Annotated in this window: 157 protein-coding genes, 2 tRNA genes and 1 pseudogene; 57 read left to right on the top strand and 103 right to left on the bottom strand. The window is 46.2% G+C overall.

Features of this window, described 5'->3' with window-relative positions; translation table 11 throughout:
* Positions 1-63: 63 nt before the first annotated feature.
* The gene (locus DWY55_RS09290) at positions 64-261 is read left to right on the top strand and encodes a hypothetical protein (RefSeq protein WP_005828941.1); all 198 of its coding nucleotides are present in this window, start codon (positions 64-66) and stop codon (positions 259-261) included.
* Between the two features lie 117 nt (positions 262-378).
* Here the strand turns inward: DWY55_RS09290 and DWY55_RS09285 are convergent.
* Positions 379-452, bottom strand: a tRNA-Arg gene (locus tag DWY55_RS09285).
* Positions 453-740: 288 nt separating this feature from the next.
* Between DWY55_RS09285 and rpiA the strand changes: the two genes are divergently transcribed.
* The gene (rpiA, locus tag DWY55_RS09280; RefSeq protein ID WP_009038481.1) at positions 741-1,445 is read left to right on the top strand and encodes a ribose 5-phosphate isomerase A; all 705 of its coding nucleotides are present in this window, start codon (positions 741-743) and stop codon (positions 1,443-1,445) included.
* Here rpiA and DWY55_RS09275 read toward each other — a convergent pair.
* Genes DWY55_RS09275 through DWY55_RS09265 form a run of 3 tightly spaced genes read right to left on the bottom strand, consistent with a single transcriptional unit; the run spans position 1,420 to position 7,942 of the window.
* Positions 1,420-2,871: an AbgT family transporter gene (locus DWY55_RS09275; protein WP_119958724.1), complete on the bottom strand. Its 1,452-nt coding sequence runs from the start codon at positions 2,869-2,871 to the stop codon at positions 1,420-1,422. The genes rpiA and DWY55_RS09275 overlap by 26 nt on opposite strands.
* On the bottom strand, positions 2,864-3,592 hold the full coding sequence (locus tag DWY55_RS09270) for a DUF5932 domain-containing protein (RefSeq protein ID WP_005829066.1): 729 nt from the start codon (positions 3,590-3,592) through the stop codon (positions 2,864-2,866). The genes DWY55_RS09275 and DWY55_RS09270 overlap by 8 nt, the downstream gene beginning before the upstream one ends.
* Before the next feature lie 3 nt (positions 3,593-3,595).
* A complete protein-coding gene (locus DWY55_RS09265) occupies positions 3,596-7,942 on the bottom strand; it encodes a DUF5113 domain-containing protein (protein ID WP_117878092.1) in 4,347 nt (1,448 codons plus the stop codon).
* A 124-nt stretch (positions 7,943-8,066) separates the two neighbouring features.
* Between DWY55_RS09265 and DWY55_RS09260 the strand changes: the two genes are divergently transcribed.
* The gene (locus tag DWY55_RS09260; RefSeq protein ID WP_005829068.1) at positions 8,067-9,005 is read left to right on the top strand and encodes a ribose-phosphate pyrophosphokinase; all 939 of its coding nucleotides are present in this window, start codon (positions 8,067-8,069) and stop codon (positions 9,003-9,005) included.
* 92 nt (positions 9,006-9,097) lie between these two features.
* Here DWY55_RS09260 and DWY55_RS09255 read toward each other — a convergent pair whose 3' ends face one another.
* The 5 genes from DWY55_RS09255 to DWY55_RS09235 all read right to left on the bottom strand — a co-directional run bounded on the left by DWY55_RS09255 (position 9,098) and on the right by DWY55_RS09235 (position 15,243).
* Positions 9,098-10,261 carry a phosphatidylinositol-4-phosphate 5-kinase gene (locus DWY55_RS09255; protein WP_005829069.1) on the bottom strand — a complete coding sequence of 388 codons (1,164 nt, stop codon included), beginning with the start codon at positions 10,259-10,261 and terminating at the stop codon, positions 9,098-9,100.
* A gap of 74 nt (positions 10,262-10,335) precedes the next feature.
* Positions 10,336-11,625 carry a M16 family metallopeptidase gene (locus DWY55_RS09250; protein WP_009038484.1) on the bottom strand — a complete coding sequence of 430 codons (1,290 nt, stop codon included), beginning with the start codon at positions 11,623-11,625 and terminating at the stop codon, positions 10,336-10,338.
* 12 nt (positions 11,626-11,637) lie between these two features.
* Positions 11,638-12,393 (bottom strand): 3-deoxy-manno-octulosonate cytidylyltransferase, encoded by a 756-nt coding sequence (gene kdsB / locus DWY55_RS09245; RefSeq protein WP_016273726.1) that lies wholly within the window; start codon positions 12,391-12,393, stop codon positions 11,638-11,640.
* Between the two features lie 82 nt (positions 12,394-12,475).
* Positions 12,476-12,841, bottom strand: a complete 366-nt coding sequence (locus DWY55_RS09240; protein WP_005829072.1) for a 2-amino-4-hydroxy-6-hydroxymethyldihydropteridine diphosphokinase — start codon at positions 12,839-12,841, stop codon at positions 12,476-12,478.
* Between the two features lie 71 nt (positions 12,842-12,912).
* Complete coding sequence (locus tag DWY55_RS09235; RefSeq protein WP_057255865.1) at positions 12,913-15,243, bottom strand: transglycosylase domain-containing protein; 2,331 nt, start codon at positions 15,241-15,243, stop codon at positions 12,913-12,915.
* A 612-nt stretch (positions 15,244-15,855) separates the two neighbouring features.
* On the opposite strand from DWY55_RS09235, the gene pyrB reads away from it, so the two are divergent.
* The 5 genes from pyrB (at position 15,856) to glyA (ending at position 20,034) form a co-directional block, all read left to right on the top strand.
* Positions 15,856-16,803 (top strand): aspartate carbamoyltransferase, encoded by a 948-nt coding sequence (gene pyrB / locus DWY55_RS09230; protein ID WP_005829081.1) that lies wholly within the window; start codon positions 15,856-15,858, stop codon positions 16,801-16,803.
* A 26-nt stretch (positions 16,804-16,829) separates the two neighbouring features.
* Positions 16,830-17,294 (top strand): aspartate carbamoyltransferase regulatory subunit, encoded by a 465-nt coding sequence (pyrI, locus tag DWY55_RS09225; protein WP_005829083.1) that lies wholly within the window; start codon positions 16,830-16,832, stop codon positions 17,292-17,294.
* Positions 17,291-17,857 carry a flavin reductase family protein gene (locus DWY55_RS09220; RefSeq protein WP_005829084.1) on the top strand — a complete coding sequence of 189 codons (567 nt, stop codon included), beginning with the start codon at positions 17,291-17,293 and terminating at the stop codon, positions 17,855-17,857. Before pyrI ends, DWY55_RS09220 begins: the two co-directional genes overlap by 4 nt.
* A 23-nt stretch (positions 17,858-17,880) precedes the next feature.
* Positions 17,881-18,651 carry a porin family protein gene (locus DWY55_RS09215; protein WP_008663573.1) on the top strand — a complete coding sequence of 257 codons (771 nt, stop codon included), beginning with the start codon at positions 17,881-17,883 and terminating at the stop codon, positions 18,649-18,651.
* 102 nt (positions 18,652-18,753) lie between these two features.
* Positions 18,754-20,034: a serine hydroxymethyltransferase gene (glyA, locus tag DWY55_RS09210; protein ID WP_009038485.1), complete on the top strand. Its 1,281-nt coding sequence runs from the start codon at positions 18,754-18,756 to the stop codon at positions 20,032-20,034.
* Positions 20,035-20,153: 119 nt separating this feature from the next.
* Here the strand turns inward: glyA and DWY55_RS09205 are convergent, their stop codons facing one another.
* Positions 20,154-21,824 (bottom strand): formate--tetrahydrofolate ligase, encoded by a 1,671-nt coding sequence (locus tag DWY55_RS09205; RefSeq protein WP_005829089.1) that lies wholly within the window; start codon positions 21,822-21,824, stop codon positions 20,154-20,156.
* Between the two features lie 115 nt (positions 21,825-21,939).
* Positions 21,940-24,093 carry an outer membrane beta-barrel family protein gene (locus tag DWY55_RS09200; protein ID WP_120137742.1) on the bottom strand — a complete coding sequence of 718 codons (2,154 nt, stop codon included), beginning with the start codon at positions 24,091-24,093 and terminating at the stop codon, positions 21,940-21,942.
* Positions 24,094-24,294: 201 nt separating this feature from the next.
* On the opposite strand from DWY55_RS09200, the gene DWY55_RS09195 reads away from it, so the two are divergent.
* From DWY55_RS09195 to DWY55_RS09175, 5 genes are all read left to right on the top strand, one after another.
* The gene (locus tag DWY55_RS09195; protein WP_120027439.1) at positions 24,295-25,866 is read left to right on the top strand and encodes a sensor histidine kinase; all 1,572 of its coding nucleotides are present in this window, start codon (positions 24,295-24,297) and stop codon (positions 25,864-25,866) included.
* 73 nt (positions 25,867-25,939) lie between these two features.
* On the top strand, positions 25,940-26,659 hold the full coding sequence (locus DWY55_RS09190; protein WP_035448477.1) for a response regulator transcription factor: 720 nt from the start codon (positions 25,940-25,942) through the stop codon (positions 26,657-26,659).
* 21 nt (positions 26,660-26,680) lie between these two features.
* Positions 26,681-27,487, top strand: a complete 807-nt coding sequence (locus DWY55_RS09185) for a hypothetical protein (protein ID WP_008663564.1) — start codon at positions 26,681-26,683, stop codon at positions 27,485-27,487.
* A gap of 100 nt (positions 27,488-27,587) precedes the next feature.
* Positions 27,588-28,184 (top strand): hypothetical protein, encoded by a 597-nt coding sequence (locus DWY55_RS09180; protein ID WP_005829107.1) that lies wholly within the window; start codon positions 27,588-27,590, stop codon positions 28,182-28,184.
* A 25-nt stretch (positions 28,185-28,209) separates the two neighbouring features.
* Positions 28,210-29,112, top strand: a complete 903-nt coding sequence (locus tag DWY55_RS09175; protein ID WP_008663562.1) for an SDR family oxidoreductase — start codon at positions 28,210-28,212, stop codon at positions 29,110-29,112.
* A gap of 31 nt (positions 29,113-29,143) precedes the next feature.
* Here the strand turns inward: DWY55_RS09175 and DWY55_RS09170 are convergent, their stop codons facing one another.
* The 19 genes from DWY55_RS09170 to DWY55_RS09080 form a co-directional block, all read right to left on the bottom strand.
* On the bottom strand, positions 29,144-31,360 hold the full coding sequence (locus DWY55_RS09170; RefSeq protein ID WP_057252424.1) for an AAA family ATPase: 2,217 nt from the start codon (positions 31,358-31,360) through the stop codon (positions 29,144-29,146).
* A gap of 167 nt (positions 31,361-31,527) precedes the next feature.
* Positions 31,528-32,418 carry a F0F1 ATP synthase subunit gamma gene (locus DWY55_RS09165; RefSeq protein ID WP_120178064.1) on the bottom strand — a complete coding sequence of 297 codons (891 nt, stop codon included), beginning with the start codon at positions 32,416-32,418 and terminating at the stop codon, positions 31,528-31,530.
* A gap of 116 nt (positions 32,419-32,534) precedes the next feature.
* A complete protein-coding gene (gene atpA / locus DWY55_RS09160; RefSeq protein WP_085929908.1) occupies positions 32,535-34,118 on the bottom strand; it encodes a F0F1 ATP synthase subunit alpha in 1,584 nt (527 codons plus the stop codon).
* A gap of 133 nt (positions 34,119-34,251) precedes the next feature.
* Entirely contained in the window at positions 34,252-34,812 is a 561-nt protein-coding gene (locus DWY55_RS09155; protein ID WP_005829118.1) for a F0F1 ATP synthase subunit delta, read from the bottom strand.
* Between the two features lie 11 nt (positions 34,813-34,823).
* Positions 34,824-35,330: a F0F1 ATP synthase subunit B gene (gene atpF, locus DWY55_RS09150; RefSeq protein ID WP_005836994.1), complete on the bottom strand. Its 507-nt coding sequence runs from the start codon at positions 35,328-35,330 to the stop codon at positions 34,824-34,826.
* A 95-nt stretch (positions 35,331-35,425) separates the two neighbouring features.
* Positions 35,426-35,683, bottom strand: coding sequence for an ATP synthase F0 subunit C (gene atpE, locus DWY55_RS09145; RefSeq protein ID WP_005829122.1), 258 nt, complete (start codon positions 35,681-35,683; stop codon positions 35,426-35,428).
* A 56-nt stretch (positions 35,684-35,739) separates the two neighbouring features.
* Positions 35,740-36,810: a F0F1 ATP synthase subunit A gene (gene atpB, locus DWY55_RS09140; protein WP_009038492.1), complete on the bottom strand. Its 1,071-nt coding sequence runs from the start codon at positions 36,808-36,810 to the stop codon at positions 35,740-35,742.
* Positions 36,794-37,213 carry a hypothetical protein gene (locus DWY55_RS09135; RefSeq protein ID WP_005829126.1) on the bottom strand — a complete coding sequence of 140 codons (420 nt, stop codon included), beginning with the start codon at positions 37,211-37,213 and terminating at the stop codon, positions 36,794-36,796. The genes atpB and DWY55_RS09135 overlap by 17 nt, the downstream gene beginning before the upstream one ends.
* A 41-nt stretch (positions 37,214-37,254) precedes the next feature.
* Complete coding sequence (atpC, locus tag DWY55_RS09130) at positions 37,255-37,503, bottom strand: ATP synthase F1 subunit epsilon (RefSeq protein WP_034523421.1); 249 nt, start codon at positions 37,501-37,503, stop codon at positions 37,255-37,257.
* 19 nt (positions 37,504-37,522) lie between these two features.
* Positions 37,523-39,058 carry a F0F1 ATP synthase subunit beta gene (atpD, locus tag DWY55_RS09125; protein WP_005829130.1) on the bottom strand — a complete coding sequence of 512 codons (1,536 nt, stop codon included), beginning with the start codon at positions 39,056-39,058 and terminating at the stop codon, positions 37,523-37,525.
* Positions 39,059-39,669: 611 nt separating this feature from the next.
* Positions 39,670-40,704: a UDP-glucose 4-epimerase GalE gene (gene galE, locus DWY55_RS09120; protein WP_005836990.1), complete on the bottom strand. Its 1,035-nt coding sequence runs from the start codon at positions 40,702-40,704 to the stop codon at positions 39,670-39,672.
* A 131-nt stretch (positions 40,705-40,835) separates the two neighbouring features.
* Positions 40,836-41,414, bottom strand: coding sequence for an electron transport complex subunit RsxA (gene rsxA, locus DWY55_RS09115; protein WP_008663551.1), 579 nt, complete (start codon positions 41,412-41,414; stop codon positions 40,836-40,838).
* Between the two features lie 93 nt (positions 41,415-41,507).
* Positions 41,508-42,092 (bottom strand): electron transport complex subunit RsxE, encoded by a 585-nt coding sequence (gene rsxE, locus DWY55_RS09110; protein ID WP_005829138.1) that lies wholly within the window; start codon positions 42,090-42,092, stop codon positions 41,508-41,510.
* Positions 42,093-42,108: 16 nt separating this feature from the next.
* Positions 42,109-42,774, bottom strand: coding sequence for an RnfABCDGE type electron transport complex subunit G (locus tag DWY55_RS09105; protein WP_005829140.1), 666 nt, complete (start codon positions 42,772-42,774; stop codon positions 42,109-42,111).
* Positions 42,771-43,763, bottom strand: coding sequence for an RnfABCDGE type electron transport complex subunit D (locus DWY55_RS09100; RefSeq protein ID WP_005829143.1), 993 nt, complete (start codon positions 43,761-43,763; stop codon positions 42,771-42,773). Before DWY55_RS09100 ends, DWY55_RS09105 begins: the two co-directional genes overlap by 4 nt.
* A 6-nt stretch (positions 43,764-43,769) precedes the next feature.
* Complete coding sequence (gene rsxC / locus DWY55_RS09095; protein WP_005829145.1) at positions 43,770-45,107, bottom strand: electron transport complex subunit RsxC; 1,338 nt, start codon at positions 45,105-45,107, stop codon at positions 43,770-43,772.
* Positions 45,108-45,167: 60 nt separating this feature from the next.
* The gene (locus DWY55_RS09090) at positions 45,168-46,070 is read right to left on the bottom strand and encodes a Fe-S cluster domain-containing protein (RefSeq protein ID WP_117878096.1); all 903 of its coding nucleotides are present in this window, start codon (positions 46,068-46,070) and stop codon (positions 45,168-45,170) included.
* 37 nt (positions 46,071-46,107) lie between these two features.
* Positions 46,108-46,527, bottom strand: a complete 420-nt coding sequence (locus DWY55_RS09085) for a SoxR reducing system RseC family protein (protein ID WP_005836985.1) — start codon at positions 46,525-46,527, stop codon at positions 46,108-46,110.
* Between the two features lie 230 nt (positions 46,528-46,757).
* A complete protein-coding gene (locus tag DWY55_RS09080) occupies positions 46,758-48,197 on the bottom strand; it encodes a DUF3078 domain-containing protein (protein WP_009038495.1) in 1,440 nt (479 codons plus the stop codon).
* A 270-nt stretch (positions 48,198-48,467) separates the two neighbouring features.
* Between DWY55_RS09080 and DWY55_RS09070 the strand changes: the two genes are divergently transcribed.
* The 5 genes from DWY55_RS09070 to DWY55_RS09050 all read left to right on the top strand — a co-directional run bounded on the left by DWY55_RS09070 (position 48,468) and on the right by DWY55_RS09050 (position 56,194).
* On the top strand, positions 48,468-50,087 hold the full coding sequence (locus DWY55_RS09070) for a CTP synthase (RefSeq protein ID WP_008663543.1): 1,620 nt from the start codon (positions 48,468-48,470) through the stop codon (positions 50,085-50,087).
* Between the two features lie 31 nt (positions 50,088-50,118).
* Positions 50,119-51,972, top strand: a complete 1,854-nt coding sequence (gene yidC, locus DWY55_RS09065; RefSeq protein WP_005829159.1) for a membrane protein insertase YidC — start codon at positions 50,119-50,121, stop codon at positions 51,970-51,972.
* A 101-nt stretch (positions 51,973-52,073) separates the two neighbouring features.
* On the top strand, positions 52,074-53,405 hold the full coding sequence (locus tag DWY55_RS09060) for an MATE family efflux transporter (RefSeq protein WP_005829161.1): 1,332 nt from the start codon (positions 52,074-52,076) through the stop codon (positions 53,403-53,405).
* Between the two features lie 37 nt (positions 53,406-53,442).
* Positions 53,443-55,566 (top strand): alpha/beta hydrolase family protein, encoded by a 2,124-nt coding sequence (locus DWY55_RS09055; RefSeq protein ID WP_044468042.1) that lies wholly within the window; start codon positions 53,443-53,445, stop codon positions 55,564-55,566.
* A gap of 106 nt (positions 55,567-55,672) precedes the next feature.
* Entirely contained in the window at positions 55,673-56,194 is a 522-nt protein-coding gene (locus tag DWY55_RS09050) for a hypothetical protein (RefSeq protein WP_243633643.1), read from the top strand.
* Between the two features lie 14 nt (positions 56,195-56,208).
* Here the strand turns inward: DWY55_RS09050 and DWY55_RS09045 are convergent, their stop codons facing one another.
* From DWY55_RS09045 to DWY55_RS08935, 23 genes are all read right to left on the bottom strand, one after another.
* Positions 56,209-57,156, bottom strand: coding sequence for an MraY family glycosyltransferase (locus tag DWY55_RS09045; protein ID WP_117681069.1), 948 nt, complete (start codon positions 57,154-57,156; stop codon positions 56,209-56,211).
* 51 nt (positions 57,157-57,207) lie between these two features.
* On the bottom strand, positions 57,208-58,188 hold the full coding sequence (locus DWY55_RS09040) for an NAD-dependent epimerase/dehydratase family protein (RefSeq protein WP_117681070.1): 981 nt from the start codon (positions 58,186-58,188) through the stop codon (positions 57,208-57,210).
* Between the two features lie 9 nt (positions 58,189-58,197).
* The gene (locus DWY55_RS09035) at positions 58,198-58,521 is read right to left on the bottom strand and encodes a hypothetical protein (RefSeq protein WP_117681071.1); all 324 of its coding nucleotides are present in this window, start codon (positions 58,519-58,521) and stop codon (positions 58,198-58,200) included.
* Complete coding sequence (locus DWY55_RS09030; RefSeq protein WP_035457993.1) at positions 58,518-58,709, bottom strand: hypothetical protein; 192 nt, start codon at positions 58,707-58,709, stop codon at positions 58,518-58,520. Before DWY55_RS09030 ends, DWY55_RS09035 begins: the two co-directional genes overlap by 4 nt.
* 73 nt (positions 58,710-58,782) lie before the next feature.
* Entirely contained in the window at positions 58,783-60,015 is a 1,233-nt protein-coding gene (locus DWY55_RS09025) for a glycosyltransferase family 4 protein (protein ID WP_120178063.1), read from the bottom strand.
* Positions 60,016-60,024: 9 nt separating this feature from the next.
* The gene (gene wecB, locus DWY55_RS09020) at positions 60,025-61,206 is read right to left on the bottom strand and encodes a non-hydrolyzing UDP-N-acetylglucosamine 2-epimerase (RefSeq protein WP_120178062.1); all 1,182 of its coding nucleotides are present in this window, start codon (positions 61,204-61,206) and stop codon (positions 60,025-60,027) included.
* 25 nt (positions 61,207-61,231) lie between these two features.
* A complete protein-coding gene (locus tag DWY55_RS09015; protein ID WP_117681073.1) occupies positions 61,232-62,380 on the bottom strand; it encodes a capsular polysaccharide biosynthesis protein CapF in 1,149 nt (382 codons plus the stop codon).
* A gap of 40 nt (positions 62,381-62,420) precedes the next feature.
* Complete coding sequence (locus DWY55_RS09010; RefSeq protein WP_022400851.1) at positions 62,421-62,825, bottom strand: putative toxin-antitoxin system toxin component, PIN family; 405 nt, start codon at positions 62,823-62,825, stop codon at positions 62,421-62,423.
* Positions 62,822-63,043, bottom strand: coding sequence for a hypothetical protein (locus DWY55_RS09005; RefSeq protein WP_005829183.1), 222 nt, complete (start codon positions 63,041-63,043; stop codon positions 62,822-62,824). Before DWY55_RS09005 ends, DWY55_RS09010 begins: the two co-directional genes overlap by 4 nt.
* Positions 63,044-63,143: 100 nt before the next feature.
* The gene (locus tag DWY55_RS09000) at positions 63,144-64,217 is read right to left on the bottom strand and encodes a polysaccharide biosynthesis protein (protein ID WP_120178061.1); all 1,074 of its coding nucleotides are present in this window, start codon (positions 64,215-64,217) and stop codon (positions 63,144-63,146) included.
* An 18-nt stretch (positions 64,218-64,235) separates the two neighbouring features.
* On the bottom strand, positions 64,236-65,378 hold the full coding sequence (locus DWY55_RS08995; RefSeq protein ID WP_008663516.1) for an N-acetyl sugar amidotransferase: 1,143 nt from the start codon (positions 65,376-65,378) through the stop codon (positions 64,236-64,238).
* 8 nt (positions 65,379-65,386) lie between these two features.
* The gene (locus DWY55_RS08990) at positions 65,387-66,610 is read right to left on the bottom strand and encodes a glycosyltransferase (RefSeq protein WP_008663515.1); all 1,224 of its coding nucleotides are present in this window, start codon (positions 66,608-66,610) and stop codon (positions 65,387-65,389) included.
* A gap of 11 nt (positions 66,611-66,621) precedes the next feature.
* A complete protein-coding gene (locus tag DWY55_RS08985; protein WP_117681074.1) occupies positions 66,622-67,314 on the bottom strand; it encodes a LicD family protein in 693 nt (230 codons plus the stop codon).
* Positions 67,311-68,102, bottom strand: coding sequence for a phosphorylcholine transferase LicD (locus tag DWY55_RS08980; RefSeq protein ID WP_117681075.1), 792 nt, complete (start codon positions 68,100-68,102; stop codon positions 67,311-67,313). Before DWY55_RS08980 ends, DWY55_RS08985 begins: the two co-directional genes overlap by 4 nt.
* Before the next feature lie 8 nt (positions 68,103-68,110).
* The gene (locus tag DWY55_RS08975) at positions 68,111-69,184 is read right to left on the bottom strand and encodes a phosphonoacetaldehyde reductase (protein ID WP_117681076.1); all 1,074 of its coding nucleotides are present in this window, start codon (positions 69,182-69,184) and stop codon (positions 68,111-68,113) included.
* A gap of 4 nt (positions 69,185-69,188) precedes the next feature.
* Entirely contained in the window at positions 69,189-70,319 is a 1,131-nt protein-coding gene (gene aepY, locus DWY55_RS08970; protein WP_117681077.1) for a phosphonopyruvate decarboxylase, read from the bottom strand.
* Positions 70,320-70,357: 38 nt separating this feature from the next.
* Positions 70,358-71,659 (bottom strand): phosphoenolpyruvate mutase, encoded by a 1,302-nt coding sequence (gene aepX / locus DWY55_RS08965; protein WP_117681078.1) that lies wholly within the window; start codon positions 71,657-71,659, stop codon positions 70,358-70,360.
* Positions 71,625-72,893, bottom strand: a complete 1,269-nt coding sequence (locus tag DWY55_RS08960) for an O-antigen polymerase (protein WP_165852455.1) — start codon at positions 72,891-72,893, stop codon at positions 71,625-71,627. Before DWY55_RS08960 ends, aepX begins: the two co-directional genes overlap by 35 nt.
* Before the next feature lie 56 nt (positions 72,894-72,949).
* Positions 72,950-73,870, bottom strand: coding sequence for a glycosyltransferase (locus DWY55_RS08955; RefSeq protein ID WP_117681079.1), 921 nt, complete (start codon positions 73,868-73,870; stop codon positions 72,950-72,952).
* Positions 73,871-73,874: 4 nt separating this feature from the next.
* A complete protein-coding gene (locus DWY55_RS08950; protein ID WP_117681080.1) occupies positions 73,875-74,417 on the bottom strand; it encodes an acyltransferase in 543 nt (180 codons plus the stop codon).
* Positions 74,418-74,424: 7 nt separating this feature from the next.
* On the bottom strand, positions 74,425-75,534 hold the full coding sequence (locus DWY55_RS08945; protein ID WP_120138207.1) for a DegT/DnrJ/EryC1/StrS family aminotransferase: 1,110 nt from the start codon (positions 75,532-75,534) through the stop codon (positions 74,425-74,427).
* Positions 75,535-75,560: 26 nt separating this feature from the next.
* Positions 75,561-77,006 (bottom strand): lipopolysaccharide biosynthesis protein, encoded by a 1,446-nt coding sequence (locus DWY55_RS08940; RefSeq protein WP_118940794.1) that lies wholly within the window; start codon positions 77,004-77,006, stop codon positions 75,561-75,563.
* A 15-nt stretch (positions 77,007-77,021) separates the two neighbouring features.
* Positions 77,022-77,540 (bottom strand): UpxY family transcription antiterminator, encoded by a 519-nt coding sequence (locus DWY55_RS08935; protein WP_120178065.1) that lies wholly within the window; start codon positions 77,538-77,540, stop codon positions 77,022-77,024.
* Positions 77,541-78,301: 761 nt separating this feature from the next.
* On the opposite strand from DWY55_RS08935, the gene DWY55_RS08925 reads away from it, so the two are divergent.
* Entirely contained in the window at positions 78,302-78,625 is a 324-nt protein-coding gene (locus DWY55_RS08925; protein ID WP_005836962.1) for a hypothetical protein, read from the top strand.
* A 122-nt stretch (positions 78,626-78,747) separates the two neighbouring features.
* A pseudogene (locus tag DWY55_RS08920) lies at positions 78,748-80,876 on the top strand (VapE domain-containing protein).
* 129 nt (positions 80,877-81,005) lie between these two features.
* Here the strand turns inward: DWY55_RS08920 and DWY55_RS08915 are convergent.
* Positions 81,006-81,266, bottom strand: a complete 261-nt coding sequence (locus DWY55_RS08915) for a DUF4248 domain-containing protein (RefSeq protein ID WP_005829216.1) — start codon at positions 81,264-81,266, stop codon at positions 81,006-81,008.
* Positions 81,267-81,543: 277 nt separating this feature from the next.
* Between DWY55_RS08915 and DWY55_RS08910 the strand changes: the two genes are divergently transcribed.
* Together DWY55_RS08910 and DWY55_RS21985 are read left to right on the top strand one after the other, a co-directional pair.
* Positions 81,544-82,053, top strand: a complete 510-nt coding sequence (locus DWY55_RS08910; protein ID WP_005829218.1) for an HU family DNA-binding protein — start codon at positions 81,544-81,546, stop codon at positions 82,051-82,053.
* A gap of 54 nt (positions 82,054-82,107) precedes the next feature.
* Positions 82,108-82,209: a smalltalk protein gene (locus DWY55_RS21985; protein WP_005836960.1), complete on the top strand. Its 102-nt coding sequence runs from the start codon at positions 82,108-82,110 to the stop codon at positions 82,207-82,209.
* On the opposite strand, the gene DWY55_RS08905 is transcribed toward DWY55_RS21985, so the two are convergent.
* A complete protein-coding gene (locus DWY55_RS08905) occupies positions 82,206-82,421 on the bottom strand; it encodes a hypothetical protein (RefSeq protein WP_230321533.1) in 216 nt (71 codons plus the stop codon). The two genes, DWY55_RS21985 and DWY55_RS08905, sit on opposite strands and share 4 nt — an antisense overlap.
* Positions 82,422-82,481: 60 nt before the next feature.
* On the bottom strand, positions 82,482-82,664 hold the full coding sequence (locus tag DWY55_RS08900) for a hypothetical protein (protein ID WP_005829223.1): 183 nt from the start codon (positions 82,662-82,664) through the stop codon (positions 82,482-82,484).
* Positions 82,665-82,840: 176 nt separating this feature from the next.
* Here DWY55_RS08900 and DWY55_RS08895 point away from each other — a divergent pair, with 176 nt between their 5' ends.
* Positions 82,841-83,074 carry a hypothetical protein gene (locus DWY55_RS08895; protein WP_008663499.1) on the top strand — a complete coding sequence of 78 codons (234 nt, stop codon included), beginning with the start codon at positions 82,841-82,843 and terminating at the stop codon, positions 83,072-83,074.
* Positions 83,065-83,400, top strand: a complete 336-nt coding sequence (locus DWY55_RS08890) for a type II toxin-antitoxin system RelE/ParE family toxin (protein WP_005836958.1) — start codon at positions 83,065-83,067, stop codon at positions 83,398-83,400. Before DWY55_RS08895 ends, DWY55_RS08890 begins: the two co-directional genes overlap by 10 nt.
* 168 nt (positions 83,401-83,568) lie before the next feature.
* On the opposite strand, the gene proS is transcribed toward DWY55_RS08890, so the two are convergent.
* From proS to DWY55_RS08830, 12 genes are all read right to left on the bottom strand, one after another.
* Entirely contained in the window at positions 83,569-85,062 is a 1,494-nt protein-coding gene (gene proS, locus DWY55_RS08885) for a proline--tRNA ligase (protein WP_005829226.1), read from the bottom strand.
* Between the two features lie 115 nt (positions 85,063-85,177).
* On the bottom strand, positions 85,178-85,735 hold the full coding sequence (locus DWY55_RS08880; RefSeq protein WP_005829228.1) for a YhcH/YjgK/YiaL family protein: 558 nt from the start codon (positions 85,733-85,735) through the stop codon (positions 85,178-85,180).
* 47 nt (positions 85,736-85,782) lie between these two features.
* Positions 85,783-86,862, bottom strand: a complete 1,080-nt coding sequence (locus DWY55_RS08875) for a metallophosphoesterase (RefSeq protein WP_005836957.1) — start codon at positions 86,860-86,862, stop codon at positions 85,783-85,785.
* On the bottom strand, positions 86,859-87,944 hold the full coding sequence (locus tag DWY55_RS08870) for an aldose epimerase family protein (RefSeq protein ID WP_117878118.1): 1,086 nt from the start codon (positions 87,942-87,944) through the stop codon (positions 86,859-86,861). Before DWY55_RS08870 ends, DWY55_RS08875 begins: the two co-directional genes overlap by 4 nt.
* 5 nt (positions 87,945-87,949) lie before the next feature.
* The gene (locus DWY55_RS08865) at positions 87,950-88,618 is read right to left on the bottom strand and encodes a D-lyxose/D-mannose family sugar isomerase (protein ID WP_016273672.1); all 669 of its coding nucleotides are present in this window, start codon (positions 88,616-88,618) and stop codon (positions 87,950-87,952) included.
* Between the two features lie 29 nt (positions 88,619-88,647).
* On the bottom strand, positions 88,648-90,279 hold the full coding sequence (locus tag DWY55_RS08860; RefSeq protein WP_057087653.1) for a sialidase family protein: 1,632 nt from the start codon (positions 90,277-90,279) through the stop codon (positions 88,648-88,650).
* A 13-nt stretch (positions 90,280-90,292) separates the two neighbouring features.
* Positions 90,293-91,786, bottom strand: a complete 1,494-nt coding sequence (locus tag DWY55_RS08855) for a RagB/SusD family nutrient uptake outer membrane protein (protein ID WP_016273670.1) — start codon at positions 91,784-91,786, stop codon at positions 90,293-90,295.
* Between the two features lie 31 nt (positions 91,787-91,817).
* Positions 91,818-94,997, bottom strand: coding sequence for a SusC/RagA family TonB-linked outer membrane protein (locus DWY55_RS08850; RefSeq protein ID WP_016273669.1), 3,180 nt, complete (start codon positions 94,995-94,997; stop codon positions 91,818-91,820).
* 166 nt (positions 94,998-95,163) lie between these two features.
* Positions 95,164-96,081, bottom strand: a complete 918-nt coding sequence (locus DWY55_RS08845; RefSeq protein WP_005829247.1) for a dihydrodipicolinate synthase family protein — start codon at positions 96,079-96,081, stop codon at positions 95,164-95,166.
* A 37-nt stretch (positions 96,082-96,118) separates the two neighbouring features.
* Positions 96,119-98,587: a sodium:solute symporter family transporter gene (locus DWY55_RS08840; protein ID WP_117878120.1), complete on the bottom strand. Its 2,469-nt coding sequence runs from the start codon at positions 98,585-98,587 to the stop codon at positions 96,119-96,121.
* An 11-nt stretch (positions 98,588-98,598) separates the two neighbouring features.
* Complete coding sequence (locus DWY55_RS08835; protein WP_005829254.1) at positions 98,599-99,345, bottom strand: FadR/GntR family transcriptional regulator; 747 nt, start codon at positions 99,343-99,345, stop codon at positions 98,599-98,601.
* Positions 99,346-99,680: 335 nt separating this feature from the next.
* A tRNA-Gly gene (locus DWY55_RS08830) sits at positions 99,681-99,753 on the bottom strand.
* Between the two features lie 141 nt (positions 99,754-99,894).
* On the opposite strand from DWY55_RS08830, the gene cobU reads away from it, so the two are divergent.
* From cobU to cobC, 4 genes are read left to right on the top strand one after another with little or no spacing between them, the layout of a single operon-like run.
* Positions 99,895-100,416 carry a bifunctional adenosylcobinamide kinase/adenosylcobinamide-phosphate guanylyltransferase gene (gene cobU, locus DWY55_RS08825; RefSeq protein WP_008663490.1) on the top strand — a complete coding sequence of 174 codons (522 nt, stop codon included), beginning with the start codon at positions 99,895-99,897 and terminating at the stop codon, positions 100,414-100,416.
* 30 nt (positions 100,417-100,446) lie between these two features.
* Positions 100,447-101,484 carry a nicotinate-nucleotide--dimethylbenzimidazole phosphoribosyltransferase gene (cobT, locus tag DWY55_RS08820; RefSeq protein WP_008663488.1) on the top strand — a complete coding sequence of 346 codons (1,038 nt, stop codon included), beginning with the start codon at positions 100,447-100,449 and terminating at the stop codon, positions 101,482-101,484.
* A gap of 1 nt (position 101,485) precedes the next feature.
* Positions 101,486-102,229: an adenosylcobinamide-GDP ribazoletransferase gene (gene cobS, locus DWY55_RS08815; protein WP_117878122.1), complete on the top strand. Its 744-nt coding sequence runs from the start codon at positions 101,486-101,488 to the stop codon at positions 102,227-102,229.
* A 15-nt stretch (positions 102,230-102,244) separates the two neighbouring features.
* Positions 102,245-102,784: an alpha-ribazole phosphatase gene (gene cobC, locus DWY55_RS08810; protein WP_117878124.1), complete on the top strand. Its 540-nt coding sequence runs from the start codon at positions 102,245-102,247 to the stop codon at positions 102,782-102,784.
* On the opposite strand, the gene DWY55_RS08805 is transcribed toward cobC, so the two are convergent.
* The 5 genes from DWY55_RS08805 to DWY55_RS08785 all read right to left on the bottom strand — a co-directional run bounded on the left by DWY55_RS08805 (position 102,765) and on the right by DWY55_RS08785 (position 110,229).
* Positions 102,765-104,726 carry a sensor histidine kinase gene (locus DWY55_RS08805; protein ID WP_117878126.1) on the bottom strand — a complete coding sequence of 654 codons (1,962 nt, stop codon included), beginning with the start codon at positions 104,724-104,726 and terminating at the stop codon, positions 102,765-102,767. The two genes, cobC and DWY55_RS08805, sit on opposite strands and share 20 nt — an antisense overlap.
* Positions 104,723-106,603, bottom strand: coding sequence for a sensor histidine kinase (locus DWY55_RS08800; protein WP_117878128.1), 1,881 nt, complete (start codon positions 106,601-106,603; stop codon positions 104,723-104,725). Before DWY55_RS08800 ends, DWY55_RS08805 begins: the two co-directional genes overlap by 4 nt.
* Before the next feature lie 109 nt (positions 106,604-106,712).
* On the bottom strand, positions 106,713-107,681 hold the full coding sequence (cbiB, locus tag DWY55_RS08795; protein WP_008663475.1) for an adenosylcobinamide-phosphate synthase CbiB: 969 nt from the start codon (positions 107,679-107,681) through the stop codon (positions 106,713-106,715).
* 3 nt (positions 107,682-107,684) lie between these two features.
* Positions 107,685-108,719, bottom strand: coding sequence for a threonine-phosphate decarboxylase (locus tag DWY55_RS08790; protein ID WP_008663473.1), 1,035 nt, complete (start codon positions 108,717-108,719; stop codon positions 107,685-107,687).
* Entirely contained in the window at positions 108,712-110,229 is a 1,518-nt protein-coding gene (locus DWY55_RS08785) for a cobyric acid synthase (protein WP_172679927.1), read from the bottom strand. The genes DWY55_RS08790 and DWY55_RS08785 overlap by 8 nt, the downstream gene beginning before the upstream one ends.
* Before the next feature lie 177 nt (positions 110,230-110,406).
* Between DWY55_RS08785 and DWY55_RS08780 the strand changes: the two genes are divergently transcribed.
* From DWY55_RS08780 to pncB, 4 genes are all read left to right on the top strand, one after another.
* A complete protein-coding gene (locus DWY55_RS08780; protein ID WP_008663462.1) occupies positions 110,407-111,834 on the top strand; it encodes a TolC family protein in 1,428 nt (475 codons plus the stop codon).
* A gap of 12 nt (positions 111,835-111,846) precedes the next feature.
* Positions 111,847-112,842 carry an HlyD family secretion protein gene (locus DWY55_RS08775; RefSeq protein ID WP_008663461.1) on the top strand — a complete coding sequence of 332 codons (996 nt, stop codon included), beginning with the start codon at positions 111,847-111,849 and terminating at the stop codon, positions 112,840-112,842.
* Entirely contained in the window at positions 112,839-115,229 is a 2,391-nt protein-coding gene (locus DWY55_RS08770) for an ABC transporter permease (RefSeq protein WP_044467831.1), read from the top strand. Before DWY55_RS08775 ends, DWY55_RS08770 begins: the two co-directional genes overlap by 4 nt.
* 240 nt (positions 115,230-115,469) lie before the next feature.
* Positions 115,470-116,654, top strand: a complete 1,185-nt coding sequence (gene pncB / locus DWY55_RS08760; protein WP_005829296.1) for a nicotinate phosphoribosyltransferase — start codon at positions 115,470-115,472, stop codon at positions 116,652-116,654.
* A 31-nt stretch (positions 116,655-116,685) separates the two neighbouring features.
* Here pncB and DWY55_RS08755 read toward each other — a convergent pair whose 3' ends face one another.
* The 7 genes from DWY55_RS08755 to DWY55_RS08725 form a co-directional block, all read right to left on the bottom strand.
* Entirely contained in the window at positions 116,686-117,258 is a 573-nt protein-coding gene (locus DWY55_RS08755; RefSeq protein WP_008663456.1) for a cob(I)yrinic acid a,c-diamide adenosyltransferase, read from the bottom strand.
* Between the two features lie 3 nt (positions 117,259-117,261).
* Complete coding sequence (locus DWY55_RS08750; protein ID WP_005829300.1) at positions 117,262-117,855, bottom strand: zeta toxin family protein; 594 nt, start codon at positions 117,853-117,855, stop codon at positions 117,262-117,264.
* Complete coding sequence (locus tag DWY55_RS08745) at positions 117,855-118,052, bottom strand: hypothetical protein (RefSeq protein ID WP_005836934.1); 198 nt, start codon at positions 118,050-118,052, stop codon at positions 117,855-117,857. Before DWY55_RS08745 ends, DWY55_RS08750 begins: the two co-directional genes overlap by 1 nt.
* Before the next feature lie 143 nt (positions 118,053-118,195).
* The gene (locus tag DWY55_RS08740; RefSeq protein WP_008663455.1) at positions 118,196-119,938 is read right to left on the bottom strand and encodes a fimbrillin family protein; all 1,743 of its coding nucleotides are present in this window, start codon (positions 119,936-119,938) and stop codon (positions 118,196-118,198) included.
* A gap of 59 nt (positions 119,939-119,997) precedes the next feature.
* Positions 119,998-121,071, bottom strand: a complete 1,074-nt coding sequence (locus DWY55_RS08735; protein ID WP_008663454.1) for a fimbrillin family protein — start codon at positions 121,069-121,071, stop codon at positions 119,998-120,000.
* Positions 121,072-121,082: 11 nt separating this feature from the next.
* On the bottom strand, positions 121,083-122,222 hold the full coding sequence (locus DWY55_RS08730; RefSeq protein WP_005836931.1) for a fimbrillin family protein: 1,140 nt from the start codon (positions 122,220-122,222) through the stop codon (positions 121,083-121,085).
* A 37-nt stretch (positions 122,223-122,259) separates the two neighbouring features.
* Entirely contained in the window at positions 122,260-123,306 is a 1,047-nt protein-coding gene (locus DWY55_RS08725) for a DUF5119 domain-containing protein (protein ID WP_227224231.1), read from the bottom strand.
* Positions 123,307-124,404: 1,098 nt separating this feature from the next.
* Here DWY55_RS08725 and DWY55_RS08715 point away from each other — a divergent pair.
* The 3 genes from DWY55_RS08715 (at position 124,405) to DWY55_RS08705 (ending at position 125,412) form a co-directional block, all read left to right on the top strand.
* Positions 124,405-124,707: a hypothetical protein gene (locus DWY55_RS08715; RefSeq protein WP_005836695.1), complete on the top strand. Its 303-nt coding sequence runs from the start codon at positions 124,405-124,407 to the stop codon at positions 124,705-124,707.
* Between the two features lie 100 nt (positions 124,708-124,807).
* Complete coding sequence (locus tag DWY55_RS08710) at positions 124,808-125,137, top strand: molybdenum ABC transporter ATP-binding protein (protein ID WP_117795509.1); 330 nt, start codon at positions 124,808-124,810, stop codon at positions 125,135-125,137.
* A gap of 14 nt (positions 125,138-125,151) precedes the next feature.
* Positions 125,152-125,412: a hypothetical protein gene (locus DWY55_RS08705; protein WP_004308737.1), complete on the top strand. Its 261-nt coding sequence runs from the start codon at positions 125,152-125,154 to the stop codon at positions 125,410-125,412.
* Here the strand turns inward: DWY55_RS08705 and DWY55_RS08700 are convergent.
* On the bottom strand, positions 125,390-125,623 hold the full coding sequence (locus DWY55_RS08700; protein ID WP_225982693.1) for a hypothetical protein: 234 nt from the start codon (positions 125,621-125,623) through the stop codon (positions 125,390-125,392). The two genes, DWY55_RS08705 and DWY55_RS08700, sit on opposite strands and share 23 nt — an antisense overlap.
* A 473-nt stretch (positions 125,624-126,096) precedes the next feature.
* On the opposite strand from DWY55_RS08700, the gene DWY55_RS08690 reads away from it, so the two are divergent.
* The 6 genes from DWY55_RS08690 (at position 126,097) to DWY55_RS08650 (ending at position 131,087) form a co-directional block, all read left to right on the top strand.
* Complete coding sequence (locus DWY55_RS08690) at positions 126,097-126,477, top strand: single-stranded DNA-binding protein (protein WP_005836697.1); 381 nt, start codon at positions 126,097-126,099, stop codon at positions 126,475-126,477.
* 488 nt (positions 126,478-126,965) lie between these two features.
* Positions 126,966-127,499, top strand: a complete 534-nt coding sequence (locus DWY55_RS08685) for a hypothetical protein (RefSeq protein ID WP_005836698.1) — start codon at positions 126,966-126,968, stop codon at positions 127,497-127,499.
* Between the two features lie 458 nt (positions 127,500-127,957).
* Positions 127,958-128,272: a hypothetical protein gene (locus tag DWY55_RS08675; RefSeq protein WP_005836700.1), complete on the top strand. Its 315-nt coding sequence runs from the start codon at positions 127,958-127,960 to the stop codon at positions 128,270-128,272.
* Between the two features lie 420 nt (positions 128,273-128,692).
* The gene (locus DWY55_RS08665; RefSeq protein WP_008669094.1) at positions 128,693-129,193 is read left to right on the top strand and encodes a DUF4313 domain-containing protein; all 501 of its coding nucleotides are present in this window, start codon (positions 128,693-128,695) and stop codon (positions 129,191-129,193) included.
* Between the two features lie 488 nt (positions 129,194-129,681).
* Positions 129,682-129,936, top strand: coding sequence for an LPD11 domain-containing protein (locus tag DWY55_RS08660; protein ID WP_007761505.1), 255 nt, complete (start codon positions 129,682-129,684; stop codon positions 129,934-129,936).
* 470 nt (positions 129,937-130,406) lie between these two features.
* Positions 130,407-131,087 carry a hypothetical protein gene (locus tag DWY55_RS08650; protein ID WP_005836710.1) on the top strand — a complete coding sequence of 227 codons (681 nt, stop codon included), beginning with the start codon at positions 130,407-130,409 and terminating at the stop codon, positions 131,085-131,087.
* 367 nt (positions 131,088-131,454) lie between these two features.
* Here the strand turns inward: DWY55_RS08650 and DWY55_RS08640 are convergent, their stop codons facing one another.
* Positions 131,455-132,099, bottom strand: coding sequence for a recombinase family protein (locus tag DWY55_RS08640; RefSeq protein WP_029257182.1), 645 nt, complete (start codon positions 132,097-132,099; stop codon positions 131,455-131,457).
* 235 nt (positions 132,100-132,334) lie between these two features.
* Here DWY55_RS08640 and DWY55_RS08635 point away from each other — a divergent pair, with 235 nt between their 5' ends.
* From DWY55_RS08635 to DWY55_RS08605, 7 genes are all read left to right on the top strand, one after another.
* Positions 132,335-133,384 carry a hypothetical protein gene (locus tag DWY55_RS08635; protein ID WP_117893053.1) on the top strand — a complete coding sequence of 350 codons (1,050 nt, stop codon included), beginning with the start codon at positions 132,335-132,337 and terminating at the stop codon, positions 133,382-133,384.
* A gap of 18 nt (positions 133,385-133,402) precedes the next feature.
* The gene (locus DWY55_RS08630) at positions 133,403-133,849 is read left to right on the top strand and encodes a hypothetical protein (RefSeq protein ID WP_007761496.1); all 447 of its coding nucleotides are present in this window, start codon (positions 133,403-133,405) and stop codon (positions 133,847-133,849) included.
* Positions 133,850-133,859: 10 nt separating this feature from the next.
* Positions 133,860-134,255 carry a hypothetical protein gene (locus tag DWY55_RS08625; protein WP_005836719.1) on the top strand — a complete coding sequence of 132 codons (396 nt, stop codon included), beginning with the start codon at positions 133,860-133,862 and terminating at the stop codon, positions 134,253-134,255.
* Positions 134,252-134,809 carry a hypothetical protein gene (locus tag DWY55_RS08620; RefSeq protein WP_117795501.1) on the top strand — a complete coding sequence of 186 codons (558 nt, stop codon included), beginning with the start codon at positions 134,252-134,254 and terminating at the stop codon, positions 134,807-134,809. The genes DWY55_RS08625 and DWY55_RS08620 overlap by 4 nt, the downstream gene beginning before the upstream one ends.
* Positions 134,810-134,833: 24 nt before the next feature.
* A complete protein-coding gene (locus DWY55_RS08615) occupies positions 134,834-135,694 on the top strand; it encodes a hypothetical protein (RefSeq protein WP_005836721.1) in 861 nt (286 codons plus the stop codon).
* 205 nt (positions 135,695-135,899) lie between these two features.
* Positions 135,900-137,357 (top strand): MobV family relaxase, encoded by a 1,458-nt coding sequence (gene mobV, locus DWY55_RS08610; protein WP_032558384.1) that lies wholly within the window; start codon positions 135,900-135,902, stop codon positions 137,355-137,357.
* A 53-nt stretch (positions 137,358-137,410) separates the two neighbouring features.
* Positions 137,411-138,853, top strand: coding sequence for an OmpA family protein (locus DWY55_RS08605; RefSeq protein WP_009293493.1), 1,443 nt, complete (start codon positions 137,411-137,413; stop codon positions 138,851-138,853).
* Between the two features lie 129 nt (positions 138,854-138,982).
* Here DWY55_RS08605 and DWY55_RS08600 read toward each other — a convergent pair whose 3' ends face one another.
* Positions 138,983-139,156, bottom strand: a complete 174-nt coding sequence (locus tag DWY55_RS08600) for a histone H1 (RefSeq protein WP_004308720.1) — start codon at positions 139,154-139,156, stop codon at positions 138,983-138,985.
* A gap of 469 nt (positions 139,157-139,625) precedes the next feature.
* On the opposite strand from DWY55_RS08600, the gene DWY55_RS08590 reads away from it, so the two are divergent.
* Both DWY55_RS08590 and DWY55_RS08585 read left to right on the top strand, forming a co-directional pair.
* Complete coding sequence (locus tag DWY55_RS08590; RefSeq protein ID WP_005836725.1) at positions 139,626-140,096, top strand: hypothetical protein; 471 nt, start codon at positions 139,626-139,628, stop codon at positions 140,094-140,096.
* A 429-nt stretch (positions 140,097-140,525) separates the two neighbouring features.
* Entirely contained in the window at positions 140,526-141,104 is a 579-nt protein-coding gene (locus tag DWY55_RS08585) for a hypothetical protein (RefSeq protein ID WP_005836727.1), read from the top strand.
* A 201-nt stretch (positions 141,105-141,305) separates the two neighbouring features.
* On the opposite strand, the gene DWY55_RS22580 is transcribed toward DWY55_RS08585, so the two are convergent.
* Positions 141,306-141,545, bottom strand: a complete 240-nt coding sequence (locus DWY55_RS22580; RefSeq protein WP_005836729.1) for a hypothetical protein — start codon at positions 141,543-141,545, stop codon at positions 141,306-141,308.
* A 15-nt stretch (positions 141,546-141,560) separates the two neighbouring features.
* Between DWY55_RS22580 and DWY55_RS08570 the strand changes: the two genes are divergently transcribed.
* The 4 genes from DWY55_RS08570 (at position 141,561) to DWY55_RS08555 (ending at position 143,344) form a co-directional block, all read left to right on the top strand.
* On the top strand, positions 141,561-142,046 hold the full coding sequence (locus tag DWY55_RS08570) for a hypothetical protein (protein WP_005836731.1): 486 nt from the start codon (positions 141,561-141,563) through the stop codon (positions 142,044-142,046).
* A 431-nt stretch (positions 142,047-142,477) separates the two neighbouring features.
* A complete protein-coding gene (locus DWY55_RS08565) occupies positions 142,478-142,672 on the top strand; it encodes a hypothetical protein (protein ID WP_004313635.1) in 195 nt (64 codons plus the stop codon).
* Between the two features lie 4 nt (positions 142,673-142,676).
* Complete coding sequence (locus tag DWY55_RS08560; protein WP_117795497.1) at positions 142,677-142,961, top strand: hypothetical protein; 285 nt, start codon at positions 142,677-142,679, stop codon at positions 142,959-142,961.
* A gap of 11 nt (positions 142,962-142,972) precedes the next feature.
* Complete coding sequence (locus tag DWY55_RS08555) at positions 142,973-143,344, top strand: hypothetical protein (RefSeq protein WP_117795495.1); 372 nt, start codon at positions 142,973-142,975, stop codon at positions 143,342-143,344.
* Positions 143,345-143,404: 60 nt separating this feature from the next.
* Here the strand turns inward: DWY55_RS08555 and DWY55_RS08550 are convergent, their stop codons facing one another.
* From DWY55_RS08550 to DWY55_RS08475, 16 genes are all read right to left on the bottom strand, one after another.
* Positions 143,405-145,087, bottom strand: a complete 1,683-nt coding sequence (locus tag DWY55_RS08550) for a zincin-like metallopeptidase domain-containing protein (RefSeq protein ID WP_007761471.1) — start codon at positions 145,085-145,087, stop codon at positions 143,405-143,407.
* A gap of 5 nt (positions 145,088-145,092) precedes the next feature.
* On the bottom strand, positions 145,093-145,704 hold the full coding sequence (locus DWY55_RS08545; protein ID WP_005836739.1) for a hypothetical protein: 612 nt from the start codon (positions 145,702-145,704) through the stop codon (positions 145,093-145,095).
* An 82-nt stretch (positions 145,705-145,786) separates the two neighbouring features.
* Positions 145,787-145,963 carry a hypothetical protein gene (locus tag DWY55_RS08540; protein ID WP_010183082.1) on the bottom strand — a complete coding sequence of 59 codons (177 nt, stop codon included), beginning with the start codon at positions 145,961-145,963 and terminating at the stop codon, positions 145,787-145,789.
* A gap of 12 nt (positions 145,964-145,975) precedes the next feature.
* The gene (locus tag DWY55_RS08535; RefSeq protein WP_117795493.1) at positions 145,976-147,532 is read right to left on the bottom strand and encodes a glucosaminidase domain-containing protein; all 1,557 of its coding nucleotides are present in this window, start codon (positions 147,530-147,532) and stop codon (positions 145,976-145,978) included.
* Positions 147,533-147,543: 11 nt separating this feature from the next.
* Positions 147,544-149,793, bottom strand: coding sequence for a zincin-like metallopeptidase domain-containing protein (locus tag DWY55_RS08530; RefSeq protein WP_008669292.1), 2,250 nt, complete (start codon positions 149,791-149,793; stop codon positions 147,544-147,546).
* 21 nt (positions 149,794-149,814) lie between these two features.
* Positions 149,815-151,605, bottom strand: coding sequence for a hypothetical protein (locus tag DWY55_RS08525; protein WP_117795491.1), 1,791 nt, complete (start codon positions 151,603-151,605; stop codon positions 149,815-149,817).
* Positions 151,606-151,619: 14 nt separating this feature from the next.
* The gene (locus tag DWY55_RS08520; RefSeq protein WP_117795489.1) at positions 151,620-151,901 is read right to left on the bottom strand and encodes a hypothetical protein; all 282 of its coding nucleotides are present in this window, start codon (positions 151,899-151,901) and stop codon (positions 151,620-151,622) included.
* Between the two features lie 23 nt (positions 151,902-151,924).
* On the bottom strand, positions 151,925-152,755 hold the full coding sequence (locus DWY55_RS08515) for a M23 family metallopeptidase (RefSeq protein WP_117795487.1): 831 nt from the start codon (positions 152,753-152,755) through the stop codon (positions 151,925-151,927).
* Positions 152,756-152,782: 27 nt separating this feature from the next.
* Entirely contained in the window at positions 152,783-153,427 is a 645-nt protein-coding gene (locus DWY55_RS08510; RefSeq protein ID WP_117795485.1) for a hypothetical protein, read from the bottom strand.
* 12 nt (positions 153,428-153,439) lie between these two features.
* Positions 153,440-154,126: a hypothetical protein gene (locus DWY55_RS08505; RefSeq protein ID WP_117795482.1), complete on the bottom strand. Its 687-nt coding sequence runs from the start codon at positions 154,124-154,126 to the stop codon at positions 153,440-153,442.
* A gap of 12 nt (positions 154,127-154,138) precedes the next feature.
* The gene (locus DWY55_RS08500; RefSeq protein WP_117893056.1) at positions 154,139-154,834 is read right to left on the bottom strand and encodes a hypothetical protein; all 696 of its coding nucleotides are present in this window, start codon (positions 154,832-154,834) and stop codon (positions 154,139-154,141) included.
* Positions 154,815-155,300, bottom strand: coding sequence for a PH domain-containing protein (locus tag DWY55_RS08495; protein WP_117795478.1), 486 nt, complete (start codon positions 155,298-155,300; stop codon positions 154,815-154,817). The genes DWY55_RS08500 and DWY55_RS08495 overlap by 20 nt, the downstream gene beginning before the upstream one ends.
* A 12-nt stretch (positions 155,301-155,312) precedes the next feature.
* Positions 155,313-157,004: a toprim domain-containing protein gene (locus DWY55_RS08490; protein WP_117795476.1), complete on the bottom strand. Its 1,692-nt coding sequence runs from the start codon at positions 157,002-157,004 to the stop codon at positions 155,313-155,315.
* A 4-nt stretch (positions 157,005-157,008) separates the two neighbouring features.
* On the bottom strand, positions 157,009-158,577 hold the full coding sequence (locus DWY55_RS08485; protein ID WP_117893059.1) for a hypothetical protein: 1,569 nt from the start codon (positions 158,575-158,577) through the stop codon (positions 157,009-157,011).
* Between the two features lie 25 nt (positions 158,578-158,602).
* Complete coding sequence (locus DWY55_RS08480; protein WP_005836766.1) at positions 158,603-158,827, bottom strand: hypothetical protein; 225 nt, start codon at positions 158,825-158,827, stop codon at positions 158,603-158,605.
* A gap of 20 nt (positions 158,828-158,847) precedes the next feature.
* A complete protein-coding gene (locus tag DWY55_RS08475; protein WP_005836768.1) occupies positions 158,848-159,606 on the bottom strand; it encodes a DUF4099 domain-containing protein in 759 nt (252 codons plus the stop codon).
* 221 nt (positions 159,607-159,827) lie between these two features.
* Between DWY55_RS08475 and DWY55_RS08470 the strand changes: the two genes are divergently transcribed.
* A complete protein-coding gene (locus DWY55_RS08470) occupies positions 159,828-160,487 on the top strand; it encodes a M23 family metallopeptidase (protein ID WP_117795472.1) in 660 nt (219 codons plus the stop codon).
* A 32-nt stretch (positions 160,488-160,519) separates the two neighbouring features.
* Here DWY55_RS08470 and DWY55_RS08465 read toward each other — a convergent pair whose 3' ends face one another.
* Together DWY55_RS08465 and DWY55_RS22190 are read right to left on the bottom strand one after the other, a co-directional pair.
* Positions 160,520-161,356 carry a phosphoribosyltransferase family protein gene (locus DWY55_RS08465; protein WP_005836771.1) on the bottom strand — a complete coding sequence of 279 codons (837 nt, stop codon included), beginning with the start codon at positions 161,354-161,356 and terminating at the stop codon, positions 160,520-160,522.
* A gap of 304 nt (positions 161,357-161,660) precedes the next feature.
* A complete protein-coding gene (locus DWY55_RS22190; RefSeq protein ID WP_171030728.1) occupies positions 161,661-161,858 on the bottom strand; it encodes a hypothetical protein in 198 nt (65 codons plus the stop codon).
* A 497-nt stretch (positions 161,859-162,355) separates the two neighbouring features.
* Between DWY55_RS22190 and DWY55_RS08450 the strand changes: the two genes are divergently transcribed.
* Both DWY55_RS08450 and DWY55_RS08445 read left to right on the top strand, forming a co-directional pair.
* Positions 162,356-162,922, top strand: coding sequence for a ribonucleotide-diphosphate reductase subunit alpha (locus tag DWY55_RS08450; protein ID WP_117795468.1), 567 nt, complete (start codon positions 162,356-162,358; stop codon positions 162,920-162,922).
* 1 nt (position 162,923) lies between these two features.
* The gene (locus DWY55_RS08445) at positions 162,924-163,427 is read left to right on the top strand and encodes an SLOG family protein (RefSeq protein ID WP_117795466.1); all 504 of its coding nucleotides are present in this window, start codon (positions 162,924-162,926) and stop codon (positions 163,425-163,427) included.
* 341 nt (positions 163,428-163,768) lie between these two features.
* On the opposite strand, the gene DWY55_RS08435 is transcribed toward DWY55_RS08445, so the two are convergent.
* Positions 163,769-164,254, bottom strand: a complete 486-nt coding sequence (locus DWY55_RS08435) for a dihydrofolate reductase family protein (protein ID WP_009293411.1) — start codon at positions 164,252-164,254, stop codon at positions 163,769-163,771.
* Positions 164,255-164,399: the final 145 nt, after the last annotated feature.

Genomic DNA, 164,399 nt, shown 5'->3' with positions numbered 1-164,399 from the left:
TGTTTTAAGGGGGCAGAATCGCTTGGTTTTAGGGGGCAGCTTACACTGGATTTTCCAAATGCTATGGTTGACTTTCTAACCATCATACTCCTAATATTCGGAGTACTGCAAATCATCCTCTTCTTCAAGGTATGGGGAATGACGAATGACATCAAAGAGATAAGGAACAAGTACCTTAAAGACGAGGATGAGAAACGAAGACAAAAAGCAGAATACGACCCAACTCCCAAAATCAGCGGTGGGGTTAAAACAACAATATAGCCGGAATTATTTCCCGGCTTTTTCTTTCCCTATTCGCGAGTTGTGCAAATGTTGTGCAACTATCATAAAAAGAAAATGCTAACAAGTTGTCAATGAACCTATTAGCATTTTTTCTTGTGATTCCGTTGCGATTCGAACGCAAGACCCACGCCTTAGAAGGGCGTTGCTCTATCCAGCTGAGCTACGGAACCAGCCTTAATTGCGGTGCAAAGGTACGCTTTTTTACGAATATTGCAAATTTTTGTATCACCTTTTTTCGTTACCTATGTATAAAAGGCTCATTTGCTACATAAAAAGTAATGATTAGTTACCTTTACAAATAAGATACACGGTATTTATATACAGATGTATTAAAACATTTTGCAAATTATCAATGTTACTAATTATAAAAAGTAAAAATATGGAGGAATATTCAAGTAGGAAAAGTAACATTGACCCGAAAAAGAATGAAAGAGTAATAACAACTAAATTTTAAAGAGATGGAATGGGAAAATCAGTTGATACAAGAATTGCAATGGTCAAATAAAATCAGCAATAAGGCGAGTAAGGAATTGGTAGCCCAGGAGATTGCCGGACTGGCCAAAGACGGTGATGTCATAGGAGCAGGCTCCGGCTCTACCGTTTATCTCACTTTGTTTGCATTAGCTCAACGAGTTAAACAAGAATCTTTGCATATAGAAATCATTCCGGCATCTGCCGAAATTTCGATGACATGTATACAGCTTGGCCTGCCGCAAACTACTCTGTGGAATAAGCGTCCGGATTGGACATTCGACGGTGCAGACGAAGTGGATCCGCATAATAACCTCATCAAAGGACGTGGTGGAGCCATGTTTAAGGAGAAGCTCCTAATTAAAAGCAGTGGTAAGACTTACATCATTGTCGATGAGAGCAAGCTTGTCAGCAAACTGGGGAGCAAATACCCCATACCGGTAGAAGTATTTCCACATGCTCTCTCCCATGTGGAAAACGAGATACGCTTATTGGGAGCTTCAAAAATCAGCCTACGTCTTGCAGAAAGAAAAGACGGTCCGGTATTTACCGAAAACGGTAATTTCATTCTTGACATTCATCTCAGCAACATTGTTCCTGATTTGGAACAGAAACTGAAAGCCATTACCGGGGTTATCGAAAACGGGCTGTTCATCGGTTATGATATTACAGTCCTAATGGCAAACCGCTGATGTACCAAAGTACAAATAAGGCAGTCCATGCCAATAGAATGACTAAAGAATATCTCCAAGTATACTTCAGCAGTGAACCATAAGTGGATTGCCTATCATATTGCTGCATATAGGTCAAGACAAGTGGCATGTAGAACATAAAAGGTGTTATGGCATTTGTTGCACTGTCACCTATACGGAACGCACATTGGGTCATATCCGGCGAAATGCCCATACTTGCCAATACCGGAACAAAAATGAAAGACATGAAAGCCCATTTAGCTGTGGCAGATACCATAAAGAGATTGACCAGCGCCGTAAAAAGAATGAAGAGAATCAATATCCATAAACTACTCAAAGAGGCGGAGGACAGCAGATTAGCGCCTAAAATGGCAATGCACTTGTCCAAGTGGGAATATTCAAAACAAGCAAACATCTGTGAGGCAAAGAAAGCTATCACAAAATAAACGCCCAGCAGTTTCATCGGCTGCGTAAGTCCTTCTATCACATCACCGTCCGTACGGTATCGGCCGGAGGCAAAACCATAGACCATCCCCATCAAACCTATTCCAAACGAAAGCAAAAACAGAATACCGACTATAAACGGAGAACGAATCAACCCACCATTGACACTCCGCAATATCCCCCATGAAGAGAATGTAGCCCACAGAATAATGGCAATATACAGCAAGCCTGCAAATACAGCTCCCAACATAGCTCTCCGTTCCTTGCGGGACAATTGTTTGTAGCCATTAAAATGAATATCCCCTGCATACACTCCCAAGTGCGGCAACAAGCTCCTGCGGGTAATATGATAAATGATGAATGCAAGCAGGAACGTGGAAACGAAGAGAAAATAATAATTGCACAACGGTCCAGTCTGCCCCGGAGCAATATTCATCCTATCAGCCGCTTCTTGCGTTACAGAGGCAATCATGGGGTCTAATGTACTCAAAAACACATTAGCGCTATAGCCACAAGAGACTGAAACATAAGCTGTAATTATACCTCCAATGGGGTGCAGACCGACAGACTGGAACAAAGTTGCAGCTATCGGCAACAGAATGATATATCCTGCATCTCCCACTATATTGGACAACAGTCCTAAGACAATGACCAGCAGAATAATGCGCCAAGGATCACGTGGACGTCGTACCCCCCTGCGAATACATGCATCGATGAAACCCGAATGCTGTGCCACCCCTATTCCGAACATAGCCACAATCACCAGCCCTAATGGAGCGAATCCCGTAAAATTGGTTATGACATGGCGCAGCAGCCAGCGTATGCCCTCCGGACTCAGCAGGCTCTGCACCCGTATTTCTTCTCCAGTCTGCGGTTGCAGCACGCTCAGGCCATAGACATCGAATATCCATGAAAGGAGGATGACTGCCAGCGTCAGCAGGAAGAACATCGTAGCGGGATGTGGCATTCGGAGTTTACTCATCGTCGGCTTCCAGATTGTCTATATTCAAGATTCGAAGTTCCAATGCGCGCACCACCAGACGAGTGGCATTCACCCCCACCCGTTCACTAGGCGGGAAAAGACGGCCGACCAAGTCATTCTGCCGTTTCTCCAGCGACTTGACTCCAAAAGGCATTCCCCTAAGATTGGCAATCATTTCTTTGGTATAGCCCAGTGCCAAATGACGGAGGAAACGCTCGTCATACTCATCAATATCATAGCTTATGATTGCTTCCTGACGTTTTGCATCATTCAGGACAGATTTCTTGAAGCGTTCCACTATCTTCTCCAGTATCGGATAGTTAAAGACCAGCTTCTTGCCGTCCATCACTGCCTGCACATCGGTTTTGGTCAGCAACTCTCCGGTTTTCAGGATAATGCCGTCAGCGCCGGCTTCAAGTACGTCCACCCATAACTTCTCATTCAATATTTCTCCCGTGAATATCAGCACATGTACTCCCGGATAACGCTTGAAGATATTCCGGCAGATGTCCACCCCGATTGTGGTCGAACCTCCCAGTCCCAAGTCCAGCAGAACAAGATCCGGCACGCCGGCTTCAATCAATGTCCAGAACTCCTGCTCAGTCATAGCAGTACCTATTACCTCCGCATTGGGAATTTCATGGCGGAAAATCTCTTCCGTCCCTTTCAGCTCCAACTTGACATCTTCAACGATGATTACTTTAAATTTTTTGTCTTCCATATTTCATTTTTTCGGTAGCGTAAAATATATTGTAAAACCTCCTTCCTTTCCCGGTTCGGCATTGATACGGCATCCCCGGCGTCCGGCAAACTCGTCATGGTCGCGGATAATCTGCTTGCACACCAGATATTCCGTACCATACAGTTCTCCTTTCTCACCGGCCGTCATGCGGGACAAGTCGGGATAGAACAATTGGTTCAATTCTTCACGGGTCTTTTCCCTGCGCATATCTATAAACAGAAAACGTATAAATTCCCCATCTTCCCGGGCCGACAGACAGACAGCTCCATCCAGAGTTACGGAGCAAGCCTCGTCTATCAGGTTTTCAAGCAGGAAACGCAACTGGTTCCAGTCACCGGTAATCCGTCCTTCCAACGGTTGTATCTTAAAATCAATATGCGCCTTGTTTCCCTTATACACTTTGCGGAAATATTTCCCGGCAGTAGCCATAAGTTCCGGCACAGATATTGTCGCACGCCTGAAAGTCACCTCTTCCAACTGGCGGGAAGCGCATGAACTGAGTATCGTAAAGATACCTTTGTAATACTCTATCAATTCGCTGATGGCAACCACCGTTTCCCGCTCCTCCGCTTCTGTCTGTTTGCCGGACCGCAGTTTCCCTATCAGCTGCTTTATCTTGTTCGGATAATAAATCGTTTCATGCTTGATGGTCGAGAGACAATTATCCAGCACCATGTTCTGTACATGCAGCAAACTGTCTTCCCAGGAAGCTCGCCGGGCTTCATCTTGAGCCACTTCGATGTCCCGGTATTTCGTAGCCAACTTAACCACTGCATTGAAGATTACAATGGAGACATAACGGGCTATCAGTTCCAAAAGCAAATGGTCGGTCTCCTGCTCCGTACCTTCCCTGCGTTCCAGACACAGCACACCTATGCAACGACACATATTTCCCGCATCCACAACAAGCGGCAATGTTTGTATACCCTTTTCCGATATGTACTCTTGCTGCTCAAAGCAATTCTCCATATATTTCCTCCAGATAGGCAACTCGTCCACGGCGGTATCTTCCACTGGATTGGAAGTGTATTCCAGCTTATGTGTAGTCTCGTTGTATACAGCTATGCTTAACCGGTCGATACTCAAAAGTTCGTTCACTGCATCAAAAGCGGAACCTACAATCTGCCGCGGGATTTCCTTCAATGTATCCTCCTCACGCTGCAACATTTCCTCCGTATCCGAAACCGGCAACAAGGAGGCATTGAACACCTTTCCATTAATTTCCAGTACTTGCTCCAGATTCCAGCGGTTCACCAGACGTTTACGGAAGTAGAGTATGTAATATCCCAACAGCAATACGAACAGCAAAATCACCGCCAGCAAAATGCCCACCATCTTGTTGTTGGTGGAACGCTCCAGCTGCCGGCAATATTCTTCCAAGGATTGGTCTTCTCCCAACAGTTTGTACAAGGTGGTGTAGGCAGCATTATTATAACTATAGTCATCCCATTGCTTCAATGCAAGAAATGAGACTGCCGCTTCATTCCTGATATCCAGAATTACATGGAAATCCGAATTGAACATCTGGTTCCACCAATCCAGTTCCGCAGGCGTCCCGTCTCCGGTCAGCGTCATATAGCGATGTATAGGATGGGCGTATTGCTTGTAATGTTCGTTCAGGCAATACATTGCCGAATCTATGTATTGTAAAGCCAGTTCGTATTCTCCGTCCACATTGCAGTAATAAGCTTCATTGGCATAATCGGAGGCTTCGTCCAGCAAAGCTTCGTATTCATTCTGTGCAAGCAGTGCCAAAGAATCCGGCAACACCTCTCCGGAAGCAGTCTGTTCCACAGCATGCCGGCAGGATGACATGCACAAAAACAACACGACGAGCAACACCGACACAGACTTACGGATACCGGCAGGCAGACGGAAATAAAAACGGCTGCCTTTTCCCAGCCCGCTCTCCACATTGAACAGACAGACCTTGAACAAATCATTCGTCTTGCGATATTTTTCAATGATGCCCTTACAGTTCATCAGTCCAAAGCCACTTCCTTTGTTCTTCCTCAATTCCTCCTTGTCGGGAGCGTCACTCATACCGATGGCTTTTGAGTCATATACTTTTTCTCCCACGATGCGAGCTACATCTTCCGGTGACAATCCACAACCATTATCCTCTACCGAGATTTCCACGTAATCCTCCTCCTGCCGTGCATATACTTTCACCATACCGCCCTGAGGGGTATATTTACGGGCATTCTCTGCCAGTGTATTTATCATAAACAATGTAAGGGCTTTGTCTGCCTTCACCCGGATATCCGTAGGCTGCACCTCCAACGACTGTCTCTTCATCTCGAATGTACGGCTTCCTTTCCTGAGCAGCTCGAAAAGTTCATTCAATTCGAACGTCTCTATGTTCAGGCTAAGGCTTCCTTGCTTCATCTTTATCCAAAGGGCAAGAATATCATTGTATTCGTTGATGGTAGTAACCAACTCGTCGATATACTGGTATTTCTCCTCCTTTATCCGTTCCTCTTTGATGAATCCTTTTTGAGTCAGTTTCTGCACTTCGTTGATGATACGGTCTATGTACGGATGAATCCCGTTGACAATAGCCATACATGCTTTCTTTATCAGATTTTGCCGTTTGTTCCCCGCGATGTGCTGCTCGTAAATGTAGCGTTGCTTTTCCAGTCTGCGGCGCTCATCCCCAAGGGAGATGGACGTCATGCCGTTGTCGATTGCCCATTGGATATAGGGGGTTATCACCCGTACCATCGCCTGCTCATCCTTGCTCATCCGACGCGGGAACACTAATTGCCCGTTGTCTATGCGGATGTCCTTCACTCCAAACAGCTTTTCCAATTCCGGGCAGACAGCCGTCCGGATAGAGTCGATGATTTCCTCCTCAGTCTGTGCATCTGCCGGAATGGATGCCGTTATCTTCTGACAGATATCCAGCATCAGCTGCAGACGGCGGAGATGCACTCTGTTCCGGTCTTTGGAACGCTTGTTGAAAAACCAGAAAAAGAGGGATACAAGCACGAAGCCCACAATGACCAGTGACAACACGACGTTGAGCTGCCCCGCCTCCTTTTCCAATGCTTGATAGCGGCTTTCCAGCTCTTTATCCTGGCGTGTATCTTCAAGGATATCCAGGTAAATATTGCGGTTATAGTCTGATTTTTCTTTCATCCCGAGTCCTGCATACGAAACGCTCAACTGTTCACGAATACGTGAAATCCACTCGGGCACGGTTTTCAGTTTCTGCTCCATCCATGCCTTCTCCGCACAAATCGTATCTCGACGGTCAAATGCTTTCAGCCAGTCCAAACTATCGTGGCAGTCATAGAAAAGGCGGTGATGGTCATTTACACATTCCAGAGCAAGTTTTAGCGTGTCAAGAGCTTCTGTATAGTGACTGTGGGCATTCAGGTATTTGCCGATAGATACATATGCACCTGCTATCTGATACAAATCCTTGTATTGGCTGAATTTTTGCAATGCCAACTGCCCCAGACGCATGGGAAGCAGCGAATCTACCGGTACTCCAAAACGTGTCAAGGCATGGGAGCGGCGGTCTTGAAAAAATGCGTAATTATCCGGTGAAGCCATCAAGTTGGCAAGTCCCTGCACTCCATTGCCCTCAAAGTAAAGATAGCCCTTGCGCGAAGCCAACTGCCATGCGGTATAGAGCTCATCAAATTCTCTCAGTCTTCGCTCATCCGGTGTCTCACCCTCGCATAAGGCAGCAGAACCTTTGATGTAGTGATAATACAACAGCTGATTGGTATCTGCCAGCAACTCTTGTTTTTTAGTAACTTCATTAATAGAGGCTACAGCTTCCGGACGCTGTTGCAAATAATAATAATACACAGCAGATACAATATAAAATTCCGAACGGGCATAATTCAAACGCATTTGCTCGTGTTGGTCCACAAACAGATTGTCATCCTCCGCTATTCTTTTCATACGGTGCAAGGCACTATTGCGATAATCGTAGAACTCCTTGTTCAACGCCGTCCGCTGATAAATCTTCATCAAACCGATGTCGGCAATAAGGAGTTCCAGTTCATTCTTGGTCAGATTATAGACATCCATATGAAACTTTTCGGCCTGCTCAAAATCCATGCGCATAAAAGCACAAAAGCCCAGATTATTGGATGCTTCCGCTTTTCCTTGTTTATAGAGGCTGACTTCACGGTAGGCCCTTGATGCCGCATGGCAGGATGAATCCAGGTTTTTATAACGAAAAGCATAAGCCACCTGGTTTAGAGAGTCGATAAGGCGTACTTCCTTCATGGGTGCCGTTCCCACACACGAAACCATTGTTGTACAAAGGCACAACAACCCCGCAAACCATATAAAAGAAAGTCGTTTCATAAAGCAAAGCTACGAATAAATCCGGGAAAGAAAAATAATTTTTATACAATAACTCTTGTTTTATGTAACGGGAAATTCCTACCTTTGCATGCAAATTAACAAATAGGTAACATCTATTACACAAATGAGCGAAAAAGCACCCTTTATGGTATTCTCCGGAACAAATTCGAGATACCTTGCAGAGAAAATCTGCGCTAGCCTTGATTGCCCTCTGGGAAAGATGAACATCACCCATTTTGCAGATGGTGAGTTTGCAGTCTCTTATGAGGAATCTATCCGTGGCTCGCATGTATTCCTGGTTCAATCAACCTTCCCTAATTCTGACAACTTGATGGAACTTCTGCTGATGGTTGATGCTGCTAAAAGAGCATCGGCAAAAAGCGTTGTAGCCGTTATCCCTTACTTCGGTTGGGCACGTCAGGACAGAAAAGACAAACCCCGTGTTTCCATCGGCGCCAAGCTGGTGGCCGACCTGCTCTCTGTTGCAGGTATCGACCGTCTGATTACGATGGACCTTCATGCAGACCAGATTCAAGGTTTCTTCAATATTCCGGTGGATCATTTGTATGCATCAGCAGTATTCCTCCCCTATATTGAATCCTTGAAACTGGAAGACTTGGTAATCGCCACCCCGGATGTCGGCGGTTCAAAACGCGCCAGCACATTCTCCAAATACCTCGGTGTACCCCTGGTATTGTGCAACAAGACACGCGAAAAAGCAAACGTGGTTGCCACCATGCAAATCATCGGTGATGTAAAAGACAAGAATGTAGTATTGGTAGACGATATTGTAGATACAGCAGGAACCATTACCAAGGCTGCCAACATCATGCTGGAAGCAGGAGCCAAATCTGTCCGTGCCATTGCCAGCCACTGCGTAATGTCCGACCCTGCTTCTTTCCGTGTACAAGAATCCGCACTAACGGAAATGGTATTTACTGATAGTATCCCCTACTCTAAAAAATGTGACAAGGTTAAACAGTTGAGCATTGCCGATATGTTCGCCGAAACCATCAAGCGGGTGATGAACAATGAATCAATCAGTTCACAATACATTATCTAACCGCGGAGCGGTTAGAAATTAAAAATTAAAGGCTGCGCGGTTCTGAAGTGAACATTGCGCAGCCTTTAATTTTTAATTTCTAATTTTTAATTCTAATTCTCCAGCCTTCCCATCTTGTAGGTTCCTTTTCGTATCACCTTTCCGTTCTTGTCTGTTTCTACAAACGGACCGTGTTTCTTGCCTTGTTTGAAGAAGCCTTCATAACGGTTTCCGTTCTTGTCCTCCTGGATACCGCTACCTTCTTCCATACCGTTCACAAAACCGCCTTTATATTTGGTTCCATCGGTCTGAATCAGGGTACCTTGGCCGTTGAACTTATTGTCTTTCCATTCACCTTCGTAAGAGTCACCTACATTCCATTTGTAAGTACCGTATCCGTCACGTTGGTTATCTTTCCAATTACCTTCGTAAACGGCGCCGCTTGCCCACGTAAATGTGCCGTGGCCTTCCTGCTTTCCATCCTTGAAGCTGCCCACATACTTGTTGCCGCTGGCATGGTAATAAATGCCCTCTCCGGTACGTTCACCTTGAACATAAGAACCTTCGTAACGGTCGCCGGTATGGAAAAAGTAAATACCTTTGCCATGCTGCATGTCGTCCTTCCAGTCACCTACGTATTTGTCACCGTTGGCATATTCAAAAGTTCCTTTACCGTCCCGGACATCATTTTTCCACTCTCCGTCATATTTGGAACCGTCATTCCAGGTCAGTGTTCCTTTGCCGTCTTTCTTGTCATTCTTCCACGAGCCTACATACTTGGAACCGTTCTTCCAGGTATACGTTCCTTGGCCTTCGCGTTTATCATTCACCCAGTCGCCCTCATAAATATCACCATTGTAATAGTACATGGTTCCTTTACCGTGCTGGTAATCCTGAAACCACATGCCGTCATAACGGTTGTTATTCATAAAATAGTAGATACCCCTACCATGCTGCTGGTCTTGAAACCATTGCCCCTCATACTTTTCACCGTCGGGAAACATATATGTACCGTAGCCTTCACGCTTGCCCTTCACATACTCACCCTCGTAGACGTCGCCGTTCTTGAAAACGGTCTTCCCCTTTCCATTGGGCTTGCGCCCTTTTATTTCACCGGTATAGACGGCCCCGTTATCTTTGAACGTATAGGTACCTATCTTTATCTCCGAAGAGAATGTACTTTTCACTTTATCGAAAAAGCCGCTTTTTTTTTCCTGGGCAGTGGCTCCACCTTGGCATAAGAAAGCCAGAATGAGTGCAGTATATAGATATTTCATTAATTGATAATTGATAGTTGATAATTGACAAAGGTAGGATTTATCCGGTAAAATGATGCGATAACTCCCGCTTTTTATGACATTTTTTTGCCGCACACTATTTCTTTTAATTTCTCTTTGCATAAATGCCGCCCTGCAAGTTCACGGATTTCTTGTGGAGTAACCTCCTTGACAGCATCCAGTGCTTCGGCAAAGTAGGTATCCTGCAAGCCCGATACCTGCACAAAAATCCAGGCATCTGCCAGCGAGAATGCAGATTCATAACTACGGCACATGTCTCCCAACATATAGTTCTTCACCATGGAAAGCTCTCCATCGGAAGCCAGCTCGTTCTGAAGGCGGTCTATTTCATGATAAACCTCACCGATAAGAGGCTCCACAAATTCGTTGGCGGCTTCGGCACTGACCGCCAACACTCCCTGCCCCGGATAGGGCATGATGGCTGCGGAGATACCGTATGTGTATCCTTTATCTTCCCGGATATTGGACATCAGGCGACTGCCAAAATAACCCCCGAACAGTGTGACCAGTACGCGGGCCTTCAAGTAGTCCGGATGATTACGGTCCAGGGAAAGCATGCCCATACGGACGGCACTTTGCAGGGCGTCCGGACGTTCGATGAAGATACGTTTTCCGGAGGTGGTAACCGGATGGAATTCTGTCTTCTCCGGTTTGCGGAAATCCGTACCGAAAGCCTCGCAGCCAAACAAGGACTCTATCCTGTGGATGCAATCACCGGTTACCTTACCCGAGAGATAGATGCTGCAATTATTGGAATGATAGTAACGGTCATAAAACTCGCGTAGCACCGCAGGAGTGATGCGCCGATAATCCTCTTCCTGCACCAGACGTCCACCGGGATGCTGCCCGCCGTACAGAGCCTTCACCAATCCGCGGTGCGCCAGAAAGTCCACCTTGGAAGAGTTGACAAGAAACTGCTGGATATTGTTGTCTACAATCACTCCCAGCTCTTTCTCGGGAAATACCGGCTCTTTGACGATAGACTCCAATATGTCAAGCGTTTGGGGAAGGTATTTATTCAGAGAATAAAGGGTGACATAGGCATACTCGGATGCACTGGACAATTCCAGCCAGGCTCCGTAATAGTCCAGCTTTTCCGCTATCCGGGCGGCATCGTAGCGTCGGGTGCCCTCGCGAAGCATGCGGTTCGTAAACAACGCCTGCAAGGGCTGTTTCTGTTGCCATCGGCCGCCTGCCATGAGGAGATCGATACGTGTCACTTCATTGTCACCGGCATTGAGCACGCTCAATGGCACGCCATTAGGCAACTTGATACGTTCCGGCCTTTGCACCACCAGTTGTTCCGGTTCAAGAATCCGGGGTTGGTCACTTCGGTTCAGCATGGGCTTTCTAGTTTACAGCCCATGGCTTTTAAGAAATTCTTCTGCCCGTTCCAAATCTTGAGGAGTATCTATGCCGATAGTTTCTACATCCGTGATACCTGCTTTGATAGTGTATCCGTTTTCCAACCAACGAAGCTGTTCCAATGATTCGGCAATCTCGAGGGATGACTGCGGAAGGGCGGTTATCTCTTTCAGTACCTCTACGCGATAGGCATAAAGGCCGATATGCTTATAATACGTATGGTTCTTCAGCCAGTCTTCCTTCGCCGCATTACGCTGGTAGGGAATGATGGAACGGCTAAAATAGAGGGCATTCCTGTTTTTGTTGAGCACAACCTTCGGAGAGTTCACATTTTCCAGTGCCTCAAAACCATTATCTACCGTAAAGGGTTTCACCAGAGTGGCTATCTGGGTGGCCGGATCGTCGAAACATGCTTTGACGGCTTGTAACTGCGAAGGCTGGATGAAAGGCTCATCCCCCTGGATATTCACCACGACATCAAACTGTCCTCCTATTTTTGTACAAGCTTCCTGACAGCGGTCGGTGCCGCTTTTATGTTCGGTGGAAGTCATTACCACCTTTCCTCCGAATGCTTTTACTGCGGCTTCAATACGCTCATCGTCCGTAGCCACGTATGCATCGTCCAAGATTCCTGCCACTTGCTCGTATACTCGCTGTATCACGGTTTTTCCACCTAACACCGCCAATGGTTTGGCTGGAAAACGCGTAGATGCGTAACGGGCAGGTATGATTCCTAAAAATTTCATTTTCAATCTTCGTTTTTTAAAATGAGAGTGTGTCCGAAAGTGTTCATATACTATCGACCCATCTCCTTATATTCTTTATTAATTATAACAGTTGTTTCAATCCTCGCAGGATATAATCACGTTTCAAATCTTTTGGCTTATAGACAGTCCCGTCACAAGACAACAAGTCTATATCCAGCCGTACAATTTCCTGCTCCTTCTCCTCGGGCTTCCTTCCGGCTTCCCGTTCGATGGCTTTCAGGCAGGCGGTGACTTCCTCTACCGGATTATCGGAAGCAAAGCATGCCACCTGATTGGAGAACAGATTCGGACGGTGAAAGAACAAAGGTACCGTCTCCTCCTCTTCCGAGAAACGTATTCCCGAAAAAAGTTCCGTCAAGCGTCTGCGAGCCAGTTCCATGTTCTCCCTCCGCTGCTCGTTGCTCCCAATACTAATCGTATAATCCATTTTTTTAAGGTGAAAGGGGAAAAGGTGAAAATTGAAAGTTTACCTTTCCACTTTCAATTTTCACCTTTCAACTAATTAAACAGTTCGTCGAGTCCCTCTATCGGTTCTTCTATATGGGTGTCTCCTTCCAGATTCACATCATCCTTGCACGGGTCATAGCCTTCGGGCAACTGGAATGTTTCATTTTCATCATATCCCAGAGATTTGTCACCGAGCACTTTCACCATGTATTTGGTCCAGATAGGCAATGCCATGGAAGCACCTTGTCCGTGAAGCATCGTATCGAAGTGGATGTCGCGGTCCTCACCGCCCACCCAGCAACCGGACACAAGCGAAGGCGTGAAGCCCATAAACCAGCCGTCGGCATTGTAGTTCGTCGTTCCGGTCTTGCCGCCCATGTCGGCTTTCACACCCAGACGGCGCACACGGCCTCCGGTACCTTCGTTGACAACGGCACGCAGCATGACCAGCATCTTGTAAGCGCTGGATACGCTGATGACTTCCTGCATTTCGGGAGCAAAGGTTGCCAGCACGTTTCCGTCGTTGTCCTCGATGCGGGTCACGAACAGCGGAGCTACCCGGATACCCTTGTTGGGGAATGCGGTATAGGCACTTACCATCTCGCCGACGGAAATCTCGCACGGGCCCAGACAGAGTGAAACGGAAGGTACTATATCACGGTTGCGGACACCGAAAGTATGTATAAGACGTTTCAGATTATAGGGATTCAGCTTGCTCATGAGATAGGCCGTAATCCAGTTGTCCGAGTTTGCCAGCCCCCACTTCACGGTCACCATGTCACCAATCAGCTTTTTGTTGGCATTACGCGGCGTCCACGGTTTTCCGTTTTCATCAATCAGCGTGTATTCCACGTGGCGCACTTCGTCGCAGGGAGAAAAACCGTTCTCCATAGCCAATGTATAAAGGAAAGGCTTGATGGTAGAACCTACCTGGCGGCGTCCCACCATGGCCATATCGTACTGGAAGTAATGGTAGTTCGGTCCGCCTACGTATGCCTTGACATGTCCGCTGCGCGGGTCCATGGACATGAAACCGGCACGAAGGAAGAACTTGTAGTAACGGATGGAATCCATCGGGGTCATAATGGTGTCTTTCTCCCCTTCCCAACTGAATACGGACATCTCCTCCGGGGTATCGAAGGCTTTCTTTATTTCAGCTTCGGTGGCTCCGGCTTTCTTCATAATGCGGTAGCGGTCGGACAACCTCATGGCACGTCCCAGAATCTCGTCCACCTGCTCCTGGGTCAGACGGAAGGTGTAGGGAGCTTTCTTGGCCCCTTTCTTTTCCTTGAAGAAGTAACCTTGCAGTTCCTTCAGATGCTCTGTCACGGCATCCTCGGCATACTGCTGCATACGCGAGTCGAGCGTGGTATAGATTTTCAGCCCGTCGGTGTAGAGGTTGTATTTGGTACCGTCTTTCTTGGTGTTCTTTTCGCACCATCCAAAGAGCGGGTTGTTCTCCCAGTCGAGTGAATCCTCGTAGTATTTCTGCATCTGCCAACCGCGGTAGTTGGCCTTGTCGGGCTTCTTGGCGGTGAGCACGCCGCGCAGGTATTCGCGGAAATAAGTGGCCAACCCTTCCTTGTGGTCCACACGGTTGTACTTCAGTTTCAGAGGCAATGCCTGGAGGGAGTCGCGCTCGGCTTCCGTAATATATCCCGCTTTCCGCATCTGGTCGAGCACCACATTGCGCCGTCCACGGGAACGTTCATTGTAGCGCACCGGATTATAGAGAGACGGATTCTTGCACATGCCCACCAACGTAGCCGCTTCCTCAATCTTCAAATCTTTCGGTTCGCAACCGAAGTAGGTAAAGGCAGCAGTCTTGATGCCTACCGCATTGTTCAGGAAATCGAACTTGTTGAGATACATGGTGAGGATTTCCTCTTTTGTATAGTAACGCTCCAGCTTTACGGCAATCACCCATTCGATAGGCTTCTGGAACAGACGTTCCATCACATTGTCGGCACTGGGGGAATAAAGCTGCTTGGAAAGCTGCTGGGTGATGGTACTGCCACCGCCGGCATTCTTCTGCATCAGGATACCGCGCTTCACTATGGCACGCGTCAGGGCGTAGGCATCAATGCCCGAATGTTCGGCAAAACGTACATCTTCCGTAGCTATCAAGGCGTTGATGATATTGGGCGACAAATCATTGTATCCCACAAACACGCGATTTTCCTTACTATAGGAATAAGTACCCAATACTTTTCCGTCCTCGGAAAAGACTTCTGTGGCAAATTTGTAATTCGGATTTTCCAGGTCTTCCACCGGAGGCATATAGCCTATCCAGCCCTTGGCTATGGAAAAGAATATAAAGACACACACCAGCGAAATCAGTGCGATGAAAATCCATAGGATTTTGACGACTTTCCTTATCATGTTTCAGTTGCTAAAATCAAAGTTCAATAATAGGGCAAAGGTACGGAAATATATTGGATGTGCCTATGCTTTTTATATCTTTTTCAGGATAAGATTTCCGGCATCCACAAAAAAAACGCCCGTTTATTTTAATGGAAACTCTCAGTGAAATGCAAAACGATTGCAAAACAATTAGAAAACTTGAAGAAAAAATCGGAAAGGAAAAATACATCGTAATGAGCTATAATACAGATTGGAACAATAAAAACTTGCCCTCGCGCGCGTAAGAGGAGATTAAGATAATAAGAGAAGAGAAAAAAACGACGTTGTCGTTAAAAAGAACGACGGCGACGGCGTAAAGAGATACCACACTTCACTGTCCGGAATGCCACACTTCGACAAGGCAAACGCCGCACTTGACTAAGGCAAATGCCACACTTGAACATTCGCGAAATGCGGCATTTACTTTGTCGAAGTGTGGCATTTCGGATGATGAAGTGTGGCATTCCGGACAACAAGCCACACGGTTAAAAAAACAGCCCATATTTCGCAAAAAACTTCCCCGCATATTTCCGTAGCCCGCATATTTTCCGTAACTTTACACTCTCGAAAAGTATAAATGAATTCAACGATATGGAAAACAGAAGTTTAGTCACCATTGCCGAGCATAGCCGGGAAAAAATCCTCTATATGCTCGAGATGGCGAAAGAGTTTGAAGCCCATCCCAATCGGCATATATTGGACGGGAAAGTAGTTGCCACCTTATTTTTCGAGCCTTCCACCCGTACACGCCTCAGTTTCGAGACTGCCGCCAACCGGCTTGGAGCACGTGTCATCGGGTTCAGCGACCCAAAGGCCACCAGCTCATCCAAGGGCGAGACGCTGAAAGACACCATCAAGATGGTGAGCAACTATGCCGACATCATCGTGATGCGCCACCACCTCGAAGGGGCCGCACGCTATGCCAGTGAAGTCACCACCGTGCCTATTGTGAATGCCGGAGACGGTGCCAACCAGCATCCCTCACAAACCATGCTCGACCTCTACTCCATCTACAAGACGCAAGGCACGCTGGAGAATCTGAATATCTTCCTGGTCGGCGACTTGAAGTATGGCCGTACCGTCCACTCCCTGCTGATGGCCATGCGCCACTTCAACCCCACTTTCCACTTCATCGCTCCCGACGAGTTGCGGATGCCCGAAGAATACAAAATTTACTGCCGCGAGCACAACATCAAGTACGTGGAACATACGGACTTTACGGAAGAAATCATTGCTGATGCCGACATCCTCTACATGACCCGTGTGCAGCGCGAGCGCTTCACCGACCTTATGGAGTACGAGCGGGTGAAGAATGTCTACATCCTGCGCAACAAGATGCTGGAACATACCCGTCCCAACCTGCGCATCCTGCATCCGTTGCCCCGTGTCAACGAAATAGCCTATGATGTGGACGACAATCCCAAGGCATACTATTTCCAGCAGGCACAAAACGGACTGTATGCCCGTGAAGCTATTCTGTGCGATGTACTGGGCATCACGCTGGATGAGGTGAAAAAGAGTAAAGGAGTAATTCAGTAGAATCGTCTAATAACTAATATTTCAAGATGTTAAGCGAAAAGAAACAGGAATTGCAGGTTGCTGCTCTGGAAAACGGCACTGTAATAGACCATATACCCTCCGAGAGACTGTTTACCGTAGTCTCCCTGCTCGGACTGGAACACATGAGCAACAATATCACTATCGGCTTCAACCTCAAGAGCAAGAAGCTGGGCACGAAAGGCATCATCAAGATTGCCGACAAGTTCTTCTGCGACGAAGAGATAAACCGTATCGCCGTGGTGGCTCCCAATGTAAAACTGAACATTATCCGCGACTACGAAGTGGTGGAGAAACGCGAAGTCCGCCTGCCCGAAGAGCTGCGCGGAATCGTGAAATGCGCCAACCCGAAGTGCATCACGAACAATGAGCCTATGCCTACGTTGTTTCATGTCGTGGATAAGGACAATTGCGTCATCAAATGTCACTACTGCGAAAAGGAGCAGACCAGAGAAGATATTGAGATTATATGAAAGAAGACTGGAAACCCGGAACCATGATTTATCCGCTGCCCGCCGTACTGGTGAGCTGCGGAAGCACTCCGGAGGAATATAACATTCTGACTATCGCATGGACGGGGACGATTTGTACGAACCCGCCCATGTGCTACATCTCCGTACGCCCCGAACGCCACTCCTACGACATCATCAAGCGGAATATGGAATTCGTCATCAACCTCACCACGAAAGATATGGCACGGGCCACGGACTGGTGTGGCGTACGCTCCGGAAAGGACTACAACAAATTCGAGGAAATGCATCTGACACCGGGGAAAAGCACCGTAGTCAGCGCGCCTCTTATCGAGGAATCACCGCTTTGCATAGAATGCCGGGTAAAGGAGATTATGGCTCTCGGTTCGCACGACATGTTTATAGCGGATGTGGTAAATGTACGTGCCGATACCCGTAATCTGAACCCTGAAACCGGCAAACTGGAACTGGCGGAAACGAATCCCTTGGTCTATGTGCACGGTGGATATTATGAGCTGGGAGAAAAGATAGGCAAATTCGGATGGTCAGTAGAGAAAAAGAAGTAATAATGCGATAAAGGTTTTAAGAGATGGAGTTGCGACGAATCTTGATGGGCTTATATCTGTTGGCCTTCCCCGCCATGATGTGGGGACAGACTCCGGTTGTGCCCGGTACTGCCGACGAAGAGCATTCCGGACACCGCAAGGAAACTCCGGTCAATTTCGGTTTCAAAGGCGGTTTCACCTCTTCCTTGTTCCTTGTATCCCAGTTCAGTGTCAACGGAGTACCCATTGACGAAGTGCAGAACAATTACAAGATAGGATATTTCGGTTCCCTTTTCATGCGGATAAACTTCGACCGCCACTTCCTGCAACCGGAAATATCCTACAACATCAACCGGTGCAACATCACCTTCGAGAAACCTCTGCCCGAAGACGCCGCATCAGGAGCCCGGCTGGAGGAAGCCTCCATTACATCGTCCATCCACAGTATAGACATCCCCGTCATCTACGGATACAACTTCATCAAGGAGGGGCCGTACAGCCTTGCCGTCTTTGGAGGACCCAAAGTGCGCTATATATGGGACAGGAAAAGTGACATCGACTTCGAGAATTTCGACCAGGTGAATATCCGTGAAAGGCTGCGTCCGCTCAATCTCAGTTTCACCGTCGGCGTATCCGTCACCATCTCACGCGTCTTTTTCGACTTCCGTTACGACATGGGGCTGCACAACATCTCCAAGAGCGTGACATACGATATTCCGGCCGACAACAACGCTGCTGACGAAAACACGAAAAACGAAATCCGTTTTCACCGCAGGGACAATGTGCTGAGTTTTTCTTTCGGAGTGTTCTTTTGACAGTAAATTTCTTCCTTTTCTTTCAATTTATTCATTTATTTCCCGTAAATTTGTGCGCTTAATAAGAGAACACAGATTTATCAAACTTATCTAATAAGCAGAATGAAAAGAGATGATTTAATTTTCGAACTTATCGAAAAAGAACACCAACGTCAGCTCAAAGGCATTGAACTGATTGCATCAGAGAACTTTGTAAGTGACCAGGTTATGCAGGCAATGGGCTCCTGCCTCACCAACAAGTATGCTGAAGGATACCCCGGCAAGCGTTACTATGGTGGTTGTGAGGTAGTGGACCAGAGTGAGCAGATTGCCATCGACCGCTTGAAACAGATTTTCGGCGCAGAATGGGCCAACGTACAGCCGCACTCCGGTGCACAAGCCAATGCAGCCGTATTCCTCGCCGTGCTCAATCCGGGCGACAAATTCATGGGACTGAACCTTGCACACGGCGGTCACCTCTCCCATGGCTCACTGGTCAACACTTCCGGTATTATCTATACTCCCTGCGAATACAATCTGAACCAGGAAACCGGACGTGTGGACTATGACCAGATGGAAGAAGTTGCCCTGCGCGAGAAACCCAAAATGATTATCGGCGGCGGTTCTGCTTATTCCCGCGAATGGGACTACAAGCGCATGCGCGAAATCGCGGACAAGATAGGTGCCATCCTAATGATTGACATGGCTCATCCTGCCGGACTGATTGCAGCCGGTGAACTGGATAACCCCGTGAAATATGCCCACATCGTGACCTCCACTACCCACAAGACTCTGCGTGGTCCTCGCGGTGGCGTTATCATGATGGGTAAGGACTTCCCCAATCCCTGGGGCAAGAAAACTCCGAAGGGAGAAATCAAGATGATGTCCCAGTTGCTGGATTCAGCCGTATTCCCCGGTATCCAAGGTGGTCCGCTGGAACATGTCATCGCAGCCAAAGCCGTTGCCTTCGGCGAAATCCTGCAACCGGAATGGAAAGAATATGCCAAGCAGGTGAAGAAAAACGCCGCTGTCTTGGCACAAGCCTTGATAGACCGTGGCTTCACCATCGTTTCCGGCGGTACGGACAACCACTCCATGCTGGTAGACCTGCGCAGCAAATATCCCGATTTGACCGGTAAGGTTGCCGAGAAGGCGTTGGTATCTGCCGACATCACCGTAAACAAGAACATGGTTCCGTTTGACAGCCGCTCGGCTTTCCAGACTTCCGGCATCCGTCTGGGTACTCCTGCCATCACAACCCGTGGTGCCAAGGAAGACCTGATGCTCGAAATTGCCGAGATGATTGAAACCGTTCTGTCCAACGTAGACAACGAACAAGTCATCGCAGAGGTACGTGCACACGTCAATGCGAAGATGAAAGAATACCCGCTGTTTGCTTATTAATAAGCAAACAGAATTAAAAATTAAGAATTAAAAATTAAAGGCTGCGCAGTTCAAAGCGAACATTGCGCAGCCTTTAATTTTTAATTCTTAATTTTTAATTCTAAACGCGCTCCGCGCGTTTAGCTCAGCCCTTCTATATTTCCGTCCACAATATCAATGTGTTCGGCTTGTGGTTTCTTGGGTAATCCCGGCATACGGAGAATTTCACCGGCGATGGCTACAATCATTTCCGCACCGTTATTGACCACAATATCCTTGATGTGGAACTCAAAGTTGTTGACTGCACCGTATATCTTCGGGTCGGCAGAGAAGGAGTACTGCGTCTTGGCAATACAGACGGGGTAATGGCTGATACCCATCTGCTCTATCAGTTTGATAACTTTGCGGGAGTGGAGACTGTAAGTCACTACGCTTGCCCCGTAGAGGTTGCAGGCTACCTTTTCTATTTTACGTTCCACGCAATCGCTCTCTTCGTAGGTGAAGGTCAGCGGTTCGGATGGTTTGTTCTCGATAGTATCTACTACCAGATTGGCAAGGTCAACGGCTCCCTCTCCTCCTTTGGCAAAGGCGTTGTTCACGGCAAAACCTACCTCAAGCTTTTCTTCGCAATGGCGGCGGATAGCTTCCACCTCCTCGTCCGTATCACTGGCAAAACGGTTGAATGCCACGATGACCTGCTGGCCGAATGAACGCAAATTGCGTACATGCTTGTCCAGATTGCCGAAGCCCTCTTTCAGTCCTTCCATATTGGGTTCCTTGATGCGGTCCAGACTGACACCGCCATGCATCTTCAGTCCTTGTGCGGTAGCAACGATTATCGTCAGCTTGGGCTGTAGGCCGCTCTTGCGGCACTTGATGTTGTAGAACTTCTCCGCACCCAGGTCAGCCCCGAAACCGGCTTCCGTCACTACATAATCGCCAAATGTCATGGCCATTTTTGTGGCAAGAATGGAGTTGCAACCATGGGCAATATTTGCGAACGGTCCTCCATGAACAAAAGCAGCAGAGCCTTCGGTAGTCTGTACCAAGTTGGGGTTGATAGCATCTTTCAACAGTACGGTAATGGCACCGGCTACTCCTAACTCCTTCACTGTGAAAGGAGTACCATCGAAACGGAATCCCAGAATAATATTTTCAATACGGCGACGGAGGTCGTCGAGGTCTGTTGCCAGACAGAGAATAGCCATAATTTCGGAAGCCGGGGTAATATCGAAGCCCGACTCCTCGGTAATGCCGTTGGTGCTCGGTCCCAATCCGGTGACAATGCTCCGCAAGGAACGGTCATTCACATCAAGTACGCGCCGCCAGATGATTTCTTTCAGTCCGAAGCCATCCGCCTGATGCTGGTACAAGTAATTGTCGAGCAAAGCGGAAATCATGTTGTGTGCGGAGGTAATGGCGTGAAAGTCGCCCGTAAAGTGCAGGTTTATCTTCTCCATGGGCAGCACCTGGGCATATCCTCCACCGGCAGCACCGCCTTTCATGCCGAAGCAAGGACCTAACGAGGGTTCGCGTAAAGCCACAATCGCTTTCTTGCCAATCTTGTTCAGCCCCAATGCCAGCCCGATGGACACGGTTGTTTTACCGATACCCGCTTTCGTAGCCGTGATAGCCGTCACCAGTATCAGATTGCTCTTCTTCACTTTCTCTTCATCAATCAGATGCGTAGGAATCTTGGCTATGTAACGGCCATAGTTCTCTACTTCGTCACGCGGGATATCCACACTTTCAGCCACCTGCTTTATCTTCTTCAGCTCTATGCTGCGGGCTATTTCAATGTCCGATTTCATACAGAGTCTTTTCTTTAAATAACAACTTTAATGTTTTGAAAGTTGCAAAAGTACGAAAGATGTGGCAAAGTACAAAAGAATACCGTATTTTCACCTGACCACCTGCATCTTCTATCTATTTGAACCGCGACGTATCCACCGCCTCCCGTTGCTTCTCCTTATATCCACCGAATTTATAAGTAAACGATACGCCGAATTCGCGGAAGCATGAGTAATGATTCGTCACATTCTGCGTCTTGAAACGGATGCGGGGAGAAATCTGTCCCGTCTCAAAAATATCGTTGCAATAGAGGTTGAGAATGGCTTTGTTCTTGGCGAAGCCGTAGCGCAGGGCAATATTCACATTGCCCGACGTAGGCAGGTCGTAGATGCCCTGAATGGCTTTACTATGCACAAATCCGGTCACCGTCAGCTTCAAGTCGGGTTTGGTGGAGAGAGTAAAAGTATTGTTCATCTGGGCAATGCCATAGCATTGCTTTCTGTCGAAAGGAATATCCCAGAAATCACCATCCTTTTCGCGATGCCACAAGCCGATGAGGGTAAGGCGAGAATTCAACCAATCCTTCACCTTAAACGGGATAGAGGCTTGTATACCTGCTTGTTGCTGATAATCAAAATTGAGTGTCTTGTAGATTTCAACCAGACGTTCGGAAGATTGGTAGAGCGTCTGTACGGAGTAGTCCTTGGTATGGTTGAACCAAGCGCTGAAGATGTATTTGCTCTTCAAAATATAGGTCATTTTAAGCTCATACTCTTGCGCCGGTTTCAGCAACGGATTACCATGCAGCTCAGAGTATCCGCCACCGATGTAAGAGACGGCATCCTGCACCGCCCAGTAGTCGGGATAGTCCTTGTCGCTGCTCAGAGAGAGCTGAAGGATATGTCCCGGTGACGGCATATAGTTCAAGTTGACGATGGGATACCAGTCCCACTGGTTCCAGACGGGAGTCTTGTAATGCTCCACAGCCAGGGAAGCGTCCAAAGCGAGTTTGTCGCCGAAACTCTTGCTGGAACCTGCATAGATATTCCAGGTCTGCTCGCGGCGGCGGGACTTCATATTGCTCAAGGCATCCGATGAGGTCAGTTGTCCGCCGGTTTCGGGGTCATAATAATATTGGTAGCTGTTGTCGATGCTGGTAGTATAGATGGCTCCGTAATTCAAATCCCAACCTTTTCCCAGACTGTGCTCCTGGGCCAGAAAGAATTTCCATCGGTTGATACGTTGGCAATCTTCGGTGTAGAAGTCGAGTTCCTCGTCCTGCATGCGGCTATGCAGCAACTGGTCGGACGGGGAACGGTAGTAGGTCAGTTCGGCACCGGCTTTGAGGCCGAAAGGGGTACGATAGTCCAGACGGCCGTTGTGCAGCCAGTCGGTGCTATTGCCATGAGTTGTGGACACCTGCGTGCCCGTCACGCCCTTCCAGTTGTGGGAGGTGGAATAGCCACCGTTATAGACGAAACTCAGCTGATGGTCCTTGGCGATGTTATAGTCCGCCCCTACCCTGAAATTATGGGTATGACTGCGGCCACGGCCCACCTCATATGTTGTCATGGGGTGAACCGAGCCGTCTGCCAGGGTGTGCACAGCCTCTTTGTCGGTAGTAGAGTAGCCCCGGCCATGGCTGTGCGAGTAAAGAAAATCTGCTGAGAATTTATTTTTGCTGAAGAGCAGGCTGGCGCGTTCCTCAAAGCCTTCGTTATGCTTCTGGCGATACTTGGCATAGAGTTCGCCTTGCCAGGAGCCGGGGCCGCCTACCGATTGTTTCAAGGTGATATTGATAAGTGCGCCACGCACCTGGTAGCGTGCAGGGGCGTTGTACATCACTTCCGCCTTCTCTATGCGGCTGGCAGGGATGCTGCGCAGCAAGGAATAGAGCTGCTCTGTGCTGAGGGTGGTTACTTTGCCGTCCAGGATAACGGTGACTCCCTGACCTGCCAACTGCAGCCCTCCATTCATCTCGATGACGCCGGGAAGCTCTTTCACGGCATCGTAGGCATTGTCTACGAGGAGGTTCTGGATAAGGCGGGGCAGGTCGTACACCAGCTTGCCTTGCGCTGCCTTAACGATGGGGCGTTCACCGGTAATCATCACTTCCGGCAAGGTCTGATAAAGACTGTCCAGACGGGCATCGGTCGTGATAAGGCTGTCGGCGCTGAGGATGCGGTTGTCGTCCGCACCGGAGGTGGTTGCAGTGCCGTTGTTCTCTTGTGCCGAAAGGCTGATGCTCAAAGCACAGCATACAATAGGGAGTAAATAGAATCGTTTCATGTCCTTCTTTTTATTTATGTTTATATTCTTCTTCTGCAAATCTTCGTCTGCAAAGTACGGCAGAATCAGCAGAAACTTGTGTTATCAGCGGCTTACCAAGTGTTATCCAGTGTTATCGGGAGTGTTATTTAGTCTTATCGGATGATAGGGTTCACAATATTAATCTTACCTTTGTATGTATAAAAGTAACCGGAAACAAACATGAAACTGCCATTCAAATATATTGCCATACTTGTCATCGTCTCCCTGGCCGGCATCTTCGCCTACCAAGCCTACTGGCTGACGGGGCTCTACCATACCATGCACAGTGAAATGGAAAGGGACATCACCGAAGCCATGCGCATGAGCGACTATAACGAAATGATGATACGCGTGGATAAAATGAAGCAGGACGACATAAACCACGGTGAAGTCAGCGTATCAGCCGGATACAGCGATGACGGAAAATCATTTGTCCGTAGCAGTACCACCATCTCCCGTGAAGATTCTTTGGACAACACCACCCTGCACGAAACCTTCATGCCCAAAGGAGACAGTGTTTACGTGACCCACCCGAACGATTCAACCCGCGTGGAAGTCAGTGTCAGGGACTCAGACAGCTCTCCCCAATCCGCATTGAGTGCCAAAGGGGGACTGGATGTGATTTTGCGCGACCAAAACAGTATGCTGGAACTCGCCACCTACTTCCAGCGCGGACTGCATTCGGGACTGGACATCATTTCCGACCCCGACGTACTGCTTTATGACAGCCTGCTGACTTCATTCCTGCATGACCGTAACATCAATCTTCCCCATAGGCTGCTACATCTTCACAAAGGCAGCAAATGGGACTCTACCATTCTCTATATAGATACATTGGTAAACATCGGTACCCCCGGCTATGTGCCTACCTCAAAAGCCGTGGAATATAATTATTCTTTCGACATCAATACAAGTCAAAGCTACCGTCTCATCATGGAACCGGCCGGCACGTTGGTCTTGCGACAGATGTCGGGCATTCTCACCACATCATTCGTTATTCTGATCGTACTCGCTTTCTCCTTCTGGTTCCTGATACGCACCATCCTGAAACAGAAGACACTGGAAGAGATGAAGAGCGATTTCACCAACAACATCACCCACGAACTGAAAACCCCCATCGCCGTAGCATATGCCGCCAACGACGCTCTGCTCAACTTCAACCAAGCGGAGGAAAAGGCCCAACGCGACAAATACCTGCGTATCTGCCAGGAACAGCTTCAGCGCCTCAGTGGACTGGTTGAACAGATACTTTCCATGAGTATGGAACGCCGCAGGACTTTCCGCCTGCACCCGGAGGAGTTTGCAATACGTGATATTCTGGAAACGCTCATCGAACAACACAAGCTGAAAGCGGAAAGCTCCGTCCACATATCGGTGGACATCGAACCGGAAGATTTGAGCGTACTTGCCGACCGTACGCATTTCAGCAACATCATCAGCAACCTGATAGACAACGCCATCAAATATTCGCACGGAGAAGCCGAAGTGGCCATCCATTGCCGCAAGGTAACCGTCGAAGGGCAGAATGAACAGACCGAAATCTCCGTCAGCGACCACGGTATCGGTATTGCTCCCGAGAAGCAGAAGCACATCTTCGACAAATTCTACCGCGTACCCACGGGTAATCTGCACGATGTGAAAGGCTATGGGCTGGGATTGTTCTATGTGAAGACCATGATAGAGAAGCATGGTGGCAGCGTATCGGTAAAGAGTGAGTTGGGAAAAGGAAGTACCTTTACGATAAGGATATGATAACATTATTTGTTAGGGTACTTTACATTACTTGTTAAGGAGCTTTACATTACTTGTAACAAAAGCGACAATTATGGAAAAGATAACCGTACTTCTGGTTGAGGACGAACAGACCCTCGCCATGATTATCAAGGACACATTGGAAGGGCAGAACTTCATCATCCACACCGCAGCAGACGGTGAAGAGGGATTGCGCAAGTTCTTCGACCTCCGCCCCGACGTGCTGGTGGCAGACGTGATGATGCCCCGCATGGACGGCTTTGAAATGGTGCGCCGCATCCGGCAGACCGACAAACAGACCCCGGTACTGTTCCTTACCGCCCGCTCCGCCATCAACGATGTGGTGGAAGGGTTTGAGCTGGGTGCCAACGATTACCTGAAAAAGCCTTTCGGAATGCAGGAACTCATTATCCGCATAAAGGCCCTGGTAGGCAAAGCTTTCTCCTTTACAGAGGAAAAGCCCAAAGAAACTACCGTTTTTGAAATCGGTGACTACCGTTTCAATTCCGTCACTCAACGACTTGCTTTTGCAGGCACCCCGACTTCACCTAACGCGGATACGGAAGTGGAACTCTCCCACCGCGAGTCCGAGATACTGAAACGTCTTTGCGAGAACCGTAACCAGGTGGTCAACACCCAGAATGTATTGCTCGACCTCTGGGGAGACGACAGCTTCTTCAACTCCCGCAGCCTGCATGTGTTCATCACCAAACTGCGGCATAAACTGGCCGGAGACGAGCGCATCCGTATCGTCAATGTGCGGGGAATAGGATATAAACTAATAGTGAACTAAACTAAAACTAAACTACTATTTATGAAAAAGTTATTATTCATTACTTTTATCTGTTCCTCACTCTGCGCCTATGCACAGAGCGAGATTCCGGAAGACACAATAAAGAACCGGCCTCCCGTAAAGAAAGAGCAGATTCCCTTTTCTCCAAAAGAGAACAAGCGTACGGGCCTTGATGAAAGCCAGCCCCAACAAAGTCTGCAAGGCGAACAGCAGGAAGAGATAAATCTCCATCTCCCTCCCTCCGACTATGTGGAGCCCCTGCCCTGGACGGACATGAAGAAGATACACTTTCAGAAAAACATCTTTGAATGGGACTTCCAGCGTTTCGCCGATTTCCTGCTCTCGCCGGAAGTCGTACTGACGATGTACGGCAGCCATAACACCTATCCTGCAATGGGCTCCATCATGCAGGCTGGCGCAGGAGTCACTTATTACAGTCCCGACGGACATTGGGAATTGAGCGGAGGGGTATATGCCGCCCACTATTCCATCTCCCAACCTTCATCCATTACCGGTGCCCAGTATGCCAAAAGGGATGCCCCCCGAGGTACTCAATGGGACATAGGCTACAATGCCTCCGTATCCTACCGCATCAATCCCTACATGCGCCTGCATGCCTTCGGCCAGTATTCGGGCTACGGGAGAAGTAACTCCTTTCATGGATATATGAACCCGATGTATCCGCAAAGCGGTTATGGCATGGTACTGGAACTGAAAGTGACGGACTGGCTCGACCTCAACGGAGGGATGGAACGAAGATACGACCCCACCAAAATGAAATGGGTAAATTCGCCCATTTTCGCCCCTACCATTCGTATAAAGAAATAGAAATAATACAAAGATATTTCCGGAAATAGAGGGAAACGAGTATCTTTGTTCAGTCTGCCCCTATGCGGCAGACAGCAACTGAAATTGTGAACAAAGAACTATGAAACGAATCTTCTTCTGCATCATCATTTTACTTGCAGGCATGTCATCCGTCAGCGCACAGAGCGAGATGCCTGCCGATACGGTACGTACTGCAGTACGTGGCGAAGCGTCTCCCGAAGGCATGTCTCCGTCTGAAAAGGAGCTTCTGCCGGGCGTGAAGAATTACGACGGCTTCCTGCTGGATATGGGGCTGATGAATCTGTCCACCCCCACTCTTCCCAAATTCACTTTGGAGATACCGGATGCCAGCAAAGACTATAGCCGCATCTTCCAGTTGAACCCGAACGTGACTTATTCACAAGGTCTTTCGAACATATTCTCACTCAGCAACTCCCGGTATTTCAGTTCGAATCCCTTCGGACTGACGGGCTTCTGGGGCTCTACCGACAACCTGCAAATGGGAAGTTTCACTTTGAAGAACGGCATGCGCATCCATACGTACGGCGAATATGACAAGGACGGCTGGAAAGTACCCAACCCTTCCGCACTGCCTTGGGAAAAGAACAATTTCAAAGGGGCGTTCGAGCTGAAATCAGCCAACGGAGCCTTTGGCATACGCATCGAGGTACAGCAGGGCAGACACGTGCCCTATTGATGCCCATCACTTAACAACAGAATCAATGACAAGAAAGAAAATACTGGTAATAGGCGCCAACGGTTTTACCGGCAGACGCATCCTGGATGATTTGTCCCACAACGTGTTTTATCAGACAACGGGCTGTTCCCTGCACGACGACATCTGTCCCCATTCGGGCGACTATCGCTTTATCCGTACGGATATATGCAACCGCCAGGCGGTGAAAAAGCTTTTCCAGGAAGTACAGCCGGATGTTGTAATCAATACCTCCGCCCTCTCCGTCCCCGATTATTGCGAAACGCACCATGCAGAAGCGGATGCCGTCAACATTACTGCCGTGGAGCATCTGGCAGAATGCTGTGAGGCGGGAGGCAGCCGTTTTATCCATCTTTCCACCGACTTCGTTTTCGGTGGTGATACGGACCGACCCTATACGGAGGAGGATATTCCCGCTCCCGTTAATTATTACGGCTACACCAAACTGGAAGGTGAGAAACGTATCGCTGCCGTTTGCAGGGATTATGCCATCGTGCGCGTAGTGGTGGTGTACGGTGCCGCCCTGCCCGGACAGCATGGAAATGTGCTCCAACTGGTGGCAAACAGATTAAGGAACAATGAGGAAGTGTTCGTCGTATCCGACCAATGGCGTACGCCCACCTTCGTGGGAGACGTGTCGCAAGGAGTGGAGAAGCTGATAAGTCATCCGCAAAACGGTATCTATCATCTCTGTGGCAGCGAGTGCCTGACCATTGCAGACATCGCTTATCGGGTAGCGGACGTATTGGGGCTGAATCGCTCGCTCATCCGTCCCGTCACCACGAAGGAAATGAACGAAAAGACACCACGTCCCCGTTTCAGCGGGCTGAGTATAGAAAAGGCACACCGGGAACTGGGGTATCAACCGTATACGCTGGAGGAAGGAATAAAGCTGATGTTCGGATGGTAAATAATGCAGGTGCGGATGGCAGGAGATTCGACTACAGCAACTCCGGCTCTGCCAGTCCTTTCTCTTTGCGATACACACGTACCATCTCCAGAATCACATCTCCATATTTCTCCACCCCTTTTTTTCCGAAATACGGAATGCGTACAAGCATGGCCTTATCCGAAGGAAGCAGATTGCTGATGCCTAGAATTGCCTTCTGCTGAATGACGGTGTATACGGGCAGCCCTAATGCGGAAGCTTCTGCATTGCGCCATGCTACCAAGCGGTTGTAAAGTTCCGGATGCAGCACATCCGTGGGTACTTCAACAGCCGCAGCATCGCGTTTCCGCTCACGCGGACGTTTCTCTTTATCAGCCTGCTTACTGCTTCCCTGCCCTTCTTTGGCAGAAGCACTTCTCCCTTTGCCTTTACCCTTCTGCGAAGCCGAATCATCAATGGAAAGCAGTGCTTTCTGCTTCAAGTATCCTGCCATATGGAAACCATTCTCCAGCACATAATCCAGCAAATCAGTCTTCATGTCAAACACTTCCTCCAGTTCCTCCATGGCATCCCGGAGCTTCTTCTTCAACTCTTTATTATCAGAAGTTACCGTACTCGCCATCACCGCATCCAGCGGTTGCAACTGCTCTTGAAAATAAGTGGCGGCAGAGTGTATGCGCCCCTGCAAAGTCGGGTCGGCTGCATAGTCCTGCGCAGTATCAATCAGGCGGGTATACTGGATACTGAACTTCTGGGCTACTTTCGTCACTTTGTCGTGAAAACGTTCCATTTCCTCCTTGCAGGCTGCGAGTTGCTTGGGAAAGAGCTTGTACAAGTGTTCGTCTATCAGCCGCACATACCGCCGCAAAGCCTGCTCCATGGGCTGGAAATCGAACAAGCCCGACAGCAGTTCCAGGAAATAGGTCTGCTGCAAGGAACGGAAGCGTTTCTCGTCCGGCTCGTTTCTCCGTGCCTCCATCGTGAAGGTATCTACTGCATGGTCACTGATAACGGCCTTTGCAGAAAGCGGGGCACTGAGCACCACTCCCTCCAATGTCTTGCAGCGGCTCAGAGCCACATAGGTCTGCCCATGCGCAAAGGAGGCACCGGCATCAATCACGGCACGTTCAAACGTCAGTCCCTGGCTTTTGTGAATGGTAATCGCCCACGCCAGCTTCAGCGGATATTGCCGGAATGTTCCTTCAATATCTTCTGTAATCTCCTTGGTTTCCTCATCAAGCACGTATTTGGCATTCGTCCACTCTTCCTCCTGAAGTAAGAAGGTAGCGTCGCTTCCCTTACTGCGCACTTCAATTCCATCTGCCGACACGGCTGTCACCTCTCCAATCATGCCATTGTAGTAACGGTGCTCACCGGAGGTGTCGTTCTTCACAAACATTACCTGGGCACCGCGTTTCAGTTCCAGTACTTCATCCGTGGGATAGGAATATTCGGGAAACTTTCCGTCAATCTTGGCACGAAAGGCATACGAGCGTCCCGGAAGTTGTTCCAGCTCATGGTCATTAATCCGTTGGGCCTGATAATTGTGGGTCACCAGGCGGATGTATCCTTCTTCTTTATCTGGTACGAAATTGGGAATATACCGGCGGTTCAAGGCTTCCAGCACTTGCCCGTCACAACGGTTTTCGCGAATGCGGTTCAGTAATTCAAGAAAAGTCCCATCGTTCTGCCGATAGACTTTCTTTAGTTCTATGGTGCAATATTCCGTCTGCTTCAAGGCCTGGCTGGAGAAGAAATAAGGCGTGTCATAGTATTTGCGCAGCATCTGCCACTCATCGTCTTTCACTACGGGAGACAGCTGCTGTAAGTCGCCAATCATCAGCAGTTGCACGCCGCCAAAGGGTTTGTTCCGGTCGCGGAACCGCCTCAAGACGGCATCCACCGAATCGAGCAAGTCGGCACGGACCATACTGATTTCATCGATGACCAATAAATCTATGCTGCGTATAATGTTGATTTTCTCTTTCCCGTAACGAAAACGGTAGGTTGCCTTGCCATCTGCGCTGAATGAGCTTTCGGGCACATAAGGAGCAAAAGGTACTTGGAAAAAGGAGTGGATGGTGACACCGCCTGCATTGATAGCGGCAATTCCCGTCGGTGCAAGTACAATCATCCGTTTCGGACTCTCCGCCCTCAGTTTTCGCAGGAAAGTTGTCTTACCGGTACCTGCCTTGCCGGTCAAAAAAAGATGAGTGCCTGTGTTTTCAATGAATTGCCATGCAAGCGCTATTTCGGGATTATTCTCCATTGATATGTTTATTATTCAACCAATCCGCTCTCTCTCAGAATGATACGGATTTCATCAGTAGCCATATATGATAATAGGACAAAGATAACGCTTATTTCGTTATCCTTGTCCTATTATTCCATTTATTTGTACCCAGCCTGAACAAGCCCTTTACGGGGCGATCCGGGCTATTTCAAGCTACCGCCGATAATATCGAGCAGCTCATTCGTAATGGCCTGCTGACGGCTCTTGTTATACTGTTTCGTCAAATCTTGAATCAACTCGTTGGCATTATCTGTCGCCGTCTGCATGGCAAGCATACGGGCAGCATGTTCCGAAGTATTGGAATCGAGAAGCACGGTAAATATCTTCTGACTCAACACTTTTGGCAGAAGTTCCGCTATCAGTTCGCCGACGGAAGGTTCCACAATGTAATCATTATTAAAACTGCGGGCATCCTCCGGTACATCTTCTGCCGCCTCCTGCGCTACTTGCGTCAGGTCAATGGGCAGATAATTCTCGCGGAGCAGCACCTGCGAACCCATCGATTTGAAGTGATGGTAAATCAGCTCCACATGGTCAATCTGCTTTTCCACAAACTCATGCATCAACTTCTCTGCCAGCTCATACGCTTCAACGTACGAAGGCTTGTCTGCCATCACCTGGTAGCTGCCTTGCGGCACATATCCCATTTTCTTGACGGCTTCCTCCACCTTTCTCCCAACGGGATATATCAGAATATTCTCCTTGCCCAGCGACTGGTAATCTTCCAAAGCCCGTTCCAGCATCTTCGCCACATTCGAGTTGAATGCACCGCACAAGGAACTATTGGACGAAAACGCCACGACCGCTACCCTCGTCACGGGTCTTTTCCCGGTATAGGGCGACTCGAAGGAAGCATCCGTACGCAGAAAGTTCGTCAGAATCTCATTCAGCTTCCGTTGATAAGGCAGCATATTCTCAATCCGCCCCTGCGCCTTATGCAGTTTGGCAGATGCCACCATCTTCATAGCCGATGTTATCTGGCGTGTACTCTTGACGGAGCTTATTCTATTTTTTACCTCTTTCAGTGAAGACATGATAATTAAGGATTAAGGATTAAGGATTAGGGATTAGGGATTATATTGCATATACGGTGTAGTTGGATTGCCGGATATATCAACAAAATCACTTATCACTAAACGCTAATCACTATTTACATGAATTGCCTTGCAACCGCCTCTGCCGTCTCCTCAATCTTCTTGCAGACATCGTCATTGATGGCACCCGTCTTTAAAACGTCGAGTACCTCCATGCGATAGTTCATCTCAAGAGACTCAAGGAAGTTGCGTTCAAACTCGCTGACCTTGTCCAAAGGAACATTCCTCAACAAGCCGTGCGTGCCGCAATAAAGAATGGCAATCTGCTTTTCTACCGGCATCGGGCTGTATTGGGGCTGTACCAGCAGGCGTGTATTCTTCTGTCCCTTGTCGATGGTCAATGCCGTCACGGGGTCCATATCGCCACTGAACTTGGTAAACGCTTCCAGCTCCCGGTACTGTGCCTGGTCAATCTTTAATGTACCTGCCACCTTCTTCATAGCCTTGACTTGGGCATTACCACCCACACGGCTCACAGAGATACCCACGTCAATGGCCGGACGGTTACCCTGGTTGAAGAGGTTCGTATCAAGGAATATCTGCCCGTCAGTGATTGAAATCACATTCGTTGGGATATAGGCAGACACGTCTCCTGCCTGAGTTTCGATAATGGGCAATGCAGTCAGCGAACCGCCACCTTTCACCTTGCCTTTCAGACTGTCCGGCAGGTCGTTCATCTCGCGTGCCACTTCCTCCTGGCTGATAATCTTCGCCGCACGTTCCAACAAACGGGAGTGCAGATAGAAGATATCACCCGGATAGGCCTCACGTCCTGACGGACGGCGCAGAATCAGAGACACTTCACGATAGGCCACCGCCTGCTTGGACAAGTCGTCATAGACCACCAGCGCATGACGGCCGGTATCACGGAAATACTCTCCGATGGCAGCCCCTGCAAAGGGAGCGTAATACTGCAATGCAGCCGGGTCTCCCGCCGTAGCAGCCACCACAATGGTATAGTCCATCGCACCGTACTGGTGCAGGGTATTCACGATAGAGGCAACGGTAGAACCTTTCTGGCCAATGGCTACATAAATGCAGTATACCGGATCGCCAGCATCAAAATTGGCACGCTGGTTGATGATGGTATCGATGGCAATGGCCGTCTTACCGGTCTGGCGGTCACCGATAATCAGCTCACGCTGTCCACGGCCGATAGGTATCATGGCATCCACAGCCTTCAGACCGGTCTGTAGCGGCTGATTCACCGGCTGACGGAAGATAACTCCCGGCGCCTTACGTTCCAGCGGCATTTCATAAAGTTCTCCGCCTATCAGTCCTTTGCCATCGAGCGGCGCACCCAGAGGGTCTATTACACGGCCCAGCATACCCTCTCCCACCATGATGGAAGCAATACGCTTGGTACGCTTTACAATGAAGCCTTCCTTGATTTTATCCGTAGGGCCAAGCAACACAGCACCCACATTATCCTCTTCGAGGTTCATCACAATGGCCTTGATGCCGTTGTCGAACTCCAACAACTCGTTGGCTTCGGCATTGCGCAACCCATAGATACGGGCTACACCGTCACTGACTTGCAGTACCGTGCCAATCTCGTCCAACTGTACGCGGGTGTCAATCCCTTCCAGTTGCTTGCGGAGAATATCGGAGACTTCGCTTACTTTTATATTTTCAGACAACATCTTAGTATTTACTATTTTACAATTTACTATTTACTATTTGAAAGAACCCGAATCATATACTGTTTGACCTCTACAACTTACGCATCACAAGACTATTAAATAAGTAAATTGTAAATTGTCAAATCGTAAATCACACGATTCTTCTATTCTTATCAATGAACTGCTGTTTCACTTTCTTAAGCTGCGTAGCAATACTGGCATCCAGACGGAAGTCGTTGATGTCGAAGATAAAACCACCTTCAATGGAGGGATCCACTTCAGTCTGCAGCTCCATGCTGGCATGCAGCAGGGAGGAAGCACTGTCATGGATGCGCTCCCGCACTTCCTGGCTGACGGGAACGGCTGTTATCAGCTTTCCTACACCGATATGCTTGTCTTTCCGGTACAAATCCAGAAAACTCAGGCAGATGTACTGGAGAAAGTTTTCCCGCCGGTTCTTCAACACCAGGGTCATGAAACGCGCAAACTCACGGCCCGCAGGAGCATCCCCCACAGCAGCGGTACAGATAAGTGTTAACTTCTCACGTATCGTCAGGATGGGGTTTTCCAATGCCATGCGCAAATCCGGATGTTTCCTGAAGCTACGGTCGAGCATACAAAACTCCTTGTACAGAGTATCTTCTGCCCCCATGCTCTTGGCATATTCCATCAATGCTTTCGCATAACGCATCGAAACGATTCCTATATCCATTTCTTTGAGAATTAATTGTTTTTACTTGCGGCCAGCACTTCATCCAGCATCCGGTCTATCATCTCCATCTGCTCATGTTTCTCGTCCAGATTCTTGCGGATAATTTTCTCGGCTATATCTACGGACAAGACTGCCACCTGGCGGCGAATATCGCGGATGGCCTCTTCCTTCTCTTGCTGTATCTGCTTTTTAACTTCGTCCAGCTCCTTCTGCGCGGCGGCTTCCGCCTGCTTGCGTGCTTCGACGATAATCTTGTCACGCTCATGCATCGCCTCCCGCAGAATACGTCCTTGTTCTTTGTTGGCAGCAGCAATCAACGCTTCACTCTCCTCTTTCAGTTTGGAGAGCTGGGCATTTGCTTCGCGTGCCACTTCCAAAGACTGGTCGATGTAGGTCTTGCGACCTTCCACCATCTTGGTGATAACGGGAAAACCGTACTTGGCAAGCACCACAAACACCACACCGAATGAAAGGAGCATCCAGAACAGCAGACCACTATCGGGTAATAACAATGACATAATTTTATTTACTATTTGACAATTTACGATTTACAATTTGGCTGCGCGGTGATGCTGCACGGACAAATTGTAAATGGCAAATGGTAGATTGTACATTATAAAAAGAATACCAATAAACACACAACTACTGCCAACAAAGCAACACCTTCAATCAAGGCAGCGGCAATAATCATGTTCATACGGATATCTCCGGATGCTTCCGGCTGGCGGGCAATGGCCTCCATAGCAGAACCGCCGATTTTACCAATACCTACACCAGCACCAATAACAGCCAAACCAGCACCAATGGCTGCACCCAGTTTACTAACTCCCACACCTGCCGCAGCAGCTTGCAATAATACAGATAGTAACATAACTTTCAGTTTTTAAATGGTTATTTTTATTAATATTTATATTCCCAATAATCGTATCACTTCACCGCCTTCTCCTTATGCTCTTCCTGCGCCAGACCGATGAACACGGCTGACAGCATGGTGAACACATATGCCTGGATAAAGGCAACCAACAACTCAAGTGCATTCATAAAGATATTGAACAACACCGATGCCACGGTCAGCGTTCCGTTCAAAGCAGGTCCCATACTGGCCGAGATGAATATCAGGCAGGTAAGCACCAGCATTGCCATGTGCCCTGCCAGCATATTGGCAAAAAGACGTATCATCAAAGCAAACGGTTTGGTGAAAATACCGAAGAACTCGATAAACGGCATCATGGGGACCGGTACCTTCAGCCACCAGGGCACATCCGGCCAAAAGATATCTTTCCAATAAGTCTTGGTTCCAAAGATATTCACGGCCAAGAAAGTACAGATGGCCAATACCATCGTAATGGCTATATTTCCCGTCACGTTGGCCCCTCCGGGAAAGAAAGGAATCAGCCCCATAATGTTGTTGATGAAAATAAAGAAGAAGGCCGTCAGCAAGTAAGGTGCGAATTTACGGTACTTCGGACCGACACAGCTCTTTATAATATCATCGTTCACCATCATGATAAACATCTCCATAAACCCGATGAAACCACCGGGAGCGGCACTTCCCTGCGGGTGCTTGCGATACCAGTGCGCCACACTCAAAATGATGAGAAGCAGCAATGCGCTGTTGATGAGCAAAGCCAGTGTCACCTTCGTGATGGAGATGTCCAACGGGCGTATTTCGTTTCCGGTGGCATCATACTCCACCAGCTTGCCTTCGTACTTGCTTCCTGCGGGAGCGATGGAAAAGCCTTCATAACTTCCACCGTTCTCCTCCAGACGTGAGGATAGAAAGGCATGCCATCCGGTGGTAGAGCTATGCACTATTACCGGCAAAGGAATCGTAACGTGAGTTTCGCCCCACGTCGTGATGTGCCATTCGTAAGAATCGCCGATATGCCCGAAGACAATCTCCTTCACGTCCACCGTATTCTCGGCCCGCACCGTGGCGGGTAGCAACATGCCCAGTGCCAGCAGAATTACAGTCAGTATGTTACGCAATCTTTTCATTGTTACTTTTCTTTTTCAGTTTCCGATTCGCCTCAAAAGTGAAGAAGAACCAGGAATCATAAATCAAATATATCAGATAGTTGGCTATAAACGTCAACAAAAACGCCCTGGCTTCCTCACGTACTGCAACGCAATAAACCAGCATCACAATCATGGAGACCAGCATTCTCATCACACGCATCAGCAGATAAATCTGCAACATTCGTCCTGGCATCCGGTGACGGCAGCTTTCGGTCATATTAATCATGAATACTCCGAAAACAAAGAAGAAAAGCGGAATCAGCGGATAACCGCCGAAATAGTGATGCGGATTTATCGAAAAATACGCCCAACCGCCTACAATTCCTATCAATACCGTCAAGAGCGCTGTATGCAATAAGTAGTTTCTCTTAGTAATAGTCACGCCAACAACCTCTATTTTTTAATTTTTAATTTTTTAATAGCCTATTGCTGTTCTATACAGACGGCAACCCTTCCGTTACTCATCTCCACGAATCCGCTTTGAATATCCAACTCATGTTCCTCACCGTCCGTTGCGTAAATCAATTTCCCCGTTCCCAACGATGATACAATCGGTGCATGCTGCGGCAGGATAGAAAAAGAGCCCATAGTGCCCGGCAATGTAACACTTTCCACTTCCCCGTTGAAGAGTTCCTTCTCCGGTGAAACAATATTCAAATGCAACTTTTTCATCATCAAAGCTCCCAGACTTTTAATTTTTAATCGTTTTTCCCCCTGCCTGCTCCAGTAGTTTCTTACCCTTCTCAATGGCTTCTTCAATGGTTCCCACATTCAAGAAAGCAGGTTCGGGCAGGTAGTCCACCTCCCCGTCAAGAATCATCTTGAAGCCTTTGATAGTGTCCTCAATGGAAACCATTGTACCTGGGACACCCGTAAACTGCTCGGCAACGGCAAACGGCTGTGAAAGGAAACGCTGCACACGACGTGCACGGTTCACCAACGTACGGTCGGCATCAGAGAGTTCCTCCATACCAAGGATGGAGATAATGTCTTGCAATTCCTTGTTGCGCTGCAATATTTGTTTTACACGTTGTGCCACTTCGTAGTGTTCTACCCCCACGATGTGTGGGTCGAGAATGCGTGAAGTAGATTCCAACGGGTCCACAGCAGGATAAATACCAAGTTCAGTAATCTTACGACTCAACACCGTGGTGGCATCGAGGTGGGTAAACGTTGTGGCAGGTGCCGGGTCCGTCAAGTCATCGGCAGGCACATATACAGCCTGCACGGAAGTGATGGAGCCGTTTCTTGTAGAGGTAATACGCTCCTGCATGGCACCCATTTCCGTTGCCAGTGTCGGCTGATAGCCTACGGCAGAAGGCATACGGCCCAGCAAGGCCGAAACCTCGGAACCGGCTTGGGTGAAACGGAAGATATTATCAATGAAGAACAGAATGTCACGCGGACCGTCCGTCTCCGCTCCCATGTCACGGAAGGACTCGGCCACCGTCAACCCAGACAATGCCACGGACTGACGCGCACCGGGAGGTTCGTTCATCTGACCGAATATCAAAGACACTTGTGATTTGGCCACTTCGTCATAATCTACTTTGGACAAATCCCAATGGCCTTCCTCCATACCTTTCTTGAATTCTTCTCCGTAACGGATAACACCGGATTCAATCATTTCTCTCAGCAGGTCGTTGCCTTCACGTGTACGTTCTCCTACACCGGCAAACACAGAGAAGCCGTGCTGCTTCTTCGCAATATTATTAATGAGCTCTTGGATAAGCACCGTCTTGCCTACACCGGCGCCACCAAACAGACCGATTTTACCGCCCTTGCTATATGGTTCCAGCAAGTCGATAACCTTGATGCCTGTATAAAGCACCTCTTGTACGGTAGTCAAATCTTCAAACTTAGGGGGGTCGCGATGGATGGGATAAGCACCTGTACGGTCCAACTCCTTCATGCCGTCGATAGAGTCGCCCACTACGTTCATCAGGCGGCCTTTGATTTGTGTACCTATCGGCATGGTGATGGGGCCTCCCAGCGGATGCACTGTCATTCCTCTCTGCAGGCCGTCCGTACTGTCCATAGCAACAGTACGCACCGTGTTTTCACCAATGTGCTGCTGTACCTCTACAATCAGTCTTTTGCCGTTCGACCTTTTTATTTCCAGTGCGTCGTGAATACTCGGCAACATCATTTCTGCCTCCGTTCCTTCGAAATAGACGTCTACTACAGGCCCGATTACCTGTGAGATATGTCCGACAATCTGTGACATAAGCAATCTTTTTATTCTATATTTCCTTAATTATTTTTCCCAATACTAAGTTGTAAGTCGCGTGTATCCTCATTAACAAGTCAGCCAAGTCGCGTCTTTCATCAGCTATGTACTCGTACCTATTAACGTTTGTCAGCTATGGTTTGTTCATCCCAATAGTTACATAAACAACAACGCAAATGTATAAACAATTTGCATGTAGTTGTTACCGTGTATAGCATTTTTTGAACAAAAAAGACTATTTTGAACGATTAATACTACAATTGGAACAAATTGTTACAGACATGATAACGTCAGTTAACAATTAGCAAGAAAAAGGAATTGCCCACCCATCTTATGAAAAAAACACTGAATTGACAACAGAGGTTCTGTATATAATATACAAAAAATAAGCCTTGTCTCTCGACAAGGCTTATTCACAACACAAACACAAAATAAAACACGACAAAACTACTATGCAATCTTACCTGTCTATGCCGGGGAGGCATACGTACTAGTTACGGATATTCACATATACATAAACAGCTTCAGGCTGATTTGCACATTATAAACAAATGCGGGGAGGCATTTGTTTATTGCCTATTTGTTAAAAAACACAAATTCAAAGTTTGTCATTGAATACCTCTTTCACGAAGCTTCAACTGCCATTTCCATGCAGAAAGTAAAGTATCTTCAATACTTGTTTCTGCCTTCCAACCCAGTTCATTGTTTGCCAATTCCGGGTTTGCCCATACCTTCTCAATATCACCGGCACGCCGCCCTACTATCTGATAGTTCAGTTTTACACCGGTAGCCTTTTCGAAAGCATTAATCAGTTCCAATACGGAAAGTCCACGACCTGTACCGATATTGAATACTTCCACTTTTTCCTTCTGCTTGTTCTCCAAGATACGGCGGATAGCCACTACGTGTGCTTTGGCCAAATCGACTACATTGATGAAGTCGCGGATACAAGAACCGTCGGGAGTATCATAATCGTCACCAAACACGCTCAGTTTCTCACGGATGCCGATAGCGGTCTGGGTAAGATAAGGAATCAAGTTCTGCGGTACACCGTTAGGCAACTCTCCCAGCAATGCTGTGGGGTGTGCACCTATCGGGTTGAAGTAACGCAACAAGATGGCGTTTATCGGAGCACCGGAAGCAACCGTATCACGTACAATCTCTTCATTGATTTGCTTCGTGTTTCCATACGGAGACTCAGCTTTCTTAATAGGTGCCTTTTCCGTTACCGGAAGTTCGTCCGGCTGGCCGTAAACTGTGCAGGAAGAAGAGAATACGATACCTTCCACTCCATGCTTCGGCATCAATTCCAGCAGGTTTATCAGTGAAACCAGGTTATTACGATAGTAAAGCAACGGTTTCTGGACAGATTCACCCACAGCCTTGCTGGCCGCAAAGTGAATGATGGCTTTAATGCCTTTATATTTGGTAAACACAGCGTCAAGACCGGCATAATCCAAGCAATCCAATTCCTCGAATGCAGGGCGGATGCCCGATACCTTCTCTATGTTATCTACAACATCTGCGCTGGAGTTTGACAAATTATCAATAATAACAACTTCATAACCTGCGTTTTGAAGTTCCACCACCGTGTGAGAACCAATATAACCGGTTCCACCCGTAACTAAGATTTTCCCTTTCATATTAAATATAGATAATTTAGCTTTTAGGTTATCAATACGCCACAAATGTAAGGAAATAAATTAATAAAAACAGAAAAAGGGGGATAAATTTTAGTTTATCCCCCTTCCACTTTATTTCCGTTTTTTCTTCTTTAAATCTTCACAACCCCCGAAAAGCCCATGAATGCCATTGCCAGCAGTCCGGCAGTAATCAAAGCTATCGGAGTACCCTGCATACCTTTCGGTACACTAACCAGGCTCATTTGCTCGCGCAGGCCTGCAAACAGTGTCAGTGCCAAGCCGAAACCAAGTGCCGTGGAGAATGCATAAACCACTCCCGTCAGCAAATCATAATCTTTTTGGATAACAAGGATAGCCACACCGAGAATACAGCAGTTGGTAGTAATCAACGGCAGGAACACGCCCAAGGCTTGATACAGAGAAGGAGAAACTTTCTTCAGGATAATCTCTACCATCTGCACCAATGCGGCAATCACCAGGATAAAGGTAATAGTCTGCAAATAGCCCAAATCAAAAGCGTCGAGCACATACTTCTGAATAAGGAATGTCACGATAGTGGCGATGGTGAGCACGAATGCCACCGCTGCCGACATGCCCAATGCAGTCTCCACTTTCTTGGAAACTCCCAAGAACGGGCAAATTCCCAAGAATTGCGACAATACGATGTTGTTTACAAAGATTGCCGAGATAAATATCAATATATATTCCATAATCATTAAATTAAGAATTAAAAACTAAAAATTAAAAGCCCGGCAGCCTACCGCCGATACGTTCTCAATTTTTTCATTTTTAATTTTTCATTATTAATTCTTCTTCATACTGTTGATTAAAGCAATGAGATAGCCCAATGCGATGAATGCACCCGGAGCAAGGACAAATACCAACATGCCGTATTCTTCAGGAAGGATACTCAAGTTGAATATCTTGCCGGTTCCCAGGAACTCACGCACGGCACCCAGTAATGTCAGTGCAATGGTAAAGCCCAAGCCCATGCCCAGACCGTCGAACAAGGAAGCCACCGGATTGTTTTTGGCAGCAAATGCCTCGGCACGTCCCAATACGATACAGTTTACAACAATCAGCGGAATGAACAAGCCCAGCGTGGCGTACAATGCAGGAACGTAGGCTTGCATTATCATCTGCAACAGTGTCACAAATGATGCTATGACTACAATGAATGAAGGGATACGCACCATATCGGGAATCAGATTCTTGATGGCAGAAATCACCACATTGGAACATATCAGCACGAACATTGTAGCCAGTCCCATACCCATACCGTTAATGGCAGAGGAAGTGGTACCCAGTGTAGGACACATACCCAGCAGGAGTACAAACGTAGGATTCTCTTTGATAATCCCGTTCATCATAACTTTAAAATTATTCATATCTTCTACTCCTTTCTCATTTAGCGCTGAGTGTATCCACAGCTTCGGGAGCTGCGGAATCAGCAGGTTGTTCAACATTCTTTTGAGTAGCGCCGGTAGTGCCGTCGGCAGTTTCCTGACCGGCATAGGCAGCATAAGCCGCATTCACTGCATTCAAAAAAGCACGTGAGGTGATGGTAGACGCTGTAATGGCATCTACTTTACCACCGTCCTTGCTCACTGTCAATGCAGCTTCACCCGGATTCATGCCGGTGATGTCACCTTTATTGCCTTTCTTGAACCAGTCGGCAGCCTTGGAACCCAACCCCGGAGTTTCCACATGCGACAACAAGGAGTAGTCGATGATTTTGCCTTCAGCATCGAAACCGACCAACACTTTCAGCTCACCGCCAAAACCCATGGCAACAGCTTCCACAGCAGCTCCGATATATTCTCCGCCTTTGGTGGCAGGATATACAGAATACTGTACTCCGTTTACTTCCTGCATCTTCTTCTCGGCGATGGGGTCATTGTCGAAGCCCGGAACCACCGCACTTACGGCATCGCTCAAGGTCTTTGCATTGGCCTGCGCAATGGGCTCCTTCGTCAATTCGTTTACATAAGCCAGCAACGCTACGGAGATTGCGGTAACGCCCGTAAGTACCAGCAACATATTCTTCAAGGATGATTCTAACTTTTTCATTTCTTCTTCGCTACCTCCCCAAAGCGTTTAGGTTTAACATAGGTGTTGATGAGCGGAGTGAACGCATTCATAATCAGAATGGCAAACGACATACCCTCCGGATATGCACCGAACAGACGGATGATGACAGTCAGTAGGCCGATGCAAACACCATAAATCAGCATACCTTTGTGGCTCATCGGAGAAGTCACGTAGTCCGTAGCCATAAAGACAGCACCCAGCATCAGACCACCGGACAACAACTGTACGACCGGGGATACATAAAGTTCCGGATTGACCAGATACATGATACCGGAGAACACGAATACCGTCACCAGAATAGATACCGGAATGTGCCAGGTGATGATTTTCTTCCACAACATGTAGAACAAACCAAGCAGCAGCGCCAAGGCACTCACCTCACCGAGACATCCTCCATTATTACCTATCAGAAGGTCGAAAGCTCCCGGAAGGTCGCTCAGGGACATGCCCGGAGCACCATTGATGACACCTTTCATAATAGCCAGCGGCGTAGCAGCCGTCGTGGCATCCGTATAGGCTGTCAACTGGCCTACAGCCGGCCATGTCGTCATCTGCACGGGGAATGAAAGCAACAGGAATACACGTCCTGCCAGTGCAGGGTTAAAGGGATTGCAACCCAAACCTCCGAAGGACATCTTGCCTACCCCGATGGCAAACAAGGCACCAAGGATGATAATCCAGATGGGCAGGTTGGAAGGCAGGTTAAAGGCCAGCAACACACCGGTAATGATGGCAGAGCCGTCGGTGATGGTTGTGGTCTCTTTTTTCATGAGGAATTTGCCGATGGCCCATTCAAAGAACAAGCAGGCTGCTACGGAAGTGGCCGTAACAATCAGCGCACCCAGTCCGAAAAAGTAAAGCGAAACAAGGAATGCCGGAATCAATGCGATAAGCACACCGTACATATTCTTCTTCACGCTGTCACCGCCGTGAACGTGGGGCGAAAGGGATACGATTAATTTATTCATACTTCGTTATTTTTTAGCTTGACGTGCACGGATCATCGCTCCTACCTTACCCTTACCCAAGCGGATATAATCCAGCATCGGACGGTTGGAAGGACAAGTGAACTGGCATGAACCGCATTCTATACACGACATAATGTCTTCTTTCTCTACTCTTTCAAAATCTCCGTGGGCCGAAACGGTAGCCAGCAGATACGGCTCCAACCCCATCGGGCAGGCTCCCACGCACTTGGCACAACGGATACAAGGCTGTACTTCGCCGCGCTTGGCTTCCTTCTCGTTCATAATCAGAATACCGGAGCTTCCTTTGGCTGTCGGTACATCCGTATTTACCAGAGCTTTACCCATCATCGGGCCACCGCCGATAATCTTACCCGTATCTTCGGGCAGACCGCCGCAAGCTTCAATCAGCTGCTTCATCGGCGTACCGATACGTGCCAGGAAATTGGACGGCTTTGCCAACGACTTACCAGTCACGGTAATGACACGCTCAAACAGAGGTTTGTTCTTCTGTACGGCCTGGTAAACGGCAAATGCGGTACCCACATTCTGCACCACAGCTCCCGTGGAGATAGGCAGCGCACCGGCTGCAACCTGGCGACTGATGACAGCATCAATCAACTGTTTTTCACCACCCTGCGGATATTGCACCTTCAAGGGTACCACCTCGATACCTGCATAGCTGGAAGCGACTTTCGTCATCAGCTGGATGGCATCGGGCTTGTTGTTCTCAATGCCGATGAACGCCTTGTTCACCTTTACCGCTTTCATCAGAATGGATACACCTACCATAATTTCTTCCGCATGTTCCAGCATCAGCTGATGGTCGGCAGTCAGATACGGTTCGCACTCTACGGCGTTGATGATGACACACTCTGCCTTGAATGCAGGAGGAGGACACAACTTGACCTGCGTAGGGAAGCATGCACCGCCCAGACCTACGATACCGGCATCGGCAATTTTCTTCACGATTTCCTCGGAAGTCAGACTGCATTCCTTCACCAACGTTTCGGAACGGTCAATGGATTCTTCCCATTCATCCCCTTCTACGTCAATGAATATAGCAGGCTTGGCGTAACCGCTGGCATCGACAATCGTGTCAATCTTAGCGACTTTCCCGCTGACAGACGAATGAATGGCTGCTGATACAAAACCGCCGGGCTCGGCAATCTTTGTACCCACTTTCACAACATCACCTTTGGCAACGATAGGCTTGGCAGGAGCACCGATGTGCTGTCCCAGCAAGATAGCGGCCTTGGCCGGAATCTCTGCCTTGATGATAGGCTGATGTGCTGAAAGTTTATTTTCGTGTGGATGGACTCCACCAATTGAAAATGTCTTCAACATACAATTCTGTATTTTTAGTCGTTTATTTACTTTATTAATTCATACCTCAACTTGGGAAGTCTAAACCTCTGCTTTGGGAGTCTCAACCTCAGCATTAGGAGCTGCAACCTTTACTTGGGGAGCTGCATCGTCAGCCTTCGGTTTGCGCGGCGGGAAGTTGAGGGCAATGATTGTGTTTTGCGGACAAGCTTCCTCGCACTTGCGACAGGATTTACACTTATTGGGGTCAATGTAAGCCAGATTGTTTTCCAGCGTGATAGCCTCGAACGGACAAACCTTCACACACTTGCCGCAACCGATACATGCCACGGTACAAGCCTTGCGTGCTACGGCCCCCTTGTCCTTGTTTACACACTGTACGTAAATACGACGTGATTTCTTGCCTTGAGGACGGATTTCAATAATAGATTTCGGACAAGCCTTGGCACAAGCTCCACAAGCCGTACACTTTTCCTCATCCACTTCGGGAAGTCCGGTCTCCGGATTCATGTGGATAGCATCGAACTGGCAGGCAGCCACACAGTCGCCGCATCCCAGACAGCCATAACTACAACCCGTTTCACCACCATAGAGAGAAGCCGCAATGGCACAACTCTTGGCGCCATCGTATTGGTTCACACGAGGACGGTTGGCACAAGTTCCATTACATCTCACCACCGCAACCATAGGTTCGGCAGCAGCGGCATCCAAGCCCAGAATCTCGGCAATCTTTGTCATGACGGGCTGTCCACCCACCGGACAAAGTTTACCATCCAGCGAACCTGCCTTTACGCAAGCATCTGCAAATCCGCTACAACCGGGGTAACCACATCCACCGCAATTTGCCTGGGGAAGCACCTCTGCTACCTGGGCAATCCGCGGATCTTCATACACGGCGAATTTCTTGGAAGCCACGTAAAGAATAGCGGCCGATACCAGCGCTATAACTCCCAATGAAATCACTGCAATCAGAATTACATTCATAAATTAGTTGTTTATTAATTATTTGTTTTATTATTAGTTAGTTCATCGGTCGTACGGAGAATGAGAACTTCTTACCCATCCGCGACTTGTTCAGCCACAATATATAATAATAAGGTATAAGAAGTGCCAGCGAACAAAGTGCAGAACGCAGCTCGTCATTCCAGATAGCCATAAAGACAAACAGTGAAATTATCAGAATAAGGAAAGGAAATATAAAGGCAAACAGAACTGCCATCACTCCCATTGAAAGTTCGCCCGTCACCCATACACGGTCACCGGGCTGGTAGGATGCGGCATTGGCATCGGCCACATCGACAAGTTTCTCTTTCGTATCCGCAGAGGTACAATGCCCCTTGACACTACACGAAGCGCACGCTGAAGTCTGGATGATTCTCACTTGGAGATGAGAACCGTTTATGTTTTCCACAATACCTTGATGTTTTATAGTATTCGCCATTTTGCAAAGTGTGCATTACAAATCACGGCAAATTTACGCATTATTTGTGAACTGCAAACCTTTCCTATGCATTTTCTGTGTTCGTAAACGTGCTTTTTCTATGTTTTTATGTTTTTTCACCTGCCACAGACTACAAAAAGACAAAAAACAGACGGTCTGTCAAGGAAAAACAGACCGTCTGACTAACCAAAACAGATAATCTGTTCACTCCGAACAGACCATTTGTTTATTTACCATTTATAATTGATACCGAAACTGAGCAATTCTTTTACCTGAAAATAGCTGTCCCCTTCCGTCGGCTTGGCACTGTCGTCATAGCGGGCGTGCACATAGAGCTTGGTGGAAAGATAGCGGTTCAGCACAAAGTTCACCGTGTTTTCCCATTCAATACGTGTCCACTCATAACTGGTCTGGAAGTCCAAGCGGGAATCCAGCGTGATGGAAGGAATGATGGTCCATGAAAGTGTAGGCTGTATCTGCGAACCGAAGTTATGCTTCACGCATTTGCCCTCATCAAGACCGAAACTCACTTCATTCACCCCCTTATTTCCTACATAGCGCAGCATGTACGTCAGCGGAGCCATGAAAACGGACAAGCTGAATTTCTGCTTCTTCAACTTGTAGTCCATACCGATACTGCTCGACCAGTCCGCCGGAGCAAAGAAAGCCGAAACCAGCTCTTCACTGTTGGCCTTGTAGCCATTGCAGAACTGGGTCTTAAACTCAGTCGTGATGGTATAATACCACTTGGACGCAGCCTGAATACCCAGTTTACTGTACAGCCGGAGTTGGTCGGTACTTACCAGATAGTTATGAAACTCGTCGGAAGGTGCGGAGCTGAAGCCCAGCTTGGCATCGAGCAGATTTTCCCACTGCACCTTTTCACGGTCATTATAGTTGGCAAACAGTTGCAGGTTGGCAAGCACGGCGTTAGTGCTCTCACCTCCCTTGTACCAGTTGTCGGAGATATAGTTCTGGGTAATCTGCAATGAACCGTTTCCACCCGTCACCCACCAGTTGGGCTTGTGGATAATCACGTCGGCTTCCTCCTTCACTCCCACCATATTCTCTTGTGCAAACAGTTTCACGACGGACGGCTTGGAAGAAGCCTCCTTCTCTATATTATCCTTGAATATCTTCCCTTTCATCACCTCCTTCTCGGTCATTACAACCAGATTGGGACAATTCACATACGTGTTCAGCAACGTACGGTCCACCAGTTTGTTGGCTCGGTCCTTTGAGGTGAAACTCAGTGTGTCGAACGGCAACATCTCGCGCGTCAGGGCAGGCACCGTATCAGGCACCTGGAAATGCCAGTCCACCTTGGAAAGGCGTCTCATGGGGGCATAATAATAGGTAAGGGGAAGGAACAACCTATAGTAGTTCGGATTGGAAGGTATATAACGCTCCGGAGTCGTGGGGTCATTCAAATAATCCAGCACTCCGATATACCTTTCATATAATATGGAAACAGTATCCAGCCTGTACCCCATACCTTCCGGTTTCAATTTCAGAATCATGTATTCTTTCATTATATCCGGCAAGGTGTCGGCTTTGGCAGTTGTTTCCTGTCCACTGTTCTTCGAGGCGGTATCCAGCGTATTCTGTGCCATCACCGACGAAGAAATCATCGTAGCAATTAACCAAAATGCAATGTGTCTATTCTTCATAATGCCCTAAAGTCTATGTTTCGAGCGCAAATTTAGCTTAAAATGTTTAGAAAACATAGAAAAGCCATAAGAAAAAGGCAAGAAGGACTTTCTTCGATGAAATCGTATTTTTTAATAATTGTTTCATCGAAACTTTCTCTACTTCCTCTTTTTTTTATAATTTTGCGCTTTTTAAGTTCTACGTGTACTGACGGGAGCAGTGCGCACCCTGAACGACAAGCCGTATAGGCTCTTGGCATTAGATTAAACAATTAATAAAATAATATAGTTGTGGGAGAAACAAAGTATATTTTCGTCACCGGTGGTGTTGCCTCTTCATTAGGTAAAGGTATCATCTCATCCTCCATCGGTAAATTGCTGCAAGCAAGAGGTTACAAGGTAACCATCCAGAAGTTTGACCCGTATATCAACATCGACCCGGGTACACTGAACCCTTATGAACACGGCGAATGCTACGTTACCGTGGATGGCCACGAAGCCGACCTCGATTTGGGCCATTACGAACGCTTCCTGGGCATCCAGACCACCAAAGCCAACAATATCACGACCGGACGCATCTACAAAAGCGTCATCGACAAAGAGCGCCGGGGTGACTATCTGGGAAAGACCATCCAGGTTATTCCCCATATTACAGACGAAATCAAGCGTAATGTAAAACTGCTGGGAAACAAATACAAATTCGACTTTGTTATTACCGAGATTGGCGGTACAGTGGGTGACATCGAGTCTCTGCCCTATCTGGAAAGCATCCGTCAGCTGAAGTGGGAACTGGGAAAAGACGCCTTGTGCGTACACCTTACTTATGTCCCCTACCTGGCAGCTGCCGGTGAGCTGAAGACCAAGCCCACCCAGCACTCCGTAAAGGAACTGCAAAGTGCCGGTATCCAACCCGATGTCCTCGTACTGCGTACGGAACATGAGTTGAGTACCACCCTGCGCAAGAAAGTGGCTCTGTTCTGCAATGTGGACGAAAATGCCGTGGTGCAGAGCATCGACGCGCCTACCATCTACGAGGTGCCCATCTTGATGCAGCGCCAGGGACTGGACGTTACCATTTTGAAGAAAATGGGACTTCCCGTCGGCGACACTCCGGGACTGGGACCGTGGCGCGCTTTCCTCGAACGCCGTCACAAAGCCGAAGAGACTGCCCCGCTGCACATCGCATTGGTGGGCAAATATGACTTGCAGGATGCCTACAAGTCCATCCGCGAGGCCCTTTCACAAGCAGGAACCTACAATGACCGCAAGGTATCGGTAGACTTCGTGAACAGTGAAAAGCTGACTGACGAGAATGTGGCAGAAGCCCTGAAAGGCATGGCAGGCGTACTTATCGGTCCAGGCTTCGGCGAACGCGGCGTTGCCGGCAAGTTCGTAGCCATCAAATATGCGCGTACGCACGACATCCCCACCTTCGGTATCTGTCTGGGTATGCAGTGTATCGCCATCGAATTTGCCCGTAACGTACTGGGTTATGCCGATGCCAACTCACGCGAGATGGACGAAAAGACACCACACAATGTCATCGACATCATGGAAGAGCAGAAGTCCATCACCAATATGGGTGGAACCATGCGTCTGGGTGCCTACGAATGTGTTCTGCAGAAAGGCAGCAAGGCATACGAGGCATATGGTACCGAGCATATCCAGGAACGTCACCGTCACCGCTACGAGTTCAACAACAGCTTCAAGGATGCCTACGAAGCAGCAGGCATGAAGTGTGTGGGTATAAACCCCGAATCGGACCTGGTGGAAATTGTTGAGATTCCCGCATTGAAGTGGTTTGTCGGTACCCAGTTCCATCCCGAATACAGCAGTACGGTATTGCATCCGCACCCACTGTTCGTAGCATTCGTGAAGGCCGCCATCGAAAATGAAAACGAAAAGAAATAATTTGTAATAAGTAATTTGTAATCAACAAAGAATGGATAAAAATACCATCACAGGTCTTGTTCTGATAGCGATATTGTTAGTAGGTTTCAGCTTTCTGAGCCGTCCCAGCCAGGAGCAGTTGGAAGCACAGCAACGTTACTACGACTCCATAGCCCAGGTGCAACAGCGCGAAGCCGACTTGAAAGCCAAGGCGGAAGCAGCCCTGGCCAACGAAAGCGGAGCGGAAGCAAGCGTTGACTCCACTGCCCTCTTCTTCGACGCCCGTCAAGGAACCAACTCGCAGGTAACCATCCAGAACAACCTGGCAGAAATAACCGTAGATACAAAAGGCGGGCGCATAGCTTCGGCCACGCTGAAGGAATACATGGGACAAGACAAGACGACCCCCGTCACACTGTTCAGCGGCAATGACGCTTCCATGAATTTCCTCTTTTACAACAAGAAAGAGACTATCCAGACGGAAGACTATTATTTCACCGCAGTAAACCGTACGGACAGTACCGTCACCATGCGTTTGTCGGCAGACAGCAACAGCTATATCGACTTTACATATCGCATGCACAATGACACATACCTGATAGACTTTACTATTCAAGCAGTCAATATGGAAGGTAAGCTGGCGGCTACCAACAATTATGTGGACATCGAGTGGTCTCAGCGTGCCCGTCAGATAGAGAAGGGTTACACCTACGAGAACCGTCTGGCTGAACTGACTTACAAAATCACCGGAGAGGGTACCGATTATCTGTCCGCCAACAAGAACGACGAAAAGGAAGTTCCGGAACGCCTGGACTGGATTGCTTTCAAGAACCAGTTCTTCTCTTCAGTATTTTTGGCAGATGCCGACTTTGAAAAGACCAAACTGAGTTCCAAGATGGAGACTCAAGGCAGCGGCTACATTAAGGACTATTCTGCGGAGATGAGCACGAAGTTCGACCCTGCCGGCAAGGAACCTACCCAGCTGTTCTTCTACTTCGGCCCCAATCACTACAAGACCCTGACCGCACTCGACAAGGGGCGTGACGAGAAGTGGGAGCTGAACCGTCTGGTCTATCTGGGCTGGCCGCTCATCCGCTGGATAAACAAATGGTTCACCATCAACATCTTCGACTGGTTGTCCAGTTGGGGGTTGAGCATGGGTATCGTACTGTTGTTCATGACGTTAATCGTAAAAGCTGTGGTATTCCCGGCTACGTGGAAGACCTACATGTCTTCTGCCAAGATGCGCGTACTGAAACCGAAAATCGACGAGATAAACAAGAAGTACCCCAAGCAGGAAGATGCCATGAAGAAGCAGCAGGAAGTGATGGGCCTCTACAGCCAGTACGGAGTCAGTCCGATGGGTGGATGTCTGCCGATGCTGATACAGTTCCCTATCTTGATGGCCTTGTTCATGTTCGTGCCGAGTGCCATTGAACTCCGCCAGCAGAGCTTCTTGTGGGCAGACGATCTTTCCACTTACGATGCGTTCATCAACTTCCCGTTCCATATCCCGTTCCTGGGAAGCCACCTCAGCTTGTTCTGCCTGCTGATGACGGTTACCAACATATTGAACACGAAGTACATGATGCAGCAACAGGATACGGGTGCCAATCCGCAGATGGCTGCCATGAAGTGGATGTCATACCTGATGCCTATCATGTTCCTCTTCATATTGAACGACTATCCTTCGGGATTGAACTATTACTACTTCATCTCTACGTTAGTCAGTGTGGTAACAACGCTCATCATGCGCAAGACAACCAATGAGGAAGCCCTTCTTGCTCAGTTGGAAGCCAACAAGAAAGACCCGAAGAAGATGAAGAAAACCGGTTTCGCCGCTCGTCTGGAAGCCATGCAGAAACAGCAGGAACAGATGATGAAAGAAAAACAGAACAAAAAGTAGTAAGACTACCGTTCAAGATATTCTTTTGCAGAAAGCCGGACAATGACATTTGCCCGGCTTTCTTATCCTTACGCCAATGAAAAAATCACAGACTCTAAATTATGCAGACTAAATACACCTACAAACAAATCTGGCTTATAGCCTACCCCATCCTAATCAGCCTCCTTATGGAGCAACTGATAGGTATGACGGACACCGCCTTCCTCGGACGTGTGGGCGAAGTCGAGCTGGGAGCATCTGCCATCGCCGGTGTCTTCTACATGGTCATCTTCATGGTTGCCTTCGGTTTCAGCATCGGGGCACAGATACTCATTGCCCGGCGCAACGGCGAACAGCAGTATAAGGAAATCGGTGACTTGTTCTATCAGGGCATCTATTTCCAAGTCGGGATGGCGACAGTCATGTTCCTGCTGTCCTATTGCTTCTCGCCGATTATCCTGAAACGCATCGTAGCCTCGGAACATATCTACGAAGCAGCCACCAGCTACCTGCATTGGCGTGTATTCGGTGCCTTCTTCTCGTTCAGCGCAGTCATGTTCCGTGCCTTTTTCTTGGGAACCACCCAGACCAAGACACTGACACTGAACTCCATCGTCATGGTGTTGAGCAATGTCGTATTCAACTATATCCTGATTTTCGGTAAATTCGGTTTTCCTGCACTCGGCATTGCCGGAGCTGCCATCGGCTCCTCATTGGCCGAGCTGGTTTCGCTGTTATTCTTCATCCTCTATACCCGTAGCCGTATCGACTGCTGCAAGTACGGGCTGGACCGTATTCCGAAGTTCCGGCTGGACGTATTGAAACGGATGCTGAACGTCTCTTTCTGGACCATGATACAGAATTTCTTCTCCCTCTCCACCTGGTTCTTGTTCTTCCTTTATGTGGAGCATCTGGGAGAGCGCTCGCTGGCAGTGACCAACATTGTCCGCAACGTGTCCGGCATACTGTTCATGGTACTCATGGCATTTGCCTCTACCTGCGGTTCATTGGTCAGCAACCTCATCGGTGCAGGCCACTCCGATTGCGTGGCAGGCACTATCCGGCAACATGTACGCATAGCCTACGTTTTCGTACTTCCGCTGGCATTGCTTTTCGCGCTGTTCCCCAAGCTGATTCTGGGAATTTATACCGACATACCCGACCTGCAGGATGCTGCCGTGCATTCGCTTTGGGTGATGTGCTCCACCTATCTGTTCCTGGTTCCTGCCAATGTCTATTTCCAGGCAGTTTCCGGAACCGGCAATACGCGTACTGCATTGGGCATGGAGCTGGCAACGCTGGTCATCTACACAGCCTATATCACCTACATTATTCTGATTCTGCAACTCGACGTGGCCATCTGCTGGACCTCGGAAATGGTTTATTCCAGCTTTATTCTCATTTTCTGCTGGCTATATATCAAACGTGGGAATTGGCAAGGAAGGAAAATTTAGTATCTTTGCATTGAAATAACCGAAACAAAAAACATATATGAAACAAGTAAATCTACTACTTATGTCAGCAGCCATGACATTGGCCTCCTGCGGAGGAACAAAAGATGCCGGACAGCAGCAGGACGCAGCAGCGCTCATCCAGCGGTCGGACATCAAGATTGAAGGAAAGCGTATGACACCCGAGGCACTCTGGGCGATGGGACGTATCGGCAGTGTAGCCGTATCTCCCGACGAAAAGCAAATTGCCTACACGGTATCCTATTACAGCGTGCCCCAGAACAAGAGTAACAGCGAAGTCTTCGTCATGAATGCCGACGGTAGTGGCAATACCCAGATAACGCATGACGCCTGGCAAGAAGGACAGCCCACATGGTTCAAGGACGGCAAGAAGCTTGCCTTCCTCTGCAACGAAAGCGGCAGCAGCCAGGTATGGGAAATGAATCCCGACGGCAGCGGACGCAAGCAGCTGACTCAATACGAGGGAGACATCGAAGGGTTCTCTTTCTCGCCCGACGGCAAGAAACTCCTTTTCATTGCCCAGGTAAAGACCGTGAAGAGTACGGCAGACAAACATCCGGACCTTCCTAAAGCCACCGGCATCATCGTTACCGACCTGATGTACAAGCATTGGGATGAATGGGTGACTACTGCTCCCCATCCGTTTGTTGCTGATTTCGACGGCAATGCCATCAGCAATGTCACTGATATTCTTGAGGGAGAGCCATACGAAAGCCCGATGAAGCCCTGGGGCGGTATCGAGCAGCTGGCATGGAGCCCGTCTTCTGATAAGGTGGCCTATACATGCCGTAAGAAAACCGGACTGGCGTATGCCATTTCCACCAACTCCGACATTTATATCTACGACCTTGCCTCCAAGGAAACCAAAAACATCACGGAAGAAAACAAGGGATATGATACGAATCCCCAATACTCTCCCGACGGCAAATACATCGCCTGGCAGAGCATGGAGCGTGACGGCTACGAAGCCGACTTGAACCGCTTGTTTATCATGAACCTCGAGACCGGCGAGAAACGTTTTGTAAGCAAAGCTTTCGAATCGAACGTGGACGCCTTCTTGTGGAACAAAGATTCCCAGAGCATCTACTTCATCGGTGTATGGCATGGCGAGACACAGATTTACAACATCGACCTTGCCGGAAACGACAAGCTTACCCAGCTCACCGACGGCATGTACGACTATGCTTCGCTTGCCCTTTGCGGAGACAAGATTATCGCCAAACGCCACTCCATGAGCATGGGCGACGAAATCTATGCCGTAAACAGTGCACGCAACGGCGACGCTTTTGCAGAAGCAGTGCAACTGACCACAGAAAACAAGCAGATTTACGACCAGCTGGAGATGGGTAAGGTGGAAGCCCGCTGGATGAAGACCACCGACGGCAAGCAGATGCTGACCTGGGTGATTTATCCTCCGCAGTTCGACCCTAACAAGAAGTACCCCACCCTCCTCTTCTGTGAAGGTGGTCCTCAGAGTCCCGTCAGCCAGTTCTGGAGCTACCGTTGGAATTTCCAGATTATGGCGGCAAACGACTATATCATCGTAGCTCCCAACCGTCGTGGTCTTCCGGGCTTCGGTGTAGAGTGGAACGAAGCCATCAGCGGTGATTATGGCGGCCAGTGCATGAAGGACTACTTCACTGCCATTGACGAAATGGCGAAAGAACCTTTCGTCGACAAAGACCGCCTGGGTTGCGTAGGTGCCAGCTTCGGAGGTTTCTCCGTATATTGGCTTGCCGGACACCATGACAAACGCTTCAAGGCATTCATCGCACACGACGGTATCTTCAACATGGAAATGCAATATCTGGAAACGGAAGAGAAATGGTTTGCCAACTGGGATATGGGCGGCGCTTATTGGGAAAAGAACAACGCTACGGCACAACGCACTTTTGCCAACTCCCCGCATCTCTTCGTCGACAAATGGGACACCCCTATCCTCTGCATCCACGGAGAGAAGGACTTCCGCATCCTTGCCAACCAGGCAATGGCCGCCTTCGATGCAGCCGTGATGCGTGGCGTTCCTGCCGAACTGCTTATCTATCCGGACGAAAACCACTGGGTACTGAAACCTCAGAATGGCGTGCTGTGGCAACGTACCTTCTTTGAATGGCTGGACAAATGGTTGAAGCCGGCTAAGTAAAGCCCCTCAAAAACGATAAAAACAAATAGTCCCGGATTCTTGACAAAGAATCCGGGACTATTTGTTTTTATTGTACACCGCCCGATTCATTTTTTATGACTATAATTTGAAAGTATTAGGTGTAATACGTACCTTGATAGAAGTCCAAGAAAAAATCAAATCTCATCCCGATTTAAAGAAACGTTACTTTCTTAAGCCTGATGAAGTTATTTTATTGGCAGACGGAACAAAAATTGTTGTCAACAACCAGTGGGGAACATTATTTCCAAGATTTCTTGAAGCAGCAAAGAAACTATACCAAGTAACCAATGATACGGAAAGCAATACTCCAATATCCCGGTTAAAAATTACTTTTGGTAATGGGAAAGTAATTCAAGAAACACAAGCAGCCGAGACTTTCCGGCAATTTGTGATGACAGTAGGTGTGGAACAAGTGCAATCTTTAAATATCAAGGTATGCAAGATTCCCTTGATATCAAACACACTTCATGAGAAATACCAGCGCGCTCAAAAACCATTAGGCAACGGACGGTTTCTTATGACCTGCAGCAATACAAAAACAAAGAAGCGTGATATCGAGCGTATTGCCAAAGCTTTGGGTATTCAGGTGACCGTGGAAATTGTATAATGGAAGACAGTAATTCAAGAGATATGTCTTGAAAAATACTTTTTCATGAAGAGTACGTATATTGCGCTCAACAGTAAGATACACCCTATCAAGAAGATATAGCCATACCGTTGGTAATAAATATATCCTACTATTATAAAAGTCTGTATTGTCATATAGGCCAGAGAGACTATGACATGAGGAATCTTCAGCTCATTCGCCATAATCTGATACAGATGTTTGCGATGCGGCAGCCCGATATTCTCATGAAGCATCAGGCGGTGAATGATAGTCAGTACACTATCCACACCATAAACGGATAAAAGGACTATCCAACTGAAATCTTCCGTTTCAATGATGAGCCTGCCTATCAGGAAAAGAAGGATAAAGGCAATGCTCACCGACCCCACATCACCGGCAAAGCATTTAGCACGCTTGCGGAAATTGAAGAAACAGAAGACTAGAACGGAACAGATAACGGTATAGATGAAATCCGCTTCCACAAAAGTAACCACCTCCTTATTGATATAGGCCAACGCAGCAAGAATAACCAGAGAATAACCACCGGTTATGCCGTTAATGCCATCCATAAAGTTGTAGGCATTGATGATGCCCGTACAGACTATCAAGGCTATGACTATCCACCACCAGGACAAGGAGAAAAGTCCCCACTGATAAAACATCATAGCCATAGCAGAGAAATGAAAAAGCAGCCTTGTCATCTGTCCGGTGGATTTTATATCGTCCACGAAGCTGATGAACGTCACCAGTGTCAAGGCAAGCAGGAACCAGGGATATTCAAAGCCACTCGTCAGGAAATAGGCCAACGCTCCGAAATAGAAAATAATCCCACCACCGCGTAAAGTCACTTTCGTATGAGAACTCCGCTCATTGGGCTTGTCGATGATATTGCACCTATCAGCCACTCTAAAATAAAAAAGTTCTGCTAAAAACAGCAGAACCAGTATTAGCAGATAATACATAACAGTATTTTCCTCTTTAATTTTTAATTATCAATTTTTAATTCTTAACTTTTAATTTGAGAACGATTTTATCGTTCTCACTATCCCCTCCTCTGCCCTCACCGGCATTCTGTCAATTCCCAGGGCAGCCTTTATCTTCGCATTACTCACCACATAATTCTCTGTCAACTTGCGCAGACGCTCTGTATTCAAAGGCAAATGGAGCAGAGTCCCAAGCCGGGCACAGAATTCCATCAGTCCTCTGTTTATCTTCCAGATATGCGGCTTACGCTCCAAAGCCCGACACATCAAAGCTATCAGCTCATTCGTGGACAAGGCCTCGTCATCTCCCATGTGGTAGATACCACTCGCCACCTCCTTAGTCAACAGCCCTTCCAACACGTAGCAGAGATTGTCTATCGAAGTAAAAGACCTTCTGTTCTCAAAAGCTCCCAAAGGCCAAGGGATGCCTTTCCTCACCACATTATAAAGAAGATTCAGATTGCCTTTATTGCCGGGACCATGAATCATGCAAGGACGCAGGATATAGACCTTTTTGTCATCATACGGATTAACTTTCAATTCTCCATTTTCAACATTCAACTTGCCAAGAATATAATTCTCGGCAGCTATCTTGCTCTCCCCATACGGTCCTATCGGAGCAGGCACCACATCTTCAGTCAGCATATCACCCACCACACTGTCTGCAGCGGCTTTCACAGAACTGAAGAATACAAACTTCTTCGCAGACGATTCCAGAAAGAAATCAAATATCTTTTGGGTCAATCCCATATTGATATCAAAATAGGCTTGGGCAGCGGACCGGTTCTTCGTGTCATGGGCTTTACCAGCCAGATGAATAATGGCATCGAATTCAGGAAGATTCCGCATCGAAAAAGAAGCCGGTTCAATATCCTTCCAGAAAAAAGTCTTTACCACCCCCTCCTTTTCAGGAGCGACAATATCCAGCCCGTAAAGGCTATGACGTTCCTTTAGGGCAACAACGAGATTAGACCCCACAAAGCCGTGGATTCCAGTGATAAGTATGTTCATTGAAATATGCTAAAAAATATACTGACCGGAAATGTGGTTATTAGTTATGTATTTAATAAAATAAGTATCTCCAATGAGAGAGAAAAAAACATACCACGTCGTATTAGAATTACGTTGATAAGTGATGTAATACATATCCTTACCATAACGCTCAAAAAAAGCGGGCGCTTTCTTTTTTAATTTAGAATGAATGTTCTGTTGAATATCAGCTATCAGTTCTTCCACATAAGAAATAGCAAAAGGATAAGTACCCAAATACTCCTTCTCAACAAGTATTTTTATAAGCCCATACAAATCCTCCTCTACTTCGGAAGCGAATAATACGACTCTCATCCAAACAAAGCCTTTATACGAGGGCAAAGCCTATCCAATAATTCTTCACCGGAAATAGCATGCCTAATGTCATCACGTCCTTCCGTAACGATATTCGGATTATTCTCATTACCCGTATATACAACTACCGGTTCACCAACATTCGGTACCATCGGTTCTTGTTCCTTATATGGCTTAATCTTCCTCATACATCCAATCTTTCCACAAAGATACCCGGAAATATCAAGTTATCCTAATCATTGACTGATAAATATCGTATGTTCATAAAGTTTCAACCAAGTCTACATATTTTTGAGTTACCACATCCTTGGAATATAATCGCTTAATCACCTCCACACCATTTCGACCCAGTAAAGCCAGTTCACTTTTTGAGACGGAATTCAGCCAATCCGCCATTTCTCCCACCTTCTTTTCCAAACTCTTCTCTGTAATCAATTTTGCACAGCCATGTTCCTGCAGGAAATTGATGATAGGCGTATCCTTTCCCGAGCAGACCAATAAAGGCCTACCACATGCCATGATTGTATAAACCTTGGAAGGGAATCCCTGCATCTCCATTTCAGGGTTCATGAAAATAAACTGGATGTCTGAATAGGCAAGAATGGACGGCATCAAACTTCTGGGCTGATAGGGCAAAATATGCACATTATCCAGCTCCAACTCACGTACTTTCTCCTCAAGAACGGGTTTCATGACTCCCTCACCGATGATAAAGTATTCAATGGAAACCCCTTTCGTCTTTTCTGCCAGACAAATTAAGGGCTCCCAATCCTGGGCATAACCAATATTCCCGGCATAAAGCAATTTCAAAGAATCTGTGGCAGGGAAAAAATGGGGATTCAGACATTCTACATTTCCACCCTGAGAATTATACAATTCTGTATCTACAAAATTAGGTATTATACAAAGCTTGGACTTATCCTTAAACCTTCCGGCTATTACATTATAAAATACCTGGTCTATTGTCGTTATGGCCGTTGAGTTATTATAAACATACCGTTCCATCCTACGTAGCTGTTCTATAACAAGCCCGTCCTTTCGTTTCAAGATGTCAGGATATATTTCCTGCACATTATATATGGTTTTACATCCCTTGATTTTCGCCAGCCAAATGTTGATTACACCGATAGTCAAAGGAGGGGAAGGTGACAGTATGACATCTATATTTCTCTGGAACAAACCAATCAGGAAAGAGATAATATGCCAATAGACAAATCCCAGGACACGCAGAAATGTATTTCTGAATTTCTTCTGGGGTACATGAAGAACTCTGATTCCATGAAAACAGCTTTCTTTACAAATCCCCCAAACCTTCCATTTCAGAGGTTGTGCTGCCAGTTGTGATTCCACAACATTGTAATGAGGCGTAGTTGTCAATACCAATACTTCATAACCGTTTTCTTGGAATTTCAGAGCAATATCATTATAAAGATAGGCTGTCGAAACTCCATCCGGACTGAAAATCAGGCTATGTATCAAGATTTTCTTAGGCATGTCTCACCATTATTTTCTCCAAACCATCTTGTTCACCACCCCCGTATAGCTCTGGATTATCTTCACAACCTTGGCCGATACATTCTCATCCGTATAATTGGGCACCGGCAGGCCATCGTCCTCGTTCCTGTTCATCTCCACAGCAGTATCTACAGCCTGAAGCAAGGATTTCCCGTCAATGCCGGCCAGGATAAAGGTTCCCTTGTCAAGAGCCTCGGGACGCTCCGTACTCGTACGGATGCATACAGCCGGGAAAGGATGCCCCACAGAAGTGAAGAAACTGCTCTCCTCAGGCAAGGTGCCGCTGTCACTCACAACGGCATAGGCGTTCATCTGCAGGCAGTTGTAGTCGTGGAAACCGAGAGGTTCATGCTGAATCACACGTCTGTCAAGTGCAAAGCCGCTTGATTCCAGACGTTTCCTGCTACGGGGATGACAACTGTAAAGTATGGGCATGTCATATTTCTCGGCCATAGCGTTAACCGCGCTGAAAAGGGACAGGAAGTTCTTCTCCGTGTCAATGTTCTCTTCCCGATGCGCGGAGAGCAGGATGTATTTACCTTTCTGGAGATGCAATCTCTGGTGAATATCGCTGGACTCTATTTCGGACAAATTCTCATGCAGGACTTCCGCCATGGGCGAACCGGTTACGTATGTACGTTCTTTCGCCACGCCCGAAGCGTTCAGGTATCTGCGGGCATGCTCCGAATAGCAGAGGTTCACATCGGAAACGACGTCCACAATACGACGGTTGGTCTCCTCAGGCAGGCACTCGTCAAAGCAGCGGTTGCCTGCCTCCATATGGAAGATGGGGATATGCAGACGTTTCGCGCCTATCACGCTCAGGCAGGAGTTCGTGTCTCCCAACACCAGCACGGCATCAGGTTTCACCTGCACCATCAGCTTGTAGCTGGCGTTGATAATATTCCCCATCGTGGCACCGAGGTCATCGCCGACGGCATCCATATACACATCGGGGTCTTTCAGCTTCAGGTCACGGAAGAAGACACCGTTCAGGTTATAGTCGTAATTCTGGCCGGTGTGGGCCAGAAGACAGTCAAAATAACTGCGGCATTTGTTGATGACAGCCGCCAGGCGGATGATTTCCGGACGGGTGCCCACTATAATCAGAAGTTTCAGTCTGCCGTTCTCCTGAAACCTGACTTGCGAATAATCCAATTTTAGTTCCATCTGTTCCTATATTCTTTAACTCGTTTCAGACTTTTTCAGAATAAGTGTCCGGACGTGCCGGGTCGAAACACTCGTTGCACCACATGAAGGTCACCAGGTCTTCCGTTTCCGAAAGGTTGACAATGTTGTGCGTATAGCCGGGAATCATCTCCACGACCTCCATCCTCCCGCCGCTTACCTCGAAGCTGACAACATCCTCCGTACCTATCTTGCGGAGCTGTATCAGACCGTGTCCGCTCACCACCACAAACTTCTCGTTCTTGGTATGGTGCCAGTGCTGGCCTTTCGTAACGCCCGGCTTGGAGATGTTCACCGAGAACTGCCCGCGGTCGGAAGTACGGATAATCTCCGTAAAACTGCCACGGTCGTCCACATTCATCTTCAAGGGATAGCTGAACCGTTCTTCAGGCAGGTATGAGAGGTATGTGGAATAGAGTTTCTTTGTAAAGGCATCGCTCAAATCCGGAACGGACAAGGTACCGGGCATTTGCCTGAAAGACCTTATCAGTTCCACAATGCCGCCCAAGGTAACGGTATGTACTACGGGCACTTCGCAATAATCCCCGTTGCGGTGTTCCCTGCCGCTCAGGGCAGAGACAAGCTCGTCCACCACATCGTCTATGTAAACCAGATGCATCACCACCGAAGGGTCGTTCACCCGGATGGGCAAGTCATGGGCGATATTGTTGCAGAAAGTGGCCACCGCACTGTTATAGTTGGGGCGGCACCATTTGCCGAAAACATTCGGGAAGCGGTACACCAGTACCCTTGCACCCGTTTCCCTGGAGTACTCGAACAACAGTTGCTCCCCTGCCCGCTTCGATTCACCGTAAGGGTTGTCGAGTGCGGCCTGCGTGGAAGAGGAAATCATTACCGGACAAGTATTTCCGTACTTCCTCAATGTATCAAGCAGCATGGAGGCGAAGCCGAAGTTCCCTTTCATAAACTCAGACGCATCCTGGGGACGGTTCACGCCTGCCAGATTGAAGACAAAGTCAGCTTGTCTGCAATAGACATCCAGTTCGGCAGGGTCACTGTCCATGTCATACTCGTAAATAGTAAGTTCCTCACCTGCAATGCCGTAATTACGGGCTTTCCCGTCACGGATGTTGTGCAGCTGGGATACAAGGTTCCGGCCGACGAACCCTCGGGAGCCGGTTACTAAGATTTTCATAAACTAATGGGTTCTGTTTGTCACAGAAAAGAGAAGATATTCATAGTGAATGACAGAAATCATCCAAACCTATAAAACTTACTTTTGGGAAATTATATTGCTTCAATATATGAAAATGATGATCTTCCGTAACAATAAACTTGGCATTAGCCACAACTGCACAGTCCACAAACTTATTATCATCCGGATCTGATTTTATCAGATTGAAGTTATAATAAGGAGTAAAGAACAAAGTATAAGGATTATTGAGAATGACATCAATCACCAGCTTAGCTATTTCCACACCTGCCAAACGTTCTAATATTTCCTCATATTCATTAAGAATTTCATCAGAAACGCATAACTGATTCGTTCCATCCAAAAAGCAATCCCAAATCTTACGGTACCTGCTTTTGGGAGAAATGCACTGTATCAAGCTATTTGTATCTAATACAATTCTATTCATCTCTTCGGAAGTGTACGGACATCAATTTTTCTCAGTTCATCAAGTTTTTCTTGGTTTAAAACTCCCGAATCCCATAAGTCATTCAAGCGGTCATCTAACTTCTGAGAAAAATATTTGGTCAACACTTCTTTAACTTCATTCAATCGCTCCTCCGAACCATCAAAAGCAAACATCTTCAAAAGATGTTGTTGAACTGAATTTAATACTGTTGCTGCCATATTCTCAATTATTAGTTTCAATATGGCAAAGATAGTTTTTTTTTCTAAAGGAACAATACATTCCCTCTTTCTTTCCTGTTGTATTATTCAAATTAAAGACTTATTCACTCTTGATTTCCGCGCTCTTCGCCTTTTCCTCCATTCCGAGGTCTTCACGGATGAAGCGGAGTTTCAAAAGAAGATTTTTCATGCCCTCCACATCCAGGCGGGCGGTGTTATGGCTGTGATAGTCCTCTATACGGGCAATATCCTCATTGCCTTCCGTGAAGAACTTGTCATAGTTCAGGTCACGGGTGTCGCAGGGGATGCGGTAGTAGTCGCCCATGTCGACAGCCTTTGCCATCTCTTCGCGGGTTACCAGTGTCTCATACAGTTTCTCGCCGTGGCGCGTGCCGATGGTCTTCACCTCCGTCTCACCGTATTTCGGATCAACCTGCGCGTATGTTTCCTTCAAGGCCTGCGCCAGTACATCCAAGGTGGCGGCAGGAGCCTTCTGCACGAACAGGTCACCGTTATGCCCGTGTTCAAACGCATAGATTACCAAATCCACGGCATCGTCCAGCGTCATCATGAAGCGGGTCATGTTGGGGTCCGTTACCGTAATGGGCCTGCCGTTCTTTATCTGCTCCACCCACAACGGTATTACAGAACCGCGGCTTGCCATCACATTGCCGTAACGGGTGCAGCAGATGGTCGTTCCTGCCTCTTCACCCAGCGCACGGCCCTTGGCTATGGCAACCTTCTCCATCATGGCCTTGCTGATGCCCATGGCATTGATGGGATAGGCAGCCTTGTCGGTAGAAAGCACTACTACATTCTTTACACCATGCGCTATGGCGGATTCCAGTACATTGTCGGTACCGATCACATTGGTCTGCACAGCCTGCAACGGGAAAAACTCGCAACTGGGAACCTGCTTCAAGGCGGCGGCGGAAAACACATAATCCACTCCCATCATGGCACCGTCCACAGACTGGCGGTCACGGACATTACCAATGTAGAATTTTACTTTGGGATTTTGCAGGTGATGACGCATGTCATCCTGCTTTTTCTCGTCACGGCTAAAAATACGGATTTCCTTGATGTCACTATCAAGAAAACGACGCAATACAGCGTTACCAAAAGATCCGGTGCCTCCGGTGATTAATAAAACTTTGTCCTTGAATATAGACATAACTCACTAATATTTTTCCTATTTTCTAATTCTTTTATCCAATCCCAATAGTTGATAAAGTCTAATACCAATCTTAAATGCCCAGGCATTATTCTTATAGTGCAAGTATTTTTTCGGCAATTTATGATATGACATTAGTTCTTCCTTACTAATAGCCAGTTTCTCTGCCACTTCATCAAACATCTTTTTACACTCCTCATCAGAAGCAGGAGGATTCTTTAAAATTTCAAGAGCTTCTTCACGGCTCATTTGTCCCGTAATAATCAAACTTGATAATTGCGCCCTACGAATATCATAGCCAAACCGAGTAGGAAGCCACCAAGCCTCTAGAAACTTAGTAAGCAAATCCTCAAAATGTTTTTGCCCATAAGGTTGATAATCATATTCACGTTGAAGGGTTGCCAACATTTCAGCTTTTGTAAAAGGAACATAATTTAGGAGTTGCAACGTCTTTACTCCTTTTATGTATGGAAGAACAAATTTATGTTTAAAACCTGTAGTATAAATATAATTCTTAGTCTTCACATTGCCGTGCTTTTTTAATACATCCTTTACATAGGTTTTATCTGCCGTAGGTCCTGCACCATCAAACCAAGAGTCTGGGTCAGCAACAATTTCAGTACAAATATTATAACCATTCAAAATGTATTTCACACCCAATTCTTCCGAATATTTATCTATTTGAGCAATGAAAGCATGGTCTTGAGGAACATCCAACCCGGCATGTCCGGTCTTGAAAAATGCAATCTGCATCTGCTTCAACTCTTCAAAATCCAACTTCTGAATATGAAGATGGACATTCAGTTTATCACAGAGCTTTTTAATATTCTCTTCTGCTACAGGCAGATTCCATCCGGCATCAATATGAAACACAAAGGGACGAAGCCCCCACTCTTTGACTGCAAGATGCAGCATATAACAACTATCCAATCCACCACTCAGTCCTAAAATACAATCGTATTTTTTACCTTTTCCTGAGATTCTTACTTGCTCCAAAATGGCTTTCAACTCAACTTCGTGGCCTTTGCCATGGTTCCACCAAGGTAATATATGTTGTTCATACTCTCGGCATCTGTCACATACACCATTTTCATCAAAAGTCAGATTAGAATCAGTCGTATCCATTACACAATGGGTACATACTTGGTAATTTTTATCCATACTCTTTTCTACTTTAACAAAGTATCATACAATTTTATATAATCTTCAAAGCGTTCATTTTTATCATAATATTTAACAGCTCGTTTTCGACATATATGATGATAAACTTCTTTTCCTCGCTTTACTATTTCAGCTACAGCCCTCTTTATGCCTTTTATATCCCCTTTTTCTACAATATATCCAGTTTCATCTGATACAGACTCAACACTTCCGCCAGTCCGATATGTAATGACAGGTGTTCCACAAGCTAAAGATTCTAGATTTGTTGTTGGAAATGTATCTTCCCAAGTTGGGTTAATAAAGACAGAAGCTAAAGTGTACAAAGTAGCTAATTGAGTAACATTTTCAGTTCTCTCAATTCCAATTATGCCATCGGGGATTTCTTTCAACTGTGTTTTTGATAATCCCACTAAAACAATAACCCAATCTTCAGAAATCATGTTATACAATTGAACGAAATCCTCAAGCCCCTTGCGTTTATCCCAAATACTAGCTACTCCTAATAAAACACTAGTTTGCTCTGCTAATCCCAATTTATTTCTCATGGCACATACACTCTGCAAGGATTGAGGAGAAAAAAGTTTTAGATCAATTCCATTTTGAATTACATTTATTGGATAATTTTTCAAGAATGATTTCTTTACAATCATTCCTAGCCACTGTGATACCGGCACAATAGTCAAATTTTCCATAGATGTAAACAACTTTTTTTTTAGTTCATAATTTTTAAAAGACCTATCTATTAATACACTTCCAGGATATATTTTCTTTTGTACGCAAGTCTCACAATGCGTCAACCATTTCTCACATCCGACATAGTCAAAATGAGCACAATGCCCAGTCATTGACCAACAGTCATGAAAAACCCATACCACAGGTGTAGAAATAGAAGATAAATACTTAAATAAAACCTCCATATTCAAAAAATACCCATGAATGTGATGAAGTTGAATAATATCAGGATGAATTTCCTCAATCTGTTGTATTAATCTTCTAGTGGCTCGAGTAGAGTGAAGACAATGAGTATCAAACAAACGTGTCATAATTCCATGCCAATACACATCCCATTTTGTACCTATTTTAATAGTCATAGATTGACTAGGCAAATGATTACGAGCATAAGTTATATAACTCTTCCAACCATGTGCAAGAGCTACTTGCCCTATTTGTTCAGCAATACGTCCTACAGAACCAGAATTCACCTCTATACTAATTTGAAGAAGAGTAAGCATAAAGATTAAAACTATTTTAGGGATAAATCATCTGTTATATAATTATAATTTCTATTAGGAATATTCCAATTCTTGCCATATCGTAAAGTCAAATATTCATTCACATCAATTGGAACTTTAAAATACTCATCATAAAAGAGAATATCTTTTGTATTCGACAACAAATAGGCAGGAATTACAATCTTACGAATTTTAGGTTTAGATTTAGCTATAAGTAAATCCTGCAAAAAAGCCCCACCTAAATAGTTCATAAACGAAATTATAAAATAAATAAAATTCACTACTTGACGAGAAAAAGAATGAGAGTTTCTATAAAGAGCAAGTCGTCTTAAACAGTTATAAATTGAATATAATAAATCAGATCCTTCTACTTTTGTCATTGTTGAATTATAAAAAGTACCATTTCGCAAATATGATTTCAAATTTATTTCGCAATTACAACGACGTAGATGAACTGTATTTGCAGTAATAATTACATCAAACCCTACTAAATAGAGCTCTCTTCCTATTGTTTTCGCTAAATGTTTATCAAATAAGAAATCAATTATTGCGATATCAATATCATCATCCCAAGGAATAAATGCTCTGTCTCGGACTGCACCCAATAATGTACCTGTATCTAAAATATATTTTATAGAGAATCTATCCAATATATCCCGTACAAGTAATAAGGATGCTAACCATTCTTTTTCTTTCTGATTCATTTCTGCAATACTTTATAATTATGCGTTGAAATCCGTCTTTCAACAGGGGGCATTTCCATATAATTTCCATAGAGTTGCATAAGCCATGAATTTGTCCCAACAGGTGCACTATAAGACTCATTTTCAAACACAACATTCATTTTACTTTGAAAAATAGAAGCACAAACGACCTCCCTATTCTTATAAGCTCCCTCCAAAAGATATTCTGATGATTTCTCCATAGAATATTTCATTGCATAGTTGTTTATAGCTTTTAAAACTGTATATAATGGAAAGGGAATAAAAATAAATTTCAAGAATGCAAGAATGATATTTTTAATCATTCCTCTTTTTCTCACATATTTCATTAATTTAAGAGTTGCAATATTTTGCAAAAACCAAACAAAATGACAATGTATTCTTTTTCTCATTTCTGAACTTGGCAGACCATCTATCGGGAAAACATCTATATTAACCCCGATATCATAGGAAGAGGAAGAATCGTCTACTAATATTGTATTTTTATCTAAAACTTTTCCAAAATGATAAGGATAAGTAGCATCCTTACTTATTGAAAGAAATTCGAATCTATCATGTTTAAATAACTTTTCAAATTTTAAATAATCAATACGAGGCATTACTATATCAATATCATCATCCCAAGGAATAAAACCTTGATGCCTCACAGCTCCCAATAAAGTTCCATACGCTAAATAATAATTCAACCCATTTTTTTCACAAAATATTTTTATTTCACTCAATATTTGTATCTGAATTTGCTTAAATTCATCACAAGACAACTCCTTCATAATATGTTTCAAAACAATTCACTAAAATCATCTAAGTCCACTGGATTATTTTGCAATCGCTGCCTATTTACACTCTCTAAAATGAAATACTTATTAAAATTTTCCGGCAACTTCAATGGCAATAAAATTCTTTTTTCTATATAGTCACCAATATCAATATTACACAGATTTTTTAAATATTCAATCTTTTGTTTATACAGAGATGGGGATATATTTTTTCTAATTCTATGTATATCCATATTTATTGACCAAAAAAAAGGAAATGTCATTGCTACTGCATGCCCATGTGGATACCCATAATAAGTTGTAAATGAATAAGAGAAAGCATGAGGCGCAGTCGTTTTAGTGATATTTATAGCACGACCAGCCCAATAAGCCCCCTCCGACACTTTATTTCTCATACTATTAGTAGGAGAATTTACAACTAATGGTAAATTAGGCCACAAAAGTTCAATTGCTCTCTTAGCAAATTCATCTGACTCTTTTGTAGCATAAGCATTCCAGTAAGCCTCTATAGCCTGAGCCAAAGCATCAAAACCTGCACAAGCTGTCAAATACCTCGGAGTATTGTATGTGAATGGGGGATATACAATTGCAACATCAGGTAAAATAGCATTATGTTCTACAGAATATTTCACTTTATTTTTATACAATACTGCAAAATGGGTCGCCTCACTTCCCGTACCGGCTGTAGTGGGAAGAACTATCAATGGAAGCAAATCTTTCTCTTTTTCAAATTTACCACTTGTAGGCTCACCAGAATAAGAATAAAAAAAGCGAAGTAGTTTAGCCATATCCAATACACTACCTCCACCAACAGCGACAATGACAGAACAAGAGTACTTACGTAATAGTAATAACCCTCTTTCCAAATCTTCGATTTTAGGATTTTCTTCAAAATCAAAATACTCCGTTACTTCACAATCTAATTCACTAAAAACAGCAGTCATAATAGATTTGGCACCACAAGTCTCATAAGAGTTTCTGCCACGCACCAAAAAAAGGTGAGAAAAAGAAAACTCCTTCAAAACTAAGAGCAAATTTTCGATTGAAGACTCTCCCAAAAAACAACGCTGCTCCATAAAATCATTGATTATTCAAGAAAAGCATAAAGGTATCTTTATTTTGTAAGGGAGTAGTAGTCGGACGTCCCAAATCCTTACGTGCTCCTTTTCTTACCTTAACCTCTAACAAAATAGGACCATGCATATACGTAATTCTTTTAAGGGCTTCACATAAGCTATCACTGTCTGAAACAGATAAAGCTGCCTCATAACCGCAAGCCTGAGCTATTTTACACAAATCAATATTAAAGGCAACTGTGGGTTGTCCACCTACAGAATCATGAGCCCCATTGTTAAAAATAACATGTACATAGTTGTCTGGATGTAAGGAACCTATTATTGCAAGCGATCCCATATGCATTAAAGTTGATCCATCACCATCGAAACAAAAAACTTTGCATTTTTTTTTCTCAAGAGCAATGCCTAATGCTATTTGAGAAGCATGCCCCATAGAACCTACTGTCAAAAAATCCTTCTCATGTTCCATAAAAGCAGAAGTACGGTATTCAAATAACTCACGTGATATCATACCTGTAGTAGAGACAATAATATCCTCTTTTGACAATGAAGAAGCTATAAGTTGAATAGCAGCCTCTCTTTTCAAAGGTAATATCACCTCTCCATCTTGTTGAAGCTTATACTCCTCAAAAGTTCCTTTGGGAATTACAAAAGCGAAAGGTTCATGTGTCTCATTCATATAAAAATTGGCATAATTCAATTGAGATAAGAATTCTGTTTCATTTTGAGACATAATGGCATATTTTATACCCATAGCTTCAAGTAAAGGAAGTGTCACTTTGCCCTGCTTAATATGCTGGGGCTCATCTTTTACTCCTGGCTCGCCACGCCATCCCACAAGTAACAATAAAGGAATATTGTAAACTTCTTTATCCGTTAATGACATTAAAGGATTGACAGCATTGCCAAGACCGGAATTTTGCATATAAACAACTGGTATTTTTTTTGTGGCTAAATAATATCCTGCAGCTAAACCAACTGCAGCTCCCTCATTGGCCGCGATAACATTTCGTTCTGTAACAAAATGATCGGTGATATATGCACACACATTTTTCAATAAAGAATCGGGAACTCCCGTAAAGAAATCCATTTGCATGGAGCAAAGAGAATCAATGAAAAATTTTGAAGATATCATAATAACAAGAATCTCAAATTAATAGAATATAAACGAAGTTATTTAGTACCCGGAATCAATTCTAATATTTCTTTGACAGGCATACATAAATCATTAGCTTCATATGAACGGGCATTAGCCAAAATGGACTTTGCTGTATTTAGCATGGCGGGATATGCACTTCTAAGCATATGATTGGCATAAATTACTACATTCACTCCCCATGATGCTAATTCATCTTCTGTTATATGATTATATGTTGTAGGAACAACCACAATAGGTATGGATTTATGCTTCTTACGCAAAGTCATACAGAACTCCCTAATATCCTTACCCGATTTATCCTTACTATGAATCATAATGCCATCAGCACCAGCCTCAATATATGCTAATGCACGTTCCATTGCATCATCCAGACCTTTACCTGCAATAAAGCTCTCAATACGAGCTATTATCATAAAATCAGCCGTTATCTGAGCACGCTTACCAGCCTTTATCTTATCGCAAAAACCTTCAATTGTATCCTGGGTTTGAACAGCGTCTGTTCCAAAAAGCGAGTTCTTCTTCAGACCAATTTTATCTTCAATAATAACTGCTGATATCCCTAAGCGCTCCAAAGTACGAACTGTAAATACAAAATGCTCTATTTTTCCACCTGTATCTCCATCAAAAATTACGGGTTTAGTTGTACATTCCAAAGCGTCATTCAGATCATGAAGACGGGTAGTCAAATCAACAGCTTCAATATCCGGTTTTCCTTTAGAGGTAGAATCAGTAAGACTACTAGACCACATTCCATCAAACTCACGTTTAATACCGTTAACCTCAACACTCGTATTTTCGATAATTAAACCTGTTAATCCACTATGAGACTCACATATTCGAACAATTTTCTTGGCAGAAATCAGACGTTTTAGACGTTTCAAGCGAATTTCAGGGGTAGTACCAATTTCCTTTAACTGGGTATTTAACTGGGTGGAAGATATACCTTTTGTATAAGGAACATCTATCACTTTACCACCCCATTTAGAAATTGTATCTATGACACGTTGACGAGTTTCTTTTTGAATACCATCCTTCCAATCATCACCATGAACTACAAAATCAGGTTTTATCAACTCTAAATTAGGAACATAATCAAGAGTTGTTTGGGGAATCACTTCTTCAACGCCTTTCAAATTCTTCACAATTAGCGAACGCTGTTCATAAGTCAAATATGGCAAACGTTTATAACTAGCAATAGCAGCATCTGTCAATACTCCAACAGTTACAGAACCATATTTCTGGGCCTCGTGAATAATATTCAAATGCCCTGGATGAATAATATCAGCACTCATGCCGACATAAACTTTTTTGTTCATATTTCTGGTATATAATTAGTAATATAATTAACACTACTGAAGCTGTTTTATAAAAAGTCCATGAAAAAGTCGCAAATATTGCAGTATAAAAAAAGAATAACATTAATATCAATCTTGCGAAAGTTGCTTTTTTCTGAAACTTATAAACAGTAAACCGAGTTGTTATTCCCAAAAAGAATGGCCACAACAATATTCCAAAGTAACCAAAATCTAAATAATAAAATATCAATGCTGTATAAGCAAAATTGAAAGTTATACCATAACCGACAGTTATTAGATGTTCTTGAAGATAGCCACCTATAACTTGATTAGCGGTTGTATAACTTCCTCCTAACGCATGAATAAACATCTTTAAAAGTGTATCAAATCCACCAACAGTTGCTCTTCCATACCACAAGCCTAAAAAGGAATCATACTGATACTCAAAAGCATAATCTAACGCTCTAATAGGTCCCAACATATACCATACAAATTGGGACAACAATTCTTCAAATCCCATAAGGATGGTTTGTCCATCTATATCAGTGACTCCTTTTCTCAATGTAGTTTGAATAGAAACAATCACAAAAATTATTGCACAAAAGAAAAAAAGGAAAAAAGTAAATTTGAAAGAATATTTTCGAATATTGCAATGTAATTTTGAAGCAATCTGGGTTCTTAGTACAAATAACAATATAACATATAAAAAGAGAGCTAGATAGTTAGCCCTTCCTCCTCCTAAATAGCCATAAAGAAAAAAATAGAGAACAAATAACATTAAATATATAGGAGGAAACTTGCTCTTGAAGACTATACAATAAGCTAAAAAGAACTGCACTATTGTTTGAAAAGGAGTAAACAGAAACTGAAATAAATATATCTCATAATTTGTACTAAACAGAAGCCCAGATTCAAAAAGAGACTCTCTTGCTTCATCTGCACCTACCACCTCTAACAACAACAAATACTTACAAATATAATTATATAGAATAATGATACTTGATATTCCTGCTAACACATACCACCAATTAGTTTTTATGGCTAAAATATTAGCTCTATTTTTATAAATTGAATGATTGTATTTTATAGGAAATATACTAAAACCTATTAAAAAAGAAACAACATACCCTAACAATATAATGTATGTTTCATTTGAAACAAGAAATAAGTCGCAAGGATTAAATGTAGAACAAAATAAATATGCACCCCACCAAAACAAAAAAACATATAAGAATTTTTTTGATAAAAAATCCATTCTACTTTTTTTTAAAAGTAAAAATATGAGAGTAAAAAAGCAGAATACTATCAAACTCATTTCATACGAAATTTTCGACCTTTAGTCATCCACCAAACTGTCAAATACCCCCACCTATATATATCCATAATATTTCTAGGAAAGTATGAGAAAGAATAGAACAAAAATGTTACAGAATGGCATATGTAATTCCAGAGAGAGATATCCACTGAAGACAACATAGCCTTATTAACGTAAGCCATATATCTATAATATGGAAAATTAGAATTTATTTCTTTCAACTTTTTCGGGACAAATAAATCCCGTTTGTGAATTTGATAAGTTATATGACTAGTAATACCTATTTCGCTCTTTCGATATACACACATATTATCATAAAAATAATATATATCACCATAAAACGAACAAACTAGAAATAAAAAACGATCATAAGCAAAAGGAATTATGTCTATTGAAAGCAAGGGAATTATGTCACTTCTAAAAACAAAAGATGCAGTATGAAAAATACGATTTCCCATAACATCATCCATTTTTATTATATTCTTTCGTAATAGACAAAACAAATGTTCCCTATTTTCTTTTTCATATATAACAGTAGATTGATGAGCTGTTGCCGAAAAAGATTGATTTGCTTCTAACATTTTAATTTGAATAGATAGTTTCCGAGAATCCGTCCAATAATCATCTCCTTCACAAATAGCAATATATTTACCTTCGACCTTAGGATATATATATTTTGAAAAAATATCAATTCCTTTAGAATATTGATTCTCTTTTTGTAGAATAGTTTTAATCTGAAAAGGGCATTTCTTGATATACTGAGAAATTATTTCAGTTGTACTATCTGTAGAAGCATCATCATGTATTATCAATTCTACTTGAAAATCCACCTGCTGAGAAAAAATACTATCTAAGCATGAAGATAAATATTCAGCTTGATTATAAGTAATGCAAATAATACTTACCAATGGCTTCATAAAACTATAAATTCAATAATCCTCTACGGCGTTCTTTAATTTTTTTTACAGGTATTCCTGCATATACCCCCCATTCATCAAGGCTTTTATTAACCAAAGACATAGCTCCAACTACACACCCCTTAGATATTTTCAACTTTGGAAACAATATACTTCCTGAACCAATTTGCACATATTCTTCTAACAAAACGGAACCACCCTGAACATTTATTTTGCTTTTATCATGTATTGGACCTATTAAAAAATCACCACTAAAATCATCCATTGAGCTAAAAATTGTTGCACGAGGAGAAAGTCCTGTATTATCACACATCGTTATTCCATAGGCTCCATAAAGTGCACAATAAGCAGAAATATGAATATTTGATCCAAGTTTAATATTCCCAGATAATATACAAAAGTCGTCAATACGGACATTATTACCTATTTCAATAGTAGAAGGGGTATAAAAATGAGCAAAACGACTAATTTTCAAATTATCTCCATATTTTTTAAACCCTAACGATTTTATTTCTTCTTCCGTTAAAAAAGACGTACTACCAATCATAAAAAGATTATTTCGATATAACCGATATTACTCTATCGATTTCTATTTGTGATAAAGAATTATATATAGGCAAACATATTACACTATTTGCCACCCGATTTGCTACTAATAGATTCTCAGGCTTAGCCGATTCCAATCCTCGATAAGTAGAAAATTCGCTTATCAACGGATAGAAATACCTACGCCCCAATATATTCCGTTCCTTCATCTTGAAATAAAGTTCATCGCGTGTCATGCCATATTTCTCAGAATCCACGAATATGGGAAAGTAAGAGTAATTATGACGGACTCCGGGCATATCTTCCATAAAAGTGATACCAGGTACATGTTCCAAGCCTTTACGATACATGATAGCCACTTGACGACGAGCTTCAATAGCTACATCCACTTGTTTCAAATTCAACAAACCATAAGCACTACGTACTTCGTCCATCTTGCCATTGATACCCGGAGCTATGACAGTCGTTTCCCCTGCAAAACCGAAATTTTTCAAATAGTCGATACGCTTTTTAGTCTTCTCATCATGGCAAATCAGAGCACCACCTTCAATCGTATTGTAAACTTTGGTCGCATGAAAACTCAAGGTTGACATATCACCGGCATTCAGAATTGACTTTCCAGCAACTTCTACCCCAAAAGCATGGGCAGCATCATAAATGACCTTTAAACCGTATTTGTCCGCTATCGCTTGGATACGTTCTGTATCACAAGGCTTGCCATAAACATGTACCGGCATAATCGCCGTTGTCTTGGGGGTTATTGCCGCTTCTATTTTGTCCGGATCAATGTTACAAGTTTCTGGATCAATATCCACAAATACCGGTTTGATTCCATTCCACCACAAAGCATGAGTGGTAGCTACAAAGCTATACGGAGTTGTTATCACCTCACCAGTAATACGCAATGCTTGCAGAGCACACATCAAAGGCAGTGTGCCATTGGTAAAAAGACTGATATAAGGCACCTTCAAATATTCACACAAGGCTTTCTCCAATTCTTGATGATAATAACCGTTATTGGTCAGCCACTTACGGTTCCAAATATCCTGTAAATAAGGAATGAAATCGTCAAGCGAAGGAAGTAATGGAGAAGTAACTGTAATCACTTTATTTTCCATCTTACTATAAAAATATATACTGATTTCTATTTTTTGTGAAGAGCCGACAACCCAAGCCGTTTTACCTCAAGATACTCTGGTAATCTTAATCTTTCATAAACAGCAAAAGCTAATGTCAAACCAACAATAATCTGAATGGGCAATTGAATATAAACGGATATATCCAATAAGGAAAAAAGCCACATGACAGCAGCAATTGTCAAAGAAACTGCAAAAACCGGAAGCACATCCTTGATTTGTTCTATGGTAGAATAGCGTATCAAGTCGGCAGAATAGTGGCTATTTAAGAAATAGGCTATGAAAGAGGTTAAGACACTCCCCCACAGCATATATTCGATGCCATAAAAAATACCTATCAGAATAGGAAACACCGCAATGGTCTTCTTTATGATTTCTAATTTCAGAAACAAGTCCGAACGTCCTTTCACCTGCAAGATATTCAGATTGATGGCATGAAGCGGATAAAGCATACCACTGAAACAAATAATCTGCAGAAAGGAAACAGCAGTCAACCATTTCTCACCGATCAGAATTATAATCAAAGGTTTAGCCACAGCTGCAAGTCCCAGCATGCAAGCGAATGTCACAAGCATTGTAGTCTTTATTATCTGCCGATAAGCTTCGCGCAAGCGCTCCGGTTCTTCTTGAATGGAACTAAGCACCGGATAACTGACACGCTGGACAATACTGGTCAGATTACTGGAAAATATCGTATTGAACTGCTCTGCACGAGTATATTGCCCCAACTGTGCAGAACTGTAACAACGGCCTATAACCACATAATAAACATTCTTGTAAAGAGTATCCAATAATCCGGACAACAAGAGCTTATAGCCAAAGCCGAACATTTCCTTGAAGCTTTTTACGGAGAATTCCCATTGGGGCATCCATTTACAGAATATCCAAAGAAACAGAGAATTCAGAATCTGCCGGGAAAGCTGTTGCCACACCAAACTCCATACTCCAAAGCCCACTATAGCCATGCCTATGCCAACCAATCCACTTGAAACAGAAGAGATTATGGATACTTTGGTCTGTGTCTTAAAATCAATACCTCTTACTAATATGGTACGGGGAATGATACCCAATGCATTAACAATCAGAATCAGCCCTATTACCCTTAACACATCTATCAAAACCGGTTCTTTAAAAAACAGACTGATAGCGGGAGCAGCTACATATAAAAGGATGTATAAAACAATACTGACTATCAAGTTAAACAAGAAAACCGTATTGTAGTCTACCTTTTCAATACGTACTTTCCGTATCAGTGCATTAGAGAAGCCACTGTCGACAATGGAGTTGGACACCGCTATGAAGATAGCTATCATGGCCATAATGCCATATTCGGCAGGAGTCAAGAGACGGGCCAATATCAGGCCTACCAAAAAGGTAACACCGGAATTGGATATGTTATCGATAAAGCTCCACTTCGCACCATGGACAGCTTTATTTTTCAAAGATTCGGGCAATATTGTTACAAATTATTATTCGATCTCCTCCACCAGCGACGCATGCACAAACGTCGTCGCCACCGCCATCACCCCCTCGATGTTCACCACCACCCTCCTGTCATGGCGCACACGCACAAACACCCCTTCCACTCCTTCGAAGATGCCGCCGGTGATACGTACCCGGGTTCCTTGGGAGAGGTTCAGCTCGGTGGGTTCAAGATAGAGCACAGCCTGGTCGTAGGTGCCAGACACGGCGATGAAGCTGCGCATCTGTGAGTCCGGGATGACGATGGGCTGGCGGGTCTCGCGGTCCATGATATAGCGGATAGGGATGTTCATGCCCGGTTTGTTCTTTATTTCATCCATACGCTCGCGGGTGGAGCGGACGAAGACCAGGTTATGGACCGCAGGAACAAGCTTGCGCAGGCGGCGCTCTTTCCTCACGACATACTCATAGCGCATGGGAATATAGTTTTCAATGCCCTCTGCATCCAGGTAATCCTTGAAAAAAAGCTCTCGGCTATAGGTGACACGCACTGCATACCAGTGCATTTCTGCATTCTCGTTCACGAAAAAATATGATTGGGGGACACCGGAGTAGCGAAGTACCTCCCGGTCAAGTAATGTAATGCGGTTACTTTAAATAGGCTATATGCATTCATTTTATTTCAAAACCCTCCACCATCTCGGAAGGAAGGCGACGAAATAGTTATATTCAAGCTATCTTGCGATAAGCCGTTATCAACGAAACGTTTATGATGAAAGAAATGTTTTATAACACGTTCCGTTTAATGAACGCAAAGGTAACGTCAAGAAATGAAAGTACAAAATATTCTGATTGATAAAATGATAATCTTTTTTAATGCAGACATCATCACACTATATATCAAAGAATTACGCCTATTAGGTAAGATACACGCGCACGCGCGTCATTTCTTATCTTTTTAAAGAAAGGGTGTGTTACATATATAACCATAGGTTCCGGTACCTCACCCTATACATACAGACTACACACACGCTTCACTAGTTCACGGAGAGGGGCACCACAGATTACACAGATTGGCACAGAGGAGCACAGAGAAGAATTCTTCGCTACGTTCTGAGTGACGGATACTCACGGAAACAAAAGGATGATACGCACGGACATACACAAAAGTGATACGCACAGAAACTACAAAAATCCGTGCCAATCCGTGTAATACATAGTGCACAGACTTCTCTTTTTTATTAATTTTGCACCCGATTCGTTAACTTAATATAAAATTAGATTTTCAAATTGTAATTATGAGAACAAAAAAACGCCAATTAGCGTGATGCAAATCAAAGGGAGAGATTACCAAGTGCTGTACACCAAAGAGAGCAAAGAGGTGCAAGTGGCCCTCGACCTGCTTTCTATGGTAGAACACAAGTCGTTAACCGTGGAATACAAGGAGCGGAAGGCTTTCCTGACACCCTTCATCCCACTGCTGATAAATCCCCAAAAGGAACACGGACTGAAGGGTGTAAGCCCCTTCGCCAAGCTGCTGCATCTACTTGTAAACTTTATGGACGCGGACGGAAGCGGCAATACGCTGAACCCCGATTGCATTGAGGATGAGATATATAAGCTCTTCAATGAGCTATATCCCAAGGAGTAAAACGGACCAAGGAATTCAAATTGTAAAAAAACGGCTGTCCCACTGCGGATGGCCGTTTTTGCTTCCTAAGGAAATAAACGGCATCTTTGCGCCGCCAATAAGGCAAACTTAATACAAGTAGAATGGAAAACATTCCAGTGACCACCTACCGTGGTTTCAGCGCCGTCAGCGGGGAGACAACCTTCACGCAGGACATGGCTGACATAAAAAACGGCAAGCATGCCAAGTTAATCATCAAAATCGCCAGCCTCGTGGCGCAGGGAAAGGTGGAGGAAGCCAACCACGTCAAGAAGCAGCTTCCCTTCAGGACCCTCACGGCCAACTACCGGGAAAGAAGGCTCGCACCGAGCATCACCCGCTACAACCCCGTCATCACGCTCGACATCGACGACCTGGAAGAAGGACAGTTGGAGCAGACCCGGACCCTCATCAACGAAGACCCGCACACCCTGGGCAGTTTCCTCTCCCCCAAAAGGCACGGCTACAAGCTGTTCGTCTTCATGCAGACGGAATACACCCGGCGTCTGTATGACCGTCTCCGGCAGGGCGAGGTGACCTACGCCACGCTCGAGGAGATACACCTGAAGCTGTACAGCGCCGCCAAAGAGCACTACGAGGCCCTTCTCGGAGTAGAGGTGGACGGAAGCGGAAAGGACATCTCGCGAGGATACTTCATGTCCTTCGACCCGCATGCCTATATCAATGCCGCACTGCTGGAACAGATTTCCCCGTTGCCGGCACGCATCATCCCGCCTGCGAAGAAGGAGAACAGCCCAAAGAAGACGCCCGTCGAAACGGTACACCCCCTCCCCGCCTCCTCTGCCGCCACGCCGCAGGACGCAAAGCCTTGGGAGAAGCTGATATTCTCCCAAGCCGTGACCGCCGTGAAGCGCACCACCAGGTTCCGGGCAGGCAACCGCGACAACTTCCTCTTCGCCCTGGGCAACAAATGCTACAGCAAGGGCCTGGACGAGCAGACAGCCATCAGACTGGCGAAAAACGAGTTCGGACAAGAGTATCCCGACGTGGAATCTCCCCTGCACAATGCCTACATCTATACCGACAAGACCAGCGAAGCCGCTACAAAGAAGGAAGAGAAAAAGCCCGTCATCAACCAAGTGATGAGCTTTCTGGAAGAGCACTACGGCATCCGCAGGAACCTCATCCTGGACCGCCTCGAATTCATGCCCTATGCCCTGTCGGCAGATGCCGGAAAAGGTTACCGCCCCATGCGCGGAAAGGACTACAACACCATATTCGTAGACCTGCAGATGGCCGGCATCTCCTGCTACCAGAATTTCCTCAGAGCCGTGATAGACTCCAACTACGCCAAGGAGTTCAACCCCTACACCGACTATCTGTACGCGCTTCCCCCCTGGGACGGGACGGACTACATCGCCCAACTTGCCGACACCCTGACGACCGAGAACCGGGAACTGTGGCAGGAGGGCTTCAAACGGTGGATAGTGGGCCTGGTGGACTGCGCGCTGAGCGACGAGGACATGAACCAGCTCGTCATCATCCTCTACAGCGAGCAGGGAAAGGGAAAGAGCAGCTGGATTCGGCGCCTGCTGCCGCCCGAGTGGAAAGAGTACTTCTACAACGGCATAATAGACCCGAGCAACAAGGACGATGCCCGCCTGCTCGCCACGCGAATCATCATCAACATGGAGGAGTTCGAAGGCGTGAAGCCCGGCGAGCTGGCAGCATTGAAGCGAATCATCGCGCAGGACAACGTGACGCAGCGCAAGGCCTACGACATCGAAGCCTTCACCCTGCCCCGCCACTGCTCCTTCATCGCGGCACCAACAACCGGCAGTGCCTGCAGGACATCGGTGGAAACCGGCGTTTCCTCCCCATCACCGTCACCGGCATAGACTACCACACCCCGGTGAACCATCCCGGCATCTACGCCCAGGCGCTCGCCTTGCTGAAAGACGGTTTCAGATACTGGTACGAGGGCGAGGAGATAGAACAGCTGAACAAGCACAACGAACGGCACCGCATGAAAGACCCCGTGGAGGAGAACCTCTTCGTCTTCTTCCGCAAACCGCTGCCCGAGGACCTGCAGGTAAAATGGCTCCCTGCCAGCGTCATACTGACCAAGCTCAGCATATTCGGGAAGGTGCAGGTGAACCCGCACACCCAGCTGGTACTGGTGCAGGCACTGGAAAAGTACGGATTCGGTACACGGACCAACGAGCAGGAGACGACCGAATATGAGGTAGTGGACATCCAGCTATATCAGTAACCGGTATTCGAGGAGAAGAGAGAAGCCCCGTAACATATATTGTTGTGCATGACAACATATATTGTTACGGGGCTTTACATATATTGGCGTTTTCTTTACACGGCTTCCCTATTTCCGGCCGGCATCCTGTCAGGGTTCTCCCAGATACTTCACCAGCACTTTCACTTCCAGCGGAGTGAAGGTGCGCCGGTATTTGTTGTAGCCCACCTTCTCCAGCTCACCCTTCAGCGCCTTGTTGTGGCGTATCCATGCCGCCAGGGTATAGATGGCATTGCTGATGCAGTAAGTCGGGTTGTAGAGCATGGCAAGCTCCTCCTTCGAATAGGCGTGGATGCGGAACGGACGAAGGTCTTCCTCCTCCTCTTCCCTCTTTTCTTTTTCTGTTTTCATTCCTTATGTTATTGGTTGATTATTACACCATAAAGATACTGAATATCAGCGGTATGACCAAGCGTATACAGACATAAACGGGCATCGGACGAAGAACTTTTCCTGAACAGAAAGGAAACGGGAAAGAGACGGCGTAACCCGAAGAAAGCCATGAGCAGAAAAAGCCGGAGAAGTACTTTTGCAGCACCCCTCTTCCCCCCCCTAAAGGAGAAAGAGAAGAGTATTGCAATACGGGACTTTAATTTCTAATTGTTAATTTTTAATTATTTAATTGTTTATGGGAGTACCATTCAAGAAGATTGCGAGGAAAGATCCTCGAAAGGCAGATGCGGTGGCAAAGTTCTACCCGCAGCTGGTGACACTGGGCGACAATGCGACGCTGGACGACATTGCGTATGTGATGAAGGAGAAGAGTTCGCTGACACTGGGAGACATCCAGAGTGTATTGACCAATTTTGTGGAGGCCATGATAACAACCCTCTACAGCGGCCAGTCGGTGAATATCAAGAACTTCGGCGTATTCAGCCTGTCGGCGCGTACGGCAGGCGTACTGGATGTAAAGGAGTGCACCGCCAAGAACATCAAAGCGGTGAAAATCAATTTCCGGCCTTCCAGCACCGTAAGACCGGACATCGCCGCCACGCGTGCCGGGCAGAAGATTGACTTCTACGACCTGGAGGCATTGGTGAACAAGGGAGACGGTGAAGGAGGAAGCTCCGGCGGCGGTTCCGGCTCGGGAGACGGAGGCGGTTCGGACGGAGACCAGGGCGAAAATCCGTTGGGATAAGTATGACTGATTTTACTACCGATTCGTATGTTCAACTTTTAAAACGTATATAGCATGAAAAAAAGTATCTGGGATAAAATTCTGAAAGTCGTAATTGCAGTAGCCTCTGCCATCTTAGGGGCATTGGGAGCCAATGCGATGAACGTGAACATTTAAGTCGCCGGAAAGAAAGGACGGCAGGAAGAGGAAACCCCGAAAAAGGTTTCCTCTTTCTCTTCCCTCTCTATACAGCGCAGGATACGCCAGTCGCAGCTACGCACCCAATAGCGGAAAGCCATGTTCGGGTGGAAATGCTCCGAGAAGTCCAGCAGACGTTCCAAATCGAACTCCTCGGAGATGACACCGGCATCGCGCAGACATGACTTCAAGAGAATTTATGGAATAAATACGTAAAAAGGATAATTCGGTCGGCATATGATGCCGGAATATCAGACAAATTCCTCGACCATATACATATCACTGACAAAATCGTCAACAATCTGTTCCAGGTTTTCGCAGGCTTCGTCAGGCGTTTCACCGTAGGCGCTGCACAACACATTATTCATAAAATAAGCGTAAAAACCACCGCCGGCTGCCGCCTCTACGGTATAGTCATTTCTGTTCAGTTTCATATTCGGGCCTCCTTTCTTTTTTTACGCTGCAAAAATGAGGAAAAGTTGTTACGAGGAGATGTGAAGGAGGTTACAATAGTATGTAGATTGGTTGGCTTTGATGCAGTGGAAAATAAATGGATTGAATATTAGGAGTTTTCATTTATTCAGTTTACCTTTGATTAAAAATAAAAGCAATGGGTAAAATTAAACCATATAAAGAGCAGGACTCTCCCAAACAAACGGCACAAGAACCGATGATGGCAACTTATCATCAATCAGCCATACCGATGGACGACTTTATCAACAGTATTCCCCGAGATGCTTTGGCTGAAGCCCTTCTATTTGCCTTAGAAGAGAATAAAGCAGGACACTGTATATCAAACTCCCAAATAGAGAGTATGATAAATGAACGCATGGGATGGAAATAGTCTGGTCTAAGTTGGCTTATGAGCACTTTTTAGAGATACTTATTTATGTAGAGAATAATTTTGGCATGTTGACGGCACAGAAAACACGTCAAAAGATACAAGACAAAGTAAATCTTTTAGCAAAACATCCGTATATAGGAATTATAGACAGTGATTTTTCTACTCTATTTAACAACATTACTGTCCGTCATTTAAAACTTTCCCCTAACGTGATATATTATTTGATTGATGAGAATAGGATTGTCATTGCAGCAATGCTTCATTCAAAACAATCTCCGGAAACTGTACGCAAAACAATCTCAGAATTTCTGAAGCAATATAAATAGCTGTTCATCAATTCATGATGAGAGATAACTCTATAAATTTAAAACCGAGAGGACGTATCAAGATATACAATCACCCCGGATTACGCGGATTAACGCAGATAAAAGTTTCTGATTATCAGAACTCCTAAAATCATCTGTGTTAATCCGCGTAATCCGGGGTGGGTATTATTAATAGGAACGTGCGAAAATCACGCGGCAGGCAGAAGGTTTGCCGGTAACCATACACTTGCCCGGTTCCTTGTCACCCGGAACAAATGAATCGAAAGGAATACAACGGATGGTTGCTTTGGTCTCTTCCTTGATTTTCTCTTCGGTTTCGGTAGTCCCGTCCCAATGAGCCAGAATGAAGCCGCCTTCTTCAATCTTTTCCTTGAATTCCTCGTAGCTGTCCACGCTGGTGATGCGGCTGTTACGGTAATCGAGCGCTTTCTTGTAGACATTTGCCTGAATGTCCTCGAGCAAATCCTTCACGTACTCTTCGATACCCTCGCAGGAACGCGTCTCCTTCTCCAGTGTATCGCGACGCATGATTTCCATTGTATTGTTCTCCAGGTCGCGGCCACCCATCACCAGACGAACGGGAACACCCTTCACCTCATAGTCGGCAAACTTGAAGCCCGGACGTTTGTTGTCGGCATTGTCGTACTTCACGGAAATGCCCATCGATTTCAGCTTGGCAACAATGCCTGCCACTTTCTCGTCAATCTTAGCCAGCATCTCCGCATTCTTGTAGATAGGTACGATGACTACTTGTATCGGAGCCAGGTGCGGAGGAAGTACCAGACCGTTGTCATCGGAATGCGTCATGATAAGCGCTCCCATCAGACGGGTGGAAACACCCCAGGAGGTAGCCCAAACATACTCCAGCTTGTTCTCCTTATTGACGAACTGTACATCGAACGCCTTGGCGAAGTTCTGTCCCAAGAAGTGGGAAGTACCGCTCTGCAAAGCCTTTCCGTCCTGCATCATCGCTTCGATGGTGTAGGTGTTGAGGGCACCGGCAAAACGCTCGTTGGCAGACTTCACGCCCTTTACCACGGGCACCGCCATGTATTTTTCGGCAAACTCGGCATATACATTCAGCATCTTTACCGCTTCTTCTTCGGCTTCCTCGCGAGTGGCATGTGCCGTGTGTCCTTCCTGCCAGAGGAATTCGGCGGTACGGAGGAACAGACGGGTACGCATTTCCCAACGGAACACGTTTGCCCACTGGTTGCACAAGATAGGCAGGTCGCGGTATGAATTGATCCAGTTCTTGTAGGTGTTCCAGATGATGGTTTCGGAAGTGGGGCGGATAATCAGCTCTTCTTCCAGTTTTGCAGCAGGGTCCACCACCACACCGCCGCCATTCGGATCGTTCTTCAAACGATAGTGCGTCACGACGGCACACTCTTTGGCAAAGCCTTCCACATGTTCCGCTTCACGGCTGAGGAATGATTTCGGAATAAGCAAGGGAAAATAAGCGTTGACGTGTCCCGTTTCCTTGAACATATCGTCCAACTGACGTTGCATCTTCTCCCAGATAGCGTATCCGTAAGGCTTGATCACCATACAGCCGCGTACAGCCGATTGTTCTGCCAAATCGGCTTTTACCACCAACTCGTTGTACCACTGAGAATAGTTCTCACTACGTTTGGTAAGGTCTTTCAATTCTACTGCCATTCTATTTCGTTTTTTAAAGTTTTCGTTGATTTCTCTAAACAGTCGGCAAAAGTACAAATTTTAAAGGAAATTTATTTGAAAAACAAATAGTATTTTTAATAGAACCGAAAACACACTAATCTACATATTCTATTTTAATCACAATCTTCCTGCTTTTAACAAGTTCCCCCTTTCCCCGAACAGAAGGCTGGTGAATGTCCGAAGGGAAAAACAAGAAGAAACTGCCGGCATCGGCAGAGTAGTGTTTTATCCGGGAAGAGGTATAAAAAGCAACATCCTTTTTTGAATTATACGCCTGACGTACTTCGACGTCACTTGCCAGCCCCATCTTTTCATTTCCCCAGAGTACATACTGAAGGTCGACAAAACGGAGGTGACTTTCAATATTCCCTTTCTCCACCTCTTTGGGAATGTATTCACTGACCGTAGCCCAGCATTTCCCCTCCAGAATGACATGGTTGCCAATGGACAGCGCTTCCAAATCATGTTCGGCAAGAAAGCGGAATGCAGCATCCCAGACATCCTTGTTCTTATGATATTGGCAGGCAAATTCAACAGCATTGACTGATTTATGGGGAGAGACAGTCCAGCCATTGGACCAAACGGCACTTTTCATCCATTTCTTCGCATTTCCGGAAGTCCACTCCGGACTTGTCTGTGCTGATAAATACATACAAAAGAGTATTAATGAATAAATAATTGATATACGCTTCATATTTTTTATTTTATCGTGAATTGAAACTGGTCATAAGATTCCGTACGCCATGCCTTGTCCTTGGTTTGAGGAGAAAAGCCGAAAAGCGGAGAATAGGTCCTGACCTGCACCGTATGTCCGTCGGGCAGGAATTCGAGCAGACGCAGCCAGCCGTCTCCCCCGTTTCCACTCATGCCGCCACCCAACGCCTGGCAGTTGAACATCATCTGGTGCACATCGTGTCCGGCTGCATTCTTGTCGGTACGGAATCCCGTGGTATAGTCCAACCGTTCATTCGGAGTGGCATAGTGTCCGCACAGCACAAGACGGATGTTGGCGGAAGGTTGCACCAGCTTCTGCCAGATGCCTTCGCCCGTATTGGACGGAGTTATCTTATAGCCTTCCTTGGTGATGCGCTTACTGTCGAAGCCGGTAAGATAGGAATGGGTGATGAGAATCACCGTATGGTCCTTGAAGCGTGGGGTAGCCACCAGCTCCCTTGCCCATGACAAGACCTCATCACGTGGGGCAAATTCAACGGCAATAATCAAAATCCTCCCCCAATGCTCGTCCGTTATCTCCATTGCGGCATTTTCCAGCGTAGGCAGGCCGTTTCTATTATTGGTTGCAGCCACGATGGTCTTTTTCCATTGGCTGTTGCGCTCTATCGGGAAATATTCCGGGAAACGGGTCATCGAGTTCTCCGAACGGGTGTAGCCGTAATCATGGTTTCCGGTAGAAATGAGATAAGGGACCTTGTTGTCCAACCGCCCGAAAGCCCGCGACACAAATGTCCACTGCTCCCGGCTCGTAAGATTCCCGAAACGTGGGAAGGGAGGTAGAATACATTCATTCTGGTCTACCAAGTCGCCCGTACAAAGCACCGCCTTTACACGGAGGGAGTCTATATGATGAGCGGTCCACGCCGTCATCAGCTCAAAAACCGGTTGGTTATAGTCATACTTCACGTAGTTTTGCGGGTCGCCCAGCAGGACGATGGAAAAAGAATTAGGATTGCACAAATGCTGCTGGTTGGTATTGACTTGTGCCCGGAGCTGGAGGAATGCCAGCAGGCATCCCAAACAAAGAATGATTCTGTTTTTCATGGTTGCGTACTGAATTGATAAATACATGTCTGTTTATAAAGGTCTCCTTCACGTAATACGATGGAGGGGAAATGCGGATTGTTCGGTGTATCGGGAAAGCACTGGGTTTCAAAGCAGACGGCGCTACGACGCGGATACACAGTGCCATGCATGCCCGTGAAGCCCGGCAAATAATTGCCGGTGTACATGATAAGCCCCGGCTCTGTGGTATAGATATCCATTCTGCGCCCACTGGACGGACTGATGCAGGTGGCGGCGAAAGAGAGCTCATGCAGCGCGGGTTTCTTCAAGACAAAACAGTGGTCATAACCGTGGCCGTTGAGCAACTGCAAGTCTTTCCGGTTGATGCGTTCGCCTATGGAATGGTAGTCGCGGAAATCAAAAGGCGTATCGCCCACTGCCCTGACTTCACCGGTATTGTTCGTATTCATGTCGATAGGCAGGTAGAAATCCGCGTTTATCCTCACCAGATGGTCTTCAATGGAAGTAGTGGGAGTTTCCATGCCCGCCAGGTTAAAATAGGCATGATTGGTGGGACAGAACAAGGTGTCGCGGTCTGTCTCCGCCTCATAATCTATACGGAACCCATTGTCGTCCGTCAAGGTATACATCATCCTTACCGTAACATTGCCCGGAAAACCGGCTTCTCCATCGGCATGGAAATGCCGGAGGAGAAGTTGGTTTTCACACGGTTGCTGTGCTTCCCACACCACCGTGTGAAAACCGTTATCACCACTGTGCAGAGTATTAGAAACAGAGTTAAGCTGTAAGTGATAATCTTTTTCTCCTACACGGAAAGCGCCGTGCAATATGCGTCCGGCTACGGGGCCTATAGTAGCTCCTATATAATAGTCCTTGCTTTGCCTGCGGGCCTCTTCCAGCGTATCGAAGCCTATGACGACATTTTCAAACTTACCATGACTATCAGGAGCCATGATGGATAAGACGATGGCCCCGTAGTTCGTGACGCACATCTCCATACCGCTGCCATTGCGCAGTATATAAAGGCCGGTATCCTTTCCGTTGATTACGGACTGGAAATTATCGGGATTCAATCCCGCCAGGTTGGTCTTATCTTTCATACTTTCTAAACTTCGGGATATTCGTTGCACAACAGATGTTCGGCCGGAACATCCTCTTCTATCTGCGGGAAACGCCCCTTGGGGGTGAGGAAACGGTTGTCTCTCATGTCATCGTTCACTGTAGAGACTTCGCCTACCAGACAATGGTCGTCCTCGGCCCAGAAAGTATGGTAGAGATAAGGCTCATAACAAATGCTTTGTCCGGGAGCAAGACGCACCGTTTCTCCGGGAGCTACCCGTGTACTGACTCCGTCGATGGAAACGACAAGCGGTTCTTCAGTCAGCATTTCAGTTTCCTTGTCGGCCTTCCACAGACGCATGCAGAGGATTCCTCCACCCCGGTTGATGATGTCTTCCGTTTTCAGCCAATGGAAATGGGTAGGAGTAACTTGTCCGCAGCGGACAAACATAATCTTTTCACAATAGGGTTTGTCTTTCTTCTGCAGACTTCCATTACGGAGGGTTACCAGAGTCAGGCCGATTTTCAGGAAATCGCCCCAGCCGAAGTCGGTCAAGTCCCAGCCCATGGCTCTTTCCCGGATGTCATTACATTCCGGTCCTTTGCTTTTCCAGTCGTCCGGAGTCCAGTCCGCCCATGGCGGCAACATGAAGTGGTACTTTGTCATAAATGCTTTGGCTTCGCGGATATATTGATTGATTTCACTGCGTTTCATATTTGTCTATTTTTTAAGGTGTTATACTTTTATTTCTTCAATAATTCTTTCAGCGGGATAGCCTGGAACTGAATGTCGGCTTGGCTCCCCTCATAAAAGATACCTATGGTATGCTCGTCAATGGAAGTCATGCAAGAGTACCCCGCCCCCCTACCTTCATCCAACAACATCCAATACTCCTCGGGCCAAGTTTGCCCGTCATCGAAACTCACCTTAATGGTAATGTTGTTACGGCGCTCTTTTGAATTAGGATTGGCAAAGAGTAATACATGACGTTCTTCTCCGTCTTCAATATAATCATGGCGCAGCAAGGATGCCTGGCAAGCCGGTTCAATGAGAGCTCTGCGCGACGTGGGATGTTCCGTCCACGTTTTTCCCAAATCGGCAGTGACGGCAATGGCCCGCCCATTACCTTCCTGACGTCCCCGGTTGCTGCGCTCACGCATGTTCAACATCAAGGAATGGTCTGAAAGTTCTACCACCTGACATTCGTTGGTATTGTAGTAGGCCGGTTCGCCTACGGTCCAGTTTTCGCCCTTGTCTTTACTCCACATGATTGTAGAGAACTGAAGCCCGTCTTCGTTCCGCCCCTCTACCGGAAATACCAATGTACCGTCTTCCATTGTGATGCCACGACCCGGTCCGGGAGCAAGCAGCCACCATTTTTCCTTTTTTACTTGGCGGGTAATATTACGCGGCTCACTCCAGGTAAGTCCGTCGTCGGTACTCTTACTAATCAGGAATTGAGAACTTTGTTTGACACCATATCCCGGCTGAGAACCGTGCGCACGCCACTGGTGGTTCCATACGGTCGAGGTATCGGTAAGATTCTCTATCCATTTGCCCGTCTTGGGGTCCAAGACTCCGTGCATCCATAACCCTATGACATAGAGGTCACCGGTGAAATCATCCGACAAGATGCAACCATCACTCACTCCATTATATTTCTGAGGTAGCCCGCCCCATTCTTTCATATCCAGAACAGTCTGCATGGGTTGCCAAGTCCGCCCTCCATCTTCACTGCGATTGATGGCAATATCAATGTCGCCCTGCAAATCGTCATCTCTTTCATTGCGTGCATCATACAAGGCCAGCAAGGTACCTTTCGTCGAAGTCACCAATCCGGGAATGCGGGAAGTGTGTACCCCGTCCTGACCCGGCTGCCGCAGGGCCACTCCTATACGGAGCGGCTTTACTGCGGGCAACTGGCGGATGCCCACCAGCCCCAGGTCTGTCTGGACACTGCTACATGAGATTTCAATCTTGCTTGTAGCCTGCGCCGCATCATCCCTCAGTCGGAGTGTCACCCAGCATGTCAGTGTATCTTCCTCTATCTGCCGGCCTACCTTAAAACTCAATTGTTTGTTCACCGGTTTGGCACTTGCACAAACCTGCCCACAATTCTCATCCAAGAACAGCGAAGCGGAAACGACATCACCGGAACGGACAGTTCCATCCAAAGTGAAATTTATCTTTTCCAACTGATATGCCACGCCGCTGTTCCTAATCAGACGCAGACACAATACCGGATTATGCTCCTTCAATGTCAACACCGGATATACCGGTTGCCGAATCTCCACCGCTATCTTATCCGTATAATTTTGGCATGCCATGATGCCCCAAGCAGACAAGACCAGTAAAAGTATAGTCTTATATCTCATATCATCCCAATATTTATTTGTAACCTTCCGTTTGTGTTATATTCGGATTAGTATTGAGACAAGCAGGAGCAATAGGCCACAAGGTAACATTCTTCTCCCCTTCACGCCCCTTCAAGGTCTCAATAAGCTCGAATTCCTTATTAAAGCGAAGGTATGCCCACCATGCTTTTGATTCTGCGACAAACTCTTTCAGTATTTCGCTGATAATGGCATTGTCTATGGCATCCTGAGTCCTTGCCGTGTAGTAGTTGTCTACCCCATAAGCACGCTTGGCCACTACATTCAGATTCTGCAAAGCGGCATCCGTATTTCCCAAGGCATTTTCCACTTCAGCTTTCAAAAGATAGGCTTCGGCCAAACGATAGACGGGGACATCACTGTCAAAACTACGCGTATCATTGGCAAAGGAGCCTTTGAACTTCACAACCATCCTTTTAATCTGTACTTCTTCCGTCAGGAACTTATCCTCGAATACCCGTACTGAAACATCCGTACGCGTGTCACGTGCATCCTCAGCCAGGAAATCGCAATAGGCTTGCGTGGGCACAACATACTGGGCATGGGAACCGGCAGGAACCTCATCCTCGGTATATCCGGCTTCCCTCAGCCGGGTTCTGTCACCGTTAGGTGCCAGATAATAGGCGAAAAAGTTGGGGGATGTTCCCGGAGTCACATTTTCATTGACGATATAGGGCAATGTCCAGATAAGCTCAGAATTGGCTTCGTTGTTTAAATTGAAAATATCGGCAAACGTGGGAAGAAGTGCATATCCGGCTTTCAATACCGCATCAACAGAAGACTGCGCCGTACTCAGAGCCGCATTCCCTCCTCCCAGACGCTTTGCCTTCCATAAGTAATATTCAGTACGCAACATGTTGATGGCTGCCGGAGATGCCTTATGGAGAAGCTTGGAAGAAGCGGGCATCAACCTTAAAGCTTCTTCTATATCGGTTTCGACCTGAGCATATACTTCAGAGGCCGCCGTACGGCTGGGATACATGTCCTCCTGCTTTTCTGACTCAAAGCCGGAAGTCAGTAACGGACAGTCACCGAATACCCGCACCAGAGTAAAGTAACAATATGCCCGTAGGAAATAGGCATTGGCCATCACTTCACTGCGTGTAGCTTCATTGGTGAAAGAGATTTCCGGAGTATGCTTCAGAATCAAATTTGCACTGTTAATGGTAGTATATATGCTACTCCAATTTGTACCTGCATCACCGCTCAGCAATACGTTTGTACCCACTCTATTAAAAAACGCATCATTTACCGCCCCACTCTCATACCAGTTTGAGCGCATCTCTCCATAGATGTTGAGCAAATCGGAAAAGGCGGAACGGAATTGAGTATATGCTCCATTTACCGCACTCGTAGCATCGCTCTCCTCTGTCCACATGGATAGGCTGGTGAACTGGCTGGGCTGTATCACATTCAGGTCTCCATGACATGATGTAAAAAACGAGACCCCACTTATAAGAAGAATGCCGGATAATATTTTTATTTTCATAATTCTTATTTTTCGTATTAAACTTCTTTTATCACAAAGTAACTTTACATCCGATAGAGAACTTACGGATAGGCGGATAGGTGTTGAAACTACCGGAATAGGTACTTGATGCACCTACTTCGGGAGAAAGACCTATTACTTCCGTAAAATAATGCAGATTGTTTCCGGCCAGGGTCAATACCAGCCCTTTCAGACCAATCTTTGCCAGCAATGCCTGAGGCAGAGCATATTGCAGAGAGATTTCACGGATACAGAGATAATCGGCTTTCTGGGTGAAAACATCGGAGTTGTCCCGGAAATTCTTATTCAACTCATCGGAGTCATTGCCTGAGAAACGGGCATACTTGGCCTTACTCGGGTCATCCCCCACATTCCAGCATTTTAGGATTTCAGCAGGCAGGCTGGTGTTTCCATTCATGAAATTACACATCTGGCGTTGCAGATAACCATTGGAAATGGAGTGCCCCAAAGCAAAATCAAGATAGACATTCAAAGTGAAGCCCTTGTAAGTGAAAGTATTGTTCAAACCTCCGGTGGTATGGGGAATCGTATTTCCCAGCAGGAACATATCATTGCTGTTGATGATATTGTCTCCGTTCAGGTCTTTCCACTCATAGTCTCCAATAGTCTTTTTTCCGACACCCAGTTTCTGTTTCGTGGTCCAGTCCCAACCTTTGGATGAGGTGTCATAACGGGCATTGGCAGCCTGCTCGGGAGTTGTAATGATAAAGTCTTTCTTATATCCATAGAAACGCCCCAACGGTTCACCCTCGGCAACACCTCCGAATTCTTTGGTCGTGCCATCCTGCATTTTTACAGAGTATCCTCCCTGGCGGTTCTTGTCCCGTCCGTTTTCGGGCAGTTTAAGCACCTTGTTCTTTACGTAAGTAATGGTGAATTTAGATTCCCACGTGAAATCCTTCTTGACAATGTTACGTGTTGTTATTTCAGCATCGAAACCACGGAAACGTACTTTTCCAAGATTGGTAAGGATGGAACCGTATCCCGACGTATTGGGCAATACTTTGGAAGTAATCAGGTTATCCGTAATCTTATTAAAGTAATCGATACCCAGAATGATGCGGTTCTTGAACAAGCCTAAATCAAAACCTAAATCCAATTGTGTGGAAGTCTCCCATTCAAGAGCCTTGTTAGGCATGGCCGAAGAAACGGTCGCAGCACTTTGATCGTAACTGGTGGTAATGGCATACAATCCTAATGCATCGTAATAGCCGATGGAGTTGTTACCGGTCTGCCCATAACTGCCACGCCACTTCAAATTACTTATAAAACCGATATTCTGCATAAAAGGCTCATCACTCATAACCCATCCGACAGACAATCCGGGGAAGAATCCCCATTGGTTGCCTTTGGCAAAACGGGAAGAGCCGTCCTCACGGAAAGTAGCAGTCAACATATATCTTTTCAGATAATCATAGTTCAATCGGCCGAAATAACCGATATTCACATCTTCCTGCTTGGTCGACGTTGCATCGGAATAAACAGAACCTCCGTTCAATGTCGGTATCTTGTCGGAGCTGTGTCCGGTAGTGGCAGCATACACATACTTGTACAAATATTGCTGATAGGAATATCCTACCATCGCACTGATGCTGTGTTTATCGGCAAACGTTCTTGTATAGCTGGTGTAGAATTCCAGTTTCTTCCGTTGCTCATCCGTCATGTTGGTAGTCGCCTTCCGCGTTCCATTCATCGGGTTGGCACGCATGAATGTATCTCCATGGCTGTTTTGCGTAAACAAAGAAGCGGTGCCCACAGCATGCCATCCTTTCAAAACTTCCCAATCAAGAGAGCCGACTAACCCCAAACGGTTGGTACGCTGATTGTTATCATTAAAATACGAGTAGAAGCTCGGATTCGGAGACGAAGAGTTTGGACCTGGCGTCGGGGTTCCGTACCATTCATTGTCAGACACCCAATATTTACGTTGAACAGCCGGGGTCATCAGTCCACGGGAAATCACCTGATACTGACTGGCATACTCTTCGCTATTCGTCTGGCTGTAATCTATGTTGCTACTGAAAGTCAGGTTCTCTCTGATTTTGGCAGTTACATTAGTACGGGCATTGAAACGGTCGAATGCCGTGCCTACACCTACACCGGAATCTTTCATATAGCCAATACTGCCCACATAGCTCAATTTCTCCGTACCTCCTTCTATCCCCACATAATAATTTTGCCAAAGAGCATTCTTGAAACAAGTACTGGCCCAATCATTATCTTCAAAAATCAAAGTCTTACTGGGATCCAACGGATCAGCCACAGACTTCCATCCTGCCGGAATGCTCTCTCCATCCCTCAGGTAACGGGTAGAAAACTTGGAAGCATCCGTATTGCCGGAACTATAAGCATATCCGTCAAGGTATAACTTTTCCGGACTGGGTCCGGAAGCCCAACGATCGCGCATGATAGTAACAGCTTGGGTAGCATCCAGATACTCAATCATCCGCTCCACATTCTCGTTTGCAAAGGAAGCCTCAAACGTCACTCGAGGAGCACCGCTTTTTCCTTTTCTTGTCGTAATCAGGACAACTCCATTCGATGCACGCGAACCATAAATAGCAGAAGAAGCGGCATCCTTCAAGACTTCGATAGATTCGATGTCATTGGGATTGATACCCGCTGTACTGCGCTCTACGCCATCAACTAATATAAGAGGAGAATTACTCTGACTGATAGATGAACCACCACGAATCAAGAACGTAGCCTCTGCACCCGGAGTATTGTTCTCATTGTACACGCGTACACCCGCAATTTTACCCTTCAGCCCTTCTCCCACAGTATTGATAGGAGTTGCCTTCAATGTTTCTCCATCCACCTTGCTGATGGCGGATGTTACGGTACGCTTGGATTGGGTACCATAACCTACAACCACCACTTCATCCAGCCCCATGGTGGTCGGTTCCATCCGGATGTTAAGAATCTTTTGATTAGTAATCAGGATTTGCTGTTCATCATAGCCCACATAGGAAAATACAAGAGTTTCCCCCTTGCTTACTTTCAGCTGGAAAGCGCCATTCATATCCGTAATAACTCCTCGAGTCGTGCCCTTCACAGCGATGGAAACTCCTGGAAGAGTTTCACCAGTATTGTCCACTACTACACCTGATAGGTTAAATTCTTGTGCCCAAAGCAAAAATGGGCAAAATAGTAGAAAAGTTATGAGGTGAAAATGAAATATTTTTCTCATCTTTGTTACGATTTTAATAATAAATTGTTTCAGTAATTTATTTAAGGGGAAACGGGAAGTGCCAATACTCGTTTCCCCTCCCTTTTCGGGGGTCAAACTTAAGTTGGCCAATGAGTTTTTTCATTGGATGTATTGTTGCAATATCTCCATAGGCAATCGTTTTTAGTTAATTAATGTATTTGAAGAATTCCGTATTTTTCAATTCGTTTCTTGTCTCCTCCAGCTCTTCTTCAGAACAAGGAGCTATCGGCAATCGACATGGTCCACAGTCTATTCCTGCCAGTTTCATGAATATCTTACCAGCTCTGACTCCTCCCCCATGCTTTATCAGCACATCAATGATTTCAACAGATTTCCATTGCATTTCACGGGCTGTTTCAAGGTCTCCCTTTTCCATGGCTTCCATCACAGCTTTGTATATACCCGGAACATAGTTGTAGGTACTGCCTACGGCAGCCTTAGCTCCAACCGACAATCCGGTAATCAGTATCTCATCAAAACCGTGCAAGACTTCGAACGCCCCACCGTCCGCATGAATGCACTGCTGCATCTCCATCAGGTTGTTATGAGTAAACTTGACTCCCACCAGATTGGGAATTTGCTTCTTGCCCTCTATAAGGAACTTGTGTACCGGCAAGGAAACCCCGGTTATGGACGGCATGTTATAGTAATAAAACGGCAAGCGGGAAGCCGATGCAGCTATCGGCTTGAAAAAACCTATCAGCTCATCTACAGAACCGGGCTTGAAAAAGCAGGGCGCCATGGCTGCTATCATATCAGCTCCAATAGCTTGCGCATGGGCTGCCAGCTCGGCACACTGAACCTGCGACATGCCACCTACATGCACTATCACTTTCAGTTTTCCCTTGGCTGCCTCCATCCATTTTTCCGCAACAGCCTTTCGTTCTTCTGTTGTCAGAGAAACGGATTCTCCCGTCGTGCCACAAATAAACACTCCCGTCACACATTTCTTTTGCATCAGAAACTCTGCATACGGCCCGATCACCTGCAAATTTAAGGAACCATCTTCGTGCATTGGCGTAAATGGTGCAGCGATTAATCCTGTTAAAAGTCGTTTGTTCATAAATAAAATTATATTATAATTAATGATAGGTTCAAACCTATTTTTTCTTAAAGAACAAGCTTGTCAGATAGCCTATGACAAAACATGAGATAAAGCCGGACGCCGTGTACAAAAGCAAATGGAACGTCTGGAATCTGGCAACAAACAATTGTACGATGATACTTGCGACTATACCAATGATTGCTCCTCCGGAATTGGCGCGTTTGGTAAGCATGCCCAACATGAACAGTCCTCCCATACTACCCAATATGAGCCCGAGTATCTTGTTAAATTCGTCCCACAATGAAGCGATATTCCATGTTGCCATAAGAAAAGCAAAAGATAGACTAATGATTCCTATCACACAAGTTGCCATACGTGCCGCATGCAATTCATTGCCACCCTCTCCCTTATGAAAGAAACGTGAATAAATGTCTACTATATAAGCTGTGGCTGCCGAATTCATACTGCCGCTCAAAGTGGACATTGCCGCAGCGAAGATGCCCGAAATCAACAACCCTACAATACCGACCGGTAATTGGGTAAAAATATACCACGGGAAAATAGCATCGCCGTTAGGAATACTGATACTCAGATTCTCAGGATACACCTTGTAATAGGCATAAAGCGCAGTGCCTATAAAGAAGAAAATCAGTGTGGCGGGAACAGTCAGTATCGCATTGGTCCATACACTCTTCCGTGCCTCTTTCATCGAAGAGGTAGTGAGATAGCGCTGCACCATACTTTGGTCCGTCCCATAGGTGGTAAGATGGGTAAAACATGCGGCAATAATGACAGTCCACATCGTAGCATCCTTCAAGTCAAAGTTCGTTGCTCCCAAATCGAACTTACCGTTTGCCACGGCAATATCAATCGTTTCACCCAATCCACCGGGAAGAGAACACGAGATGTATATCACTGCAAATATCGCTCCTCCCAACAGTACAATTACTTGAATGGCATCTGTCCATACAACCGCCTCTATTCCCCCTATCATTGTATATAGAATACTACAAACTCCCATAATACCGATACATAGGAATATATCCAATCCAGTCACCACATTCAAAGCAATGGAGGGCAGAAAAAGCACAACGCCCATACGCCCTACCTGGAAAATAATAAAGGCCAGACTGCAAATAACCCGGATAAAGACATTGAAACGTATCTCCAGATATTCATAGGCAGTCGTTATATTCAATCTCCGGAAAAAAGGAATAAAGACATAAACAATGACGGGGGCAACAAACACAATACCGGTATTGAACAACACATAACTCCAGTTAGTGGCATATGCCTTGGAGGGTATAGCCATGAAGGTGATGGCACTCAACGCGGTTCCGAAAAGACTCAGCCCGGCAGCCCACCACGGAATACGTCCTCCACCCTTGAAATAGTCATTCGTACTTTTCTGGCGCCGTGAAAAGTAAATTCCAATTCCGGCCAATACGGCAAAATAACCGATAATCACAAGGATATTGACAAGTCCCAACCCCTTTTCCAAAGGAACAATATCCCCTTGAAGGCTGTACAGTCTATTCGTTCCGGAACTGGCATTGCTACCGAGTATAACGAAGGAACGGTTTCTTTGCAAGACTTGCATAGTGTCATAGGTACCTGGAATACATTCAGACTTGACAAGAGTCTGCGTAATTGTATGGTATTTCCATAAAGCATTCTCTTTTTTAAGATGCTGTGTATCTTCCGGCTCTTTCTGAAAAAGAAGTATATGGTTGGCTCCGCTGGCGACAGCAGCACATATTCCTTTCGGAAAATCCGAACCTAATGAACTCCATTTACCCAATTGGGGGTTATAGACATATCCATCAGTCAAGCAAGAAGACAACCATTCTTCCGTTTCCGTCTGTCCACCCAATAAATACAGACAAGGGGAAACGCCGTTGTTCTGTACCACGAGAATTGCATCTTCCCGGACGCATCCCGGATAGCCCGGTAGTTCTTTCCATCCTCTGGACTTGTTCGACAAGTCCAGCACAAAAAAAGAATCCGATAACCTAGACGGACTTACCGACTTCCTGCCTCCAAACAAATATACCTTATTGTCCAGTAGTGCTCCTGCCGCGTTAGACAACGGAAAAGGAAGTGGCGGCCAATCTTCCGAAACATTCAGTTTGCCCTGCTGCATTGTGACAAGAAATACATCTTTGTAGCATTGGGAAGAATCACGCCCTCCAATACACAAGATACCGTCAGAGAGTGTTATGGAAGCGCCATAAGCCAACGGCTTGGACAACACATCTTCATACAAAGCGAATCCGGCATTTTCAGAAAGGCATACCGCATTTCTTCCCCATCGGCTATAATCGTCGGAAGTGCCGCCTGCCAATACAATTTGTCCGCCAAGTACTCCGGAAAAGAGTCCCAAAGTGTTGTGTTCCTCATTAAAAACACTCTCGTTGCCCCACTTTATCTGCTCAGAATGAGAAGCATCTGCAGCTCTTAGGCTTTGCCCCCAAAACAAACAAAGGCATACCAATGCAACACAATTATTTACAATCCGTGTCATTTGTCATATTTTTATTGTGATTGACCCTTATTCTGTTCTCCTAACACTGCCCTATCATAAATCAGCTTCTTATAGACATAAAAGTGTTGCTCGATAGCATTTCTGTAGCCCATTTCATCCTTATTCTTGATAAAGTTCAATAAATCGGTGTGAGTTACAATCTTTCCCTTTTTCTCCAGTTCTATATTTATAGCTTCCACCCGTTCCCTCAAATTGGTTTTTACAAAGTTCATAACCGGATGAATGATGCTTTGGAACTGTACAATCGTCTTATTCCCCGTTATTTCGTATAGTTTTGAATGGAAAGTATATTCGCTGAGATTGGCATATTCGTTGTTCCCCAATGCAACGCCTGCATTAACAATCTCTTCCAGTTCCATAATATCCTGCTCTTTAATATTATGAAATATGTCACTACTGATTCCTATCTCCAAGGCAACCCTGAATCCCAAAAGATCGAGAAGTGATTCCTGGCTCATAATACGGGGATCAACCACTCTCTTCATTCCCCCTAAGATGAAAGGCTCAGTTAATATCATTCCACGACGTGTACGGCTTTCAATCATTCCCATCATTTTCAGACGGCTAAGAGCTTCCCGAAGAACACTACGAGCTACCCCCAACGCTGACGACAACTCAATTTCGTTAGGGATAGAATCACCCACTTTCAAGTCCTGACTTCTGAAATAATTCAATAACTTGTCTTCCACTTGGTCTACCAAAGTAATCGACTGCCCATCAATTTTTAAGTTTTCCATATATTAAATCGTGTTATTATTAGTCCTATTAGTATTATTTGTCAGACAAATAAATGGATAATTTTTAATAAAAGCAACATATAAAGAATATATTATTTCTTCTTTTATATTTATTAACTTTTAAAGTGTTGCATTTTTGCAAATTTACTATTCACGATGTAATATATGTTTCGGCTATATTACATATGCGAACAAACAATAAGAAAAACAGAAAAAGGGGAAAAACAATATAAGTGCAGCTTAAAAAATAGTTTAGAAGAATTATTAATACCTGAGAATGAATGTTCTTAAAAAAGAAAAAGACTGAATAACTAAGTATTCAGCCTTTTATAAAGAGCGGCAAGCGAGACTCGAACTCGTGACCCTCAGCTTGGGAAGCTGATGCTCTACCAACTGAGCTACTGCCGCATAAACATTTCCAAGGTCATGCCTTAAAAACGGTGGCAAAGTTAATAAATTACTTCCTAAAAAAACAAACGTTTCGTCAAATATTTCTTATTTTTGCTCGGGAAAACAAAGATATTCTTTCAAAATACAGACTAAATACCAATGAAACGAATCATACTCATCACCGGAGGAGCACGTTCCGGCAAAAGCACCTATGCGGAAAAGCTGGCACTCGAGCTCTCTCCCACTCCCGTTTATCTTGCCACAGCACGCATCTGGGACGAAGAATTCCGCCAGAGGGTAATCCGGCATCAGGAACGCCGAGGGCCGGAATGGACAAACATCGAAGAGGAGAAAGAACTCAGCCGCCACCGGCTGGAGGGGCGGGTCGTCCTGATAGACTGCATCACCCTGTGGTGTACCAACTTTTTCTTCGACCTGCATTCAGATACCGACCGGGCACTTGCCGCTGCCAAGGCGGAATTCGACTGCTTCACGGCACAAGACGCAACCTTCATCTTTGTAACCAATGAAATAGGTATGGGAGGAACTTCCGAGAACGAACTGCAACGAAAGTTCACGGACATGCAAGGCTGGATGAACCAATATGTAGCCGCCCGTGCCGACGAAGTGATACTGATGGTATCCGGCATCCCACTTACCGTAAAAAACACTCATTCATAAAACAACAAACAACTAAAATTCAACAGACTGATGAAAACATTTCATATCACCCGCCCGGACGAGTCAATCCGTCCTGCATTGATTGACAAAATCAACAACCTGACCAAACCCAAAGGCTCATTGGGCATTTTAGAAGAACTGGCACTCCAAATCGGACTCATACAACAGACATTATCCCCCGCCTTGAAACATCCGCAAAACATTATCTTCGCCGCCGACCACGGCATTGTAGAAGAAGGTGTCAGTCTCTCTCCGAAGGAAATCACCTGGCAGCAAATCAGTAACTTCCTTCATGGAGGGGCAGGTGTCAACTTCCTCTGCCGGCAGCACGGCTTTACCCTGAAAATAGTAGATGCAGGAGTAGACTACGACCTCCCCTACAAGAAAGGCATCATCAATATGAAAGTACGTAAAAGCACCCGGAGTTATCTGCACGAGGCAGCCATGACGGAGGAGGAAATGGAGATGTGCCTGGAACGGGGTGCCGAGGTGGTGCACCAATGCCATGAAGAAGGCAGCAATGTCCTCAGTTTCGGTGAAATGGGTATCGGAAACACCTCTTCATCCTCCTTGTGGATGACCTGCTTTACCGGTATTCCTCTGGAACAATGTGTCGGCGCAGGCAGCGGACTCGACAGCGCGGGCATCCGCCACAAATACGAAGTGTTGAAGCAGTCTATGGAGAACTACAAGGGCGACGGCTCTCCCCGGGACATCATCCGCTACTTTGGCGGACTGGAAATGGTAATGGCCATAGGCGCCATGCTGCAAGCTGCCGAGCTGAGGATGATTATCCTTGTTGACGGATTCATCATGACCAACTGCCTGCTTGCCGCCGCCAGGCTCTACCCGGAAGTGACGGATTACGCCATCTTCGGACACTGCGGAGACGAGTCGGGCCACAAACTGGTGCTCGACGCCCTGCATGCCCGTCCGCTGCTGAATCTGGGGCTGCGTTTGGGAGAAGGAACAGGGGCCATCTGTGCATATCCCATTGTCGACTCGGCCGTGCGGATGCTCAATGAAATGGATAACTTTGCACATGCCTCCATCACTAAATACTTTTAACATGAACAATGTCTTGGCTGCATTCATAATGCTCACCCGACTGCCCTTCTGGAAAATCAAGGAAGTGCCGGCAGAGTGTTTCAAGCATGTGGTTCCCTATTGGCCGCTTGTAGGCTGGCTGACGGGAGGCGTGATGGCAGCAGTGCTGTGGCTTGCCGGACAGATTATGCCGGTGTCATTGGCATGGATTCTTGCCCTCATCGCACGCCTGCTTGTCACCGGTTGCCTGCACGAAGACGGACTGGCGGACTTTTTCGACGGCTTTGGTGGCGGCACCACCCGAGAACGGACTCTTGCCATCATGAAGGATTCCCACATCGGAAGCTACGGTGTCATCGGATTGATATGCTATTTCCTGCTGTTGCTCCAACTTCATCACCTGCCACTGGGACTTCTCTGCATCCTTGTGCTCAGCGGTGACTGCTGGTCCAAGTTCTGTGCCTCCCAGATTGTCAACTACCTGCCCTATGCCCGGAAAGAGGAAGACAGCAAAAGCAAAACCGTCTACAACCGCATGAGTCGGCACGAGTTACTGGCCGGATTTCTTTGCGGCCTGCTTCCTTTCGTACTGCTGCTGCCTATAAAACTGTGGATTGCCACCCTCTTCCCACTGCTCACCTTCTTCCTGCTCTACCGATTGATGAAGCGACGCCTGCAAGGATATACGGGGGACTGCTGCGGGGCCACTTTCCTGCTATGCGAACTGTCCTTCTACTTGGGAAGCCTTATCCTAATTATAAATTAAAACCAAAAATTAAAGATGGAAGTAATACTCATTCGACACACTTCGGTAGATGTTCCTCCGGGCGTATGCTACGGACAGACCGATGTTCCCCTGAAACCCACGTTTGAAGCGGAAGCCGCCGTGACAGCAGAAAACCTGAAGGCATACCTTCCGTTCGACCACGTCTACACCAGTCCCCTGACCCGCTGCGTGCGCCTCGCCACCTATTGCGGCTATCCCGATGCAGAACGGGACAAACGGATTATGGAAATCAATTTTGGTGACTGGGAGATGAAGCCGTTCGAGCAGAATGAAGACCCACGCTTGCAGGAATGGTATGCCGACTACATGAACGTGGCAGCTACCGGTGGAGAGTCCTTTGCCATGCAATACCGACGTGTCGGCCAGTTTCTGGACGAGTTGAGGAAGAAGCCCTATACACGCGTTGCCATCTTCGCACATGGCGGCGTACTCATCTGCGCGCAACTCTATGCCGGAATCCTCAAAGCCGAAGAAGCCTTCGACGCATTGACGCCCTACGGCGGCATCGTCCGCATCAATCTCGACAAGGAATAGTGAACGAAATAGTAGGGCCTTCCTCCGCTTCGGTTTGCACCTTGTAGATACCTCCAAAATAATGAATAAAATGGGCATTGATTTCATGGCGAATCAAGCTCGTTTTATTCTCAAAATGTACCTTTGCAAACGGGGCGTTGACCACATCGAAATAGAGGGCCGACCTAGTGCGGTCCCGTCTGATGCGGATAATCGCCTCATAACGGGAAGTGTCATTCTCTGACGGAGTCAGCAGGCTGAAAAGCAATGTATCGAACCACTTCCGGTCCGTCCTTGCAAGCTGTTCCTTGAGGTCGGTCTGCAGGCTGACAGACACGGTGCTCTCCTCACGGCCGTTCACTTTATCCAGCACCTCACTGCACAACCGAATAATGTCACACTCCTCGTCCTCATACTGAATCTTGCCGGACTCCAGGCGGGACAACTCCAGAATGCTGTTGACATAATTCAGCAGGCTCTCCGCATTGGTCTGAATCATCTGTCCGTACTCCCTCTTAGTCTCCTTATCCAGCTCCTCTTTCCCGGTCAGCAATTCGGCAAAGCCCACCACCACACTCAGCGGGGTACGTATATCATGGCTGATTTCCGATTTCAGACGTTCCTTCGCGATGTTGTCCGTCTCTGCCTGCAAAGCGGCTTCAGCCGTCTTCTTCTCTACGACAGCAATCTTTCCGGAGACATAGCGCGTATACAGATAGAAAAGCAGCATCAGCAGCAGACAGACGCCCAGGAGTATAAATCCTATACGGTAATTCATGTCCTGAATCTTCTGCTTCTCCAACAACAGCTCGTCAATGTGGTAAATCTCCTTCACCTGCTTCAACTGGTTGGCCGAGAAGGCATTGTTCAGCGAATCCTGCTTGCGTATGAGGTAGCGCCGGGTCTCGATGGCCCCGTCAATGTCCCCCTTGTCATATTGCGTACTCGCCTTGTAGTTTATCAAAGTGGCAAAGGTGGAGACGTAGTTGTTCAGTACCGTAGGGGTCACCTCGTCTATCAATGCGATGCTTTTGTCATACTCATCGGTCTTGGCATAATATTGAAGCTGTATCAACTGGACATTCAGCCAGAAGACGGGATCTACATGCGGTTCAAGCAGTTTCTTTACTTTCTCGATATGCTCGTGCGCCACTGTAAAGTTCTTCCGGTTCATGTAGTGCAGGATATACTTCACTTCGCAGTCAATCTCGAAATTGCTCCAGTTCTTCCTTGTCTCGGGTTCTTTGGAAATAACCGTCTGCAACGTCATGTCCATTTCATGCAAATAGGGCAGCTTCAGGCTGTCTTTACCGCCATTGCCGTATACCTGGGCAATACGCGACAGTATATCCACTTTCAGGCTGGTCTTTGTCTGGGGAGAGAAATTCCGGTAAGCCTCCAAGAAAGCGTCCAGTGCCTCATTCGGGCGGCTGGACACTCCGTAGGCACACCCCAGACTGTTATACGCCGCTATCATCCCGTTATTGCTATGGCGGAGTTTTGATTCCTCCAACGTCTCCTTAGCCACATACACCGCTTTCTCTATCTGTCTCTTGGAAGCCAGGGCGCGGCTGATGGCAGCCTTCTGCTCCAGATAATAATCGTAAGTGCCTACCTGGGAGACAAAATCCTTCAGCACATCCACCCAATACGACAGACTGTCCGGGTCGTGTTTCTTGTCATAACATGCCGCCAGATAGTAAGCGCCCATATTCTCATAGAAAGCGTTCTTCTGCCGCCGCGCCTCCTCGTACAGACGGGTGGAAAAAGTCATGTTATAGGGAGCATACTGGTGCTTGTAGGCCATGTCACGGAGATACGTCAGCCGGACAAGGGTGGCCGGCAGGGTATCGGCAACCTTCAGGATGCTGTCCTGATACCGGACAGCCCCCGTGTCTTCTGCCAGCAGCGGACAGATATATCCGCAAAACAAAACATGGATGAGAATCAGTATTCGTTTCATTGCGCCGTTCCTCCGTGTAATGCGGGATTATACTTCAAAGGATGCGTAAAACAGAAACGCGCGCCACGGGTGTACCCACTGTCCACCCACAGCTTGCCGTTCATATATTTCACAATCAGTTGGCAGATGGAAAGACCCAGTCCGCTTCCCTGCACAAAATCATTCAGCTTTTCAAAGCGTTCAAAAATCAAGTGCTGCTTTTCCGGTGGAATGCCACATCCGGTATCCGTCACGGAGAAAAGTGCCGTACCGGCATCAGCCATCTTCAGTTCCAGCACGATGGAGCCTTGTTCCGTAAACTTGGCGGCATTCACCAGCAGGTTTATCAAGACTTGGCGGAGGCGCGCATCGTCCGTATCCAGCATCAGGACGGACAAATCCGTGTCAAAACGCATTTCAACCTCCAGCTTGCGCGAGGCCATCACGGTCTCCACGACCTCATTACACAACTTCACGGCATCATGCGTGCGGATGTTGAAGGTTATATTGTCATTCTCGAAATCCGAGAAATCCAGAATGTCATTGATAAGTTTCAGCAACTGAAAGGAATTCACCTTGATAATTTCGGAGAACTCCCGGCGCGATTCGTCATCGAACGACTCGTCCTCATCCGTCAGTACCGCCGAGAATCCGACAATGGCATTCAGCGGCGTACGTACCTCATGGCTCATGTTCGAAAGAAACATATTCTTCCGTTGTATGGCTTGCACCGCTTTCTCCTTCATCGCCTCCTGCCGCATCTGGGAACGCTTCAAACGGAATATCTTCTTCCAGCCCAGCACCAGGAGGAATATCAGAAACAGTACGGACACAATGATGCCTGCCAGATAGAAACGCATGGATACAATGCGGTCGCGTTCGTTCTGGTAGGCCAGTTGATCGGCCTGGAAACGGGTACAGAGCCGGTCTATCTCCTTGGGATAGTTCTTCTCGAACGAAGTCTTGATATACGAAAAGACCTTGCCGTACTGTCCGTAGGCTTCTTCCTTGTTCCCCATCTTCACCAGTAAATCCGCCTTTTCGAGCAGAGCTTCCTTGTAGATATTATGGTTTATCCGGGCATATTCGGTTTGAAGGAAATCATTGTAGGCGGTCAAGGCTGCCTCATGCGCTCCGGTGGCCACCAGATAACGGGCATCTATAATCAGAAGGTATTGCCGTATCTCCGGAATCAGTTGCGCTTCAAGCTGGCCTATCTGTGCCAAACAATGGCTGGCGGCCTTCAAGTCACCCTTGAATAATTGGCAGGAAGCATTGGAGATGTGACGCATGGCCAGCTCCAGCGGAGAAAGCCGGTCTTCCGGATAGAGGTTCAGACGTGCAAGATAACGCGAGGCACCGTTTACATTCCGTATGCGCAGGTTATAATCTATCAGTTCCACCAGTAGCATGCGGATATGCACATCCTCCCCGTCCATCCCATCCAGCAGTCTCAAAGACTCTTCGTAAGCGGCACCGGCTTCCCGAAGCCTGCCGGTATAGCTGTACACCTCTCCCATGGCATTCAGCGCCAGGGCATTGCCGAAGGGGTAGGCAAGCGCGCGGGCTTTGGAGTACATCTGGTCGCTCTGGGCAATGGCCATACGGATTTCTCCACGGAAAAGGGAGGATTTTATAAGTATCCTTTCCAGTTCGAAATAGGTGTAATAGCGCTGGGATTCATCCAATTGGGACAAAAGGCCGTCGGCATTCAGCGAGTCACACTCCTCCCGGGTCAGATAGTCGAAACCGAGGCTGTTGTGAAAAGTGGAGATGACCTCATGGACTATACTTTCCTTTTCTTTAGTCCAAGAATCCGCTTTATCTGTTGTCGATGCAATTATTGTGCTCCCGAACCAAATAAAGAAAAGGAATATATATAGTTGCTTTATCCTCATTTATAAGACTTTGTCTGCTTTAAAAGTTACATTTTTTAATGCAACGCGGTCTTGCAAAGATATTATATCTTTTTGGAACGGACAAAGAATCAGTTAAAATAACAACATTTTAAAAACAAAAGGAAGCCAAGGTCGATGTCACTATTACGGCAACCACCATCCACCACTCCACACGCCGGTTGATGCGGACAGCCACACGCATATCTTCTGTCTTCAGAGGCCGTTCATTAGAACCGATATAAGGTTTCCATACCTCCTCGCCGAAATAGTTGTGCGGACCTCCGAAACGGCAGTCCAGAATACCGGCAAGGGCGGCTTCCGGATAACCGGAATTGGGACTGGCATGCTGGCTGCCATATCTGCCCACAAAAGCAAACAAGGAAAGGCGACCGGAAACCAGTACCATCAGAAAGGCTGTCAGACGGGCGGGAATATAATTGGCAACATCATCCAAACGGGCAGCAAAACAGCCGAACCGACGATAGCGTTCATTCTTGTAGCCGACCATGGAATCCAGCGTGTTCACCATCTTATAGGCAAGCATGCCCGGAACTCCCAACAGCAGATACCAGAACAAGGGGGCAACTACCCCGTCACTCAAATTCTCTGCCAAAGTCTCCAATGCCGCGGTTCTCACCTCCTGCGCCGAGAGTGCAGACGTATCACGCCCTACGATACGTGCCACTTGCATCCTCCCTTCCTCCAAGGAACGGTCCACCGCCTTGAACACCATACGCACCTCGCGAACCAGCGTAGTGCCCGCCAAGCAATAGAATATCAGCAATATTTGCACCGTCAGAAGCATGCCCGGAGAAAAGAGTGCCGCCAAGCGGAGCAACAAAAGCGTAATGACATATACCCCCAAGACAAGAGACACCGCCACAAACGCACCTTTCAGGAAACACGAATCGCCCCGGTTCAACCGGTGCTCACAGAAAGAAATGGCTTTGCCGAAAGCCACAACCGGATGGGGCAGCCACGCCGGGTCGCCCAGCCAATGGTCGAGCAGCCAGGCAGTGAGAAGCGGCAGGTTCAAGTTGAAGGCGACACCCAAAAGTATAAGTACATCTTCTTCCATCGGTTATTCCTCCTCAAGCCATTGTCCTATTGCTTTTACAAGCCTGTCATTCTCCTCCCGGCTCTGGGCGGCTATACGGAAGAAATGCTCATTCAGTCCGTCGAAGTTGGAGGCGTCCCGAATCAAGATACCATGCTCCCCTGCCAGATAGTCTTTCAAAGCGGAAGCCCTACCCATACGGAGGCACACCAGCATGAAATGGGTTTCGGTGGCCCATACCTCCAGTCCTCCCAATGCCTCGAGCGCACTGCGCAGGCGGGCAGCCTCTTGCAAGTAAGACGCCACATCCAGCGGATTGGGAACATCATGTTCCAGCAGATGGAGCCCTGCCTCAATGGCAAGCTGGTTGACCGACCAGGGCATACGGTTGGTACGCAGACGGTGCAGCAGGTGGGGGGCGCCGGTGACATATCCCAGTCGCAGACCGGGAACGGCATAACGCTTGGTCATGGAGTGCAGCAGCAAGACGTTGGGAAACTCCGCAGCCTCGGCAGCAGAGAAAAGCGGACGCAAGGTGAAAAACTCGTAGGACTGGTCGATGACGAAACAGACCTGCGGATTATGACTGATAAGTGTTGCCAGATATTCCTTCTCCACAACCGTTCCGGTAGGGTTATTGGGATTGCACAGCCACAGCATGCGCACCTCTTCCGGCAAGCGATACCCCTCGCTCTCCGCAGGAAGCCGGTAGAGGGAAGTGACCCGATGGCCGTGCATGCGGCAGGCATCGGCATATTCACTGAAAGTGGGCTGCACAATGGCGGTGTTTGTCCCGCGGAAAGTCTGTGCGGTAAGATAGATGGCTTCGGTAGCTCCGTTCGTCACGCACACTGCCTCGGCAGGAAGACGGTGGCGGCGGGCAAGGCAGGCCTCAAGCGTGTAAGGCTCCGGTTCGGGATAGTTGCCGATGCCGTCAATCCGGGCACACAGATGCGCCTTCAAGGCAGAGAGGTCTACCCTGTTGTAAACGTTCGAGCTGAAGTTTGCCGTAATGGGACGGCTGTATTTATAGGAATCGTCTCCGTGTCCTTCAATCATGGTTCTTTGTCAATATTTGGTAGATAAGCGGCAGGTTGACGTGGCGGCGCACGTGCTCGGCAAGCCTATCGTATTGTTCTTCTTTGAATGTATGGTAATCGAAAGCGCCGGCATTCCCGGACAGTTTGTCTGCAAAAGGCGCAAGCAGGAAATCTATGAATTCCGGATTGTCGAGAATGCCATGAATATAGGTCCCCATGCAGGTGGAGTCCACGTAGTAACCGTCGGTAGAGCCGTTCTCCAAAAGATTTAGGGGAGAATCGGGGGCGCCTTCCACGGGGGTAGTCACTCCCATATGGATTTCATAGCCCTGCATTAATGGAGAACGGAGAGTGGAAGATGGAGAATGGGGATTGCACAGACCAAACTTCACCTGGCGGGTCACCTTCTCTCCCGACATGCGGGTACTGATGGGCAACAGTCCCAGTCCGGGCAGGCGTTCGATGTCTCCTTCCACATGCTCAGGGTCGAGCACCTCCTGCCCCATCATTTGATAGCCACCGCAGATGCCCATCACGGTGGCACCTTCACGGTGGGCACGGGTGATGGCAGCCGCCACACCGTTACGGCGCAATTCGTAAAGGTCATCAAGTGTGCTCTTGGAGCCGGGCAGCAGGATGACGTCGGCCTTTGCCAGCTCATCCACATTGTTAGTATAGAAGAGATGTACGCGTGGGTCACGTTCCAGGACATTAAAATCGGTGAAGTTACTGAGGTGGCGCAGCAGAATGACGGCGATGTTCACCTTTCCCTTCTCGGCACGGACAGACTTTGCGGCAAGCGCCACGGAGTCTTCTTCTTCAATGTAGATATCACGGTAGTAAGGCACCACCCCGACAACGGGAATGCCGCAAAGCTCCTCCAGCATCGTAATGCCCGACTCGAAGAGACGTATATCCCCCCGGAACTTGTTGATAAGAATTCCTTTAATGCGTTCCCGCTCATGGGGACGAAGCAACATCAGCGAACCATAGACACTGGCAAACACACCGCCACGGTCAATGTCGCCCACAAGAATTACATCGGCTCCGGCATACAGGGCCATCGGCAGATTGACAAGGTCGGTATCCCGCAGATTGATTTCGGAGATGCTTCCCGCGCCTTCCAGCACAACGGGATTATAGCGAGCGGCAAGGCGGTCGTAGGCAGCACAAACCTCCCGGCGCAGCTCGTCGCGTCCTTCCTTGCGGAAATACTCATAAGCATTGCGGTTGCCGATAGGACGCCCGTTGAGGACAACCTGCGAGGTATGGTCCGACTGTGGTTTCAGCAGTAGCGGATTCATGTCCGTGTGGCAAGGCACTCCGGCGGCTTCTGCTTGCACAGCCTGGGCACGGCCTATCTCCAGCCCTTCGGGAGTGGCAAATGAATTGAGCGCCATATTTTGTGCCTTGAACGGTGCGGGCTGATAGCCGTCCTGCTTGAAGATGCGGCAGAAGGCGGCAGCAATGATGCTCTTTCCCACATCACTGCCCGTCCCGGCAAACATAATCGGATGAAGTTTCTCCATAAATTCCATTTTAGCGAATGCAAAGATAGTGCAAATCCGAATATCTCTCCCATTCATAAGCCATATCTTCGGAAACTATTCGTTATATTTGTAACGTTCTATTCAAAAAGATGACTACTGAACAATTCCCACCTCCTCTTGTTTAGAGAAACAAGAACCCCTAAACCGAACGAACTTATGAATAATCTATTATGCCGGAGATTTTTTCCGGCTGCTGCCTGCGTGCTGCTTGCCATCGGTGGAGTGGCCGCACAAACCTCCCTTCCCCTTAGCTTCGGTGATGCCCTAAGGCAGATGCAAAACGGCAACCGCAGCCTGAAAATAGCCGACAAGGGAATTGAAGCCGCCCGTGCGGAACGTGACAAACTGAATGCCCTCTGGTACCCCTCCCTGCAAGGTGCCGGTACGTTCGTGCATCTTTCCGAAAAGATAGAGGTAAAACAGCCCCTTTCCCAGTTCACCGACCCGGCAAAGGACTTTGTGCACAACATCGTGCCGGACGACCAATTCATCAGCAGCATACTCGACCAGATAGGCTCCCATACCCTTGCCTTTCCACTGGCTCCACGCAACCTGACTTCCGTCGGCCTGACCGCCGAATGGGTCGTATTCTCCGGCGGCAAGCGCATCCGGGCCTCGAAGATAGGCAACACCATGATAGACATTGCCCGCGAAAACCGGGGACAGACCGATGCCACGCAACGCACCCTGCTGGCAGAAAGCTACTTCGGGCTGAAACTTGCGCAAGAGGTAGTACGCGTGCGGCAGGAGACTTACAACAGCCTGCAACGCCATTACCAGAATGCCCTTAAACTGGAAGCTGCCGGCATGATAGACAAGGCAGGCCGGCTCTTTGCCCAAGTGAATATGGATGAAGCTGCCCGTTCACTGGAGGCTGCCCGGAAGGAGGCCTCCGTCGTGCAAAGTGCCCTGCGCACCCTGCTCAACCTGCAAGACACATGCAGCATCCATCCTACTTCGGAGCTTTTCATCAACAACCAACTGCCCGCCAAAGAGGAGTTCCTGCAAGCCATGCGGGTGGAGAACTACACCGTGAACCAACTGCAACTGCAGTCACAGATTGCCCGCCAGCAGCTCCGCATCGACCAGAGCGGCTACCTGCCGGACATCGCCGTATTCGGCAAGCAGACCCTCTATGCCCACGGCATACAAAGCAATCTTGTCCCCCGCACCATCGTAGGTGTGGGCTTCACCTGGAACCTGTTCGACGGACTGGCGCGTGAGAAGCGCATCCGCCAGTCGAAGATAGCCCAGCAGACCCTTGCCCTGGGACAAGAAAAAGCCAAAGAAGACCTGAGCGTAGGCATCGACAAGCTCTACACCCAACTGCAAAAGGCACAAGACAACGTACGCGCCTTGAATACCACCATCGAGCTGAGCGAAGAGCTGGTGCGAATCCGCAAGAAATCCTTTGCCGAAGGCATGGCAACCAGTACCGAGGTCGTAGATGCGGAAACGATGCTGGCAACCGTCCGCGTGGCGCGTCTGGCAGCCTATTACGAATATGATGTGGCACTGATGAACCTGCTGGCTATCTGCGGAACGCCGGAACGGTTCGAGAAATATTTCGAGACAACTTATTAAAACCTACCCTTTATGAAAATCAATAATAAAAGCATCAGCATTGCATTCGTCATTATCCTGGCCGCAACGGTCATCATTTCGCTTGCCGGCATGTTACTCATGAACCGGCAGCCCCTGGTCCTGCAAGGACAAGTGGAAGCAACGGAAATACGTATCAGCGGAAAGCTGCCCGGACGTGTGGACTCCTTCCTCGTACAAGAGGGCGACTGGGTGAAGGCAGGCGATACGCTTGTCGTCATCAACAGCCCCACCATCGAAGCCAAATACCGCCAGGTGAATGCCCTGGAGCAGGTGGCCCAGGAGCAGAACAAGAAGATAGACGCCGGTACCCGCCGCCAGATTGTGGCCACCGCCAGGCAACTCTGGAACAAGACGCAGAGCGACCTTGCCCTCGCCAAGACCACTTACCAACGCATTGTAACGCTTTATAAGGACAGTGTCGTCACCTCCCAGCGGCGTGACGAGGTGGAAGCCATGTACAAAGCCGCCCAAGCCGCCGAACGTGCCGCCTACGAGCAATACCAGATGGCCGTGGACGGAGCGCAGAGCGAGGACCGCGCCTCGGCCCGCAGCCTGGTGGAAGCGGCGCGAAGCACTGTCGATGAAGTCTCCTCCCTCCTCGTCGACTCCCGCCTGACTGCTCCCGAAGATGGCCAGATAGCCACCATCTTCCCCAAACGCGGAGAGCTGGTGGCCCCCGGTACTCCCATCATGAGCCTTGTCGTGATGGACGATGCACACGTGGTACTGAACATACGCGAGGACCTGATGCCGCAATTCAAGATGGGAGGCACTTTCCGTGCCGATGTCCCCGCCATCGACGGCAAGGACATTGAATTCCGCATCTACTACATCAGTCCGCTGGGCAGCTTCGCCACCTGGAAATCCACCAAACAGACGGGCAGCTATGACATGCAGACGTTCGAGATACACGCACGTCCCACACAGCAGGTAGAGGGATTGAGACCGGGGATGTCCGTACTCTTAAAAATGAAGAATAAAAAATGAAAGATAAAGAATTTGGCTACGCAATGAAAGCGCTCCGCATGGTTATCCGTCGCGAATGGCACCGCATGACCTCCCGCCGTCTATACCTCGGCGTCTGCGTCGTGCTACCCTTGCTCTGTCTGTTCTTCATGGCCACCATCTTTGGAAACGGACAGATGGAGAACATTCCCGTGGGTATCGTCGACCTGGACAACACTGCCACTTCGCGCAATATCTCCCGGCGCATCTCTGCCGCCCCCACCTTCCGTGTGACGGAGCACTTCACCGACGAAGCCGACGCCCGCCGGGCATTGCAACAGAAGGACATATACGGCTACCTCGTCATCCCGCCCCGCTTCGAACAGAAGGCGGTGACGGGAACTGGCGCAACGCTCACCTATTATTACCACTATGCCCTTCTTTCGGTAGGCAGCGAGCTGATGGCGGCGTTCGAGAATACGCTTGCCCCCGTGGCGCTCTCGCCCATCGTGATGCAGGCCGAAGCTCTGGGAGTCAGCGGAGAACAGATACAGACCTTTCTGCTCCCCGTAGAAGCCAGTACCCATCCCCTCTACAATCCGGACATGGACTACTCCATCTACCTGAGCCAGCCTTTCTTTTTCGTACTGTTCCAGATACTCATCCTGCTCACCACCGTCTACTCCATAGGCAGCGAACTGAAATTCGGCAGCGTCGGCGAATGGCTGGAGACGGCACGAGGCAATATCCTCACTGCCGTAGCAGGGAAACTGCTGCCCTATACCCTCATCTTCTCGTCCATCGGTATCCTGGCAAACTATGTACTGTTCGGCCCGCTACATATCCCCTTCGCTGGCAGTCTGTGGCTGATGAATGCAGTGACCGTGCTCTTCATCATCGCTACCCAGGCATTGGCGGTCTTTATCTATTCTGTCTTTCCCAAGATTGCCTATATCATCAGTGTAGTATCCATGGTGGGGTCGTTGGGGGCTACGCTGTCCGGAGTCACGTTTCCCGTTACAGCCATGTATGCGCCCGTGCATGCGGCCTCCTACCTCTTCCCCGTGCGGCACTTCACGGAGGCGGCACAAGCCATGATTTACTTCGATGCAGGGTTTGCCTACTTCTGGCAGTCGGTAGCTACACTCTTCATCTTCCTATTGGCAGCACTGCTGATACTGCCATTGCTGAAATGGTGGATAAAAAAAGAGATAAGGGAAGAAGCAATCTCCGCCTCCCCATCACCTTGCCCACCTACCGCATTGTCAACAGCTTCCGTCATCCGCCACGAGTGGCATGCCATCGCCACCAATCCCGCCATCCTGCTCGTGCTGGCAGGCGGTATCTTCCTCTACGGACTGCTCTACAACTACATGTACGCCCCCAACCTGGTGCGCAAGGCTCCCGTCGCAGTGGTAGACCTCTCCCACTCCGCCCTCAGCCGCGAATACATCCGACTGCTCGACGCCACTCCCCAGACCGCCGTCTACGGCCAGACACCCAACATCCTCGAAGCCCGCCAATGGATGAAGCAGGGCGACGTGGCAGGCATCCTTTACCTGCCTGCCGACTTCGAGGCACGTGTGGCACGGGGCGAGACTTCGGTCTTCGTACTCTATGCCGCCACGGACGCTTTCCTCAACTTCAAAGGACTGCAAGAATCCAGTGCGCGCGTCATGCTTGCCGTGAACGATGCCCACCGCATGGAGGGCACCGTATTCCTACCTCCGCAAGGACTGCTGGCAGTGGCTTCGTCCGCTCCCGTCAGCGTGTCCGGCACGGCGCTCTACAACTATACAGAGGGCTACGGTTCCTATCTGATTCCCGCCGTCCTAATTGTCATCATCTTCCAGACGATGCTGATGGTGATTGCCATGCTGACGGGCGAGGAAGCGGAAGCCCGAAGAAAAGGAATACGGCTGATGCGTGCCGACTCATTGAAGGATACATTACGGATTGTCGGAGGCAGGACCTTCGTATACTTCATGCTCTACGTGGTGTTTTCCCTATTCCTGCTGGGACTGTTGCCGCACCTGTTCAGCATCCCACACATCGGCAGCGGAGGAGACATCGTCACAATGATGATACCCTTCCTGCTGGGCACGAGTTTCCTTGCCCTGGCCGTCTCCCGCTGGTTTACAGACTCCGAAGCGCCGTTGCTGATGATAGCCTTCTTCTCTGTGGGCTATATCTTCCTTTCGGGCGTGTCCTATCCGCTGGAGCTGATGCCGTGGTATTGGCAGACAGCCCACTATCTGTTTCCGGCAGGTCCTGCCGTACTTGCTTTTGTAAAACTGAATTCAATGGGTGGAACGCTGGCCGACGTATGGCCGCAGATGCTGACGATGTGGATACAAGTATTGGTCTATGGAACTTTGGCGCTCTGCACTACACGCCACCTCTACGGAGAAGGAAAAGTGAAGGCATAAAAAAAGGCTATCTATCCCAGACAGCCAATCTTTTGTTAACCTTAAATCTAATACTATGAAAAACACATTGCAAATATACGGACTTCCCCGAAATATCCAAAATTTCTGTCCATGACGGTCTCATTTATAACATGGTTTAATAGGAATATGCCGTTGTTAACAGATAGAGGCTGATCAAATAAGAAATTTTCACTATCTTCATCCCCAAAATCGAACATCATAACTAAAGAATATTTTGCCATGATTCATACCATACTCGATACAGACCTTTACAAATTCACCACCTCGTATGCCTACATCAAATTGTTTCCCTATGCCATGGGCACTTTCAGCTTCAAGGACAGAGACGACACCGCCTATACGGACACGTTTCTGAAGGAACTGCAAGAGGCGGTGGACAGCCTGGCACAGACCGTACTTACTGCCGAAGAGCTGGAATACATGACCCGCCACTGCCGTTTCCTGCCGAGGGTCTATTGGGAGTGGCTCTCCTCCTTCCGCTTCCAGCCGGAGAAGGTAAGCATCCATCTGGACGAGGACCGGCACCTGAACATTGAAATCACGGACTATCTGTACAAGGCCACCCTTTACGAAGTCCCCCTGCTTTCTATCGTATCCGAAATAAAGAACCGTTCTTTGGGAAACGTGGCCGACATGGACGGCATACTCTGCAAACTGTCCGAAAAGGTGGCACTCTCCAACCGACACCAGCTGTATTTTTCAGAGTTCGGCACCCGGAGACGCTTCTCGTTCGAGGTACAGGACAAAGTCATAGACCGTCTGAAGGAAGCCGCCGAATACTGTACCGGGACTTCCAACTGCCACTTCGCCATGAAATACGGCATGAAGCCTATGGGGACGCATCCGCATGAATGGTTCATGTTCCACGGCGCACAGTTCGGCTACAAACACGCCAACTACATGGCCTTGGAAAACTGGGTGAACGTGTACGACGGTGACTTGGGCATCGCACTGTCCGATACCTATACCTCCGGCATTTTCTTAAGTAACCTGAGCCGCAAGCAGGCCAAACTATTCGACGGTGTACGCTGCGACTCCGGCGATGAATTCGATTTCACCGACAAGCTCGTTGCCCGCTACCGCGAACTGGGCATCGACCCTACCACTAAAACCATCGTCTTCAGCAATGCGCTCGATTTTGGCAAGGCACTCGACATCCAGGAGCATTGCAGGGGCAAAATCCGCTGTTCCTTCGGCATCGGCACCAATCTGACGAATGATACCGGATTCAAGCCCTCCAACATCGTAATGAAACTGACGCAATGCAAGATGAACGTCAACCAGGAATGGCGCGAATGCGTGAAGCTGTCCGACGATGCAGGAAAGCATATCGGCAGCGAAGCGGAAGTACGGGCATGTCTGTATGATTTAAGGCTCGGACAGCAAATAGAACCCCTATGCTGAAAACAGCTTCCCGGCGGTTAGCGATAAGTGCTTACAGTCTTTTCCTTTTGTAGGCAAACTCTTGCCATTTCTCCTCCGGCCAGTCCTGCCGCTGCATCTCCATGCGGGCCATGACGAAGAACAAGTCCGAAAGGCGGTTGATGAAGCGCAGAATATCCTCGTTCACAGGGTCTTGGCGATGGAGTGTCCACAAACGGCGTTCGGCACGGCGGGCCACGGTACGGGCAAACTGCAGTTGGGCTGATATGGGAGTGCCACCAGGCAAAAGGAAGTAGCCGTTGTCCGTCATCAGCAGGACGGTCATGGCATCCATCTCCTGCTCACAGCGCAGCGTGAGCTCTGCGGCAGAAAGCGGATTAGGGTTCACCACTCCCGAGGGAGTGGCCACATGGCTCATCACCACCATCAGTTCCCGCTGGACAGCATGCAGCAACTCCTGCCATCCATCTTCTGCCGCCAGCATGGAGCGCACGATACCAATCACGGCATTCAATTCATCAAGGCATCCGTTTGCCTCGATACGGATGTCATCTTTCGGCACACGCGCGCCACCATGAATACCCGTTGTTCCTTTGTCTCCAGTTTTGGTATAGACTCTTTTCATTCTCTATTTGATAAGGAACTGTGCCCACTGCGGGATTTCCTCTACATATTGTTTGAAGAGGGTCCCGTTTACAGTGCGGAACAATAATCGAGGAATTTGATTTTCTATTGAATTATCGTAGACATATACCCTATCAACCAAGGATATTGCTTTGCCTATATTCAATAACGATTTATAATAACGGGAAATAATTTTGGAAATGGGAACTTCATGCCCTCCATTCAAATAGCGCTGTGTAATACGCCGTACATTTATCTCAGGATTATTTGTACAGACAAAAAAAATGCGAATAAAAAATCCTGCTTTTTTTGCTTCTTCAACAAATGCAAGTTTTTCGTCTGAGGAAAAGACTGTTTCAAATACAAAATCTTGCCTTTTCCTTAAACACTCATAACGCATTTTAGTCGCCAATTCTGCTGCCTTCAATACTGCAACGGGAGAATTCCAATCACCATATTGTTCTTGCGCTATATTATCAGGATTAATGTAAAGGCTATTTTCTGCCCATTCATTATGAAGCAGTTGCACTGTCGTAGAAGTTTTACCCGAACCATTCGGACCAGCTACTATACAAAGTGTCGGATTTTTTTCGTTCATCACATGGATATATCACTTACATTTTTAGCTCTATATGCTTTCAATTTTTCTCTCACCTCTTGCATTCTCCGCTCCAATTCTCTTTTTGCCTTGCGAGAACTTTCACGGGCCGCAACAGCCACTTGTTCCATCAAAGCATGCAGTTGTTCATCAGTAGGGTCTTCCAAAGAAGACAAGCGATAAGTATTCAGTTTCATAATCATAATATATTTAAATGAAAACAAAGATACTCCACTATTTCGAGAACACAAACGAAATTACATAAAATATCAATGCGCTATCCGGACTTTTTCATAATGAATTCAAACTTAGATTAGGACTATTTTTAATCAAGGAATGATTAAAATGCAAAAAACGGCCGGACATGCCATGCAGAAGTCTTATTATATCCTTGTAAGCAAACCCTTTCCCACTTATATAAGGGATCATCAATATGCCAGAGAAGCATCCAGCTTCTATCTTTATCATATTGAGAACTGCAACTGAAACCAAGTCTGTAGTTCACGTTAAACTGCGGTAACGATTTACCAACTTTGGATAACTGTCCTTCTAATTTATCTAACGTTTCCTGTCCCCACTTTTCATCTTGTAAACCATTACCGGTATTGTGCTGGAAGTTTTCCGGAGATCTTCCACAAATATTCACCAATACATCAAACCATTGCCCTATGCTTGGCAGAAACCACGGACTACGTTCGATCCCATCCGGCACCTTATTGCTGTTATTGTAAGTTTTCACCAGATAAAAAGCACGACAGTCGCTTACAAAAGATGCATCACCCTCATGATTTGCCAGCATTTGTAAAGTTTCAGAGTACCCGTTCATGTTATTCTTAATTCTGCTAAAATCATGCTTTGACTTCACATCAGCTATTGATATTGTATCAATATCCGCTTCGATTAAATCCATCGGTCCCCAATTCCCTTCTTTCAAACTATCCAACATCATCACATAGGCATGATTCCATCCTTTTTTATTACACCTCTCGTCTGTCATCCTTTCCGGATCGCAAGTAATTACCATTCCGATAGCATTTTCATAATCATAGATTTTCCCATCTTCTTCCAACTTCCCGTTTCCGGGATGTACTTCTATTCTTTTATCGATTTCGTTCTGAAAGACAAAATCCCCGGGATAAAGCTTTCTTTCTATACTTCCTTTACCGGGTACGGGACTAATAACCTTCAAGGTATAGCATTTTCCAGAAGTAAAACTGATGGAGCTGCCCGAATAATTTATCTTTACATTCGTATCATCTCTGCCATCGGTAGTCATATAGTTTCCGGTAACCCGTGCATTTGCTTGCGGCGGAACAATGGCACAATATTTCAAAGAATCTATCTGATATGGAGTAATACCGTTCAGACTCACATTAATAGCCGCCGAGTCTGTTCCTAAAACCCTCGATTCCCTATGGTAAACAAAGCCTGCTTTTTCTGGTGCAAAACAACCTACGTATACTTGCGGTTGCAATACAAGCAATGCAAACTGGTGTTGAAACAGCAAGTTCAGGATTATTCCGGAAGAATTGTCAATAGCAGGTACGCCGGTGGCAACCAACAAATCGCTGGCAATATGCTTTTCTGTTGTGGACTGGTCCTTCGCAGGTTGCAGTTTTTCATTCCCGGTCAGTGAAGCAATGGCTCCGTCCATACCTTTTGAGAGATCTATTGTGATATTCTTCCTATATGGATAGTAAGCGACATAACTCACTCCATCATACCAATAAAGTGTACCATTTCCCACCGGATTCCAACTGCCGCTTGACATATTGTAAACCAATTTGGCATTATCAATATTATCCATTATAGCACCGTCCTTTATGGCAAAAACACCAATCGAATCACCATCGACAAACTCCATTTTAAAATGTTCGTCCCTTACAGAGGTACGTGTAGAGGACTTTCCTGCATTGGAGAGCTCTTCAAAATCAGCGACTATAGCCCGAACTGTAAAGGGTACTCCCTCACAGCACTCCTTCATACCTCCATTGTTTGCTTCGTATTCGTCAGTGCATGCACTACACACTAAAAGGATGCCCCCAAATACTATTCCAGTGAAAAATTTCATATATCTTTTCATATTATCTTACTTTAAACAGATTGGCATCTTTTTGCGAAGTCCAGAATTACCCCGTCAGGTCAATCAGTTTCTTGTTTTGCTTCCGTTCCAATAACGGTCTCGGTTTCAGTATTCTCTTCCCATGATACGGGGCCGTTCTCCGGCATCACAGTAATTGCCTTTCTTGCTATACCTATAGTATAGCTGACAGCCCTTCCCAAAGCCCAATTGTCAGTCAGAGGTAAAAACAGGTTTTCCATACTGACAGTTTGAACAACAAGAGCATTATTACTATCTTTGGCCGTATATTGATAAGAAATATTGAACTTACTTCCTGCCCCGGCAGGAAGCAGAAAGAAGGTTGCAAGCAGTTTCTTTTCTTCTATAATTGTATCCGGTACCGGAAAACTTATTATACCGGTGGTAAAGTTTTCCTTTTCATCAGCCGATGGATATGTCCACTTCCAGCCTATGTCACTATCTGCTGTAGGATTATAATAGGTAAGCAATCCACTCTTCATTCCCGTAATCGAGAAGGAAGTTACTGACTTTCCCTCCGTATTATCATTACTTTTTATATAGACATTGACCTTGGTCAGTGTATGGTGCAGTTTGAAAGTTACATTACCATTGCTTTGATTCATTACCGGAGTTGCGGCAAGAAAATCTATCTGATTATTTACAGCTATCGGAACGGTATACCCCAACACCGGAAATCCGCTTGCCGTTCCTTCATTCTGAAAAGAGAGGTAACCATTTTCCACTTCATTCACGTAAGGGGCATAAGCAAAGAAACTGATTTTATCCGTGGTGGAATTGTCCGGCCAGAACTTGACCGGACTATAAGACCATGTTCCCTCATCCAGTTGTTTTTCCACAAGCTGGTTATACATAAAATTCGGTATGGCAGTATTCTCGTTGAATTTTCCATGTGTAAAATATGCAAACACTCCCACATTCTTAAGTTCACCGGCAGTGGCAAATTTCCCGGTTCCCCTCGTCATTGTAATAACTCCAGAAAAGCCGATAGGAAGATTCTCCTGCGGAAGTCCGTTCTTACTTTCTTCCCCACTGCATGCTCCCAACAACAAAAGTAATGCAAGGAGGATGCTACACAACCGCTTCATCCCTATATCTTCTGCTTTTCCTTTCATACTCCTTCTACCTAAATGTTACTTTCCCCATTACTGGTCCATCCCGTCATATTGTCATCAACAGCAATACTGATAGCATTCATCTTGATGGTCAACACGTAAGTATGCTGTGTCCCTTTTTTAAAAGTTCCTTGCGGCAATTTGACTTCTTTATCCGTCACAGTACTTGTCAGATTACTACTATCATTCACCTTTGTCACAACATCATAACTAATCTTTAGGCTCAAATCCCCTTCCTTGGCTGTACCGTTTTGGTTATTCACAGGAATGAAATAAAGAGCTTCCTTTTCTGAGAACAAAGCTGTTGCATCGGTATTACTACTCACGTCGACAGCACTCTTCTTATACCCCCATTGGTCAATGCCTGTTCTATTCACAAACTCACTAAGGTCTTGCTCAGCCGAAAAATAGGATGCGGAAGGTGAGATGGCATTCCAAGCATCAGTACCGAAATCATAAACCGCTTTGTTGTAAAGTATTCCACTTCCCGGAGACAGTTTTAATCCTGTTACAAAGATTCTTGTTTCAGCGCCCAGATTCACGTCCGGCTTCACCTTGACATTGGCTATTTGGGTAAGCACATGGCTGAATTTAAACTGGACTGTTCCTTTGTTACCGACATTGCTCTCAGAAGTCAAGTCTTTTATGGCAGTACGGCAATCCGTTACTAAATCCACCATATCTTTCCAATTATTTGAAGTTTTTACTTCAAAGGTGATTTTAGGAGCCTCTTTATCACTTTGTGCCGATAAAATTATTTTTTGGTCTGTTCCCTCTCCCGGATTGGATTCATAAGGTGCATAAGCGAAGAAAGTTATTTTATCATCATTCGTCGGCCAAAAACGCAGAGAAGCATACCCCCAACTACCGGAAGTCCATGTAGCATGTTCATTATACATAAAATCGGGTGTTGTACTCGCTTTCTCACTATCCCATCCTTCCTTGCTTGTTTTATAGGCAAAAATACCGAAACCGGCATCCGCTTCTTTCAGCGTGGACGTAGTGGTTTCCGTTCCTCTGGTCTGTACTCCCGTATATACATCCAAACCGATTGTCCGGTCTGCATCCGGATTTATCTCCGTAACTTCATTTTGCGAGCAACCGGCTATCGTCAGCGCTGCCATTGCCATCAATAAACTTTTCGTTCCCATCTTCTATTCATTTTTTCAATTAATATTAATTATGTCCTCAAATATCTATATCACTGTTCACTTCATCCTCCCAGTCATCCACGTTGGCGTCAAAACCCGAACTTCCTTCAACTTTCACATTCGGTACTTTTTTTTCGCACGTCATGTCGATGAAAATGCTCATTCTTCCATCTCCTTCTTCCAACTGGCTTATTTTCAGATCATCAAAACTTTCTTCAAATGTGGTTTTCCCGTCCACCAATTCTGCTCTCAAATGCAGGTTATGTGAAATCTCCGTATCAAAACCAAACACGCTGATAGAGGCGCTTAGTGTTCCGTCCGTCGCCGATCCGGAATTATAAACGGGATTACCGAGACAAAACTCCTGCGCCACAGTCTTTTCTGAAATCTGTCCCGAAGCGAGAAACACAGATTCTGCAATACCATCCAATTTACAAGTGGCATTACGTATATTGTTCATTCCTTTAATACGGATTTTAACTGTTATCTTTTGAGTCAGTTTTTGGGGAAGGAAACAGAGCTGGCAACCATTTTTACTACCGTCAATCTTTTTGCTCCCCCAGTTAGTCATGCCCGATGAATAGTTTCCCGACATGCCCGGAGTCACTTCAAAACTTTCCATACAATCGGCTGCAAGTTCGTCGGGACTATCCATAATGATTATCTCCGTGGAAGGGACATTCTTTGTCACCACATTTGTGGCATGTGCCTCCAACGTCCGGTAGGCATCTTCTCCCCTAAAGCCCAGGTTACCAAAATCGTCAAATGAACGGTTAAAGAGAACAACGTCATAACGTCCTTCTTTCAGATACACAGTCTTATACGTTCGGTCGCCCATCAGTACCATAATGGGACTACTGCCGTCTGTAGGATAGAATACAGTGGTGGCACCATAATCCTGTTCCTTCTCATTCAATCCCGACCGACTCCAATCGGCACTGATCATGATTTCAGTTTCAAGGGAGTAAACCTGCTCACGGTGACTACAAGCGACCAACATGAAGAAGGTGAAGTTGTAAAACACCCACAATAGCAGCATGTTTCCCGATGCAAAAAGCAAGTGTTTTATTTTTATAAGTATCATTATAATTTGCTTTGTCAAGCCGTTACTTACCAAGTAACGGATAGTCTTCTCTATCCGCAATAAAAAAGCTGTTTTGGGAGTCATATAATGATGTAAAGAAATATATTCCGTTTTTGAGGCATCAGAAATGGAGGAGCACTTTGTGTGTTTTTCAGAATACACACCGGAACAATATGTATTTTTTCGTGTGTTGTGTCGGTAAACAAATAAAATGATAAGATTTTTATAGAAAACTAAACTATTATTTGGATTTATGAGGAAGAATTCCAATCTTTGTGAATCAAACTATCCGTTACTTGGCAATATTCTTAACTCTCTTAAAAACACACACTTAAATATGTCATAATCAATATATTATAAAGAGGGTGATTTTAATGGAGAAACAAATAAGGAACAAAAATAGGAATTAAAGTGATTTCTCGTTTTTCTATTTGCACTCTGTTTCTTTCTTTTCGTTTGTTTGCTTTCAGAGTGCATTCCGAGCAATTTTATCTGCTCTCATCATTCGAAGAATTTGCTCCTAACTTTAATAATAAATTATTTGCAGCTCATAAAGAGAATACAAATTATTTATCTCTTGAAGTTGTATTGCTTGTAGCAAAGATAATCTTTTTTGTACAGGCAGCCAAAAATGCCTGCCTATATTTAGTTTAATTTAGTTTAGCATATATAAGGCTAACAAACTAAACCAAACTGGATTTTCATGTTACTTTTGTGATTTTCCCATTCTACCCATACAGCCAAAAGAGAAGATAAGCTCTTGCCTCTTTTCTCTTTTCGCTGCGATACTCTTTTACTTCATAGACACCTTTTACACACATCCGTACCGAGTAAACTCCCACATGCTCGCATATCAACTTTCGATCTGCCTGATGGGAATTGTGTCGCAAAGGTATTTGCCATGTCTTTATGTATGCAAGGTTGTAACCTGAAGGTTCACTATAAAATCTCCACGCTCCGCTTCGCAGAGGTAGTATTTTGTAGTGAAACCCTGCATACATAGCCATGCCACCTGTTGAAGCGACATAATTTCAATCAAGCCCGAAAGTAAGTGAAATGCTACAGGAGGGAAAGTAACAAACTTAAAACTTAGTATTTATGGCAAATTATGCAACCAACATTTTCCATGCAAGAACGGAAAATAAAACAGACCTCGACAAAATAGAGGATTTCTTGGATGACACTTTCAGCGAATTTACCAATCGATATGGTGATAGTGTAGATGCAGAATTTTCCTCTCGTTGGGTGTATCCAGAAGAAGAAATCAAAAAATTGGTAGAATCGTTGGAGGACAAAGATAAAGTCTATATCAAGATTCTAACCTATGAATTTGAAGACGAGTACGTGAGCTTTAGAATATTCTCTCAGGGAGAATGGAAGGTCAAATTAGTAACTGAATGAGTAGAAGGAAGATAAAGTAAAATTATGGTCTATCCTACAGCAAAGAGAGATTATTAAATACTGTGACGAAGTAATTTTTACAATTTTACAACATAGAACCATGACACAGATAGCAATGAAATTCGTCCAATGGGATGTGCCCGAATTGGAAAAACTGAAAGATAGCAAGGTTTACAAATTACGGGAACGTCTTGATAATGGCGACAAGTTGAGTCGGGAAGAAAAAAACTGGCTCACCCACAATGTGAAAGAGTGCTGCCATTTCAAAAGAGGTATCGCTTTAATGGGCTACCGTTTTGACTTCTCCGATGTTCTCAAACGGTATTTCGTGAAACAACACGGACATATTGCCGAATATTATGCCATTGACAAAACCGCACTACGTTCTGTCCTATATGGTCGAATTGAAGATATAATCGAAGTACAATAAAAATCAAAAGAAGCATGAAAGTAACAATTGAACACAGCTTTTGCCCCTATTGTGACGAGGTAACTGAACTTTATTTCCGAATCATTAACACGATTCTTTTTTCTGGCAATGAGGCGGAATTGCGTGAAAGCATGAGACAGTTGGAGAAAAAAACTCCACTTGATGAGTATTTCACATACGGTTACGGTGCACGACACCTTTGGGTTTGCCAGCGACGTCCCAGCGACAAAACCAAAATATTCGAGCATCGTATTATGATGGTTGAATTTCAATGACACCTTGGACTGGCTGGAATGGAATCACCCATTTCAGCCTTACTTCCATTTTCCTTTTATAACTTTTTCTTTTGGCTGCGCCACTTCCTTTTGTAGAAACCAGCCATTCACGCAAAGCGAATTGGAAACCACTTTGTGAAAAGTCTGGTTCTCCCTGCCGTTTTTCCTTCCAGTTCCATTTTTTTTCGATGCAGATATCACTATCCTCCAAGGATGGGCTACCTACGCTTCTGTCCACTCTTGGCTGACACATTCCTTATGTAGTGACCTTTTTTCTGATTGGACGGTATTCTGTTTGTTACAGTCTCAATTCAAGCCAGGCATGTCTCGCTTTGGCTTTGCTATTCTTCACTGACTTTCGGACGGATGTCTCGCCTTTGTGCCGACATTTGGATTTGCTCTTTTTCCTTATCATTACCGGTTTCCTTGTTTCCCATTTTCCATAATCGCTTTTTATCGAAGCAATCATCATTTTTCCTCTGCAAAGATAGTATGCCGACGGGAACGACATGGTTGTCTTAACCAATGGCGTAGCCGCCTCAATCTTCCTTTATCGAGCCTTCGATTTTGCCTGTGGCTAAAAATAAAGCGTATTGACGCGCTATCCTTGGTGCATCCCTTAAACGGTATCTACTTTTTAGGCAGTGTAAAAATTGATTTAATAACTTCTAAAAGCAATTCAACATGAAAAAGATTGAAAACAATTTCACAGTAACCGGATTCTTAGGTAAAGACGCTGAAATCCGAGAGTTCACCAACAGCAGTGTCGCACGTTTCCCATTGGCCGTAAGCCGTCAGGAAAGGAATGCCGAGGAAACCAACCGCATTTCAGCCTTTATGAATATTGAGACTTGGCGTAAAAACGAGAATACTGGGTCATTCGACCAACTGACCAAAGGTACGATGCTCACCATTGAAGGCTACTTTAGGCCTGAAGAGTGGACCGACAAGGTCGGTGTGAAGCACAATCGTGTTGTTATGGTGGCTGTCAAGTTTTATCCTCCTATCGAAAAGGAGGATGTTCCTGAAAAGCCGGTAAAGCCCGTGAAAAAAGGCAAGAAATAATTCTTGTCTTGTCATGAACAAAGCGACCTTCTGGTCGCTTTTGTTTTGCTCATGACCGGATTAATACGCATCATACTTTTATAAGTGGCTGTTGCGATGCCAAGCTCCAAATGAAATCTTCACCCGGTAATACTGTTATACTTAGCTCCGCTTGATGAACAGGCAGATTACGATTTTCAATAGAAAAAAGAAGACTCTCTCAATTCCATACCTCTGAGCAGCTTTCCAGTCCCTCTTATAACCATATATTCTTCCCAAAAGTGAGGTTACGTCCGCCGTCCATTAATTTTACAGTGCGAAGTTAAGTCGGACGTGAACCTGCAAGGCGCGTTTCATTTGCAGTCAATGCCGTTCAAATGAAATCCTTCGGATTCCGCTTCCTCCTTGCATTGTTCCCTTCTTCCGCCTTGTGGTTTGCACGTAAAATCAAATCCCACCGGACGAGGTAAAAGCCTCTGAAGGGAAGGGAAAATAAAAAATTAGAATGTATGAAACAAATAATTTGGTCAAGTGATGCTCTATTGGATGAAACAGCAAGAGAGTATTATCAAAATTTCAAGCGAGAAGAACTGGACGATGATGCCTACAAAGTCAGCGATGAAGAGTGGTCGGACGAAGTGTATAATGAATTGGGGGATGAGCGGCAGAACCTAAACAAGGATGTCAATGGAGTCATTATTGCATTTGGAGATTTAGGATTGTGGAACGGACGCAAACAAGGCTATCAAATTTTGGGTGACAACATTGCCGGGATATTACAATCTACACAGTATGATGCAGAGTGGTACGGTGACGGCTACGATATACGAGGCCGTATGTCGCACCATGATGGCACGAATTATGTTTTGTACCGTGTCGCTGAAAATCGTGACGACGCAGAACAGATTGCCGCAAAAATCTACAACTATGAAATTGACGAGAATGGTTTTCGCCAAGTTACACGTTCCCTCCACCCCTATGTGGCAGCAGTGTATGGCTGGAAAACTCTACAGGACAACCTCGTTCAGGTAAAAAGCCTGTAACCTGTACTTAAACAAATGCCGTAACGCTTTCTCAAGAGGCTGTTACGGCACTTGTGTTTTATGCCGTATATTTCTGCAAAAATGTGGTGGGAAACCAGTCCTTTTTACACATTTATGAATGTCCCCGCCCAACTGTTGTAGGTGGCCGCTTGTGCCAGTTTCCTTTTTTAGACTCCGGCCCTCCTTTATAGCCCCATCCCAGCTACCCCCTATATTTCTGTCCCGCAAGCCTGGTTATTTCCCTGCAAAATTCGATTGCCGGCTGTCCGTCCTGTCAAGGACCGCTGACACTTGCTGATGTAAAATCTTCCTCTCCGAAATATCGAAGAGTGTATTTTCCGCATCCTCCTTGCCTGTTCTGGCCGCCAATCCCGTGTGCAGAAAAATAATCAACTTTTCGGTACAGGAAGTATCGAAGGGAAATAAATAAAATATTAATCTTTAAAATTTGAGGCATTATGACATTCAGAGAATTTATGTTAGAGAACGGTTATGAATTGCAAACAACCTTTTGGAATGATTTTTCCATTGCTGACCGATTTGGTCTTTCGGCGGTACAGGACACTTTCAACCGTGCTTTTAAGGAGTGGAAAGAGAACTACAAGTATCTCACGGAACTGGTTTTAGTGCTTAACCATAAGATATGGCAGTATTATGAAACAAGGCCGGAAATTGCGACATTGTATAATACCCTTTGGGCACAAGCCAGTCAATATGCAATGGAGTATCTGAAAGATGACGAGCTAAGCTATTATTATGATGTAACGGATTGAATGCTTCAGCTCCTCCCACAGGAACAAAAGAAAGCCGACTTTTGTCGGCTGTTCTTTGTGTGGTCATTCCCTTTTTTATCACTCCGTTTTACCCTTGTATAAAACGAAATTATTTCGTTTCAGGCTGCTACCAGTCAGGACTTGTTTTTTCCTGTGCAAAGGTATTGCCACGGAAAAATATTCAAGTACCGCTACGCTATTTGAACACAATTTTTCAGTAGCTTTCCCGATTATCAATCGCTCAAATGTCGCATACGCTCCATACCGCAACTGTAAAAATTCTGTCCAAATTCCTTGCCTGCTTTTCCTTAAAGGCAATCTTGAATGCACGTAAAAATCAAATCCCGACTGGAGGAGCCTAAAGGCTTCCGAAAAAAGGGAAAAAAAGAATATGATGTTTAATAGCTAAATTTTAAAAGTATGGAAATTCAATTTGTGATTGTTCGTTCAGAAAATACAGAGTATTTGTGTCACAATGTAAATGGAACGTATATGGATGTCAGCGACCCATCAACAGAATTTGTTTCTGGAGAGGATGAATTTTGCTTGGTAGAGCCGGACAGCTCCCTAATGCGGAAAGAATACGAGTTTCGTGGAGAACGCTTTTATCTCATGCCTCAATTTTATGGCAATGGCTGGTTAGCACTTACTTTGCAAAGTGTGGAAGATGAAGCAGAGTATATCGTGCTATCCGTCAATTTGGAGAGCATGGATGCACTCGATTTGCCAGACCGTACATTTATTGATGTGAACCATTATCCGGATGCAATGGAGTTTCTGGAGACAAATAATTTAGCGACTTATTCCGGTTACAAGCGTAGAAGCGGATTTGTGGAATATCCAATGGCGGTATTGAATCTTCCTTTGCTTTATCAGCACGCCCCGCAGATTTTCCAAGAGGCGAATATCGAATGTTTTTAAATGGTTTTCTGAAAGTATGGTACTGATGACTACCAAAGAGATACCGTACTGGTTAAATCCTATCGGTATGGTATCTTCTTTTGCCCGAAGACAGGCGGCAGCCACCTTTTTTACAGATTGCCCCGTGCCCACTTTTTTAATTTCCTTGTTTCCCTTTTATAGCAGCGTAACTGCCTGCTCTCTTTTACAGCCCTTATGTAATGAATGTTGATATTTCTTGTCGTTATCCAGACTTTCGCCCGGTCTTGTTTTCGTGTGCAAAATTACGGCGAACGAACGCTATCCAAGTATCGCTACGCTATCCGAAATGAAATTTGACGTAATCTTCCTAAATCATAGATTTCGGTATTCATAAAATTTCATTCCCGATTCCTTGCACTGCGTTCCTGCTTCGTCGTTTGGGACGCACATGAAAAACAACCCTTCAGGCAAAGTCGAAAAACTTGAAAAGAGGGAAAATAAAAAACTTAATTAAAACGAAAACGAGTATGACAATAGAAGAAGTATTACAGCATGATTTAAAATTCAGGTATATGTTATTGGGTCGTTTGCAAGCCGACTGTGAATATTATCTTGGCTTTGGAAACAAAAGTCCTCGTCGTTTGTGGGCTGGTTCTGAAAAGACACAAATTGAGTATATGACGAAAATTCACGACAGCTTCCGGGGAAACGAAAAACCCGAATGGCTGACAAAGGAGCAAATCAAAGAATACAGCAAGGCTATGGAAGTAACACAAGAATAATTCAAAAAAATACCGTAACGACCTTTAACGGAGGTGTTACGGTATTACATTATTACAAACAAGGGTCGGGGTTTGAGAACATACCCTCTTATAATTGAGAGGGCAATAATAGTCCTTCTTTTATAATTATATCATTCTATTCCTTTTTTATATTTCTGCAAAAAGAATAGCATTCCTCTTTTATATTAATTATTTTTCATTTTATCTCCCATCTATTCTTCATCCTATCACCGGTTTGGTTTTATCAGATGCAAAGGTCGGCTGTCGCGCTTGATTCGGCTACTTGAAATGTATTTCTTGCAAAATTCTTCCTTCCTGCGCAAGAGTAATTTGGCAAGAAAAGTTGCCGTATGAAGCTGTATCAACAGCCGTTTGCCGCATCCATAAATCCCAAAACGGTTCAATCAGTAAAGAACCGACAATAGGGAAAATAAAAGTTAATACTAACCAATTTTTAAACAATTAAAATCATGCCCAATTATGTAACAAACCGTTTAGAAATAAACGCAGACAGAGAAACAGTACAAAATGTGATGGATTTCTTAAAAGGAGAAACTGATGAAGACAGTACGCCTTGCTATATTGATTTCAACAACATTATCCCTATGCCAAAGGACCTACTGATAGAGGCGTCCACTTCTGGGGAATTTGGTATGAAATATCTCAAAGCAATGCAACGCAAGCCATTCAATTCTCCGGACGATTTGAAAGTCATTCAATGGATGGAAGGATTGACGGAAGAAGGCAGAAAAGAAGCGTTACAGCTTGGAGTATTGTATCTGGAAAATCAAAGAAAGTACGGTTATACCACTTGGTACGAGTGGTCTATCGCCAACTGGGGTACAAAATGGAATGCCCTTAATCAGAATTTTGAAGAACCGAACGTGCTTTGGTTTGATACGGCTTGGGCAGGTGTGCCGCTGCTTATCCAAACACTCTCCGAGAAATTTCCGGACATCGAGTTTCTGTATGCCTATGCGGATGAAGACCTTGGTTCCAACGTGGGTAAAGGGATTATCCGAAATGGAGAAACCGACATGACATTCCCCGATAACGGAAGTAACGAAGCCTTTGAAATTGTCTTTTTCGTAAAACCGGGATTAGAGGAATACTTGGAACTGACAGACGAGGGATATAGGTGGAAAGCCTAAACATCTCCGGACAGACAATATCCGACATGTATTCAGGGTATATCTCAACCGATATATCCTGGATTCCTGTTGCCGGAAGCTCCGTTTATATTTATTCCATTCCACTCCCTTTTTACAATTTCACGCCTCTTGAACCAGTCTTTTTGACCGTATGTACCCATCCCTTGGCTGGCCTACTTATCATCTTTGAAACTGCTTTTACTGAAACCGCCAAACACGCCCTTCAGGAGCTTGCCGACAACCCAGAATACCAGCAATACAATTATAATATCTCCCATAAGTCTTACTTTTATAGTTTTAACAATAATAAAAATACAAAATAATAACCGAAAAACAAATATACGATCTTGATTATGTGAAAATTCTATCAGGAATCACCTTCATTTGTTCCGTCCTCTTCCGGTTTCTGTTTGACACGCGGACCGCTGGTTTGGCCACGATCAAGTTTTACGCCATATTTATTGAGTATGCGCCAAATAGAACTTTTGCTGCTAAAACCGCTTGCAGCCCAAATATCATCGAAAGAATGACCGTTGATATACATATCCACGATTGTCTTATCTCGTTCAGCTTTAGGTAATACCTTCGGCACAGCCGGGGCTTTGATATTCTGGCGTAACTTCTCGACATGAGCGGAATATTTTCGTAGTGCGGCAATTTCTTCCGGAAATGCCCCTATTATCCACAACACATCGGCTGCTGTCGTACCGGGGAATAATTCACCGCGAGTATCAACTCTGTCATGAATGGATATGACACGTACAATTTTGATACGGCATAGTTCGATGAACGCGGCCAGTTCTCTTAAGCCGCGTGCGGCATTGCTGAATTTGGATATGACTATTTCATCGCCCCTTTGAAGATTCGCCATAAGCTGTTTCCACATAGGTCTCAATGTTTCATGTTCAACTGTTTCCTCTACGATTTGTACACAACCGTATCGCTGCATCCATTCTCTCTCAGCATCAAAACTGTCATTATTTTCCTTGAATATATAGCCAACTTTTGCCATTTTAATATACACTGTTTTGATAACAAGTGCAAATATAGCACTTTCATTTGAATCTAAAATCATATCGTGGAAAAAATCTCGCTGAATCCTTTTTTTAGCTCTTTTTCTTGCACTTATTTTCATTGACAATCATATTGTTAATATGATACCAAAAATTATACTAAATGCGATATAAAAGGGCTTTTGCAACAAAAATAATATATAGATTTGCATTGTTAAATATGAATTGTTGAATATGAAAATTTTAAAATCATACTACAAGACTCCATCATTTTTGACTGGAAGATGTATCGTTTCATTGACCATATTGGGCCTGATATCATGCAGCGATAGAAATGGCAAATCATTGTCTGAAGCTACGAACGATCCTGCCGGAATATACAGGGAGTATTTGTACAATATACGACGTCAGAAAGATTCTTCATTTCAAGTATTGACCGAACATATCCTACAATGGCAAACTGTAAAAGACTCTGTTTTTAGGCATTTCCGGAATGATACGATCAGTCACCCCCATTCCAATCAGCGTGAAGAGTGTATCAGACTGCATGATTCTATCCGCATTGAGTTCTCACGCTTAGCCCTCTCAAAGACGCGTACTTATCAGGAACTTTTGGCTCTCAAAGGAGAGTTCTCACCTTATAACAATGATGAAGAATTGCATCATGCCGCTGGAGAAATCCGCCCATTTTTCAACTCACTGGATAACCTTCCGTTTCATAAGGGTAACAAAGAGCAAATCCTTGCGGCATACCGTATGTTACTGACCCGAACTATCCGTAATGGCATACATAGCCGCAATGAACTGATTACTTATATCACTAAAGAAGATGCCATATTCCGTGCGTTCCTCTCTCACTTGCACGATTTCGAGGGTGAGAGTATGGCTGACATCACACGTGGTACCGAACAGTGTTGTTCGCAGATATTCCTTGCCGCCGAGAGAAAAGAGATTACCTATCGGGAGGCTATGCTTTATTTGACGATGTGCACCAACCGTCGCCAAATACAAAATATGCAGATTTGTATAGAAGATGTTCGGAACAAAAAAATCAAGACCTCTTCGCAAGCACATGCCTATATATGGATGCTTATCCAACCTTATACTTCACTGGACGGATTCTCTATGACATTGCTTTCCGATAAAGAACGGAAACAACTTGACCGGATGGCGGCACAGACACCTGTGACGTTCAAAACCTTGAGCCGAATCCTGCAATCGGAAAGTGGTCAACTGACTGAATTGCCAAGAATGCTTATGGATATTTTCATACAGACGCTCTAACAATATAAAAATATGAATATGTTACGACATTTTTTCAATGACTTTATGACATTTGTCCCTCTGCAACTACCGCAACTACTTGATGTGACGACAATGGAGGAAGCACAATTCTACGGTGACTACGCCCTACTGACCTTCCCGCTACGCGACCCTTACGACTTGGAGGAAGTGATGGATCTGTTTGAGGACGATATGGAGCTTATAACTCTCTACCACCACATCCCCACGCACGCTGACAAATTCGGGCATAGCACCTGTGCATACTCCAACCCGGCATTTGGACAGATGTTCAAGATGAATTGCAAGACAGATGCAGACGGTAAGGTAAATAGCATTCTTGTTACCATCTATGATTCTCTTGAGCAGATGTACGGCGAGCTGTGCCTTGATTTGGAACTTCATTCCAAAAGTGGCACATTCAAGTATAAGAAGAATAAAGACGATCTCTTGATGAATTTCCTTTAATGGCCATGTTATGCGGGATACACTATACCGACAAATGGTTTATTGGATTAGGGAATACCGGACGTGGATAGAGGTTGTTGATGACAATTTCTACAAGGAGTATGCTTTGTCAAGAAACGGATATATCAACTATATTGTCTCCCGCACGTTGATACTGCGGGCTTACAAAGACAAAGGCTCATACGCCAAAGGCATGACATGGACAATTCCGGAACATAAACTGGATAAGGCATTGGCAGCCTACCGCAAGCAGGAGCATACGTTCAAGCAACGTATTAAGAAAGCAGCGATATACCTTTCACCGAGGGATGCCGAAGTTATCATCCTGTTGGCCACCCACAATATTGTTCAATTAGAGTTGGTGATACCACCCATTCAAATACGCGAAAAACCCTATTATTTATGATTTGGAATATACTACAACTTATCTTCTGTATAATACTTTTCGTATTGCCATTAGCATTGTACAAGAGCCACCGTTCTTTTATGGTAAGGTTCTATGATGCTATGATACACAGTGTAAAGGCTCGTAAACTATATGTACGGGTCGTATTGATTCTGCTATTGCTCTTCCACTATGTTTACATCAGCGGACATGTTGGCGAGTTAGGTATTTTTCTTTCAACCGCTGTCTGTGCCGCTATATATTCATTTAGGAGAGCGGACAAGTTATTAAGAGGTTTATGTGACCGACCATGTATGTTTGCCATACTCTCATTGGTGGCATTGGCCATCAGTTTTGTTCCACACTTGTACACGACGGCGGTAACTGCCGCCTATCTTCTTTTGGCTACCCTGTTCTATCCCTCTGTTCGGGTCATGACCGAATTTCAGGACATAGGCATAATCTCTGAATGGATGAAATTCCCCGGACTATTAGCCGAAAGTTATTATGACCATCATCACGCGATATTGCCGCAAGATGCGGATAGCGGCAACACTGATATATCCGCACAATAGTAATAATTTAAAAATGAAATGAAAATGAAAACCAAGCAGAAAATAGCTGTCCCTATATTGGCAGACAGAGAAGTATTTGACTACCTCAAGGAAAAAGTCGGTGAACGAAAAACAAAGACAGAAGCCTTCTGTGATTTGTTGGATAAATCTTTGGCAGGTTTTGTTTCCCCTTTTTTAAGGAACAAAGGCTACGAACTTCAACCCAACCAGTGCCACGTGACTGTTTCCGACCTTTCATCGGAATGGCATTGGCATAGGGCTACTGTCCGTTCTTTTTTGGATGTAATGGAAGAGTTCGGCTTGTTGAATCGCATCCGGCTTTCCAAAAGCGTCATCATTACCATGACTGTGCAAACCAGCCAATCCACGGAGTCTTGCAATGGACAGAAGAAGTTGAACCTTGCAGAACAGCTACGTGAGGTATTGTCCGATTGGATAATCGGCAAAGTGTCCCTTGACGAGACCGGTATCAAGTGTGAACAACTTGTTCGCCGGGCAATGGATGAAGCTGGCATATGCGATAACTGCCCATCTCCGGACAGTATCACTCGCATCAATCTGGCAGCGGATGATGATGAACGGGCTGTCAAGATTCGTATGGTAGCTTTGGAGTGCATTGCATTTGCCGCCATACAACGGGCACTGCGTAAGTCGAGATTCGACGACAGTGCAGAGTTTATGGACTACTTCCGATTGGAATTGTATGGGGACTGGACAGGACTTGTCGCAACTTCGAAAGGTATTGCCGGGCTTATTCTTGATGTAGATAGGGATGACAATACCGATTATGATGAAGATGACAGGGAGTTCCTTAAAACGCTTTTTAAGCCTTTTCTGGCATTCGCTGCAAAGGCACAAGAGGCAACGTACCAGATTGGAGATTGAAAACAGAACGTATAACCGCAACAATCTACTTTTGTATCCAGTGAAGACCCCTGCCAGTTATAGAAGGCATCCGGGCTTGCCCGTCTGCCACGAACAAAGGGAAGGGGGAGCCTAATACCCCACCTGCCTGACGTCGGTGGGAAGGGTGTCCGAACAAGCAGCAAGCTGGGACACGGTAGATTGTCCGCAACAATATAAAAAACGTATGGCTAATCAAAAACAGGTACTCGACGTGCAGGTGTCGAAAGGGATTACCACCGCCCAAAGTAATGAACATCTGCGTGACCGTAGTGAAAAGGCAGAGAAGTACGCTATGAGTAAGGGAAATTATGATCCTACGCGTAAACGGCTGAACTTCGAGATTGCGCCCGGAGGTAAAATACATCCCATCGACACAAGCCGTAGCATTCCCGAACGGATGGCGGACATATTAAGTCACCGTGGAATCAAAGATCCTAATGAGGGGCTGCTCGAACCAAAATACCGCACGGTGGTAAATATTATCTTCGGCGGTTCACGGAAGCGAATGCAGGAACTTGCTTTCGGTACGCAACAGGTGGACTTTGAAAAAGGTGCGGACAATACCCGCATCGAACGGAAGCGTGACATTGAACGCTGGGCGAAGGATGTTTATTCATTCGTTTGTGGCAGATATGGTGAGCAGAACATCGCTGCATTCATTGTACATCTGGATGAATTGAACCCGCATATCCACTGTACGCTTCTGCCAATCAAGGATAGTCGCTTTGCGTACAAGGAAATCTTCGCCGGTAAGGATAAGTTTGAATATAGTGCAAGAATGAAACAACTTCATACGGACTTTTTCGCAGAAGTCAATACAAAGTGGGGAATGTCAAGAGGAACAAGCATATCCGAAACGGGTGCACGGCACAGAACGACTGAGGAATACCGCCGAATGTTGTCTGAAGAGTGTACAACAATCGAGGATAATATCAAACGCCACCAACAGGTATTGGGTGAACTTCAATCAGACATCCGGTTGGCAGAACGCAGAGTCAAAGGGCTTACGACAATGGTTAGCAATCTTGAAAAGCAGAAAACTGAAAAAGAAACCTTGTTATCGGCAGCCGAGTACAATTTAAAAGAAAACAAAGGCAATGCGGCAGAATTGGCAATCCAAATACAAATGTTGGAAAAAGAGCTGCAAGGAATCATCAGACAACTGGCAGACAAGCAGGAAAAGTTGCAGACGGCTGACCGGCAACTCATCGAACTGAAAAAGGATATGGGGGCCATTGAAGAACGTACCGAAGAACTCAAAGAGGAGGCCTATCAATATTCCCGTGATGTACACTCCAAAGTGGATAGCTTGTTTAAAGACGTCCTACTGGAGAGTATAATCAGCGAGTATCGTAACGCATCGGCACAAATGAATGTTTCAGAACGACAGCTCTTTGACGATTCACTGGTACAGTCTATCGCCGAGCGGGGTACGGAAATCATGCACTGTGCGACAATGCTATTTCTCGGAATGGTAGATGATGCCACTACATTTGCCGAATCACATGGTGGTGGAGGCGGAGGAAGTGACCTCAAATGGGGACGCGACGAGGACGAGGACAATCGAGCATGGGCACTCCGCTGTATGAGGATGGCGAGCCGCATGATGCGCTCGACTATCGGCAAGAAATCTAAACGGTAAATGGCATACGCCTTACACCTGATTAAAAGTATAACTAATGAAATCATTGGAATATGACGAAACAAATTATTTTCATCTTCGCTTTGCTCTGCACGTTGCAGGCACAAGCAAGTGTACAACCCGTACAGAAGGACACTGTACGACACACTATTCATTATGAAGTAGCGGAATTGCTTCAACCGATGCAGCCCGTCTATCTCAACGGGGTGCTACTTCCGGCATCCCGAACCGGCAACTGGTTTGTTAGCATATCCGGAGGTGCGACAGTTTTTCTTGGTACACCTCTCGGTTGTGAAGACCTTTTTGGACGAGTGAAACCTTCGTACAGCCTCGCTGTCGGCAAGTGGTTTACTCCTTTGGTCGGCGCAAGGGTAAATTATAGTGGCTTGCAGTTTAAGGATGCACAATTATCTACGCAGGATTACCATTATATCCATGCAGATCTCCTGTGGAATCTCCTTGGACGCAGATATGCCCGACAGGAACAGGTACGTTGGAGACTTGCACCCTTTATGGGTGTCGGTCTGCTACATAACGCCACCAACGGGAACAATCCCTTTGCGCTTTCTTACGGCATACAAACACAATACCGTATTTCCAAACGGGTTAGTGCTATGCTGGAACTCTCTAACACAACTACATTCCAGGATTTCGACGGGTATGGCTATCCAAACCGTCCGGGCGATCACATGCTTTCGCTGACTGCCGGATTCACCTTTCATCTCGGTAAGGTCGGCTGGAAGCGCGCGGTGGATACGGCACCCTACATCCATCGGAACGAACTGCTTGTCGATTATGGTAACTTCCTTTCGGAGGAGAACAGGCGTTATGTGGGACGTCACAATCAAGACAAGCGAACGCTCGTGGAATTAAAGAAAATTCTGGAAATCGAAGGACTACTCGATACATATAGCCATATCTTTGACAACGACGATATAACCGGATGCAGATATCCTATAAATAATTATAGCGGTTTGAACTCGCTTCGTGCAAGGTTGAAGCATAGCTATTGGGACGGGTCGTCACCTCTTGACACGACTATTCTTCAGACTGAGAATGGAAAGCCATCGTATAATTATACGGCTTCCCGAAATGTGCTGTCCGCCCATCAGGACACTCTCGCTATGGATTCCACGGTTCTTTCATACGCTGATGGAGAGTGCATCGGTGCACCCATCTATTTCTTCTTTGCTCTCAATACGACACATTTGACGGATACCTCACAGAGGCTTAATCTTGACGAACTGGCTCGTGTAGCTAAGAAATACAGTTTATCCGTGAGGGTAACTGGTGCTGCCGACAGTTCTACAGGAACATCAAGTATCAATGATTCTTTGAGTATATCGAGAGCAGGTTTTATTACCGCAGAACTGGAACAACGTGGAATACCAGCCAAGCGGATTATCAGAGTTAGCAAAGGTGGAATTGCCGACTATATGCCCGTGGAAGCCAACAGACATACGAAAGTGGAGTTGTTTTTTCCAAAAGCGAAATAGAAATTTCGCATAATTGATGTTTAACTTTGTCATAATCAATGAAGCCTCTCCGCTGTGAAGCGAAGAGGCTTTTTCGATATGGTACACGTGAAGTTCGCCATATTCCTACTGTCAGAACCAGAATGAAAGTTATTTCGATGCTTCAAGTGACTCTTTTCTGAACTGTTTGAGAAGTTTTTCAAGTTCAAGTGATACTTTGCGGGCACGAGTTCCGGCAGCTTTGTTGCCTTTCTCCATCTGGAGGTTGGCATCTTTTGAGAATTGATCGAACAATTCACAGATTTGTGTAAATGTTTTTTCCATTGTTATGTTCTTAATATTATATAATACGTTGGCAAAGATAGCAAAAATATTTTTTTAGGACTTATATTAGCTCTGTTATATATTTCGCCTATAACATGATACCCCTTTTTATGTTTTTCCATTCTGAGTATTCCCTTATCGCACCATCGGCAAATCTGGCCGAAGAGATTTTATATGCAAAGGTACAGTGTCCGGGCGATTGTCAAGCACCGCTATGCTAACGGTTCCTGGATATTTTACGGCAGCCTTCCTCAAATCAAAGATTGACTTTCAGTCCCCTTCTCATTGCAAGGTATAAAAGGACAAGCCTGCTTCTGCTCTGACATTCGAAGGGTGGGTATTCCGTTCCATTCCATTCACTGTTTACTTGTCTTATCGCCCTTATTCCACTGTTAATCCTGCATAAAAATCAATCCCCGGCAAGAAGCCGAAAGAGCTTCAAGCAAAGGGAAATAATAAATCAAAGAATATGGGAAAATACGATTTTATCAAGCTGGGTAATCTTCTTTATTGGCATGACCCAGATAGTGGTCTGTCTAATGGGGTTTACCAAGTGGCTTCTATTCCGGAAAACATTGAAGAGGATAGCGTTATTTTGATTGCATCTGATACTTCGGAAGCGGAGGTTTTTCCTTCAGAATTATCACCGATACATACCGGTAGAAGTCATAAAGAAGACTTTTTGCGTTGGAAAACAGAACGTGAAGCTGAAGGTATTGAGTTTTACGACCACCTTTCCAAAGTGATGGATACGGAAAACGACTTGAGTGTGGGAGATATGGTGGCGTTTACAAACGATTATGGAGTGATATTTGGACCTTGTGAGGTCTTAGCTTTTGGGAATCTCTGTAATAGTGGCAGATGTGTATATATTGACAGTGATTCTTATTGGTTTCCTAACCGTCCCGACCAACTCACCATCATAAGAGGTGCGGAATGACAACAACATATCCACCTGTAGCCAAAGCAGGTGGATAGCATTTCCTTGTATTGTATATTCAGCCTGATTACTCTTATAGCCATGCTCCACCGAACTCCCGTTACCGCTCTTATTCCTTTTTTACTCGTCGTACTCCATTTCTAACAGTATAACACATTTATTGGCCTGACATACGCCGTAGGTTTGTTTTCGTGTGCAAAGGTACGGTGGACAAACAGTGTCCAAGTACCGCTGTCACTACCTGAAAAGAAATTTGACGTAACCTTCCGTAATCACAGATTCCGGTATTCATAAAATTTCATTTCTGATTCCTTGTCCGTTGTTTTTGTATTCACCGTTTGAAACGCACATGAAAACACTCCTTTTGGACGAAGTCGGAAGGCTTCAAAAAAGGGAATAAAAGAAATTCTAATATAAAAAATTACGATTATGCCAAATTGGTGCAGTGCGTCATATGCTATAGAGGGTGACGCGGAAGAAGTAAAGAGCCTCTACAAGTTGATGAAAAGGTTACAAGAACAGAAAGAACCGTCTGTTCCTAACGGTTTCGGTAAAACATGGTTGGGATGCCTTGTGAATGCTTTGGGTGGCGATTATAACAAAATTCATTGCCGAGGTGACTGGAGTAACCTCGAAATGGAGGGTAATATCTTGAAATTCACAACGGAAACAGCTTGGTCTCCGTGTGATGAAACATTTGAACTTGTATGTGAGAAATTCCCAACACTATGTTATTTCTATCAATCGGAAGAGCCAAGTCTGGCTGAGTATTGGACAAATGACCAAGAGGGCAAATACTTTCCCGACCAGTACATTGCAGACCTATGTACTCCAGACGGCAAACGGTACAAGGAATATTTTGTCAACCAGACAGAAATATTCAAGTGGTTTGAGGAGATAAGCGGTCAGTCTGTCGAATCAATAACAGAAATTCTTGCTATTGCCGAACAATGGAAAGATGAAAATGACAAATCTTTCTGTAACATCTATGAATATGCCGCAGGCTAAGACTAATCCGATGCAGAAAACGAAATGACGGTATGCTGACAGCGTTCAGCGAACTATCATTATCCGATAAGCCTCTCTAATTTGCCATGCAGATTGGAGAGACTTTGTCTCTTTCAGCCCTTTTATACAGTCGCAGAGTGCTTCTCCAGTCTTTTATATTCTTCCAATCCGGATATTCTTTATATCGCACATCGGCAGTTCTTATCTGAGAGATTTTGTATGCAAAGATACAGCTTTAGAATGGTCGTCAAGTAACGCTGCGCTAACAGTTTCCGGATACTTGTGGCAGCCTTCCGCATATCGAAGATTTGGGTATTCCACTTCATTCCATTCACTATTCACTTGCCTTATCCATCCTTTCCTTACTGTCAATTTCGCATAAAAATCATTCCTGACAAGAAGCCGGAAGAGCTTCAAGCAAAGGGAATAAAGTTTAATCATTTAAATTTTAAAATTATGCACAGCCGAATTTTTCAGATTTCTAAAATGTGGATAGGAAAAGAAAACTATCTGAATGAAGACACTCTCCATCAGGGAGATGGCAGTTTCTATGACTATTGTGCGGAGATAGATGACGAAGAACGTAAGGAAGATATTCGTTATTTGGTCAATACTGCCCTACCCAAAGATATGTTCGAACTTGTAGGTGATGACACCATGCGCTACATTGGTGGTGTGGAACAATGGAAAGAGAACTTTGTGACTAACATCCGTAAGAAAGCTGAAGCTATTACGACGGAAAATATGTTGGAGTTTGTAGGCCCTGTTTATCAACTTGAAAAGGCATTGGAAAATCCATTGGATATTGCGTATCATTTCTATTTGGACGGAGAGGGATACCAGTCATTTGCCGAAAAATCTTTTGCATTTATGGAATTTGTCTGTACGCTTGAACCGGGAACGATACTCTATATCGGAGGAGTCATCGACTATCACTTCTGATACTCCATATAATTTTTTTAAAGCCACCCGCAACTCAAGCGGGTGGTTATCATCTTCCTATATAACAGTCCGGTTACTTTTATAGACCATGTTCTGCCGAACCTCTGTTACCAATTCACAGCCTCTTTTACCGATTCTATATTACCTGTTCTAATTGTATTACATTCTCACAGTCCCGACATGCACCGTTGTTTGTTTCGTGCGCAAAGGTACGGTGGCAAACGATGTTCAAGTACCGCTGTTGCTACCTGAAATGAAATTTGACGTAACCTTCCGCAATCACAGATTCCGGTATTCATAAAATTTCATTCCGGTTACTTGCTCATAGTTCTTGCATCCACCGTTGAAAATGCACATGAAACAACCTCTTGGGTGAAGTCGGAAGGCTTCAAGAAGAGGGAAATAAAAAACAACTTAAAAAAATAAATGCAATGAGAACTAAAACACTCTACAGATGCGATGCACAGAAAATAGACATCAGTCGTTTCCCTAACTTTCACATAACAGGAAGTATAACCGGAATGAAGAAACTCTATTATGGCAAGAATGCTCTATTGGTACGTTGCGGAAGCTGGATTTACAACGTGTCAAGTGAACCCGAAGTTTATTATAATATAGCACATTAGTAGTATGAAAAAAGGTTATAAAAAAGATTTTCAGAGTTGGAAAGGTATAGTAACTCTAAAATTACTTTGCTGTAATATAGCAGCAGGTCGTTTTGATTGGAAGAAATATTGTACGCCACAGCCTTATTGTGGTCAGGAGATTTGCGTTATACCGCTACATTGTTCTTATGGACAGATAGGCTACACTGTGTACTTCCCTTATTCTGATATGCCGGAAGTGGAATACGATTGGGAAATGAACAAATTAACTATTGACAAAGAGATTTGGGAGAATTATTTACAGAATTAATATTTAAAAATATGGCACGGAATTTTTATACCAAATGGCAGAACGCAATCCTTGCAGATGCAGGAGCCTATGTTTCAAAAGAATACCGCAGTTTTCAAACAGCTTTGGTACGTGAGATTTCCAAGTACGCAACAGCCGTTGGCGCAAAAGTAATATCCAACTTAAAAGGGCATTATAATACCTCTTGTTTCATTGAACGCAACGGCAAATTCGTTTACATCAGTCACTCTTCCGGTTTGTCCCGAATAGGTCGCAGTGTAAAAATAGAACTTGATTCTTTCTGGATACGGACAGCCCAACATGCGAAAGATTACAGAGGGGGACATAATCAGTATTGCGATATAACAAATTTACAGTCTATGATAGATAATTTGTTAGAGTAATAAATTGCAAATAAACAAGAAAAGGTACGGAGCAAACCTGCTCCGCATCTTTTTTCTGTTTTATCGGCGCATTCTGCCACCGTACTCTGCCTCTTGTAGCTCTTCCCGATATTCCTCCATATCATTCAATTTTTCGTTCACAGTTTGCAGGTTGGCATCCAACGAAGCATTATGATCGTATGGAAAACGATGTTGTGCGACAATTCCCGCATTAGTAACCGGCCCGACATCTATCATGTCGGATTCTTTGTTATAACTGACATACAGCACGTCACCGTTTGGCATTTCAAATGCAGGAGTCTTTTGCTGTGTCATGATGGCGAATTGTTCCGCAGCCATCTCCTTGGCTACCCCTTTTAACGTATCTCCAGCATGTTCAATACCATAACGCCTGATATGGTCGCGTACTTCCTTTTCCGTGAATTTCAGCATCACGTCATAAGTTCCCCCGACACTCCCATTGTACACTACAGCAAAATCCTTGTCCTCAATCAAAAGATTGTCTCCTCGGTTCTGTATGGGAGAAGAATAAGTATATTCTTCGTTAATGCCGTTACCGTCATAATACTCCTTGGCGAGAGTCAGCAGTCCTTCGTAGTCCCCCTTATCCTTGAATGCGTCCAACCGCATCGTGTCATCGGTAAGCTGAAGATAGGCCACGGAAGAATAATACACTTTTTCTTTCGGTGCTGCTGTTTGTTCTTCATCAATGTTCTGCTCCAGTTCCTGTGCAATCTTATCCACCTTTTGGGCAATCAGAGAAGCCGCCCTTTTCACATCCAACAGAGTTGTTTTGATGAATTGCGGCGATTCCTTCAATTCGTCGAGCCATCCTTTGAGGTACGCACAACTGTCCTCTTTTATATGTTTCGTCATGCCGTAACGTTGGGCGACCAATGCGCTGCCTAACTCAGCCACCAGTTCTTCGCGCGCGTACTCTGCCGAGCCGAAAGTTGTCGGCTTGATACGGTCAAGAACTCCTTCCGCACCGGTTGAGTGTGTCATCTCATGGAATAGTGTTCCATAGAACGCCTCTCCGGATTTGAACTGCTCCTTTTCCGGCACAACGATTTCATTTTTCGATATAGAGTAGTAAGCGTTATCCTGATGCTGTGGTTTGATCGGACAAATCCACAGATTGTCCTTTATCAGCGCATCGACGGGCGCGAAGCTGAAATGTTCTCCGTTCTCAATCTTCGATAGCGAATACTCTTTTTCGAGTTTTTGCCACAACTCCGGTCTTGCCTCCTGCAAGTTGGTCTGTGCCACGTTAAAGACTCGGAATACTTGCATCTTCGGATAAACATTGTATTCCTTCTTCTCGTTATCAGATAGTTTTTTGTAGTCATCATACTTAATCTTCTCACCAGAATCCTTATGTATGCAGGTGAATGTAGTCAGCATGATTGGGAATGATTTCTCTCCACGAAGTACAGAAACACGAGGTTTCTCCTGATTGTCCTTATCGGATTTGTTGAGCCGTTGTACACACTCAAAAGTGCAGAAGCGCGGAATCTTGTAACCTTCCTTTTCACAGTGTATAAGCAACATAATGGCATTCATGCCGTTATACTCACGTCCGGAAAGATTGCGGGGCCATTGCAACGCTCCTTCCGTGAACCAGGGCTTTCTCCAATCCTTACGGATACTCTCGATTTTCTCAATCATCATTTCAGCGAAGAGGTCTAATGCTTTATCCTCACTGTTCGGCCCGTCCGTGTGCTGTTTTTTATATCCGGCCATATCCTTTACTGATTGGAATTAGACGAATCTGCTACATACTGTACAAGTTCTTCCACCTTGCATGAAACATTCACCTTCCCGTTATATGCCGAAAGGGTTATTTCACCTTTGGCATCCACTCGCACGCCTGGCTGTAACCATGCTTCGCGTTCTTTGCCAAAACAGAAAAAACGTACCCATTGGTATTCAAAGCCATCCTCTACTTTCTCCGTACTGAATGCCGAGAACATTGTGTAAGGCTGGTCTTTCTTATCCCTTTTTTCCTCGATATGCTGCCCGACCTTACCTCGAAATACCAATTCGCCTTTGACCGTATCCTTCACATCTGCCGTAGCTGTACGAATTTCGTTAGTAAAAAGATTGAAATAAAGTTTGTCACCACGGTGTTTGAGATACATTGTCCCCGAAACCTCAACGCGGGAACCATTTCGATAATTGGAGACCTCCTCTCCGGCAGTATCTTTGCTGACATCCACCTCAATAGGCATAGTCTTCCCGTCTGTGTCAGGAATCATCACTCGAAGAGGGAAAACCAAGAACGTTTTCCCTTCCTTGTTTGTGCGTATCGACGCATCACGTCCGATGACGCCGCATACCGTAACATTACATTTTATCATTTCTATTGTCTTTTAATGTGATACATAATCACCCGACAACGGTGTTGCCATGATTTGTTGTTGAGCTGCTAAATCATAGCTTTTAATCGGGTGCTCGTATCATTGCCCAAATCAACCATCCGGCAAGGAACAGTTGAACGCTCATGATAAGGAGCGTTGCCATCCAGCCGAAGAGTTGGTAGCAGAGCAGGACATACAAGGCAAGGTAGGACAGTCCGAACAGACATCTGCATAGCTGTATCATCACGCATTTTACCATATCGCCACGCCTCTATCTTTTTAAGTTCTCTGTCTGCCCCTGCTGCTGGGACATCCCTTGTTCAAAATTCTGTGAAGCCGCTTCCGAGAGGATAACCGTATTCAGCATACCGGTTACACGTATCCTTTTGGCTTCTTCTGTGAGAGTGTTGTTATTCAGTGTTGCCGACAGACGGCTTAGCTCCGCAGTAGTCAACTCACGTGACATACGCAGCTCTCCATTGTCCACTCGCAGAATAGCCTTTCCATTTTCACTGATTGCCAGTTCACAGTTTTTCATGCCCGGCAACAATGATTTCAGATTGATGCGCCCGCTGTCCATTTGTTTCGATATGGCAGTCTTTTGCTCCTCCTCGTTCTTGTTGTCGATTTGTACGGCCAAGAGCATAAGGGAACTAAAGGCTGTCATCGCCATCTCTACTATAGGGTCATTGCATCCAGACATTCCCACACCGCTATCCTCTGACGAAAGCAGCTTCTTCATCCATCCGTCGGGTGAAAGGTTTTTGCCGGCGGCATTCTCTTCTGTTCCTTTATATCGGGTGAGCAGGCTGTTCCCGTTGTGCAACACTTCCAATTTGATATTACCTTTCTGTGCGATTTCAGTCAGATAAGCCGCAGGGTCGATGTCACGCTTTGTTCCGTCTGCATAGAAGTTTGTCACGCTGAAATGTAGATGTTCGCCCGTTGTACGTGTACCTGTGTTGCCCGATGTGCCGAGCTTCCCACCGGCTTGTACTACATCACCGACCTTTACAGCAACCTCCTTAAGGTGCATATAAGTACATTGTACCTTGCTACCATCCGTTCGGGTATATTCCACAGTCAGCGATTTCCCACCGGGCGTGTTCTTGTTCTGGTTCACAACCACCACCTTCCCGTTGTTTTCAGTAGCCAGTACCGCATCGCCATTGCAACGGATATCAATTCCCTTGTGCATCTGTTGTTTCGTGTTGTCCATCGGATCTTGCCGCATACCGAAAGGCGAGGTAACAAAAAGAAACTCTTCACGCTCTACCGGGAATGAGTATTCCGCACCATACTCTGAATTTTCAGACGTTCGGAGAGGATTATGTTCCGCACCGAACCGCTTACCCTGTGTTTCCATTTCCTGCATCACCAGTTTGTCATACTGCTGTAAGCCATTTTGCTCTATAATCCGTTGCAGGCTCTCGGCATATTCTCCGCCTGTGGCATAACCGGCCTGTTCGATATTTTGTGTCCAACCCTTGTAATCGTCGGGTGAAAGTGCAAAACATCGGGCATAGCGGCTGTTCTCTTTCAGAAAACGGGAGTGGTGTTCGTATGAATCACCCACGCTGTCATAACTGCAAAACTTCTCATTCGGCTTATCGTCAGTATATATGCCATACCTTCCTCCTTCGGCAATCCATGCAGGCGTAGCCTTGATGCCAAAATGGTTGTTTTCGTTCTGCGCCAAACGGCTTTGTCCGTTGGAACTTTCCAGTATGCCTTGTGCCAACGTCACGGATGCGGGTATTCCGTATCGGCGCATCTGCTCCATAGCATACTCTGCATATTTCATTGCGTATTGTTGGTTCTTGCTCATTTCCTTACTCCTTATCTATGAAAACCTCTGTGTGTTTCTTGTTCCTCCATGTCACTGATAGCAACCCGTGCCCCGGCACGGACGAGCTTAGACAGATAGCTGTCGAGCTGTTCCGTTGGAAATTCCGTTGAAGCCGTAATGTCCCGTTCCGGATACTCTTTCAGGGCTATGCCCAATATCTTTGCACCCTGTACCGCATCTTCGTTATAGAGCCGATAACCATCTTTCGTGCGAAGCAGTTGCAAGGCATCGGGATGGTTCGCCTTAAGTTTGTCCCACAACTGCCGCTCCGGTGAAATTCCCTCATTGTCTGATTCCGTCCGTTCCTGCGCTGCCGTTTCTATCGGCCACAACTCTGCTTCTTTCTGTTGTTTCTCTCCGGTGTGTGCTTCCTGCGATTGTCCTTTTTGCAGTACGTCTGCAAAAAGAGTAGCTGCCAGATGACGTTTGTAGCTGTCACGTTCTTCCGCTATCCACATCCGCTGCCACTGTTGCGGAGTGACACTTCGGGCAGGCTGTTTCTGTCCGTCGATAGTTGCGACACACTGTATGCCGTCTTGTTTGGTTTTGAAAACCGAAACACGCTGGATACGGTTCAAATCAATTTCCGGCATTTCGCTGTGGAACAAATCCACCTTTAGGTCAGGTTTGACCTCGGCCAGCGCATAATACTTGTGCGCCAGTTCCATCCGCACCTTACCGATGTTATCCATCGCTTGCTTGAGCGTTGAAAAGAAGCGGTTTATATCTTCTTTATCAGGATAGATGCTATATCCGCTCTTATTTTCGGGTTTGATATAAAGTGCCCATCGTTTCTTATCGTCTTGAATCATCTCTACGTGGTCAAATCCGATCTCATTTGCCTGTTTGACCGCCGAAGCCACGTCCAGTGTGGAGAGTTTCTCCATCGCCCAGTTCTTCAGCCGGGCCAACGTAATCATCTTCTCGGCAAAATAACTGTCATCGGGCCGATAACCTAATGCACCATCCGTATTGTAGAAGCGTACCTGCTCGATTCCCTCTTTCTGCAACGCTCGCATGATGCGTCCCTTGTTCATTCCCGGTATCTCGTTATCTACCTCTGTTGATGCCCCTGCTGGGAGAATCACGTCTGCGGTTTTTGCCTGTGGGTCAATAACAAGCACAATTTTTTTCGTTTCTTTATCCGGATGCTGCCGAATCTCGTTGGCCACAAAATAATGTTTGGGCATCTGCTCCTGCATGGTTGAAGTGTCCCGCCGGTTGCGCATGGTGGCGTATTCGATTTTCTCGCCCCGTTCCGCTTTATTGATTACTTCGATGGCATTGTTCACGTCACTTTCGAGGGCGTCCATCAAGTTTGGGTTCTCTTTCAGCTCCCGGCACCAGTATTCCACAGTCTTCAGGCTTTCTTCAGACAACCGTGCTGGCAACCCCAGTTCCAACATTTTAATTCCCGAAGCCAGTTCCACGACCAACCGCTCCTGTCTGACGGCATCCTCCGAGGGAGCCACACCGTTCTTCATCACCATACCTTCACGCGCCAACCGTTGTTGGTGTCCGGTAGCACTCACGATTTGCCGCAAGGCTTCCTGTATATAGTCGTGATAATGTCCGAACTCTCTTTGTCGCGGCATATAGACCGCATCCTTATCTGTTTCGTAGTGGGGTACACCGCTTCCGTCCGAACGCACAGGCACAAGGTTGTCCCGCATCCTCAGCAGGAAGTCGTTGAATTGAATATGCAACCGTCGGTTGTCAGCTTCCGTATATCCTCTTTCCACTGCACTGCCATACCGCCGCAACGTCGTTTCGTATCGCTCCTTATCCACGTAGGGTAGTGTCGTCTGGTCAATGTTGAACAAAGTACGAATTTCACGGTTGTGTACACCTTTATATAATTTTTGTTCCTCTTCATACAGTTTCATGTAGTCATCACGGCTGATAATCTGTTCCGGATTATTACGGTGAACGTACTTGTTCCAATTGTAAAACAAAAATGGAACTCCCTGCTCATTTTCACGCACCGAGGCTCCTTGTGCCTTGGCATCACTGAATAGCGTGAACTGGTTGGTTTTGCATCCATTTTTATCGGAATGCAACGTCATGAACAGCGCATTGAATGCACTGACAGAAACACCCCTTGGATAGAAGCGTGGGTATCCCTTTCCCGATGCGTTGAGCCAGTGTCCACCGGCATTCGAGGCTTCACTCAAAGCCGTAGAAAGCAAGGTGATTTGTTTTTCCTCGGCTTTCTTTTCGATTTGCGATTTTTCTTTCATATCGTTTATTTGATTATAGGATTATTGAATACCCCGTGGACGCACGATGGTTTCCTGTTTTCCGTCCTCATAATTCCGTGCAGCAGCTTGGCGAAGCTGGTCACTCTTGGCAAGGACAGCATTTGCCAGCGTGTTCAAAGGCAATGCCCCGGTACGGTAGGCTTCTGCTACAACCGGTGACAACTGGATGGTACACGGTACTCGGTCTATCGTGGCAATCAACGTGCTATTTTGCAATACAGGGTTCACGATACGTGGGTTCAGAGCTTCATTCGTATAGTGTCGGTACTGTACATTGTTCCCGTTTGTTACGTTCAGTTTTTCCTCTGTTCGTTCTTTCAAGGCCTCGTGTCCTACCTTATTCAACAGGTTCATACCTCCCAGACCAATCAGGAGCATTTTCAGCAACGGGTTACGCACAAACATACCCGCCACAATGCTCGCTATCGGTAACATATTGTTTCCCAAGCGCAACGATTCTGTTTTGCCTGTGAATATTCCCAACAGAACATCAGGGAGCATGGCCATTACATAACCGAGATTACCTGTCATATTACCTATGCCATCCAGTCCCAGCATATCAAGCAGTCCGCCCCAACCGTTTCCGTTTCCCTGTGTTACTTGCGCACTTTGTATCGTTTGTACATGTTGTTCCGCATCATTGGCAGGAACAACGGTTTCATGCTTCTCTTCTTTCATAGTTTCATCCTGTTCTGTCCTGACCATTTCCGCTTTGTCACGTTGTTCCAAAGACTGCAAGTAGGCCTCTTCTTGTCCGGGAGCAACAACAATCGGCACATCCTTGTACCGTTCCTCATGCTTCTGTTGTTCCTCGTTCTGTACATTCGGCCACAATAAACCGTTATTCTGGTTTTGTGTCCACTCCATGAAGCCAAAGTCCATGACAGGGATTTTCTTTTTCAGTTGCTTGTTGTCTGTACCAATCGCCGTGTTCTCTTTGACTTGTATTTGGGCTGCCTCTTTGCGAAAATCGTCGAATACGTTTCTGTCGCTGCCGAACACTCCTTTACTGATGCACTGTTCTACTGAAAGAGTGTCAGGCTTCTTGCCTTCAAAATGATTGGCGATGGCTGCAATAGCCACATCTGTACCGGCAAATTTTGCCAGAGCCGTCCATGAACCTGCACCACCCATCATTAGGGTATCTGCGGCTGTGCCCAACATCCATCCCGTACCTTTTTCCCATCTGTTCGGGCGGTAAGCTGCTTCGCCTCGTGCCTCTATTTCATCGGTCAGCGGTGAACGGCTTAACGTCTGCGATAATCCCAGCAGACTCGATTCGGCAGCCTTTCGGACGATGTAGTCAGCGGAAGACTTGGGCATACGTTCTTTCACCAGCCGGTCAATCATCAGTTCCTCTATCCGGTGGTCCATATAGGCATAGGCGAGGTCACAACCGAGCTGTTCTGATAACTCATCGTAACGTGCCCTCCCGATTTCCTGCACGACGGTATCCCGCCACTGTCCGGCCATGTACGCAAGGTCTTGCTGCATTTCCTTGGAGCCGGTAATCTCCGTCTTGCACATCTCGATATAGTCCTCTGTCGTTTTGGAGTTCCATTCGCCTGTGACCTTGAGTGTCTGATAGGGGTCGCTCATTGGCTGTGCCGAAGATGCCATCATACTGAGAATACCACCTAAAGAGGTGGAATATTCTTTCATTTCCTCTCCCTGATTCCGTATGAGGTCAGTTCGCGTTTTTGACATGACGGGTGCGATATGGCAGTTGAAATAGTCGTTCACAAGGCGTTCCATTTCTGCAAACCGTCCGCTATGCTTGATTCCGTCCATAATGTATTATATGTTTATCCTATTCTATTCATTAATAATTGCTCTTTTGTCTGCTCGATGGCGTTGTAGTAAATTTCCATCTGTTTGGGATAGAACTCTTCCAGCCATACATCTTTCTCGATGTTGTCGTGAATGAAGCGTATCGCTTGTTCTCGCTCAATCTCCACCGATGCTTCGCCCTCTTCCCGGTTATTGAACCATGCTTTGGTCCACCAGCGCACACCGGCCCGGTCAGGATATACCGTGACTGCTCTCGGTATGTCAAAACTCTGGATGTCTATGTCCAATTCTGCCAGTGGGTCAATGATACCACTATGGGTCAGGGCTTCGTCATAGAGTTTTTTTTTACATCACTGCCCATCGTCGATAAGTACACGCCATGCCGTAGGGCAAGGTAATGTAGGAAGTCCGCAATGAGTAGGTTCTGCACCTTACAGGCAAGCGGCATTGCTTTATGTCCCAGTCCGAGTGGGTTGGATATACTCGGCATATTTTCATAGAAGTATTCTTTGACTGCTCCCATTGTAAAGACATGGCGGAGTGACTGCTCCGTATGTGGAGGAAGTCGGTATTCACCACGCTGTAAGTCTTCCATGTAGTGGGGCAGGAAACGCAGCATCAATTTCTCTATTTCCTGTCTGTCCTGCTCGTAATCGGTGGTCAGTGCCATCGCCATGCCGGGAGATGTTGCCGCTTCGTCTCCATCGGCATGACACAATGCTTGGATATTACCATACAGCATGGTTAGAAATTCCAGCGGGTTCAGTTCCTCACCTTTGAAGCGTATCCCGATATGCAGCTTGTCACCGCTCAAAGCTACAGTCTGTCCGGCCTTGACACGCTGTCCGAACTGGGCGAAGACATTTGACAAATGCCCATAGGTCACTTCATACTCCCCATAGCGTATGGTTTGGCAGATGCCGAGTGTAGGGTCATTGCCTATACCTGACACGATACCGCTGGCGACAGCCGCCAGCGTGTAACACCGTACATCGAAGTCGATACCATGATGAAAATATGTTTTGCCCGTTGCAGGATCGGTTTGTTCGCCGTAGCCGAGCGATAGTTTCACATCCTTGCCCTGCCGTTCTTCAAAAGGCATACAGTATCCACTTTCGGATTGCAGGATCATTTCTTCTGTATATTTCATTATTGTTGTTAGATTTGATTCGTATTCTTATCTTTTCATCCCTCCGCTATTCGTCTGTTCTTCAACAGGAAGAGCGGGTGCCTGTACTCGTTGTATATTTCCCGTGTCAGGTGTGCGGAAAATACCGGCATTGTTGCCGATAAGCATCATGCCAAGAAATGCACCGGCAATCTTGCCCAGCCAGCCGAAGCGTCCGAATATAAGAAATGCTGCTGCGACCAGTCCCGCTATACTCAATCCCGACACGTTACCCTGTCCGAGATTACGGAAAAAGTTACCGAACATATCGGAAACTCCGCCATTGGAGACTTGCCGCAGAAAATTCGATACTCCACCCAGTTTTGAGTCTATGCCAGCTACCGTACCGCTAACGGAACCGACTGCTTCTCCGGCCTTGCTTGTCAATTCTCGCACACCGTCCGCTGCATCTGCAAGGGTATCCGTAGCCGATTTCCCTATGACCGCATCGCTTACGATATGTACCACGCTCTTATCTGTGGTTAGTTTCTCCCAACCCACATAACCGACTGCACCGCCGATGGCTGCGGTCTTGACGGCTTGTCCTGTGCCCCGTAAGGTTTGTGAAGGATGCAGTGCAGCATGTCCCATACTTCTTCCGGTAGCTTTTGCTGCTTTGCCGCCATATTTCAATATTGAATCCCAAATTCCCATATCATTACATTTTTAAGGTCTTACATTCTTTCCAATCTGTCGCCAACGTCGTTTGGCTGCGTCCACGATACTGCGTTTATCAGCTTCGGGACGTACACCCTCGTCAATTTCCCGCCAAATGTCACCCATTGTCGTGTACTTTACCGCTTTGATCAGTCGTTGCAGTTTTTTGTTCATTGTTTTGAGCTTTGGACGGATGCCTAAGACAATTTCCATACGCTCTTTTTCCGTCATCTTGTTCTCCGAAAGGCACGCTGTGCGGATATCGTTCACAATTTCCACGCTGTTCATCATCAGTTCCCGGTAAATCTTGTTGCGCTGTGTGGATAGGGCTACGGCAAGCGTATTGGCTGGACTTCGCTTCAATTGCTTGGTGAAGTCGCCCATATTGTCTGTCAGCCTCGATACCTCATAATAGAACCCATAAGTTTGCGCCGCATAGCAGACTATTGACCGAAAAGAGTTCAGATAGTTATTGAACTCTCGTTGCAGGTCTGTTGTCGCCTGCACTTCTTCTTTTGTCCAAATATGTCCGGTGGTCTGCATCAGCATGACCTTTTCTTGATTTTTCAATTCTTTCTCTGCCTTTTCGGTATATGCTGCAATCATTCCGGCCAGTACAGGGTCATTCTGCGCTTGTACCTCACTGATACCGGTAAGACACAGCAGCAATATACTTATCCAAATTGTCCATTTCATAACTGATATATTTTATCGGACGAGAGCTGCCGCCCTGTGCCAATGGGACAGAGCCATACGAGCAGCCTCACCGTTGTCACGGTCAAGCATTCCCGCCGTTACGTTGTTCCACACATCATTGAAAGTATAGTACCGTATGCTCAAATAGAGCAGATGCAACTTTCGGCTAAAATCCGATAGTTGGTCGTTCAACGCCCATAGCGTCTTGCTGCGTTCTGCCCCCGTAAGCATGTTTTCGTTGCTACCCTTGGCCACAGCGTCATTCAGCAATGTAAAAACAGAAACAAGTTCCGTTGCTGTTTCTATATAGAGGTTGTTCATGTTCATACTGGCCACAATGCCCTGCGGATTGTTTTGGATGGCCTTGCCTAATTTCCCCAGCGTGAGGAAAATCCGCACACCGTCATTATAGAGATGCGTACAGGCTTTCAGTGATGAAGCGTAACCGCTTGCTGTCTTGAGGTAACTGTTGTACTGCTTCTCCCACTTGTGGATTTGGTTGAACTCGGTAGCGATACTGTTCTGAAGCAAGGCTGTTTGTGTCTGTCCCTTTATTTGTTTTTCAATCTGCTCGTTTATCAGTTCGTTACCTTCGGCCAATGCTGTCCATTCCAACGGATTGGAAGTCGCAATTTGGGCTTCTGCCACCTGTGGAAGCAGGCATACCAGCGAGGCAACCAGCCCCAGACTAATGATTCGTAATTTCATATATTCCCTTTTTTCGTTTGTTAGTTTCTACCCGTTCACGGATAATTGACACGAGGTCGTCCCTATGGAAGATACCAATCAGGTCAAGACGGGGCGTGTTTCTGTCCATTGAAAGGATGCGTACGGTTTTCAACCCACACAATTGTTGCAGCAGGCTTTGGTGCTCTTGAAAATCCACGATACGATACAGCTCCATATAATCCACTTTGCGACGGATAATACCGTATTCGCTGACAAGTTGTTCCGTACCGATGCAGTAACGGATTCGCCGCAGGTAGAGATAACGGTAGAGTAACAGCAACGAGAGCATCAAGGCAATTACTGTGGCAATAGCTGTCAATGGCAACCCTTCCATGCCTCCGTACACCCATACAGTGCCGCACAGCACGAGAGTGGGCAGCTCGTTGATGACAAATTGCCCGGTATGCGGATGGATGACAATGGTTTTATGATAAGTTCTCTGCATAGGTTTTATGGATTATCGGTGAAAATGGGAGTGAAAGTCTTCTCTCATGCCGGAGAGAGAATTGGTTATATCCACTTCCAACCGGGCAAGTTCTTCCCGTATCTTGTACATTTCCTGAAAACCCTTATCTGACATTCCCTGGTCATTGGTTTCAAAGGAGAATATTACTCTGTCCGCACGTTCAAGACGCTTTCGCACAGCCTCATGGTCTGCTTCGTCATATAATCCGTTTCGGATATGTTCCGGATTGATTTCGGGTAAATCGGCCAAGGCTCGGTTTAGGGTGGCTTTACCACTGATTTCCCAATCGTCAACTTCCTTTTCCTTGGGTTGTATCCGTTTGTCGAGTAGCTGGTCGTTCCAATCCTTATAACCTTCTGCGGCAGATTCATACAGGACACGTCCTACATCTTTCGGACCGGGATTGAAAGCCCCAATCGCCTTGTCGATGGCTGCCAGATTATTTCTCATTGCCTCTAATTCTTCCTCGCTTGCAGAACCCTCGGCACAGGCCATTTCGTACTCATCCATACGAACCATGCTCATTTCCTGTAGATAGCCGTCCCCAATATCCATATCGTCATGCTCCCCATTCTTCAAATTTTGTTTTGCATCATTTATACCCAGAATGGCTGTAATCTTTTCAAAATTGAATGGTTCAAGTCCTATTTCATACTGTGGATAGCCTTCGCTGTTGTTCTGTACAATCAGTCTGCCGGTTTGTGACAGACAGGTGGAGAAGTTCCAGCCTGCATGAGTGAGAGCAAAGTGGATGGCATAGACCTGTCCGGCACGGTCATGATCGAAGCAAAGGTGATGTGAGGCATGGGGAGTTACCTTTATCGTTCCTTTGAATTGCTGCTGGCTTGGTGCCCCTCCGGTAGAGATAAAAACCGCCTTTCGCAACTCCTTATTTTCTGCCTGATGAAGTTGGTAATATGCCATCGCATCATAAGCACTTTCGAACCAATAGATATGCTTGGCGGAGGTGAGAGAAGTGCGGGCAGGGCTGGCAATCCACAGTCCCTCGCTTGAATTGCTCCCTGCGGCTTTGCCTTTGTAGCTGCCGCTCCCGTCCATACGTGCACGTCCTCGTTCTTCAAGTCCCACAATCTCTCCGTCGCCTTTGGGCAGGGTTAGTGGAAAGGACAGGTTCGTGTAGGCTGCACCGTCCTCCCGGTGTTTCGTAGCCAGATAAAAATGCCGATGGAAAGCATATTGTGTATAGAGGTCGATACCTCGGCTTTTAAAATAAGGATAAAATTTTTTCTGCGTTTCCCGGTTCTGCGGATTGAACTTATGAATGTCGTAGTCCGCTATGTCAAATGGCTTTACATCTCGTTTAGGGTTCACTATTCTGGTTTTCCGTTCAGTGACGGGAATATTCAGTAATCTGTTACAGACAAGATTCACCAGTCTGTCCGGAGACATACCCGCATGGTACTCCGTGAAAAAGTGCGGATGCTCCTTGATGAAGGAAATGATGTTATAAACTTTCTGTTGTTGTGCGTGGAAACAGCATTTTCCTTGTTGTGTCACAATAAATTTGTCACCACGGATACGTCTGCCGTCGCTGTCCAAACGGACATACGAGGGATAGCGCAGACCGTCACGACGGTTCAGGTGATACCCTGCGTCAATCAATACGTCCTGGATGTTTAGTCGTTGCAGGAAGTCATCGTATGTAAGGTCTCCGTCTCTCATAGGTTTACCTCCCTCTTCTCATTTCATTAATATCTTGATTCATCTGTGCCTCGAAATTACGGATGGCCACATCTCTCGGTGTATCTACGCCGGGCTTGAAGTATGGATGTGGCGGTCCGCTGAAACGTTCGCCATAGAACTCCGGAGAGTGGTGGTGATGGAAGCCATGTGCGACTTCCGACGCCACCACCGCACCGGCGGTAAGGGCAGCGAATATCTTCACGCCAAGCCCCTTGTTCGCTTCAGGACGTGTCTTCATATCCACCTCGTTGAAAATCTTCGAAAAAAGTTTCATCCGGTGGTAATCATCCACAGCAAGAAACTTGTCGTAGTCTTTCTGGCTGATTTCGTGGCTGATGACCTGTCCGTCAATAACGGCGGACATCTTGTATTTACCCTCCGTCTGTGCCGGTTGCACGGCAATGTCGCTGACCTCTACTTCCCGGCCATGTTTCTCCTCACGATACCAGCCTTTGCTTTCGTTGAGCAGTTGGAGGTCACGCCCGTCCACGGCTGCACCGATACTGCCCTGTATGTATTCCTGCCGCATCGGAGTTTCTTGCTGCATGAATAATTCTTGTTCCTGCCGCTGCCGTTCTTCCAGTTCCTGCCGCACTTCGGGATGCAGGCCGATACTGATGCGTTGTTCGCTGTTGAGCTGTTCCATCGTTACCTTATCGGCAAAGTCCGCTCCGATAATGCCATTCAGCAGATCCAGCCGTTTCTCCACAGGTTGTTCCTCGATGGATGCGGTAGCCAGTTTTTTCACTTCTTCTTCCGTCAGGTCATAGACCATATCGGCATTGACACTTTCCGATTGTACGGTCAGTGTCCTCCGTTCCATATCCACGATAAGACCGTGCGAAGTAAGGCACTCCGACCATTTCTCGTTGGAAAAATAGACTGGTGAAGCAATCAACTCCTTGTACGGTTGTGCCGGTTCCTTGCTGCGCGGACGGCTGACAAGCGGTGTAATGACCTCCTGCAAGTTCTTCAATACATCTTGCTGTACAATGGGTTGCTCCTGTTGACCGCCTTTGTAGTAAAAGCCGTAGCCACCCGATTGCAGTTCGCCGGGCTTCATGCGCCCGTCTGGGCGTTCGGGTACGATGGATGGCCCCGGAAAGAAAAGCTGCCCGCCGACTCTGCGTAGGTGGAAACCCCACTGCTCGCGTGGTGTCCAACCAAGAAATGGAGGGGGCATACCCAGACGTCCCATGTGTCCGTACTCACCTATACCGATGCGGTAGCCATGCAGCCCCATCGCCACACGCCCGTTGGCATTGCGGGCATGGACGAAATTCTTCGGCATATAGAAGTCTTTTCCTATGATGCTCGTAAGTATGTTGTAGGCCTTCTTGTTGGCCGTATTTGTTCCCCAGTCCGTCAGGGCCAACATCTGGCGTTCGGTTATAGGATAGACCAGCAACGGTGAATCATGCCCTTGCACAATCAGCCGGTAGCCGCCTCCGTCAAATGCAACATGGGCTTGAAGTCCGTTACGCATCAGTAGATTGCGCATTTCGGGCTGCAAGTCCATCTGCCGGGGATTGGTATTTGTTCGTATCGCCATAGTCTGATGTTATGATGGTTACTTGTTATGCGTTACCGTATTTCATAGCCGCTTCCAATTGTTCGTCTTTGAAACGTACAAACCCGGCGGCGGAATCCTCGCAGACCGTGAGTCCTTTTTCCTCACAGTAATGGGCGTACTCCTCCTGCCACTCGGCGGAAAAATGGTTGATGTAATCAAGCCAGCCGTATTCGCCGCTCTGCATCTTCTCGACGAGAATCTCTTCGGGATAATATTTCTGTTGTGCCATACGCTTATATTAAATAGGTTTTATTTGTGAATACCTGCCGCTCGGTTACGCTCGCCGCTTTTCTTCTGTTCGTTCCACAGTTCTTCGGTGTATTCCTCCTCCGGAACGTAGTCGAGATTACCGTCATCATCCATCACCCAGCAGCCGTAGCAGCCGAAGGTGTACTTATCCCATTCGCGCTTGGGTTGCTCTTTCCATTTCTGCGCGTCACCCGCACAGAAACGGATGCCTGTCTTGTTATGAAGGTCGATGCCTACTGTGACCGGTTCGCCATCCACTGCCACCGTCAGAGGCTCACCATGCTGCATTCCGTTTACTTCCACTGTACCGAAGTGCATTACTTCAGCCAGCACTTTCAGGTTACGGGCAATGATGGGTGTCGGAACATACATCACCTGTTTTGTTTCCTCGTCAATTTGCACGAAAGCCTTACTGTGCCGTCCGTCCGCCATAGCCACGTCTGCAATGATGGATTTGCCGTCGAGCAACTGTTTCTGCTGTTCCTCGTTGTAGCATTCCAGTGGTGAGGATTTCAGTGTGGGATAGAAGACCACATCCACCTCGCCGCTATCCATACGGATAAAGGCAAACCGACTGCGACTCTCGATTACTTCGCCATTCTCGTTAGTGACACGCATGGGCAGTACCGGCGAGTAGCCGCCTTTCCCGATTTCTTTCAGGATACGCAGGGGCAAATCTTCAATCATTTCTTGGGTAAGCCCAAAGCGGGCCAATGTCGGATAAGGCAGTTCATTGAACTCAAATTGTTCTTTTTTCATATTCTGAATGATGTTATAAAATTATACTCAGCAAATATAGATTGATTTCTTATCTGATAACTAAAACATTTCTTTGTAAGTGGTTATAAAGTGATATTTTTAATGTTTTGAATATGATTATTTGCGAAAAATCATATTCAAAACTGATTAAATGGTTATATTTGGAGAGAAAACAGCCGGCAATGGAAAGGCCATAAGAAGAGCGTGCTAACTTTGCTGCCATGAGAAAGATTCTATTATTGATGATGACAGGTGTCTCATTATGTATCACGACGGCCAAAGCACAATTCAATACCGTTGCCGTTACCCCGACACGCTACAAGATAGAGGTATTGGATATGGGGTTAGACCAAGCAGAACCGGCACTTGAAAGCGAGATTTCCATACAGGAAGTTTCAATAGGTATCCCGGTATCCGCAGATATGGATAAGAAAAAGTGGATGGATCGTTACTTGAGTGTAAGTTACCCGTTACGTTATATCAAGGTCACTTCGCCTTACGGCTACCGTAAGGACCCATTTACGGGAAAGAGTAAATTTCATGGTGGACTGGACTTGCGCGCACGTGGCGACGAGGTGATGGCCATGATGGAGGGTGTGGTCGTGAAGGTCGGACAGGACAAGACTTCCGGCAAGTATGTAACTTTGCGGCATGGCAGGTACACCGTCAGTTATTGTCACCTTTCTAAAATTCTTATCGTCAAAGGAGCAGTAGTTCATCCGCGTGATGTGGTTGGCATTACCGGCTCCACAGGACGCAGCACTGGCGAACACCTACATATCACCTGCAAGCTCAATGGCAGGAGTATCAGCCCCTCGCTTATACTCGATTATATCCAATCCATCCGGCAGGAGTGTATATCAGCATTGGCAGGTTTGTGAAAAAGAAGTAAAAAGGACTGAAACCGTTCCGGTTACTTTGTCATCCGTTCGATAATATGGGCAATGTGGTTGCCCCAGATGTGTATTTGCACAAGGAGCATCGAAGGCATGGAGAACGTCTTGCCATAGAAGATAGCCGCTACTACTTTGCCACCGCACCGTTCTATTTCTTCCTTGTAATCCGCCACGCTTTGCCCGGTTGTCAGCACATCATCTATGATGATAATCTCTTTCCCTTTGATATTTCCGGTAATGAGGTAGTTTCGTTCGAGAATACGCTTTTCTCCACCTTTGGCTTCATGCAGGCTTTCTCGTGCATCGCAAATATCAACGTCGTACAGTCCTGAAGTTAAATCCTGTCGGTGCTTGCCGATGTACCAGTCGAGCCGTTTGAACCGTTGGCCGTATTTTATCCAGTTGCTACACGGCATGAACATGATATGGTAAGGTCTCTTTTTCAGTTGCAAAGCATTCATGCACGTTTTAAAGAACTCGATTCCGTGTATATCTCCTTGTTTGAATTGGTAGATGGAACGGCAGAAAGCCCTCTGTTCATCATTGAGCAGCGCATTGTATCGTGACGGATAGTAATACCCGTAAAAAGAGATTCGGATGCCTCGTGATTTGAACGGCTTATGGGGAGAATGGCCATCAAACTGTTCGGGGTGCAAGAGACAGAACATACGGCAGGCTTCCCGATGACCGGCCATTACCGCCAGACGACAGTAGCGTTCACGTTCCTCGCTCTTTTCAGCCAACCGTGCGGCGGCGAATGCCGCTTCTCCTGCTTTTCGTCGCCAGTAGCCGATAATATACCACAAGGCCCCGATAACGAAAAGCAGGAGTATGAACAATAGTCTTGCATTCATCGTATTTTTATTTGAATGAAGCAGTCCGTTTCAATCCGGTTATTTACAACATTACGGTGTATTTCGGCATAATCGGATATGGATGTAATGGCTTCATTGCTTATTATCAGAATCCGTTTTCACTCACTTGCAAAGTTAGCAAAATCGTAGCACTAATCTAAAATAGCACCGATAATTTATAAGCCATATCACTCTTATATTATAAAGTCTTACCCATAACAACTTCCTCTTTTAAGTGTACATGCTTTTATAAAGGATGTTTTTGCCCTTTTGACCGGTACACGGCAAATGGCATACAAGTCTGCTATATGCTGTGTACCCGTCTTTGGGGCAAAGCAAGGACGATGGCACATTTGCCACAAGTGTCAATCAAGCCAACCTGTTGTCCTTGCAGCAACCTCCACCATCTGTCCTTTTGTAACCGGCAATGCCGTCTGTCTGTTTTTATAGCTTCGCCCCACACCATCAGCGGAACGTCACAGGACTTGTCCGCAAGAGACATTCACTCACCTTATGGCAGCAGAGCTGCTATGGGGTGAGTGAAAGACTCTTTACGGAAGCCAAACATGAAAAGACCGTACACCTCGGTCACAAACTGCCAAGGCTTACGCTTCGCCAGATTTGAGACTAAGTTGTACGGTCACTTCATCGGGAAGTTTGGACCGGCAAGCCACAGACGCTCCACTGCCCACCCATTCCTTTTATAAATCTTGCACCTATTCTACATGTCTATATGACAACCTCTTGTAGTAAGAAAGCATGTTCTGTTTGTCAGTCAGCTCTGTCGTAGTCATATTTCCCGCAAAGTAAGCCGCCTTTTACCAAACATCAAATCGCCACTATCGCTGGAACGAGAAATCTTCCTCTGACACGTCAGAGCGTATTTCTTGTCCCCGGTTTGTCTTATCGGTATTCTTGGGCGGCAGTTGATGGCAGAAAATATCCCTCAGCAGGCTGAACAGCCTTCAAAAAGAGGGAAAAAGAAAAATTATCAGAGTTATGGCAAAGACGATAGACATAGAACTTCAAAAGCAGTTGGACAAGCCACAGGTATGGTTCTGTAAGTATTTTCCTGCACGCATACGCAATGTGAGCGAGCGTGAGATAGCAGACCGCAAGTTAGTCTTTGATTTCAAGGATGGACGGGCATACGAAGAGGTTGCTCAACGCACGGCAGCCAACATGACCGAACGTTATGGAACATCATGCACCAACATTGTATTTTCTCCCGTACCGGCATCCACCGATAAGAAGAACGAGATACGTTACAAGGCATTCTGCCAAAGGGTATGCGAACTGACCGGAGCTATCAATGGTTATGACCATGTATCAGTGAGTGGTGAGAGGCTGACCATTCACGAGAACCGTAAGGCAGAGAAAGAAGTCCGTAAGGTAAACGTCATTGAGTTTGATTCGGCTTTTTTCAACGGCAGGTCTGTAGTAGTCTTTGATGATGTGATAACCAAAGGGCAGAGTTATGCTACTTATGCCAATCAGCTTGAAAGCCTTGGTGCTAATGTACTCGGAGGTATATTCCTCGCAAGAACCCATTACAAAGTGAAATAATATGACCCAGACAAAGTATGATAAGGCAGTGTCCGTTTGCTTCAGTGGACACCGTAATATTCCATTCCTATATAGGAAGCAACTGAAGCTGCAATTAAAGGCAGCGATAACCAAGGCATACGTTGGAGGTTATCGTCATTTTTACTGTGGTTGTGCCATGGGGTTTGATATGCTGGCGGCAGAAGTTGCCCTTGCGTTGCAGTCCGAATTGTCAGGTCTGCAAGTTATTGCCGTAGTACCGTATCGCGGACAAGCCGAGCGGTGGAACGATGCGATGAAAGCCCGGTACGATACCATCCTCCGTAACTCGGATGATGTTATCATCCTGAGCGAACACTACTACCATGGCTGTTTGCTTCGACGCAACGACTATATGGTTTTTCACAGTTCGTCTCTTATTGCCTGGTATGACGGCAAGCCCAAGGGTGGTACGTTTTATACTTATCGTAAGGCTACAGCGAATGGGCTAAAAGTTCTAAATCTCTATGACAGTTCAATCGTATAACAGACATCTTGTTTTCGCATATTCCGAGCCGTAGCGGTAATTCCTTTGCCATTCATGTAAAGGCTGTTTTGTCAGCCATAGCGTGATATGGCAAAGTACGCTATTGGTTCTGATGTATTGCCCGGCTTTACCTATGTGCCGGTTTAGTTGGTGTTGCTGTACTTTTATATCTTCGGAGGCTCCATCCTCCTTATGCCTTTCCCTACCTTTTTTAGTATTCGGCTTAAAAAGTAATATACTTACCTTACTTTTCGCCTATTTAGCATGTTTAGGGCACGTCTTTTATAATAAAAGTGCAGCAATCGGTTGCTGCACTTTTGCTATAATATCTATTTGTCATATTAGACCTTCCCGTACACCGTCCTCATTTTTCCGTCCAACAGCACATTATTTGACCGCACAATCCAAGCACTGCCGTCGTTCAGTCCGCACTCCAATGCCTTTTCGCCACCGCCGATTAGTACCGGAACGGTTGTCACTGTGATTTCGTCCGCCAGTCCGTTATCCAAGAGTAAAGCCCCGATTTCCTCACCGTAAGCCACCACCATACCGTCACCGTCTTCCTTCATCTGTCGCAGTGCTGCCACTGCATCTCCTTGGATGAACTTCACTCGTTCATTCTCCGTCAGGTCGATGCCGCCGTTCGTCACAACCAAAGTCTCTTTTGCCGTAATCGGCCAACCCAAATGGTTCATATAAATACGCAGGTAAGTTTCTTCGTCAATCAGCACACAACTGGAGGCATCCACTGCCGCATCAAAATACTTGTCCGAAGGAGCCGGACAACCGTCGATGGACTGGTACACGTGCAAGGTAATCTGTTTCATATTCAATGTATTTTTAAGAATTATGTCCACCTTGCACCTTAAAGAACAGCATGAACCCACGCTATTCCGGAATAGAGGTACTGTCATACTGGAAAATCCAGTGTAAGCTGCCCCCTAAAACCAAGCGATTCTGCCCCCTTAAAAC

The organism is Bacteroides sp. AF25-38AC, assembly GCF_003602995.1.
Taxonomy (GTDB): Bacteria; Bacteroidota; Bacteroidia; order Bacteroidales; family Bacteroidaceae; genus Bacteroides; species Bacteroides uniformis.
The sequence above is the reverse complement of the archived record's forward strand: the minus strand, read 5'-3'. Positions and strand labels throughout refer to the sequence as shown.

What these genes read in the sequence shown, in the direction of transcription:
- DWY55_RS09290 (WP_005828941.1), top strand. Translation starts at nt 64, where the DNA reads ATGGTTGACTTTCTAACCATCATACTCCTAATATTCGGAGTACTGCAA.
- rpiA (WP_009038481.1), top strand. Translation starts at nt 741, where the DNA reads ATGGAATGGGAAAATCAGTTGATACAAGAATTGCAATGGTCAAATAAA.
- DWY55_RS09275 (WP_119958724.1), bottom strand. Translation starts at nt 2,871, where the DNA reads ATGAGTAAACTCCGAATGCCACATCCCGCTACGATGTTCTTCCTGCTG.
- DWY55_RS09270 (WP_005829066.1), bottom strand. Translation starts at nt 3,592, where the DNA reads ATGGAAGACAAAAAATTTAAAGTAATCATCGTTGAAGATGTCAAGTTG.
- DWY55_RS09265 (WP_117878092.1), bottom strand. Translation starts at nt 7,942, where the DNA reads ATGAAACGACTTTCTTTTATATGGTTTGCGGGGTTGTTGTGCCTTTGT.
- DWY55_RS09260 (WP_005829068.1), top strand. Translation starts at nt 8,067, where the DNA reads ATGAGCGAAAAAGCACCCTTTATGGTATTCTCCGGAACAAATTCGAGA.
- DWY55_RS09255 (WP_005829069.1), bottom strand. Translation starts at nt 10,261, where the DNA reads ATGAAATATCTATATACTGCACTCATTCTGGCTTTCTTATGCCAAGGT.
- DWY55_RS09250 (WP_009038484.1), bottom strand. Translation starts at nt 11,625, where the DNA reads ATGCTGAACCGAAGTGACCAACCCCGGATTCTTGAACCGGAACAACTG.
- kdsB (WP_016273726.1), bottom strand. Translation starts at nt 12,393, where the DNA reads ATGAAATTTTTAGGAATCATACCTGCCCGTTACGCATCTACGCGTTTT.
- DWY55_RS09240 (WP_005829072.1), bottom strand. Translation starts at nt 12,841, where the DNA reads ATGGATTATACGATTAGTATTGGGAGCAACGAGCAGCGGAGGGAGAAC.
- DWY55_RS09235 (WP_057255865.1), bottom strand. Translation starts at nt 15,243, where the DNA reads ATGATAAGGAAAGTCGTCAAAATCCTATGGATTTTCATCGCACTGATT.
- pyrB (WP_005829081.1), top strand. Translation starts at nt 15,856, where the DNA reads ATGGAAAACAGAAGTTTAGTCACCATTGCCGAGCATAGCCGGGAAAAA.
- pyrI (WP_005829083.1), top strand. Translation starts at nt 16,830, where the DNA reads ATGTTAAGCGAAAAGAAACAGGAATTGCAGGTTGCTGCTCTGGAAAAC.
- DWY55_RS09220 (WP_005829084.1), top strand. Translation starts at nt 17,291, where the DNA reads ATGAAAGAAGACTGGAAACCCGGAACCATGATTTATCCGCTGCCCGCC.
- DWY55_RS09215 (WP_008663573.1), top strand. Translation starts at nt 17,881, where the DNA reads ATGGAGTTGCGACGAATCTTGATGGGCTTATATCTGTTGGCCTTCCCC.
- glyA (WP_009038485.1), top strand. Translation starts at nt 18,754, where the DNA reads ATGAAAAGAGATGATTTAATTTTCGAACTTATCGAAAAAGAACACCAA.
- DWY55_RS09205 (WP_005829089.1), bottom strand. Translation starts at nt 21,824, where the DNA reads ATGAAATCGGACATTGAAATAGCCCGCAGCATAGAGCTGAAGAAGATA.
- DWY55_RS09200 (WP_120137742.1), bottom strand. Translation starts at nt 24,093, where the DNA reads ATGAAACGATTCTATTTACTCCCTATTGTATGCTGTGCTTTGAGCATC.
- DWY55_RS09195 (WP_120027439.1), top strand. Translation starts at nt 24,295, where the DNA reads ATGAAACTGCCATTCAAATATATTGCCATACTTGTCATCGTCTCCCTG.
- DWY55_RS09190 (WP_035448477.1), top strand. Translation starts at nt 25,940, where the DNA reads ATGGAAAAGATAACCGTACTTCTGGTTGAGGACGAACAGACCCTCGCC.
- DWY55_RS09185 (WP_008663564.1), top strand. Translation starts at nt 26,681, where the DNA reads ATGAAAAAGTTATTATTCATTACTTTTATCTGTTCCTCACTCTGCGCC.
- DWY55_RS09180 (WP_005829107.1), top strand. Translation starts at nt 27,588, where the DNA reads ATGAAACGAATCTTCTTCTGCATCATCATTTTACTTGCAGGCATGTCA.
- DWY55_RS09175 (WP_008663562.1), top strand. Translation starts at nt 28,210, where the DNA reads ATGACAAGAAAGAAAATACTGGTAATAGGCGCCAACGGTTTTACCGGC.
- DWY55_RS09170 (WP_057252424.1), bottom strand. Translation starts at nt 31,360, where the DNA reads ATGGAGAATAATCCCGAAATAGCGCTTGCATGGCAATTCATTGAAAAC.
- DWY55_RS09165 (WP_120178064.1), bottom strand. Translation starts at nt 32,418, where the DNA reads ATGTCTTCACTGAAAGAGGTAAAAAATAGAATAAGCTCCGTCAAGAGT.
- DWY55_RS09155 (WP_005829118.1), bottom strand. Translation starts at nt 34,812, where the DNA reads ATGGATATAGGAATCGTTTCGATGCGTTATGCGAAAGCATTGATGGAA.
- atpF (WP_005836994.1), bottom strand. Translation starts at nt 35,330, where the DNA reads ATGTCATTGTTATTACCCGATAGTGGTCTGCTGTTCTGGATGCTCCTT.
- atpE (WP_005829122.1), bottom strand. Translation starts at nt 35,683, where the DNA reads ATGTTACTATCTGTATTATTGCAAGCTGCTGCGGCAGGTGTGGGAGTT.
- atpB (WP_009038492.1), bottom strand. Translation starts at nt 36,810, where the DNA reads ATGAAAAGATTGCGTAACATACTGACTGTAATTCTGCTGGCACTGGGC.
- atpC (WP_034523421.1), bottom strand. Translation starts at nt 37,503, where the DNA reads ATGAAAAAGTTGCATTTGAATATTGTTTCACCGGAGAAGGAACTCTTC.
- atpD (WP_005829130.1), bottom strand. Translation starts at nt 39,058, where the DNA reads ATGTCACAGATTGTCGGACATATCTCACAGGTAATCGGGCCTGTAGTA.
- galE (WP_005836990.1), bottom strand. Translation starts at nt 40,704, where the DNA reads ATGAAAGGGAAAATCTTAGTTACGGGTGGAACCGGTTATATTGGTTCT.
- rsxA (WP_008663551.1), bottom strand. Translation starts at nt 41,414, where the DNA reads ATGGAATATATATTGATATTTATCTCGGCAATCTTTGTAAACAACATC.
- rsxE (WP_005829138.1), bottom strand. Translation starts at nt 42,092, where the DNA reads ATGAATAATTTTAAAGTTATGATGAACGGGATTATCAAAGAGAATCCT.
- DWY55_RS09105 (WP_005829140.1), bottom strand. Translation starts at nt 42,774, where the DNA reads ATGAAAAAGTTAGAATCATCCTTGAAGAATATGTTGCTGGTACTTACG.
- DWY55_RS09100 (WP_005829143.1), bottom strand. Translation starts at nt 43,763, where the DNA reads ATGAATAAATTAATCGTATCCCTTTCGCCCCACGTTCACGGCGGTGAC.
- rsxC (WP_005829145.1), bottom strand. Translation starts at nt 45,107, where the DNA reads ATGTTGAAGACATTTTCAATTGGTGGAGTCCATCCACACGAAAATAAA.
- DWY55_RS09090 (WP_117878096.1), bottom strand. Translation starts at nt 46,070, where the DNA reads ATGAATGTAATTCTGATTGCAGTGATTTCATTGGGAGTTATAGCGCTG.
- DWY55_RS09085 (WP_005836985.1), bottom strand. Translation starts at nt 46,527, where the DNA reads ATGGCGAATACTATAAAACATCAAGGTATTGTGGAAAACATAAACGGT.
- DWY55_RS09080 (WP_009038495.1), bottom strand. Translation starts at nt 48,197, where the DNA reads ATGAAGAATAGACACATTGCATTTTGGTTAATTGCTACGATGATTTCT.
- yidC (WP_005829159.1), top strand. Translation starts at nt 50,119, where the DNA reads ATGGATAAAAATACCATCACAGGTCTTGTTCTGATAGCGATATTGTTA.
- DWY55_RS09060 (WP_005829161.1), top strand. Translation starts at nt 52,074, where the DNA reads ATGCAGACTAAATACACCTACAAACAAATCTGGCTTATAGCCTACCCC.
- DWY55_RS09055 (WP_044468042.1), top strand. Translation starts at nt 53,443, where the DNA reads ATGAAACAAGTAAATCTACTACTTATGTCAGCAGCCATGACATTGGCC.
- DWY55_RS09045 (WP_117681069.1), bottom strand. Translation starts at nt 57,156, where the DNA reads ATGTATTATCTGCTAATACTGGTTCTGCTGTTTTTAGCAGAACTTTTT.
- DWY55_RS09040 (WP_117681070.1), bottom strand. Translation starts at nt 58,188, where the DNA reads ATGAACATACTTATCACTGGAATCCACGGCTTTGTGGGGTCTAATCTC.
- DWY55_RS09035 (WP_117681071.1), bottom strand. Translation starts at nt 58,521, where the DNA reads ATGAGAGTCGTATTATTCGCTTCCGAAGTAGAGGAGGATTTGTATGGG.
- DWY55_RS09030 (WP_035457993.1), bottom strand. Translation starts at nt 58,709, where the DNA reads ATGAGGAAGATTAAGCCATATAAGGAACAAGAACCGATGGTACCGAAT.
- DWY55_RS09025 (WP_120178063.1), bottom strand. Translation starts at nt 60,015, where the DNA reads ATGCCTAAGAAAATCTTGATACATAGCCTGATTTTCAGTCCGGATGGA.
- wecB (WP_120178062.1), bottom strand. Translation starts at nt 61,206, where the DNA reads ATGGAACTAAAATTGGATTATTCGCAAGTCAGGTTTCAGGAGAACGGC.
- DWY55_RS09015 (WP_117681073.1), bottom strand. Translation starts at nt 62,380, where the DNA reads ATGAAAATCTTAGTAACCGGCTCCCGAGGGTTCGTCGGCCGGAACCTT.
- DWY55_RS09010 (WP_022400851.1), bottom strand. Translation starts at nt 62,825, where the DNA reads ATGAATAGAATTGTATTAGATACAAATAGCTTGATACAGTGCATTTCT.
- DWY55_RS09005 (WP_005829183.1), bottom strand. Translation starts at nt 63,043, where the DNA reads ATGGCAGCAACAGTATTAAATTCAGTTCAACAACATCTTTTGAAGATG.
- DWY55_RS09000 (WP_120178061.1), bottom strand. Translation starts at nt 64,217, where the DNA reads ATGTCTATATTCAAGGACAAAGTTTTATTAATCACCGGAGGCACCGGA.
- DWY55_RS08995 (WP_008663516.1), bottom strand. Translation starts at nt 65,378, where the DNA reads ATGGATAAAAATTACCAAGTATGTACCCATTGTGTAATGGATACGACT.
- DWY55_RS08990 (WP_008663515.1), bottom strand. Translation starts at nt 66,610, where the DNA reads ATGCTTACTCTTCTTCAAATTAGTATAGAGGTGAATTCTGGTTCTGTA.
- DWY55_RS08985 (WP_117681074.1), bottom strand. Translation starts at nt 67,314, where the DNA reads ATGAATCAGAAAGAAAAAGAATGGTTAGCATCCTTATTACTTGTACGG.
- DWY55_RS08980 (WP_117681075.1), bottom strand. Translation starts at nt 68,102, where the DNA reads ATGAAGGAGTTGTCTTGTGATGAATTTAAGCAAATTCAGATACAAATA.
- DWY55_RS08975 (WP_117681076.1), bottom strand. Translation starts at nt 69,184, where the DNA reads ATGGAGCAGCGTTGTTTTTTGGGAGAGTCTTCAATCGAAAATTTGCTC.
- aepY (WP_117681077.1), bottom strand. Translation starts at nt 70,319, where the DNA reads ATGATATCTTCAAAATTTTTCATTGATTCTCTTTGCTCCATGCAAATG.
- aepX (WP_117681078.1), bottom strand. Translation starts at nt 71,659, where the DNA reads ATGAACAAAAAAGTTTATGTCGGCATGAGTGCTGATATTATTCATCCA.
- DWY55_RS08960 (WP_165852455.1), bottom strand. Translation starts at nt 72,893, where the DNA reads ATGGATTTTTTATCAAAAAAATTCTTATATGTTTTTTTGTTTTGGTGG.
- DWY55_RS08955 (WP_117681079.1), bottom strand. Translation starts at nt 73,870, where the DNA reads ATGAAGCCATTGGTAAGTATTATTTGCATTACTTATAATCAAGCTGAA.
- DWY55_RS08950 (WP_117681080.1), bottom strand. Translation starts at nt 74,417, where the DNA reads ATGATTGGTAGTACGTCTTTTTTAACGGAAGAAGAAATAAAATCGTTA.
- DWY55_RS08945 (WP_120138207.1), bottom strand. Translation starts at nt 75,534, where the DNA reads ATGGAAAATAAAGTGATTACAGTTACTTCTCCATTACTTCCTTCGCTT.
- DWY55_RS08935 (WP_120178065.1), bottom strand. Translation starts at nt 77,540, where the DNA reads ATGCACTGGTATGCAGTGCGTGTCACCTATAGCCGAGAGCTTTTTTTC.
- DWY55_RS08925 (WP_005836962.1), top strand. Translation starts at nt 78,302, where the DNA reads ATGCAAATCAAAGGGAGAGATTACCAAGTGCTGTACACCAAAGAGAGC.
- DWY55_RS08915 (WP_005829216.1), bottom strand. Translation starts at nt 81,266, where the DNA reads ATGAAAACAGAAAAAGAAAAGAGGGAAGAGGAGGAGGAAGACCTTCGT.
- DWY55_RS08910 (WP_005829218.1), top strand. Translation starts at nt 81,544, where the DNA reads ATGGGAGTACCATTCAAGAAGATTGCGAGGAAAGATCCTCGAAAGGCA.
- DWY55_RS21985 (WP_005836960.1), top strand. Translation starts at nt 82,108, where the DNA reads ATGAAAAAAAGTATCTGGGATAAAATTCTGAAAGTCGTAATTGCAGTA.
- DWY55_RS08900 (WP_005829223.1), bottom strand. Translation starts at nt 82,664, where the DNA reads ATGAAACTGAACAGAAATGACTATACCGTAGAGGCGGCAGCCGGCGGT.
- DWY55_RS08895 (WP_008663499.1), top strand. Translation starts at nt 82,841, where the DNA reads ATGGGTAAAATTAAACCATATAAAGAGCAGGACTCTCCCAAACAAACG.
- DWY55_RS08890 (WP_005836958.1), top strand. Translation starts at nt 83,065, where the DNA reads ATGGAAATAGTCTGGTCTAAGTTGGCTTATGAGCACTTTTTAGAGATA.
- proS (WP_005829226.1), bottom strand. Translation starts at nt 85,062, where the DNA reads ATGGCAGTAGAATTGAAAGACCTTACCAAACGTAGTGAGAACTATTCT.
- DWY55_RS08880 (WP_005829228.1), bottom strand. Translation starts at nt 85,735, where the DNA reads ATGTATTTATCAGCACAGACAAGTCCGGAGTGGACTTCCGGAAATGCG.
- DWY55_RS08875 (WP_005836957.1), bottom strand. Translation starts at nt 86,862, where the DNA reads ATGAAAAACAGAATCATTCTTTGTTTGGGATGCCTGCTGGCATTCCTC.
- DWY55_RS08870 (WP_117878118.1), bottom strand. Translation starts at nt 87,944, where the DNA reads ATGAAAGATAAGACCAACCTGGCGGGATTGAATCCCGATAATTTCCAG.
- DWY55_RS08865 (WP_016273672.1), bottom strand. Translation starts at nt 88,618, where the DNA reads ATGAAACGCAGTGAAATCAATCAATATATCCGCGAAGCCAAAGCATTT.
- DWY55_RS08860 (WP_057087653.1), bottom strand. Translation starts at nt 90,279, where the DNA reads ATGAGATATAAGACTATACTTTTACTGGTCTTGTCTGCTTGGGGCATC.
- DWY55_RS08855 (WP_016273670.1), bottom strand. Translation starts at nt 91,786, where the DNA reads ATGAAAATAAAAATATTATCCGGCATTCTTCTTATAAGTGGGGTCTCG.
- DWY55_RS08850 (WP_016273669.1), bottom strand. Translation starts at nt 94,997, where the DNA reads ATGAGAAAAATATTTCATTTTCACCTCATAACTTTTCTACTATTTTGC.
- DWY55_RS08845 (WP_005829247.1), bottom strand. Translation starts at nt 96,081, where the DNA reads ATGAACAAACGACTTTTAACAGGATTAATCGCTGCACCATTTACGCCA.
- DWY55_RS08840 (WP_117878120.1), bottom strand. Translation starts at nt 98,587, where the DNA reads ATGACACGGATTGTAAATAATTGTGTTGCATTGGTATGCCTTTGTTTG.
- DWY55_RS08835 (WP_005829254.1), bottom strand. Translation starts at nt 99,345, where the DNA reads ATGGAAAACTTAAAAATTGATGGGCAGTCGATTACTTTGGTAGACCAA.
- cobU (WP_008663490.1), top strand. Translation starts at nt 99,895, where the DNA reads ATGAAACGAATCATACTCATCACCGGAGGAGCACGTTCCGGCAAAAGC.
- cobT (WP_008663488.1), top strand. Translation starts at nt 100,447, where the DNA reads ATGAAAACATTTCATATCACCCGCCCGGACGAGTCAATCCGTCCTGCA.
- cobS (WP_117878122.1), top strand. Translation starts at nt 101,486, where the DNA reads ATGAACAATGTCTTGGCTGCATTCATAATGCTCACCCGACTGCCCTTC.
- cobC (WP_117878124.1), top strand. Translation starts at nt 102,245, where the DNA reads ATGGAAGTAATACTCATTCGACACACTTCGGTAGATGTTCCTCCGGGC.
- DWY55_RS08805 (WP_117878126.1), bottom strand. Translation starts at nt 104,726, where the DNA reads ATGAAACGAATACTGATTCTCATCCATGTTTTGTTTTGCGGATATATC.
- DWY55_RS08800 (WP_117878128.1), bottom strand. Translation starts at nt 106,603, where the DNA reads ATGAGGATAAAGCAACTATATATATTCCTTTTCTTTATTTGGTTCGGG.
- cbiB (WP_008663475.1), bottom strand. Translation starts at nt 107,681, where the DNA reads ATGGAAGAAGATGTACTTATACTTTTGGGTGTCGCCTTCAACTTGAAC.
- DWY55_RS08790 (WP_008663473.1), bottom strand. Translation starts at nt 108,719, where the DNA reads ATGATTGAAGGACACGGAGACGATTCCTATAAATACAGCCGTCCCATT.
- DWY55_RS08785 (WP_172679927.1), bottom strand. Translation starts at nt 110,229, where the DNA reads ATGGAGAAACTTCATCCGATTATGTTTGCCGGGACGGGCAGTGATGTG.
- DWY55_RS08780 (WP_008663462.1), top strand. Translation starts at nt 110,407, where the DNA reads ATGAATAATCTATTATGCCGGAGATTTTTTCCGGCTGCTGCCTGCGTG.
- DWY55_RS08775 (WP_008663461.1), top strand. Translation starts at nt 111,847, where the DNA reads ATGAAAATCAATAATAAAAGCATCAGCATTGCATTCGTCATTATCCTG.
- DWY55_RS08770 (WP_044467831.1), top strand. Translation starts at nt 112,839, where the DNA reads ATGAAAGATAAAGAATTTGGCTACGCAATGAAAGCGCTCCGCATGGTT.
- pncB (WP_005829296.1), top strand. Translation starts at nt 115,470, where the DNA reads ATGATTCATACCATACTCGATACAGACCTTTACAAATTCACCACCTCG.
- DWY55_RS08755 (WP_008663456.1), bottom strand. Translation starts at nt 117,258, where the DNA reads ATGAAAAGAGTCTATACCAAAACTGGAGACAAAGGAACAACGGGTATT.
- DWY55_RS08750 (WP_005829300.1), bottom strand. Translation starts at nt 117,855, where the DNA reads ATGAACGAAAAAAATCCGACACTTTGTATAGTAGCTGGTCCGAATGGT.
- DWY55_RS08745 (WP_005836934.1), bottom strand. Translation starts at nt 118,052, where the DNA reads ATGAAACTGAATACTTATCGCTTGTCTTCTTTGGAAGACCCTACTGAT.
- DWY55_RS08740 (WP_008663455.1), bottom strand. Translation starts at nt 119,938, where the DNA reads ATGAAAAGATATATGAAATTTTTCACTGGAATAGTATTTGGGGGCATC.
- DWY55_RS08735 (WP_008663454.1), bottom strand. Translation starts at nt 121,071, where the DNA reads ATGAAAGGAAAAGCAGAAGATATAGGGATGAAGCGGTTGTGTAGCATC.
- DWY55_RS08730 (WP_005836931.1), bottom strand. Translation starts at nt 122,222, where the DNA reads ATGGGAACGAAAAGTTTATTGATGGCAATGGCAGCGCTGACGATAGCC.
- DWY55_RS08725 (WP_227224231.1), bottom strand. Translation starts at nt 123,306, where the DNA reads ATGATACTTATAAAAATAAAACACTTGCTTTTTGCATCGGGAAACATG.
- DWY55_RS08715 (WP_005836695.1), top strand. Translation starts at nt 124,405, where the DNA reads ATGGCAAATTATGCAACCAACATTTTCCATGCAAGAACGGAAAATAAA.
- DWY55_RS08710 (WP_117795509.1), top strand. Translation starts at nt 124,808, where the DNA reads ATGACACAGATAGCAATGAAATTCGTCCAATGGGATGTGCCCGAATTG.
- DWY55_RS08705 (WP_004308737.1), top strand. Translation starts at nt 125,152, where the DNA reads ATGAAAGTAACAATTGAACACAGCTTTTGCCCCTATTGTGACGAGGTA.
- DWY55_RS08690 (WP_005836697.1), top strand. Translation starts at nt 126,097, where the DNA reads ATGAAAAAGATTGAAAACAATTTCACAGTAACCGGATTCTTAGGTAAA.
- DWY55_RS08685 (WP_005836698.1), top strand. Translation starts at nt 126,966, where the DNA reads ATGAAACAAATAATTTGGTCAAGTGATGCTCTATTGGATGAAACAGCA.
- DWY55_RS08675 (WP_005836700.1), top strand. Translation starts at nt 127,958, where the DNA reads ATGACATTCAGAGAATTTATGTTAGAGAACGGTTATGAATTGCAAACA.
- DWY55_RS08665 (WP_008669094.1), top strand. Translation starts at nt 128,693, where the DNA reads ATGGAAATTCAATTTGTGATTGTTCGTTCAGAAAATACAGAGTATTTG.
- DWY55_RS08660 (WP_007761505.1), top strand. Translation starts at nt 129,682, where the DNA reads ATGACAATAGAAGAAGTATTACAGCATGATTTAAAATTCAGGTATATG.
- DWY55_RS08650 (WP_005836710.1), top strand. Translation starts at nt 130,407, where the DNA reads ATGCCCAATTATGTAACAAACCGTTTAGAAATAAACGCAGACAGAGAA.
- DWY55_RS08640 (WP_029257182.1), bottom strand. Translation starts at nt 132,099, where the DNA reads ATGGCAAAAGTTGGCTATATATTCAAGGAAAATAATGACAGTTTTGAT.
- DWY55_RS08635 (WP_117893053.1), top strand. Translation starts at nt 132,335, where the DNA reads ATGAAAATTTTAAAATCATACTACAAGACTCCATCATTTTTGACTGGA.
- DWY55_RS08630 (WP_007761496.1), top strand. Translation starts at nt 133,403, where the DNA reads ATGTTACGACATTTTTTCAATGACTTTATGACATTTGTCCCTCTGCAA.
- DWY55_RS08625 (WP_005836719.1), top strand. Translation starts at nt 133,860, where the DNA reads ATGCGGGATACACTATACCGACAAATGGTTTATTGGATTAGGGAATAC.
- DWY55_RS08620 (WP_117795501.1), top strand. Translation starts at nt 134,252, where the DNA reads ATGATTTGGAATATACTACAACTTATCTTCTGTATAATACTTTTCGTA.
- DWY55_RS08615 (WP_005836721.1), top strand. Translation starts at nt 134,834, where the DNA reads ATGAAAACCAAGCAGAAAATAGCTGTCCCTATATTGGCAGACAGAGAA.
- mobV (WP_032558384.1), top strand. Translation starts at nt 135,900, where the DNA reads ATGGCTAATCAAAAACAGGTACTCGACGTGCAGGTGTCGAAAGGGATT.
- DWY55_RS08605 (WP_009293493.1), top strand. Translation starts at nt 137,411, where the DNA reads ATGACGAAACAAATTATTTTCATCTTCGCTTTGCTCTGCACGTTGCAG.
- DWY55_RS08600 (WP_004308720.1), bottom strand. Translation starts at nt 139,156, where the DNA reads ATGGAAAAAACATTTACACAAATCTGTGAATTGTTCGATCAATTCTCA.
- DWY55_RS08590 (WP_005836725.1), top strand. Translation starts at nt 139,626, where the DNA reads ATGGGAAAATACGATTTTATCAAGCTGGGTAATCTTCTTTATTGGCAT.
- DWY55_RS08585 (WP_005836727.1), top strand. Translation starts at nt 140,526, where the DNA reads ATGCCAAATTGGTGCAGTGCGTCATATGCTATAGAGGGTGACGCGGAA.
- DWY55_RS22580 (WP_005836729.1), bottom strand. Translation starts at nt 141,545, where the DNA reads ATGATTAAACTTTATTCCCTTTGCTTGAAGCTCTTCCGGCTTCTTGTC.
- DWY55_RS08570 (WP_005836731.1), top strand. Translation starts at nt 141,561, where the DNA reads ATGCACAGCCGAATTTTTCAGATTTCTAAAATGTGGATAGGAAAAGAA.
- DWY55_RS08565 (WP_004313635.1), top strand. Translation starts at nt 142,478, where the DNA reads ATGAGAACTAAAACACTCTACAGATGCGATGCACAGAAAATAGACATC.
- DWY55_RS08560 (WP_117795497.1), top strand. Translation starts at nt 142,677, where the DNA reads ATGAAAAAAGGTTATAAAAAAGATTTTCAGAGTTGGAAAGGTATAGTA.
- DWY55_RS08555 (WP_117795495.1), top strand. Translation starts at nt 142,973, where the DNA reads ATGGCACGGAATTTTTATACCAAATGGCAGAACGCAATCCTTGCAGAT.
- DWY55_RS08550 (WP_007761471.1), bottom strand. Translation starts at nt 145,087, where the DNA reads ATGGCCGGATATAAAAAACAGCACACGGACGGGCCGAACAGTGAGGAT.
- DWY55_RS08545 (WP_005836739.1), bottom strand. Translation starts at nt 145,704, where the DNA reads ATGATAAAATGTAATGTTACGGTATGCGGCGTCATCGGACGTGATGCG.
- DWY55_RS08540 (WP_010183082.1), bottom strand. Translation starts at nt 145,963, where the DNA reads ATGGTAAAATGCGTGATGATACAGCTATGCAGATGTCTGTTCGGACTG.
- DWY55_RS08535 (WP_117795493.1), bottom strand. Translation starts at nt 147,532, where the DNA reads ATGAGCAAGAACCAACAATACGCAATGAAATATGCAGAGTATGCTATG.
- DWY55_RS08530 (WP_008669292.1), bottom strand. Translation starts at nt 149,793, where the DNA reads ATGAAAGAAAAATCGCAAATCGAAAAGAAAGCCGAGGAAAAACAAATC.
- DWY55_RS08525 (WP_117795491.1), bottom strand. Translation starts at nt 151,605, where the DNA reads ATGGACGGAATCAAGCATAGCGGACGGTTTGCAGAAATGGAACGCCTT.
- DWY55_RS08515 (WP_117795487.1), bottom strand. Translation starts at nt 152,755, where the DNA reads ATGAAATATACAGAAGAAATGATCCTGCAATCCGAAAGTGGATACTGT.
- DWY55_RS08510 (WP_117795485.1), bottom strand. Translation starts at nt 153,427, where the DNA reads ATGGGAATTTGGGATTCAATATTGAAATATGGCGGCAAAGCAGCAAAA.
- DWY55_RS08505 (WP_117795482.1), bottom strand. Translation starts at nt 154,126, where the DNA reads ATGAAATGGACAATTTGGATAAGTATATTGCTGCTGTGTCTTACCGGT.
- DWY55_RS08500 (WP_117893056.1), bottom strand. Translation starts at nt 154,834, where the DNA reads ATGAAATTACGAATCATTAGTCTGGGGCTGGTTGCCTCGCTGGTATGC.
- DWY55_RS08495 (WP_117795478.1), bottom strand. Translation starts at nt 155,300, where the DNA reads ATGCAGAGAACTTATCATAAAACCATTGTCATCCATCCGCATACCGGG.
- DWY55_RS08490 (WP_117795476.1), bottom strand. Translation starts at nt 157,004, where the DNA reads ATGAGAGACGGAGACCTTACATACGATGACTTCCTGCAACGACTAAAC.
- DWY55_RS08485 (WP_117893059.1), bottom strand. Translation starts at nt 158,577, where the DNA reads ATGGCGATACGAACAAATACCAATCCCCGGCAGATGGACTTGCAGCCC.
- DWY55_RS08480 (WP_005836766.1), bottom strand. Translation starts at nt 158,827, where the DNA reads ATGGCACAACAGAAATATTATCCCGAAGAGATTCTCGTCGAGAAGATG.
- DWY55_RS08475 (WP_005836768.1), bottom strand. Translation starts at nt 159,606, where the DNA reads ATGAAAAAAGAACAATTTGAGTTCAATGAACTGCCTTATCCGACATTG.
- DWY55_RS08470 (WP_117795472.1), top strand. Translation starts at nt 159,828, where the DNA reads ATGAGAAAGATTCTATTATTGATGATGACAGGTGTCTCATTATGTATC.
- DWY55_RS08465 (WP_005836771.1), bottom strand. Translation starts at nt 161,356, where the DNA reads ATGAATGCAAGACTATTGTTCATACTCCTGCTTTTCGTTATCGGGGCC.
- DWY55_RS22190 (WP_171030728.1), bottom strand. Translation starts at nt 161,858, where the DNA reads ATGTCTCTTGCGGACAAGTCCTGTGACGTTCCGCTGATGGTGTGGGGC.
- DWY55_RS08450 (WP_117795468.1), top strand. Translation starts at nt 162,356, where the DNA reads ATGGCAAAGACGATAGACATAGAACTTCAAAAGCAGTTGGACAAGCCA.
- DWY55_RS08445 (WP_117795466.1), top strand. Translation starts at nt 162,924, where the DNA reads ATGACCCAGACAAAGTATGATAAGGCAGTGTCCGTTTGCTTCAGTGGA.
- DWY55_RS08435 (WP_009293411.1), bottom strand. Translation starts at nt 164,254, where the DNA reads ATGAAACAGATTACCTTGCACGTGTACCAGTCCATCGACGGTTGTCCG.